Origin of the sequence: Mesorhizobium sp. B2-3-12 (assembly GCF_006442205.1) — a bacterium.
GTDB lineage: Bacteria > Pseudomonadota > Alphaproteobacteria > Rhizobiales > Rhizobiaceae > Mesorhizobium.
Genome location: NZ_VFVR01000006.1, coordinates 111,214 through 336,163 on the forward strand (window position 1 = coordinate 111,214; position 224,950 = coordinate 336,163).

At 63.3% G+C, this 224,950-nt stretch carries 219 protein-coding genes, 2 tRNA genes, 1 pseudogene and 1 riboswitch (2 of these 223 running past the window's edge); of the genes and pseudogenes, 88 read left to right on the forward strand and 134 right to left on the reverse strand.

Features of this window, described 5'->3' with window-relative positions:
* Both FJ948_RS18375 and FJ948_RS18380 read left to right on the forward strand, forming a co-directional pair.
* Window positions 1-212, forward strand: the end of a protein-coding gene (locus FJ948_RS18375; protein WP_140706807.1) for a carbohydrate ABC transporter permease. The gene continues 706 nt to the left of window position 1, outside the view; only the last 212 of its 918 coding nucleotides appear in the window; the start codon falls outside the window, past its left edge; the stop codon is at window positions 210-212.
* Between the two features lie 440 nt (window positions 213-652).
* Window positions 653-1,243, forward strand: coding sequence for a flavodoxin family protein (locus FJ948_RS18380; protein ID WP_140706809.1), 591 nt, complete (start codon window positions 653-655; stop codon window positions 1,241-1,243).
* Window positions 1,244-1,342: 99 nt separating this feature from the next.
* Here FJ948_RS18380 and FJ948_RS18385 read toward each other — a convergent pair whose 3' ends face one another.
* Entirely contained in the window at window positions 1,343-2,098 is a 756-nt protein-coding gene (locus tag FJ948_RS18385; protein WP_140707300.1) for a creatininase family protein, read from the reverse strand.
* A gap of 3 nt (window positions 2,099-2,101) precedes the next feature.
* Complete coding sequence (locus FJ948_RS18390) at window positions 2,102-2,668, reverse strand: SIS domain-containing protein (protein ID WP_140706811.1); 567 nt, start codon at window positions 2,666-2,668, stop codon at window positions 2,102-2,104.
* A 190-nt stretch (window positions 2,669-2,858) separates the two neighbouring features.
* Between FJ948_RS18390 and FJ948_RS18395 the strand changes: the two genes are divergently transcribed.
* Entirely contained in the window at window positions 2,859-3,881 is a 1,023-nt protein-coding gene (locus tag FJ948_RS18395) for an aldo/keto reductase (protein WP_140706813.1), read from the forward strand.
* Window positions 3,882-3,963: 82 nt separating this feature from the next.
* Here the strand turns inward: FJ948_RS18395 and FJ948_RS18400 are convergent, their stop codons facing one another.
* The 4 genes from FJ948_RS18400 to FJ948_RS18415 all read right to left on the reverse strand — a co-directional run bounded on the left by FJ948_RS18400 (window position 3,964) and on the right by FJ948_RS18415 (window position 9,316).
* Entirely contained in the window at window positions 3,964-4,236 is a 273-nt protein-coding gene (locus FJ948_RS18400) for an HU family DNA-binding protein (RefSeq protein ID WP_015318196.1), read from the reverse strand.
* Window positions 4,237-4,432: 196 nt separating this feature from the next.
* Window positions 4,433-6,844, reverse strand: coding sequence for an endopeptidase La (gene lon / locus FJ948_RS18405; RefSeq protein WP_140706815.1), 2,412 nt, complete (start codon window positions 6,842-6,844; stop codon window positions 4,433-4,435).
* Window positions 6,845-7,116: 272 nt separating this feature from the next.
* Window positions 7,117-8,391 carry an ATP-dependent Clp protease ATP-binding subunit ClpX gene (clpX, locus tag FJ948_RS18410; protein ID WP_023759839.1) on the reverse strand — a complete coding sequence of 425 codons (1,275 nt, stop codon included), beginning with the start codon at window positions 8,389-8,391 and terminating at the stop codon, window positions 7,117-7,119.
* Between the two features lie 295 nt (window positions 8,392-8,686).
* The gene (locus FJ948_RS18415; protein ID WP_140706817.1) at window positions 8,687-9,316 is read right to left on the reverse strand and encodes an ATP-dependent Clp protease proteolytic subunit; all 630 of its coding nucleotides are present in this window, start codon (window positions 9,314-9,316) and stop codon (window positions 8,687-8,689) included.
* Between the two features lie 339 nt (window positions 9,317-9,655).
* Here FJ948_RS18415 and FJ948_RS18420 point away from each other — a divergent pair, with 339 nt between their 5' ends.
* Complete coding sequence (locus tag FJ948_RS18420; RefSeq protein WP_140706819.1) at window positions 9,656-10,249, forward strand: hypothetical protein; 594 nt, start codon at window positions 9,656-9,658, stop codon at window positions 10,247-10,249.
* Between the two features lie 2 nt (window positions 10,250-10,251).
* Here the strand turns inward: FJ948_RS18420 and FJ948_RS18425 are convergent, their stop codons facing one another.
* Complete coding sequence (locus FJ948_RS18425) at window positions 10,252-11,355, reverse strand: FAD-dependent oxidoreductase (protein WP_140706821.1); 1,104 nt, start codon at window positions 11,353-11,355, stop codon at window positions 10,252-10,254.
* Between the two features lie 105 nt (window positions 11,356-11,460).
* Between FJ948_RS18425 and FJ948_RS18430 the strand changes: the two genes are divergently transcribed.
* Window positions 11,461-12,711 carry a cytochrome P450 gene (locus tag FJ948_RS18430; RefSeq protein ID WP_140706823.1) on the forward strand — a complete coding sequence of 417 codons (1,251 nt, stop codon included), beginning with the start codon at window positions 11,461-11,463 and terminating at the stop codon, window positions 12,709-12,711.
* A 33-nt stretch (window positions 12,712-12,744) separates the two neighbouring features.
* Here FJ948_RS18430 and FJ948_RS18435 read toward each other — a convergent pair whose 3' ends face one another.
* The 6 genes from FJ948_RS18435 to FJ948_RS18460 all read right to left on the reverse strand — a co-directional run bounded on the left by FJ948_RS18435 (window position 12,745) and on the right by FJ948_RS18460 (window position 17,104).
* On the reverse strand, window positions 12,745-13,095 hold the full coding sequence (locus FJ948_RS18435; protein ID WP_140706825.1) for a cupin domain-containing protein: 351 nt from the start codon (window positions 13,093-13,095) through the stop codon (window positions 12,745-12,747).
* 5 nt (window positions 13,096-13,100) lie between these two features.
* A complete protein-coding gene (locus FJ948_RS18440) occupies window positions 13,101-14,381 on the reverse strand; it encodes an O-acetylhomoserine aminocarboxypropyltransferase (protein WP_140706827.1) in 1,281 nt (426 codons plus the stop codon).
* A 157-nt stretch (window positions 14,382-14,538) separates the two neighbouring features.
* Complete coding sequence (locus FJ948_RS18445; RefSeq protein ID WP_140706829.1) at window positions 14,539-15,060, reverse strand: CoA-binding protein; 522 nt, start codon at window positions 15,058-15,060, stop codon at window positions 14,539-14,541.
* Window positions 15,057-15,833 carry an AAA family ATPase gene (locus FJ948_RS18450; protein ID WP_140706831.1) on the reverse strand — a complete coding sequence of 259 codons (777 nt, stop codon included), beginning with the start codon at window positions 15,831-15,833 and terminating at the stop codon, window positions 15,057-15,059. The genes FJ948_RS18445 and FJ948_RS18450 overlap by 4 nt, the downstream gene beginning before the upstream one ends.
* A 10-nt stretch (window positions 15,834-15,843) precedes the next feature.
* A complete protein-coding gene (locus FJ948_RS18455; RefSeq protein WP_140706833.1) occupies window positions 15,844-16,269 on the reverse strand; it encodes a VOC family protein in 426 nt (141 codons plus the stop codon).
* A gap of 10 nt (window positions 16,270-16,279) precedes the next feature.
* Entirely contained in the window at window positions 16,280-17,104 is an 825-nt protein-coding gene (locus FJ948_RS18460; RefSeq protein WP_140706835.1) for an enoyl-CoA hydratase, read from the reverse strand.
* A 154-nt stretch (window positions 17,105-17,258) separates the two neighbouring features.
* Here FJ948_RS18460 and FJ948_RS18465 point away from each other — a divergent pair, with 154 nt between their 5' ends.
* The 5 genes and pseudogenes from FJ948_RS18465 (at window position 17,259) to rpsI (ending at window position 19,590) form a co-directional block, all read left to right on the forward strand.
* A complete protein-coding gene (locus FJ948_RS18465; protein WP_140706837.1) occupies window positions 17,259-17,708 on the forward strand; it encodes a PaaI family thioesterase in 450 nt (149 codons plus the stop codon).
* Window positions 17,709-17,756: 48 nt separating this feature from the next.
* Window positions 17,757-17,944 (forward strand): annotated as a pseudogene (locus FJ948_RS18470) (type II toxin-antitoxin system HicA family toxin).
* A gap of 24 nt (window positions 17,945-17,968) precedes the next feature.
* On the forward strand, window positions 17,969-18,367 hold the full coding sequence (locus FJ948_RS18475; RefSeq protein WP_140706839.1) for a type II toxin-antitoxin system HicB family antitoxin: 399 nt from the start codon (window positions 17,969-17,971) through the stop codon (window positions 18,365-18,367).
* 274 nt (window positions 18,368-18,641) lie between these two features.
* On the forward strand, window positions 18,642-19,106 hold the full coding sequence (gene rplM / locus FJ948_RS18480; RefSeq protein WP_140706841.1) for a 50S ribosomal protein L13: 465 nt from the start codon (window positions 18,642-18,644) through the stop codon (window positions 19,104-19,106).
* A gap of 1 nt (window position 19,107) precedes the next feature.
* Window positions 19,108-19,590: a 30S ribosomal protein S9 gene (gene rpsI / locus FJ948_RS18485; protein ID WP_010915637.1), complete on the forward strand. Its 483-nt coding sequence runs from the start codon at window positions 19,108-19,110 to the stop codon at window positions 19,588-19,590.
* A 169-nt stretch (window positions 19,591-19,759) separates the two neighbouring features.
* Here rpsI and FJ948_RS18490 read toward each other — a convergent pair whose 3' ends face one another.
* Together FJ948_RS18490 and FJ948_RS18495 are read right to left on the reverse strand one after the other, a co-directional pair.
* A complete protein-coding gene (locus FJ948_RS18490; protein WP_140706843.1) occupies window positions 19,760-20,818 on the reverse strand; it encodes a glycerophosphodiester phosphodiesterase family protein in 1,059 nt (352 codons plus the stop codon).
* Window positions 20,819-20,913: 95 nt separating this feature from the next.
* Window positions 20,914-22,122, reverse strand: a complete 1,209-nt coding sequence (locus FJ948_RS18495; RefSeq protein ID WP_140706845.1) for an acyltransferase — start codon at window positions 22,120-22,122, stop codon at window positions 20,914-20,916.
* 124 nt (window positions 22,123-22,246) lie between these two features.
* Between FJ948_RS18495 and speB the strand changes: the two genes are divergently transcribed.
* The 4 genes from speB to FJ948_RS18515 all read left to right on the forward strand — a co-directional run bounded on the left by speB (window position 22,247) and on the right by FJ948_RS18515 (window position 25,476).
* On the forward strand, window positions 22,247-23,254 hold the full coding sequence (gene speB, locus FJ948_RS18500; protein WP_140706847.1) for an agmatinase: 1,008 nt from the start codon (window positions 22,247-22,249) through the stop codon (window positions 23,252-23,254).
* 30 nt (window positions 23,255-23,284) lie between these two features.
* A complete protein-coding gene (gene argC, locus FJ948_RS18505; RefSeq protein WP_140706849.1) occupies window positions 23,285-24,211 on the forward strand; it encodes an N-acetyl-gamma-glutamyl-phosphate reductase in 927 nt (308 codons plus the stop codon).
* The gene (locus FJ948_RS18510; RefSeq protein ID WP_140706851.1) at window positions 24,211-25,050 is read left to right on the forward strand and encodes an aminoglycoside phosphotransferase family protein; all 840 of its coding nucleotides are present in this window, start codon (window positions 24,211-24,213) and stop codon (window positions 25,048-25,050) included. Before argC ends, FJ948_RS18510 begins: the two co-directional genes overlap by 1 nt.
* 81 nt (window positions 25,051-25,131) lie before the next feature.
* A complete protein-coding gene (locus FJ948_RS18515) occupies window positions 25,132-25,476 on the forward strand; it encodes a hypothetical protein (protein WP_140706853.1) in 345 nt (114 codons plus the stop codon).
* 9 nt (window positions 25,477-25,485) lie between these two features.
* Here the strand turns inward: FJ948_RS18515 and FJ948_RS18520 are convergent, their stop codons facing one another.
* Window positions 25,486-26,577 carry a COX15/CtaA family protein gene (locus FJ948_RS18520; protein WP_140706855.1) on the reverse strand — a complete coding sequence of 364 codons (1,092 nt, stop codon included), beginning with the start codon at window positions 26,575-26,577 and terminating at the stop codon, window positions 25,486-25,488.
* Between the two features lie 246 nt (window positions 26,578-26,823).
* Here FJ948_RS18520 and FJ948_RS18525 point away from each other — a divergent pair, with 246 nt between their 5' ends.
* Complete coding sequence (locus FJ948_RS18525; RefSeq protein ID WP_013895959.1) at window positions 26,824-27,039, forward strand: DUF2842 domain-containing protein; 216 nt, start codon at window positions 26,824-26,826, stop codon at window positions 27,037-27,039.
* 24 nt (window positions 27,040-27,063) lie between these two features.
* Here FJ948_RS18525 and FJ948_RS18530 read toward each other — a convergent pair whose 3' ends face one another.
* Window positions 27,064-28,122 carry a polysaccharide deacetylase family protein gene (locus FJ948_RS18530; protein WP_140706857.1) on the reverse strand — a complete coding sequence of 353 codons (1,059 nt, stop codon included), beginning with the start codon at window positions 28,120-28,122 and terminating at the stop codon, window positions 27,064-27,066.
* Between the two features lie 89 nt (window positions 28,123-28,211).
* Between FJ948_RS18530 and FJ948_RS18535 the strand changes: the two genes are divergently transcribed.
* Together FJ948_RS18535 and FJ948_RS30635 are read left to right on the forward strand one after the other, a co-directional pair.
* Window positions 28,212-29,441, forward strand: a complete 1,230-nt coding sequence (locus FJ948_RS18535) for a GNAT family N-acetyltransferase (RefSeq protein WP_140706859.1) — start codon at window positions 28,212-28,214, stop codon at window positions 29,439-29,441.
* 186 nt (window positions 29,442-29,627) lie between these two features.
* Window positions 29,628-29,744 carry a hypothetical protein gene (locus FJ948_RS30635; protein WP_246677554.1) on the forward strand — a complete coding sequence of 39 codons (117 nt, stop codon included), beginning with the start codon at window positions 29,628-29,630 and terminating at the stop codon, window positions 29,742-29,744.
* 26 nt (window positions 29,745-29,770) lie between these two features.
* On the opposite strand, the gene FJ948_RS18545 is transcribed toward FJ948_RS30635, so the two are convergent.
* Entirely contained in the window at window positions 29,771-32,110 is a 2,340-nt protein-coding gene (locus FJ948_RS18545) for a Wzz/FepE/Etk N-terminal domain-containing protein (protein ID WP_140706861.1), read from the reverse strand.
* A gap of 256 nt (window positions 32,111-32,366) precedes the next feature.
* Between FJ948_RS18545 and FJ948_RS18550 the strand changes: the two genes are divergently transcribed.
* From FJ948_RS18550 to FJ948_RS18570, 5 genes are all read left to right on the forward strand, one after another.
* A complete protein-coding gene (locus FJ948_RS18550) occupies window positions 32,367-32,930 on the forward strand; it encodes a polysaccharide biosynthesis/export family protein (protein ID WP_140706863.1) in 564 nt (187 codons plus the stop codon).
* Window positions 32,931-32,940: 10 nt separating this feature from the next.
* Complete coding sequence (locus tag FJ948_RS18555; RefSeq protein WP_140706865.1) at window positions 32,941-34,071, forward strand: glycosyltransferase family 4 protein; 1,131 nt, start codon at window positions 32,941-32,943, stop codon at window positions 34,069-34,071.
* An 87-nt stretch (window positions 34,072-34,158) separates the two neighbouring features.
* Window positions 34,159-35,694, forward strand: a complete 1,536-nt coding sequence (locus FJ948_RS18560; protein WP_140706867.1) for an undecaprenyl-phosphate glucose phosphotransferase — start codon at window positions 34,159-34,161, stop codon at window positions 35,692-35,694.
* Window positions 35,691-36,959: an O-antigen ligase family protein gene (locus FJ948_RS18565; protein WP_140706869.1), complete on the forward strand. Its 1,269-nt coding sequence runs from the start codon at window positions 35,691-35,693 to the stop codon at window positions 36,957-36,959. The genes FJ948_RS18560 and FJ948_RS18565 overlap by 4 nt, the downstream gene beginning before the upstream one ends.
* Window positions 36,960-37,015: 56 nt before the next feature.
* Window positions 37,016-37,092: transfer RNA gene (locus FJ948_RS18570), tRNA-Pro, on the forward strand.
* A gap of 278 nt (window positions 37,093-37,370) precedes the next feature.
* On the opposite strand, the gene FJ948_RS18575 is transcribed toward FJ948_RS18570, so the two are convergent.
* The 3 genes from FJ948_RS18575 to FJ948_RS18585 all read right to left on the reverse strand — a co-directional run bounded on the left by FJ948_RS18575 (window position 37,371) and on the right by FJ948_RS18585 (window position 39,906).
* Window positions 37,371-38,258, reverse strand: coding sequence for a DUF4062 domain-containing protein (locus FJ948_RS18575; protein ID WP_140706871.1), 888 nt, complete (start codon window positions 38,256-38,258; stop codon window positions 37,371-37,373).
* Window positions 38,259-38,973: 715 nt separating this feature from the next.
* Complete coding sequence (locus FJ948_RS18580) at window positions 38,974-39,435, reverse strand: YbaK/EbsC family protein (RefSeq protein WP_140706873.1); 462 nt, start codon at window positions 39,433-39,435, stop codon at window positions 38,974-38,976.
* Between the two features lie 183 nt (window positions 39,436-39,618).
* The gene (locus tag FJ948_RS18585) at window positions 39,619-39,906 is read right to left on the reverse strand and encodes a helix-turn-helix transcriptional regulator (RefSeq protein WP_140706875.1); all 288 of its coding nucleotides are present in this window, start codon (window positions 39,904-39,906) and stop codon (window positions 39,619-39,621) included.
* A 277-nt stretch (window positions 39,907-40,183) separates the two neighbouring features.
* Between FJ948_RS18585 and FJ948_RS18590 the strand changes: the two genes are divergently transcribed.
* The 3 genes from FJ948_RS18590 to FJ948_RS18600 all read left to right on the forward strand — a co-directional run bounded on the left by FJ948_RS18590 (window position 40,184) and on the right by FJ948_RS18600 (window position 42,424).
* Window positions 40,184-40,798 carry a hypothetical protein gene (locus FJ948_RS18590; protein WP_140706877.1) on the forward strand — a complete coding sequence of 205 codons (615 nt, stop codon included), beginning with the start codon at window positions 40,184-40,186 and terminating at the stop codon, window positions 40,796-40,798.
* 199 nt (window positions 40,799-40,997) lie between these two features.
* A complete protein-coding gene (locus FJ948_RS18595; protein ID WP_140706880.1) occupies window positions 40,998-41,201 on the forward strand; it encodes a hypothetical protein in 204 nt (67 codons plus the stop codon).
* Between the two features lie 245 nt (window positions 41,202-41,446).
* Window positions 41,447-42,424, forward strand: a complete 978-nt coding sequence (locus FJ948_RS18600) for an ATP-grasp fold amidoligase family protein (RefSeq protein WP_140706882.1) — start codon at window positions 41,447-41,449, stop codon at window positions 42,422-42,424.
* 65 nt (window positions 42,425-42,489) lie between these two features.
* Here FJ948_RS18600 and FJ948_RS18605 read toward each other — a convergent pair whose 3' ends face one another.
* The 7 genes from FJ948_RS18605 to FJ948_RS18635 form a co-directional block, all read right to left on the reverse strand.
* Window positions 42,490-42,792: a hypothetical protein gene (locus FJ948_RS18605; RefSeq protein ID WP_140707302.1), complete on the reverse strand. Its 303-nt coding sequence runs from the start codon at window positions 42,790-42,792 to the stop codon at window positions 42,490-42,492.
* Between the two features lie 85 nt (window positions 42,793-42,877).
* Window positions 42,878-43,417 (reverse strand): MerR family transcriptional regulator, encoded by a 540-nt coding sequence (locus FJ948_RS18610; protein ID WP_127280880.1) that lies wholly within the window; start codon window positions 43,415-43,417, stop codon window positions 42,878-42,880.
* A 215-nt stretch (window positions 43,418-43,632) separates the two neighbouring features.
* Window positions 43,633-43,956: an integration host factor subunit alpha gene (locus FJ948_RS18615; protein WP_010915609.1), complete on the reverse strand. Its 324-nt coding sequence runs from the start codon at window positions 43,954-43,956 to the stop codon at window positions 43,633-43,635.
* Between the two features lie 101 nt (window positions 43,957-44,057).
* Window positions 44,058-45,029, reverse strand: coding sequence for a beta-ketoacyl-ACP synthase III (locus tag FJ948_RS18620; protein ID WP_140706884.1), 972 nt, complete (start codon window positions 45,027-45,029; stop codon window positions 44,058-44,060).
* A gap of 9 nt (window positions 45,030-45,038) precedes the next feature.
* Window positions 45,039-46,109, reverse strand: a complete 1,071-nt coding sequence (plsX, locus tag FJ948_RS18625; RefSeq protein WP_140706886.1) for a phosphate acyltransferase PlsX — start codon at window positions 46,107-46,109, stop codon at window positions 45,039-45,041.
* A 113-nt stretch (window positions 46,110-46,222) separates the two neighbouring features.
* Window positions 46,223-46,771: a DUF177 domain-containing protein gene (locus tag FJ948_RS18630; RefSeq protein WP_140706888.1), complete on the reverse strand. Its 549-nt coding sequence runs from the start codon at window positions 46,769-46,771 to the stop codon at window positions 46,223-46,225.
* A 3-nt stretch (window positions 46,772-46,774) separates the two neighbouring features.
* Entirely contained in the window at window positions 46,775-47,317 is a 543-nt protein-coding gene (locus tag FJ948_RS18635) for a ubiquinol-cytochrome C chaperone family protein (RefSeq protein ID WP_140706890.1), read from the reverse strand.
* A 114-nt stretch (window positions 47,318-47,431) separates the two neighbouring features.
* On the opposite strand from FJ948_RS18635, the gene FJ948_RS18640 reads away from it, so the two are divergent.
* Window positions 47,432-47,947 carry an outer membrane protein assembly factor BamE gene (locus FJ948_RS18640; protein WP_140706892.1) on the forward strand — a complete coding sequence of 172 codons (516 nt, stop codon included), beginning with the start codon at window positions 47,432-47,434 and terminating at the stop codon, window positions 47,945-47,947.
* 461 nt (window positions 47,948-48,408) lie between these two features.
* Here the strand turns inward: FJ948_RS18640 and FJ948_RS18645 are convergent, their stop codons facing one another.
* From FJ948_RS18645 to FJ948_RS18665, 5 genes are all read right to left on the reverse strand, one after another.
* A complete protein-coding gene (locus tag FJ948_RS18645) occupies window positions 48,409-50,550 on the reverse strand; it encodes a sodium-translocating pyrophosphatase (RefSeq protein WP_140706894.1) in 2,142 nt (713 codons plus the stop codon).
* A gap of 241 nt (window positions 50,551-50,791) precedes the next feature.
* Window positions 50,792-51,541 carry an ABC transporter permease gene (locus FJ948_RS18650; protein ID WP_140706896.1) on the reverse strand — a complete coding sequence of 250 codons (750 nt, stop codon included), beginning with the start codon at window positions 51,539-51,541 and terminating at the stop codon, window positions 50,792-50,794.
* The gene (locus FJ948_RS18655; RefSeq protein WP_140706898.1) at window positions 51,538-52,476 is read right to left on the reverse strand and encodes an ABC transporter ATP-binding protein; all 939 of its coding nucleotides are present in this window, start codon (window positions 52,474-52,476) and stop codon (window positions 51,538-51,540) included. The genes FJ948_RS18650 and FJ948_RS18655 overlap by 4 nt, the downstream gene beginning before the upstream one ends.
* Window positions 52,473-53,636, reverse strand: a complete 1,164-nt coding sequence (locus tag FJ948_RS18660) for an ABC transporter permease (protein WP_140706899.1) — start codon at window positions 53,634-53,636, stop codon at window positions 52,473-52,475. Before FJ948_RS18660 ends, FJ948_RS18655 begins: the two co-directional genes overlap by 4 nt.
* Before the next feature lie 208 nt (window positions 53,637-53,844).
* The gene (locus tag FJ948_RS18665; protein ID WP_246677555.1) at window positions 53,845-54,723 is read right to left on the reverse strand and encodes an ABC transporter substrate-binding protein; all 879 of its coding nucleotides are present in this window, start codon (window positions 54,721-54,723) and stop codon (window positions 53,845-53,847) included.
* 253 nt (window positions 54,724-54,976) lie between these two features.
* Between FJ948_RS18665 and FJ948_RS18670 the strand changes: the two genes are divergently transcribed.
* Window positions 54,977-55,549: an NADPH-dependent FMN reductase gene (locus tag FJ948_RS18670; protein ID WP_140706903.1), complete on the forward strand. Its 573-nt coding sequence runs from the start codon at window positions 54,977-54,979 to the stop codon at window positions 55,547-55,549.
* A 14-nt stretch (window positions 55,550-55,563) separates the two neighbouring features.
* Here the strand turns inward: FJ948_RS18670 and FJ948_RS18675 are convergent, their stop codons facing one another.
* The 15 genes from FJ948_RS18675 to FJ948_RS18750 form a co-directional block, all read right to left on the reverse strand.
* Window positions 55,564-56,775, reverse strand: a complete 1,212-nt coding sequence (locus tag FJ948_RS18675) for an MFS transporter (protein WP_140706905.1) — start codon at window positions 56,773-56,775, stop codon at window positions 55,564-55,566.
* Window positions 56,772-57,272, reverse strand: a complete 501-nt coding sequence (gene nusB, locus FJ948_RS18680) for a transcription antitermination factor NusB (RefSeq protein WP_140706907.1) — start codon at window positions 57,270-57,272, stop codon at window positions 56,772-56,774. Before nusB ends, FJ948_RS18675 begins: the two co-directional genes overlap by 4 nt.
* Window positions 57,269-57,763, reverse strand: coding sequence for a 6,7-dimethyl-8-ribityllumazine synthase (ribH, locus tag FJ948_RS18685; RefSeq protein WP_140706909.1), 495 nt, complete (start codon window positions 57,761-57,763; stop codon window positions 57,269-57,271). Before ribH ends, nusB begins: the two co-directional genes overlap by 4 nt.
* Window positions 57,764-58,015: 252 nt before the next feature.
* Window positions 58,016-58,528 (reverse strand): GNAT family N-acetyltransferase, encoded by a 513-nt coding sequence (locus tag FJ948_RS18695; protein ID WP_140706911.1) that lies wholly within the window; start codon window positions 58,526-58,528, stop codon window positions 58,016-58,018.
* A 2-nt stretch (window positions 58,529-58,530) separates the two neighbouring features.
* On the reverse strand, window positions 58,531-58,830 hold the full coding sequence (locus FJ948_RS18700) for a DUF1778 domain-containing protein (RefSeq protein WP_140706913.1): 300 nt from the start codon (window positions 58,828-58,830) through the stop codon (window positions 58,531-58,533).
* Window positions 58,831-58,882: 52 nt separating this feature from the next.
* Window positions 58,883-59,500, reverse strand: coding sequence for a riboflavin synthase (locus FJ948_RS18705; protein ID WP_140706915.1), 618 nt, complete (start codon window positions 59,498-59,500; stop codon window positions 58,883-58,885).
* Between the two features lie 6 nt (window positions 59,501-59,506).
* Window positions 59,507-60,643, reverse strand: a complete 1,137-nt coding sequence (ribD, locus tag FJ948_RS18710) for a bifunctional diaminohydroxyphosphoribosylaminopyrimidine deaminase/5-amino-6-(5-phosphoribosylamino)uracil reductase RibD (protein WP_140706917.1) — start codon at window positions 60,641-60,643, stop codon at window positions 59,507-59,509.
* A 2-nt stretch (window positions 60,644-60,645) separates the two neighbouring features.
* Window positions 60,646-61,125 (reverse strand): transcriptional regulator NrdR, encoded by a 480-nt coding sequence (nrdR, locus tag FJ948_RS18715; RefSeq protein WP_127281280.1) that lies wholly within the window; start codon window positions 61,123-61,125, stop codon window positions 60,646-60,648.
* A 160-nt stretch (window positions 61,126-61,285) separates the two neighbouring features.
* Entirely contained in the window at window positions 61,286-61,864 is a 579-nt protein-coding gene (locus FJ948_RS18720; RefSeq protein ID WP_140707304.1) for a hypothetical protein, read from the reverse strand.
* A gap of 98 nt (window positions 61,865-61,962) precedes the next feature.
* Window positions 61,963-63,276, reverse strand: coding sequence for a serine hydroxymethyltransferase (gene glyA, locus FJ948_RS18725; RefSeq protein WP_140706919.1), 1,314 nt, complete (start codon window positions 63,274-63,276; stop codon window positions 61,963-61,965).
* A 176-nt stretch (window positions 63,277-63,452) separates the two neighbouring features.
* The gene (locus FJ948_RS18730; RefSeq protein WP_140706921.1) at window positions 63,453-65,093 is read right to left on the reverse strand and encodes a Na+/H+ antiporter; all 1,641 of its coding nucleotides are present in this window, start codon (window positions 65,091-65,093) and stop codon (window positions 63,453-63,455) included.
* Window positions 65,094-65,228: 135 nt separating this feature from the next.
* Window positions 65,229-66,482 (reverse strand): L,D-transpeptidase family protein, encoded by a 1,254-nt coding sequence (locus FJ948_RS18735; protein ID WP_140706923.1) that lies wholly within the window; start codon window positions 66,480-66,482, stop codon window positions 65,229-65,231.
* Between the two features lie 350 nt (window positions 66,483-66,832).
* The gene (locus FJ948_RS18740; protein ID WP_013896002.1) at window positions 66,833-67,348 is read right to left on the reverse strand and encodes a winged helix DNA-binding protein; all 516 of its coding nucleotides are present in this window, start codon (window positions 67,346-67,348) and stop codon (window positions 66,833-66,835) included.
* Window positions 67,349-67,585: 237 nt separating this feature from the next.
* On the reverse strand, window positions 67,586-68,008 hold the full coding sequence (locus tag FJ948_RS18745) for a DUF6163 family protein (RefSeq protein WP_140706925.1): 423 nt from the start codon (window positions 68,006-68,008) through the stop codon (window positions 67,586-67,588).
* A complete protein-coding gene (locus tag FJ948_RS18750) occupies window positions 68,005-69,048 on the reverse strand; it encodes an enoyl-CoA hydratase/isomerase family protein (protein ID WP_140706927.1) in 1,044 nt (347 codons plus the stop codon). Before FJ948_RS18750 ends, FJ948_RS18745 begins: the two co-directional genes overlap by 4 nt.
* A 160-nt stretch (window positions 69,049-69,208) precedes the next feature.
* On the opposite strand from FJ948_RS18750, the gene FJ948_RS18755 reads away from it, so the two are divergent.
* The 3 genes from FJ948_RS18755 (at window position 69,209) to FJ948_RS18765 (ending at window position 72,195) form a co-directional block, all read left to right on the forward strand.
* Window positions 69,209-70,030: a DUF2066 domain-containing protein gene (locus FJ948_RS18755; protein WP_140706929.1), complete on the forward strand. Its 822-nt coding sequence runs from the start codon at window positions 69,209-69,211 to the stop codon at window positions 70,028-70,030.
* Between the two features lie 108 nt (window positions 70,031-70,138).
* The gene (gene hemB / locus FJ948_RS18760; RefSeq protein WP_140706931.1) at window positions 70,139-71,170 is read left to right on the forward strand and encodes a porphobilinogen synthase; all 1,032 of its coding nucleotides are present in this window, start codon (window positions 70,139-70,141) and stop codon (window positions 71,168-71,170) included.
* Window positions 71,171-71,550: 380 nt separating this feature from the next.
* Window positions 71,551-72,195, forward strand: coding sequence for a dihydrofolate reductase family protein (locus FJ948_RS18765; protein WP_140706933.1), 645 nt, complete (start codon window positions 71,551-71,553; stop codon window positions 72,193-72,195).
* Window positions 72,196-72,420: 225 nt separating this feature from the next.
* On the opposite strand, the gene ppk2 is transcribed toward FJ948_RS18765, so the two are convergent.
* A complete protein-coding gene (ppk2, locus tag FJ948_RS18770) occupies window positions 72,421-73,341 on the reverse strand; it encodes a polyphosphate kinase 2 (protein ID WP_140706935.1) in 921 nt (306 codons plus the stop codon).
* Window positions 73,342-73,620: 279 nt separating this feature from the next.
* Between ppk2 and FJ948_RS18775 the strand changes: the two genes are divergently transcribed.
* On the forward strand, window positions 73,621-74,664 hold the full coding sequence (locus FJ948_RS18775) for an aldo/keto reductase (protein ID WP_140706937.1): 1,044 nt from the start codon (window positions 73,621-73,623) through the stop codon (window positions 74,662-74,664).
* A gap of 24 nt (window positions 74,665-74,688) precedes the next feature.
* Here the strand turns inward: FJ948_RS18775 and FJ948_RS18780 are convergent, their stop codons facing one another.
* On the reverse strand, window positions 74,689-75,660 hold the full coding sequence (locus tag FJ948_RS18780; protein WP_140706939.1) for a glycosyl transferase family 90: 972 nt from the start codon (window positions 75,658-75,660) through the stop codon (window positions 74,689-74,691).
* 117 nt (window positions 75,661-75,777) lie between these two features.
* Window positions 75,778-76,749, reverse strand: coding sequence for a glycosyl transferase family 90 (locus FJ948_RS18785; protein WP_140706941.1), 972 nt, complete (start codon window positions 76,747-76,749; stop codon window positions 75,778-75,780).
* Window positions 76,750-76,949: 200 nt separating this feature from the next.
* Between FJ948_RS18785 and FJ948_RS18790 the strand changes: the two genes are divergently transcribed.
* On the forward strand, window positions 76,950-77,096 hold the full coding sequence (locus FJ948_RS18790) for a hypothetical protein (RefSeq protein ID WP_140706943.1): 147 nt from the start codon (window positions 76,950-76,952) through the stop codon (window positions 77,094-77,096).
* Between the two features lie 71 nt (window positions 77,097-77,167).
* Here the strand turns inward: FJ948_RS18790 and FJ948_RS18795 are convergent, their stop codons facing one another.
* Together FJ948_RS18795 and FJ948_RS18800 are read right to left on the reverse strand one after the other, a co-directional pair.
* Window positions 77,168-77,428, reverse strand: a complete 261-nt coding sequence (locus FJ948_RS18795) for a DUF982 domain-containing protein (protein ID WP_140706945.1) — start codon at window positions 77,426-77,428, stop codon at window positions 77,168-77,170.
* A gap of 93 nt (window positions 77,429-77,521) precedes the next feature.
* A complete protein-coding gene (locus tag FJ948_RS18800; RefSeq protein ID WP_140706947.1) occupies window positions 77,522-78,187 on the reverse strand; it encodes a GntR family transcriptional regulator in 666 nt (221 codons plus the stop codon).
* 115 nt (window positions 78,188-78,302) lie between these two features.
* On the opposite strand from FJ948_RS18800, the gene FJ948_RS18805 reads away from it, so the two are divergent.
* Together FJ948_RS18805 and FJ948_RS18810 are read left to right on the forward strand one after the other, a co-directional pair.
* Window positions 78,303-79,556: a multidrug efflux MFS transporter gene (locus tag FJ948_RS18805; RefSeq protein ID WP_140706949.1), complete on the forward strand. Its 1,254-nt coding sequence runs from the start codon at window positions 78,303-78,305 to the stop codon at window positions 79,554-79,556.
* Between the two features lie 37 nt (window positions 79,557-79,593).
* Window positions 79,594-79,959 carry a DUF423 domain-containing protein gene (locus tag FJ948_RS18810; RefSeq protein WP_181173727.1) on the forward strand — a complete coding sequence of 122 codons (366 nt, stop codon included), beginning with the start codon at window positions 79,594-79,596 and terminating at the stop codon, window positions 79,957-79,959.
* A 13-nt stretch (window positions 79,960-79,972) separates the two neighbouring features.
* Here the strand turns inward: FJ948_RS18810 and FJ948_RS30295 are convergent, their stop codons facing one another.
* Both FJ948_RS30295 and FJ948_RS30300 read right to left on the reverse strand, forming a co-directional pair.
* Window positions 79,973-80,122, reverse strand: a complete 150-nt coding sequence (locus FJ948_RS30295) for a hypothetical protein (protein ID WP_181173712.1) — start codon at window positions 80,120-80,122, stop codon at window positions 79,973-79,975.
* Window positions 80,123-80,179: 57 nt separating this feature from the next.
* Window positions 80,180-80,323 carry a hypothetical protein gene (locus FJ948_RS30300; protein WP_181173713.1) on the reverse strand — a complete coding sequence of 48 codons (144 nt, stop codon included), beginning with the start codon at window positions 80,321-80,323 and terminating at the stop codon, window positions 80,180-80,182.
* A 162-nt stretch (window positions 80,324-80,485) separates the two neighbouring features.
* Here FJ948_RS30300 and FJ948_RS18815 point away from each other — a divergent pair, with 162 nt between their 5' ends.
* A complete protein-coding gene (locus FJ948_RS18815) occupies window positions 80,486-81,562 on the forward strand; it encodes a substrate-binding domain-containing protein (protein WP_140706952.1) in 1,077 nt (358 codons plus the stop codon).
* A gap of 19 nt (window positions 81,563-81,581) precedes the next feature.
* Here the strand turns inward: FJ948_RS18815 and FJ948_RS18820 are convergent, their stop codons facing one another.
* Window positions 81,582-82,802, reverse strand: a complete 1,221-nt coding sequence (locus FJ948_RS18820) for an OpgC family protein (RefSeq protein ID WP_140706954.1) — start codon at window positions 82,800-82,802, stop codon at window positions 81,582-81,584.
* Between the two features lie 201 nt (window positions 82,803-83,003).
* Between FJ948_RS18820 and FJ948_RS18825 the strand changes: the two genes are divergently transcribed.
* From FJ948_RS18825 to FJ948_RS18845, 5 genes are all read left to right on the forward strand, one after another.
* Window positions 83,004-83,684 carry an alpha/beta hydrolase gene (locus FJ948_RS18825; protein WP_140706956.1) on the forward strand — a complete coding sequence of 227 codons (681 nt, stop codon included), beginning with the start codon at window positions 83,004-83,006 and terminating at the stop codon, window positions 83,682-83,684.
* 112 nt (window positions 83,685-83,796) lie between these two features.
* Window positions 83,797-84,876: a toxic anion resistance protein gene (locus tag FJ948_RS18830; RefSeq protein WP_140706958.1), complete on the forward strand. Its 1,080-nt coding sequence runs from the start codon at window positions 83,797-83,799 to the stop codon at window positions 84,874-84,876.
* Between the two features lie 11 nt (window positions 84,877-84,887).
* Window positions 84,888-86,459, forward strand: coding sequence for a substrate-binding domain-containing protein (locus FJ948_RS18835; RefSeq protein ID WP_140706960.1), 1,572 nt, complete (start codon window positions 84,888-84,890; stop codon window positions 86,457-86,459).
* An 11-nt stretch (window positions 86,460-86,470) separates the two neighbouring features.
* Window positions 86,471-87,085, forward strand: coding sequence for a 5-bromo-4-chloroindolyl phosphate hydrolysis family protein (locus tag FJ948_RS18840; protein ID WP_140706962.1), 615 nt, complete (start codon window positions 86,471-86,473; stop codon window positions 87,083-87,085).
* A complete protein-coding gene (locus tag FJ948_RS18845) occupies window positions 87,085-88,191 on the forward strand; it encodes a substrate-binding domain-containing protein (protein ID WP_140706964.1) in 1,107 nt (368 codons plus the stop codon). The genes FJ948_RS18840 and FJ948_RS18845 overlap by 1 nt, the downstream gene beginning before the upstream one ends.
* 2 nt (window positions 88,192-88,193) lie before the next feature.
* On the opposite strand, the gene sthA is transcribed toward FJ948_RS18845, so the two are convergent.
* Window positions 88,194-89,582 (reverse strand): Si-specific NAD(P)(+) transhydrogenase, encoded by a 1,389-nt coding sequence (gene sthA, locus FJ948_RS18850; protein WP_140706966.1) that lies wholly within the window; start codon window positions 89,580-89,582, stop codon window positions 88,194-88,196.
* Window positions 89,583-89,793: 211 nt separating this feature from the next.
* On the opposite strand from sthA, the gene FJ948_RS18855 reads away from it, so the two are divergent.
* The 3 genes from FJ948_RS18855 to FJ948_RS18865 all read left to right on the forward strand — a co-directional run bounded on the left by FJ948_RS18855 (window position 89,794) and on the right by FJ948_RS18865 (window position 92,193).
* Entirely contained in the window at window positions 89,794-90,264 is a 471-nt protein-coding gene (locus FJ948_RS18855) for an RDD family protein (protein WP_140706968.1), read from the forward strand.
* A gap of 139 nt (window positions 90,265-90,403) precedes the next feature.
* Complete coding sequence (locus tag FJ948_RS18860) at window positions 90,404-91,162, forward strand: arginyltransferase (RefSeq protein ID WP_140706970.1); 759 nt, start codon at window positions 90,404-90,406, stop codon at window positions 91,160-91,162.
* 134 nt (window positions 91,163-91,296) lie between these two features.
* Complete coding sequence (locus tag FJ948_RS18865; RefSeq protein WP_140706972.1) at window positions 91,297-92,193, forward strand: DMT family transporter; 897 nt, start codon at window positions 91,297-91,299, stop codon at window positions 92,191-92,193.
* A gap of 9 nt (window positions 92,194-92,202) precedes the next feature.
* On the opposite strand, the gene FJ948_RS18870 is transcribed toward FJ948_RS18865, so the two are convergent.
* Together FJ948_RS18870 and parC are read right to left on the reverse strand one after the other, a co-directional pair.
* Window positions 92,203-93,417 carry an AI-2E family transporter gene (locus FJ948_RS18870; protein WP_140706974.1) on the reverse strand — a complete coding sequence of 405 codons (1,215 nt, stop codon included), beginning with the start codon at window positions 93,415-93,417 and terminating at the stop codon, window positions 92,203-92,205.
* A gap of 287 nt (window positions 93,418-93,704) precedes the next feature.
* The gene (gene parC, locus FJ948_RS18875; protein ID WP_140706976.1) at window positions 93,705-95,957 is read right to left on the reverse strand and encodes a DNA topoisomerase IV subunit A; all 2,253 of its coding nucleotides are present in this window, start codon (window positions 95,955-95,957) and stop codon (window positions 93,705-93,707) included.
* A 340-nt stretch (window positions 95,958-96,297) separates the two neighbouring features.
* Here parC and FJ948_RS18880 point away from each other — a divergent pair, with 340 nt between their 5' ends.
* On the forward strand, window positions 96,298-97,488 hold the full coding sequence (locus FJ948_RS18880; protein ID WP_140706978.1) for a hypothetical protein: 1,191 nt from the start codon (window positions 96,298-96,300) through the stop codon (window positions 97,486-97,488).
* Between the two features lie 116 nt (window positions 97,489-97,604).
* Here FJ948_RS18880 and aspS read toward each other — a convergent pair whose 3' ends face one another.
* Window positions 97,605-99,395 (reverse strand): aspartate--tRNA ligase, encoded by a 1,791-nt coding sequence (gene aspS / locus FJ948_RS18885; RefSeq protein ID WP_181173728.1) that lies wholly within the window; start codon window positions 99,393-99,395, stop codon window positions 97,605-97,607.
* 199 nt (window positions 99,396-99,594) lie between these two features.
* Between aspS and FJ948_RS18890 the strand changes: the two genes are divergently transcribed.
* Together FJ948_RS18890 and rnd are read left to right on the forward strand one after the other, a co-directional pair.
* Window positions 99,595-100,839, forward strand: a complete 1,245-nt coding sequence (locus tag FJ948_RS18890; RefSeq protein WP_140706982.1) for an MFS transporter — start codon at window positions 99,595-99,597, stop codon at window positions 100,837-100,839.
* Between the two features lie 75 nt (window positions 100,840-100,914).
* Window positions 100,915-102,066: a ribonuclease D gene (gene rnd / locus FJ948_RS18895; protein ID WP_140706984.1), complete on the forward strand. Its 1,152-nt coding sequence runs from the start codon at window positions 100,915-100,917 to the stop codon at window positions 102,064-102,066.
* Between the two features lie 48 nt (window positions 102,067-102,114).
* Here the strand turns inward: rnd and FJ948_RS18900 are convergent, their stop codons facing one another.
* The 5 genes from FJ948_RS18900 to FJ948_RS18920 all read right to left on the reverse strand — a co-directional run bounded on the left by FJ948_RS18900 (window position 102,115) and on the right by FJ948_RS18920 (window position 105,461).
* Complete coding sequence (locus FJ948_RS18900; protein WP_140706986.1) at window positions 102,115-102,534, reverse strand: MAPEG family protein; 420 nt, start codon at window positions 102,532-102,534, stop codon at window positions 102,115-102,117.
* 25 nt (window positions 102,535-102,559) lie between these two features.
* Entirely contained in the window at window positions 102,560-103,102 is a 543-nt protein-coding gene (locus tag FJ948_RS18905; protein WP_181173729.1) for a hypothetical protein, read from the reverse strand.
* 31 nt (window positions 103,103-103,133) lie between these two features.
* Entirely contained in the window at window positions 103,134-104,636 is a 1,503-nt protein-coding gene (guaB, locus tag FJ948_RS18910; protein WP_140706990.1) for an IMP dehydrogenase, read from the reverse strand.
* Between the two features lie 127 nt (window positions 104,637-104,763).
* Window positions 104,764-105,219, reverse strand: a complete 456-nt coding sequence (locus tag FJ948_RS18915; protein WP_140706992.1) for a PIN domain-containing protein — start codon at window positions 105,217-105,219, stop codon at window positions 104,764-104,766.
* Window positions 105,216-105,461 (reverse strand): type II toxin-antitoxin system prevent-host-death family antitoxin, encoded by a 246-nt coding sequence (locus FJ948_RS18920; RefSeq protein ID WP_140707306.1) that lies wholly within the window; start codon window positions 105,459-105,461, stop codon window positions 105,216-105,218. Before FJ948_RS18920 ends, FJ948_RS18915 begins: the two co-directional genes overlap by 4 nt.
* A gap of 247 nt (window positions 105,462-105,708) precedes the next feature.
* Here FJ948_RS18920 and FJ948_RS18925 point away from each other — a divergent pair, with 247 nt between their 5' ends.
* On the forward strand, window positions 105,709-107,130 hold the full coding sequence (locus FJ948_RS18925) for an MFS transporter (protein ID WP_140706993.1): 1,422 nt from the start codon (window positions 105,709-105,711) through the stop codon (window positions 107,128-107,130).
* Between the two features lie 123 nt (window positions 107,131-107,253).
* On the opposite strand, the gene FJ948_RS18935 is transcribed toward FJ948_RS18925, so the two are convergent.
* Both FJ948_RS18935 and FJ948_RS18945 read right to left on the reverse strand, forming a co-directional pair.
* The gene (locus tag FJ948_RS18935) at window positions 107,254-108,051 is read right to left on the reverse strand and encodes an RlmE family RNA methyltransferase (protein ID WP_140706995.1); all 798 of its coding nucleotides are present in this window, start codon (window positions 108,049-108,051) and stop codon (window positions 107,254-107,256) included.
* A 238-nt stretch (window positions 108,052-108,289) separates the two neighbouring features.
* Window positions 108,290-109,648 carry a Ppx/GppA phosphatase family protein gene (locus FJ948_RS18945; RefSeq protein ID WP_140707308.1) on the reverse strand — a complete coding sequence of 453 codons (1,359 nt, stop codon included), beginning with the start codon at window positions 109,646-109,648 and terminating at the stop codon, window positions 108,290-108,292.
* Between the two features lie 355 nt (window positions 109,649-110,003).
* Here FJ948_RS18945 and FJ948_RS18950 point away from each other — a divergent pair, with 355 nt between their 5' ends.
* From FJ948_RS18950 to FJ948_RS18965, 4 genes are all read left to right on the forward strand, one after another.
* The gene (locus tag FJ948_RS18950; protein ID WP_140706997.1) at window positions 110,004-110,936 is read left to right on the forward strand and encodes a lysylphosphatidylglycerol synthase domain-containing protein; all 933 of its coding nucleotides are present in this window, start codon (window positions 110,004-110,006) and stop codon (window positions 110,934-110,936) included.
* A 174-nt stretch (window positions 110,937-111,110) separates the two neighbouring features.
* A tRNA-Gln gene (locus FJ948_RS18955) sits at window positions 111,111-111,184 on the forward strand.
* 99 nt (window positions 111,185-111,283) lie between these two features.
* Complete coding sequence (locus FJ948_RS18960) at window positions 111,284-111,916, forward strand: hypothetical protein (protein WP_140706999.1); 633 nt, start codon at window positions 111,284-111,286, stop codon at window positions 111,914-111,916.
* Window positions 111,917-111,979: 63 nt separating this feature from the next.
* Window positions 111,980-113,665 (forward strand): hypothetical protein, encoded by a 1,686-nt coding sequence (locus tag FJ948_RS18965; protein WP_140707001.1) that lies wholly within the window; start codon window positions 111,980-111,982, stop codon window positions 113,663-113,665.
* A 14-nt stretch (window positions 113,666-113,679) separates the two neighbouring features.
* Here FJ948_RS18965 and FJ948_RS18970 read toward each other — a convergent pair whose 3' ends face one another.
* Window positions 113,680-114,366: a D-lyxose/D-mannose family sugar isomerase gene (locus FJ948_RS18970; protein ID WP_140707003.1), complete on the reverse strand. Its 687-nt coding sequence runs from the start codon at window positions 114,364-114,366 to the stop codon at window positions 113,680-113,682.
* Window positions 114,367-114,550: 184 nt separating this feature from the next.
* Between FJ948_RS18970 and FJ948_RS18975 the strand changes: the two genes are divergently transcribed.
* Entirely contained in the window at window positions 114,551-115,609 is a 1,059-nt protein-coding gene (locus FJ948_RS18975) for a D-TA family PLP-dependent enzyme (RefSeq protein WP_140707005.1), read from the forward strand.
* A gap of 297 nt (window positions 115,610-115,906) precedes the next feature.
* On the opposite strand, the gene FJ948_RS18980 is transcribed toward FJ948_RS18975, so the two are convergent.
* From FJ948_RS18980 to hutI, 8 genes are all read right to left on the reverse strand, one after another.
* Window positions 115,907-116,665 (reverse strand): heme ABC transporter permease, encoded by a 759-nt coding sequence (locus FJ948_RS18980; RefSeq protein ID WP_140707007.1) that lies wholly within the window; start codon window positions 116,663-116,665, stop codon window positions 115,907-115,909.
* 103 nt (window positions 116,666-116,768) lie between these two features.
* Window positions 116,769-118,538, reverse strand: a complete 1,770-nt coding sequence (locus FJ948_RS18985) for a glucan ABC transporter ATP-binding protein/ permease (RefSeq protein ID WP_140707009.1) — start codon at window positions 118,536-118,538, stop codon at window positions 116,769-116,771.
* Between the two features lie 370 nt (window positions 118,539-118,908).
* Window positions 118,909-127,494 carry a glucoamylase family protein gene (locus FJ948_RS18990; protein ID WP_140707010.1) on the reverse strand — a complete coding sequence of 2,862 codons (8,586 nt, stop codon included), beginning with the start codon at window positions 127,492-127,494 and terminating at the stop codon, window positions 118,909-118,911.
* A 288-nt stretch (window positions 127,495-127,782) separates the two neighbouring features.
* Window positions 127,783-128,361, reverse strand: a complete 579-nt coding sequence (locus FJ948_RS18995; protein WP_140707012.1) for a HutD family protein — start codon at window positions 128,359-128,361, stop codon at window positions 127,783-127,785.
* Window positions 128,362-128,372: 11 nt separating this feature from the next.
* Window positions 128,373-130,046, reverse strand: coding sequence for a urocanate hydratase (hutU, locus tag FJ948_RS19000; RefSeq protein WP_181173714.1), 1,674 nt, complete (start codon window positions 130,044-130,046; stop codon window positions 128,373-128,375).
* A gap of 25 nt (window positions 130,047-130,071) precedes the next feature.
* Complete coding sequence (gene hutG, locus FJ948_RS19005) at window positions 130,072-130,887, reverse strand: N-formylglutamate deformylase (protein WP_181173715.1); 816 nt, start codon at window positions 130,885-130,887, stop codon at window positions 130,072-130,074.
* The gene (gene hutH / locus FJ948_RS19010) at window positions 130,887-132,419 is read right to left on the reverse strand and encodes a histidine ammonia-lyase (protein WP_140707016.1); all 1,533 of its coding nucleotides are present in this window, start codon (window positions 132,417-132,419) and stop codon (window positions 130,887-130,889) included. Before hutH ends, hutG begins: the two co-directional genes overlap by 1 nt.
* Window positions 132,416-133,648, reverse strand: coding sequence for an imidazolonepropionase (gene hutI, locus FJ948_RS19015; protein WP_140707018.1), 1,233 nt, complete (start codon window positions 133,646-133,648; stop codon window positions 132,416-132,418). The genes hutH and hutI overlap by 4 nt, the downstream gene beginning before the upstream one ends.
* A gap of 97 nt (window positions 133,649-133,745) precedes the next feature.
* Between hutI and FJ948_RS19020 the strand changes: the two genes are divergently transcribed.
* Complete coding sequence (locus FJ948_RS19020) at window positions 133,746-135,101, forward strand: formimidoylglutamate deiminase (RefSeq protein WP_140707020.1); 1,356 nt, start codon at window positions 133,746-133,748, stop codon at window positions 135,099-135,101.
* A gap of 6 nt (window positions 135,102-135,107) precedes the next feature.
* Window positions 135,108-135,854 (forward strand): histidine utilization repressor, encoded by a 747-nt coding sequence (hutC, locus tag FJ948_RS19025; RefSeq protein WP_181173716.1) that lies wholly within the window; start codon window positions 135,108-135,110, stop codon window positions 135,852-135,854.
* 74 nt (window positions 135,855-135,928) lie between these two features.
* Here hutC and FJ948_RS19030 read toward each other — a convergent pair whose 3' ends face one another.
* Window positions 135,929-136,273: a RidA family protein gene (locus FJ948_RS19030; RefSeq protein WP_140707022.1), complete on the reverse strand. Its 345-nt coding sequence runs from the start codon at window positions 136,271-136,273 to the stop codon at window positions 135,929-135,931.
* A gap of 225 nt (window positions 136,274-136,498) precedes the next feature.
* Here FJ948_RS19030 and aztA point away from each other — a divergent pair, with 225 nt between their 5' ends.
* The 4 genes from aztA to FJ948_RS19050 all read left to right on the forward strand — a co-directional run bounded on the left by aztA (window position 136,499) and on the right by FJ948_RS19050 (window position 139,644).
* A complete protein-coding gene (gene aztA / locus FJ948_RS19035; RefSeq protein WP_140707024.1) occupies window positions 136,499-137,311 on the forward strand; it encodes a zinc ABC transporter ATP-binding protein AztA in 813 nt (270 codons plus the stop codon).
* The gene (gene aztB / locus FJ948_RS19040; RefSeq protein WP_140707026.1) at window positions 137,311-138,186 is read left to right on the forward strand and encodes a zinc ABC transporter permease AztB; all 876 of its coding nucleotides are present in this window, start codon (window positions 137,311-137,313) and stop codon (window positions 138,184-138,186) included. Before aztA ends, aztB begins: the two co-directional genes overlap by 1 nt.
* 29 nt (window positions 138,187-138,215) lie before the next feature.
* Window positions 138,216-139,157, forward strand: coding sequence for a zinc ABC transporter substrate-binding protein AztC (gene aztC, locus FJ948_RS19045; RefSeq protein WP_140707028.1), 942 nt, complete (start codon window positions 138,216-138,218; stop codon window positions 139,155-139,157).
* A 148-nt stretch (window positions 139,158-139,305) separates the two neighbouring features.
* Window positions 139,306-139,644: a TIGR01244 family sulfur transferase gene (locus FJ948_RS19050; protein ID WP_140707030.1), complete on the forward strand. Its 339-nt coding sequence runs from the start codon at window positions 139,306-139,308 to the stop codon at window positions 139,642-139,644.
* On the opposite strand, the gene FJ948_RS19055 is transcribed toward FJ948_RS19050, so the two are convergent.
* Window positions 139,641-140,108 (reverse strand): Lrp/AsnC family transcriptional regulator, encoded by a 468-nt coding sequence (locus FJ948_RS19055; protein WP_140707314.1) that lies wholly within the window; start codon window positions 140,106-140,108, stop codon window positions 139,641-139,643. The two genes, FJ948_RS19050 and FJ948_RS19055, sit on opposite strands and share 4 nt — an antisense overlap.
* Before the next feature lie 137 nt (window positions 140,109-140,245).
* Between FJ948_RS19055 and hppD the strand changes: the two genes are divergently transcribed.
* Together hppD and FJ948_RS19065 are read left to right on the forward strand one after the other, a co-directional pair.
* A complete protein-coding gene (gene hppD, locus FJ948_RS19060) occupies window positions 140,246-141,361 on the forward strand; it encodes a 4-hydroxyphenylpyruvate dioxygenase (RefSeq protein WP_140707032.1) in 1,116 nt (371 codons plus the stop codon).
* A gap of 54 nt (window positions 141,362-141,415) precedes the next feature.
* Window positions 141,416-141,652, forward strand: coding sequence for a type II toxin-antitoxin system prevent-host-death family antitoxin (locus FJ948_RS19065; RefSeq protein ID WP_140707034.1), 237 nt, complete (start codon window positions 141,416-141,418; stop codon window positions 141,650-141,652).
* Here the strand turns inward: FJ948_RS19065 and FJ948_RS19070 are convergent.
* From FJ948_RS19070 to hmgA, 4 genes are read right to left on the reverse strand one after another with little or no spacing between them, the layout of a single operon-like run.
* Window positions 141,631-142,191, reverse strand: coding sequence for a DinB family protein (locus tag FJ948_RS19070; RefSeq protein ID WP_140707036.1), 561 nt, complete (start codon window positions 142,189-142,191; stop codon window positions 141,631-141,633). The two genes, FJ948_RS19065 and FJ948_RS19070, sit on opposite strands and share 22 nt — an antisense overlap.
* 20 nt (window positions 142,192-142,211) lie before the next feature.
* The gene (locus tag FJ948_RS19075; protein ID WP_140707038.1) at window positions 142,212-143,225 is read right to left on the reverse strand and encodes a fumarylacetoacetate hydrolase family protein; all 1,014 of its coding nucleotides are present in this window, start codon (window positions 143,223-143,225) and stop codon (window positions 142,212-142,214) included.
* Window positions 143,222-144,109: an MBL fold metallo-hydrolase gene (locus tag FJ948_RS19080; RefSeq protein WP_181173730.1), complete on the reverse strand. Its 888-nt coding sequence runs from the start codon at window positions 144,107-144,109 to the stop codon at window positions 143,222-143,224. The genes FJ948_RS19075 and FJ948_RS19080 overlap by 4 nt, the downstream gene beginning before the upstream one ends.
* A gap of 11 nt (window positions 144,110-144,120) precedes the next feature.
* Window positions 144,121-145,434, reverse strand: a complete 1,314-nt coding sequence (gene hmgA, locus FJ948_RS19085; RefSeq protein WP_140707042.1) for a homogentisate 1,2-dioxygenase — start codon at window positions 145,432-145,434, stop codon at window positions 144,121-144,123.
* A gap of 87 nt (window positions 145,435-145,521) precedes the next feature.
* On the opposite strand from hmgA, the gene FJ948_RS19090 reads away from it, so the two are divergent.
* Window positions 145,522-145,962: a MarR family transcriptional regulator gene (locus tag FJ948_RS19090; protein ID WP_181173717.1), complete on the forward strand. Its 441-nt coding sequence runs from the start codon at window positions 145,522-145,524 to the stop codon at window positions 145,960-145,962.
* Between the two features lie 51 nt (window positions 145,963-146,013).
* Here the strand turns inward: FJ948_RS19090 and tdh are convergent, their stop codons facing one another.
* On the reverse strand, window positions 146,014-147,048 hold the full coding sequence (gene tdh / locus FJ948_RS19095) for an L-threonine 3-dehydrogenase (RefSeq protein WP_140707045.1): 1,035 nt from the start codon (window positions 147,046-147,048) through the stop codon (window positions 146,014-146,016).
* A 45-nt stretch (window positions 147,049-147,093) separates the two neighbouring features.
* Window positions 147,094-148,281, reverse strand: coding sequence for a glycine C-acetyltransferase (locus FJ948_RS19100; RefSeq protein WP_140707047.1), 1,188 nt, complete (start codon window positions 148,279-148,281; stop codon window positions 147,094-147,096).
* A gap of 307 nt (window positions 148,282-148,588) precedes the next feature.
* Between FJ948_RS19100 and FJ948_RS19105 the strand changes: the two genes are divergently transcribed.
* Window positions 148,589-150,661 (forward strand): EAL domain-containing protein, encoded by a 2,073-nt coding sequence (locus FJ948_RS19105; RefSeq protein ID WP_140707049.1) that lies wholly within the window; start codon window positions 148,589-148,591, stop codon window positions 150,659-150,661.
* A 102-nt stretch (window positions 150,662-150,763) separates the two neighbouring features.
* The gene (locus FJ948_RS19110) at window positions 150,764-151,468 is read left to right on the forward strand and encodes a polysaccharide deacetylase family protein (protein WP_246677547.1); all 705 of its coding nucleotides are present in this window, start codon (window positions 150,764-150,766) and stop codon (window positions 151,466-151,468) included.
* A gap of 18 nt (window positions 151,469-151,486) precedes the next feature.
* On the opposite strand, the gene FJ948_RS19115 is transcribed toward FJ948_RS19110, so the two are convergent.
* The gene (locus tag FJ948_RS19115; protein ID WP_140707053.1) at window positions 151,487-151,915 is read right to left on the reverse strand and encodes a MarR family winged helix-turn-helix transcriptional regulator; all 429 of its coding nucleotides are present in this window, start codon (window positions 151,913-151,915) and stop codon (window positions 151,487-151,489) included.
* Between the two features lie 115 nt (window positions 151,916-152,030).
* On the opposite strand from FJ948_RS19115, the gene FJ948_RS19120 reads away from it, so the two are divergent.
* Window positions 152,031-152,438, forward strand: coding sequence for a hypothetical protein (locus FJ948_RS19120; protein WP_140707055.1), 408 nt, complete (start codon window positions 152,031-152,033; stop codon window positions 152,436-152,438).
* A 123-nt stretch (window positions 152,439-152,561) separates the two neighbouring features.
* Here FJ948_RS19120 and FJ948_RS19125 read toward each other — a convergent pair whose 3' ends face one another.
* A complete protein-coding gene (locus FJ948_RS19125; RefSeq protein WP_140707057.1) occupies window positions 152,562-154,607 on the reverse strand; it encodes an NADH:flavin oxidoreductase in 2,046 nt (681 codons plus the stop codon).
* A gap of 56 nt (window positions 154,608-154,663) precedes the next feature.
* On the opposite strand from FJ948_RS19125, the gene queF reads away from it, so the two are divergent.
* A complete protein-coding gene (gene queF / locus FJ948_RS19130; protein ID WP_140707058.1) occupies window positions 154,664-155,125 on the forward strand; it encodes a preQ(1) synthase in 462 nt (153 codons plus the stop codon).
* A gap of 8 nt (window positions 155,126-155,133) precedes the next feature.
* Here the strand turns inward: queF and FJ948_RS19135 are convergent, their stop codons facing one another.
* From FJ948_RS19135 to FJ948_RS19155, 5 genes are all read right to left on the reverse strand, one after another.
* Entirely contained in the window at window positions 155,134-155,742 is a 609-nt protein-coding gene (locus FJ948_RS19135) for a hypothetical protein (protein ID WP_140707060.1), read from the reverse strand.
* 4 nt (window positions 155,743-155,746) lie between these two features.
* Window positions 155,747-156,226 (reverse strand): DUF3828 domain-containing protein, encoded by a 480-nt coding sequence (locus FJ948_RS19140; RefSeq protein WP_140707062.1) that lies wholly within the window; start codon window positions 156,224-156,226, stop codon window positions 155,747-155,749.
* Between the two features lie 143 nt (window positions 156,227-156,369).
* A complete protein-coding gene (locus FJ948_RS19145) occupies window positions 156,370-158,352 on the reverse strand; it encodes an FAD-dependent oxidoreductase (RefSeq protein WP_140707064.1) in 1,983 nt (660 codons plus the stop codon).
* Window positions 158,353-158,425: 73 nt separating this feature from the next.
* Entirely contained in the window at window positions 158,426-160,075 is a 1,650-nt protein-coding gene (locus tag FJ948_RS19150; protein ID WP_140707066.1) for an ABC transporter substrate-binding protein, read from the reverse strand.
* A 46-nt stretch (window positions 160,076-160,121) separates the two neighbouring features.
* Window positions 160,122-161,672, reverse strand: a complete 1,551-nt coding sequence (locus FJ948_RS19155) for a trimethylamine methyltransferase family protein (RefSeq protein ID WP_140707068.1) — start codon at window positions 161,670-161,672, stop codon at window positions 160,122-160,124.
* A gap of 91 nt (window positions 161,673-161,763) precedes the next feature.
* Between FJ948_RS19155 and FJ948_RS19160 the strand changes: the two genes are divergently transcribed.
* Together FJ948_RS19160 and mutL are read left to right on the forward strand one after the other, a co-directional pair.
* Entirely contained in the window at window positions 161,764-162,666 is a 903-nt protein-coding gene (locus FJ948_RS19160) for a LysR substrate-binding domain-containing protein (RefSeq protein WP_140707070.1), read from the forward strand.
* Window positions 162,667-162,734: 68 nt separating this feature from the next.
* Window positions 162,735-164,624: a DNA mismatch repair endonuclease MutL gene (mutL, locus tag FJ948_RS19165; protein ID WP_140707072.1), complete on the forward strand. Its 1,890-nt coding sequence runs from the start codon at window positions 162,735-162,737 to the stop codon at window positions 164,622-164,624.
* Between the two features lie 26 nt (window positions 164,625-164,650).
* Here the strand turns inward: mutL and FJ948_RS19170 are convergent, their stop codons facing one another.
* Together FJ948_RS19170 and FJ948_RS19175 are read right to left on the reverse strand one after the other, a co-directional pair.
* Window positions 164,651-165,382, reverse strand: coding sequence for a hypothetical protein (locus FJ948_RS19170; RefSeq protein WP_140707074.1), 732 nt, complete (start codon window positions 165,380-165,382; stop codon window positions 164,651-164,653).
* Window positions 165,383-165,523: 141 nt separating this feature from the next.
* The gene (locus FJ948_RS19175; RefSeq protein ID WP_140707076.1) at window positions 165,524-166,417 is read right to left on the reverse strand and encodes an EamA family transporter; all 894 of its coding nucleotides are present in this window, start codon (window positions 166,415-166,417) and stop codon (window positions 165,524-165,526) included.
* A 91-nt stretch (window positions 166,418-166,508) separates the two neighbouring features.
* Between FJ948_RS19175 and FJ948_RS19180 the strand changes: the two genes are divergently transcribed.
* Complete coding sequence (locus tag FJ948_RS19180; RefSeq protein WP_140707078.1) at window positions 166,509-167,435, forward strand: LysR substrate-binding domain-containing protein; 927 nt, start codon at window positions 166,509-166,511, stop codon at window positions 167,433-167,435.
* 111 nt (window positions 167,436-167,546) lie between these two features.
* Here the strand turns inward: FJ948_RS19180 and FJ948_RS19185 are convergent, their stop codons facing one another.
* Window positions 167,547-168,149, reverse strand: a complete 603-nt coding sequence (locus FJ948_RS19185; RefSeq protein ID WP_140707080.1) for a hypothetical protein — start codon at window positions 168,147-168,149, stop codon at window positions 167,547-167,549.
* A gap of 114 nt (window positions 168,150-168,263) precedes the next feature.
* On the opposite strand from FJ948_RS19185, the gene FJ948_RS19190 reads away from it, so the two are divergent.
* Entirely contained in the window at window positions 168,264-168,497 is a 234-nt protein-coding gene (locus FJ948_RS19190) for a DUF2093 domain-containing protein (protein WP_140707082.1), read from the forward strand.
* Here FJ948_RS19190 and lpxK read toward each other — a convergent pair.
* The 6 genes from lpxK to FJ948_RS19220 all read right to left on the reverse strand — a co-directional run bounded on the left by lpxK (window position 168,494) and on the right by FJ948_RS19220 (window position 174,086).
* Window positions 168,494-169,519: a tetraacyldisaccharide 4'-kinase gene (lpxK, locus tag FJ948_RS19195; protein WP_140707084.1), complete on the reverse strand. Its 1,026-nt coding sequence runs from the start codon at window positions 169,517-169,519 to the stop codon at window positions 168,494-168,496. The genes FJ948_RS19190 and lpxK overlap by 4 nt on opposite strands.
* Before the next feature lies 1 nt (window position 169,520).
* A complete protein-coding gene (gene waaA / locus FJ948_RS19200; protein WP_140707086.1) occupies window positions 169,521-170,837 on the reverse strand; it encodes a lipid IV(A) 3-deoxy-D-manno-octulosonic acid transferase in 1,317 nt (438 codons plus the stop codon).
* The gene (locus FJ948_RS19205; protein ID WP_140707088.1) at window positions 170,834-171,625 is read right to left on the reverse strand and encodes a lysophospholipid acyltransferase family protein; all 792 of its coding nucleotides are present in this window, start codon (window positions 171,623-171,625) and stop codon (window positions 170,834-170,836) included. Before FJ948_RS19205 ends, waaA begins: the two co-directional genes overlap by 4 nt.
* Window positions 171,626-171,630: 5 nt before the next feature.
* Window positions 171,631-171,876 (reverse strand): DUF4170 domain-containing protein, encoded by a 246-nt coding sequence (locus FJ948_RS19210; protein WP_140707090.1) that lies wholly within the window; start codon window positions 171,874-171,876, stop codon window positions 171,631-171,633.
* Between the two features lie 76 nt (window positions 171,877-171,952).
* The gene (locus FJ948_RS19215) at window positions 171,953-172,756 is read right to left on the reverse strand and encodes a 3'(2'),5'-bisphosphate nucleotidase CysQ (RefSeq protein WP_140707092.1); all 804 of its coding nucleotides are present in this window, start codon (window positions 172,754-172,756) and stop codon (window positions 171,953-171,955) included.
* Window positions 172,743-174,086: a TldD/PmbA family protein gene (locus FJ948_RS19220; protein ID WP_140707094.1), complete on the reverse strand. Its 1,344-nt coding sequence runs from the start codon at window positions 174,084-174,086 to the stop codon at window positions 172,743-172,745. The genes FJ948_RS19215 and FJ948_RS19220 overlap by 14 nt, the downstream gene beginning before the upstream one ends.
* Before the next feature lie 174 nt (window positions 174,087-174,260).
* Here FJ948_RS19220 and FJ948_RS19225 point away from each other — a divergent pair, with 174 nt between their 5' ends.
* Window positions 174,261-174,677, forward strand: a complete 417-nt coding sequence (locus FJ948_RS19225) for a VOC family protein (protein ID WP_140707096.1) — start codon at window positions 174,261-174,263, stop codon at window positions 174,675-174,677.
* Between the two features lie 27 nt (window positions 174,678-174,704).
* Here the strand turns inward: FJ948_RS19225 and epmA are convergent, their stop codons facing one another.
* On the reverse strand, window positions 174,705-175,751 hold the full coding sequence (gene epmA, locus FJ948_RS19230) for an EF-P lysine aminoacylase EpmA (RefSeq protein ID WP_140707098.1): 1,047 nt from the start codon (window positions 175,749-175,751) through the stop codon (window positions 174,705-174,707).
* 114 nt (window positions 175,752-175,865) lie between these two features.
* Here epmA and efp point away from each other — a divergent pair, with 114 nt between their 5' ends.
* Both efp and FJ948_RS19240 read left to right on the forward strand, forming a co-directional pair.
* On the forward strand, window positions 175,866-176,435 hold the full coding sequence (gene efp / locus FJ948_RS19235) for an elongation factor P (RefSeq protein ID WP_140707100.1): 570 nt from the start codon (window positions 175,866-175,868) through the stop codon (window positions 176,433-176,435).
* 346 nt (window positions 176,436-176,781) lie between these two features.
* Entirely contained in the window at window positions 176,782-177,324 is a 543-nt protein-coding gene (locus FJ948_RS19240) for a dihydrofolate reductase family protein (RefSeq protein ID WP_140707102.1), read from the forward strand.
* Between the two features lie 17 nt (window positions 177,325-177,341).
* On the opposite strand, the gene FJ948_RS19245 is transcribed toward FJ948_RS19240, so the two are convergent.
* From FJ948_RS19245 to FJ948_RS19265, 5 genes are all read right to left on the reverse strand, one after another.
* Window positions 177,342-178,211, reverse strand: coding sequence for a patatin-like phospholipase family protein (locus FJ948_RS19245; protein ID WP_140707104.1), 870 nt, complete (start codon window positions 178,209-178,211; stop codon window positions 177,342-177,344).
* On the reverse strand, window positions 178,208-179,590 hold the full coding sequence (locus FJ948_RS19250; protein WP_246677556.1) for a pitrilysin family protein: 1,383 nt from the start codon (window positions 179,588-179,590) through the stop codon (window positions 178,208-178,210). Before FJ948_RS19250 ends, FJ948_RS19245 begins: the two co-directional genes overlap by 4 nt.
* 17 nt (window positions 179,591-179,607) lie before the next feature.
* The gene (locus FJ948_RS19255) at window positions 179,608-180,993 is read right to left on the reverse strand and encodes a pitrilysin family protein (RefSeq protein WP_140707108.1); all 1,386 of its coding nucleotides are present in this window, start codon (window positions 180,991-180,993) and stop codon (window positions 179,608-179,610) included.
* A gap of 120 nt (window positions 180,994-181,113) precedes the next feature.
* Window positions 181,114-181,668, reverse strand: coding sequence for a 16S rRNA (guanine(966)-N(2))-methyltransferase RsmD (gene rsmD, locus FJ948_RS19260; protein WP_140707110.1), 555 nt, complete (start codon window positions 181,666-181,668; stop codon window positions 181,114-181,116).
* On the reverse strand, window positions 181,665-183,728 hold the full coding sequence (locus FJ948_RS19265) for a pseudouridine synthase (RefSeq protein ID WP_140707112.1): 2,064 nt from the start codon (window positions 183,726-183,728) through the stop codon (window positions 181,665-181,667). The genes rsmD and FJ948_RS19265 overlap by 4 nt, the downstream gene beginning before the upstream one ends.
* A gap of 180 nt (window positions 183,729-183,908) precedes the next feature.
* Here FJ948_RS19265 and FJ948_RS19270 point away from each other — a divergent pair, with 180 nt between their 5' ends.
* Window positions 183,909-184,358, forward strand: a complete 450-nt coding sequence (locus tag FJ948_RS19270) for a nucleoside deaminase (RefSeq protein WP_140707114.1) — start codon at window positions 183,909-183,911, stop codon at window positions 184,356-184,358.
* 37 nt (window positions 184,359-184,395) lie between these two features.
* Here the strand turns inward: FJ948_RS19270 and FJ948_RS19275 are convergent, their stop codons facing one another.
* The 3 genes from FJ948_RS19275 to FJ948_RS19285 all read right to left on the reverse strand — a co-directional run bounded on the left by FJ948_RS19275 (window position 184,396) and on the right by FJ948_RS19285 (window position 189,407).
* Window positions 184,396-185,067 carry a hypothetical protein gene (locus FJ948_RS19275; RefSeq protein WP_140707115.1) on the reverse strand — a complete coding sequence of 224 codons (672 nt, stop codon included), beginning with the start codon at window positions 185,065-185,067 and terminating at the stop codon, window positions 184,396-184,398.
* Window positions 185,068-185,310: 243 nt separating this feature from the next.
* Entirely contained in the window at window positions 185,311-188,295 is a 2,985-nt protein-coding gene (gene ileS / locus FJ948_RS19280) for an isoleucine--tRNA ligase (protein WP_140707117.1), read from the reverse strand.
* A 299-nt stretch (window positions 188,296-188,594) separates the two neighbouring features.
* A complete protein-coding gene (locus tag FJ948_RS19285) occupies window positions 188,595-189,407 on the reverse strand; it encodes a MipA/OmpV family protein (RefSeq protein WP_140707119.1) in 813 nt (270 codons plus the stop codon).
* Between the two features lie 200 nt (window positions 189,408-189,607).
* Here FJ948_RS19285 and FJ948_RS19290 point away from each other — a divergent pair, with 200 nt between their 5' ends.
* Window positions 189,608-190,162 (forward strand): HdeD family acid-resistance protein, encoded by a 555-nt coding sequence (locus tag FJ948_RS19290; RefSeq protein ID WP_140707121.1) that lies wholly within the window; start codon window positions 189,608-189,610, stop codon window positions 190,160-190,162.
* 1 nt (window position 190,163) lies between these two features.
* Here the strand turns inward: FJ948_RS19290 and FJ948_RS19295 are convergent, their stop codons facing one another.
* Together FJ948_RS19295 and FJ948_RS19300 are read right to left on the reverse strand one after the other, a co-directional pair.
* The gene (locus tag FJ948_RS19295; RefSeq protein ID WP_140707316.1) at window positions 190,164-191,144 is read right to left on the reverse strand and encodes a bifunctional riboflavin kinase/FAD synthetase; all 981 of its coding nucleotides are present in this window, start codon (window positions 191,142-191,144) and stop codon (window positions 190,164-190,166) included.
* A 6-nt stretch (window positions 191,145-191,150) separates the two neighbouring features.
* Entirely contained in the window at window positions 191,151-192,011 is an 861-nt protein-coding gene (locus tag FJ948_RS19300) for a TIGR01459 family HAD-type hydrolase (RefSeq protein WP_140707123.1), read from the reverse strand.
* Window positions 192,012-192,271: 260 nt separating this feature from the next.
* Between FJ948_RS19300 and FJ948_RS19305 the strand changes: the two genes are divergently transcribed.
* Together FJ948_RS19305 and FJ948_RS19310 are read left to right on the forward strand one after the other, a co-directional pair.
* Window positions 192,272-194,257 carry a TadE/TadG family type IV pilus assembly protein gene (locus FJ948_RS19305; protein WP_181173718.1) on the forward strand — a complete coding sequence of 662 codons (1,986 nt, stop codon included), beginning with the start codon at window positions 192,272-192,274 and terminating at the stop codon, window positions 194,255-194,257.
* A gap of 125 nt (window positions 194,258-194,382) precedes the next feature.
* Window positions 194,383-195,015 carry a LysE family translocator gene (locus FJ948_RS19310; protein ID WP_140707125.1) on the forward strand — a complete coding sequence of 211 codons (633 nt, stop codon included), beginning with the start codon at window positions 194,383-194,385 and terminating at the stop codon, window positions 195,013-195,015.
* 4 nt (window positions 195,016-195,019) lie between these two features.
* Here FJ948_RS19310 and FJ948_RS19315 read toward each other — a convergent pair whose 3' ends face one another.
* The gene (locus tag FJ948_RS19315) at window positions 195,020-195,844 is read right to left on the reverse strand and encodes a DUF2189 domain-containing protein (protein ID WP_140707127.1); all 825 of its coding nucleotides are present in this window, start codon (window positions 195,842-195,844) and stop codon (window positions 195,020-195,022) included.
* Window positions 195,845-196,117: 273 nt separating this feature from the next.
* Between FJ948_RS19315 and FJ948_RS19320 the strand changes: the two genes are divergently transcribed.
* Entirely contained in the window at window positions 196,118-197,341 is a 1,224-nt protein-coding gene (locus FJ948_RS19320) for a TadE/TadG family type IV pilus assembly protein (protein WP_140707320.1), read from the forward strand.
* A 79-nt stretch (window positions 197,342-197,420) separates the two neighbouring features.
* Window positions 197,421-197,936 carry a CAP domain-containing protein gene (locus tag FJ948_RS19325; RefSeq protein WP_140707129.1) on the forward strand — a complete coding sequence of 172 codons (516 nt, stop codon included), beginning with the start codon at window positions 197,421-197,423 and terminating at the stop codon, window positions 197,934-197,936.
* Between the two features lie 19 nt (window positions 197,937-197,955).
* Here the strand turns inward: FJ948_RS19325 and FJ948_RS19330 are convergent, their stop codons facing one another.
* From FJ948_RS19330 to FJ948_RS19365, 8 genes are all read right to left on the reverse strand, one after another.
* A complete protein-coding gene (locus tag FJ948_RS19330; RefSeq protein ID WP_140707131.1) occupies window positions 197,956-198,933 on the reverse strand; it encodes a 2OG-Fe(II) oxygenase family protein in 978 nt (325 codons plus the stop codon).
* 117 nt (window positions 198,934-199,050) lie between these two features.
* Window positions 199,051-200,583 carry a DHA2 family efflux MFS transporter permease subunit gene (locus FJ948_RS19335; RefSeq protein ID WP_140707133.1) on the reverse strand — a complete coding sequence of 511 codons (1,533 nt, stop codon included), beginning with the start codon at window positions 200,581-200,583 and terminating at the stop codon, window positions 199,051-199,053.
* A gap of 308 nt (window positions 200,584-200,891) precedes the next feature.
* Complete coding sequence (locus tag FJ948_RS19340; protein WP_140707135.1) at window positions 200,892-202,070, reverse strand: HlyD family secretion protein; 1,179 nt, start codon at window positions 202,068-202,070, stop codon at window positions 200,892-200,894.
* The gene (locus FJ948_RS19345) at window positions 202,067-202,546 is read right to left on the reverse strand and encodes a MarR family transcriptional regulator (protein WP_140707137.1); all 480 of its coding nucleotides are present in this window, start codon (window positions 202,544-202,546) and stop codon (window positions 202,067-202,069) included. The genes FJ948_RS19340 and FJ948_RS19345 overlap by 4 nt, the downstream gene beginning before the upstream one ends.
* A 159-nt stretch (window positions 202,547-202,705) precedes the next feature.
* The gene (locus FJ948_RS19350; protein ID WP_181173719.1) at window positions 202,706-203,755 is read right to left on the reverse strand and encodes an iron ABC transporter permease; all 1,050 of its coding nucleotides are present in this window, start codon (window positions 203,753-203,755) and stop codon (window positions 202,706-202,708) included.
* Window positions 203,755-204,702 carry an ABC transporter substrate-binding protein gene (locus tag FJ948_RS19355; protein WP_140707139.1) on the reverse strand — a complete coding sequence of 316 codons (948 nt, stop codon included), beginning with the start codon at window positions 204,700-204,702 and terminating at the stop codon, window positions 203,755-203,757. The genes FJ948_RS19350 and FJ948_RS19355 overlap by 1 nt, the downstream gene beginning before the upstream one ends.
* Before the next feature lie 44 nt (window positions 204,703-204,746).
* A complete protein-coding gene (locus tag FJ948_RS19360; protein ID WP_140707141.1) occupies window positions 204,747-205,535 on the reverse strand; it encodes an ABC transporter ATP-binding protein in 789 nt (262 codons plus the stop codon).
* Window positions 205,532-206,071 (reverse strand): DUF1636 family protein, encoded by a 540-nt coding sequence (locus FJ948_RS19365; protein WP_246677548.1) that lies wholly within the window; start codon window positions 206,069-206,071, stop codon window positions 205,532-205,534. The genes FJ948_RS19360 and FJ948_RS19365 overlap by 4 nt, the downstream gene beginning before the upstream one ends.
* Window positions 206,035-206,243, reverse strand: a riboswitch (cobalamin riboswitch). (Overlaps the previous gene by 37 nt.)
* A 252-nt stretch (window positions 206,244-206,495) precedes the next feature.
* On the opposite strand from FJ948_RS19365, the gene FJ948_RS19370 reads away from it, so the two are divergent.
* Window positions 206,496-207,329: an AraC family transcriptional regulator gene (locus FJ948_RS19370; protein ID WP_140707145.1), complete on the forward strand. Its 834-nt coding sequence runs from the start codon at window positions 206,496-206,498 to the stop codon at window positions 207,327-207,329.
* Between the two features lie 60 nt (window positions 207,330-207,389).
* Here the strand turns inward: FJ948_RS19370 and FJ948_RS19375 are convergent, their stop codons facing one another.
* From FJ948_RS19375 to FJ948_RS19395, 5 genes are all read right to left on the reverse strand, one after another.
* A complete protein-coding gene (locus tag FJ948_RS19375) occupies window positions 207,390-207,704 on the reverse strand; it encodes an antibiotic biosynthesis monooxygenase family protein (RefSeq protein ID WP_140707147.1) in 315 nt (104 codons plus the stop codon).
* A gap of 241 nt (window positions 207,705-207,945) precedes the next feature.
* The gene (locus tag FJ948_RS19380) at window positions 207,946-208,896 is read right to left on the reverse strand and encodes a helix-turn-helix domain-containing GNAT family N-acetyltransferase (protein ID WP_140707149.1); all 951 of its coding nucleotides are present in this window, start codon (window positions 208,894-208,896) and stop codon (window positions 207,946-207,948) included.
* A 70-nt stretch (window positions 208,897-208,966) separates the two neighbouring features.
* Entirely contained in the window at window positions 208,967-210,112 is a 1,146-nt protein-coding gene (locus tag FJ948_RS19385; RefSeq protein ID WP_140707151.1) for a DSD1 family PLP-dependent enzyme, read from the reverse strand.
* Entirely contained in the window at window positions 210,109-211,389 is a 1,281-nt protein-coding gene (locus FJ948_RS19390; protein WP_140707152.1) for a D-arabinono-1,4-lactone oxidase, read from the reverse strand. The genes FJ948_RS19385 and FJ948_RS19390 overlap by 4 nt, the downstream gene beginning before the upstream one ends.
* A 12-nt stretch (window positions 211,390-211,401) precedes the next feature.
* Complete coding sequence (locus FJ948_RS19395) at window positions 211,402-212,589, reverse strand: MFS transporter (protein ID WP_140707154.1); 1,188 nt, start codon at window positions 212,587-212,589, stop codon at window positions 211,402-211,404.
* A 124-nt stretch (window positions 212,590-212,713) separates the two neighbouring features.
* Between FJ948_RS19395 and FJ948_RS19400 the strand changes: the two genes are divergently transcribed.
* Window positions 212,714-213,340, forward strand: coding sequence for a TetR/AcrR family transcriptional regulator (locus FJ948_RS19400; protein ID WP_140707156.1), 627 nt, complete (start codon window positions 212,714-212,716; stop codon window positions 213,338-213,340).
* Here the strand turns inward: FJ948_RS19400 and FJ948_RS19405 are convergent.
* Complete coding sequence (locus tag FJ948_RS19405; protein ID WP_246677549.1) at window positions 213,337-214,242, reverse strand: hypothetical protein; 906 nt, start codon at window positions 214,240-214,242, stop codon at window positions 213,337-213,339. The two genes, FJ948_RS19400 and FJ948_RS19405, sit on opposite strands and share 4 nt — an antisense overlap.
* A 65-nt stretch (window positions 214,243-214,307) precedes the next feature.
* Between FJ948_RS19405 and FJ948_RS19410 the strand changes: the two genes are divergently transcribed.
* The 6 genes from FJ948_RS19410 to FJ948_RS19435 all read left to right on the forward strand — a co-directional run bounded on the left by FJ948_RS19410 (window position 214,308) and on the right by FJ948_RS19435 (window position 219,421).
* Entirely contained in the window at window positions 214,308-215,105 is a 798-nt protein-coding gene (locus tag FJ948_RS19410; protein ID WP_140707158.1) for a class I SAM-dependent methyltransferase, read from the forward strand.
* A gap of 212 nt (window positions 215,106-215,317) precedes the next feature.
* Window positions 215,318-216,391, forward strand: a complete 1,074-nt coding sequence (locus FJ948_RS19415) for a hypothetical protein (protein ID WP_140707160.1) — start codon at window positions 215,318-215,320, stop codon at window positions 216,389-216,391.
* 262 nt (window positions 216,392-216,653) lie between these two features.
* Window positions 216,654-216,950: a co-chaperone GroES gene (gene groES / locus FJ948_RS19420; RefSeq protein ID WP_006203049.1), complete on the forward strand. Its 297-nt coding sequence runs from the start codon at window positions 216,654-216,656 to the stop codon at window positions 216,948-216,950.
* A gap of 62 nt (window positions 216,951-217,012) precedes the next feature.
* Entirely contained in the window at window positions 217,013-218,668 is a 1,656-nt protein-coding gene (gene groL / locus FJ948_RS19425) for a chaperonin GroEL (RefSeq protein ID WP_140707162.1), read from the forward strand.
* Window positions 218,669-218,795: 127 nt separating this feature from the next.
* On the forward strand, window positions 218,796-219,014 hold the full coding sequence (locus tag FJ948_RS19430; RefSeq protein WP_210242275.1) for a type II toxin-antitoxin system HicA family toxin: 219 nt from the start codon (window positions 218,796-218,798) through the stop codon (window positions 219,012-219,014).
* A 5-nt stretch (window positions 219,015-219,019) separates the two neighbouring features.
* Complete coding sequence (locus FJ948_RS19435; protein WP_181173720.1) at window positions 219,020-219,421, forward strand: type II toxin-antitoxin system HicB family antitoxin; 402 nt, start codon at window positions 219,020-219,022, stop codon at window positions 219,419-219,421.
* A 1-nt stretch (window position 219,422) separates the two neighbouring features.
* On the opposite strand, the gene FJ948_RS19440 is transcribed toward FJ948_RS19435, so the two are convergent.
* Entirely contained in the window at window positions 219,423-220,031 is a 609-nt protein-coding gene (locus tag FJ948_RS19440) for a TetR/AcrR family transcriptional regulator (RefSeq protein ID WP_140707166.1), read from the reverse strand.
* 173 nt (window positions 220,032-220,204) lie between these two features.
* On the opposite strand from FJ948_RS19440, the gene FJ948_RS19445 reads away from it, so the two are divergent.
* Together FJ948_RS19445 and FJ948_RS19450 are read left to right on the forward strand one after the other, a co-directional pair.
* Window positions 220,205-220,615, forward strand: coding sequence for an OsmC family peroxiredoxin (locus FJ948_RS19445; RefSeq protein ID WP_246677550.1), 411 nt, complete (start codon window positions 220,205-220,207; stop codon window positions 220,613-220,615).
* A 42-nt stretch (window positions 220,616-220,657) separates the two neighbouring features.
* A complete protein-coding gene (locus FJ948_RS19450; protein ID WP_140707168.1) occupies window positions 220,658-221,044 on the forward strand; it encodes a nuclear transport factor 2 family protein in 387 nt (128 codons plus the stop codon).
* Window positions 221,045-221,054: 10 nt separating this feature from the next.
* Here the strand turns inward: FJ948_RS19450 and FJ948_RS19455 are convergent, their stop codons facing one another.
* The 7 genes from FJ948_RS19455 to FJ948_RS30915 all read right to left on the reverse strand — a co-directional run.
* A complete protein-coding gene (locus tag FJ948_RS19455; protein ID WP_023766446.1) occupies window positions 221,055-221,666 on the reverse strand; it encodes a LysE family translocator in 612 nt (203 codons plus the stop codon).
* Window positions 221,667-221,749: 83 nt separating this feature from the next.
* Window positions 221,750-222,109 carry a YkgJ family cysteine cluster protein gene (locus FJ948_RS19460; RefSeq protein WP_140707169.1) on the reverse strand — a complete coding sequence of 120 codons (360 nt, stop codon included), beginning with the start codon at window positions 222,107-222,109 and terminating at the stop codon, window positions 221,750-221,752.
* Window positions 222,110-222,113: 4 nt separating this feature from the next.
* The gene (locus tag FJ948_RS19465; protein WP_140707171.1) at window positions 222,114-222,266 is read right to left on the reverse strand and encodes a hypothetical protein; all 153 of its coding nucleotides are present in this window, start codon (window positions 222,264-222,266) and stop codon (window positions 222,114-222,116) included.
* A 1-nt stretch (window position 222,267) separates the two neighbouring features.
* On the reverse strand, window positions 222,268-222,672 hold the full coding sequence (locus FJ948_RS19470; RefSeq protein ID WP_140707173.1) for a hypothetical protein: 405 nt from the start codon (window positions 222,670-222,672) through the stop codon (window positions 222,268-222,270).
* A complete protein-coding gene (locus FJ948_RS19475) occupies window positions 222,672-222,899 on the reverse strand; it encodes a hypothetical protein (RefSeq protein WP_140707175.1) in 228 nt (75 codons plus the stop codon). Before FJ948_RS19475 ends, FJ948_RS19470 begins: the two co-directional genes overlap by 1 nt.
* Window positions 222,900-223,218: 319 nt before the next feature.
* On the reverse strand, window positions 223,219-223,428 hold the full coding sequence (locus tag FJ948_RS19480; protein ID WP_010915421.1) for a cold-shock protein: 210 nt from the start codon (window positions 223,426-223,428) through the stop codon (window positions 223,219-223,221).
* A gap of 239 nt (window positions 223,429-223,667) precedes the next feature.
* Window positions 223,668-224,950, reverse strand: the final stretch of a protein-coding gene (locus FJ948_RS30915; RefSeq protein WP_281405366.1) for an autotransporter domain-containing protein. 2,785 nt of this gene lie beyond the right edge of the window; 1,283 of the gene's 4,068 nt are visible here — the last part of the coding sequence; the start codon falls outside the window, past its right edge — the gene reads right to left on this strand; its stop codon occupies window positions 223,668-223,670.

A 224,950-nucleotide genomic window follows, 5' to 3' on the forward strand; every position in this document is an offset into this window, starting at 1 on the left:
TGTGCTGGAACGAGTATTTCTTCGCCGCCCTTTTGACCTCGACCGACGCCAAGACAATTCCCGTCATGGTGGCCAGCCAGACCGGCTCGCAAGGCATCAACTGGTGGTCGATGGCAGCGCTTGCCACGGCCGCGATTGCGCCGCTGGCCGTCATCGGGATTGCACTGGAGCGCTATCTCATCATGGGCATGACTGCGGGTGCGGTGAAGTAGCCATGGCGGGCTCAGATTGGTTCGCACGCGACATCCGTGTCGGTTGTGTCGGCCGCGACCGCTACGGCAAGGGCGCCATGCAGATAGCGTAGCACGGGACGCGCCGTCATTGCCGGCTTTGTGCTGGCAATGCTTTGCGGCGGCCTGCTCATGGCCCTGGTGGGTTTTCCGCCAACCACCTTGCACTCGGAATAGCCCTCTAGGTCATCTGGGAATAACCGGCGCCGTTACCTTCATCTGGGCCGTGGCCATCCGCAAAGCCAGTTCGACGACATGCTGCCCTGCGTCTATTCGGAGGTGGCTTTGGTGTCACGCATCGGAGTGATCCGGGAATCCAAAGGTAAAGAGCGAGTATCGTCGACTTTGAAGCCATGATTGGGGATACTCAAACCCGTGCCATTCAGTATCGAGCTGTCACGCCTTACTTAGGGATCCTCCACATGGACAAAGCGACAACCATCATTGGAATAGATTGCAGCCCACGCGCGTCCAGTAATTCAGGGCGCATGCTCGGCGAGGTTCTTCGCTCACTCGAGAGAGATTGGCGGGTGAAGGTCGTGGAACAGGTGCGTCTGGCCGATGAGCGTATCGACTGCCTCGGGTGCGAGCAGTGTTATCGAACGCTCGGATACCACGGCGACGGGATCGATCGTGTTCTGTCACTCATGAAAGAGTCGGACGTGATCCTGATGGCCACTCCCACCTGCTTCGGAATGCCGCCGGCCCTGGGCGTCGTCTTGCTCGACAGATTGGATCCCCTGTGGCGCGACGGACAACAGCTCAAAGGAAAACTCGGAGCGGTCATCGTCAACGGCGCCACCGATCCCGCGGACGATCCGAGTGTGCACCAATGCGCGGACAACATGATCAAGTTTTTCGAACAGCACGAGATGCCCTGCGTCCAGCCGGTCCATCTGGGGGGAACGCTCGCGTATCCCGAGCAACGGTTTCCAGACCCGCTCCCTGCCGAGACGACAGGCGTTCTCGAGCAATTGGCTGACGAGATCCGGCAGTGGGTCGGGAGCAGGTGATCCCGGGCACATCTCTTCCCACTTAAGGCCGTGGCTGAGAACAGCGGTTACCCAAAAGCGATCCTGACAAATCCATCGCCGACTACCGGGCGGAGCGGCTTAAAAGCCGGGGTTAGACCTTAGGATTTCCCGCAGGTGATCCATGATCATGGCGACACCCTTATTGCCCAAACTCGCCGATGCATCCTTGGCACCGGCCGTATACCAGCCAGTGTTGTCAGCGAAATGCGTTGGATCGACTGCTTCCGGGCATAGCGCCAGCATCAGCGATGTCTCGCCAATGCCGGCGTGGTCGAACGGGTACCTGCCGTTCATCGTCGCCGGCATCAGCGGATGCACCTGCACCCAGTTGAAGAAATTTTCGCCTGCCGCATGTCCGGCATAGTAGTCGGCCATGGTCTGGGAACCCCACCAGCCCTCGCCGCGCTGCTCCTCGAGGAAACGGAAGATCGCCTGACGGCCGGCGGTCTTGAAGGCGAGATCGGTCGGCATGCCGGCGGCGAAATTCTCGGTCTGGTGATGGATGATGGCGTGGATGTTGCGAAAGCCGATGCGCAGCAGGCCGTAGAACAGCGCCTCGCCGAACGGCGCCAGCTGATTGCCGCCGACCTGAACGGAGCCGCTGCCTTCGGGTGGCGCCACCGCATAGCTCGCCGCGCCATAGTAGAAGGGCGGCAGGATGACGATGTCGCTCTCCTTCTCGAACAGTTCCAGCGTCTTGATGACGGCCAGCGTGTCCATGCCGACGGCCATGTGCTCGCCATGGTATTCCAGCACGCCGAGCGGCAGGACGACCGGCCAATGCTCGGCGATCGCCTTGCGGATCTGGTGCGGCAGCATCAGTTCATAGCGCATCATCTATTCCATGTTGGTGTGGCGGGCGCGCATGGCTTCCGGCGACGCCGCGGTTATGTCCCTGAGTTTCAGCACCATGATCTCGAACAGCAGGAACAACGCTCCCTCGAACACCGAGCCCATCGGCAGCACCGACGTTTTTCGCGGCCCCTGGTCGTCGGCCATGGTCTGCGCCGGGACCAGCAACGTCAGATCAGCCAGGCTTGCGGCGCTGCCGCCTGGCTGGGCGGTCAGGAGCAGGACGGTTGCGCCCGCCTCACGCGCGATGCGCATCAAGGTGAGCACGGTCGAGGTTTCGCCGGGTCCGGAGCTGACAAGGAAGACATCGCCCTGCCCCACGGGCGGGGTGGTCATGTCGCCGACGACCGAAACCGGCAGGCCCAGATGATAGAGCCGCATGGCGAAGCCCTTCACCTGCAAGGCCTCGCGGCCGCAGCCATAGGCGACGATCTGCCTGGCTCCCACCAGCATCCCGCAGGCGGCGTCGATCCGGTCGCCGTCGACACGCGCCAACACCGCGCCAAGCTCGTCGAGAGCGGTCGTGAACATCCGTGAACTGGAGTCGCTCACCGCAGCCTCGCCCGCGAGCCGGCAATCGAAGATGATTGGCAATTCCCGATCACGCTTTCCCCCGGAACAGCTTGATTTCGTTCATGCTAGCAACCGCGAAAAAGCGTGTCCAACGCTCGGCGGTGCTTTTGCCAAGCCACGGGCATGATAGTGTCATGTCAGACAAATCAGCAAGGCAGACGGGCACGACATGAAGACACGGCACTTCGACCGCATCGGCAATGGCGGCATCACTTTCACGGAGCTGGGTTTCGGCACGGCGCCGCTCGGCAATCTTTACCGCGCCGTCTCCGACGAGGACGCCAATGCGACGCTGGAGACCGCCTGGGCGACCGGCTGCCGCTACTACGACACGGCACCACTCTATGGGCTCGGCCTGTCGGAAACGCGCCTCAACCCGTTCCTGCGCGGCAAGAAGCGCGACGATTACGTGCTGTCGAGCAAGGTCGGCCGCATCATGCGCGCCTGCCCCCCGGAAGAGCGCACCGGCATCGGCAAGTTCTTCGACACGCCGTCGCGCAAGGAAGTCTACGACTACAGCTATGACGGCGTCATGCGCTCATTCGAGGCCTCGCTCGAGCGGCTCGGCGTCGATCGCATCGACATCCTGTTCGTGCACGATGTCGACATCTTCACCCATGGCAGCAAGGAGGCGTCCGACCAGCGCATCGAGGAGTTCATGCGCTCGGGCTATTATGGCCTGCTCGCCTTGCGCGACCAGGGCGTCATCAAGGCGTTCGGCGGCGGCATCAATGAATGGCAGGTCGCCCAGACGCTGGCCGAGCGAGGCGATTTCGACCTGTTCCTGCTTGCGGGGCGCTACACGCTGCTGGAACAGGAGGCGCTGACATCCTTCCTGCCGCTCTGCCAGAGGCGCGGCATCGGCATCGTTCTGGGCGGGCCCTACAATTCCGGCATCCTGGCGACGGGACCGAAGCCTGGCGCCTACTACAATTATTCCGAAGCGCCCAAGGATATTCTCGACCGGGTCGCAGGCATCGAGAGCGTCTGCAACCGCCATGGGGTCAGGCTGATCGAGGCGGCGTTGCAATTCCCGCTGCTGCATCCCTCGGTTGTTTCAGTGATCCCCGGCGGCCAGCGGCCTGAAGAAGTCGAAAGCAACCGGTCGCTGCTCGACGCGAAACTGCCGGCGGCACTTTGGGCCGATCTCAAAAAGGAAGGCCTAATGCGCGCCGAGGCGCCGACGGCATGACCGGCGACCGGGGGATCGTCTGGACAAAAGAAAAGCCGGGCGTGCCCGGCTTTCCTGGTCTTTTGAAAATGAAAAAACGCGCTTAGTTGACGGCGTCCTTGAGGCCCTTGCCGGCCGAGAATTTCGGCACGGTGCGTGCCGGGATCTTCACTTCAGCGCCGGTCTGGGGGTTGCGGCCGGTCGAGGCCGCACGCTTTGACACGGTGAAATTGCCAAAGCCGACAAGCCGGACATCGCCGCCCTTCTTCAGTTCGCCGGAGATGACAGAAAACACTGCATCGACCGCCGACTGCGCGTCACCCTTCGAAATGCTCGCGGCGTCGGCGACAGCGGACACCAGTTCGTTCTTGTTCATAAAAATTCCCTTCCATGAGAACACCGGAACTCACGACTCATCCGGCAGGAAACGGACTTTAGAAAGAAGCGTTCCCGCAACCAAGTCGAAAAGGCAGGAAAAAAGCGGAAAAAGCCCGGAATTCCGGGGTTTTTCACATGAAAAAGCCGGGCGCGAGGCCCGGCTTTCTGTTTGTGCGCTGCAACTTTAGTAAAAACTAATGTGCAAGCGACTTTCCGGCGTCATCCGAGCTGTCGGTCGCGGCCGGCGGATTGACCGGTTCGACCCATTCGATCGGCTCCGGCATCCGCACCAGCGCGTGGCGCAACACCTCACCGACCCGCGAGACCGGAATGATCTCCATGCCGTTCTTCACATTGTCCGGAATCTCCGCCAGGTCCTTGGCGTTGTCTTCCGGGATCAGCACTTTCTTGATGCCGCCGCGCAGTGCGGCGAGCAGCTTCTCCTTGAGGCCGCCGATCGGCAAGATGCGGCCGCGAAGCGTTATCTCGCCAGTCATCGCCACATCGGCCCGGACCGGAATGCCCGTCAGCACCGACACGATGGCCGTGGCCATGGCCGCACCAGCGGACGGACCGTCCTTCGGCGTGGCGCCTTCCGGCAAGTGGACGTGGATGTCGCGCTTGTCGAAGAGCGGTGGCTCGATGCCGAAATCGATGGCACGCGAGCGGACATAGGAGGCCGCCGCCGAGATCGATTCCTTCATGACGTCGCGCAGATTGCCGGTCACCGTCATGCGGCCCTTGCCGGGCATCATGACGCCTTCGACCGTCAGCAGCTCGCCGCCGACTTCCGTCCAGGCAAGACCGGTAACGACACCGACCTGATCGTCAGCCTCGACCTGGCCGAAGCGGTAGCGCTGGACACCAAGGTAATCGGCGAGGTTCGCCGCCGTGATGCTCACCGTCTTCTTCTTCGTCTTCAGGATCTCGGTCACCGCCTTGCGGCCGAGCTTCATCAGCTCGCGCTCCAGACTCCGGACGCCCGCTTCACGGGTGTAGGTCTGGATGATGGCGCGGATCGCATCCTCGCCGACGGAAAACTCCTTCGGCTGCAGCGCGTGATCGCGGATCACCTTCGGCATCAGGTGCCGCTTGGCGATTTCGATCTTCTCGTCCTCGGTGTAGCCGGCGATACGGATGATCTCCATGCGGTCCATCAGGGGCGCAGGGATGTTCAGCGTGTTCGCCGTCGTCACGAACATCACGCTCGACAGGTCGTATTCGACCTCGAGGTAATGGTCCATGAACGTCGAGTTCTGTTCGGGGTCGAGCACCTCGAGCAGCGCCGACGACGGATCGCCACGGAAGTCCTGGCCCATCTTGTCGATCTCGTCGAGCAGGAAGAGCGGGTTGGACTTCTTGGCCTTCTTCATCGACTGGATGACCTTGCCGGGCATCGAGCCGATATAGGTGCGCCGGTGACCACGGATCTCGGCCTCGTCACGCACGCCGCCAAGCGCCATGCGGATGAATTCGCGGCCGGTTGCCTTGGCGATCGACTTGCCGAGCGAGGTCTTGCCGACGCCGGGAGGGCCGACGAGGCACAGGATCGGCCCCTTCAGCTTCTTCTGGCGGCTTTGCACGGCAAGGTACTCGACGATGCGGTCCTTGACCTTGTCGAGGCCGAAATGATCGGTGTCGAGGACGTTCTGCGCGTAGGCGAGATCCTGCTTGACCTTGGAGTTCCTGCCCCACGGGATCGACAGCAGCCAATCGAGATAATTGCGCACGACGGTCGATTCCGCCGACATGGGCGACATCGTCCGGAGCTTCTTCAACTCGGCTTCCGCCTTTTCGCGGGCTTCCTTGGAGAGCTTTGTCTTCTTGATGCGCGCCTCGATCTCGGCGGCCTCGTCGCGGCCGTCCTCGCCCTCGCCGAGTTCCTTCTGGATCGCCTTCATCTGCTCGTTGAGGTAGTATTCGCGCTGCGTCTTCTCCATCTGGCGCTTGACGCGCGAGCGGATGCGCTTCTCCACCTGCAGGACGGAGATTTCGGCCTCCATGAAGCCCATCGCCTTTTCCAGCCGCTCCTTGACGGAAAGCGTGGCCAGCATCTCCTGCTTCTCGGGGATTTTGATGGCAAGGTGCGAGGCGACCGTGTCGGCGAGCTTGGAATAGTCGTCGATCTGGCTGGCGGCACCCACCACTTCGGGCGAGATCTTCTTGTTCAGCTTGACGTAGTTCTCGAAGTCGGTGACGACCGAGCGGGCCAGAGCCTCGACCTCGACCTCTTCCTCTTCCGGCTCGACCAGCGCCGTGGCCTTGGCCTCGTGGAAGTCGGGACGGTCGGTGAAGGAGACGATTTTCGCACGCGAGGCGCCCTCGACCAGAACCTTGACGGTGCCGTCGGGCAGCTTCAGCAATTGCAGCACATTGGCGAGCGTGCCGATGTCGAAGATCGCATCGGGCTCGGGATCGTCATCGGCGGCATTCATCTGAGTGGCAAGCAGGATCTGCTTTTCCTGACCCATCACCTCTTCCAGCGCCTTGATCGACTTTTCACGCCCGACGAAGAGCGGAACGATCATATGCGGGAACACCACGATGTCGCGCAGTGGGAGGACCGCGAAGACGCCGTCGCTGGGAGCCTTGGATATTTTGGCCATTGTCCAACCTTTCATGTCGCGGCCACCATCAGGCCAACCGCGATTCTCATATTAACGACCGGGGATCGTTCCGCCTACCACCGTTTGTGACGGGAGTTTTACAGCACGAAATCGGGCACCTCGGCCTTCTCGTGTTAGGTGGATGCAGGCGGGCCAAAGATCAAGAGTTAACATGGTCCGCAATCCACTCCATCACGAGCTATGCCGGTTCCTCACAGCAAAACGGCGCCGCGAGGGCGCCGTTCCACAAAAATATAGGGCCAAGTGTCATCTCAGGCGCTGACATTGCCCTTCTTTTCCTTCTGTTCGGAATAGATGTAGAGCGGCCGGGCGCTGCCGGTCACTACTTCTTCCGAAATCACCACCTCGCGCACGCCTTCAAGCGCGGGCAGTTCGAACATCGTGTCGAGCAGGATCGCTTCCATGATCGAACGCAGGCCGCGCGCGCCAGTCTTGCGCTCGATGGCGCGCTTGGCGATCGCCGACAGCGCGTTCTCGTGGAAGGTCAGGTCGACATTCTCCATCTCGAACAGGCGCTGATATTGCTTGACCAGCGCGTTCTTCGGCTCGGTCAGGATCTGGATCAGTGCCGGCTCGTCGAGATCCTCGAGCGTCGCCAGGACCGGCAGACGACCGACGAACTCGGGAATCAGGCCGAATTTCAACAGATCCTCGGGCTCGACCAGGCGGAAAACGTCACCCGTGCGGCGATCCTCCGGCGACGCGACGATGGCGCCAAAACCGATCGAGGTCTTCCTGCCGCGATCCGAGATGATCTTGTCCAGTCCGGCGAAAGCGCCGCCGCAGATGAACAGGATGTTGGCGGTATCGACCTGCAGGAACTCCTGCTGCGGGTGCTTGCGGCCGCCCTGCGGCGGCACGGAGGCAACGGTGCCTTCCATGATCTTCAACAGCGCCTGCTGCACGCCCTCGCCCGACACGTCGCGGGTGATGGACGGATTGTCGGACTTGCGCGAAATCTTGTCGATCTCGTCGATGTAGACGATGCCGCGCTGGGCGCGCTCGACATTGTAGTCGGCCGACTGCAGGAGCTTCAGGATAATGTTCTCGACGTCCTCGCCGACATAACCGGCTTCGGTCAGGGTCGTGGCATCGGCCATGGTGAAGGGCACGTCGATGATGCGGGCCAGAGTCTGCGCCAGCAGCGTCTTGCCGCAGCCGGTCGGGCCGATCAGCAGGATGTTGGACTTGGCCAACTCGACATCGTTGTTCTTGCCGGCATGCGCCAGGCGCTTGTAGTGGTTGTGGACGGCCACCGACAGCACGCGCTTGGCGTAGGGCTGGCCTATGACATAGTCGTCGAGAACCTTGAGGATCTCCTGCGGTGTCGGCACGCCCTCGCGCGACTTCACCATCGAGGTCTTGTTCTCCTCGCGGATGATGTCCATGCAGAGTTCGACGCACTCGTCGCAGATGAAGACCGTCGGACCGGCGATCAGCTTGCGCACCTCGTGCTGGCTCTTGCCGCAAAACGAGCAATAAAGCGTGTTCTTGGAGTCACCGCTGTTGTTGCCGACCTTGCTCATTTTCATGTCCTTTCATGGCCGCCCGCCGATGGTCTGGCTGAAAGGGCGCATACTCTATTTATCGCGGGAATCCGCCGCCGCCAGTATCCCGGCTCCCGCAACGTATTCCGTACGAAACACAAATCAGAAAACGTGGCAATGATTCGCAGCTTCCCCACGCAAAGCTAAGCCGTCGAAAATCAACATAGCCTTAACGTAGGCAATCCTGACCCCCGAGGGAACAGCCAATTGTGGCCGAAATGCCGCAAGAGGCGCCAAAAGCGTGTGATGGTGCCATCCAACTGCCAACAAGCCCTTATGCCACGGCCCCTTCGACCGGCTCGCGCGACGAAATGACCTTGTCGATCAGGCCGAAATCCTTGGCCTCGTCGGCGGTCATGAAATGGTCGCGGTCGAGCGTCTTCTCAATCTCCTCGTAGGTCTTGCCCGTGTGCTTGACGTAGACCTCGTTGAGACGGCGCTTCAGCTTGACGATATCCATGGCGTGGCGCTCGATGTCGGACGCCTGGCCCTGGAAGCCGCCGGACGGCTGGTGAACCATGATGCGGGCGTTCGGCGTGGCGAAGCGCATATCCTTGTGGCCGGCGGTCAGAAGCAGCGAGCCCATCGAGGCCGCCTGACCGATGCACAGCGTCGACACGGCCGGCTTGATGAACTGCATGGTGTCGTAGATGGCCATGCCCGAGGTGACGACGCCACCCGGCGAATTGATGTAGAGGTTGATTTCCTTCTTCGGATTCTCGGCTTCGAGGAACAGAAGCTGCGCGCAGACCAGCGTCGCCATGCCGTCCTCGACCGGACCGGTGATGAAAATGATGCGCTCCTTGAGGAGGCGCGAGAAAATGTCGTAGGCCCGCTCGCCGCGATTGGTCTGTTCGACCACCATCGGAACGAGGTTCATGTAGGTTTCGACGGGGTTCTTCATCAGATATCTCTTGTCTCGCGGTGGGAGTCCGGCGCCGGACAGGCTGGCAGCTCGGGCAGAATCGGTTCTGGATCGTCAAGATGTAAATAGGATGCCGGCTCATCCTTGTGCAAGGCCGACCCGTCCTAGCCATCTGGGTAAGTCGAATCAAGCTTTACGGCCAGGGATTCGCGTCGGCCGATGCCTTCGCCTCCCGAAGCGGCATGTCCGGGGACCATTGCGTAGCAATTTCTTAACCGCGTCACTTAACGAAATACGCGGAAACCGCTTTCCCCCGGGGCAGCTTCTCCTACAATCCAACGTTGAACCGTCATCGCACCGTTCAACACGGGGAGTGCCATGTCAGGGAAAACCGCACGCTTCACCATTGCCGGGCTGGCCGTGCTCGGCTCGATTTCGCAGACGGCGGCCGGTGGCCGCGCCGTCGAATGCTACGAGCCCGTCCGCACACCCGATGTCTACGACACGGTCTACGAGGACGTCATGGTCAGCCCACCCGGCCAGCAGGTCGTCGACTATGACCCGCCGATCTACGGTACGCGCGAGCGCGTGGTGATGACCGTGCCGGCACAGGTTCGATATGAAGTGGTGCCGGCAATCACGCGAACCGTCTATCACACCGTCAGGGTCGACGGCGGCGGCTATTCCTGGGAATGGCGCGTCATCCATGGCCGCCGGGTTCTGTGCAAGGTCTGGCACAAGGCACGCTACGAACGCGTCGCCGAGACGGTGGTGATCCAACCGGAACGCACGCGGCGCGTCGTCATTCCGGCGCAATATGACAGCATCGCCGAGGAGGTGCTGGTGCGGCCCGAGCAAAGGCGGATCATCGATGTTCCCGCCTCCTACCAGACCGTCCAACGGCGCGTGCTGGTGCGCGAAGGCTCATCCAGCTGGCGGCGCGTGCATATTCCAAGGCACTGCCTGGATTAGGCTTACGCCATTTCGGCCCGCAGCCAGGCTTTGAGGCCGGTCACGTCGCCGTCACCGACAGTTTTCGCAACGCGACGCCCGACCGCCGCGCCGAACTTGTAGCCATGGCCAGAACAGGCCGAGACGACCAGGCACTTGCCAGTCTCATGCGCCAGGAATTTCTCGTCATCGGTAAAAGTGTAGGCGCAGGTGACCACTTCGGTGACCTTGTACTCCTCGATGCGGGCGATCGGAGGCGAAAACAGGTTGCGGATCGCCTCGCCCTCGCCGGGCACCGGCTCGCGGTTCCAGTCGGCATCGCTGGTCGGCACCTTGTGGAGGCCCGAGCCGAACTTCATGCCGGCGCCACGGCTGATCGGGATCATGTAGCCGTCGGTCTTGCCGCCGACATCCAGAATGATGGGCGCGGCCTCCCAGGCCGCCTTGAGGTCGGCCGGCGGTTCGACATAAGCGAGTGCCGTACGGTAGGTCTTCAGGTCGCCGCCCAATTCCGGAAAAAGCTTCAGCACCCAGGCGCCGGCGGCGACGACGATGCGGTCGGCCTGCATCGTCTCCCCACTTTCCAGCACGATATGGCCGGCCTCGGCGTCGATTTCCGTCACCTTGCTGTGCTCGTAGACATTGGCGCCGTTGGCGCGCAGCCAGTTGGCCAGGCCCGCCGCTATTCTGCGGCAATGCAGTGCGCCACCTTCCGGCGAAAAATAGGCGTAGCGGAACGAGACGGGCTCAAGGAACGGCCAGCGTTCGACGGCCGCGTCCGGTTCCAGCAATTCGAAAGGGAAATTTCCCTCTTCCAGACCCTCGCGGTATTCCTCGGCTTCGTCGCCGGGTTCGCGCGAAACGCAGACGAATCCCCTGGGATCGAGATGGTTCTCACCGAGATCGGCCCACATCTCATCCCAGGCCTGATAGGCTTCGGTGATCAGCCGCCCATAGCCGGTTCCCGCACGGTAGGCGCGGCGGATGATGCGGTGATGGTCGCCCGAGGCCGCCAGCGGATTGGGGATCGGCCCCTGCTCGACGATCGACACGGCGTGGCCTGCCTTGACCAGCGACCACGCCGTGGAGAGACCGGCGATCCCCGCGCCAACAACGATCACATTCATCCGTTCAGACCTTTTGCAGCCGCATCGGCTGGCTCAACCAATCAGGCAGCCGGGCGCCAACATACGGTCTGGAATGAGGCTGGCAAGCCGCGCTATGGGTCTGGCATGACCAAATCGGCGCTCTCCTACCTGGCCTTTGATCCAGCCACTCTCCGCCTCAAGCTCGATCCGCGTGAACCGGCTTTCTTCCTGAACCCTTACGAGGCCTACGGCGCCCTGCATGAGGCGTCGAATGCGTTTTTCTGGGAAGAGTTCGGCTTCTGGTGCTTTGGCGGCTTCGACGATGTCAACCGGCTGCTGCGCGACCGCCGCTTCGGCCGCCAGAACCCGGCCGGTGTTCCCGACAGCCGCGGCGTCGGGCAGGACCGAAGCCATCTCAAGGCATTCGACGGCATCGAGGCCAATTCGATGCTGGAACTGGAGCCGCCTGTGCACACGCGCCTGAGAACGCTGGTCAACCGCGCCTTCGTGTCGCGTCAGGTTGAACGGTTGCGGCCGCGCGTCGAAGCGCTCGCCAACGAACTGATCGACCGTTTCGAACCAGGCAAGGCCGTTGACCTGCTGCCGGCCTTCGCCTCCCCCTTGCCGATCACCATCATCGCCGAAATGCTCGGCGTGCCGGTGGAAATGGGGCCGCAACTGCTCGACTGGTCGCATCGCATGGTTGCCATGTACGTCCATGGCCGTACACGCGAAACCGAGGAGAGGGCCAACCGCGCGGCGGGGGAATTTTCCGACTTTCTGCGCGGCTACGTCGGGGAGCGCCGCAAGAACCCGGGCGACGACCTGCTGTCGCTGCTGATCTCGGCCCAGGAAAACGGCCAGAAACTGTCCGAGGACGAACTGGTCTCCTCGGCCATCCTGCTGCTCAATGCCGGCCATGAAGCGACCGTGCACCAGACCGGCAATGCGGTGCGCTCGATCCTGACGCAAGGCGGCGACCCGCGCCGCTTCTTCACCTCGGCGGAGGCGACAGCGGCGACGGTCGAGGAATGCCTGCGCTTCGACGCGCCGCTGCACATGTTCATGCGCTACGCCTATCAGGAGACCGAAATCGCGCCCGGCATCGTCGTCCAGCCCGGCCAGACGATCGGACTTCTGCTTGGCATGGCCAATCATGACCCGCGCGTCTTTGCCGAGCCGCAGGCCTTCAGGCCGGAGCGGGCCGACCAGAAGAATTTGTCGTTCGGCGCCGGCATCCATTTCTGCATTGGCGCGCCGCTCGCGCGGCTTGAACTGCAGGTTTCGCTGAAGACCTTGTTCGAGCGGCACCCGAAGCTGCATCTTGCCGAACAGCCGCGCTTCCGCGACACTTACCACTTCCATGGGCTGGAAACGCTCGCCGTCGATTTCTGAACGATAGCGGGCCTGGGCAGCGTGGCGAAATGATCAGAGCTTGATCACATACTCCTTGCGAGTCGTTTCAAGCACTTCCCAGATTCCCTTGAAGCCCGGCCTCAGCACGAAACTGTCGCCGGCCCGCACGGTGCGGGCTTCGCCGCCATCTTCGGCAATCACCGAGACGCCCGAGAGAATGTGGCAGAACTCCCATTCGTCATAGACGATGCGCCATTTGCCGGGGGTCGCTTCCCAGATGCCGGCATAAAGGCCGCCGTCGCGCTCCTCGACGTTCCAGCTGCGGAATTTCGGATCGCCCGAGATCAGGCGATCCGGCGCGGGCGCGCCATGTTCGGCGTCGACACTATCGACGCCGACGGCAAGGAATTTGGGCTCAGCCATGGCAATCAGACCTTGGCGAGTGCCTGTTCGAGATCGGCGACGATGTCGGTGACATCCTCGATGCCAATGGACAGCCGAACCGTGTCCGGGCCGGCGCCGGCCTTGACCTTCTGCTCGTCGGACAACTGCCGGTGCGTGGTCGAGGCCGGATGGATGACCAGCGACTTGGTGTCGCCGACATTGGCCAGATGCGAGAAGAGTTCGAGCGCCTCGACGAATTTGACACCGGCCTCGTAGCCGCCCTTGAGGCCGAAGGTGAACACGGCGCCGGCGCCCAGCGGCGAGTATTTCTTCTGCAAGGCATTGTTCTTGTCGCCGGGCAGACCGGGATAATTCACCCAGGCGACCTTGGGGTGATTGGACAGCCAGCCGGCGACCGTGATCGCATTGTCGCAATGGCGCTGCATGCGCAACGGCAAAGTCTCGACGCCGGTCAGGATGAGGAAGGCGTTGAACGGCGAGATCGCCGGGCCGAGATCGCGCAGGCCGAGCACGCGCGCGGCAATGGCGAAGGCGAAATTGCCGAAGGTTTCGTGCAGGACAAGGCCGCCATATTCGGGGCGCGGTTCCGACAGCATCGGGTATTTGCCCGACTTCGACCAGTCGAAGGTGCCGCCGTCGACAATGACGCCGCCGATCGAATTGCCGTGGCCGCCGATGAACTTGGTCAGCGAATGGACGACGATGTCGGCGCCATGCTCGATCGGCCGGATCAAGTAAGGCGAGGCCAGGGTATTGTCGACGATCAGCGGCAGGCCGTGCGTGCGCGCGATGTCGCCGATCTTCTCGATATCGACGAAGGTGCCGCCCGGATTGGCCAGGCTCTCGATGAAGATCGCCTTGGTCCTGTCGTCGATCTGGCTCTCGAAGGTCGAGATGTCATTGGTGTCGGCCCAGCGCACCTCCCACCCATAATTCTTGAAGGCATGGCCGAACTGGTTGATCGACCCGCCATAGAGCCTGGTGGCGGCAACGAAATTGTCGCCGGGCTGCATCAGATTGTGGAAGACGATGACCTGCGCGGCATGGCCGGAGGCAACCGCCAACGCAGCCGTGCCGCCCTCGAGTGCGGCGACGCGCTCTTCGAGCACGGCCTGGGTCGGGTTCATGATGCGGGTGTAGATGTTGCCGAACGCCTTCAGCCCGAACAGCGAGGCGGCATGATCTGCGTCATCGAAGACGAAGGAGGTCGTCTGGTAGATCGGCGTGGCGCGCGCGCCGGTGGCCGGATCGGGCTTGGCGCCGGCATGGACGGCGAGTGTGTTGAAACCGGGCGTATGGGTCACTGAAACCTCCCTCGATAACCTTCAAAATTCGCTGGGCATTCTTGGCGAAGCGCGGCCTCGAATGCAAAGAAGAAAATACCTTTCGGCGCCGATCCTTCGATCGCACCGCAGGATAATGCGGCATTGTGCGGAATAATTTTGCGCCTCTGCGTGATGCCTATTTCTGACGCACGCCAAAACTCTGAAAACCCTGGCGCATCAGCGGCTTCTTCGACGACAGCACGCCGGAGTTGACGCCGGTCCAGCCGATCTCGCCGGAGAGCTTGCCATATTCGATCTTGGGGCAGCGATTCATCACCACCTTGATGCCGGCCGCCTCGGCGCGCGCGGCCGCCTCGTCATGACGCACGCCAAGCTGCATCCAGATGACTTTCGGCAAGGGATCGAGTTGCAAGACCTCGTCGACAATGCCGGGAACCGCCGCGGCATTGCGGAAAATGTCGACCATGTCGATGGGTTCGGGAATGTCTGCCAGACGAGCATAGGTCATCCGGCCGAGTATTTCCTTGCCGGCCTGGCCGGGATTGATCGGGAACACCGAAAACCCCTTGGCCAGCAGGTATTTCAGCACGAAATAGCTCGGCCTGACATCATTGGCCGACGCCCCGACCATGGCGATGGTCTTCACCGAATTGAGGATGCCGCCGATATAGGCATTGTCGTAGCTATCGTGATTCATGGCTCGTCCTCATACAACGCCTCAGCGAGAAAACCATCCGGGTCATTGCTGAAATCACGCAGCATGCGGAAGTGGTCCGTGTCACGAAAGTCGGAGGGCTCGAGCCCGAAGCGGCTGATGCGGAACAGCCGCGCGCCCGGACAGGCCATCAGTAACGGCGAATGGGTGGCCATGATCACTTGCGCCGTGCCCGACTGGTTCATGCGCCGCAGCATCTTGAGCAGTTCGATCTGACGCGAAGGCGACAGCGCGCTCTCTGGCTCATCGAGAATATAGATGCCTTGCCGGCGGCAGCGCTCCTCGAAAAAGCGGATGAAGCCTTCACCATGCGACCAGGACAGGAAATCCGGCGGCGCACCGCCAGAATCCAGCGCGGCCTGGTCGAGATAGCGGGCCACCGAGTAGAAGGATTCGGCGCGGAAGAACCAGCCCGCGGTGACTTTTGGCAGCCAGTGGGCTCGGAATGTATCGGCCAGGGCCGCACCACTCTTGTCGATGGCGCCGGAATGGTCGACCGGGCGATAGCCTTTGCCGCCACCGGCCTCATCGTAGCCGGCAAGTGCGCCGATCGCCTCGAGCAGCGTGGATTTGCCGGTGCCGTTTTCGCCCACGATGATGGTGATCGGCGCCGTGAATTCTAGCTCGAATGCGTGGCCGCGGAACAGCGGCAGGTTCCAGGGATATTTTTCCCAGTCCGCCACGCGCCCGGGGTCGAGCAGGATGCGCTTGAGATACGGTGCCTTGAGCCGTGTCAGTTGCTTGCGATAGGCCATCACGCGATCTTTATGCTTCGGGCAGCGAAATCGTGCCGTCCTCGGCGATCGGAAAGGCCGGATTGTGCGCCACTTCCCAGATATGTCCGTCGGTATCGGCGAAATAGCCGTACCAGCCGCCCCAGAAAGCGCGGCCCGCCGGCTTGACGATCCTGCCGCCGGCCTTTGCGGCCATGGCAAGCACCTCGTCGACCTCGGCGTCGGAACGGGTGTTGTAGGCGAGATAGACGGCGGAAGGCGCCTTGGCGAAAGCGAGCCCCGCATCCTCCTCGGCGCTTTCGCGCGGAAACAGACCGAGGATAGCGCCGCCCATCTGGAAGAAGGCGACACCGTCGGTGATGCCGGCATGGCGGGTAAGGCCCATCGCCTCGTAGAAACCTACGGCGCGATCCAGATCGTCAGTGGCGATGGTGATGATGGAAATGCGCGGTTCCACGCTCGCTGTCCTATTCGTCGGTCCATTCCGGCTTGCGCTTGCCGATGAAGGCACCGATGCCTTCTTCCGCGTCCCGCGCCAGCATGTTCTCGACCATGACGCGGCCGGTATAGGCATAGGCGTCCGCCAGGCCCATCTCGGCCTGAGCATAGAAGGCTTCCTTACCGGTCTTGACCACCAAGGACGATTTGGAAGCAATGGTTTGCGCGTATTTGGTGACGATCTGATTCAGGTATTCGCGTGGCACGACGCGGTTGATCAGGCCGAACTCCTTGGCGGTGGCGGCATCGATCGTCTCGCCGGTCAGAAGCATCTCCATCGCCTGTTTGCGCGAGACGTTGCGCGACAGCGCCACCATCGGTGTCGAGCAGAACAGGCCGATGTTGACGCCCGGCGTGCAGAAGGTCGCTTCATGCGAGGCGATGGCCAGGTCGCAGCTGGCTACCAGTTGCAGGCCGGCGGCTGTCGCCAGGCCATCGACCTCGGCGATGACAGGCAACGGATGGCGCACGATCGCCTGCATCAGCGCGGCGCAGGCGGCAAACGTCTCTTCGAAGAAGGCCTTGCCGCGATCGGCATCGGCGCGGCGTGCCGTCATTTCCTTCAAATCATGGCCGGCGCAGAACACCTTGCCGGCCGCCGACAGCACGATGACGCGGACGGCCCTGTCGGCCTTGGCGCGGTCGAGTTCCGCCGTCAGCGCCACCATCACGGCGAGCGACAGCGCGTTGGCGGGGGGATTGGTAAGCGTCAGGCGCAGCACGCCCTTGTCCAGCCTTGTCGTGACCGGGCCCTCGTCGGCGGCGGCAGGCTTAATGGCAAGGATTTCGGCCATGGCTAAAGGTCTCCGCGATTCCGGTCGGGCTGGCACAGTATCTAATGACGGATCGGGTTTCGTCCAACACCATCGCTTGCGCCAGGACGATGTACATGTTGCCAGAAACGCCCGGCCGCGCCCATACAGGCATGACACAGAACGAGAGACCGACATGCCCGCCCAGACCAACCTCGAGCCGGTGCTGACCGCAGCGCAGATCAACGTGTTGATGGAAAGCGTCTTTCCTCAACTCAATGAGAATTCCGCCGCCTACGAAGCGATCGAGGTCTTTCCCGGTGGCTGCATTGTCCGGCTCAACGCCGGGGAACGACATCTGCGCCCCGGCGGCACGGTGTCCGGCCCTGCCTTGTTCACGCTGGCCGATATTGGCGGTTTTGTCTGCGCGCTCAGCCATGCCGGGCCGGATGCGCTCTCGGTCACCACCAATCTCAACATCAACTTCGTGCGCAAGGCCGAGGCCGGGCCGATCGACGGCCACTGCCGCATCCTGAAGCTCGGAAAGAGCCTGATGGTATTCGATATCGACATCGTCGCCGGCCCGGATGGACACACGATTGCGCATGCCACGGGCACCTATTCGATCCCGCCGAAGCGGTCGTAATGGTTAAATCTGCTACATGATGTGTATATATATGCGCATAGGTGAGTTTTGCTTGAGCGTGACAGCCGTAAGATATTGAAGCGCCTCAAGGAGGATGGGTTTGAGGTGATTTCGATACGGGCTCACACCACAAACTCCGGAAGGGCGAGATCGTGCTGATTGTCCCACATCCCGAAAAGGACCTGCCAACCGGCACTGCCCGTGCAATTGCCAAGCAGGCTGGCTGGATCAGATAACCCGACTTGCACTGGAAACCCACGATGAAAAGCTATTTCGCTTTGGTCGAAAAGGAATGCGACAGCGCCTTCGGCATTCGCTTTCCGGACATTCCCGGCTGTTTTTCAGCCGCGGACGCTGCCGAAGATATCGTGCCCAAAGCGGTTGAGGCTTTGCAATTGTGGGCCGAGGATATGCCAGTCCCGGAACCATCACACCACGAAGAGATTGTCGCCCTCCCCGATATACGTGATGCTCTAGCCGAGGGCGGCTACCTGATTTCCGTTCCCCTTATCGACAATGACAGTGCGGTCGTTAGAGCCAACGTGACGTTCGAGCGCGGCGTTTTACGGGCCATTGACGCCGCCGCGCGCCAACGCGGGGTCACCCGATCGGCATTCCTTTCCAGTGCGGCTCGCAAGGAGATCGAGGCAAAACACTGAATTTGCCCGCGACGCGGCAACTAGGCACGTGTGGTAAAATAATACCTTTTACCTAGTCCGTTGTTTTTGCTATTATTTCTTCGCCGTAGAGCTTTTTTGATCTGCTTGACGTGCAGTTCCCCCTCGCCTATAAGCCCTCACGAAGCAGCGGCGCGCAAAGGCCGCCGTTTTGTTATTGGCGGCGGGGCACGTGCCTTGTCACCAATCCAAGCAACAAGAAACGCCTTCCTTACCATTTGTGGATTGGGGAAGGTCCAAACCGAGAGCAGAAAACATGACAACCTTTTCGCAGAAGCCTGCGGATGTGGTGAAGAAGTGGATCCTGATCGACGCCGAAGGTCTCGTCGTCGGTCGTCTGGCCACTGTCATCGCCAACCATCTTCGCGGCAAGCACAAGCCGACCTTCACCCCGCATGTCGACGACGGCGACAACGTCATCGTCATCAATGCCGACAAGGTGGTGTTCACCGGCAAGAAGTTCACCGACAAGGTCTATTACTGGCACACCGGCCACCCCGGCGGCATCAAGGAGCGCACCGCGCGCCAGCTGCTCGAGGGCCGTTTCCCCGAGCGTGTCGTCGAAAAGGCCGTTGAGCGCATGGTCCCGCGTGGCCCGCTTGGCCGTCGCCAGATGAAGAACCTGCGCGTCTATGCAGGCGCAGAGCATCCGCATGTCGCCCAGCAGCCCGAGACTCTCGACGTGGCCAAGCTGAATTCCAAGAACAAGAAGGTCGCATAAGATGGCTGAGCTTTCCTCGCTCGCAGAACTGGGCGCCGCTACCGGCAACACCAACACGCAGGCCGCGGCCCCCGTCCACGTCCAGAAGCTCGACAAGTCGGGCCGCGCCTATGCCACCGGCAAGCGCAAGAACGCCATTGCGCGCGTCTGGGTGAAGCCGGGTTCCGGCAAGATCGTCGTCAACGACAAGGAATTCGCGACCTATTTCGCGCGTCCGGTCCTGCAGATGATCCTCAACCAGCCGATCATCGCCTCCAACCGTTCGGGCCAGTACGACATCGTCGCCACCGTCGTCGGCGGCGGCCTCTCCGGCCAGGCCGGCGCGGTGCGTCACGGCATCTCCAAGGCGCTGACCTACTACGAGCCGGCGCTGCGCGCCGTGCTCAAGAAGGGTGGCTTCCTGACGCGCGACAGCCGCGTCGTCGAGCGCAAGAAGTACGGCAAGGCCAAGGCCCGTCGCTCCTTCCAGTTCTCGAAGCGCTAAGCGTTTCGATCTGTCCATATCGGAAAGGCCGCCTCCGGGCGGCCTTTTTTGCTTTACAGCCTGTCGCGGCGAACCGGATGCGCCCGACCTACCGCAAGCTTCTGACAATATGCATGTCGTTGTCCCGGAACCGAGGTCACTTCCGGGTGACAGCATCAGATGCAGGAGATCAATTGATGCTGGCGGTGTTCGCGGGTTCGATACGCTCACCCGATCCCGCGTAAGGCACGCGATAGCCATTCGCGGCCAGCCAGTCGATGGCCGCCTTCGGCTCGTCGGTCTGGATGATGGTGGCGCCGCGATCGGCCCAAAAGCCCCAGGCTTCGCGCGGCAGGCTTGCCTGGACCGCCAGTTCGTCGCCACGGCCGCCGGCAAGGAAGCCGCCCGGCTTGTTGACGATGGCATAGGTGTCGGCCCAGATATGCCAGTCGCCCCTCACCGCCTCGGCGCGCATGCGGGTGCTGAACAGCGGCCCGCCGGTCTGGGTCAGCGTCTCGGCGCCAGCCCGCCAGTTGATCAGTTCGATGGCGCGCGGCGCGAAAGCATGGTCGACCCTCTCGGCGAAACCGGCATCATGCACCGCGTCATCGGCGAGGATGGGCATGAACTGAACACCGCCGCCGATGGCAGCCATGGCGGCCTTCACCGTGGTGATCCTGTTCTGGTTCCACAGGTTTTCCTTGACGATGACCTGATCGGCCATGCCGAGATCCCGTGCCACCGCGATCATGCCCGGGAGATCGCCCACTTCGAGCTTGTTGTCGAGATTGATGAGAATCCTGTCCCTGGTCGCCATCAGCATTTCGCGCAACGTCGAGACGGTCTCGTTGGTGACGGCATGGGTGCCCTCGATCACCAGCCGGCATCTCTTCAATTCGGCGAGAGTGTAGTTGATGACTTCGCCCTTGCAGGTCGTCGTCCGATCAAGCCAGCTGTCATGCATGACGATCAGCTCGCCGTCCTTCGAGCGCCTGATGTCGACCTCGACGATTTCAGCGCCGATCGCGATCGAACCTTCGACGGCGGCAAGTGAATTTTCCGCATAGAGCGTCTTGCCGGCCTGCATGCTGCCGGCCCTATGCGCGGCGACCATGACATGGTCGCGCCACTGGTTGGCATGTTCGAAGCGGTCGAGTATCTGCCTGGCGCGGGTTTCGGCAGCCAGGGCCTGGCCGGAGGCGGCCGCCAGCGTGGTGGAAAGCAGAAAGCTCAGCCAGATCGTCCGCATCGAGAATCGCTCCTTGCCGGATCGAGCCGGGGATAGGCGACCTCAGTGACATCCAGGTGAACGAAGCCGGCTATTGGTTGGCCGGCCCTGCCGAGTCAGATGCGCTTCGACAGCCGGCGGAACCAGGCCATTGCGGGCATTTCGACCAGGCGCCAGGTGACCCACGACACGGCGATGGTGGCGGCGAGCATGACGACGATCGCCACAGTTCCCGTCCAGCCGGCACCAAAGCCTGTCGCGGGCTCGCCACGCAGCACGATGTCGCCAATCAAGCCGGGGCCGAGCTTGCGCTCGACGAGCCCGGCGACATTGATCAGGCGCGCCTGGACAAAGATGTGGACCATGTAGATCGAATAGGACAGCGCGCCGAGGGTCAGCATGAAGGGCGTCCTGAGCAACGCGCTGATCCAGCCGCCTTCATGGGCGAAGAGAAACAGCGCCAGCGCGAACACCAGGGGCGCGGCAATGCCGGCGTTGTTGTCGCCCGCCAGCGAGACGAAGAGAACGATGACGGCCACCATGACGATTTCGGCAAGCGTCCAGTTCATCCGTGGGCCGCTTCTGGTCAGGATCTGTCGCGCCCCTGCAATGGAATCATGCTGAAACCAGGCGAGCAGGGCGCCGAGCGAGAAGCCGTAGAGGCAGCGGATGAAGCCGAAATCGTAGGATACGTCCATATGATGCGTGGAGAAGGCGAGCAGGAACAGCGGAGCCGTGACGGCGGCGGCGACGAACCATATCCAGGCGCGCGCGCCGGCGACGAGGACCACGCCGGCAAACAGGAGATAGGCAAAGAACTCGGCCGAGATGCTCCAGCTTGGCGCGTTCCACGTCAAACGATCCTCGAAGCCGATGCCTTGCAGCAAGAAGAGATTCGCAGCCAGGCTCTTGATGTCGAAGCCGCCGGTGAAGGGGGCAGCCCCCGTTCCATGCAGTTGCGGCAGCACCAGCCGCAACACTTCGAAGCCGGCAAAGGCGGCAAGCATGACCAGATGCAGCGGATAGATGCGGCCGAAACGGACCAGCGCGAAGCGGGCGACCTCTCCCGGCCGGCTCAGCCGATTGGCATAGCTGGAGGCGATGACGAAGCCGGAAAGGACGAAGAAGAAGTCGACGAAAAGATAGGACGAACCGATAAAGCTGCTCTGCGAGATCGCCGAGGCGGTCGGGAAATGAAACAGCGCCACCAGCAGCGCGCAGATGCCGCGCCACGAATCGAGCACCTGGAAGCGATCGCCGGCGATCGTGCCGGTGTGGGTCGACACCACGGCGTCCGACGGATTAAGAAACGCGGTCTGCGTCATGATGATACAAATCCTGTCTTGCCGTGGCACCCGGGCGGCGCGGTTTCGTCTCGCCAAGCTGTGACTGGCATCTTCCATGCCGGTTCTGTAGTTGTTGCACCCCGATGAAAACCGAGGACCAGTAATGGCGACCAAGAACATCGACCACGCCTTCACCGCCCGTTCCAAAACGGGCGCCGCGTACGAGCCGACCTATTCCGGCGCGCTGTCTTTCATGCGGCGCAAATACACCAAGGACGTGAAGGGCGCGGATGCGGTGGTGTGGGGCATTCCCTTCGACGCCGCCGTCACCAACCGGCCAGGCGCCCGCTTCGGGCCGCAGGCGATCCGCCGCGCCTCGGCGATCCTCGACAACGACCCGCAGTACCCGTTTTCGCGCGACCTGTTCGAGCACCTCGCCGTGGTCGACTACGGCGATTGCCTGCTCGATTCGGGCAATCATCAGAAGACGCCAGGCACGATCGAACGCGAGGCGGCCAAGATCCTGAAATCGGGCGCCTTCCTGCTGACGCTCGGCGGCGACCATTTCGTCACCTGGCCGCTGCTCAAGGCGCACGCCGCCATCCACGGGCCGCTCGCCCTGGTGCAGTTCGACGCCCACCAGGATACATGGCCCGATGACGGCAAGCGCATCGACCATGGGTCCTTCGTCGGCCGCGCGGTCGCTGAAGGCATCATCGATCCCGACCGTTCGATCCAGATCGGCATCCGCACCCATGCCCCCGACACGTTCGGCATCAAGATCTTGCACGGCCATGAAATCGAGGAGATGCGGGCTTCCGACATCGCCTACGCCATCGTCGACCGCACCGGCGGCAAGAAGACCTATCTGACCTTCGACATCGACTGCCTAGATCCGGCCTATGCGCCGGGAACCGGCACGCCGGTTGCCGGCGGGCCGTCCTCGGCGAAGATCCTGTCGACGCTGCGTCAGCTCAACCAGGTCGATATTGTCGGCGCCGACGTCGTGGAGGTTGCGCCGGCCTATGATCACGCCGATATAACGGCGATCGCCGGCTCGATGGTCGCCATGCAGTATCTCGGCCTCCTGGCGGAGCGCAAGGCGCGACAGGAAGAGTTGAACAACGGCAATCACAATGGTGCCGCGGTCAATCACGGCAACGGCATATAATTCTGAGATATCAGGGAATTTGATCAGGCAATGAAACCGAAAATCTTCATCGACGGCGAGCATGGCACCACCGGCCTCCAGATCCGGGCGCTGCTTGCCGAGCGCGGCGATCTGGAGATCATTTCCATTCCGGTCGAGCGCCGCAAGGAAACGGCCGCGCGCGCCGAATTCCTCAACGCCGCCGATATCGCGATCCTGTGCCTGCCCGACGACGCCGCCAAGGAAAGCGTCTCGCTGATCGCCAACGACACCACCAAGGTGATCGATGCGTCGACCGCGCATCGCGTCGCCGAAGGTTGGGAATATGGCTTCGCCGAGCTGGACAAGGAGCAGGCGAGGAAGATCGCCACGGCCAAGCGCGTCGCCAATCCCGGCTGCTGGCCGCAGGGGCCGATCGCGACGCTCAGGCCCCTGGTCACCGCGGGCCTCCTGCCGGCCAATTTTCCGATCGCGGTCAATGGCATTACGGGTTATTCGGGCGGCGGACGCCCGATGATCGAGGACTATGTCGCCAAGGGCGAGGACGCGTCGGAATTCCTGCCCTATGGCCTGACCCTGCAGCACAAGCACGTGCCGGAATTGAAGGCCTATGCGAAGCTTTCGCATGATCCGATCATGCAGCCGGCGGTGGGCAATTTCGCGCAAGGCATGATCACGGTGGTGCCATTGCAGCTCGGCGGCCTCGACCGCGTACCGACAGGCGCCGAACTTCACGCCGCCATTTCGGACCACTTCGCCGCGATCAAGGGCGGTGTGGTCGAGGTGGCGCCCTATGCGCATCTGGAGCGCGTGCCGGACATCGATCCAGAAGTTTACAACGGCACAAACCGCATGAAGGTCTATGTCTTTGCCAACGACAGCAGAGCCCAGGCCTTGCTGCTGGCGGTCTACGACAATCTCGGCAAGGGCGCCTCGGGCGCGGCCGTCCAGAACATGGACCTGATGCTCGGCCTGTGATGGACGCGCCGGCCCTTCCAGCGCGCTGGCGGGTCAGCGAACCCGAACTCATTGCCGAGACCTTTTCGAGCCGCATCTGGAAGGTGCGGCGCGAGGACGGCTCGCCGGCTATCGTCAAGGCGCTGAAGCCGTTCGACGACGTTGCCGACGAGTTGCGCGGCGAGCATTATCTCGCCTGGCGGCGCGGCGAAGGCGCGGTGCGCCTGCTTGGCCGCGACGGCCACAGCATGCTGCTCGAATATGCCGGCGAAACGCTGCTTACGCGGGTTCTCGATGAACAGGGCGACAATGCAGCGACCGCGATCGCGGCCGAGGTTATGGAGAAACTGCTTTCGCCATCTGATCACCCCTTCCCGCCCGAGCTTCAGCCGCTCAGGGAGCGGTACGCCAGCCTGTTCAAGAAAGCCGCGACCGATCGCGCTACCGTTGATGAAAGCCTCTATGTCGAGGCCGCGACGATCGCCGAGCGGCTGCTGTCAAACCCGCACGATATCAGGCCACTGCATGGCGACCTCCACCACGACAACATTCTGCATGGCCCGCGCGGCTGGCTGGTGATCGATCCCAAGGGCGTGCTTGGTGATCCCGGCTTCGATGCCGCTAACATGTTCTACAACCCGCTCGACCGGGATGCCCTTTGCCTCGATCCCCCACGGATCGCGGATATGGCCGAGATCTTTGCCCGGACGCTGGGGCAATCACCGGCGGTGATACTCGACCATGCCATCGCCTATGGCTGCCTGTCCGCGGCCTGGCACCATGAGGACGACAATGCGGTCGAGGAGAACCGCGAACTGTCGATCGCCAAGGCGATCCGGACGGTGCGGGCGCGCTTCTGACCGGGCGGAGAGCTGAAGTAACCGCTTGTTCACCATGATCGGCTACAGACCTTAGTCCTGGCTCCTACCCAAGGATTTGTCATGGTCAGCGCGATCTCGGGTTCCTCCTCCGCAACCCAGTATTCCTCGTCCAGCTCCTCGAGCAATGCAGCCGAGGAGGCCGCGCTCGAAAAGCAAATTCAGGATCTGGAAGACCAGGCCAAGGCAATCAAGGATCAGGTTCAGGCAGCCCAGGTGCAGCAGGATATCGCTACGGCCCAGGCAAGGCTCGATGCGCTCAAGGCTGCCGACAAGGTCGCCAAGGCAAATCAGGATCAAGCGGCCAAGGCGGATCAGACTCAGTCCGCATCTTCGGCGGCAGCGTTACGTCAGGCTGAATTCGACGGCGACAGGACGACGACGCAAGCGAACGAATTCTGGATGTGAACGGCGGACTCAGCGTCCGACGGTAACCTCGTTGGGCAAGGGATAGGCGCCCTTGGTGCCGCGCCAGTGCGCCGCTGCAAAGCCCAGCACGATCAACGCAAAACCCTGATGGGTCAGCGCCATATGCAGGGGCACCTGCATCAGCAGCGTACCGATGCCGATCGAGGCCTGCACCAGCACCAGAACGAACAATAGTGTGGCGCGGCGCGCATGCGTCGAGCCGGGCAACCGCCTGCGCGTCGCGATCATATGCCAGAGCGCGACGGCGAAGACCGTATACGCACCAAGCCGGTGGATGAACTGCACCGTCTTCGGGCTCTCGAAGAAATTGCGCCACGCCGGCTCGAGGATCAGCAGATCGCCGGGGATAATCTTGCCGTCCATCAGCGGCCAGGTGTTGTAGCTCATGCCGGCGTCGAGACCGGCGACCAGACCGCCAAGATAGATCTGGATCAGCGCCAGAAGCACGATGAAACCGGCGAGGCGTTGCGTCGAGCGATCGGCGGCGGGTTCGGAGTGAGGAGCGAGACCTCGCGCGACCACCATGGTCGCGGTGAAGATCAGCGCCGCCAGCGTCAGATGCGTCGCCAGCCTGTACTGGCTCACCGACACGCGATCGACCAGGCCGGAGGCCACCATCCACCAGCCGATGGCCCCCTGCAGCCCGCCGAGAAGCAGAATGCCGACCAGTTTCGGCCCCAGCCCGCGCTCGATGCGGCGCGTGGCCCAGAAGACCAGCAGCGGCAAGGCAAAGACCAGGCCGACGCTGCGTGCCAGCAGACGATGCGCCCATTCCCACCAGAAGATCGACTTGAACGCCTCGACGCTCATGCCCTTGTTGAGTTCGGTGTATTGCGGGATCTGCTGGTAGCGCTGGAATTCTTCCTGCCACTCGGCGTCGTTGAGCGGCGGGATGACACCATGGATCGGCTGCCATTCGGTGATCGACAGGCCGGACTCGGTCAAACGCGTGGCGCCGCCGACCAGCACCAGCGCGAACAGCACCAGGATCACGGCGTAGAGCCAGCCACGCACCAGTGCCCGGTTATGCAGGTCGCGGTCGCGGGCCTGGTAAGGCGCAGCAGCGGATATGGCGGACATGGGTTTATTTCCGGCGGTTTGAATGTCGCGGATTGGTGAACCATAGCACCCCTGCTGGCAAGACCGGGCAGCGCGGCACGCCGTCGCGCCCGATGTCGTGGGTTGCACGCGTCCGGCGTTCGGCCTAGAGCGGATGCGGCGGATCGCAATTCCGCTCTATCTCTTTGTTTCACGCATGATGTGGATCAGAAAAGTCCGCAACTTTTCGGCATCATGCTCCAAGGTAGCCATCAACGAGACGGTGCCATGCCCATTCGCCTGAAAAAGCTGATCGGAATGTTCCTGCTGGTGGCGCTGGTCATCATCTACGCGCTGGTCGCCTCGATCTTCGCGGTCGCCCGGCTTTCGGAATCGGGCGCGCTGGTGCAATTCCTGTTCTTCCTGCTTAGCGGTCTGCTCTGGGTGCTGCCGGCGATGGGCATCATCAAGTGGCTGATGCTGGAGCCACGGGCCAAGCGCTGAGCCCTGATCGAACCGGGCAATCCGTCAGATCGTGACAACCATCTTGCCGGCGTTGGCGAGCGGCGTCGTCACGCCCGACAGCATGGTGCGGATATGGTGCAGGCTCTGGTAGCGGCCATTGACCGAAATGCGCGGCAAGGCATGCAAGAAACCGGCATGTTCGGCGCGTAGGACGCCGTGGCGGGTGGTTACCGCGGAGGCATAGCCGGCGTCGCGCGCAAAGCCCACTTCACGGCAGCCGACGGCGCTGGCGTAACCGTAGGGATAGGCGAAATGGCGTGGCTCCGCGCCAAGCTCGGTCAGCAGCTTGTCCTTCACGGCGCCGATCTCGCGCCGCGCATCGGCCTCGGAAAGTCGCTTCAGATTGCTGTGGTTGATCGTATGGGCGCCTATCGTCACCAGCGGATGCGCGGCGACGGTGCCGATCTCATCCCAGTTCATCAGCGTGCGCAGGCGCGGGGCGTCCGCGTCGACGCCATTCGAAGCGGCCAGATCATGCAGCACGGTCCGCAGGTCCTCCTCGCGGATCTCGGTGGTGAAATAGGCATGCAGGCGGGCTATGGCCTGATGTTTCCTGGCGGGGGTCGCGCAATCGATCACCAGCGGGCCATTCGATGTCGCCAGGGTCAGGCGGTCGCGGGCACTGACGATGTCCTCCACCACATCCCACCAAAGGTGGGCGGAGCCATCGATCAGCCCGGGCGCGACATAGATGGTGAGCGGCGCGCGATGCTTTTCCAGCACCGGCAGGGCCTCGGTCATGTTGTCGCGATAGGCATCGTCGGCGGTAATGGTGGCGAACCGGCCGCCCTTGCCGCCCGCCTTGATGCGCTCGACGGCTTCGTCCATCGAAACGAAGGCATAGCCGTCCGCTTTCATGTCGGCGATCACGGCGTCGAGGAAACTGGGCGCGATGTTGAGGTGCCGGTTGACGCTGTCGGGCTTTTCGGGTGTCGCCGTCACGCGGTGCAGCATCAGGATGGCGCCGATGCCGCCGACGAATGGCCTGGCCAGCGGTGCGAGGCCGGTATAGCGGGCGACGTTGAGCGCCAGTTTCCGGATTGCCTCCCCACCGTCGATCATTCATTCACCTTTTGCGCCTAGGCTATCCAAGCACGGAATACGCCCGAGCGCCCCCCAAATCGGGATCAATACGCCTTAAGGATTGAGGTATGGTTGACGCAACCGCGTCATTTGATGGCAAGCGGCTCGCGGCGATCCAGGCCTCGTCACGCGCACTGCGCGGGGATGCCGCGGGGCTGTCGGTTTCCGTTACCGCCGCCGAAGGGCTGGCCGCGTATGCTGCGTTCTGTCGTTCGGCGCTCTGTGCGCCGGCGCAAAGTGCGGCATGGGTCTTGAATTGGGCCGCCGAGGTCAAGCCCGATCTGCTCATCGCCACGCTCGAGCTGGAGGGCAAGCCGGCCTTCGCACTGGCGCTGGAAGTGGTCAGGCGAGGCCCGCTACGGGTCGCCCAGTTCATGGGCGGCCGCCACGCCAATGGCAATTTCTGCGCCTCCGAACCGCAATGGCTGATCAACCCCGACATCACGGCCGTCCGCTCGATGCTAGCGGCGATCGCCAGGTCCCGGCCCGATATCGACCTCATCGCCCTGGAAAGATTGCTACCCGATCTCGACGGCATCGCCAATCCGCTGGCATCGCTCGATCATTTCGCCAGCCCGAACCTGTCACTGGCCGTCGACCTCAGCGGTGGGTTCGATGCGCTGCTGCTGCGTGCCAGCGGCAAGCGCAAACGCAAGAAGCATCGTTCGCAGACGCGCAAGTTCGAGGCCGTCGGCAGCCACCGGCGCATCGAGGCGAGCAGCGCCGACGAGGTGGAGAGGCTGCTCGATGCGTTTTTCGAGATGAAGGAACAGCGCTTCCGCAAGATGGGCATTGCCAACGTCTTCGGTGACGACCGGACACGCGCCTTCTTCCGGGGGCTGTTCACGCAAGCGCTTGACGAGGACAAACCTTGCTTCGTGCTGCATGGGCTGGAGGTCGCCGGCAAGCTGCGCGCCGTCACCGGGTCGAGCCGCTCAGGCAGGCGTTTGATCTGCGAGTTCGGCGCGATCGCCGAGGACGACCTTGCCAACACCAGCCCGGGCGATTTCCTGTTCTTCGACAACATCCAGGATGCGTGCCGGAGCGGTTTCGCGGTTTATGATTTCTCCGTCGGAGACGAGCCCTACAAGCGGCTATGGTGCGATATCGAAACCCGGCATTTCGAGGTTCTGGTGCCGCTGACGCTCAAGGGCCGGGCGCTGGGACTGGCGCTTCGCCAGGGCGCGCGGCTGAAGGCTTTCGTCAAGAACAGCCCGATGATCTGGAGGCTGACCAAGATGCTGCGCCGCAAGGCGGCCGGACAGGCACAGCCGACGGCCGGCGAAGACGACGCTTAGCTAAAATGCGTCAACGCGGCCTCGAAATAGCCGCTTCAGCGCAAGCCACTGGTCAGGATCTCTCATCCCTGCTGAAATCCCCGTCGACCAACACCGCCGCGACGTGATCACCATGAAGCTTATTATTCGTACGCCTGCGAAGGAGGCGACCTGAATATCGACGTTCCGGCCACCAAGGCCGAGTTCATCGCAGCGCTCGAAGCGGCAGGCTTCTCAGCGACCTTCACCACCACGCGCATGTACAAGGGCCCGCCGCCGCGACGCCGACAGGATATTCGGTGTGACGACCCTGGAACTGGATAGCCAGGCACTTCTTCGCAAGTGCTCTTTCAAGCCGCGGAGCGACGACCCGGCACCGGGTTGCCCGGCGGCTCGTGGCCGAGCGGGGTTACCAGCGTCAAATCGGGGTAGCCGCTCTCGATGAGCTTGACCGCGGCCTGCGTCACCTCGTCGTCGGCCTCCAGCATGGACAGGAACACCTCGGTGGCCTCATCGCCCAGACGACTGATGCCTTGGGCATCGGCCGGTCCGCATTCGACCACCACCAGGTCATAGGCTGTTGTCAGCGACTGCATGATGATCGGCAGCCGATCGGCGGCGCGCATGGCACGAACCGGATCGGCGGTGCCGACCGGGATGACATGGCAGTCGGAATAGAGGTCGGCATGGATCACGTCGCTGAACTGCGCCTGCGACGCCAAGAGATTGGTGATGCCGGGGAAAAGTCCGCTGTCCAGCATCGGCCGCGAGGCGGCCCCCGAGGCGGTGAGGTCGAGCAGCAGGACGCGCAGACCGGCGTCGGAAACCTCGCGCGCCACCAGGATCGCCGATGCCGCCGCCTCGTCGCCCTCGGGGGAAACGAATATGGCGCGCGCGGCGCCGCTGGCGATCAGCTTCTCGGCGGCCTTGTCGACGTCGATCTCGCCCAGCACGGAGGGCCGCCGAACCTCCAAGACGGGTTCGGGCTCAGCCATGGGTTCAGGCACTATTCGTTCAGGCTCGGCCACGGGTTCAGCCTTGACCTCGGGATCAGGCTTGGCCAGGGGTTCAGACTTGGCCAAGGGTTCGGGTTCGGCGACAGGTTCGACATCGGCCTCGGGCCACTTCCTCGGCCGTGTTTCCGTATCCGCGACCGTTTCGGGCCACGATGTCCCGGCGCTACGATTGGCGAACTCGTTGGCGACCGCCGGTTCCAGGCGGTTGGACGGCTCCTGATAAGCGGCCGGCGGCATCGCCACCTCGTCGATCGGTTCGAACCGTGCTCCCCTGGCCGGGCGCATGGCGCGGCCCGAGAAGAGTTCACGCAGCAGCGTGAACACCGCCGCCAGCAGCAGGGAAGCCGCGGCGGCGGCGCCGACGATCGGCCCGATCTTGGGGAAGTATGGCTCGGAAGGGACCGAAGCCGGCGAGGCGATGCGCGCGTCGACCGGAACATAGTTGCGATCCTGACGCGACGCCGCCTCGCGATAGTTGGTCAGGTAGAGTTCGAGCTGCTGGCGCTTGGCGGCGGCATCGCGCTGCAGCGCGTCGAGACCGACCTGCTGCTCGCCGGCCTGCGCCGAGGCGGCCTTGAGCGTGTTGACGTCGGCGACGAGCTGGCTTTCGCGCGCCTTGGCGGCATCGGCCTGCATCGCCAGGCCCTTCATGATCTTCTGAGCTTCGCTGCGGATCTGCGCGTCGAGGTCAGCCAGCTGCGATTTGGCGGCACGAATACGCGGATGATTGTCAAGCAGCGTCGTCGACAGGTCGGCGATGTTGGCGCGCAGTTCGACCTGCCGCTCGCGCAAACGCTGGATCAGATCGGAAGACAGCACTTCCGGTAGCGAATCCAGCGACCCGCCATTCTGCAGCGCCTTGCGCACGCTTTCGGCCGTGCCTTCGGCCGCGGCGCGGTTGGCGCGCACCCGCGACAACTCGGTCGACAGCTCGGCCAATTGCTGGGTGGCCAGGGTGGAATTGTTACCGCCCATCAGGAGGTCCGACTGGGCACGGTAAGCCGCGACCTTGGCCTCGGCGTCCCTGACCTGCTTGGACAGGTCGGCGATCTCGGGTGCCAGGAAGTCCGCGGCGGCGGTGTTCGATTCGCTCTTGGCCGCGCCTTGGCCTGCAATATAAGCGGCGGCAATGGCATCGGGGATGGCGGCGGCGAGCTTGGGATCCTCTGAAGAGAACTCAATGGCAATGATGCGGGTCTTTTCAACGCCGAAGACGTTGAGCTTCTCGCGCATCTTCTTAAGCACGCGTTCCTCGACCGGAACGTCCATCGGATCATTCTTCAACCCGACCAGCACCAACAGCCGGTTCAGTGCCGACATGTCGACCGTCTCGTCGAATTCGTGCAACCGCGACAGGTCGAGCTTCTGCGCCACCTGCTTGAGGATCTCGTTGGACGAAATTATCTGGACCTGGGTGGCTACGCCCTGCTCGTCGAGGATCGGCTTGTCGCTGTCCGGGTTGGTGCTGGCAGGCCGCGTGTAGACCGATTCCCGCGGGGCGATCTCCACCTGCGTCTCGGCCTTGTAGTGGCGGGCCGCGAACGACGCCGCAGCGAAGGCAAGCCCCGTCACCACGAGAACGAAGACCAGAATTCGCAGCCAGTTCCGGCCAAGGCTGGCGAAGAGCTGCCTGAGATCAACGTCGACGTCTGCGGCCGCGGATTGAACGGACATGCATCCCTACTCCGGAACTGGGTCAAGATGCACCGTAAACAACTATGGTAACTCAGCCGTTAAGATCACGGTAAGCTTTCATTAGGGTTTACTGGCGGGCAGCAGCAAAAAATCGATAAAATCGTAAAACTTTGCCTGCGCGAGCGCTATTGCCGGGCTCCTTTACCGGCCATTAACCCTAACAGGATGATAACGGATCCGATCCCAGATGCCTGCTGCGACGCCGCGGCGGCCAGTCGAAGGTACGTATCCGGTCATGAAAAGCACTGGTTCCCTGTTTCGCGCACTGCTTGCCGTTTCGATGCTCGCCGGCTGCTCCAGCTACCGGCCGACGCCGGCCGCCTTCCACGAGGTGCTCGACCAGCCCTATCGCCTCGGCGCCGGTGACCGTGTCCGCGTCACCGTGTTCGAGCAGGACGGCCTGACCAATACCTACAGCGTCGACCAGTCCGGCTATATCTCCTTCCCGCTCGTCGGCGCCCTACCGGCACGGGGCCACACCGCGCAGCAGATGGAAAAGGAGATCGCCGACAAATTGCGGCAGGGCTATCTGCGCGACCCCGACGTCTCGGTCGAGATCGATCGTTACCGGCCGATCTTCGTCATGGGCGAAGTGGGCGCCGCCGGCCAGTATTCCTATGTCCCCGGCCTAACCGTGCAGAAAGCCATCGCCATCGCCGGCGGCTTCTCGCCGCGCGCCAACCAGGAAAGCGTCGACATCACCCGCGACATCAACGGCAAGGTGATGACCGGCCGTGTGGTCACCTCGGACCCGCTGCTGCCCGGAGATACCGTCTACGTCCGCGAACGCCTGTTCTGACAGACACCTCGTGGCGGACAAGCTCAGGATCGTCCACTGCTTTCGCTCACCCGTGGGAGGAATTTTTCGGCACGTGCGCGACCTGACGGAAGCGCAGGTCGCCGCCGGCCACATGGTCGGGATCGTCTGCGACTCGACCACCGGCGGCGAATTCGAGGAGCGTCTGTTCGAGCAGATGAAGGGCATGCTGGCGCTTGGCATCCATCGCACGCCAATGCAGCGCCATGTCGGCCCGGGCGACCTCACCTCGACCCGGCGCACCTATGGAATCATCAAGGAATTGCGGCCGGACGTGCTGCACGGGCACGGCGCCAAGGGTGGCGCCTATGCCCGTCTGTTCGGCTCATTGTTGCGGGTATCAAGGTCTCGCGTAGCCCGCCTCTATTCGCCGCATGGTGGCTCTCTCCACTATGACGAGAGCACCGCCACCGGAAAGCTGTTCTTCGCGCTCGAGCACCTCATGGCGCGCTTCACCGACTACCTGCTGTTCGTCTCCGACTACGAGCGGCGGACTTATCGCAGGAAGGTGGGCGAGCCGCCGATCCCGAACACGCTGGCCTATAATGGACTTCGCGCCGCCGAATTCGAGCCGGTAACGGCCAGGGCCGACGCGGCCGATGTGCTCTATATCGGCATGATGCGGGACCTCAAGGGACCCGACATCTTCATCGATGCCCTGGCCGCCGCGGCGCCCCGGCTTGGCCGCGCGCCGAATGCGGTGATGGTCGGCGACGGCGACGACCTGCCACGCTACCACGCGCAGGTGAAGCGCCTCGGGCTTGAAGGCAATGTCCGCTTCCTGCCGCCGATGCCGGCCCGGGAGGCCTTCCTGCTGGCGGCGCTCGTCGTCGTTCCCTCGCGCGCCGAAGCCATGCCCTATATCGTGCTGGAGGCACTTGCCGCGGCAAGACCTGTCATCGCGACCTCCGTCGGCGGCATACCGGAGATTTTCGGGCCGGACTCCCCTGCCCTGATCCGGCCAGATCCGACCGAACTCGCCGAGAAAGTGAGCCGCGCGCTGGGCGACCTTGCCGCCTATCGCGAATTGATGCCCGAAGAATCCACTCTCAGGGCGCGCTTCGGCGCCGACGTCATGGCCGCTGAAATCGAGAAGGCCTACTTCGCCGCGCTCGAAAGGTAGGCCCAAGCCCGTCCAAAGCCGCACGTTGTTTCAAGGGTTTCTTAGCTCTCTTTTGCTAATCACCCAGGGGAAGCTGCGGACGGTTGCATGAACGAGATCGACCCCGCGCATCGCTTTTCATCAGAAGCGGTGCGTAAATTCGACAGCGCTGCCGATGGCGACAAGCCCGGCGGCATGAATGACGTTGCCCGACAGGTCGCATCGCAATACCGGCGCGATACGATGTCGCCGATCATGGTCAGCGGCGTACTGCGCATGGTCGAATTCGCGGTGCTGCTGGTCTCGGGACTCTGCGTCTATTTCTATTATGTCGGATTCTTCAATTACCTCGCCTGGCAATATCCGCTGACGATCGCCGCCGCGTCGTTCCTCGCCGTGGTGCTGCTCGACGTCACGGATTGCTACCAGGTTGTGTCCCTGATGCGGCCGATCGCCAATTTCGGGCGCATCCTGCTTGTCTGGGCCGGGACCTTCGCGCTGATGGCGTTGACCGCGTTCGCCATGAAGATGTCGCAAGACTATTCGCGCCTGCTGTTCGGCACCTGGTTCGTCGTTGCTTTCGTCTGTCTCTTCGGTCTCAGGCTGGTGATGTCGAAGCTGATCCGGCGCTGGGCACGCGATGGCAGCATGGAACGGCGCGCCGTCATCGTCGGCGGCGGCAAGGCGGCGGAAGTGCTCATCCGCTCGGTGGAAAAGCAGCCTTACAACGACATCCGTATCTGCGGCATCTTCGATGATCGCAACGACAAGCGTTCGCCAGCCCTTGTCGCCGGCTATCCCAAGCTCGGCACCATTTCGGAACTGATCGAATTCGCCCGCATCGCCCGCATCGACATGCTGATCGTGTCGTTGCCGCTGACCGCGGAATCGCGCGTGCTGCAATTGCTGAAGAAACTGTGGGTGCTGCCGGTCGACATCCGGCTGTCGGCGCATTCCAATGCACTGCAGTTCCGCCCGCGCGCCTATTCCTACATCGGCTCGGTGCCGATGCTCGATATCTTCGACAAGCCGATCAACGACTGGGATTCGGTCGCCAAACGCGCTTTCGACATCATCTTCAGCCTGTTCGGCATCGTCGTGTTCTCGCCGGTGATGCTGGCCACCGCCATCGCCATCAAGCTCGACAGCAAGGGCCCGGTGCTGTTCAAGCAGAAGCGGCACGGCTTCAACAACGAGATCATCGAAGTCTACAAATTCCGCTCCATGTACACCGACAGGTCGGATCCGACCGCCAAGCAAACCGTGACCAAGAACGATCCGCGCGTCACGCGTGTCGGCCGCATCATCCGCAAGACCTCCATCGACGAACTGCCGCAGTTCTTCAACTCGCTGCTCGGCTCGCTGTCGCTGATCGGGCCGCGTCCGCACGCCATAGCCGCGCAATCGCACAATCTGCTCTACAACGAAGTGGTCGATGGCTATTTCGCGCGCCACAAGGTCAAGCCCGGCGTCACCGGCTGGGCGCAGATCAATGGCTGGCGCGGCGAGATGGACACCAATGAAAAGATCCGCATGCGGACCGAGTACGATCTCTATTACATCGAGAACTGGTCGCTGCTGTTCGACCTGCGGATCCTGTTCCTGACACCGATCCGGCTGCTCAACACGGAAAATGCCTATTGAGCGCGATCAGCCATGATCTGCCACGCGCGACGGTCAACGCCAAGCTGATCACGCTGATCTCCTCGGGCGCGGCCGTGCTCGGCATTCTATTGTCGGGCTTCGTCATCAGCGAGCCGGCGCCTTATGAAATCTACATGGCCGGGCTGATCGCCATCTGGGCTCTCTTCGGCCTGAGGATATCGCGCCCGGCCATACCGCTCCTAGTGCTTCTGGTGACGATGAACATCGGCGGCATGATTTCCATGACGCAGATGGCGGATCTCGCCAACACGCCGCTCTATCTTGCCGTGTCGCTGTTTCTCGCCTTCAGCGCGGTGTTCTTCGCATCGGTCACCGCCACGCGGCCGAACCTCTACCGGCTGATCTTCAATGCCTATGTCGTCTCGGCGGTGGCGACGTCGCTGCTTGGCATAGCGGGCTATTTCCATGCCTTCCCCGGCGCCGAAATTTTCACCAAATACGACCGCGCCGCCGGCGCCTTCCAGGATCCGAACGTGTTCGGTCCGTTCCTGGTGCTGCCCGGCATCTATCTGCTCTATCTCATGCTGACCGGTTCGGTCGCGCGCATGCCGCTGCTGGCTGTGCCGCTGCTGATCATCAGCGCCGGCATCTTCTTCTCGTTCTCGCGCGGCGCCTGGGGCATGTTCGCGGTCTCGGCCGTCCTGCTTACTGGATTGCTGTTCCTGCAGAGCGCCAGCGGCATGTTCCGGCTGCGCGTGGTGATCATGACGATTGCCGCCCTGTCGCTGCTGGCCATAACCGTCATCGTCATACTGCAGTTGCCGGGCGTGGCGGAGATGTTCTCCAGCCGCGCCCATCTCGAACAGAGCTACGACACCGCCCGCCTTGGCCGCTTCGCGCGTTATGCGATCGGCTTCCAGATGGCCATGGAGCATCCGTTCGGCATCGGGCCGCTGGTCTTCGGCACGATCTACGGCGAGGACACCCACGACATCTGGCTGAAGATGCTGATGGATTATGGCTGGCTCGGCTTCGTCTCGTTCCTGACGCTGGTGGTGTGGACGATTTCAGCCGGGTTCCGTATCCTTCTGCGCGACCGGCCGTGGCAGCCCTACCTGTTGTGCGCCTACGTCGCCTTCATCGGCAATATCGGGCTCGGCACCTTCATCGACATCGACCACTGGCGCCACATGTATCTGCTGCTCGGCCTGATCTGGGGCGCCATCGCCCTGGAATACCGCCACCAGCGGCGGCTGCGTCCGGCATTGCCGGCCTCATTCAGACCCGCGATCGCGGCAAGATAATTATCGCGGAAATCGGTTGACCCGAGCGGGGTTATCACGATACATCGCGACCGGTCCGGAGTGTAGCGCAGCCCGGTAGCGCACTTGACTGGGGGTCAAGGGGTCGTCGGTTCGAATCCGGCCACTCCGACCATTTTAGCCTGAGACTTGGCCCCAAAGTCCATCTATCCGAATTATAGCGTCATCTGGTGTAGGGGTAACGCGGGCGACAACCGCCCTCCCATTGTGCCACCGTTCCTGCAAGTATGAGGTCAGCCGCAGTTGGGCCGAATCGCGTGTGCACGCATTGAGGATCAGCAAGGCCCTCGGTAGCCGGCATCGATCACTGTTGCGCCAACCGAGGTTACCAGTCTCAAATTTCTGCTTGTGCAGACATGTAGGATGCAGCTACGCCCCTCTAGGGTCAGGTTTCTAAGCCGGACCGGCAAAGTCGTCTGGGAGTTCATCAGCGACCTGATAACCTTGGTGTGTCACTTGGAAAAGTTGTCCTTTCCCATTTCTATCTTCAATAAGCCCATGGTCGGCTAATTCGCGGACGGCTGCGGTCATCTGCGCAACAGTCCTGCTGTCTGAGTCGTCCTTAGTGAAATCCTGACGACCGGCGCTGATCAAGGTGCCGCCTAGATATCTGCGCACCATAACGCTGCCGTTACCAACGGCTGCCGCTTTCAGAAGCCGCTGCCCATCGGCGCCTACAAAGCTAGTTGTTCGTGCGCTTTGGCTGAGAGGCCATGCATTATGCTGTGTTTCAGCAGGTGCTGTCCCCTTGGAATTTAACATGCCCGACACGTAGTTGTTTTCCCGCATCGCCGTGGGGAGATGGTCCCGAAGCTTCGAGCGAAGCTCTTCAGGTGCTTCATACGTCTGGTAGAGCCCTTTGTCCTGAGCCCACTTCCTGAACTCGTTCAGCTTTTTCCGCTGCTCGTCGTCGATCATATCTTGCGGGATTGGGGCATTGGAAAAGTAAAGCATCACCGGCTTTCCGACCTCCATATGCCGCTCAATCTCTTCGATGGTACCGCTGACCGCCTCACCCGTCGGCGTTCCAACCCGGCTCCAGAAAATGCCGACGAGGATATCAGCATGCGACAATAGGCGATCATTCACCATCTGCTGTGGACGCCCAGAGAGTTCAGGAGAACTATGCGTCTCCCATCCTACAGGCATCAGCACCACGCCTTCAGATCGGGAATAGACCGCGTTCCAACCGGCTATCGCCTCACGAACCGCCGCTCGCTCGGACAGCACGTCGCTAGGCGAAGCGATGAAAATTTCCAAAGCTATTGCATCGTATGGCATTCGCTCCCGTCCCCTTTAACGTCGAAGAAAGCATGCAATTGAGGCCCTCGCAATGAAAAGACCCGCCATGTTTTAGGGAGTGCTGGCCTGAGTAAATATGACTGGGGGTCAAGGGGTCGTCGGTTCGAATCCGACCACCCCTTCTGGCGCCCTTCCCCGAACCGACCGACACCGCTTGGCAAAGCCAGATAATGTCCAATGGACAATGGGCCTCGTTAGCTGATGTGACCACTCGTCATTAACCGCCGCAGCTATGCAGTATCGCGAGTGCGACGGAAACGACAATGGGTAAAAGCTTAAACACCTCTTCACGAGAGAGGTACCACCATGGCCGGTTCGGCTTTTTGGAAGGACGCACATAGATCTCCATTGAAAAATTCAAGAAGATCATTTCGGTGCGATTTCTTATGTGTTGCGATTCTTGGACTCCGTTGCAAGAGCACGTCTAACGGATTTTTAAAAAATCTGATTCGTGCGATTTAGAATCTTCGGTAATTTGTTGATTTTCTTGACGAACAACTGATTTTCGTCTGCTGCTATCCACAGTGTAACACAGATTGAATTTAGACCGCACCTGAGACTCAGCGAGCACCTAGTGTAAATCGTGGAAAACACTACGCAAAAAATTGCTTGAAGTTTCGTGACGGCATCAAAATGTGGCACAGGCCGGATACCGCACACGTACGACACCGACTGTTCCAATTGAATTCGGCACCTATCCTTGGCACACATCAACCCACACGGCGCCGGTAAGCTCAACCATCCTCTGCGGCGTAATCCGCACGGCCGCGTTGGTGGCGCCGGCAGCCGGCACCACCTCGTCGAATGCGCGCAGCGAGACGTCGCAGTAGACCGGTAGCGGTGCCGGCAGGCCGAAGGGGCAGACGCCGCCGACCGGGTGGCTCGTGGCGGAGACAACTTCTTGGGCGTCCAGCATGCGCGGCTTGCCACCGAACTGGTCCTTGAACTTGCGGTTGTCCAACCTGGCGATGCCGCTGGTCACGACCAGCATGGTGCGCTCGCCGACGCGCAGGCAGATCGTCTTGGCGATCTGCGCCGGCAACACCCCATGTGCCTCGGCCGCCAGCGCTACCGTCGCCGAACTCGCATCCGTGACGATGACGTCGATATCAGGCGCGTGAGCCGCGAAGAAGGCGCGAACGGAGTCCAGACTCATGTTGAAAAAACCACGGTTCGACCTCGATGTGGCAGGCGCGACCGATTTGGCCCTGGCTGCCGCACGTATAAACACGCGCGATCCGCGGATCGGCAAGCCCGGCCTGCCAGAGAACGCCATGGCATCAACAAGAAACCCGCCAACGGGCCTTGGCGGGTTTCCTGGGCGTGCCTGTCGCCGATTCTATGCCTGGGGTCGGCCGCCATGCGCGGCCAGGGTCGGCGCGGCGGAAGCGATGGGAGCGTCCTGGGGCAGACGAAGCGCGGACGCAATACGACGCAGCTTCGCCGGGTCGGCCGCCCGGCCGTTCTCGATGTCCTCGATCTCGTCGACCGAGAGGCCGCAGGTCAGGGAAAGCGCTTCGAGGCTGTATCCCCGCGTTTCCCGCATTGCCCTTAGCGTGCTGTAATCTGGCCCGATCTCATTGGCTAATGGTTCGGAGAGGGCGTGGCTTTTTGCATTGTTGGGCATTGGCAACTCCGTTGGCTGAAAGCGTTTGATCAAAAATGGGGTGTTGCCTGAGACGAGCAGGAAGATGCCCTCTCGCCGGCGATTTGCCAAGCGCCAAACTGGCCGTCACGGCATCGTGAACCCCCTGCCGATGCGGCCGCCCCGCCCTTTGCCGATCAAGTTGTTTTGAACGCCCCGGCACGTTTTGCCCGGCAGTTTCGCCCTGCCCGTTCGTTATCTCGACGTCGCTGGCGTGAAACCATCCCGTTCCAGCCAGCCTTTCCCAAAGGATACCCCAATGAACCTCAAGACATCCCTCCTCGTGCTCGGCACGATTTCCCTGCTTTCCGGCGTCGGCATGGCCGGCGCGCAGGCGGCCGACACATTGCGCGTACGCGGCACGGTGGTCAGTTTCGAGCCATCGCTGCTGACCGTGAAAACCCGTCAGGGCGATACTTCCACGGTCAGACTGAAAGACGGCTGGAAGGTTTCAGGCGTCGCGAACGCATCGGTGAAAGATATCAGGCAGGGCGATTTCCTCGGCATCGCTTCCGTCTCCAAGGCGGACGGCGGCAGCGGCGCGCTGGAAGTGGTGATCTTTCCGGCGGCCTTGAAAGGCGCTGGCGAGGGGGACCGTCCCTGGGACCTGGAGCCGAACAGCCGCATGACCAACGGCACCGTCGCCGACGTTACCGACATAAGCGGGCGAGCCGTGACGCTGACCTATGACAATGGGCAGACCAAGAAGATCTCGATACCCGACGGCACGCCTGTCGTGACCTTCGCGCCGGCCACGCCGGCCGATCTCAAGCCAAGCGCGACGGTGTTCGTGACCGCTCAGCGCGAGGCTGACGGCACGCTGAGCTCCAGCCGCGTCGTGGTGGGTAACAATGGTGTGATCCCGCCGATGTAGGCCAAACAGGCGGCAGGCGATACGGCTTCGGCCTGCGCCCTGGCAAAGGCGCAGGCCCCAGGTTCGCCGGAAACAGTTCAGAAACAAAATTCTACAATCGGGAAATACTGACGAAAAAATTCAGGAGCGTAATTCCATTCGCGGCGGTCGGGATATCGGCCCGATTTAGATCTGCCTGCGAAAAAAAGGAAACGATCCCATGAAGAAGTCACTCCTCTCGGCACTCGGGCTTGCAGCTGCAATCGCCTTCACGGTGCCGGTGGTCGGCGCGACGAGCGCGGACGCGGCCCCGATGGCAAAGCATCATCACCATCGTCACCACCATCATCATCGCCACCATCACTGGCACAAGCACCACCATCATCATCATCACCACATGAAGAAGATGGGCAACAAGGCCTGAGCATTTCAGACTGCCAACGAGAAGACCGGCCTGGGCTTCTTGTCCCGGCTGGTCTTCTCCGGCGGTGCGATGCCGGGCCCGGGTGACCCCAGGCTGATCGACTGCCGCCGGATAGCAGCGCTATCCAGCCATGACGATATCAAGCGAAAGCTTTAACGCGAGGCCAAATCGCGATACGGCAAGGGATATTTCCGACCGGCACGGCTGGCCGGATCAGGCTTCGATGACAAGGCCAGGTATCCCCGATGACGGCCAAGGCCGATCTTTCCTGGACGGACCGCATCGTCCTGTCGGTCGCGCGGATGTGGCTGACGCTGCGCCACCCGGTCCTTGTCATGCGCTTCGTCAAGAAACTGGGCTATCTGCCCAATCCGGCCGCGCCCGCGCGTTACAATGAGCTTTTGCTCTGGCGAAAAATCCTCGATCGCAATCCGCTGTTCGTGGTGCTGACCGACAAGCTCGCGGCCAAGGCCTATATAAGGAGTGCCTGCCCCGAGATCGCCATGCCGGAAACGCTGTGGTCCGGGCGCGACCCTGCCGATATTCCACCCGGCCTGCTGACCGGCAACGTCGTGGTCAAGACAAACCATGGCTGCGCGATGAACATCTTCGTTTCCAACGGTGAGCCGGATCGCGCCGCCATCGTACGCACGGCCAGCCGCTGGCTCGGGAAACGCTACGGCCGGCGCCATGGCGAGTGGGCCTATTGGCATGTCGTGCCGACCGTTTTCGTGGAGGAGCGGCTGGCGCTCAGCGGCGGGACGATCGCGACCGACATCAAGGTCCATGTCTGCGGCGGCGTGGTGTCCCATGTCTGGGCCGAGGATAAGCACGCCAGGCGTTCACTGCTCTTCGACCGCAATGCCACTCCGCTGCCCGGACGCGACCCCGATTATCCCGGTGAGGACCAGGCCTTGCCGGCCACCGCGGAGCTCATCGCCCATGTCCGCAAGGCGATCTCGATGGCGCCAGGCATAGCCGGCGACCTCGATTATATCCGCATCGATTTTCTGGTCAAAGACGACCGTCTCCATGCCGGCGAGATCACCGTCTATTCGGCCGCCGGTTATGGCACATGGACGAACCCGGCGATCGCAATGGAAATCGAACGGCTGTGGCGGCTCGATCAGTCGGCATTCTTGCGTCGGAAGCACAAAGGGGCCGTACGCCTCTATGCCGACGCGCTTCGTGCCAGGTGCCGGAGCGGCACGACAAATCGCTGATATGAATGAAAATGGCGGCAGGCCTGGAAAGGCGAGCCGCCATTTCTCTGCGTTTCTTGGGGCAGTCAGCGCCGGCTGAACAGCAGGCTGGCGACCAGGCCGAGCACCACAAGGCCGACCGCGGCGGCGGCCGTCGGATGGTCTCGTGCCGATTTCTCAATCACCCTGCCCTGCTTGCGGATCGCCGGCATCGCATCACGCAGACGCCCGGCAAGATCCGAATATGTATCGAGCGCGGCATCACGGCCGTCTTCATAATAAGCGCCACCCCGCTTTGACACTGCCTTGCGCAACGCCGCGAGTTCCCTCGAGAGAACCGCGACCTGCTTTTCGAGGTCGATGTCCGAAAGGGTCGAAAATGATGCCATCATGCGTTTCCTTGTCTTGCAGAAGGAAACGTAACGCCTCACCCGACCGCCGGTTCCGGTTTAGGGGCGAAGTTACCCCGGAGGTTTAGCGCACCTGGTCAAGCAGGCGCTTGCATTCCAGCAGGTCGAACAGCGCCTCCTGCAGCAGCGCGCGATTGTCACGGGAGAGTTTCGACGCGTCCGGCGCGACCGGGCCTTCCTCGTCGCTCTTGCCAAGGCCGAAAAAGCGGCGGCTGGGCTTGACCCTCGGCTGGCCAACCAGTTCGTCATCGCCGCCGCGCGGCTGCGCGGCCGGCGTCAGCGGCACCTGGTCGGCCTGTTTGCGTTGCGAAATCGCCTCGACGGCGGCCATGTCGCCATTGCCTATGGCGACCAGGAAATGATTGCCGTTTTCGCGCAGCAGCTTTTGTACGCCCTTGATGGTGTAGCCCTGGTCATAGAGCATGTGTCGAATGCCCTTGATCAGTTCGACATCCTGCGGCCGGTAGTAGCGGCGGCCGCCGCCACGTTTCATCGGCTTGATCTGGTTGAAGCGCGTTTCCCAGAAACGCAGCACGTGTTGTGGCAGGTCGAGATCTTCGGCGACCTCGCTGATGGTGCGGAAGGCGTCAGGGCTCTTGTCCATGGGCGAAATCCTCACGCTGGAGCGCGGCCCGGAACGGTCCTCGGACGAGATCACGCTCAACCAGGAGAAGAGCTTGTTCCGCTAGCGCGGAATGGATCATACGCCAGAACACCAATCCGGCCATGCTGCCGAATCGGACCTTATTTCAGCGGTTTGTGAAGCAATATTCAAGCCCGGCGTCATCGCGGGGCCGGTTTTCAACCGTACAATGGAGGCTATTTACCGCCCTTGGCCTTGCTGTTCTGGTGAGAACGCAGGATGCGGTTCTTCAACACGTTGGATGATTTGAAGGTCATCACCCGGCGCGGCAGGATCGGCACTTCCTCCCCGGTCTTGGGATTGCGCCCGATACGCTCGTTCTTGGAGCGGACATGAAATGTCGCGAAGGACGACAGCTTCACCGTTTCGCCACGCACGATGGCTTCACAGATTTCGTCCAGCACGGCCTCGACGAGTTCGGCGGATTCAGTGCGCGACAGACCGACCTTTCGGTAGACGGCCTCGGCAAGGTCGGCGCGCGTAAGTGTCTTTCCCCCCATGCGACCGTCCCATCAGCTCAAACATAAAATCGGCACAACAACGGCAGAGCCTAAGTAATTGATCCGGCAAGGTCAAGGACCGAAACCGGACCGTTCTGCACTTACCAACGAACCAGGACCGCGCCCCAGGTGAAGCCGCCGCCCATCGCCTCCAGGAGCACCAGGTCACCCTTCTTGATGCGGCGGTCGGCAACGGCCACCGACAGCGCCAGCGGCACGGAAGCAGCCGAGGTGTTACCGTGCAAATCGACGGTCACCACCACCTTTTGCTCCGCTATCCCGAGCTTTTTGGCCGAAGCGTCAATAATGCGTTTATTGGCCTGGTGCGGCACGAACCAGTCGAGGTCGTCGGCGGTGATGCCAGCGGCCGAGAAGGTTGCCTCGATAACGTCGGTGATCATGCCGACCGCGTGCTTGAAGACCTCGCGGCCCTCCATGCGAAGATGGCCGACCGTTCCCGTCGTTGAAGGCCCGCCGTCGACGAAAAGCTTCTCCTTGTGCGTGCCGTCGGATCGCAGGCTGGCCGCCAGGACACCCCGGTCGGCGATCGTGCCGTCCCCCTCGCCTGCTTCCAGAACGATTGCGCCGGCGCCGTCGCCAAACAGCACGCAGGTCGAGCGATCGCTCCAGTCGAGGATGCGTGAGAAGGTTTCCGAGCCGATCACCAGCACGCGCTTTGCCAGACCGCCGCGGATATAGAGATCGGCTGTCGTCACCGCATAGACGAAGCCCGAGCACACCGCCTGCATGTCGAAGGCAAAGCCGTGCTGCATGCCGAGCCGGTTCTGGATCTCGACCGCGGTCGCCGGGAATGTGTTGTTGGGCGTCGAGGTCGCCAGCACGATCAGATCGATATCGTCCGGGGTCAGTCCGGCATTGGCAAGGGCCGCGCGCGCCGCTGCCTCGCCGAGCGAGGCCGTCGTCTCGTCATCAGCCGCGATATGGCGCTGGCGGATGCCGGTGCGCTGGGCGATCCATTCATCCGACGTCTCGACCATGCCTTCAAAATCGGCATTCTTCATGATGCGGCGGGGCAGCGCGGCGCCCGTGCCGCGCACAACTGATCTGATCAAAATTCTTTCCTATTCCTTTGCGTCGGCAGCGACGTCGGATTTCCGGGATGTCAGGGCATGCGGGTTGCGCGCATGAAACAGATCGAGGTCGGCCTCGATGCGGTCAAGCAGATTGTTGCGCACCATGTCGTAGCCGAGTTCGATCGCGGCGGCGAAACCGTCCGAATCGGCGCCGCCATGGCTTTTGACGACAATGCCGTTCAGTCCCAGGAACACACCGCCATTGGAGCGGCCGACATCCATCTTCTCGCGCAGGCGATCGAAGGCGCCCTTGGCGAAGACATAGCCGATCTTGGCCATCAGCGTGCGACTCATGGCGGCGCGCAGATAACCACCTATCTGGCGCGCGGTGCCTTCCGCTGTCTTCAGCGCGATGTTGCCGGCGAAGCCTTCCGTCACCACGACGTCGACGGTCCCCTTGCCGATATCGTCGCCTTCGACAAAGCCATGGTAGTTCATCGATGCCATGTTGGCCTCGCGCAACATGCGTCCGGCTTCCTTGACCTCTTCCTGGCCCTTGATCTCTTCGACGCCGACATTGAGCAGACCGACCGTGGGCCGGGCGATGCCGAATACCGAACGCGCCATGCCGGTGCCGAGGATGGCAAAATCAATGAGCTGGTGCGCGTCGGCGCCGATGGTGGCGCCAACGTCCAGAACCACGCTTTCGCCGCGCAATGTCGGCCACAAGGCCGCGATCGCCGGGCGGTCGATGGTGGCCATGGTGCGCAGGCAGAATTTCGACATCGCCATCAGCGCGCCGGTGTTGCCGGCGGAGATGCATGCGTCCGCGGCGCCCGACTTGACCGCCTCGACCGCCTTCCACATGGACGACTTCCAGCGACCATGGCGCAACGCCTGGCTCGGCTTGTCGTCCATCCTGACCGCGATCTCGCAGTGAAAGAACTCGCTGACCTCGGCCAATTTGGGAAACTTGGCGAGTTCCGGGCGCACCAGTTCCTCACGCCCGTAGATGACGAAGCGGATGTCGGGACGGCGGGTCGCGACCGTCATGAGCGCCGGAATGACCACGGCTGGTCCGTGATCGCCGCCCATGGCATCGATGGAAATCCTGATCACGCGGTATTCATCTCACGGTTAGGCGGCAAGTCGCTTTGGTGATCGCGAAGGTTCGGCGAAAATAGCGGTTTTGGGCTGTCGCACAACCGACTTTTCCGTCGCGGGCGAGGTTTTCAGGATTTTCCCAGCAAGGATCGCAGTTTTTCCTGAAATTCATTCCCGGCCGATCCGGGGTCGTCACCGGTACCGAGCGACGCGCCGGCCTTGCGCGGATAGGGATCGATCGCCAATCCGAAGAATTGTTCGGCAAGCGCCCCGACATCGATGGTGTCGCCGGAAAATGTCTCGGGGCTATCTGGCCCATCCGCGTCGAGCAGGATCTCGCCGCCGCCGTCGAATCCCTGCCGTCCGAGCTTGGAGTCCTCCGGCAAGAGCAGCGCCTCGACCGGCTCGTCGATATGTGCCTGGACGGGGTCAAGCGTGACGATGCAGGCCTGGGTGATGTCGGCTTCGACACGGCCGGTAACCTTCACGCCGTTGCGCTTCCACGACGCGACCAGCAGTTCGGCGCGATAGGCCTCTACCGAGAGCAGCCCGTGCGCCTCGGCGATTGCCGCGCGCTGTGCGGCGTCGGCCTCGATCACGACCGGCAGCCCCTTATGCGGCAGACGCGCCACGTTGGCGAAAAAGGACACCGGGCCTTGCATATCCGCGTGTTTCATCGATCAGCCTCCGTTGGCCACTGGAAACGCCACAGTGCCGGCGACAATCGATTCGATCGGCTGGGCACTCAATTGCCGGCAAACATCGGCGACATAGAAGGCCAAGCGCGACGCTTCCGGCCAGGCGCCGGCGTCGGGTCGCACATTGCGGGCAAGAGCCGCGGTCAGACCGTCATGATCGCTTCTTTCCAGCGCATCATCATAGGCGGCGGTGCGGCCATAAAACATCTTCGCCAGTTTCTTCATGCGTTTTGGCACGCCGACGTCGCCAATACCCAGTTCCCGCAGCGAATGATCGACATCGAGGAAGAACTCGTCGATCAGCACCTGCGCAACTTCCTGCGCCGCGCCTTCCTCACCGCGCAGGCGGTGCTGGACCAGGAACATGTGCAGCGAAAGCATCTCGAAACGGCCGAGCGGCGTGTCCGGCACATTCCACTGGGAATAAAAAACAGTCTGCCGCGCCGCCGCCACGATTTGTGCGTAAAGCGCCTCGGTGATGGCGCGGTTGGCGTGGCGTTCGCGGCCAAAAAGGCGCTGGAACATGGGGATGGTCTCCGGGGACCGTTTGTTGAATTGGCCTTGTTGCATCGGCAAGCAAGCTGGTTTACCGGTTTTGCGGCCCAGCGCAAGTTGCGGCGATCGAATGGAGAATTGTTGTTGCGCGCGCTGAATTTCAAGTCGAGTTTCACTTCCAGACCTGCCGGCGCGATCTCGTTGCTGGCTGTCATAGCCGCGCTGTCGGGATGCCACACCAATAAGATGATCGGCGACCTCAGCCCGAGCGAGACCTTCACGCAAGGTTATGTCCTCGACCAGCAGGCGATCGATTCGGTGCCGGTTGGCTCCAGCCGCGAACAGGTGCTCCTGGCGCTCGGCACACCGTCGACCACCGCGACTTTCGACAATGAGGCGTTTTACTACATCTCACAGACGCGCAAGCGCTACGTCGCCTTCGACAAGCCGAGGCTGATCGACCAGAAGGTGCTGGCGGTCTATTTTGGCCCGGACAGCCGTGTCACCCAGATCGCCAATTACGGCTTGAAGGACGGCAAGATCTTCGACTTCATTTCGCGCACCACGCCGACGGGCGGCAAGGACCAGAACTTCCTCAGCCAGATCATCAACGGCGCCAGCAAGCTGGCGCCCGGCATCCCCGGCGGCGGCACCCCCTGATCTCTGGATACCTGCTTACCTAGAATCCTGCTTCCCCGACCTGGGGAACAGAAATGTCTCAGGCGACCGAAAACCCGTGGGAGCGATCTCACGGGTTTTTGTTTGATCAATGAGGAGCCGGCTTGTCAGCGAATAGGGCAAATCCATATCAACCGGCCAAGCTTGGGGCCTGGACGTGAGCCGTCACGACCGTGTGGTAGCGGACGGCTGGATGACCACGGGGATACCGACCAGTAGCCCGTGACATCAGACTGGCTTGCCATCAATCCCCCGTCGATCGACGGCGTCAGACTCAAGCGCGAGCCGGGGGTGCACGAAATGTTGGCCCGTTACCGCAAGCATGCGCAGAGCGATGGAGCCAAGCCGGACGGCGGCTGAAGCACGGGGCCTGATCCGAGCCAACAAGAACCCGCGAGGATCGCTCCTCGCGGGTTCTTGATTTTCAGGCCTTGGGTCTTGCCTCAGCCGTGCGCGAGCACGGCCAGCAGCAGCAACGCGACGATGTTGGTGATCTTGATCGCCGGGTTGACGGCCGGGCCGGCGGTGTCCTTGTAGGGATCGCCGACCGTATCGCCGGTCACCGATGCCTTGTGCGCCTCGGAGCCCTTCAGATGCTTGACACCGTCCTTGTCGACGAAACCGTCCTCGAACGATTTCTTGGCATTGTCCCAGGCGCCACCGCCCGAGGTCATCGAGATGGCGACGAACAGGCCATTGACGATGACGCCGAGCAGTGAGGCGCCAAGGGCCGCGAAGGCGGACGCCTTGGAGCCAGAGATCAGCAGCACGCCAAAATAGACGACCAGCGGCGCCAGCACCGGCAGCAGCGACGGGATGATCATCTCGCGGATCGCCGCCTTGGTCAGAAGATCGACGGCGCGCGCATAGTTCGGCTTCGAGGTGCCGGCCATGATGCCCGGATCCTCGCGGAACTGCTTGCGCACTTCCTCGACGATGGCGCCCGCCGCGCGGCCGACGGCCGTCATGGCGATGCCGCCGAACAGGTAGGGGATCAGGCCGCCGAAGATCAGGCCGGCGACGACGTAAGGGTTGGAGAGATCGAAGGAGATTTCGCCCATGCCCTGGAAGTAAGGGTATTTGTCGCCATTGGCGGCAAAGAACTTCAAGTCGTTGGAATAGGCCGCGAACAGCACCAGCGCGCCGAGGCCGGCCGAACCGATGGCATAGCCCTTGGTCACCGCCTTGGTGGTGTTGCCCACAGCGTCGAGCGCGTCGGTGGAGTGGCGCACTTCCTTGGGCAGGCCGGCCATTTCGGCAATGCCGCCGGCATTGTCGGTGACCGGACCGAAGGCATCGAGCGCCACGATCATGCCGGCGAGGCCGAGCATGGTGGTGACGGCGATCGCCGTGCCGTAGAGGCCGCCGAGCTGGTAGGTGGCGATGATGCCGCCGACGATGACGATGGCCGGCAGCGCCGTCGATTCCAACGAAACCGCGAGGCCCTGGATGACGTTCGTACCATGGCCGGTCACCGATGCCTGGGCGATCGAGTTGACCGGACGTTTGTTGGTGCCGGTGTAGTATTCGGTGATCACCACGATGAGGCCGGTCACCACCAGGCCGATCAGGCCGCAGATGAACAGGTTCTTGCCGGTGATGGTCATGCCGGCGACTGTGCCGACCTCGCCCCAGCCGAGCGTGGCGGAGGTGGCGACGCCGAGGCCTACGATGGACAGCAGGCCGGTCACGATCAGGCCCTTGTAGAGCGCGCCCATGATCGAGCCGTTGGAGCCGAGCTTGACGAAGAAGGTGCCGACGATCGAGGTCAGGATGCAGGCGCCGCAAATGGCAAGCGGATAGAGCATCGCGGCACCAAGGATAGCGGTGCCGCCGAAGAAGATGGCGCCCAGCACCATGGTGGCGACCACGGTCACGGCATAGGTTTCGAACAGGTCGGCGGCCATGCCGGCGCAATCGCCGACATTGTCGCCGACATTGTCGGCGATGGTGGCCGGGTTGCGCGGATCATCCTCGGGAATACCGGCTTCGACCTTGCCCACCAGATCGCCGCCGACATCGGCGCCCTTGGTGAAGATGCCGCCGCCGAGACGGGCGAAGATCGAGATCAGCGAGGCGCCGAAGCCAAGCGAGACCAGCGAGTCGATGACGATGCGGTCGTTGGGCTGCAGGCCGAGGAAATGGGTCAGGATAAGGTAGTAGATGGAAACGCCAAGCAAGGCCAGGCCAGCCACCAGCATGCCGGTGATGGCGCCCGACTTGAAGGCTATGTCGAGGCCGGCGGCAAGGCTGTTGGAGGCCGCTTGCGCGGTGCGCACATTGGCCCGCACCGAAACATGCATGCCGATGAAACCGGCAGCGCCCGACAGAACGGCGCCGATCAGGAAGCCGATGGCGGCGGTGATCGACAGCAGCCACCAGGCGAGCAGGAGCACGACCACGCCGACGATGGCGATGGTGGTGTACTGGCGCGCCAGATAGGCCTGCGCGCCTTCGCGAATGGCGGCGGAAATTTCCTGCATGCGTGCGTTGCCCTGATCGGCCGCAAGGACCGAACGTGTCGCCCATATGGCGTAAAGGACAGAAAGCAAGCCGCAGGCGATGACAGCGGAAATAATGGTCATTGCCGGATTTTCCTCGATTGTTGGCCCAAAAGAACCCCTCCCTGGGCCGTTGAGACAAAGACGGAATCCCGCGCATGGAATCCCCCTCTTCGCATCGGTGTATGCGAAACAGGGCTGCGAACGTCAAGATATTGTTCGGTTTTTGCCCGCCTTTCAGCCAAAAGGTCCGAACTGGTGAGTGTGCGCCGCGATCACCGGCGGTTTAGATCGATTGAAATCGATCCGAACCGTTGGGCACGGGTCAGTTCGCCTCTCTCCCCATCCGGCGCGCCGCGTAGCGCTCGATTGCCGAGAGGCCGTCATAGATCAGCACGGCAAGCGCCGCGACGATCAGGCCGCCCTGCAGGATGAAGGCCAGATTGTTTGACAGCAGCCCGGCGATGATCACCTCGCCCAGCGTCCTGGCGGCCACGGTCGAACCGATGGTGGCGGTGGCCAGACTGATCACCACCGACAGTCTGATGCCGCCAAGGATGATCGGCGCGCTGAGCGGCAGTTCGACCTTGGTGAGCCTTTGCCAGCCGGTCATGCCGGCGCCGCGCGCCGCCTCGACGACATTGGCCGGCAGCGTCGTCAGCCCCGTGAGCGCGTTCTCGAAGATCGGCAGCAGGCCATAGAGAAACAGTGCGATCAGCGTCGGCTTCTCGCCGAAGCCAACCGCCGGCACGGCGAGCGCCAGCACCGCCACCGGCGGAAAGGTCTGGCCGATATTGACCAGGCTGCGCGACAGCGGCAGGAATTCGGCGCCTGCAGGCCGGGTGACGAGGATGGCGAGCGCCACCGCGACGATGGTGGCGGCGACAGTCGCGATCAGCACGGTGCGCAGATGCAGCAGCGTCAGTGTCAGCAGGCTGCCCTGGTTGTAGATCGCGGGCGCGTTGTTTTCGGTCAGCGGCTTCAGCAATGGCTCGAACAAACCCGGACTGGTGATGAAGGCAACGAGCAACACCACCAGCGCAAGCCTGAGCAGCAAAGGCAGCCAGGCCTTCATGCCGGCCTCGCCGCCCGCTTGACCAGGCCATCCACGGTGACGCGGCCAATCGGCTTGCCGTCGGCGCCCTTCACCGGCAGCGCCGGCCTGCTGGACCAGAGAAGCTCCGCGAGCGCGTCACGCTGGCTGGCGTCGCCTGATATCGCCTCGCCCTCGGCCCCGCCCTGCTCCACCGCATCGCGCACCTGCCCCAGCGACAGCAGCCTGAATGGCCTTTCGCTGGCGCCGACCAACGTCTCGACGAAGGCGTTGGCCGGCTTCGCCAGGATCTCGGCGGGCCTTGCATATTGCACGAGCTTGCCGGCATCCATGACGGCGATCTTGTCGCCCATATGCACGGCCTCCTCCATGTCATGGGTGACGAGGATGATGGTGGTGCCGAAGCGCTTCTGGATCGCCAGCAGGTCTTCCTGCGCCTTGGTGCGGATGATCGGGTCGAGCGCGCCGAACGGCTCGTCCATCAAAAGCACGTTGGGCTCGGCGGCGAGCGCGCGGGCAACGCCGACGCGCTGCTGCTGGCCGCCGGACAGTTCGTGCGGATAGCGCGGCCCGAATTCCCGGGGGTCTAGCTGGTAGAGCGTCATCAGTTCATCGACGCGGGCGTTGATGCGCGCCTTGTCCCAGCCAAGCAGGACCGGCACGGTGGCGATGTTCTGCGCCACGGTGCGATGTGGAAACAGGCCGTGGCCCTGGATGGCATAGCCGATGCTGCGGCGCAGTTCGTAACCGGGCACCGACCTGTTGTCGGCGCCGTCGAGCTTGATAATGCCTGACGTCGGCTCGACCAGCCGGTTGATCATGCGCAACAGCGTCGTCTTGCCGGAACCCGAAGTGCCGACAATGACGGCGATGGTGCGCGGCTCGATGAGCATCGAGACGTTGTCGACGACCGTCGTCGCGTCATAGCGCTTGGTGATGCCTTCGATCTCGATCATGCCGTTTCTACCCTGCGCTTGGTGGCGGTCATTTCGATCACCGCGTCGAGGATGATGGCAGCGGCGAAGGCCAGCGCCACGGTTGGCACCGCGCCAAGCAGCACCAGGTCCATCGCCGTCTGGCCGACGCCCTGGAACACGAACACGCCAAAACCGCCGCCGCCGATCAGCGCGGCGATGGTGGCAAGGCCGATGTTCTGCACCAGGACGATGCGGATGCCGGTCAGGATCACCGGAAAAGCCAGCGGAAACTCGACACCGATCAGGCGCTGGCGGTCGGTCATGCCCATGCCGCGCGCCGCGTCATTGGCGGCACGCGGCACGCCGGCAAGGCCGACCACGGTGTTGGCCACCACCGGCAGCAGCGAATAGAGAAACAGCGCGACGAAGGCGGGTGCCGTGCCGATGCCCCTGATACCGAGCGCGGCGGCCCCAGGCACATGGATGGCGACCCAGCCAAGCGGCGCGATCAGCAGGCCGAACAGCGCGATCGAAGGGATGGTCTGGATGATGTTCAAGACGTTGAGGACGCCGGCCCGCAGGCTTTCGACGCGGTGGCACAGGATGCCGAGCGGCAGGCCGACGATCACCGCGGCAAGCAGCGAGCCGAGCGCCAGGGTCACATGCTTGGAGCCTTCGGTCCAGAAGCTGTCGGCACGGTTGGAATATTCCTTGAGAATGGAGAGGCTGTCCCAGCGCCCTGAAACCAGCAGCAAGCCGATGGCCAGCGCCGCGACGACAAGCACGCCGACGCGCGCCGAGGGCGACAGGTTGAGCCGGGTCAGCACGTCGGCGAGCAAAAGCGTGAAAGCGAAGATGAGAATCCAGAAGCCGGAGGCCGGCGAGACCCTGGCAAAGGTGTTGCCGGCCGGAGTGAGGAATGTGCCGGCGACGCCGATGAGCAGCGCCAGCGCGACAAGCGCCACGACGCTGGCTGCAAGGCGCAAAATCAGCGGCGTCCTGAACAGGGCGACAAGGGCGGCCAGAACGAGGATCGCCAAAAGCAGCGGACCAGTCGTCGCCGGCAGAGCTTCAAGAATCGAGCGCGCCTGGCCGGGAACGATGCGGTTGGCGCGGAAAGTGGCGAAGGGGGCCGCGAAAGCCGCATAGGCAGCAATCACGGCGATGACCACGCCGAGCTTGTCGAATCGAGGGCTCATAAGGCGCGTTTGCGCGAGGCGCCCCCCTCTGTCCTGCCGGACATCTCCCCCTCATGGGGAGAGATCGGATGTCGTGACGGCCTTCGCCAATCTTCGGCGCTGTAAAAAGAAACGAGGCGCACAAACTGCCAATCTCCCCCCTCGAGGGGGAGATGTCCGGCAGGACAGAGGGGGGCGCCTCGCACCGACGTCACTTATCGACGCGCAGCTACTTCAAAAACCCGTTCTTCTTCAAAAAGTCTTCGGCGACGCCCTTGACCGGCTCGCCGCCGACCTGGACGCGGCCGTTGAGCTCCTGCAGCGTGACGAGGTCGAGCTTGGCGAAGACCGGCTTCAGCAGCGTCTCGATCTCCGGGTGCTCCTTCAGCACGGATTCGCGGATGATCGGCGCCGGCTGATAGACCGGCTGCACGCCCTTGTCGTCGGTCAGCACGACGAGGCCTGACGAGGCGATGCCGCCATCGGTGCCGTAGACCATGGCGGCATTGGCGCCGCTGGTCTGGTTGGCGGCGGCCGCGATGGTCGCGGCGGTGTCGCCACCCGAGAGCGTGATCAGCTGGTCGGGCTTCAATGTGAAGCCATAGGTGGTCTGGAAGGCCGGCAGAGCCGCCGCCGAATTGACGAACTCGGCGGAAGCCGCGAGCACCACCTTGCCGCCGCCGGCGACATATTTGCCGAAGTCCGACAGCGTGACCAGCTTGTTCTCGTCCGTCACTTCCTTGCGCAGGGCGATCGCCCAGGTGTTGTTGGCCGGCGCAGGCGACAGCCAGACGATCTTGTTGGCGTCGTAGTCGAGCTTCTTGGCCGTCTCATAGGCCTTGGCCGCATCCTTCCATGCCGGATCGTCGGCCTTCTCGAAGAAGAAGGCGGCATTGCCGGTATATTCGGGATAGATGTCGATCTCGCCGGCGGTGATCGCCTTGCGCACCACCGGCGTGCCGCCGAGTTGGATGCGATCCGTGGTCTTGATGTTGTTGGCGTTGAGAACGAGCTGGATAATGTTGCCGAGCACACCACCCTCGGTGTCGATCTTCGAGGAGACGACCACCTGAGCGCTCGCGGACGCCGCCGTGATGGCGAGCGCCATTGCCGCGCTGGCCAGAACCTTGACTGAAAACATTGTGAAAACCCCTTGCTGTGAACCGGAATGCGGTGGCCGCATATGAGCATGGCTTCAACGGCCAGTCGGGGCACACGGTTTCATAAGAAGGGGGATCAGCGCAATATTTTTGTTCCGGACGCGCGGATTTCGGCCCGACAGCGACAGCAGGCTGGCGATCTGCCGACATTCGGCGGATAGTGCAGCCGGGGATGCGGGCGGCAAACACGGAGAGCGTGTCATGGCCATACACAAAGTCGGTTATCTCATCGGCAGCCTTGCCCGGGAATCCATCAACCGCAAGCTGGCGAAGGCGCTGGTTCAACTTGCCCCGCCGGAACTCGAAATGACGGAAATCCCGTTCAAGGATCTGCCGCTCTACAGTTACGACTATGATGCCAATTTCCCACCGGCCGCCCAGGCTTTCAAAAAGGCGATCGCCTCCGTCCAGGCCGTGCTGTTCGTCACCCCGGAGTATAACCGCTCGATCCCTGGCGGACTGAAGAATGCAATCGACTGGGCCAGTCGGCCCTATGGCAAGAATTCATTCGCGCGCAAACCGTCGGCCGTCATCGGAACATCGCCGGGCGCCATTGCCACCGCTGTCGCCCAGCAAAGCCTGCGCAGCGTTCTGAGTTTCTGCAACTCACCCCAGATGAATGCGCCCGAAGCCTATATCCAGTTCACGCCGGGGCTGATCACTGACAATGGCGAGGTGACGGTTGAGTCCACCGAGGATTTCCTGCGCAACTACATGGCTGAGTTCCACATGTTCATAGCGCGGGTGCTTCAGGTTCTGCCGCCGGACGCATAACTTTCGAACTGGCGTCAGGCCGGCCGCAAGCTCGTCATCTTCAGCGCGCCGAGTGCCACGAAGCAAAGCGCGGCGACCGGAAAGATCATCCAGTTGAGCATCGTCCAGCCCCAGGCGTTGTAGACCATCCCCGACAGCAGTGATGCGCAGGCGACGGAGCCGAACAGCACGAAGTCGTGGAAGCCCTGGACCTTGCCCTTTTCGGAAGGGTGGTAGCTGGCGGCCACCATGGCGGTGGCGCCGATGAAGGCGAAATTCCATCCAAGGCCGAGCAGGATCAGCGCCGTCCAGAATTGCCACAGCGCCAAGCCCGACAAGGCAACGATGGCACAGCCGATCAGCAGCAGGAGACCGATGGCGACAATGCGCTCAGCGCCGAAGCGATGGATCAGCGAGCCGGTGAAGAAGCTTGGCCCGAACATGGCCATGACGTGCCAGGAGATGCCCAGCGTTGCATCGTCCTCGGACAGGCCGCAGCCGACCATGGCAAGCGGCGCGCCGGTCATGACGAAACTCATCAGGGCATAGCTGCCGACGGCGCAGAACAGTGCGGCCACGAAGCGCGGCCTGGTGACGATTTCGGCCAAGGGCCTGGTATCGCCGCCGACACTGTCGACCTTGCCAATGGCCTTGGCCGGCAAACGCAGGAACGACAGGATGATGGCGCCCGCCGCGGCCAACACCAGGATCGACGCGAACGACCCGGCAAACATCACCGGAGCGAACAGCTCGCGGGTGAAAATGACGATCTGCGGCCCCAAGATGGCGGTGATGATGCCTCCGGCCAGCACGAAGGATATGGCGCGCGCCTTGAATTCAGGCGGTGCGTTGTCGGCGGCGGCAAAACGGAACTGCTGCACGAATGCGCCACCGACACCAAGCACGAGCAGTGCGAACGCGAACAGCCAGAAACTTGCATGGAAAAGCGCAAGGGTGGCGACCAAACCGCCGATCGCGGTGACCACGGTGCCGGTCATGAAGCCGCCGCGCTGACCCAGCTTGCGGATGATGGCCGCCGCCGGCAGGGCGCCCAGCGCCACGCCAAGGTTGTAGCCGGTGACCGGCGCGGTTGCCAACGACTTGTCCGCGGCCAGCAGATATTGCCCGGCCAGCGCGCCCATGGAGATGGCGATGGGCGCCGCCGAGCCGATAATCGCCTGCGAGGCGGCGAGGATCAGCGCGGTGCGCCGCGCCTCCCTGCCCGCCTCGACGGCGATGGCCGTCACGAAGCGTCCTTGCCCCGGCCCTCGCCACGCACCCGGCGTGACACACGGTCGAGCACGGCGTTGACCAGCTTCGGCTCGTCTTCCCCGTAGAAGGCCTTGGCGATATCGACATATTCGGTGACGATGACCGCGACGGGCACATCCTCGCGCTTCATCAACTCATAGACGCCGGCGCGCAGAATGGCACGCAGCGTGGAATCGAGGCGCGACAGCGGCCAGTCGTCGGTCAGCGCCTGTCGGATGATCGGATCAATGGTCTTCTGGTTCTCGACGACGCCCGCCAGGATGGCGCGAAACCACTGCGCGTCCGCCTCGCGATAGAGCGCACCGTCGACTTCCTTGCCGAGACGGAACGCCTCGTATTCGGCGGTGATCTCGAACACGCCGCTGCCGGCGACATCCATCTGGTAGAGCGCCTGCACGGCGGCCAGACGGGCGGCGCCGCGCTTGTTGGCGTGGCGTACCGCGGGCTGCCCTGGCGAAGCGGGTTCGCTCACGATTGCGCTCCCAGTTTCTCCTTCAGCGCGATCATGGTCAGCGCCGCACGCGCGGCAAAGCCGCCCTTGTCGCCTTCCGAGCGCTTGGCCCGCGTCCATGCCTGCGCGTCGTTCTCGGTGGTCAGGATGCCGTTGCCGATGCAGAGCGAGTCCTGCACGGAGAGGTCCATGAGCGCGCGGCTGGATTCATTGGCGACGATGTCGAAATGATAGGTGTCGCCGCGAACGACGGTGCCGAGCGCGACGAAACCGTCATACTCCGTCCCGCCTTCGGCCATGCCGTCGAGCGCGAAGGTGATCACCGCGGGAATTTCGAGCGACCCGGGAACGGTGACGACGTCGTAAGTCGCGCCCGCTTCCTCGAGCGCATTCGTCGCGCCGTCGAGCAGCGCGTCGGCAAGGTCGTCGTGAAAGCGTGCCTCGATGATAAGCAAATGCGCTTTCGCCTTCGGGCGAATGAAGGCTTTGCCGTGTTGGGATGTGCCAGCCATAGAAGTCTCCGGGGGTTGCCGGTGACTTAGGCCGAAGCCGGATTGATCGCAAGCGGAAGATTGCCGGAGGCGAGTCGGGCCTATTCCCTCTTTGGGCAAGGCGCCGAGACCGGGCAGTCCTTACCAAGGCTTTCAGCCCAGGCAAGAACGGCTTCGTGATCCACCACATGGCCGGCATCTACATCGGCCAATGCATCCCGCGTGAGCCGCTCTTCCTCGTCGGAATTCCTGCTTTCCATCACGGTCGCTTCCTCATTTGAACAGCTCAGCGATATCGGTCATCGGCCTGAAGAGCTTCATCGGCTGGTCCGGGAACGGCAGAAAGCTCTCGCGTTGATAGAAGCCCTGCGCATCTTCATCCTTGGCATCAACCAGAACGGCGAACGAAGCAATCTCGCTCCTGACGCAACGGGACAGAGCATCAGCCAGTAGGTAACGGCCGTAGCCCTGCCCCCGATACCGTCGATCAACGGCGAGACGCCCCAGCAACGTGGCCGGAATGAGTGGGTAGCGGGGAAGCTTGCGAACGGTTTGGGCCGGCCAATCGCCGATAGCCACGGCGGTTGCGGACAGCGTGTAATATCCGGCCACAGTTCCGTCCGGCAAAACAAGAACAAATGGTGCCGCGACGTTCTTGCGCGCATCTTGTCCGGCCTGCATTCTGAAATATCGATCAAGCGCCTCCGCGCCGCTCTCGAAAGACGCCCTGTCGTGCCGCGGACCAAGCACCTCGACCCGAAGAGCACCCTCGACCGAACCGATCACCTTCAGGTACCGGTGGCTTGACGATAGCGGCGTACTGTCTCTCGCAGACGATCATTCACGGGTTGAGGATTGATCAAAGCATCCACGAAGGCGCGACTATCGCGGACGGAAAGATCGAGGCGCTGATGCTCCTCGATGGCTCGGCGGGCTGCTTCCTGGACGCTGGTCAGCACAAAATCGGTCACCGTCCGGCCCTGCAGGGCAGCGGCATGTTCAATAAGGCTCTTCTGATCGGCGGTGATGCGTGCCTCCAGACGTTCGCCACGGATACGGCTGCGACTAGGGCGAGCATGTGCTGTCATTGTCTTTACTCCTGAAGACAATGTACGGCCATTAGCCGGCAACTTCAAGGGCTCACAGCCCCTCTTTCGCCGCCTCAGCCAACCGCGCCGCGTACCGCGCCATGGTGTCGATCTCCAGATTGACGCGGTCGCCGGCCTTGCGTTCGCCCCAGGTGGTTACGGTCAGCGAATGATGGATCAACAGCACGTCGAAGCGGGCACCCTCGACCCTGTTGACGGTGAGCGAGGTGCCGTCGAGCGCGACGGAGCCTTTCGGCGCGATAAATTTCGCCAGATCGCGCGGCGCTTCCAGCGTGAAGCGCACCGCGTCGCCTTCATCCCTGCGCTCGACGATCTCGGCGGTTCCGTCGACATGGCCCGAAACGATGTGGCCGCCGAGTTCGTCGCCGATCTTCAACGCCCGCTCCAGATTGATCCTGGTGCCCGATTTCCAGCCCGCCGCCGTCGTCAGCCTGAGCGCCTCCTCCCAAGCCTCGACCTCGAACCAGCGCGCGTTCGACCCGCTGTCAGGCAAGGCAGTGACCGTCAGGCAGACGCCACCGCAGGAGATCGAGGCGCCGATGGCGATGCTCTCGGGGTCATAAGCGGTGTCGATGCGCAGTCCCACCCCTTCCCGCAGTGGCTTGAGGGCGGCCACGGTGCCGATATCGGTGACAATCCCGGTAAACATCGATCGCTATCCCTGAAAATCCCTGATCCATTCGGCGTAGCCGTCTTCGCCGAACCGCATCTCGCGCAGCTTGCGAAACCCTGCCGGGATATGGTCGGCGTCGACGGGCGATGCAATGCCGTCGCCGCCGATCGCTTCCGGTCCCTGGAACAGCACGATGCGGTCGACCAGGCCGTCGGCCAGGAAGGCGCTCGCCACCTTGGCGCCGCCCTCGACCAGCACGCTTGCCATGCCGAGCGCCGCCAGATCCTCGAGCAGTTCCGGCAATGCCACGCCGCCCTCGTGCGTCTCCGTGCCGATGAAGCGCACGCCGGCGCGTTCAAGTGCCGCCCGGCGCTGCGGATCGGCCTCCAGGCAAGCCGCGACATAAAGCGGCACGCGATCGACGCCCGACACAAGCTTCGAACCCTCCGGCAGCCTGATCTGGCGGTCGAGCACGATGCGGGCGGGCGAACGGTTCTCCAGCCCGGGCAAACGCACCGTCAGCGCCGGATCATCTTCAAGAGCCGTGCCGATACCGACCAGAATGGCGTCGGCCTCGGCCCGCATCAGGTAGACTTCGCGGCGCGCCATGTCGCCTGTTATCGCGACCTGGCCGGCGCCTTCCCGGCCGATCTTGCCGTCGCTGGAAAGCGCAAGCTTCAGAATCACTTCCGGGCGTTTTTTCAGGGAGCGAATCAAATAGCCCGCCATCTGCTCGGCGGCTTCGGCGGCCATGACTTTTTCAACCACCTCGACACCGGCGTCGCGCAGGATGGCATAGCCCTGGCCGGAGACCCGCGGATCGGGATCGCTGGCCGCACCCACGACACGGGCGATGCCGGCATTGACCAGCGCATTGGCGCAAGGCGGCGTGCGGCCGTGATGCGCGCAGGGTTCCAGCGTGACGTAAGCGGTGGCGCCGCGCGCGCGTTGCCCGGCCTCGGCAAGCGCCTCGGTCTCGGCATGCGGACGGCCACCAATCGCGGTCACGCCTGTACCGACAATCATCGGTCCCGAGCCGTCGTCACGCACGATGACGGTGCCGACGGAAGGGTTGGTCGAGGTTCGGCCGGCATTCCTGCGCGAAAGCCTCAGGGCCGCAGCCATGAAACGGCGATCAAGGGCCGCTTGTTCGGCCTCGCTGCGTTGCGGTGCTGCCATGCTTAGCCGGCGTCCTCTTCACTCTTGTCTTCGTCGCCCTTCAACTCGCCGAGCAGCTCGTGGAAATCCTTGGCCTCACGGAAATTGCGATAGACCGAGGCGAACCGCACATAGGCGACATCGTCGAGCGATTTCAACGCATCCATGACCAGCCGGCCGACCTCCCCCGAGGCCACTTCCGTTTCGCCGGAGCTTTCCAGCTGACGCACGATGCCGGTCACGGCGCGGTCGATGCGCTCGGGATCGACATTGCGCTTGCGCACGGCGATCTCGACCGAGCGCAACAGCTTGTCGCGGTCGAACGGCACTTTTCGTCCCGATTTCTTGACCACGACGAGGTCGCGCAACTGCACCCGCTCGAAGGTGGTGAAACGGCCACCGCAATCGGGGCAGACACGCCGCCGGCGGATGGCCGCACCGTCCTCGGCGGGGCGCGAATCCTTCACCTGCGTATCTTCGGACTGGCAATAGGGACAGCGCATGGAAAGCCTTGGGTTCGCGAATCTGGTGAGGCGAAAAGGCTTAGTGCCTTTCCGGTGCGGTTTGAAGCAGTTCCGTATTGTCCGGGGCCTGCCGCGCCTCAGAGATAGCGAGGCGCGAGCAAGATTGCCAGCGCGGCAAGCAGTTGCTCCGGCCAGGCCGTTAAGGCGCAACGTCCTTGGTCGGGAAGCCGCAAGATGCGCCGAGGTTGCGATAGGCCTTCGTGAAACCGTCCATCGGTATGCTGGCGACGGCCTGCTTGCCGAAAGCCACATCGAGCGAGGTAACCTGGCGCATGGCGCGCAGCAGCGCGAGACTTGTCTTGGCCTGGTTGTCGATCGTCCAGCTCGGACGGCCGTTGACGGCGTCGTTGGAATAGACCGTCGTCGAAACCTTGACGCCGGGATCACCAAAGGTCGCGGCGATCTTTTTGCCGGTTACCAGGCTCTTGTTGTCGATGGTGATCAGGATCGCCGGATAAGCATCGGGCGGCAGCGCATCGCCGGTCGAAATCGACAATGTCAGCGTGCCCGAATTGCCGCCCGCATCGAAGAACGCCGTGGAAGCCGCGCAGGTCTTGTGCGCGTCCTGGCCGGTGTCGAGCGTATCGACCATGGTTGTCCATCGGCCGAAAGTGCTGGTGGCAGGCATGTCCGGAGCGGGCTCGGTCTGCGCCAAGGCGCACCCGCAAACGGCAAGCCAACCGATAGCGCCAAGTGAAGCAAGACAAAAACCGCGCATCATCAAGTCTCCAGTTCCATGCGTCGCCCGATCATGGGTGACGCACTGCCGTGGATAAAAGATGACGCTTCGCGCCTGGTCAACCGAGATGAGGATGGTCAACCGAGATAGGGATAGAGCGGGAAGCGGTCGGTCAATGCAACGACCTTGGCCTTGACCGCGGCCTCGACAGCAGCATTGCCTTCGTCGGAATTGGCGACCTTGAGACCATCCAGCACTTCGGCGATCAGCTTGCCGATCTCACGGAATTCGGCCTGGCCGAAGCCGCGCGTGGTGCCAGCGGGCGTGCCCAGCCGTACGCCCGACGTGACGAAGGGCTTTTCCGGGTCGAAGGGGATGCCGTTCTTGTTGCAGGTGATGTTGGCGCGGCCAAGGGCCGCTTCAGCGCGCTTGCCGGTGGCGTTCTTGGGTCTGAGGTCGACCAGCATCAGATGGTTGTCGGTGCCGCCCGAGACGATGTCGAGGCCCGTCTCCTTGAGGCTGGAGGCAAGCGCCTTGGCATTGGCGGCGACGCTTTCGGCATAGACCTTGAAGCTCGGCTTCAACGCTTCGCCGAAGGCCACTGCCTTGGCCGCGATGACATGCATCAGCGGGCCGCCCTGCAGACCGGGGAACACCGCCGAGTTCATCTTCTTGGCGATGTCCTCGTCATTGCACAGGATCATGCCGCCGCGCGGGCCGCGCAGCGACTTGTGCGTGGTGGTCGTCACCACATGGGCGTGCGGCAGCGGCGAGGGATGCACGCCGCCGGCGACGAGGCCGGCAATGTGGGCCATGTCGACCATCAGGTAAGCGCCGACCGCGTCGGCGATCTCGCGAAAACGCTTCCAGTCCCAGATGCGCGAATAGGCGGTGCCGCCGGCCAGGATCAGCTTCGGCTTGGTCTCGTGCGCGGCCTTTTCGATGGCGTCCATGTCGAGCAGGTGGTCTTCCTTGCGCACGCCGTAGGAGACGACCTTGAACCACTTGCCGCTCATGTTGACGGGCGAGCCGTGAGTGAGATGGCCGCCGGAATTAAGGTCGAGGCCCATGAAGGTGTCGCCGGGCTGCAGCAGCGCCAGGAACACCGCCTGGTTCATCTGGCTGCCCGAATTCGGCTGGACGTTGGCGAAATTGCAGCCGAACAACTTCTTGGCGCGCTCGATGGCCAGTTCCTCGGCCACGTCGACGAACTGGCAGCCGCCATAATAGCGCTTGCCCGGATAGCCCTCGGCATATTTGTTGGTCATGATCGAGCCCTGTGCCTCGAGCACGGCGCGCGAGACGATGTTTTCCGAGGCGATCAGTTCGATCTCGTGCCGCTGGCGACCGAGCTCGTTGCGGATGGCACCGAAAATCTCCGGATCGGCATCTTCCAGCGTTGTTTCGAAGAAGGATTCGAATTTGTTCGACGCCGCCGCTGCAGTTGCCATGGCCTGAAAATCCTCCGGTTTGGGATCACTATCCACACATATCGCTGTCCCAAAAAGCGCTGCTCACTTTTGGGGCGACATCCACTGGCGCGCCATTAACACAGTTGTTTTGGCCTCGCCACGTTTACGGCGCGAAATTTGCTGGCCGGTTTGCGCCAACGGATCGCGGCGGATCGCTATTTCCTGTCCCGGCGCTGCTTCAGCAAGGCCTCGGTCAAGGTGATTTCGGAAAACAGCGCACGCATCGTGTGATCGTTGATCTCCTGGCTGCGGAACATCGCGCGCAACGCGGAGCGCTCGGCTTCGATGCCCGCCGCCCTGAGTTCCAGCTCCAGCCTGCCGGCTTCGCGGGCCTCGGCGCGGGCCTCGTCGGCTTCGTCGGAGGCCGCGATGCGCCGCCGGTAGCCGGCGACGATGCTGTCGGCGACGGCCAGCCGGGCCTCGACCGCCTCGCCCTCGCCTGCCTCGTTGGCGATGCTTTCGATCCTGGCAATCGCCGCATTGGCGGCGCCGACGCGCGCCCGGCGCTCCTCCGCGGCGGCCGGATCCTCGCCCGGCTGAACGAGGCCTCGCGCTATCCTGGGCAAGGCAAAGCTGGCGATGACGAGCGAGCAGATGATGACGCCGGCGGCCAGGAAGATCACCACGTCGCGTGCCGGAAAGGGTGAGCCGTCCTGCAAAGCCAGCGGCAATGACAGGATGCCCGCCAATGTGATGGCGCCGCGCACGCCGGCCACGGAGCCGGCGAGCCGTACGCGAAATCCGAAAGGCTCGACCTCGCGCTTGCCCAGGCGCGCCGCGATCGCCTGGGCGATGTCGCCGATCCAGATCCAGAGGAAGCGCAGCCCGATCAGGCAGAGCGTCAGGATCAGCACCGTCGCCACCGGCTCGATCAGCCAATGCCGGCTGGACAGTTCCGGCGGGACCTTGCGGATGATGTCGGGGAGCTGGAGGCCGAGCAGAATGAACAGGGCGCCGTTGAAGACGAAAGTGAGTGTCGCCCACAATGACAGGGTCTGCATGCGCGCCGACACGCCGAGGTAGCGGTACATGCCGGAAGCCCCGGTCAGCAGGCCGGCGGTGACCGCCGCCAGGATGCCGGAGGCACCGACATGCTCGGCGCCGAGATAGGCAACGAAAGGCAGCAGGATCATGACCAGGACCTGCGCCTCGGCCGGCACGCCGCCGATGCGGTTGAGCAGCTGCAACGCCTTGGCGGCAATGAACAAGGCCACGACACCGGCCAGGATACCGGCGGCGACGGCGTAGAGGAAACCGAGCGAGGCTCCGGCGAGCGAGAAGCTGCCGGTCAACGCCGCCGCCACCGCGAAGCGGAACATGACCAGGCCCGACGCGTCGTTGAGCAGCGACTCGCCCTCCAAGATGTGCATCAGCCGGGACGGAACCACATTCCTGTCGACGATCGAGGACACCGCCACGGCGTCGGTCGGCGACAGCACGGCGGCCAGCGCGAAAGCGACGACCAGCGGAATGCTCGGCACCAGCCAGTGCAAGGCATAGCCGAAGCCGACAATGGTGAAGAAGACGAGCCCGATGGCGAGATCGAGGATCGGCCCCCGCAAACCGATGAGCTCACGTTTGGGCGCCGCGAAGGCGTCACCGAACAGAAGCGGCGGGATGAACACCAGCAGGAAAAGTTCCGGATCGATCTCGACATGCAGGCCCTTAGCGGGCCAGGCGAGGGCCGCGCCAATGGCGATCTGCAGCACCGGCAGCGGCACCCGAACCAGCCGGACGAGCGCGCCCGACAACGCCACGAAGACAAGCACGACGAGAATGAAGAGGGCGACGTCCATGGCGCGATTCCGGCTGTTTGACCGACCATGCGCAATCGCCGGAGCTACCAGCCGGGTCGGACGGCTGGAAATGGCGGCAGGCCCGCAACAAAAAAGCCGCCCTGAGAGCGGCTTTTTTTCAAAAATATCAGAACGTTAGAGCGAAGACGTGATCTGCAGCTCGCTGGCGCCGTCGAGCGCGTAGACGTCGTCGCGGAACTGGACCACGCCCGGTCCGGTCGACCAGGCCGACAGATAGAGGAAATGCACTGGCACCGGGTTGGTGACCTGGATCGGCGTGTTCTGGCCGGTCTTGATGGCGGCCTCGAAATGCTGGCGATCCCAGCCGGGCGTGTCGCGCAGGATCCAGGTGACGAGATCGCGCACGTTCTGGACGCGCACGCAGCCCGAGGAATCGAAGCGCATCATCTTGCCGAACAGGCTCTGCTGCGGCGTGTCGTGCATGTAGACGCCGTCCGGGCTCGGGAAATTGATCTTGACCGATGCCATGGCGTTTTCCGAACCGGGATCCTGACGGAAACGGTACTTGGCGGCATCGTCGGTCGACCAGTCGACGTTCATCGGATCGACTTCGCTGCCATCGGGCGCGAACAGGCGGATATGGCTGTTCTTCAGATAATCGGGATCCTTCCGCATCAGCGGAATGATGTCCTTGCGCACGATCGAGACCGGTGCGTTCCAGTACGGGTTGACGATGATCTCGTTGATCTTGGAATTGACGATCGGCGTCTGGCGGTCGATCTTGCCGACGATCGCGGTGTGGCGAAGCACGACACGGTCGTTCTCGACCGCTTCGACCTGCGCTGCCGGAATGTCGACCAGCACATAGCGGCTGCCCAGCGTGCCGGCCTTCTCCTTCAGCCGCTGCAGATTGGTCTGCAACTGGCCAAGCCTGATCTGCGCCGACACGTTCATCGCGGCGTAGGTGTATTTGCCCATCGAGCCGTCGGCCGGCAGGCCATGGCGCAACTGGAAACGCTTGACCGCCGAGTCGACATAGGAATCGAAGGCCGTCGAAATGCCGGCGCTCTGCGACAGGTCGCCCGCAACCATCAGGCGCTTGCGCAACGGCACCACGTCCGGGTCGTCGACGCCGAGCTGAAGCTTCTTGGTCGCGGGAACATCCGTCCAGCCGCCCTGCGAGACAATGTTCTGATACTGCGCTACTGCCTGTTCGGTGAAGGCAACCGTCTGCGGGCTGAAGATCGGCAGCGTCGAGGCCACTTTGCCGCCTTCGCTGGCACGGGCGTCGAACTGATCGTCCCAATTGCCGCGTGCGGAGGATTTCAGGATATCTCCGATCACATCCTGCGCATTCGCGCGTCCGGCCACCACGGCGGCGGCGAGCGCGGAAGCTCCGGAAAGGAAAAAGCGGCGGCTGGTTCTCATGGACGTTCCAGACATTCTTGTAGCGGTTCGATCACTTGCTGCGTCGATCATCGGGCGATCTCGCCCGCACTCTAAAATTGGCAATCTTAACAATTAGCCAACCATGGTCCGTGTCACATTGGCGAAAGAACGCACGAAAGCGAGACGGATTGCGGGCGGACGCATGGTCTTCACCACAGCATCACTACCACTCTCGGTTCCATTGGAATATGGCGGCAACGTGGCCTTGGCCCGTAATTTGCTTTGCCCGGAGACACGAAAAGAAAAGACCGATGCTTTTCGGCACCGGCCCTGACTGGAGGTCGTGTTTGGCCACGCTTCTGCGGCGCGGCTCTGATTTCGGCCGTGACTTACATCCGGTAGGCGATGGTATCGTTCCAGAAGCGGTCAAGGCGCTGCAAAGCGCGGTTCATCTGCTTGAACTCGTCGGTGTTGATGCCACCGACCTGTTCGATCGAGCCGACATGGCGCTCATAGAGACCGGCGACAACATCAGCCACCTCGTTGCCCTTCGGCGTCAGCGAGACGCGCACCGAACGGCGGTCGATGCGCGAGCGCTGGTGGTTGATGAAGCCGAGATCGACCAGCTTTTTCAGATTGTAGGAGACATTCGAGCCGAGATAGTAGCCACGCGAGCGCAACTCGCCGGCGGTCAGCTCGGAATTGCCGATGTTGAAGAGCAGCAGCGCCTGAATGGCGTTGATGTCGGAACGGCCGTTGCGGTCGAATTCGTCCTTGATGACGTCAAGCAGACGGCGGTGCAGGCGCTCGACCAGCTGCAGCGATTCCATGTACAGGGAACGGATAGCCTCGCGGCGATCGTCGGAAACGTTGGCGGTCTTTGCCGCCGGACGCGAATTGATCATTGTCTTTGCCTCTCGTTTGTCGCCCTGGTGATTTTTTGTTTTTCACCTTGATCGCGACACTATCGAATACTCATAAAATTCGACTTAAACGCTAGGGCTAACAAGAGCTTACCGGTAAGAGGTTTCGCAAGACGCTTAACGAACGGTCACCCGAGCAAGGATGATTAACCTAAAGATTTAGGCAATGATCGCGGGACCGGACAGCGGCGATCGCCGAGGGTCAACGTCCGCAAGGGCTTAGTGCCGTACCGGTCGTTTCTGCAGGTAGATGACGACGCGAAAGACGATGTAAAGCAGCGCCACGCAGGCATGCGAGACGATGATCAGCAGACGATGGCCGAAAAGCTCGGGAAAACCCGCATACATGACCGTCTCGGTGACCGCGCAGATGAACCAGATCACCGGTCCCCAGGATGCCAGCATCCACAACCCGGCCGCGGCGAAGGGAAAGAACACGGCGAGCATCACCGCCGCCACCTGCCAATGCACCGGCATGAGGTCGAAGCGCCACAGCGAGCCCGGATAGAAGCCGATCAGCTTGATCCAGTACAGGATGCCGAACAGCAGGCAGTAGCCCGCGATGACGCGCTGGAACCAGGCGAAGATCACCTCGACCGTCGAGGGTTGCAGAACGACACGTCTCGACGTCACCTCGCTCACAGCCCAAGCTCCCGATCGCCGAGCGGGGCGAAATAAGAATCAATATCCGCCTCGCTGATGGCATCGAGACTTGCCGGCCGCCATTGCGGCTTCGAGCCCTTGTCGATGATGGCGGCGCGGATGCCTTCGTAGAAATCGTGGCCGGCCAGCATGCGGTTGAGGATGCGGAACTCCATCCTCATGCAGTCGTCCATCGACAAGGTCAGCCCGGCGCCGATCTCGCGCCAGGCAACGTGAAGGCTGGTCGGCGAGCGGCTTCTCATCATGGCCAGCGTCTTCTCGGCAAAGGCGTCGCCGCCGGCGGCGCCTTCAAGACTGGCAATGACGGCGGCAAGCGTGCCTTGCGAAAAATGGCGGGCGATCGAATCGACGTCCTGCCGTTCCGTCTCGCGTTTGGCCGGGACGAAGAAATCGCGCAACTCGGCGTTCGGGTCATTGCTGCTTGCCAATTCGTCGAGCAGTCCTGCCTGGTCGGCGGCCTTGATCGTGTGCGTGGCAAGGCCGGACCACAGCGCATCGCCATAACGGATACGCGCTCCCGTCAGCCCGAGATACATGCCGAAGCTGCCGCCGAGATCCGGAAGCAGGTGGCTGGCGCCGACATCGGGAAAGAAGCCGATGCCGACTTCCGGCATAGCGAACTGCGCATTTTCGGTCATTATGCGGTGCGAGCCATGGAAGGAGATGCCGACGCCGCCGCCCATGACGATGCCGTCGATGAGCGCGACATAGGGTTTCCTGAAGCGGGCGATGCGGGCGTTGAGCCTGTATTCATCGGCGAAGAAATCGACCGGCGGCTTGCCGGCACGGCCGGCCTCGTAGACCTGCAGGATATCGCCGCCAGCGGAAAACGCCCTGCCCTCGGCCTTGACGACGACGACGTTGATGCTCGCATCCTGCTCCCAGGCATCGAGCGCCTTGCCGAGCGCCTTGACCATGTTGTGCGTGATGGCATTGAGCGCCTTCGGCCGCGTCAGCGTGACGACGCCGGCCCGGCCCAGCCGCTCGAAGCGGATCTCATCGCCGCCGCCAAAATCCATCGCCAGAGAATCCCTCCCCCGCGCCTGCGGGACTGAAGTGCTAAAGGCGGCGCAAGGGTGCGTCAATGGCAGCAGCCTGTCGGCCGCGGTCTTGGCGGCAAGCGGCAGCCGATGCTACGTTGGCGGCCATTACGACAGGCAAGAGCCGGATAGTGAGCCCATGCCGCAGTTTTTGCGCCTTGTCCTTGTTCTGTGTTGCCTGTCTGCGTTGTGGGCAACCAGTGTCCCCGCAGGGGCGACCGACCTTGGCGACCTTTACCAGTCGCAGACCATCGTCACCGGCCAGGGTGAAGAAAACCGCCAGCTCGGCTTCAGGATTTGCCTCGACAAGGTTCTCGTTCGTGTTTCGGGCGATCAGCGGCTGCTTGCCAGACGCGATATGGACGCGCTTCGCGACAAGGCCGGCAGCTTCGTCGACTCGTTCCGCTATCATGATCGGCTGGAGGGCATTCCGATCCATGACGAGCAAGGCACGCATGACCGGCCGCATGATCTCACCTGTTTCTACAAGCCTGATGTGATCGACAAGGTGCTGGCGTCGCTCGGCAGCAAGCCGTGGCTTGGCGAGCGGCCGACGCTCACCGTCTTTCTCACCGCCGAACAAGGAACCCGGCATTTCGTATTGAGCGCCGAGGAGAACCGTGGCGAAACGATGCGCGAATCCTTCGACAATGCCGCCGGTCCAACGCTGATGCGCCTCGTGTTTCCCGGGATCGCGCAGCTTGCCGGCTTGAACGAAGAAGCGCTGCGCGCCGCCGACATGGCAAAACTCGATCAGCTGGCCAGCCAGGCTGGCGGAGACCGAGCGATTGCCGGCAGCATCATATGGAGCGACAAAGAGCTTGGCTGGATCGCCGATTGGCGTTTGGCCGACCGTGGAACCACCTATCGCTGGCAGGTCCGCGGTGTCAGCTTCGACGAGGCATTCCGTGTGGCCATCGCAGGCGCGGCACGGATTCTTTCGGGTAATGGCCAACCCTGACCGAGATTTTGCGGTTGGGATCGGGCAGCTTCGAACGCTGGCACAATCGTGTCGCATTGGTCCGCGACGCGTCCGCGTGGTAAAAGCCACCGATCCGGAGTTTTGGCCATGAACAAATTCACCCCGACAAAGCCAGCCGGCGCGCGCAGCGTCGACGACGTTACCGGCAGCCGGCGGCTCAGGCGCATGCGCAAGGCCGACTGGTCGCGCCGGCTGGTGCAGGAGAACAGGCTTTCGGTCGACGACCTGATCTGGCCGATCTTCGTCGTCGAGGGCAAGGATGTGCGCGAGCCGATCGCCGCAATGCCCGGCGTCTTTCGCCTGTCGGTCGACCTGGCCGTCAAGGAGGCCGAACGCGCGGCCAAGCTCGGCATTCCGGCCCTTGCCACCTTTCCCAATGTGGAACTCGGCTTGCGCGACCAGACCGGCTCGCACATCCTCGACCCGCAAAACATCATCAACCGCGCCACCCGCGCCATCAAGGACGCGGTGCCCGAGATCGGCATCATCACCGATGCCGCGCTCGATCCGTTCACCAGCCATGGCCATGACGGCATCCTGCGTGACGGCATCATCGTCAATGACGAAACCGTGGAGCAGGTGGCGGCGGCGGCCGTCATCCAGGCCGCGGCCGGCGCCGACATCATCGCGCCGTCGGACATGATGGACGGCCGCATCGGCGCCATTCGCGACGCGCTCGACGCCAACGGTTTTCAGGACGTGGCGATCATGTCCTACGCGACGAAGTTCGCTTCGGCCTTCTACGGCCCCTACCGCGAGGCGGTCGGCACGGCCGGTCTGCTCAAGGGCGACAAGAAAACCTATTATATCGACCACGCCAATTCGGACGAGGCGGTGCGCGAGGCCGAGCAGGACATTGCCGAGGGCGCCGACATGCTGATGGTCAAGCCCGGCCTGCCCTATCTCGACATCATCCGCCGGCTTAAGGACGAATTCCAGATGCCGACCTTCGCCTACCAGGTGTCGGGCGAATATTCGATGATCAAGGCGGCCGGCGCCAATGGCTGGATCGATGGCGAGAAGGCGATGCTGGAATCGTTGCTCGCCTTCAAGCGCGCCGGCTGCGACGGCATCCTGACCTATTTCGCGCCCGAAGTGGCTGTGATGCTGAAAGGCTAGCCCCGACTTCCCGGGCACTGCCTTTCAGGAGATGTCACCACTCTTTCGAGCGGCCGCCGGCTCCTTCGAATTCCCGCTGACAAAAACCGGCTGTTGCGGCAGGATTGAAGCGCAGTCAAAGGCGGCCAGCAGCCAACGCCCGCCCAAAAGGGTTGGCCAATGCCTCCAGTGGGATAATTACCCGATCCGTTTCACCGTCGGGCGAAGCCTCCGCTGATGCAGGACGCGGACTTCGCCGTGACCTGAGGAACGGACATGCGATGCCCTGACCGGACGGCGAGGTTCGGACACCCTTTCGGCAAAAAACCGCTTGCAATTCAAAATCAGTTTACCTAGAAGAAACCACTTGCAAAATACAACTGGTTCTAGGAGGAGGTCTCATGTCCAAACTTCGCGTCAACGCTTTCAGCCTGTCTCTCGACGGCTATGGCGCCGGTCCCGATCAGGACCTGGAGAATCCGCTCGGCGTCGGTGGAAAAGCCCTGCACAAATGGGCTTTCGGCACCCGCACCTTCCGCAAGATGTTCGGCGAGGATGGCGGTGGCACAGGCGTCGACGAAGACTTCGCGGCGCGCAGCTTCGAGAATGTCGGCGCCTGGATACTGGGCCGCAACATGTTCGGGCCGATCCGGGGCGAATGGCCTGACGACAAGTGGAAGGGCTGGTGGGGCGACAACCCGCCCTACCATGTGCCGGTTTTCGTGCTGACGCACTACAAGCGGGAGCCGATCACCATGGAAGGCGGCACCACCTTTCATTTCGTCACCGACGGCATCCATTCGGCGCTCGAGCAGGCAAAGTCGGCGGCCGGCGACAAGGACGTGCGGGTGGGTGGCGGTGTCGACACCATCCGGCAATATCTTCAGGAGAGATTGATCGACGAGATGCACCTGGCGATTTCGCCGGTGCTGCTGGGCAAAGGTGAGAACCTTTTTGCCGGGCTCGACATGTTGAAGCTTGGCTACGCGTGCACCGAGCAAGTGGCGACGGCGCTGGCCACGCACGTGGTTATCAAGCGGGCTTAATTACAGCTCTTTCTCCCCGTCACTATACGGGGAGAAATGTCCGGCAGGACAATGAGGGGCGGCGCTACCGGTCGAAGATTGCCTTTCCCGACCACCCCACCGATAACAAAAATGGCCCAGAATACGTTTTCACGCAGGCCGAGTTCAAATGTAGAAGGTCAGCGCTGCCCCTCATCCGCCTGCCGGCACCTTCTCTCCGTATAGTGACGGGGAGAAGGGAACCTCTCAATATTTCTCCGGCACGTAGAGTTCGCGGGGCAGGACCTGGCGCTCATATTCCGGGTTGAAGACGCGCTCGGGCAGCGTGATCTCCTCATGCGGCACCTCTTCATACGGCATCTGCTTGAGCAGATGATCGATGCAGTTCAGCCGCGCCCGTTTCTTGTCGTTGCCTTCGACGATGTACCAGGGCGCCTCCGGGATGTTGGTGCGGGCGAAGGTCTCTTCCTTGGCCTTGGTGTACTGTTCCCAACGCACGCGCGACTGCAGGTCCATGGGCGACAGTTTCCATTGCTTCATCGGGTCGTGGATGCGCATCAGGAAGCGCATCTGCTGTTCCTCGTCGGTGATCGAGAACCAGTATTTGACCACGGTGACGCCGGAGCGCACCAGCATGCGCTCGAACTCCGGCACGTCGTGGAAGAACTCCTCGACCTGATCGGGGCTGGCAAAGCCCATCACCCGCTCGACGCCGGAGCGGTTATACCAGGAGCGATCGAACAGCACGATCTCGCCGCCCGCCGGCAGATGCGGAACGTAGCGCTGGAAATACCATTGCGACTTCTCACGTTCGGTCGGTGCCGGCAACGCGACGACGCGGCAGATACGCGGATTGAGCCGCTGGGTGATGCGCTTGATGACACCGCCCTTGCCGGCGGAATCGCGGCCCTCGAAAATCACCACCAGTTTCTTCTTGTGATAGGCGACCCAGGATTGCAGCTTGATCAATTCGGACTGCAAGGAGATCAGATCACGAAAATATTGCATGCGATCGATCGAAGGCGGATGCGAGTTCTTGTAGATCTTGGCGATCTCCAGCGACAGCGCCGGTTCCGACATTTCGAGTTCATAATCTTCGTCGAGCGTGTCGGCGAGTTCGGCTTCAAGCCAGTCCTTGGCAGGGGAATTCTGTCTTAGCTCGGTCATATCAACTGCTCCGCTTGCAAGCCTGTCGTTTCCCTGTGGCGTCCCCAAATTGCCCGCCGGCGGCTGGAATGGAACACCTGAGCCGACTTCAATATAGACCGGCGGTGACGGTTTTATTGCAGCCCACGCGCGATTGCCGCCGTTGCTGATTCCGCGATGTATGATCGATCCACCGTCGATGCCTGGCGACAAGCCGACTGAATTGTCCTACAAATGCACGGTCACATTGCGGGCCGCCCTTTCGCGGCGCCCCAACTCAACACAATCGCGAGGACTGACATGGAATACCGCACCCTTGGCCGTTCCGGCCTGAAGGTTTCGACACTAACGCTTGGTACCATGACCTTCGGCGGCACCGGGCCCTTCGCGGCGGTCGGCAACAGCGATCTGGCCGAAGCGAAGCGGATGATCGACATGTGCATCGACGCCGGCATCAACCTCATCGACACCGCGAATGTCTATTCGAACGGCCTGTCCGAGGAGATCATCGGCGAGGCGCTCGGCGGCAAGCGCAAGAACGATGTGCTGATCGCGTCCAAGGCGCGGATGCGCATCGGCAAGGGTCCGAACGACGAGGGCCTGTCGCGTTACCATATCATCCGTGAGTGCGAGAGAAGCCTCAAGCGGCTGAAGACCGATGTCATCGACATCTATTTCGTCCACCAGTGGGACGGCCTCACCCCACTCGAGGAAACCGTTGCCGCGCTCGACACTTTGGTCGGTCAGGGCAAGGTGCGCTACATCGGCTGCTCCAACTATTCCGGCTGGCAGGTGATGAAGGCGCTTTCGGTCAGCGACAGCCGCCACCAGCAACGCTTCGTCACCCAGCAGATCCACTATACGCTGGAAGCGCGCGAGGCCGAGTACGAACTGCTGCCGATCTCGGTTGACCAGGGGCTGGGCGTGCTGGTCTGGAGTCCACTCGCCGGCGGCCTGCTGTCCGGCAAATACCGCAGCGACAGTCCAACCGCCCGCCAGCTTGCCGGCTGGTCCGAGCCGCCGATCCGCGACGAGGACCGGCTGTGGCGAATCGTCGATGTGCTGGTCGAGATCGGCAAGGATCGTGGCGTATCGGCGGCGCAAGTGGCGCTTGCCTGGCTGCTCGGCCGGCCCGCCGTCTCCTCGCTGGTGATCGGCGCCCGCAACGACGTCCAGCTCAAGGACAATCTCGCGGCGGCCGCCCTGGAGCTCGGAACCGAGGAACGCCAGCGTCTCGACGCCGTCAGCCGGCCACCCCTGCTCTACCCCTACTGGCACCAGCAACTGACGGCAAAGGACCGCTTCGGCCTCGCCGACCTTGTTCTCGACCGCAGCGATATCTGACCAGCGTCAGGCCGAAAGCGAGAGCTAGTTCTCGATGAACCGCCAGACCTCGGGATCGGGTTCGATCTGGCCGCCGAGCACGAAATATTTGTAGAGGACGAGCAGGGAGATCGCCTGCTCGTCCCGTTCGTTGAAGAATTTGCGGCAATAAGCATTGGCCGTTGCGATGATGCGCTCGGCCGCCGCCGGGTGCGCTTCGAAATATCGCACTTTTTCGCCGAGATCGGCAAAGCCGGGGTCGAGCGCCACATAGTGGACACCAGCCTCGAGCTGGCTCTCGCCAAACCATGTCTCGTAGGTCGGCGGCGGCATCAGACAGAGCGAGTTGGAATTCATGATCCATTTGAGGTTGGTCGCCACGTCATTGCCCTCCAACGAGACGATGTAGCGATAGCGCAGGTGCTGGCTGATGCTGAGGAAGGGCTTGCTGTACTTGGCCGGCGCACTGCGCTTGTGCGAGCCGACGTCGCAGAACGGCAAGTCACGCGTGGCATCCAGGAACCGTGTCCTGATGGGATTGTTGAGGTCGCCGCGCCAGACCACCGCCGGGCGTTTGTCGGCGAAGGCGACAGCGTCGACCGGCATGTGGTAGTGGCGGAACTTGTTGAACTTCATGATGACGGCGTTGCGGTTGTCAGCGTGGATCGGCCGATCCTTGACGAGCGTCGGCAGCTTGGGCACGCCTTTGACGTCGCCGAACTTCAGGTCGACGAGCAATGACGGATCGAAGTAGCGGGCAAATTCCCTCAGGTCGTAATAGTACATGGTCGGTTCAAACGGTATCTTGTCGATGCGCACCGCATCCGGGCCCGGTGTAAAAGCGTCCCGCAGCTTGTTGTAGTCATTCAGGCGACGGCGCACGGCCTCATCCGAGAGCCTGGCCTGTTCGAGGCGACCCGCCAACCGCCGTCGGAAGATCGCCTGGGGTGCCATGTCGCGCACGACGTTGCGCGCATAGTAGAAAACCCTTGCCGTCGTTCGTTGTATGGTGGCCATCGTTCCCCTGCCCAAAACAAGCGCCGCTGAACGGACAACAGCGGGATGGTTCCCGCGGCATGGTTGCGCGCCATTGGGCCACGCATTCCGGCAGTGTCCGAACGGCGCGCCCCGCACCTAGCCCGTTATATAGCGCCACACCTCGGGATCAGGTTTGATCTGGCCCGAGAGCACGAAGTATTTATACAGCACCAGCAGGGAGATCGCCTGTTCGGTCCGCTCGTCGTCGAACGTCCGACAATAGGCGTTCGCGGCCGCGATGATGCGCTCCGCACTCCCTGGATTCCGCTCGAAATAGGCCACATGGTCCGCGATGTCCGAGAAATTCGCTTCGAGCGGCACATAGTGGACATTGGCTTCGAGCTGCCGTTCCGCGAACCAGGTCTCGTAAGTTGGGGGCGGCATCATGCAAAGCGACTTCGAATTCATGATCCATTTGAGATTGGTCGCCACGTCATTGCCCTCGAGCGAGACGATGTAACGGTAGCGCTGGTGCTGGCGGATGCTGAGAAAAGGCTTGGCGTATTCCGCCGGGGCGTTCGGCTTGTGCGAGCCTGCGTCACAGAACGGCAGGTCGCGCACGGCCTCGATGAATCTTGTCCTGATCGGATTGTTGAGATCGCCGCGCCAGACCACGGTCGGCAGCTTGTCGGCGAACGAGAGGGCATCAGCCGGCATCTGGAAGTGACGAAACTTGTCGAGCTTCATGATGACCGCGTTCTGGTCGCCCTCGCGGATTGGCCGGTCCTTGACGATCGTGGGCACCTTCGGCACGTTCGCGACGTCGCCGAACTCCAGGTCGATGATCAATCCGGGATCGAAGTAGCGGGCGAATTCCTTCAGGTCGTAATAGTACATGGTCGGCGTGAAAGGCAGCTTGCTGATGCGCTTGGCATTGGCGCTAGGCGCGAAGCCGTCTTGCAGCTTGTTGTAGTAATTCAGCCTGCGGCGCGCCGCCTCGCCGGAAAGCCTGGCGCTTTCGAGACGGCCAGCCAGCTTGGCGCGAAACAGAACTTGCGGGGCGATATCGCGCGCGACGTTTCTCGCATAGTAGAAAACTCTTGCTGCGGTCCGCGAAATGGTGGCCATCGGTCACTTGATCAAAAACAGAAAGCAGATCTCAATTCATTGCCGCCCCGCCTGTCCTACATCATTGTGGCGCCCATCTGGCAAGCCCCGCATCTCTTCGACGGCCGGCATTCACGCATTGTCGCTTCGGCTGTTGTGTTTGACGGCTAATGCTCCTAGGCAGGTCTCAGGGCCGCAAGGCAATGACAAAAGGAGCCGATATGGCGCGAGCACCAAACTACGATCAGGAACGCAAGGAGCGCGACCGCCAGAAAGCGGCCAAGAAGGCTGAAAAGCTGGCCGCCAAGGTTGCCGCGCGCGAACGTACGAAGCCCGAGGCTGAAACCGAGACCGAAACCGAGGAGTAACGGCATGCGGCCCGCGAATGCGGGCCGTACCGCGAATCCAAATTGGCCAGCCCCAAATTGCCCGGCTTATGTCAGGCTGGCGCCTTGTCGCTGATGAAAACATCCACCTCCCTCGCCGCGGCGATGAAAGCGCGTCGGGCATTCATCGCCGGCTTGTCGCCGGCAAGCGCGTCGTGGCAAGCCTGCAGCGCCGCGCGATGCTTGGCGCTGCGCTTGCCGGGCCAGTTGTTGAGGAGGTAGTCGGAAGCCTCCCTTGCCGTACGCAAGAGCTGAGTGCTTCCCGCCGTGACGGATTTGACGGTCACGGGTGTTTCAAACCGGTTGTTTTCCATCGCCGCTCTTACGCCATCGGCTTGCTTGAAGCGAGGCCCAAAGTGCGCCTCGCCTCAGACGCCGCCTGTTTTTCCAACCAGCGCCCCGCCACGCTAGGCGGCGACGACGGCAAATCCCCTGGCGCGAAGGCCACGTCGGTCGTTGGCGAGCGACGTCACCAATCGGTCGCGGCTGCCGACGATATGGGCCGACAGCAGCCGCGCGGCTTCATCACCCTCACCAAGGCGCGTGGCGGCAAGGATGGCGCGATGTTCCAGCCAGGCACGGCCAAGGGCCGTTTCGTCACGCACCTCCAGCCAGCGCGCGCGCGACAGGCGCGTCATGGCATCACGAACCGCCCGGAACAGGAATTCATTGCCGGAGAGGCGCGCCAACTCGATGTGGAAATCCATGCCGACACGATGCCATTCCTCCCGCGCGGTGTTTTCGTCGCAGGAATCGAGCATCGCCTCGATGACATCGATGGCACCCTTCTCGGCTTGCTTGCATGTCAGCCGCAGCGCCGCGACCTCGACCGCTTCGCGATAGACGGCGATCTGCTCGAGTTCGGCGAGGTTGATGGGCGACACCGTCCAGCCGCGCCCGTCCCTGCCGACTAGCCCCTCGGTCTCCAGCCGCAGCAGTGCCGCCCTGACCGGCGTGCGTGAGGCGCCGAACTGGCCTTCGATCCAGCGTTCGGTCAGTTTTTCGCCGGGACCGATCTCGAGGCCCAGGATCATCTCGCGAAGCTGCCGTTCGACATTCTGCATCTGCGACATCACGCATCCTTTTCGAAGCCGCATTGACAGCGGCCGGCTTGAAGTTCATGACGGATACCAGTTTGGTATCCCAAAATGGTATCGGCGACAAGCACCGATACCGGGCAGGCAGGACATGGCACAGGAAGACACAGGGCAAGGCGGCTACAACATCCATTGGCGTCGCAATCTCGCCGTCTGTTTCGCGGGTTCGTTCAGCACGCTCATCGCCATGACACTGCTCCTGCCCTTCCTGCCGCTCTATGTCGAACAGCTCGGCGCACAGGGCCATGCGGCCATCGTACAGTGGTCGGGTATCGCCTATGGCGCCACCTTCTTCGCCGCCGCGATGGTCGCGCCGCTGTGGGGACGCCTGGGCGACCGCTACGGACGCAAGGTGATGCTGGTGCGCGCCTCCTTCGGCATGGCGATCTGCATGTCGCTGACGGGCATGGTCGAGACCGTCTGGCAGTTGGTGCTGCTGCGGCTGCTGATCGGCTTTGCCGGCGGCTATTCCTCCGGCTCGACCATACTGGTGGCCATGCAGACGCCGAAGGAGCGCTCCGGCTGGGCGCTCGGGGTCCTGTCGGCGGGCATTACGGCGGGCTCGCTGGTCGGCCCCCTGCTCGGCGGCGCGCTGCCGCCGGTGATCGGCATTCGCGCCACCTTTCTGTTGTCTGGCGGGGTGATCTTCCTCGCCTTCCTGGCGACGACCTTCCTCATCAAGGAGAACCCGCGCCCGCAAGCAGCCAGGACGGCCTCAACGGCGAAGCCGAAGAGCGGCTGGTCGCAGATTCCCGACAAGCGCCCTGTCGTGGCCATGCTGGTGACGGGGATGCTCCTCGCCTTCGCCACAATGTCGATCGAGCCGATCATCACCGTCTATGTGCAGCAGCTGATCGAGGACCAGAGCCGGGTGACGCTCGTCGCCGGCGTGGTGATGTCGGCGGCCGCGCTGGGCACCATCCTGTCGGCGTCCTGGCTCGGCAAGCTCGCGGACCGGGTCGGGCACTGGAATGTTGTCGTGGGAGCCTTGGCCGCCTCGGCACTGCTGCTCATCCCCCAGGCTTTTGTGACCGATAGCTGGCAGCTTATCGGCCTGCGTTTCCTGATGGGCCTGGCCTTGGGCGGCCTGCTGCCTTGCATCACCAGCGTCATCAGGCACAACATCCCCGACGGCGTCGGCGGCAACGTGCTTGGCCTGGCGATCTCGGCGCAATATGTCGGGCAGGTCGCGGGGCCGTTGTCCGGCGGTTTTGTCGGCGGCCATTTCGGCATGCCGGCGGTGTTTCTCGGCACGTCGGTGCTGATGGCGGGCGGCGCGGTCTACAACTGGATTGTCCAGTCGCGGCGGACACGGCATATGGCGCTGGAAGCGGGCAAGCCTTGAGGCTTGACTGACCTACCAAGGAAGGAACATGCCTATCATGAACCTCGCTGATACAAACGGCAGCCGCCTCCTCGTGCTAGCCGGCGGTCTCGTCGGCGCGGCGGGCGTGGCGCTTTCTGCGGCGGCCGCGCATCGCGGCGGCGCTTTCACCGGCACGGCCGCGTCGTTCCTCCTGATGCATGCACCGGTGTTTCTCGCCATTGGCCTTGCCGGTGCAAACCGCTGGCTGCGCATCGCAAGCCTGATTCTGCTCGCCGGGCTGCTGCTCTTCGCGGGCGATCTCCTCGCCCGCGATTTCTGGGGATCACGACTGTTTCCGATGTCGGCGCCAATCGGCGGCACCCTGCTCATCGCAGGCTGGCTGGCGATAGCAATCTCCGCTATTGCGCATCCACGCGCCTAAACGCCCGGAAGGCTCAATCCTGGCGGCGTTCCGAACGGACCCAAAGGACGCGGCTGCGTGCGGCGGGTTTTGTCCGGCGCCGCGCCTCCGGCCGCTCGGTGGCCGGCGCGATGCCCCAATAGTTGCGATAGATGTCCTCGAACAGATGGTTGATGGGATGCATGACTCATGCTCCTTCTCTTGAATCGATTCAATAAAACGCGCGAAAAGAGCCGACTGATCAGCTCCGCTTGCGCTCCACCAGAAAGCGGAGGTCGCGAATCCATGGACCCGCCTCACCACGCCCTCTCGCTTTGTTGGCGAACGGCCCGATGTTCCAGACGTTGCGATAGATGTCATCGAACAGATAGTTGACGGGATGCATGGCGGCTCCTCCTTTTGATCAATCAGCAGCACAAATACGAATTGGATCGATTCAAATATAAAGCTAGTACCATCGCCGGTCAAGCAAAATTTGAATCGATCCAACGAAAGTGCTAGATGCGGCCCGGGAACGTGCTACATGCATGTCAGGAGGCACGCGCAAATGGCGTCACTCACCGCAGGCAATCGACGACCTGTCCGGCTGGCCGACATCGCCAAGGCCGCCGGTGTTTCGCACGGCACGGCCTCCAATGTCTTCAGCCGCCCCGAGATCGTGCGCGAGGAAGTCCGCGAACGGGTTCGCGCGGCCGCCGAGGCCATGGGTTATGGCGGGCCCGATCCAAAGGGCCGGCTGCTGCGGGCCGGCAAGGTCAACGCCATCGGCGTTGCCACCGCCGAGCCCCTCTCCTATTTCTTCGAGGATCCGTTCGCGCGCGTCATGATGGCGGGCATCTCGCGGGCCTGCGATGCGACGGGAGCCGGGATCTCCCTGGTCTCGGCCGCCAACAACGAGCAGCTTGCCTGGAACATCCAAAGCGCGCTGGTCGACGGCTTCATCGTCTTCTGCATCGAAGGCGGCTCGCGCCTGGTGGAGTTGGCACGGGAGCGCAGACTGCCCTTTGTCGCGCTCGACCTCGACTCCGAGGACGGCTCGGTCGCGGCGATCGGCGTCGACAACATCGCCGGCGCCGGCAGGGCGGCGCGCCATCTCACCGATCTCGGACATCGTCGATTCGCTGTTCTGGCCCTGCCTTTCGCAGACGGCAGAACAGGTCTCGTGTCAGCCGAGCAGATTCGGGTCGCGGCCTATGCGGGAACCCGCGACCGCCTCACCGGCTATCTCCAGGAGCTTTCCAGGGTGGGCGTGGAGGCATCCAAAGTGCCCGTCTATGAAACCGCCAACGACGTCGCCAGCACGAAGGCTGGGCTCGAAACCATCTTTGCCGCCGACGCGCCGCCGACCGCCATCCTGGCCATGTCGGACAGGATGGCCCTGGTGGCGCTCGAATGGCTGAACGCACGCGGGCTCAACGTGCCCAACGATGTTTCGGTGGTCGGGTTCGACGGTGTTCCCGAAGCAGCGGTGTCCGAGCCGCCTTTGACCACGATCGCCCAGCCGATCGCCGAGATGGGCCGCCTCGCAGTCAAGGCGATTCTGGAGAGCGACGGGCCGGTCAGCCGGCACCAACTGGCGGTCGAACTGATCGTGCGGGCCTCGTCGGCCCCTCCCCGCGGCTGAACCGCGCGGCCCCGAACCGCTATCGATTGGCTCTTGCCACCGCGGAGAGGCCGAAAGGCGCACGAACGGGTGCGGGATCCTTTTGCGTCGTGCGGGCCTTGCCCGAGCCGCCGATGGTCGACAGCCATTCGAGATAGAAGGCGAGCGCGAACTGCATGGCGATGCCGGCCGCTATCAGCAGGCTGTCATAGACGAACCCGCCCGGATTGATCAGCCTCATCACCTGCGCGACCATGGCGATCACCGTGCCGGCGATGAACACCGGCAGCGATCGTTTGCCCAGTATCGCCAGCGGATGGTCGGGGCTGGTGCGGAACAGGCCGGAGAGCGCCGGCAGGGCGACGACGAGATAGCTGACCGCCAGGATGTGCAACAGCCGCGGCAGCGACAGGAAAGTCTTGTCGAAGCCGCCGATCACCACCGGCAGGTTGAACCAGGTTATCTGGCCCCAGAGCGGGCTATGCACCCATACCAGCGCCGCCAGCACATAGGCCGCGGCCGCGCCGACCAGCCAGCGGTTGACCGGAATGACACCGCCGCGCCTGACATGCAGCATGGCGGCAAGACCGATGTTGAACAGGAACTGCCAGGACAGCGGGTTGAGGAACCAGAAGCCGGGCTCGGGATAATTGGGCGGCGCGATCTGCCAGATGCCGGCGACGAGCCACAACGCACCGGACGCGACAAGCGCCGCGACAGGCCTGTAGCTGACGAACAGGACGAAGGCCGGCGCCATCAAAAGCAGTGCCGCATAGATCGGCAGGATGTTGTTGTAGCCGAGCTGGTGGCCGAGCGTGACGATGCCGACCAGCACCTGCGGCGTGTTCTTCATCAGCGGTTCGATGTTGATGAGCGTCAGCAGTTCCGGCCGCCTGGCAAACACCGCCACGGCGCAGAACAGCGCCATCACCACCATCGTCGTGACGATATGGGCAACGTAGAGCACACCGGCCCGCCGCCACATCTTCAGGGTCGCCAGAAGCCGGCCACCCGGTCTGAACTTGGCGCCGTAGGCGAGCGCGACCGAGATGCCGGATATCAGCACGAAGGCCTCGGCCGCGTCCGAGAAGCCGAAATTCTTGTAGGTCAGCGTCTCGAAAGCCGTGCCCGGCACATGGTCGATGAAGATGGTGAGCAGCGCCAAGGCGCGCAGTACATCGATACGCGTGTCGCGTTCGGGGATACGCAAATTGCGATCCGGGATACGCAAATTGCGATCCGGCAAAACAGGGGTGGTCATCGACAAAAGGCCTCAAAGCTGGTTGTTCATGTCCAGCAATGCGACCCCCGACGCACCGCTTCGATTCCTCCCACGGGGAGTATATCGGCGCAGAAACGGGCTGGAATGCGCCTGGTTCAATCAACTTTCGCGGAGCAAGAAAATATTGCGTTTTGAAGCCGGCAAATTCAGCGAAACCTCATGTAATCAAAGGGATCCGAGATGATTGGCGACAATGCCGAAAACGGCGCGCTGACGCTGGATCTGGCCTTTCCCCATCGTGTCCTCGGCACCGGCGAAAAAAGCCGGGATTGCCTGTTCGTGCTGCATGGATCGGGCGTCGACGAGACAAGCATGATGGAGCTGGCAAGGCGCATGGCACGCGATGCATTGCTGGTCGCGGTGCGTGGTCGTGTACCCCAGGAGGAGGGTTTTCGCTGGTTCGAGCGAATCACGCCGACGCGTTTCGATCAAGACAGCATCCGTGCCGAAACCGCCGCCTTCGCGGCATTCGCAAGGGATGCCGCCGCGCGCCATGGGCTTGATCTCGATCGCGCGACATTCCTTGGCTATTCGAACGGCGCCAATCTGGTTTCGAGCCTGATGCTGCTCCATCCCGGCATTGTCCGCGGGGCGGTGCTGCTGAGGCCCATGCCGGTGCTCGACCAAGTGCCTTCGACGGACCTTGCGGGAACACGGACGCTCATCATTGCTGGAGCCGCCGACGAGACCTATGGGCCTTTCGCGCCGGCGCTGGTGACGCTGCTCAGCCGGCACGGAAGCGAGATCGACGCCCGCATCGTTCCATCGGGCCATGAAATCGGAGACCCGGACGCGGCGATCGTCGGGCAATGGCTGGGCGGATCCGGGGCCGGGAAAGGGCCCGTGGAACCCACGGCCTGAAAAATAGCGTTTATTTACCGCCTTGGCGGCCCCATCTTCCATTGTCCACAGCGGCGACATACCTCTGTTACATACTGGCTATCGAGATACTGTTCACTGAGGGGAGGTCCGCATGACCGACAAGAACAGCGTCACTCTGCTCGACGATACGTCGCAATTGCCTGCAATCGTGGCCAGTCCCGCCGAAATCGCCCGAATTGAAGACACGATCGACGTGCGCGACCGCGCCGCCATCTCGGTCTTCGGCGACCGGGCCCAGCAGGCGGTCAGCGACTATGCCGACAAGATATTGTCCCAGTTGCGCAACCGCGATCTCGGCGACACCGGCGATCTCCTGACCGACATCATCATGAAGGCCAAGAATCTCGATCCGGCCTCGCTGAAAGACCAGGGTTTTCTCAGCGGCCTGTTTTCCTCGTTCAAGGCACGGCTCGAGCGCTTCAAGGAGAAGTACGAGGACGTGGCGGGACAGATCGACCGCATCGGCCTCGAACTCGACCGTCACAAGGACACGCTGCGGCGCGACATAGCCGTGCTCGACGACCTGCATGAGCAGACCAAGGGTTCCATCCTCAAGCTCGACGCCTATGTGCAGGCCGGCAAGAAATTCGTCGACGACTACCGCGCCAACGAGTTGCCGAAGCTGAAGGCCGCGGCGGATTCGGCGAGCGGCGACACCGGAGGCACGCTGGAGGCACAAACCTATCAGGACGCCGTGCAGGCGCTGGACCGGCTGGAAAAACGCATCTTCTACCTGGTGCAGGCGCGTCAGCTCGGTATCCAGCAATTGCCGCAGATCCGCATCGTGCAGTCCGGCGACGAGACGCTGATCGAGAACCTGCAGGCGACCTCGGCACTGACCGTGCCGGCCTGGAAGCAGAAGATGGTCATCCTGCTTGGCCTGACCAACCAGAAGTCGGCGCTCGAACTGCAAAAGACGGTGACCGACGCCACCAACGAGATGATCCGCCAGACGTCGAAAATGATGAAGGATCAGGCCATCTCGGTCGAGGAACAGGCGCAGCGCGGCATCGTCGATGTCGAAACGCTGGCGCAGGCCAATCGCGACCTCATCGACACGGTGCAAGGCGTGCTCAAGGTCCAGCAGGAGGGCCGCCAGAAGCGGGCCAACGCCGAAAAGCAGATGGACCAGATGACGATCGACTTGAAGAAAGCGCTGACCAAGGCCTGATCGGAACCGCCATGCCGAAGACGCTGACGTCCGTTCTCCTGCTCGCCTTCGCGGTGCTGCTGGCGGCCTGCAATTCGAGCCATGTCAAATTCTCGATCGTCTCCGGTTCGGAAAACACGGTGCTGGAGCCGATCGTGCAGGAATTCTGCGCCAAGCAAGGGGCGACCTGCACCATTTCATATCAAGGCTCGCTCGATATCGGGCTTGGCCTGCAGAAACCTGGCGGCCTCGACCAGGACGCGGTTTGGCCGGCCTCCAGTGTCTGGGTCGATCTGTTCGATAGCGGCCGCAAGGTGCGCAACCTGACCTCGATCGCGCAGATGCCGGTTATTCTCGGCGTGCGCAAATCCAAGGCCGCCGAACTCGGCTGGGTCGGCAAGCCGGTGTTCATGAAGGACATCCTGGCCGCGGTGAAGGACGGCAAGCTCAAATTCCTGATGACATCGGCGACGCAGTCCAATTCCGGCGCAAGCGCCTACCTCGCCATGCTGTCGAGCGCGCTTGGCGGCAAGGAGGTGATCGAGCCGGGCGATCTCGACAATCCCGCCGTGCACGATACCGTCAGTGCCCTGCTGCAAGGTGTCGAACGCTCGTCCGGTTCGTCGGGCTGGCTCGCCGACCTCTATGTCGACAGCGCCGGCAAGGGCACCGTCTACGATGCGATGTGGAACTACGAGGCGACGCTGAAGGAGACCAACGACAAACTGAAGCAGATGGGCAAGGAGCCGCTCTATGCCATCTATCCGGCCGACGGCGTCGCTGTCGGCGACTCGCCGCTCGGTTTCATCGACCACGGGCGCGGCGCCGATGTCGAGAAATTCTTCACCGACCTGCTCGCCTACCTTCAGTCGGACGCGGTGCGCAAACGGATCGCCGACACCGGCCGGCGGCTGCCGCTCGGCGGCGCGGCCATCCAGGCCCCCGCCGAGCCGGATTGGAATTTCGATCCCGGCAAGCTGGTGACGTCGATCCGCATGCCGGAGCCGGCCGTGATCCGCAAGGCGCTCGACCTTTACCAGGAGGCCTTGCGCAAGCCTTCGCTGACGGCGCTGTGCTTCGACTTCTCGGGCTCGATGGAAGACCAGGGCGAGAAACAGTTGCAGGCGGCCGCGCAATTCCTGTTCACGCCGGAGAAGGCGAGCGAGGTTCTGGTGCAGTGGACGCCGTCCGACCGCATCTTCGTGTTGCCTTTCGACGCCGTGGTGCGCGACACGTTCGAGGCGAGCGGCGACGCGGCGGGCCAGAGCGAACTGCTGGCGGACGTTGCCCAGCAGCGCGCCGGCGGCGGCACCGACATGTACGCCTGCGCCGACCAGGCGCTGCGGAAGATCGTGGCCACCGCGGATCTTTCGAAATACCTGCCGGCCATTGTCATCATGACCGATGGCCGCACGGACGGAGGTGCGGACCTGTTTCTCACTCACTGGCGCAGCGCCCCTGTGCGCGTGCCGGTCTTCGGAGTCACCTTCGGCGACGCCGACAAGAGCCAGCTCGACAGCCTCGCCAAGGCAACGTCGGCGCGCGTCTTCGACGGCAGCGGCGATCTGGCCGGCGCCTTCCGCGCCGCGCGCGGCTACAATTAGAGCCTGCCGGGATGCGCGGCTTCGGCAATGACTGGAACTGGATCGTGGCAGGCGCCGTCTCGGCCGCACTTCTCCTGGGGCTGAGCTTCTACACCCATTTCCCGTTTCTGGTGTCGGCCGTCGTCGCAGCGCTCGTCTTTGCCGGGCTGGTGTTCGTGCTGGCGCCGCGCCAGCTTTTCGAGGGGCTCGACCTCACCACGCTCAGCGGCAGCAAGGTGGCCTTCGCCCGCGAACTGCTGGCGCAGGCGCAGCCAGCCGCGGACCGGCTGTCGGCAGCGGCCGGGTCGATCGGCGACAAGGACATGAAGGCCAAGGTGAAGAACCTGTCCGACATCGCCGCCGATGTGATTGCCAAGGTCGAGACGAAGCCGGAAACCGCGCCCTCGGTGCGGCGTTTCCTCACCTACTACGTGCCCCAGGCGGCGGAAGTGGCGGAAGGATACGCGACGCTGGCCAACCGGCGCGCACCGAGCCAGGCCAGGCTTGCCAATGTCGGCGCGGTGATCACCAAACTGCAGGATGCTTTCGTGCATTACGCCGACAGCCTGGCCGATAGCGAACTCGGTACGCTCGACGTCGACCTGCGACTCATTCAGGAGTCGCTGAAAGAGGATATCGGACGCTGATGGCCATTTCGCGCCGCGCTTTCGGACTGGGTCTGCTGGGTGCCGCCGCTGCCGGCACCGGCGGCTATCTGGCGCTGAAGGATCGTCCCGAGTTCCGCGGCTATCTCGGCAACAAGGCGCATCTGTTCGGTTTCATCGGTGGCGAGAAGCAGGCATTTCTGGCCGATCCCGATGTCGTTCATGCGCTTGGAGGCTACGGGCTGGAGCTTGACGCGCGTGTCGCCGGTTCGGTGGAGATGGTGCGCGAGCCGGCCCTGCTTGGTCAAAAGCCGCAATTCCTGTGGCCCTCCTCATCGATCATGGTCGACCTTGCACGCAAGAACGGCGTCTCGATCCGCAACGACCAGGTGGTGCTCAACTCGCCGATCGTCGTCTACACCTGGGGGCCGGTGGTCGAAGGGTTGAAGAAGAGCGGCCTGGTCACGGTCGCCGCCAAGGGCGGCTACAACCAGCTCGATCTCAAGGCTCTGCTCGACGCCATCCTGGCCGGCAAGAACTGGTCCGATCTCGGCATCGACGAGCTTTATGGCCGTGCCCGCATCGTCTCGACCGATCCCAATCGCTCCAACTCCGGCTTCATGTTCGCGGGGCTGGTGCTCAGCCTGATGAGCGGCGACGTGGCGACCCAGGAACTGCTTGCCCAGCATGGCGACCAGGCCAAGGCGATCTTCCGCGGCATGGGCCTGAAGTCGTCATCCTCGGGAAAGCTGTTCGACCAGTATATCGCCGGCGGTCTTGGCGCCGAGCCGATGGTGGTGGGCTACGAAAACCAGCTGGTCGAGTGGGCGCTCGCCGATCCCGCACGCTGGCAAAGGGTGCAGGCCGGCGCCGGCGCCAAGCCCGAAATCCTCTACCCCAGGCCGACTGTCTACTCCGCCCATCCGCTGATCGTCATCGATCCGGCGGTCGACAGGTTGCTGGAGGCGCTGACAAGCCCGAAGCTGCAGGAACTGGCCTGGTCGAAACACGGGTTCCGCGGGCCGCTCGGCACCGTGGCAGGTGATGCCGACGCCATCGCCGGCGTGCGGCCGGCGGAAATCGAGGCGGTGCTGCCGATGCCGTCGGCCGATGTCATGCTGGCGTTGCTCGCCCAGATGGAGGGGTAACCTTACCCCCGCCCCATCCGGTTCCAGGCATCCAGCCCGGCGATCTTGTAGGCTTCCGCCAGGGTCGGATAGTTGAAGGTGTTGTTGACGAAGAAGTCGACAGTGCCGCCGAGATTGATGACCGCCTGGCCGATGTGAATGAGTTCGGTGGCGCCCTCGCCGACGATGTGCGCGCCGAGTAGGCGCCGCGTCTCGATCGAGAACAACAGCTTCAGGAAACCGGTGTCGACGCCCATGATGTGGCCGCGCGATGTTTCGCGGAAACGCGCCACGCCGACCTCGTAGGCGCCGCCGCTTTGGCGCACCTGCTCCTCGGACTGGCCGACCGTCGAGATCTCCGGCACGGCATAGATGCCATAGGGGAATGTTTCCGGCGGCGGTGGCAAGGTCACGCCAAAGGCATGGCAGGCGGCCACCCTGCCCTGCTCCATCGAGGTGGAGGCGAGGCTCGGAAAGCCGATGACGTCGCCGGCGGCATAAATGTTGGGCACGCTGGTCTGAAAGGTCTGCGGATCTACCTTGATGCGGCCCCTGGAGTCGGCCTCGATGCCGACCACGTCTAAGCCGAGGCTGCCGACATTGCCGGTGCGGCCGGCGGCGTAGAGCACGACTTCGGAGCGGATGGTGCGGCCATCGGCCAGTTCCACCTCGGCGGCCTCCGGCTTGGAGCGGATTTCCTTGACCGCGCTGCCCAGCCTGATCGTCATGCCGCGATCCCGCATCTGGTGGATGAAATCGTCGACGATCTCGCGGTCGACGAAATCGAGGATCGAGTTGCGCGGCTCGACCAGCGTCACCGGTACGTCGAGCGCGGAAAAGATCGTGGCGTATTCGACGCCGATGACGCCGGCGCCGATCACCGTCAGCGTGCGCGGCAGGCGGTCGAGTTCAAGCATCTCGTCGCTGTCGAAGACACGGGTCTTGTCGAAGGGCACGTCGCGCGGCCGATGCGGCCGGGTGCCGACGGCGATCAGCGCATTGGCGAAGCCGACTTCGCTGTAGTCGCCATTGTCCGATGTCAGGCTGACCTTGTTGGGGCCGAGAAACTTCACCGCCGCGCGTGCACTCTTGACCGTGTTGCGCATGAACTGGTGCTGCAGCACCTCGACCTCGTGATCGAGCGTCTTGTGCAGGCGCTCGATCAGGTCGCCGACGGAAATGTCCTGCTTGACCCGGTAGCCGCGTCCATAGAAGCCGCGCTCGCGCCAGCCCGAAAGGTTGAGCACCGTTTCGCGCAGCGTTTTCGAGGGAATGGTGCCGGTGTGCACCGAGACGCCGCCAAGACGCCGGCCCCGGTCGACCACCAGCACCGATTTGCCGAGTTTGGCCGATTGCACCGCCGCGCGGCGGCCCGAAGGGCCGCTGCCTATGACCAGCATGTCGTAATCCATATGTCCCCGTCCCTGCCCCTCGGCGCCCATTTTGTTGCGCCGCAACAAGCTAACGCCATCCGCGCCGCGAATTCAACAGGCTCGGGCTGTCGGCCGTCTGGCCCCGCCGTGCGAGCCGGCGAAGGCCCGATCTTGATTCCGCCGCGAGCCTTCACCATTTCATCATCGAGCGGTCCGCACCCTATGTCGGACCCTGTTACGAGGAAATGACATGAACGCTCGCGTTCTCGACGGCGGAATCATCAACACCCGGCTCGACGATGTCAGGGCTTTCGAAGGCGTGCGCACGAGGCGCATCCTGGCCTTCCTGCTGGACTACCTCATCGTAGGCCTGTTGAGCATTCCGGTTGCCATCCTGGTGTTCTTCCTCGGGCTTTTGACGCTCGGCCTCGGCTGGATGCTGTTCGGCGTCCTGGTGCCGGCAGTCGCCATCCTCTACATCTGGAACACGCTGGGCAGCACCGACCAGGCCACTACTGGCATGAAGATGATGGGCATCCGCCTCGACCGTCTCGACGGCCGACCGATCGACGGCCTCACCGCTGTGGTCCATTCCGTGCTGTTCTGGGCGGGCAACGTCATCTTGTCGCCGCTGGTCCTGCTGGTCACCCTGTTTTCCGACCGCAAGCGCACACTGCACGATCTTTTGCTTGGCACGGTCGTCAGCCGTACTGACCGCTAAAACCGGCCCTCAAGAGAAGTCGCAGCCCCTTGAGCGCAAATGTGAAGGTGTTGAGTCGACCTCACCCTCACAATCCTGTTGAATTTTTCGCCGCCCGAGCCAAAGGTAGAGCGATTCGAAGGAGTGTTTCCAAGGCTCGATGACGCAGCATCCGACCCAGTCGCCGCAGTTCTTCCTGACCGCGCCGTCGCCGTGCCCCTACCTCGACGGCCAGTTCGAGCGCAAGGTGTTCACGCATCTGGTCGGCGAAAAGGCCTCGGAGATGAACGACCTGCTCACGCAAGGCGGCTTCCGGCGCTCGCAGAACATCGCCTACAGGCCCGCCTGCGAGACCTGCCGCGCCTGTGTATCGGTGCGCATCCTGGCCCAGGAGTTCACCGCCAGCCGCAACATGAAGCGCGTGCTGCAGCACAATTCCGACCTGGTCGGCGCCATGCACAATGCCGAGCCGTCGACCGAGCAATATTCGCTGTTTCGCGGCTATCTCGACGCCCGCCACCGCCGTGGCGGCATGTCCGACATGACGGTGCTCGACTACGCCATGATGGTCGAGGATACCCATGTCGACACCAAGGTGATCGAATACCGGCGGCGGGGGCCCGACACCTTCATCACCGGCAAGGGCCAGGGTGAACTTATCGCGGTGGCGCTCACCGACAAGATGGCCGACGGCCTGTCGATGGTCTATTCCTATTTCAATCCCGATTTCGAAAGCCGCTCGCTCGGCACGTTCATGATTCTCGACCATATCGCGCGCGCCAGGGCGATGGGGCTGCCCCATGTCTACCTCGGCTACTGGGTCAATGGTTCGCGCAAGATGAATTATAAGATGCGCTTCATGCCGCAGGAGCATCTCGGCCCAAAAGGCTGGGAGCGCTACACGAACGAAGCGGTCTGACGCCGAGTTTTCCCTCGATCCACGCTTAAACTGTTTCAAGACAGGGGATGCTGGTCTTTCAGCCGCTCGGCTGGAGAGAGTGCGCGCTTGCGCCGATCGGCCGCCGCCTGCAATTCAATTGCGAAAGTTCCTGCATGTCCTCTCACCACGATCACCAAAAGGGCCTTTTGATAACCGCCCTCGGCGGACTGATACTGACTGTCGACATACCGTTGATCCGCCTTGCGGATGGCGGCGCGTGGACGATCCTTTTGCTGCGCACCGGAACCACTTTCATCGCCGCGATGATCATCTGGTCGGTCTGGCGCACGCTGAGCCGCAATGCCCCGCCGCTCATCCCCGGCTGGGACGGGCTGATCGTGGCGATATGCTATGGGCTGACCTCGATCACCTTCGTCACCGCGGTCTTCCACACCTCGACCGCCGACCTGGTGTTCATCCTGGCCTTCAACACCGTGTTCGCGGCGCTGCTGTCGTGGATATTCCTGAAGGAGAGGCCGCAGTTGGTGACCATGGTGGCGATGCTGGTGATGATCCTCGGCGTGCTGGTCATCGTCGGCGGCTCGTTCGGCACGGGCAAGCTGTTCGGCGACTTCATGGCGCTGTGCTCGGCTTTCTTCATCGCGGTCGCCATCACCCTTTCGCGCGCCAGCGGCAAGGATATGGGCTTCACCTCGCTCATTGGCGTCCTTCTGCCGCTTGGGCTGGCCGCCTTCATGGTGACCGGCGAAGGCTTTCACGTGAACGCGCCATGGTGGATCGTTTTCAACGGCGCCGTCATCATGCCGATCTCGTTCTTCTGCCTCGCCGCCGGGCCGAAATACATTTCAGGACCGGAGGTGGCGATGTTCTACCTGCTCGAAACGGTGCTGGCGCCGATCTGGGTGTGGATGATCTTCGCCGAGACGCCGACCCGCAACAGCCTGGTCGGCGGCGGCATCCTGATCGTCACGCTGGTCGGCCATTCGCTCTGGCAGCTGCATGATGGACGCAAGCGCCGCAGCGACCTCGCGGTACACCATCCGGCGTAGAGGTCGGTATCAGGCGCTGGCCTTCTTCGCGGCACCAGGTTCCGGCAAGACATCGATCTGCGGACCTGCCTCGATTTCGGTCGCCGACGTGGCGGCCGTCTCGTCGGCCAGTTCCACCTCGCGCAGCCACTCGCGCCAGATCGCGACCAGCAGCGCCATCAGCACCGGGCCGATGAACAGGCCGAGAAAACCCATCGTCTTGACGCCGCCGATCAAGCCGAAAAAGGTCGGCAGGAAGGGCAGTTTTATCGGCCCGCCGACAAGCTTCGGCCGCAAGGTCTTGTCGACGATGAACAGCTCGACCGTGCCCCATATGAACAGCGCCAGCCCCGGTATTGGCGAGCCGCTGGCGGCGAGGTAGATCGAGACCAGCGTGAAGGACAATGGCGCGCCGCCGGGGATGAGCGCCATCACGCCGGTGAGCGCGCCCAGCGTTACCGGTGATGGCACCCCGGCCAGCCAGTAGGCGATGCCCAGCACCAGCCCCTCGCCGATGGCGATCACGGTCATGCCGGTCACCGTCGAGGAAATGGTCGCCGGCACGACGCGCGAGATCCGCTCCCAGCGGGTGGGCAGGATGCGTTCGCCGAGACGGTCGATCTGGCCGGCGAAATTCTCGCCGTCGCGATAGGCGAAAAACAGGGCGATCATCATGAACAGCAGGGTCAGAAAAAGGCTGAAGGCACTGCCGCCGGCGGCAAGCGCGCCGCGATAGATGCTGCCGATATTGGCGCCGCTGATCAGCTGGATCAGCTCGCCGATGCCGCCGGGATGACCGAGATTGGTCGTCCACTGCTCGTTCAGCCAATCGCCCACGACGGGCAGGGTCGCGATCCAGTGCGGTGTCGTGGCGCCGTGCCGGTTGGTCTCAATCGCCCAGCCGACCCATTCGCGCACCTCGTTGATGGCATAGGTGCCCGCAAGCGCGATCGGAATCACCAGGAAGGCGAGGATGAACAGGATGGCCAACGTGGCGGCGATGGTGCGGTTGCCGCCAACGCCTGCAAGCATCCTCTGGTAGAGCGGCCAGCTGGCGAAGGCAATGACGAGGGCGGCCAGCACCGGGAACAGGAAACCGTGGAAGAAATAGACGCCGGCGGCAACGATCAGCACCAGCAGCCAGCGCGCCGCAGACAGCGGCGGAATGACGGCCGACCGAAGCGGCGTCGACAGCCCGAACAGGCGCTGCTGCCGTTCCGGTTTCTTGATTCGTGATTCCTTCAAACGCCCTGTTCTCCCCGGCCCATCCGGTCAGTTATGCACTGATATAGTGCAGCAATCGTGACGATAGTCCAAATGGTGATGGCAACGCCTCTTCCTTCTTCCCTTGTGGGGCCCGAAGGGCGGGCGAGGCCCGTGGCTCGCCCAGGGCGGTGGATCGGCGCGCAGCGCCGAGACGGTTGAGGGGTGTTCCAGCGGAGTGAGACGTTGGCGTTCCCTGGAACACCCCTCATCCGACCTCGCTTCGCGAGGCCACCTTCTCCCACAAGGGGAGAAGGAAGAGGGCCAAGTTACCCAAACTTCCCAGTTCTCGGGAACCCTTTCGGCACCATGCGTCCCGCCGAGGCCCGCGCGCCGATCCATTCGGCCAATTCCTCGCGCGACCTCGTGAAGGTGCGGTCGGCCGAATCCTGCCAGGACAGGCCGGTCTCCAATGTGAACGGCTTGAGATCGAGCAGTCCGCCATCCTTGTATTTCTGCAGCCGCACGCCCTTGCCGCGACCCATCTCCGGAATCTCGGAGAGCGCGAACACCAGCATCTTGCGATTCTCGCCGACGATGGCCAGGTGATCCCCGATGAGCGGCACGCAGCGCTTGGCTTCGTCGGGTGCCTTGACGTTCATCACCTGCTTGCCCTTGCGGGTGTTGGCGACCACCTCTTCCTCCGGAACGATGAAGCCATTGGCGTCGAACGAGGCGAGCAGCAGCTTGCGTTTGGGATCGTGGACGAAGGCGGTGACGATGTCCTGGTCATTGTCCATGTCGACGATGATGCGGATCGGCTCGCCATGGCCGCGTCCGCCCGGCAGCCGGTCGGCGCCGATCGTGTAGAACTTGCCGCCGGTGGTGAAGACCAGCACCTTGTCGGTGGTCTGGGCATGGAAGGCGAGCTTGAGGCTGTCGCCCTCCTTGAAGGTCAGTGTCGAAAGATCGGCCAGATGCCCCTTCATTGCCCTGAGCCAGCCCTTTTCCGAAACAACGACGGTCACCGGCTCGCGCTCGATCATGGCGTGCGCGATATCGGTCAGGTCGTGCTCGGGCGCATCGGCAAACTGGGTGCGGCGCTTGCCGAGTTCGGTCTCAGGGCCGAACTTGTCGCGAACCTGGGTAACTTCCCACTTGATCGTCGCCCACTGCTTGGCATCGGACGCCAGCAGCGCCTCGATCTGCTTCTTCTCGGCGGTCAAGCCGTCGAATTCCTTGCGGATCTCGAACTCCTCCAGCTTGCGCAAAGCGCGCAGGCGCATGTTGAGGATGGCTTCGGCCTGGGTGTCGGTGAGCGACCAGCGGGCCATCATGACCTGCTTGGGCTCATCCTCCTCGCGGATGATCTTGATCACCTCGTCGATGTTGAGATAGGCGATCAGGTAGCCGGCGAGGATTTCCAGCCGCCTCTCGATCTCGCCGAGGCGATGTTTCGAGCGGCGGATGAGGACGTCGCGGCGGTGATCCAGCCATTCCTGCAGCACGCCTTTCAGCGAGAGCACGTTGGGCACCTTGCCGCGCGAGAGCACGTTCATGTTGAGCGGGAAACGACTTTCGAGTTCGGTGAGCTTGAACAGCGATTCCATCAGGATGCCCGGGTCGACGGAACGGCTCTTGGGCACCAGCACGACGCGAATGTCCTCGGCGCTTTCGTCCCTGATATCCTCGAGCAGCGGCAGCTTGCGGGCCATCAACAGCTCGGCGATCTTCTCGATCAGCCGCGCCTTCTGCACCCCATAGGGGATCTCGGTGACGACGATGCTCCAGGTGCCCCTGCCCTGGTCTTCCTGGCTCCATTTCGAGCGCACGCGAAAGCCGCCGCGACCGGTCTCGTAGGCTTCCAAGATGGAGGCGCGGCTGTCGACGATGATGCCGCCGGTCGGAAAATCCGGGCCTTGGACGAAATCCATCAGCTTGGCCACCGGCGCGTCGCGATGCTCGATCAGGTGAAGCGCGGCGTCGCAGAGTTCGGCCGCGTTGTGCGGCGGAATGGATGTCGCCATGCCGACCGCAATGCCGGACGAGCCGTTGGCCAGCAGATTGGGGAAGGCACCGGGGAGCACCACCGGCTCCTCGTCCTCTTCATTGTAGGTCGGCCGATAGTCGACGGCGTCCTCGGTGATGCCGGCAAGCAAGTCGGTCGCCACGTCGGTCATGCGCGCTTCGGTGTAGCGCATGGCGGCGGCGTTATCGCCGTCGATGTTGCCGAAATTGCCTTGGCCGTCGACCAGGGGATAGCGCATCGAAAAATCCTGCGCCAGCCGCACCAGCGCATCATAGATCGACTGGTCGCCATGCGGGTGGAACTTGCCCATCACCTCGCCGACGATACGGGCGCATTTGGCGAAACCCTGGTCGGGATTGAGGCGCAGCAGGCGCATGGCGTGCATGATGCGGCGATGGACCGGCTTCAGCCCGTCACGCACGTCCGGCAGCGCCCGGTGCATGATGGTCGACAGCGCATAGGCGAGATAGCGCTCTTCCAGCGCCTTCTTCAGATCGACCGGTTCGATATGATCGCCGCCGCCATCGTCAGGCGGCAAAAGCCTTTTTCCCATGGGCTGGACCTAGCCGAGCGGGTGATTCGCGGCAAGAGGCGCGTGCCTGGCGATCGTTTCGATCCCATGGTTCTGCAACATCCAAGCGGAAGAGGAAGCTTGCCGGCCAACATCAATCTGTTACATGCCGTCTCTATTGCCAAGCGCGACAGTGCGGGACGGGCCCGATCTTCATGGCGAATTTACCGGTATGGACAATGACATCGGTTCGGGTTTGCCTTTCGCCTGGATTTTTGACCAATGTGGCGGGATGCGCCTTCTTCCCGTCCAGTTCGTCACGGAATGGTGACAGCGCAAAGAATTGAAAAACAATTTTCAGGACACACTCAGGGACCTCGCGATGACAATCAAACGCTCCACTCTCCAGAAACTGGCTTTTTCGACTTTCTTGCTCACGCTGCCGCTGAACGCGGCCCTTGCCCAGGATGCAGCGGTCGCCGACCGGCTCAAGGCGGCGCTCTCCGCACAGGGCGTCGACATCTCCTGGACCGGCGTGACAGGCGACAACACCAGCATGGTGCTGCAGGGCGTGTCGGTGAAACCGGCCGCGGAAAAGGAAGCGCTAGCGATCGGCGACGTCAAGCTCGAGAACATCACCGAAGCCAATGGCGGCTATGATATCGGCACAGTGTCGACCTCGGCCTTCGAACACAGCAAGGACGGCGTCACCCTCGATCTCAGCCCCTTCGTCATCCATGACATGACGGTGCCGGCCGAGGGCTCCACCAGCCCGCTTGGCTCGCTGATGATGTACAAATCCGCCGAACTGTCGAACATGACGGTCAAGGTCGCCGACAAGACCGCCTTCTCCATGGACGGCCTTGCCATCCAGATCACGCCGCCGGCCGACGGCAAGGCGATGGACTTTACCGCCAATACGGAGAAGTTCACGGCCGATCTCTCGCTGGTCGACGATCCCAAGTCCAAGGAAGTCATCAACGCGCTCGGCTACCAGAACATCTCCGGCAATCTCGAAATGGCGGGCACCTGGCAGCCATCGGACGGTAAGATGGAACTGTCGAAATACGACATCTCCGTTGAGAATGCCGGCACGCTCGGCATGACCTTCGACCTCGGCGGCTACACGATCGACTTCATCAAGTCGCTGCAGGAAATGCAGAAGAAGATGGCCGCGCAGCCGGAAGGCGCCGACAATTCGGCGCAAGGCATGGCCATGCTCGGCCTGCTGCAGCAGCTGTCGTTCAACAGCGCGTCGATCCGCTTCGACGACGATTCGCTGACCGGCAAGGTGCTGGACTATGTCGGCAAGCAGCAGGGCATGTCGGCCAAGGACATCGCCAACCAGGCCAAGGCGATCGTGCCGTTCGGCATGGCGCAGCTCAACAATCCGGAACTGACGGCCCAGGTGACCGCGGCGGTCAGCAAGTATCTCGACGATCCGAAGAGCCTCGAAATCTCGGCCGAGCCGCCGGCATCGGTGCCCTTCGCGCTGATCATGGCCGGCGCCATGTCCAACCCGCTCGACCTGCCGAAGACGCTCGGCGTGACCGTCAAGGCGAACGAGGACTGATCGAAACGATCTCAGGACACGAAAAAAGCCCGGCAGCGATGCCGGGCTTTTTGATGGATCGCCGAATCGAAAGAACCGGTTCGAGCAAGTTCCTGAAGTGAAGCCCGAAGCTCCGCTCAGGCGTCCTTCTTGGTCGGCGCGACGCGCAGCGCCAGTTCGCGAAGCTGCTGCGGCGAGGCTTCCGACGGGGCGTTCATCAACAGATCGTAGGCCTGCTGGTTCATCGGGAACATGGTGATCTCACGCAGGTTCTTGGCGCCGACCAGCAGCATGACGACGCGGTCGACGCCGGCGGCCATGCCGCCATGCGGCGGCGCGCCATACTGGAAGGCGCGGTAGAGGCCGCCGAAGCGCTCCTCGACCGTGGCGCGGTCGAGCCCGACCGTCTCGAACGCCTTGACCATGGTTTCGGGCAAGTGGTTGCGGATACCGCCCGAGGCGATCTCGAAACCGTTGCAGACCATGTCGTACTGGAACGCCTTGATGCCGAGCAGATCCTCGCCGTTCAGCGCATCGATGCCACCTTGCGGCATCGAGAACGGGTTGTGGGCGAAGTCGATCTTCTTCTCCTCCTCGTTCCATTCGAAGAACGGGAAGTCGACGATCCAGCACAGTTCGAAGCGTTCGCGGTCGACAAGGTTCAGTTCCTCGCCGGCGCGCGTGCGCGCGGCGCCCGCGAAAGAAACGAATTTCTTCGGGTCACCGGCGACGAAGAAGGCAGCGTCACCGTCGGCAAGGCCGAGCTGCTGGCGGATCGCCTCGGTGCGCTCCTCGCCGATGTTCTTGGCGAGCGGGCCAGCGCCTTCGAGCTTGTCGCCTTCCTTGCGCCAGAAGATGTAGCCCAGCCCCGGCTGGCCCTCGCCCTGCGCCCACGAGTTCATGCGGTCGCAGAAAGCGCGGCTGCCGCCGGTCTTGGCGGGAATGCCCCACACCTCGGCCTTCGGGTCGTTGGCCAGGATGTTGGCAAACACCTTGAAGCCGGAGTCGCGAAAATGGTCGGAGACGGCCTGCATTTCGATCGGGTTGCGCAGGTCCGGCTTGTCGGAACCGTATTTGCGCATGGCGACATCATAAGGGATGCGCTGGAATGTCTGTGTCACCGGCTTGCCGTTGGCGAAGGTCTCGAAGACGCCGCGCATCACCGGTTCCATGGTCGACAGCACGTCGTCCTGCTCGACGAAGCTCATTTCGAGGTCGAGCTGGTAGAATTCGCCGGGCAGACGGTCGGCGCGCGGATCCTCGTCGCGGAAACAGGGCGCGATCTGGAAATAGCGGTCGAAGCCCGACACCATGATCAGCTGCTTGTATTGCTGCGGCGCCTGCGGCAGCGCGTAGAAAGTGCCGGGGTGGATGCGCGACGGCACCAGGAAGTCGCGCGCGCCTTCCGGCGACGAGGCGGTCAGGATCGGCGTCGAGAATTCGGTGAAGCCGACCTCGCCCATGCGCTTGCGCATCTCCGCGATGATTTTCGTACGCGCCACGATGTTCTTGTGCAGCGTCTCGCGGCGCAGGTCGAGGAAGCGGTACTTCAGCCTGATGTCCTCGGGATAGTCCGGCTCGCCGAACACCGGCAGCGGCAGTTCCTTGGCCGCCGACAGCACCTCGATCTCGCGGGCGAAAATCTCGATCTCGCCGGTCGGCAAATTGGCGTTGGTGGTCTCGGGCAAGCGCGCCTTGACCTCGCCGTCGACGCGGATCACCCATTCGCCGCGCACGGTCTCGGCGACCTTGAACGCGGGCGAATCCGGATCGGCGACGATCTGGGTCAGGCCATAGTGATCGCGCAAGTCTATGAACAGCAGGCCGCCATGGTCGCGCACGCGATGCACCCAGCCCGACAGGCGGACGGAGTTGCCGACGTCGCTCTTTCTCAACTGGGCACAGGTATGGCTGCGGTAACGATGCATTGTCATGGTCAAAAGTCCGGGGTGCTAGGTGGCAGGCCGAAGCATTAAGGCCCAGCCTGAAAATTTGCGCGAAAAGCGCATGGGAGGCCGGGTTTGTCAAGGCAAGGAGGCTGGCGGCAAGGTCGTGCCAAGGATTTGCCGCTGGCATTGACCAGAGCAATGGTTCAAAAAGGCATCACCGATACGTGATCGCCTCTTCATGTCCTCAATCCGCCCGCTGATCCCGCTCCTTCTCGCCGCAGGCATCCTGCTCGGCGGCAATGGGCTGCAGAGCACGCTGATCGCGCTACGCGGCGCGCAGGAAGGGTTTTCGGCATCGGATATCGGATTGATGGGCACTTTCTATTTCGCCGGCTTCCTGCTTGGCTGCCTGGCCATCACCCGCGTCATGAAGGCGGTCGGCCATATCAGGGCGTTTTCGGCACTGGCCGCGATCGCCTCGGTCGGCACCTTGCTGCTCGTGCTGGTGCTCGATCCAGTGATGTGGTGCGCGGTGCGCTTTGCCGGCGGCTTCTGTTTCGCCGGGCTGTTCACCATCGTCGAGAGTTGGCTGAATTCCGGCGTCAGCAACCATGACCGCGCCCGCGTGCTGGCGATCTACCGGATGGTCGATACGGGTTCCGTGACCGGCGCTCAGTTCCTGATTCCCGTTTTCGGCGCCGGCGGCTTCACCATCTTCGCCATCATGTCGATCATGATCACGCTGTCGCTGGTGCCGGTCTCGCTTGGCGACCGCTCCAATCCGACGCCGCCGGAGGAGGTCAAGCTCGACCTGGCGCGCGTCTGGCGGATTTCGCCGCTTGGCTGCTTCGGCTGCATCGCGGTCGGCGTCACCAACAGCGCCTTTCGCACCTTGTCGCCGGTCTATGCCGAGCAGATCGGCATGTCGGTCGCCGATGTCGTTACCTTCGTCAGCGTCGGCATATTCGGCGGCGCCATCATCCAATATCCGCTCGGCTACCTCTCCGACCGCTGGGACCGGCGCCGGGTGCTGTTGCTGACGACCTGCTGCGCAATGCTTTCGGCCCTGGCGCTGGTGTTCGTGGCCGGCAGCAATCCGCTGCTCAACTTCATCATCATCTTCCTCTTCGGCTGTTTCGCCATGCCGCTCTATTCGCTGTCGGCCGCGCATTCCAACGACCGCGCGGATGCCGGCGAGTTCGTGCTGATCAACGCCGCCCTGATGCTGTTCTATTCCTTCGGCGCCATTGGCGGTCCTTTCGCGGCCTCGACGGCGATGCAGTATTTCGGGCCGAGCGCGCTGTTTGTCTTCAGCGCCGTGGTCTACACGGTGTTCATCGCCGTGATCCTCTACCGCATGCAGGCCCGATCCGGCGTGCCGGCCGGCAGACGCAGCCGCTTCACCGCCCTGTTGCGCACTTCGACCGTTTTCGCGCGGCTGGCCAGGAGAAATAGTGATCCAGACAGTCCGGAAGGGCCATGACGCTGGCACCACAGCTTGACGAAAGCCTTTCCGGCTGAAATCTAGGAAGACCCTACTCCTGCCAAAAGCGATTTGATGCACGTCATCACCACCCAGAAAGAACTCGAGACCGTTCTCGCCGCTTTCGAAAAGTCGGAATTCGTCACCGTCGACACCGAATTCATCCGCGAGACGACCTTCTGGCCAATCCTGTGCCTGATCCAGATGGCGGCGCCCGGCGTGACGGCGCTGATCGATCCTTTGTCACCCGACATCGACCTCGCTCCCTTCTTCAGGCTGATGGCCAACGAGGCGGTGGTCAAAGTCTTCCATGCCGCCAGGCAGGACATCGAAATCATCGTCCATCTCGGCGATCTCGTTCCGCATCCGGTATTCGACACCCAGGTTGCGGCGATGGTCTGCGGCTTCGGCGACAGTGTTTCCTACGACCAGCTCGTGCAGCGCATCACCGGCGCGCGGCTCGACAAGTCGTCGCGCTTCACCGATTGGCGCCATCGGCCGCTATCCGACAAGCAGCTCGACTACGCGCTGGCCGACGTCACCCATCTGATCGAGGTCTATCAGCACCTCAACGCCGAGCTGGCGCGGGAAAACCGCGCCCACTGGCTGAATGAGGAGATGGATGTCCTGACCTCGCGCGAGACCTACGATCCGCACCCCGAGGACGCCTGGAAGCGGCTCAAGATGCGGCTTCGCAAACCGCAGGAGCTGGCGATCGTGCAGGCCGTGGCCGCATGGCGCGAACGTGAGGCGCGCGAGCGCGACGTGCCGCGCGGCCGCGTGCTCAAGGACGACGCGATCTACGAGATCGCGCAGCAAGGGCCGCGCGATGCGGCAGGCCTTGCCAAGCTGCGCACGACGCCCAAGGGCTGGGAACGCTCCTCGACGGCGACGGCGCTGCTCGGCGCGGTCAACACCGCGCTTGCCCTGCCAAAGGAGCAGATGCCGAAACTGCCGAAGAACTTCCAGCCCCCCGAGGGCTCGAGTGCCGCTTCGGAACTCTTGAAAGTGCTGCTCAGGATTGTCGCCGAAAGACAGGGCGTGGCCTCGAAGGTGCTCGCCTCCAGCGACGACATCGACCGTATCGCGGCCGAAGGCGAGGATGCCGATGTGCCGGCGCTGCAAGGCTGGCGCCGGGCCGTGTTCGGCGAACAGGCGCTGAAGCTTGTTCGCGGCGAGATCGGCATCAAGTTCGACAAGCGCAAGATCGCGGTGTTCGATCTGTAAGCGCCGGGCCTTTTCCCCCTTCCCTTTGGAGAAGGGATTTGGCGCAGTTCATACGATTGCGAGCAAGTGCAGGGCCAACCAGATCCAGCCCAGCGCCAGCACCACCGCGCCCAGCACGAAGGAGCGGTTGCGCAGCAGCAAGTTGTTGCTGGTCAGGTGAAACCAGGCGTGAAAATAGCGTGACGCGACAAAAATCCACATCAGGGCGAGGGTGATGTAGTTGACGCCGTTGGTCATGTGCAGTGTCAGGCACAGCACGTAGAAGAGCACCGGCAGTTCGAACTGGTTGATCAAATTGTTCGCGACGGTGACAGTAGAGGCCGGCTCGGTCGAACGAACCTTGTACTGGCCGACCTTGGCTTCACCCGACTTGACAGCGATGTAGCGGCGCCGGCCAATGACGACATAGACGATGTAGATCAGCAGCACGTGAGCCAGCACCGGCCAGAAGATCGTCGTCTGGTTCATTGAATGGCTCCTGCCCTTTACGGCATCAATCCTGACGTCTTTGGCCCGCCAGCCAGAAAGCGGCAATGACGATGAGCGGGACGGCAAGAAGCGCGAATTTGGTGACGATCAGCGCCGAGGCAAAAGACAGCGAGTCCGGGTTGGCATAGAGGAAATCGGACAGAAGGCGCGCCACGGCGATATTCTGGGCATAGTCGGCGAGTGTATACGGCAGCACCAGGACCAGCGCGAAGATCGACTGCACCTGCCCCGGCAGCACGCGGAAATTCTTCAGGCGTCGGGCTGTCGCCAGGATCAGGCTGACCAGCGTCAGCGACAACAGCGCCGGAAACAAAAGATCGAAGGTCAGGTAGTGCCAGACCAAGATGATCTCGCTGCCGCGTCGGCCAAGCGCCGTCAGCCAGGCCATGCCCTCATCGGGTGTGAATCCGAAATAACGCATGTCGAGCGAGGACAGGCCCCCGCTCAATTGACGGAAATAGAAGAACTCCATCCCCGTCATGGCGATGAAAACCGCCGCCGAGAGAAAGCAGAGCGCGCCGACATGGCGCGACAGGCGCAGCACCATGGCGGTCAAGTTGCGCCAAAGCCCGGAAGAATCAGGCTCCGCCGGGATAGTTGGGGCTTTCGCGGGTAATCGTGACGTCATGGGCGTGGCTTTCACGAAGTCCGGCGTTGGATATGCGCACAAAGGTGGCGCGTTCGCGGAAATCGGCAAGGTCGCGGCCACCGACATAACCCATAGCGGCTTTCAGCCCGCCTGCAAGCTGATGCAGCACACCAGACACAGGTCCTTTGTAGGGAACCTGTCCTTCAATGCCTTCCGGCACCAGTTTCAGCGTGTCGCGCACCTCGGCCTGGAAGTAGCGATCGGCGGAGCCCCGCGCCATGGCGCCGACCGAGCCCATGCCGCGATAGGCCTTGAAGGAGCGGCCCTGGTGCAGATAGACCTCGCCCGGACTCTCGTCGGTCCCGGCAAGCAACGAGCCGATCATGGCGGCACTGGCGCCGGCGGCGAGTGCCTTGGCCAGATCGCCGGAATATTTGATGCCGCCATCGGCGATCACCGAGGCGCCGGATTTGTGCGCCGTCTCGACCGCCGACATGATGGCCGAAAGCTGGGGAACGCCGACCCCGGCCACGATGCGGGTGGTGCAGATGGAGCCCGGACCGATGCCGACCTTGACTGCGTCGGCGCCGGCATCGATCAGCGCCCGCGTGCCTTCCGCGGTGGCGACATTGCCGGCCAGGATGCGCACGGAGTTGGAAAGCTTCTTCGCCCGCGTCACCGCGTCCAGCACGCGCTGCGAGTGGCCATGCGCGGTGTCGATCACCAAAAGGTCGACGCCGGCCTCGATGAGACGCTCGGCGCGTTCGAAGCCGTCATCGCCGACGCTGGTGGCGGCCGCGGCGCGCAGGCGTCCCTGCGCGTCCTTGGTGGCGTGCGGGTTGAGCTGCGACTTCTCGATGTCCTTGACGGTGATCAGCCCGACGCAATTGCCCTTTTTGTCGACGACGACCAGCTTCTCGATGCGGTGCTGGTGCAGCAGCCGCTTGGCCTCGTCTTGGTCGACATTCTCCTTGACCGTGATCAGGTTCTCACGGGTCATCAATTCATAGACCTTCTGCGCCGGATCGGAAGCGAAGCGCACGTCGCGATTGGTCAGGATGCCGACCAGCCGGCCGGTCTTGTGGCCGCCGGCGCCGCCATTCTCGACCACCGGAATGCCCGAGATCGAATAGGTGCGCATCAGCGACAGCGCGTCGGCGAGCGTGGCGTCGGGTCCGATGGTGACCGGATTGACCACCATGCCGGATTCGAATTTCTTCACCTGCCGTACCTGCTCGGCCTGTTCGGCCGGCGAGAAATTGCGATGGATGACGCCGATGCCGCCTGCCTGCGCCATGGCGATGGCAAGCCTTGCCTCGGTGACCGTATCCATCGCCGCCGACAGGATAGGCACGTTGAGGTCGATGTCGCCGGCGATGCAGGTGCGGATATCGGTCTGGCCGGGCATGACTTCGGAATGACGTGGCTGCAAAAGCACGTCGTCAAAAGTCAGCGCCAGTGCGCCGGTGGACGTTTCGATGATTTTTGCCATGGCCAGCCCTTTGAATGCGAAAAAGCGCTGGACCGGAATGGACAGCGCCGACTCGTTATTCCCTTTCAGGATTGGCGCTGGCTGGTAACACGTCGCGATGACGTTGGAAAGACGATGATTGCGCCTTCTATTCGGATGGCTTGCCGAGGAAAGCATCCAGCAAGGCATGGCGCGGCGAGGCGAAAGGACTGACGACGGTGACCCCACCCCATGTGAAGCCATCTTGCATGTCTTCCGACAGCAGCAGCCTGCAGCCGGCCTGCGAGGCAACGGAGAGAATGACCGCATCCCAAATACCCAGACGATGATCATTGGCCAGATCAGCGGCCATCATCATTATGTCTTGAGTGGTCGCGGCAACTGGAAACGCGTCACGCCAGCTCAGAAGGGCGTCACGGGCAGCCTTGGGCATTCGTCCAGCCTTGCGGACCAGAACATTGTACAATTCACCAAGGACCTGAGCGGGAACAACTGCAGACTCCTGCGGGAGGTTGCGCAGCAGATCGAGAGCGATATCGCGCTTCTCGGCACCGTTGATCCCTTCCGCGTAGGCAAGGATGTTGGTGTCAAGCGCAAACTTCACCGCTCGTCCTCATAGAGTTCGTCACGGGTCCACCGTTCGGTATTCACGACAGGTTGGCGTTCGAGTCGGGACAACAGCGCCGTGCGTGAGCGGGAAGCGACACCCTGCTGCTGATCCGCGGGCACGATCCGCGCGACGGGGCGGCCGTGACTGGTCACGACATAGCTCTGGCCCTCGCGCACGCCCCGCAGGATAAGAGAAAACCTGCGGTTGGCATCGGCTGCCGAGACGGCTTCTTCCATGATAAAGCCTCCGTGGTAGTTATATTCACTACAATAATGAGAGCCGTCACCTTTCGCAAGCCGTTCCGTAGCTGGCCCTTGCCTTGCGGCATCCGAGATAAGGTCGTCCAAGAGACTGCCAACCTCCTTGCGGTCGCACAAACGTGACAGCAAATTAAGCGACATCAGGCCAAAGGCGTGATAACCGCCCTTTCGTATCGGCTTGCCCCAGTCGGCAACGCAGTTTTGGCCAATTCGGACGCGTTCCTTGACCCGCACAATCCCGCTCATCCTGGCGGTCGCTCTTTTCATGGAGAACATGGATTCGACCGTCATCGCGACATCGCTGCCGGCGATCGCCATCGACATCCATACCAGCCCGATCGCGCTCAAGCTTGCGCTGACGGCCTATCTTGTGTCCCTGGCGATCTTCATTCCAATCAGCGGCTGGATGGCCGACCGCTTCGGCGCCAAGAACATCTTTCGTGCCGCGATCGCCGTGTTCATTGCCGGTTCGGTCGCCTGCGCGCTGTCGGGTTCGCTGCCGGCCTTCGTTGTTGCGCGTTTCCTGCAAGGCATTGGCGGCGCCATGATGACGCCGGTCGGGCGCCTGGTTCTGGTGCGCGCCACGCCCAAGAGCGATTTGGTCGCCGCCATGTCCTGGCTCACCATTCCAGCACTCGTCGGCCCGCTGGTCGGCCCGCCGATCGGCGGCTTCATCACCACCTATTTTACCTGGCACTGGATTTTCCTGATCAATGTTCCGATCGGCCTGATCGGCATCTGGCTGGCGACACGCTTCCTGCCGGAAACCGAAGCCACCGAGACGCCGCCGCTCGATTTCATCGGTTTCGTGCTGAGCGGGCTGGCGGCATCCGGTGTCGTGTTCGGCCTGTCGGTGGTCAGCCTGCCCTATCTGCCGCCGGCGACCGGCCTCATCACCGTGGCCGTCGGACTGGTGTCGGGCGCGCTCTACCTGATGCATGCGCGCCGCGCCAAAAATCCGCTGCTGGCGCTCGAGCTGTTCCGCAACCAGGTGTTCCGCTCCTCGGTGCTCGGCGGCAGCCTGTTCCGGATCGGCATCGGTGCCGTGCCATTTCTGTTGCCGCTGATGTTCCAGATCGGTTTCGGGCTGACACCGTTCCAGTCCGGCATGATCACCTTCGTCTCGGCGATCGGCGCCATAGGCATGAAATTCGTCACCGCGCTGATCTTCCGCGTTGCCGGCTTCCGGCGCGTGCTGATCGTCGGCTCGCTGGTCGCCGCCGCATCGATCGCCATGTACGGCCTCTTCACCCCCGAAACGCCTTACGCGCTGATGCTGGCCATATTGCTGGTCGGCGGCTTCATCCGCTCGATGTTCTTCACCGGCGTCAACGCGCTCTCCTATGCCGAGGTGTCGGCCGAGGACACCAGCAAGGCAACGCCGATCACGGCGGTGTTCCAACAGCTCTCGATCGCGCTCGGCGTGGCCCTTGCCGGCGGTGTTCTGGAAGTCTCGACCTCGATCCATGGCGGCCCGCTGACGCTGGGCGATTTCCACATCGCCTTCTTCATCGTGGCGGCGGTATCGGCGGCGGCATCGCTGTCGTTCATGCGGCTGGCGCCCGACGCCGGCAACGCCGTGTCGGGACATGGCCGGCTGACGACGCCGAAGACGCTGGAACCGGTGAGATCGCCGGGAGAGTGAGGCGGCCAATTCAGCCTTCGATGTCCCCCGGCCCTTCGCTATGGCTGCGGGCGCTCGAGTCCTTCGGAACGTCCACTGGACGTTCCGATCCGCCTGACGGCGGAGCGGTAGTTGGTGGGCCAGTCAGGCCTCAGCGTCCCCCGGCCCTTCGCTATGGCTGCGGGCGCTCGAGCCCTTCGGAACGTCCACTGGACGTTCCGATCCGCCTGACGGCGGAGCGGTCTCTCGCCCTTTGAAGTCTTTCGCCAAGAGATAAAGCTCGACCGATTCGTCGCGCGATGCCGGCGGCTTGACGTGGTGGACGGAGCGGAAATTCTTCTTGAGCATAGAGAGAAGTTCGTTCTCGGCGCCGCCCTGGAAGGTCTTGGCCAGGAAATGGCCGCCGGGCTTCAGGACCGACAGCGCGAAATCGGCCGCCACCTCGCACAGATGCATGGTGCGGATATGGTCGGTCCGCTTGTGGCCGGTGGTCGGTGCCGCCATGTCGGACAGGACGACGTCCGGGTCTCCGCCCAGCGCTTCGGCCAGCTTCTGTGGAGCCTGCGGATCGAGAAAATCCATCAGCAGCACCGGCGCACCGGGCACGGCGTCCATTTCCAGATAATCGATGCCGATGACATGCGGGTTCTCGGCCGTCGATTTCGTGCGCGCGGCCGCGACCTGACACCAGCCGCCGGGGGCGGCACCCAGATCGATGACCTTCATGCCGGGTTTCAAGAGATGGTGCTTGTCGTCGATCTCGATCAGCTTGTAGGCCGCACGCGAGCGATAACCATCGGCCTTGGAGCGCTGGACATAGGGATCGTTGATGTGGCGCTGCAGCCAGCGGCGCGACGATTCCTTCAGGCCGCTCTTCTTCTTGATCCGCGTCTTCAGCACGCGGATGCTGGCCGAACCTGGTTTTTCCGGTTTCTTGGTCATCGGCCAGTTTCCTGTTCGAGCATGATCTTTCGGCGGCTGCGCATTTGAGGACCGCCTTCCCCCACTCCGTCGCTGCTTCGCAGCGCCACCTCTCCCCCCTCCGGAGGGAGAGGAAGGGAGCCAGCCTGGCCAAGCTCGCGCCCTTCCTCTCCCCCGTCGATCGGGGGAGAGGTGGCGAGCGAAGCTCGACGGAGTGGGGGTCGACTGTTCACCAAAGCACCGCGGCGGCCTCTCGGGATCATGCCCTCCCACGCCCATCATTGCGCCAGACGCCGTCATCGGCCATCAGCTCGCTCAATATGCCTTCGCGCAGGCCCCGATCGGCGACGCGCAGCCGTTCCGACGGCCAGACGGCGCGGATCGCTTCGAGGATAGCACAGCCGGCGAGCACCAGATCGGCGCGGTCGGCGCCGATGCAAGGGTTGGCGCAACGTTGCTGGAAATCCCAGCCAACCAGCCTTTCGACCATGCGGTCGACGCTGTCGCGATCCATCCACAGGCCGTCGACCCGGCGGCGGTCGTAGCGTTCGAGATCGAGATGGACGCCGGCCAGTGTCGTCACCGTGCCAGAAGTGCCGAGCAGGTGGAAATTCGGGCTGGCCTTGAGGTGGCTCAGCCGGTCGCGGCCGTCGAAGGCGGCAAGCCTGCCTGCGACGTCGTCGACCATGGCGGTGAAGATCTCACGCGTCACGGTGCGGCCGCCAAAGCGTTCGGCCAAGGAGACGACGCCGACCGGCAGCGATGTCCACGACACGATGTGGTTGGCCAGCCGCGGCGAACGGCGACCGGTGAGATCGATCAGCGCGATCTCGGAAGAGCCGCCGCCGATGTCGAACAGCACGACGCCCTGCGTGTCGCGCTCGACCAGCGAGCCGCAGCCGGAAACCGCAAGACGGGCTTCGGTCTGGCGGTCGATGATCTCAAGCTTCAGGCCGGCCTCGCGTTCGACGCGTTCGAGAAACTCGACGCCATTCTCGGCCGAGCGGCAGGCTTCCGTGGCGATCAGCCTTGCCTTCCTGATCTTGCGGCCGCGCAATTTGTCGCCGCAGACCTTGAGCGCCTCGACGGCGCGGTCCATCGCCGGCTGGCCGAGCCGGCCGTTGGCGGTGAGCCCCTCGCCCAGCCTGACGATGCGCGAAAAGGCATCGATGACGCGGAACTGGCCATGGCGGGTGGGAACGGCGACCAGGAGCCGGCAATTGTTGGTACCGAGGTCGAGTGCCGCGAAAACGGGAAGCTCGTGCAGCGGCGGCCGGCGGTTGCCTTGCTCGGGGCGTGGCAACGGAACGGCGGGCGCGATCGTCTGAACCGCCACCGGTTTCAAGTCCAATGCGGCGACGGCGACCTTGCCTTGCACCGGCAACCGATTCTCGTCGGGGCGTGCCTCGTCGCGCGCGAAAACCTTGCGCCCACGCCTTCGCTTGCGCCGCTTCTTGGGCTTGCCTTTCTGGGTCGCGTCGCCCACCTGCCCATTCACGGAGCGAGGCTCCGTCGGGCGGCGTTGCTGCCAACCGGCTGTCCCCGGGCCTGATGACCCCGGGGAAGCGCTGGACGCGCCCACCTCCGGCGCGCCTGCGCCGGTGTCGCGGTCTTCCACTGTCGTTCCTTCCGGCGCCGCGCGAACCGGTGACGGACGCAGCAGGCGCTTTGGCATGTTTCAAGTTGCCGTCAGACTAACAGTGCCGCGCCCGATCACCAAGACCCGCATGCCGAATTTTGCCGGCTGGCGGCGCGGGCCTGCTTTTGCACTGGCGTAATGTACCGGCAAGGCCTGGCTGGTAGCGCAACATCGTCGCGGGACGCGGCAAATCGGGACAGCATCCGCCGCGACAAGTGTTCGCGGTTGAATAGCCGGCTTCAATGAGGCATTTCTGAAATTAATGAGGAATTCGGGGCGCGGTTGGCCTCTCGACAGAAAAGGACGCGGACAGGCAACGCATGGCAGTCGGGCAATGAACTGGAAACGCTTTTTCTGGCCGGTCGTCGGCATCGGCGCGGTGATCTTCTCGCTGCTGCTGCTCTGGCACGAATTGCGCGGCGTCTCGCTCGACGACGTCTGGGACGGGCTGGCGGCCATTCCGGCTCGCGACTGGATGCTGGCTGGCTTGAGTTCGGTCGTCGCCTACGCCGCGCTCGCCGGCTACGATCACATTGCGCTTCTTCATATCGGCAGACGAGTGTCGTGGCTGTTCGTGACGCTCTGCTCCTTCACCACCTATGCGCTGTCGCACAATATAGGCGGCTCGGTGTTTTCCGGCGCCGTCATCCGCTACCGCGCCTACGGCACCAGGGGCTTGACGGGCCAGGAAGTCGGCGTGCTGGTGGCGATCTGCTGGATAACCTTCGTGTTGTCGACGATTCTCGCCGCCGGCCTCGTGCTGGTGTTCGAGCCGCAGATTATCGACCGTTTTTCCGGCATCGCCCATCACGGACTGTCGAAGGCGGCGGGCATCGCCATGCTGATCCTCATCGCCGCCTATATATTCGGCAGCTGGCTGCATCTGCGCCCGCTGAAGATCGCCAGCTTCCAGCTTCACTATCCGGCGCTGCCGATTGTCGTCAGGCAGTTGCTGATCGGCCCGATCGAACTCCTGGCGGCAGCCGCGATCATCTTCTTCGCCCTGCCGGAGGTGCACAATCCCGGCTATTTCATCGTGCTCGGCGTCTTCCTCGTCTCCTTCTCGGTCGCCCAGATCTCGCACGCGCCGGGCGGCCTCGGTGTGTTCGAGGTGGTGTTTCTCGCCGGGCTTTCCGACATGGACCCTGTCGGCGTGCTGGCCGCGCTGCTGGTGTTCCGGCTGTTTTATCTCATCATCCCGCTGATTCTGGGCCTGGGCATCGTGCTGTTCTTCGAACGCTCGCAATTCAGCCGCAAGGAGAGCTGAGACGCGGATCGCACGCAGTGGAAAACGCCGGCTTTCGGAGCCAGCGACAAAAGCTGGCAATTGAAGCGCAGAGCAGGCTTGACTATTTTCCGCTGGCGGCTACAAGGCAGCGCTCACAGCGGCTAGCCCGCTCGGCCCGCGCGGTTTCACGTTTATCGTGAAAATCACGCCTGCTGGGGAATAGGTTAACGGTAGACCCACGGACTCTGACTCCGTTAGTCCTGGTTCGAATCCAGGTTCCCCAGCCAAAATTCGATAGCACTCATCACTCCGATCCTCGGTATATGTGATGGCGGCTCGCGCGTTCACGGCTAAGCTTCTTGAAGATTCCCGCACGAGCCCGCCCGATGGTCACTGACACCGAGTTCATCCGCGAAAGCATCAGCCAGGGCTGCGTGATGCTTGCCGATGACGAGTTCTCCATCGACAGGCTGGTGAAATATGTCGGCAACGGGAGGGTGCGGTGGCACGTCGAGTTTCGTGGGCATCGCATTGAGTTCACGACCGGCCAGCTCAAGAAGCAACCTACCTTCCGAAGGAAGGTGCTCGAACAGGCCGGTGTCCTGCCGCCGCAGCGTGCCGGGGCCAGCTACAGGCGATGGGCTATCGACCTGCGAAAGAATGCCGTCGAACTTCCCTGGCGGGATAGGCCGGTCGATGCCGGTTTCGCCGTAGACGGGCTTGTCAGCCATGGCGGCGACCGCTGGACTGTTGACTACCAAGGCAAGGCAATCAAGTTCACGACGACCAAACTCCGCCGGCAAACCAGTTTCCGCAAGAGGATGCTGCTCAAGGCCAAGGTGCTGCCGCCGCGGTTGGACGCGGCTGCCTATCGGAAGTGGATGGACTGGCTGATTCAAAACGCGGCGGAGGCTGCTCCGCAGCCCGGCGATGAAGTGATGACCGAGAAAAGCTGGCTTGACGACCTGCCGGACCTGGCTGGCTGGCGAAACGAACCGGCGCCCGGAGGGACAAAATAAGGGCGGCGGGCCAGAAAGGAATCTGGTCTGGATTGCAATCGACAACAGTTGGAACGAGAATTCATGGACCGCTTTGACCTTGGCACCTACCGACGCTCGATCTCCACCCGCTCCGCCGAGACCCAGCGCTGGTTCGATATCGGGCTCAACTGGTGCTACGGCTTCAACCACGAGGAAGGCATCAAGTGCTTTGAGAAGGCGCTGGAGACCGATCCGGATTGCCCGATGGTCCACTGGGGCATCTCCTACGCGGCCGGGCCTTTCTACAATCTCACCTGGAAGGAGCATGGCGAAGCCGAGGCCGAGAGTGCGACCAGGCGCTGCTTCGAGCACGTCCAGTTGGCGCGTGCCAGCGTGGCCGCCGCTGGCGACGTCGAAAGGCAACTGATCGAAGCGCTGGCTTGCCGCTTCCAGAAGCCGCACCGGGTGAGCCCGCAGGAATTCGAGCAATGGGATGATGCCTATGCCGCCGCGATGCGGCGGGTCTATCAGAACTTTCCCGACGATCATGACGTGATGGCGCTGTTCGTCGAGGCGATGATGATGCGGACCGTGCGGCGCCTGTGGGACCTCAAGACCGGTGAACCGGCGCCTAATTCCGATGTCGTCGAGGCGCTGGACGTCTGCGAGCGCTCGATCCGGCTCGCCGACGAGGCCGGCATCGCCCAGCATCCCGCGATCGTCCATTTGCACATCCATCTCCTGGAAATGTCCACCATGCCCGAACGCGGCATCCGCTCGGCCGACCTGCTCGGCGAGATGTGCCCCGATGCCGGGCACATGAACCACATGCCGGGGCATATCTATGTGCTGTGCGGAGATTATGAGAAGGCCAGGCTTGCCAGCGAGAAGGCGGTGCGCGCCAACGACCTTTATCTCGCCTATGCGGACGAGCCGACCTACTACCTGCTCGGCTGCTGCCACGATCTGCACCTGATGATGTTCACCTGCATGTTGTCAGGCCAATACCGCCCGGCACGGTGGGCCGCGAACGAGGTGCGCCGCCTGGTGACGCGCGATGTGGTCAGCATGCCCGACCGGCCAAAGCTCACCCAGACGGTCGAAGGCTATCACGCAATGAAATCGCATGTTGAGGTGCGCTTCGGCCGCTGGCGGGAGATCATCGACGAGCCGATGGCAGCGGGGCCGGATCTCTATGTGCTGACCGCTGCCATGCAGCACTACGCCAAGGGCGTCGCGCATGCGACGCTGAGACAGTTCGCCGAAGCCGAGCGGGAGCGAGAACGGTTCCACCTGCATCTCGAAGGCATCCCAGCCGAGCGCCGTTTTCTCAGCAACCCGGCCCGCGCCTCGCTTGCCGTCGGTGCGGCCTTGCTCGACGGTGAGCTTGCCTATCATCAGGGCCGGCACGAGGAGGCCTATGGTCATCTCAAGCGCGCGGTCGAGATGGACGACAATCTGTCCTACACCGAGCCGTGGGCCTGGATGCACCCGCCGCGCCATGCGCTGGCGGCGCTGCTTCTCGACCAGGGCCATGCGGCGGAAGCCGAGCAGGTCTATCGCGACGATCTGGGGCTGAGCGGCAGGGTGCAGCGCTGCGCCCAGCACCCGGACAATGTCTGGGCGCTGCACGGGCTGGTGGAATGTTTGAGCCGGCGCGGCGAGGCTGAGGAATTGCCGGCGATGCAGTCAAGGCTTGCCGCGGCGCTGGCCAGGGCCGATGTGCCGATCACTTCGTCCTGCCTGTGCCGGACGAGCGTGCAATCAGGGGCAAGCTGCTGTCATTGAGCGTGGCGCCTGAACTAGGCCAGCCACTTCTCGTAATCCGCCACCAGAAGGTGGAGGGGAGCGACGTCCTCTTCGATGTTGGAGAAACGGCCGATGGGCTCGCGGAAGACATTGTCGGTGAGGTCGTCGTTGACGGTCGAGACCTCGCCGATCAGCACGTCCTTGCCCTCGGCCCAGAAGGCATGCCAGACGCCAGGCATCAGCGTGACGCTCTGGCCCGGATCGAGCTTCAGGAGCCCGCCGGCCGGCAGCCTGTGGATGGTGCCGTCGACAGGCACCGAAACCTCGGCCCTGGGGTCGATGCCGCCATCACGATCATGCATGAACAGTTCCAGCACCAGCTTGCCGCCACCCCGGTTGATGATATCCTCGGCCTTGACGTTGTGGCGGTGCATCGGCGACAGCTGGTCCTTGCGCGAGATCATGATCTTCTCGGCGTAGAGCATGCCCATGCCCTTCTTCATGTCCTCGTACCGGCCATTGCGGGTGGTGAACAGGAACAGGCCAAGTTCGTGGAACTTCTCCTGGCCGTAATCGGTGATATCCCAGCCCATCCGCGAGGTGTGGATGGCCGAGGAGTCGACCTGGCGCGCCTTCATTTCTTCCGGCGACCAGTAGGCGAAGGGCGGCATGACGTAGCCGAACGAGCGGATGAAAGCGTCGGCTTCGCGGATGATTTCGTTGATGGCGGAGCGTTTCATGATCGTGACCCTTCGTGTAGATTTTTCCGACAATCGCATAGCCGAACGCCGCTGCGGTGTCGATCCATCTTGCCCGTTCGAGCCTTGCGCGTCCCGCGCATGGCCCACCGATCCAGCCTGCTGGCCGCATGACATCGCCGGCTTTCAGGCTCATAACGCCTGCGGACTCCACGGGATATAGCCGATGCCGACCATCCATGATCTCGATACGCCGTCGATCCTCATCGACGTCGCGCGCGCCGAAGCCAACATTGCGCGCGCGCAGGCCCATGCCGACAAGAACGGACTGAAGCTCAGGCCGCACATCAAGACGCACAAGCTGCCTTATTGGGCAAAGAAGCAAGTGGCGGCGGGTGCCGTCGGCATCACTTGCCAGAAGATCGGCGAGGCCGAGGTGATGGCCGATGCCGGGCTGACGGATATCTTTCTCCCCTACAACATCCTTGGGCGCGCCAAGCTCGAACGGCTGCAGGCGCTGCACGGCCGCGTCACGCTGTCGGTCACGGCCGACAGCGTGCAGACGCTGGAGGGGCTCGCCGCCACCTTCACCGATACCCGGCATCCGCTATCGGTCCTGGTCGAATGCGACACCGGCATGGGGCGCTGCGGCGTGCAGACGGCCGATGAGGCGGTTGCGCTGGCGAGAGTGATCGACCAGGCTGGCGGTCTCGCCTTTGGCGGGCTGATGACCTATCCGGCCGCCGGCCGCGCGGCTGAAGCCGAAGCCTGGCTTGCCGAAGCCAAACAGGCGCTGGCCACTTCAGGGCTCGCGTGTGAGCGCATCTCCAGCGGCGGCACGCCGGATATGTGGCGTTGCGCCGATGCCTCAGTCGTCACCGAATACCGGCCCGGCACCTATATCTATCTCGACCGCTACCAGGTCGCCAAAGGCGTCGGCACGACAGACGATTGCGCGCTGACGGTGCTCGCGACCGTGGTCAGCCATCCGACAGCAACGCGCGCCATTCTCGATAGCGGCAGCAAGGCCCTTTCCAGCGATACGCTGGGGCTAAAGGACTTTGGAGAGTTGATGGGCGTGCCGGGGGCGCTGGTGACGGGCCTGAGCGAGGAGCACGGCACGGTCACGCTTTCGGGCGACGGCAAGCTGCGCATCGGCGAGCGCGTTCGCGTGGTGCCCGACCATTGCTGCGTCGTCACCAATCTGTTCAACGACGTCAACCTGATCGACGGTGAAAAGGTGCTGGAAACACTGCCGGTGGCAGCGCGCGGACTGATGGGGTGAGCGGCCTTCCTTTTCCACCTTGCCACGTGGTTCCCCCAATCCGTCGCTGCTTCGCAGCGCCACCTTTCCCCCTCCGGAGGGAAAGGAAGGGAGCTTTCTTTTCTGGACGAGCGTTGACGGCAAAAAGCCTGGTGCCTTTCCTCTATCCCGTCGATCGGGAGAGAGGTGTCGAGCGAAGCTCGACGGAGTGGGGGTCGACCTGCGCGGCATAAGACAATGAATTCGCCAAGCTGCCATGCACGCCATGGCCGAAGACCAGCTGCTTGGAAATTCCGTAGCTTCCCTTGTGAGAGAAGCTTAAGTCCGCTCCGCCTGCCGTGCCGCCACACGCCGCATGGCGATGACGCGGCGGCGTCGGATCTCCGTGCGCATGGCCATCAGGTGCAGCGTGAAGAACAGCACCGTGAAGCCGACGGCCATCACCAGCAGCGGCCAGAGCAGGCTGGGATCGATGGTCGGGCCGCCGAGCCGGAACACCGAGGCCGGCTGGTGCAGCGTGTTCCACCAGTCGACCGAGAATTTGATGATCGGGATGTTGATGAAGCCGACCAGCGTTATGATGGCGGCGGCCCAGGCGGCGCGGCTGGCGTCATCCAGCGCGCGGGTCAGCGCGATGATGCCGAGATACATCAGGAACAGCACGAAGACCGAGGTCAGGCGGGCGTCCCAGACCCACCAGGTGCCCCACATCGGCTTGCCCCAGATCGAACCGGTGATCAGCGCCAGCGCGGTGAAGACCGCACCGATGGGGGCCGCCGATTTAAGCGCGACGTCGGCCAGCGGATGGCGCCAGACCAGCGTGCCAAGCGCGGAGACCGCCATCAGCGTGTAGCACATCATGGCGAGCCAGGCGAAAGGCACGTGGATGTACATGATGCGCACGGTGATGCCTTGCTGGAAATCCTCGGGCGCGGTGAAGCTCATATAGAAGCCAGCAGCGAGAACGAGCGTGGCGAGCGCCGCCAGCCACGGCACAAGCCTGTCCGCCAGCCCAACGAACCGGGTCGGATTGGCAAGATCGGTCCAGCCGCTCAGGCGTGAAGTCGTGTCACTCATGCGACTTTACATAGACCGCCGATGCGATTGGAGCAATCGAGCGGTGGTGTCGCGGCAGCTCTTACCTTCTCCCACAAAGGGGAGAAGGGAGAACTGTCATCGCTCAGGCCGCCTCGTGTACGGAGCGGCTGAGGCGGCGGACTTCCTCGTCGTTGAGCAGGCCGCCGGCGCGCAGCAGGCTGGCGAAACGGCCGTTGCGCAGCGACAGTTCGGCGAAGCCACCCATCTCGATCACCCTGCCCTTGTCCATGAACACGACCAGATCGGCGTCGCGGACGGTGGTCAGGCGGTGGGCGATGATGAAGGTGGTGCGGTCGCGGCGCAATTCGTCGATGGCTTCCTTGACGCGATCCTCGGTCTCGACGTCGAGCGCGCTGGTCGCCTCGTCGAGCACCAGGATCGGAGCATCCTTCAGCACGGCACGGGCAATGGCGATGCGCTGGCGCTCGCCGCCGGACAGCTGGCCGCCACGTTCGCCGACCACCGTGTCATAGCCATTGCTCTTGGACAGGATGAAATCCTGCGCCGCGGCCGCGGTGGCTGCGGCATGGATCTCGTCATTGGTCGCATCGGCGCGGCCGACACGGATATTGTCCTCGATCGAGCGGTTCAGCAATCCGGCATCCTGGAACACGGTGGCGATCGAATGGCGCAGCGACTTGCGGGTCACGATGCGGGTATCGATGCCGTCGATCAGGATGCGACCGCTGGACGGCGAGAAGACGCGCTGCAGCAAGTTGATGAGCGTGGTCTTGCCCGCACCCGTCGGTCCGACGATGGCGACGGTCTGGCCAGCCTGGACCTCGAAGGAGACATCGCTGACGCCCTGCCCCGAATTGGCGAACTCGAAGCTGACATCCTCGAAACGGACATGGCCGGTGACATTGGCAAGATCGCGCAATCCATCCGGCTCGGCGGTGTCGGCGGCCGAGTCCTCAAGCTTGTAGAAATCCTCGAGCTTTGCGCGAGCTTCCGAAATCTGGTTCGCGAAAGCCGACATCTGGTCGAGCCGCGAGATCAGGAGCGTGGCGAAGCCGGTGAAGGCGATGACGTCGCCGATGCGCAGCTGGCCGTGGGTGACCAGATAGGCGCCGATCAGAAGCACCACCATCATCGAGATCGTCGACGACAGGCGATTGAGCGCATTGGCGATAGCCCACCAGTCCAGCACCGGGTTCTGCGCGTCGAGCAGGTTCTTGACGTAGCCGCGCAGCGTCTCCGCCTCATGACCGAGACGGTTGTAGCTCTGCAGCACGGCGACGTTGCTCACCGAGTCCGTCACATGCGCGAACACCTTGTGATAGTGGCGCTCGACGGCGGCTTGGCCTTCCTTGGTGCGCTTCATCACCAGGCGGCCGATGCCGACATAGAGAACGCCGAGGACGAGCAGGACCATTGACATGCGCACATCCATGCTGAGCGCGGTCGGAACCAGCAGGACGAGTGCAACAGCCGTGGACAAATGCTGGCGCATGAATTCGAGCCAAAGGCTGAACAGCGTCTCGACGGCGCGCAACAGCGTATGGAGGGCGTTGGAGGTGCCGCGCTGGTGATGCCAGGCGAGCGGCATGGTGATGACGCGCTCGAAGGACTGGCACAGCACTTCGCTGCGCCGAGCGTGCGCGAACCGGTCGGCACCGCGCGCCACCAGCACGAAAGCGAGAACATTGAAGGCGCCGATGCCGGCCCAGACCGCAAGCGTGGAGAAGACCGAACCCTTGTTGGCAATCGCGTCGATGACCCGGCCAAACATGATCGGCTCGAGGATCGCGATGGCTGCGAGAGCGACGTTGGCCGCACAGATCAGCGCGACGCGCTTCTTGTCGGCAGCCAGATACCCCAGCGCTCTCCAATAGATCTGCAGAAGTGACACTTCAGCTACTCCGCCAACATTCTATTGTGCCCAATACCAATATTGTGCACTGCACCATTCCTGACACGTAACGGTTGATGCGTCGCAAAACAATGCCCGTCTATCGCTTCCGTTCCCATTTAGCGAACAAAACATGACGACGATACGAAATCTGGCGTGATCACCTAACGGATTGAGATAAAAGGTGAAATGCCAGCGTTGCGGCAAAATCATGGCAGCGGCCTAGCGTTGCCACATTTTTAATCACCGTAAGCCGGAGAGGTCGGTTCCAAGGCGCGCGGCCGACGCCGCCCCGGATCCCGCGCAAGTAACGGGACGCAGCTTCGCGCGTCCCGAAGGACGCACGAGCCGGTGACCCAACCTGTTGATTTTACGCCGGTATCTTGACCACGACCTCGGTCTGGCCACCGGCCTTTGGCTCGAAGGACGCCGATTTTGTCTTCGAACCATCGACTTCGAGCGAGATCGTCTTGGTCTTTTTGTCGCGAATGACCTGCACCTTGATCTCGGCGCCCAGCATCTTGAGCGACGCCCGATAGCCGTCCCAATGACTGGGCAGCTTCGGCCGGAACGTGATCTGCTTGCCGCGCCGTTCGATACCCAGGATGCCTTCGACCGCGGCCCGGTATAGCCAGCCCGCGGAGCCGGTGTACCAGGTCCAGCCGCCGCGTCCGCCCTTGTCGTCCCCGGCATAGATATCGGCCGCCACCACATAGGGCTCGACGCGGTAGTGCTCGGTCGAGGCCTCGTCGAACGCGTGATTGACCGGGTTCAGCATCGAGAAGCAGCGGTAGGCCTCGTCGGTCTGCCCCATCTCCGCCAGCGCGATGACGAACCACGTCGCCGCATGGGTGTACTGGCCGCCATTCTCGCGCACGCCAGGCGGATAGCTCTTGATGTAGCCGGGATCCTTGTCCGTCTTCGAGAAGGGCGGCGTGAAAAGCTTTACGATCTTGAGGTGATCGTCGACGAGCAACTTCGTCGCCTGCTGCATCGCCGTCGTCGACCGCGCCGGGTCGCCCTCGCCCGAAAGCACGCTCCAGGACTGGGCGATGGAGTCGATCTTGCACTCCTGCGATGAACGCGACCCCAAAGGCGTGCCGTCATCGAAACTGCCGCGCCGGTACCATTCTCCGTCCCACGCCGTGCTTTCGAGCGCCCGCTTCAGCGCTTCGGCATGCTTTGCCCAGGCTTGTGCGCGCTTGGTGTCGCCCTCGCTCCTGGCGACCGCGGCGAAGTCGCCAAGCGTCTTCAAGAGGAACCAGCCCAGCCACACGCTCTCGCCCTTGCCGTGCTCGCCGACACGGTTCATGCCGTCGTTCCAGTCGCCGCCGAGGATCAGCGGCAGTCCGGCTGGACTGCTGCGCTTGATGGCAAGGTCCAGCGCACGCGCGCAGTGATCGTAGAGCGACACTGTCTTCTTCGAGATTTCCGGGGTGAAGAAGGCGTCATGCTCGCCTTCGCCCAGTGCCTGGCCGTCGAGGAACGGCAGTTGCTCCTTCAGGATGGTGGCGTCGCCGGTGACCGTGAGATAGCGCGCCGTGGCGTGAGCGAGCCACACCACGTCGTCGGAGATCAGAGTGCGCACGCCGGCGCCGGTACGCGGCAGCCACCAATGCTGCACGTCGCCCTCCGGGAACTGCCGTCGCGCGGCGTTGAGGATCTGGTCGCGCGCCAGCGTCGGATCATGCGCCAGCAAGGCGAGTGTGTCCTGCAACTGGTCGCGGAACCCGAAGGCGCCGCTTGCCTGATAGAAAGCCGAGCGGGCGCGGATGCGACAGGCAAGGCTCTGATAGGGCAGCCAGTGATTGACCATGGCATCGAGGCCCTTGTCCGGCGTCTCGACCTGGATGGTGTCGAGGAAGGCACGCCATTCGCGCTCGTTGTCGGCCAGGCGCTGGTCGAAGTCCCCGCCCCGGTGCTTCTGCACCAGCGCGCTCGCCTGCGCCGAGGACTCGGCATCGCCGAGCAGCCAGATCAGCGTGACGTCGCCGCCAGCCGGAATCTCGATGTCACGAGCGATCGCCGCGCACGGATCGTCTCCGGCCTCGACGCGGCCAGACAGGGCCGAACCGCTCAGCACCGCCTGCGGCAACTCGCTGGACCCGTGCCGGCCGAGGAACTCGGCCCGGTCCGTCGTCACCGAGTGGATGCCGGTGTCGGCGGCGAGGAAGGCCACGCGCTCGCTGAAATCCAGCCCATAGGGGTTTTGCGCCATCAACGCGCCGGTGGCGCCATCACGGGACGGCACTATGGTTGCCGCCGTGCGCGACCTGTGCCCGCCAAGCACCCACTCGGCGTAGGCATAGACGCGCAACCGCGCCGGCACCGAGCCGGAATTCTGGATGCGCAGCCGCGTAATCTTCACCGGATCGACGGGATCGACGACATGAGTCAGGTCCATCGACAAAGGCCCCCGCTTCGAGCGGAAGGTCGAGAAGCCCTGGCCATGCCAGGCCTCGTAGGTCATCGAGGGATCGCGCACCACCGCGGCGATCGGGGAGAACGCCCTGCCGCTGGCCTGGTCGTAAATATAGATGCCCTCGCCCGGCCGGTTCGAAACCGGATCGTTCGACCACGGCGTTATCTGATAGTCACGGCTGTTGCGGCTCCAGGTGAAGGCAGCCCCCTCGGCCGAGGTGTGGAAGCCGAACGAGGCGTTGGAGACGACATTGATCCAGGGCTGCGGCGTGGTGCGCCGGCCAGTCAGGCGCACCACATAGTGCCGCCCGTCGCCGTCGAAGCCGCCGAAACCGTTCCACTGGCTGAGGCCGGAGCCGTCGGCGCTGACATCGGCCACCGCCGAGGCAAATGCATGCATCTGCGGTGCGGGCGCCGGAATTTCGCGCGGAGCCGGCAATCCAGCCGGCTGCAGGCCATCGCGCGCCTGCAGGGCAGCCGCCTCGGCCCGTTCGATCTGGTCGAAGATGGTGCCGTTGCGCGTATGCAGCACGACCCGGGCGACGGCGAGCAGCGTCTTGTAGGTCGTCTCCTCCATCAGGTCGCGGCGCACCGCGAAAATGTGCTGGCGGGGTCCGAGTTCCTTGCCGCGCAAGCGGCTGTTTTCGCACAACGTCTCGACCGCGCGCTGCAGATCCTGGACATAGGAGGAGGCCTGCTCATTGACGACGACGAAGTCGATCATCATGCCGCGGGTGCGCATATATTCCTGGAAGCGCAACGCCTGGGCAACGATTTCCAGATCGGCGACATCGCCGATCCTGACCAGGAAGATCGGGTAATCGCCCGAAATGCTGGTCGGCCACAGGCTCGATTGCTTGCCCAGGCCGGAAGCGATGGACTCGGCGGGCAGCCGCAGGAACGGGTCGGGATAGATCAGATAGCGCGCCAGTTTCTGCACATTGGCGGCATCGGTCAGGCTGAGGCCCAAATGACGGGTCTGCACCTGGCTGCGCGTCCAGGCGAGCATGGCCTGGCGGGCAAAGCTCTCCTGATGGTCGAGCCGGTTGATGGCCTCTTCCAACTCGGCGCGGTTGGCCCCGACGACGGTCCAGAAGGTCAGCGATATCTTCTTGTTGGCCGGCACCCGCACCTGACGGCGCAGCGAGGCGATGGGATCGAGGGTGAAGCCGGAATGGCCACGAAGCCGGGCGCCTGGATCGAAGGCCGCGGCATCGACGATGGTGCGGCCACGCCCAATGAAGGCGCGCCGGTCGGTCTCGGCCTCGGCATCGCGAGAGGGTCCCGACGGATCGGTGACGAAATGCACCAGCGTGACATCGGGTTCGCTGGTTTCGCGCTTGCGGCGCGTGGCGAAGATCGCACCGTTGTTGGGAGCGATCTCGGTTTCCACGAACATCTTCGAGAAAGCCGGATGCGCGTTGTCGGAAGCCTCCGAACCCAGCACCAGTTCGGCAAAGGACGTCACCTCGATGTGACGGTCGGATGTGCTTTCATTGTAGAGCGTGATCCGGCGGCCTTCGCCATTGCCTTCGGAAATGACGATGCATTCGACCTCGGAGCGCAGCGTGCCGACCGATTTCACGAAGCTCGCCTTGTCATCGGAAAACAGGGTTTGCGTCTTTTCCTCGGCCGCGTGCTTGGGCTCCGAAGTCGCCGACCACCAGTCGCCAGTGGCCGCATCGCGCAGGAAGATATAGGAGCCAAGCCGATCCTCGACCGGATCAGGCTGCCAGCGGGTGACGGAAAGATCGCCCCAGCGGCTGTAACCGGAACCGGTCGCGGTCACCATCACCGAATAGCGGCCGTTCGACATCACATTGGTCGAACGCAGCGCCCGCAAGGGATCGAGCACGATGCGGGTATCGGGGCTCTCGGTTTCGGTTTCGTCCTTGGAGCGCTCGTCAGCCTCGGTGCGGACGGTGGCGGTCGGAATGTCGCGCGGCGCCCTCTCCTGCAGCAGCAGTTCGGCCGATTCGATCACCGGATCGCTGTGGAAGCGATCACGCAGGCGACCTTCGAAGATGGCGTCGGCGACAGCGGCGATCGACATGCCCGAATGGTGGGCATAGTAATTCAGCACGACCGCATGGTTGGTGCCTTCCGGCACGCGCTGCGGCGTGAAGTCGACCGCATCATAATAGCCATGAGGGCCAAGTGCGCCGATCTCGCGCAGCCGGGCCAGGTTCTGCACCGCTTCGCGCGGGTTGAACTGGGCCGCCAGGATAGTCGCGTAAGGCGCGATCACCGTGTTCTGGCCGAGGCCACGCTTCAGCCCAAGCCCCGGCACGCCGAAATTAGTATACTGATAGGTCAGTTCCCGATCGCGAGCGTTGTAGGCCGCTTCCGAGATACCCCACGGCACGTTCTTCTGGCGGCCGTATTGGATCTGGCGCTTGATGATCAGCTTGCTGGTCTGGTTGAGGATGGAGCCTTGCGGCTCCTTCATCACCAGTGGCGGCATCAGATACTCGAACATCGAGCCGGACCAGGACATCAGCGCGCCCTGGAAACCGATCTCGACGATCGGGCGGCCAAGCCTGAACCAGTGTTCGGTCGGCAGGTCGCCCTTGGCGATGGCGAACAGGCTGGTCAGCCGCGCCTCGGAGGCCATAAGGTCGTAGCAGCTTTCGTCGAGCTGATGTTCCTCGACCCGGTAGCCGATCGACAAGAGCTTGCGCTCCGGGCGCATCAGGAAGGCGAATTCCATCTCGAAGGCGAAACGGCGGGTGCGCTCGCGCAAGGTGAGCAGCTTGGCACGCAGGGCCTCGACAGCGTTTTCGTCGCTGTGGGCGTCGTGGACGTGCGCCTCGCAGGTGGCCTCGAGCCTTGCCGCCCAGTCGACGATGACGTCGCTCTGCGGCGATGCGGCCTCGGTGTGAATGGCGGTGGCGAGCTTGCGGATTTCGCCAGCCAGGACCGCAAGGTTGATGGTGCGGATCGAGGCCATTTCCGGCTGCGCCTTGATCGTCTCGACGGCACGCCGCATGCCGTCGAGGCGATCGACGAGGCGTTGGCGCAGCGGCCGCAACTGACGGCGGTCGTCAGGCAGTTCATCGAGGCTTTCGCTCAGAATGGTGACGGTATCGAGAATACCCTCGAAATCGCCCTGCAGGTGGACGGAAGGCGCTTCCGCCCATTCCGCGCAGGCCGCCGCCACCGCCACCAGGTGACCGGCGAGATTGCCGCTGTCCACCGCCGAGATATAGAGCGGGTAGAGCGGCTTCAGCGTCGTGGTGTCGTACCAGTTGAAGAGATGGCCACGATGACGCGGCATGCTCTCGATGGTGGTCATGGTGGCGTCGATGCGCGTGATGGCATCGGACAGGCTGATCCAGCCGAAATCGCGCGCCGAGACGACCGAGAGCAGATAGACGCCGATATTGGTCGGCGAGGTACGCGGCGCCACCACGGGCGCCGGGCTTTCCTGGAAATTGTCCGGCGGCAGATTGTGATGCTCCGCCGTCACGAAGCTTTCGAAATAGTGCCAGGTGCGGCGCGCCACGGTGCGCAGCGTGTGGATGTCGGCCTGCGATATGCGCAGCCGGTCCTCGGTTTCGGCGGAGCGGCTGATCCAGCTCGCGATCGCCGGCGAGCCGATCCAGAACACGGCAAAGAAGAAGGCGACGAAGGCACCGGTGGAATCGGCCAGCACCGGAATGGCTAGGCCGACAAAGCCGATGATCACGGCGCCATACATCATGCCGTAATAGGAGCCGACATCATTGTCGCCGGCCTTGTGCGCCTGCGAGGCGGTGCGCCATTCCAGAAGGTTCTGCCGGCTGACGAACAGCCGGTAGAGCGTGCGCACGATGGCGTCGCCCATCATCCAGGCATTGTGCGCCATCAGCACGATCTTCAGCGCCACCATGGCGGTGCCGAAGGCGACGTCGCGCGCCAGCGCCGAGAAATGGCCGCGCGGTGTCTGGTCGCCGCTCTTGGGCAGGATGGCGTTGACGACGTCGAAGGTCGGCGCCATGAACAGGCTGAGGATCAGCAAGGCCTGCCACTGCGCGGCCTGCGTGAAGGGCAGCAGGGTCCAGCCGGCGATGGCCGCCAAGACCCAGAAGATCGGCGTCAGCGAGCGGCGCAGATTGTCGACCATCTTCCAGCGCGACAGGGCCGGGACGCCGGAGCGCGGGTTGAAGATGTAGCCCAAGAGCTGCCAGTCGCCGCGCGCCCAGCGATGGTGGCGCGAGGCATCGACCGAGTAGCGGGTCGGGTAATCCTCGACCAGTTCGACGTCGGTGACCAGCGCGGCGCGCGCCAGCGCGCCTTCGAGCAGATCGTGGCTGAGAATGGTGTTTTCCTCGATGCGGCCCTGCAAGGCGGCCTCGAAGGCATCGACGTGATAGAGGCCCTTGCCGGTGAAGGAGCCGTCGCTGAAGACGTCCTGATAGAGGTCCGAAACAGCGAAGACATAAGGATCAAGGCCGCGATTGGCCGAGAAGACGCGCTGGAAGAACGAGGCTTCGTCGCCGCTGGTGAGCGAAGCGGTGATGCGCGGCTGCAGAATGGTGTAACCGGCGGTGACGACGCGCCTGGTGGCGTCGAAATGCGGGCGGTTGAGCGGATGGCAAAGCTTGCCGACAAGGCTCGATACCGCATCGCGGGTGGTGCGGGTATCGGCATCGAGCGTCATCACATGGACGACCTTTTCCGGCAGCGGCACCTCGAGCGGCAGGAAGGTGGTATCGCTGTCGCCGCGCAGCAAGAGATCGAGCTCGTGCAGCTTGCCGCGCTTGCGCTCCCAGCCCATCCAGCACCCCTGCGCGGCATTGTACAGCCGGCGGCGGTGCAGGATGTAGAAGCGCGGTGCGCCTTCGGAGGGATAGCGCGCGTTGAGACGGGCGATTTCGGCACGGGCGAAATCCAGGATCTCGGTGTCCGCCGCATCGACCTCGATCTTGCTGTCGGGCCAATCCGACAGCAGGGCGAAATGGATCTCGTCCGCCAGATTGGCGAGGTAGTGCACTTCGATGTTGCGGATGTTCTCCTCCACATCGTCGCGCGAGCCGATCAGCGACGGCACGACCACCAGGGTGCGCGCCTCGGGCGGCACCCCATGCCTGTAGTCGTAGCCAATCAGGCGCGTTGGCTTGAGGAACAGCGAAACCACGGTGTTGAAGAAGGCGAGCGCGCCTTCGCTGGCCGGCACGGCAAACAGCGCCAGCATCAGCACGATCGACGGCACCGACAGGCCAAGATTGCCCAACGCATTGCCTGTCAGGACAAGCAGCAACACCGTCAGCGCGAAAACGGGGAGCACGATGCCGAGCCAGCCGGTCTTGGCGAAGGTCCGCTTCACCATCTGGCTGATCGTGGGCCGGTAACCGATCGCCTTTTCCAGCTCCAGCCGGCGCGGGCCGACGAGATAGAAACCGACATCGGTATGGTCGGATCCAGCCTGGGTATCAGCCTCTTCAGCTCCCTGCGGGACCGTTCCGCCGGCGGCGTGGCCGGCCAGCTCAATGGCTTTTTCGGCGACACGGTACTCCGACAGGTTCGAGCGGCGTGCCAGTTCCTCGATCGCGGTGCGATATTGATCGCGCGAGAAGAAGTCGAGCGCGGCGAAATCGGTGCGCTCGCGCAACACGGTATCGATACGGCTGACGCCTTCGAACCACACCGTCCAGTCGACGTCGTTGATGAGGCGCAGACCACGCACGATGTTGCCGGTGGTGACATTGCCGCTGGACAGCGTCTGGTGCTCGGAAATGATGATTTCCTCGGCGTCCGAGCCGGTCTTTTCGAGCTCGCCTTCCAGCCACTCCAGCGCCTTGCCGGCGTTCTGCGAGCCGTCGCGCAGGCGATAGAGAAGCTGAGTCGCGAAGGTGGTGTCCTGCGCGTGCGCGCTGAAATTGGCGAGGATCGCCTGCCGGTCCGGATTGTCGTCGGTCGCCAGCACCTTGTCGGCCACGTCGTTGGCGATCTGGCGCATCTGGCGGGTGCGGTTGACCCTGACCGCCAGGCGGCGGAGGTTCTCGATCAGCACGAAGCGCAGAAGGGATGGCAGCGCCCAGAGTTCGCCGATCTTCAGCGGTTCGACCGACTGAAAGCCCTGGACGATGGACTTGAACATGGTCGCCGAGACGGAACTGTCGGAATGGGCGACATAGGTCCAGGCCAGCGCCAATGCGCGCGGCACGGTGCCGCCATCGGGCAGTTTCAGCGTCGGCAATTGCCGGTAGAAGCGGCGCGGCAGGTCGCGTTTGACCTGGAAAATGGTTTCCTCGATCAGATAGTTGTTGTCGAGCAGCCATTGCGCGGCGGGCGTGATGGTTTCGCCCCTCGCCTGCGCGGCATTGGTCGACCGGTAGACTTCGAGGATCTTCTTGGCGCTGTCGCGGATCCGAGCCTGGAAGTCGAACGGGATCAGGCCGAACAGATCCGCCAGATCGCCCTTGGCCAGACTTTCGCCGAGCAGCCGGAGCCGTTCTTCCGGCAGGAATGTCGATCTTATCGGCTCTTCCGTGATGGCAGGAAAGCTCGCGCTTGTCTTCTCGATCTGGGCTGGATTTGTCTGAATATTCATTGAAAATTCCGTAAGCGGGCACTCAGCGGCGTCACCGCTACGGCAATGGCCCTAAAACCGGTTCAAATGCAATTGGTTGCATCAACCCCTATGCCGAAAGTTTGTTTCCGCACCACGACAGGGCGTCATCTTTCGACCAACCCAAAGACGAGCGCCCCTCGCTCCCGTCAAGACCGATCGACGGAGAGGATTCGGGCTTTTTCGTGATGCCGACGCCAGCTTACGCTATATTTCGCCGGCATCGCGATCATGTTTGGAAACAGGCGGTAACCGTTGGCAACAAACGCGTCAGGCGGCACCGATTATCCGGATCACGAAGAGGATCGCATCCGGCTCGGGCTGAACCCGCAAGACAGCGGCATCAGGTCCGAGCAGCAAGGTGTCGAGCGGCCCGAGACGAATGGGCGCGGTGCCGGGGAAAATGGCATGGCCTGCATGACAAAGGATGAAAGTGGAACCTGCGTCGGTCCGGATTTCCACAGGCGTTGAAATCGCCAGACGCTCGACCTGATGCAACATGCGGCCGCGACGCGTCATGACGTTGAGATCGGTGATCGGGCCGGCGATCAGCGCGGCGCTCGTCGGCTGGTCGGCCGGAAAGGAAAATGGCCGGGAGGCCGCCGTCATCCGCTCCGGTGGCCGGCCCGCGACGTCAAGCACGATCCCCTCGCCTTCCAGCACCGACAGCGTGCGGTCGATGCCGGAAAAGCTGGAGAATGGCCCGCTCGTCTCGACCCGGGCCATCGAGACGCGCCAGTCGAAATCGTCGAGCCCGGCGCCATCGGGCGAGACGGCGATCTCGGTCGTCGTGCCGCCGCCGTTCTTCCACGGCATGACGCGGTAATCGGCGGCACGAAGGATGCGCATGACGTCAGCCGTTACCCGAGAATGCCGGGCAGGTTGAGCTGGTGCTCCTTGGCGCATTCGATGGCGATGTCGTAGCCGGCGTCGGCGTGGCGCATCACGCCGGTCGCCGGATCGTTCCACAACACCCGTTCCAGGCGCCTTGCAGCATCCGGCGTGCCGTCGGCGACGATGACCATGCCGGCATGCTGCGAAAAACCCATGCCGACGCCACCGCCATGGTGCAGCGACACCCAGGTGGCGCCCGACGCGGTGTTGAGCAGCGCGTTTAGCAGCGGCCAGTCGGAGACCGCGTCAGTGCCGTCCCTCATCGCTTCCGTCTCGCGGTTCGGCGAAGCGACCGAGCCGGAATCGAGGTGATCGCGGCCGATGACGACCGGCGCCTTGAGCTCGCCCTTGGCCACCATCTCGTTGAAGGCGAGACCAAGCCTGTGCCGATCGCCGAGACCGACCCAGCAAATGCGCGCCGGCAGGCCCTGGAATGAGATGCGCTCGCGCGCCATGTCGAGCCAGTTGTGCAGATGGGTGTTGCCGGGGGTGAGTTCGCGCACCTTGGCGTCGGTCTTGTAGATATCCTCGGGATCGCCGGAGAGTGCGGCCCAACGGAACGGGCCGATGCCTCGGCAAAAGAGCGGACGGATATAGGCCGGCACGAAACCGGGGAAGGCAAAGGCATTTTCAAAGCCTTCGTCCTTGGCGACCTGACGGATGTTGTTGCCGTAGTCGAGGGTCGGCACGCCAGCGTTCCAGAACGCCACCATCGCCTCGACATGCTCGCGCATGGAAGCGCGCGCCGCCTTCTCCACCGCCTTGGGGTCGCTGACGCGCTTTTCGCGCCATTCGGCCATCGTCCAACCCTTCGGCAGATAGCCGTTGATAGGGTCGTGCGCAGAGGTCTGGTCGGTGACCATATCAGGGCGGATTCCGCGCCTGAACATTTCGGGCACGATCTCGGCGGCATTGCCGAGCAGGCCTACGGACTTCGCCTCGCCGGCCTTGGTCCAGCGCTCGATCATCTCCATGGCCTCGTCGAGCGTCTCGGCCTTCTCGTCGACATAGCGGGTGCGCAGGCGGAAATCGATCGAATCGGGATTGCATTCGATCGCCAGGCAGGAGGCGCCGGCCATGACGGCGGCCAGAGGCTGCGCGCCGCCCATGCCGCCGAGACCACCGGTCAGGATCCATCTTCCCTTCAGATTGCCGCCATAGTGCTGGCGGCCGGCCTCGACGAAGGTTTCGTAGGTGCCCTGCACGATGCCTTGCGTGCCGATATAGATCCAGGAGCCGGCCGTCATCTGGCCGTACATCATCAGGCCCTTCTTATCGAGCTCGTTGAATTTCTCCCAGGTCGCCCAGTGCGGTACCAGGTTGGAGTTGGCGATCAGCACGCGCGGCGCGTCCGGGTGGGTGCGGAACACACCGACCGGCTTGCCGGACTGCACTAGTAGCGTCTCGTCCTCGCCAAGCGTCTTCAGCGAGGCGACGATGCGGTCGAAATCGTTCCAGGTGCGCGCCGCCCTGCCGATGCCGCCATAGACGACCAGCTCGTTGGGGTTCTCGGCGACCTCGGGGTCGAGGTTGTTCATCAGCATGCGTAGCGGCGCTTCGGTCGTCCAATAGCGGGCGTTGAGCTTGTCGCCGCGGGGGCTGCGCACTTCGCGGATGTTGTGGCGAGGGTCGGTCATCATTGTCCCTTTCGGATGAGGCGGCGCGTCAGCGCCCGGCCCAGTCAATGGCGGTTTGGAGAATCTTTCTCAGCGTGGCGCGGATCGGCGCGGCGAACGTGGCGTCGTAGGGTACCGGCCAGTTGTCCGGCGTGCCCTTCCCTTCGGGTTCGCGCATATAGCCGCGATTGGAGAGTTCCATCTGCAGCGCATGCACGCCCTGAAGCGGCAGGCCGAAATGGCGCGTGATCCACCCGCCCTTGAAGCGTCCGTTGACGACAAAGGTTTCGCCGGTTTCAGCCATGATCAGGTTGACCGTCGCCTGCAGCGTCGGATCAGCGCTTTTGCCGTCGTTCGTGCCGAGATTGAATACCGGCAGCGTGCCTTCGAACAGGCGTGGCAGCACCGAGCGGATCGAATGGCAGTCGTAGAGGACAATCTTGCCGTGCAGGCTGCGCAGCCTGTCGATCTCGGCCTGCAAGGCAGCGTGGTAGGGTGTGAAGAACTTCTCGCGACGCTCGTCGATCTCGGACGGGCCCGGCTCTTCGCCCTGGCGGTAGATCGGATCGCCATCGAAGGTTTCGGTGGGGCACAGGCCGGTGGTCGCCTGGCCTGGATAGAGCGAGGCACCGGATGGATCGCGGTTGACGTCGATGACGGTGCGCGAGATCGCCGTGTGCACGACGGTCGCGCCAAGGTCAGTGGCGAAATCATAGAGATTGTCGATCCACCAGTCGCAATCGCGCCGACCCAGCCATGGCGACACCAGCCGGCTTTCGAGGCCGGCAAGGTCGATGCCGGTGTGCGGGATCGACACCAGCAGCGGTGCCGTGCCCTGAGTAATGGTGAGCCAGGATGATGTCATCAGGCAATCCCCGGCAGCGTCACCGCGCTTGCCGCCTTCACCGTTGCGCCGCTGCGCACCATGGCGATGGCCTTTTCCATGTCGGGGTGGAAATGGCGGTCATTGTCGAGATGCGGCACCTCGGCGCGGACCAGCTTGCGCACGGCTTCGAGCGCGGCGCTGGAGGCGAGCGGCTGATGGAAGTCGCAGCCTTGCGCGGCGGCCAGCAATTCGATGCCGATCACCGCCGTCGCATTCTCGACCATGCCGATCAGGCGGCGTGCGCCATGCGCAGCCATCGAGACGTGGTCTTCCTGGTTGGCCGAGGTCGGGATGGAATCGACCGATGCCGGATAGGCCTTCTGCTTGTTTTCCGAAACGAGGGCCGCCGCCGTTACCTGCGGGATCATGAAGCCGGAGTTGAGGCCGGGCTTGGGCGTCAGGAAGGCGGGCATGCCCGACAGCGCGGGGTCGACCAGCATGGCGATGCGGCGTTCCGACAGCGAACCGATCTCGCAGACGGCCAGCGCGATCATGTCGGCGGCGAAAGCCACCGGCTCGGCGTGGAAATTGCCCCCGGAGAGCGCGGTGTCGTCCTCGGCGAAGATCAGCGGGTTGTCGGTGACGCCATTGGCCTCGGTGCCGAGCGTATCGGCCGCCTTGCGCAACACATCGAGGGCCGCGCCCATGACTTGCGGCTGGCAACGCAGGCAATAGGGATCCTGCACACGCTCGTCGCCGACACGATGCGATTCACGAATAGCGCTGCCGGCCATCAGATTGCGCAGCGCGTCCGCCGTCTCGATCTGGCCACGGTGTTTTCTCAGCAGATGGATGCGCGGATCGAAAGGGGCGTCGGAGCCTTTCGCCGCATCGGTTGACAGCGCGCCGGCGACCAGCGCCGACTGGTAGAGCACTTCTGCCTCGAACAGCGCGGCCAGCGCATAGGCCGTCGAAAACTGCGTGCCGTTGAGCAGCGCCAGACCTTCCTTGGCGCCCAATGTCACCGGCTCCAGCCCGTGCGAGACGAACGCGACCTTGGCTGGAAAGCGGCCATGCGGGGTAAAGCATTCGCCGACGCCGATCATCACCGCCGTCATATGCGACAGCGGGGCAAGGTCTCCGGAGGCGCCGACCGAACCTTGCGCCGGCACCACCGGGATGACGTCGTTGGCGAGCATCGCTTCCAGCAATTCGATGGTTTGCGAGCGCACACCAGAGGCGCCCTGCGCCAGGCTCGCAAGCTTCAGCGCCATCATCAGCCGGGTAATGGCGACGGGCATCGGCTCGCCAACGCCGGCGGCATGCGACAGAACGATGTTGCGCTGCAGGGTCTCCAGATCTTCGGCCGGGATGCGCACGCTGGCCAGCTTGCCGAAGCCGGTGTTGATGCCATAGACCGGCTCGCCCTTGGCAACGATGCGCGCGACAGCCTCGGCGCTTGCCTTGATTTTTCGGCGGCAGCCATCATCCAGTTTCGGCACGGCGCCCCGATAAATGGCGCGCCAGTCGGCCAGCGTGGCGTTGCCAGGCTTCAGGGTCAGTTCGGTCATTGTCCTCTCCAGATGCGGGCATGCAGCGGGTTGAAGCCCATGCGGTAGACGAGTTCGGCGGGACGCTCGATCTCCCAGATCGCCAGGTCGGCGGATTTGCCTGATACCAGCGTCCCGATCTCGCCGTGCAGGCCCAGCGCACGCGCGGCCTCGCGGGTGACGCCGGCAAGACACTCGTCGACCGTCATGCCGAACAGCGTCGCCGCCATGTTCATGGTCAGAAGCAGCGAGGTCAGTGGCGATGTGCCGGGATTGTTGTCGGTGGCGACAGCCATTTTCACGCCATGCTGGCGAAACAGGCCGATCGGCGGCTTCTTGGTCTCGCGGATGAAGTAGTAGGCGCCAGGCAGAATCGTCGCGACGGTCCCCGCCCTGGCCATCGCCACGGCGCCTGCTTCATCGGTGTATTCGAGATGATCCGCCGACAACGCGCCATAGCGGGCGGCAAGTTCGGCGCCGTGCAGGTTGGATAGCTGGTCGGCGTGGAGTTTTACGGGCAAGCCGAGCGCCCTGGCCTTGTCGAACACGCGCGCCATCTGCTCGGGCGAAAATGCGATGCCTTCACAGAACCCGTCGACGGCATCGGCCAAGCCTTCGGCGGCGACGCCGGGAAGGATTGTGTTGGCGACGAGATCGACGAAGGCGTCCTTGTCGCCCTTGGCTTCGGGCGGCGGCGCATGGGCTGCCAGGCATGTGGTGCGGACCGTTACCGGGCGTTCATTTCCCAGCCGTCGCGCGGCGCGCAGCGACTTCTTTTCATTGTCGAGATCGAGGCCATAACCGGACTTGATCTCGACCGTGGTGACGCCTTCCGCCATCAGCGCGTCAAGGCGCGGCAACGTCTGGGCGACCAATTCGTCCTCGCTGGCGACGCGCAGCGCCTTGACCGAAGAGACAATGCCGCCGCCGGCCCTGGCGACCTCTTCATAGGTGGCGCCGGCCAACCGCATCTCGAACTCGTTGGCGCGGTTGCCTGCGTGGATCAGGTGGGTGTGGCAGTCGATCAGGCCGGGCGTGATCCAGCGGCCTTCGCAATCGACGGTCTCGCCCTGGGCAAACGCCGAGGGCATCTCGGATTCGGAACCGGCATAGACAATGCGGCCGTCGCGCACCGCGACCGCGCCGTGTTCGACGATGCCAAGTCCGGCGGAATTTTCGGCCATGGTCGCCAGATGCGCATTGCGCCAAAGGCGAAGCCCTCCCGCTTGGCTCTTGCTCTCTCCAGCCATCATCTTTTCCAATTGAAAGGATGACGATTATGTATATACATATTGAAACGCACTGCAAGTGCTATTGTTATCCCCAGGGCAGGATTCGGAGACGGACGTGACGGCGATCTTTGCGGAACAGGCGCTCCTGCCGGATGGTTGGCAAGGCAATGTGCGGATCGCCATCGACCAGGGGCGAATCTCGGCGATCGAGGCCGGGACCTCCCCGCGACCAGGCGACGAACGCCATGCCATCCTGCTGCCCGGCATGCCCAATCTGCACAGCCACGCTTTCCAGCGCGGCATGGCCGGGCTTGCCGAGTTGCGCGGCCCCTCCGCCGACAGTTTCTGGAGCTGGCGCGAAGTGATGTACCGTTTCGCGCTGTCGATGACGCCAGACCAGGTCGAGGCGGTGGCGGCGCAGCTCTATGTCGAAATGCTGGAGGCCGGCTTTTCGCGCGTCGGCGAATTTCACTATCTCCATCATGACCGCGACGGAAACCCTTACGCCAACCCTGCCGAAATGGCCGAGCGCATCGCCGCGGCGGCCGGCGAAACCGGTATCGGCCTGACGCTGCTGCCGGTGTTTTACGCCCACTCCTCCTTCGGTGGTGCCGCGCCAAACGACGGCCAGAGGCGATTCATCAACGATGTTGGCGGGTTCGCCCGGCTTGTTGAGAAGTCCCGCGAATCTGTTCGCTCTTTGAATCAAGCAATTGTCGGCGTCGCCCCGCACAGTTTACGGGCCGCGACGCCGGAGGAACTCAGGGCGGTTGCGGCGATCGCGCCGGACGGGCCGATCCATATCCACGTCGCCGAGCAGGTGAAGGAGGTCGAGGACTGCCTTGCCTGGTCCGGCGCGCGTCCGGTCGAGTTTCTGCTTGGCCATGCCGCTGTCGACCAGCGCTGGTGCCTGATCCATGCCACCCACATGACGGAAACCGAGACCATCGACATGGCCAAGAGCGGCGCCATCGCCGGCCTTTGCCCGATCACCGAGGCCAATCTCGGCGACGGCACCTTTGCCGCGCCGCTGTACAAGGAGCATGGCGGCCGCTTCGGTGTCGGCTCCGATTCCAACGTGCTGATCGGCCTCCCCGACGAATTGCGCCAGCTCGAATATTCGCAGCGCCTCGCCCACCGCGCCCGCAATGTGCTTGCGGTGGCCGGCGGCTCGACCGGCCGCGCGCTGTTCGACGCCGCACTTGACGGTGGCGGCGCCGCGCTCGGCGCCGGCGCCGCGCGGATAGCCGTCGGCGCTGCCGCTGATCTCGTCTCGCTCGACGCCGGCAATCCCTCGCTGGCGGGCAAGATGGGCGATGCGATCCTTGATGCCTGGATCTTCGCCAATGGCAGCAAGGTCGATTGTGTCTGGGTGCACGGGCAAAAGCAGGTCAGCGGCGGCAGGCATGCGAGACGCGAGGAGATTGCCGAGCGGTTTCGCGAGGTAATGACCGCGCTCTCCGAAAGCTGATCCTGGATGAGCATGGTCGAACCGACTGACATGGAGGACAGCGAGACCGTTTCGCTGCATCAGCGCATCCTTTCCGATATCCGCGAAAAGATCCTGTCCGGCACTTGGGCGCCTGGCCACCGTATTCCGTTCGAACATGAGCTGACGGCGGAATACAAATGCTCGCGCATGACCGTGAACAAGGCGCTGTCGCAGCTCGCCAAGGCCGGCTTGATCGAACGGCGGCGGCGTTCGGGCAGCTTTGTCCGCCGGCCGCAATCGCAAGCGGCGGTACTTGAACTTCACGACATCAGGATCGAGGTCGAGGCGCTCGGCCTGCCCTATCGCTATGAGCGGCTGGAACGCCTGCAACGGCGCAGCAATGCCGGCGACCGGGCGCTGCTCGGACTCTCCACGGCGGGCTCGGTCCTGCGGCTTGAAGGCTTGCATTTTGCCGGCGAACGGCCGTTCGCCTTCGAGCAGAGACTGATCAATCTGTCGGCCGTGGCCGAGGCTGGAGACGAGGCGTTCCTCGAAATCGCGGCAGGCCCGTGGCTAATAGGCCGTGTGCCCTGGAGCGAAGCCGAGCACCGCATCCGCGCCATGGCCGCCGACGAGACTATCGCCGATGCGCTCGACATCGATCCCGGCGCGCCCTGCCTAGTGGTCGAACGCCGCACCTGGAGCGCCGAGCACCCGGTCACCCATGTACGCTTCATCTATCCGGCGGAAAGCCACACGCTGGTGGCAAGGTTCACGCCGTCGCAGGGGTAGCTGATCTCCCCCGCTCTGCCCTGCCGGGGCATCTCCCCCACGAGGGGGGAGATCGACAGCCTCCACGTCGCGCTTTACAGCGCGGCCGTCACGATAATCTCGACCAGATATTCCGGGCCGGCGAGCTTGGCTTCGCCGGTGGCGCGGGCGGGCGTGTGGCCCTGCGGCACCCACTTGTCCCACTCGGAATTCATTTCGGCGAAGGTGCTCATGTCGGCCAGCCAGATGATCGCCTGGACGATCTTGGTCTTGTCGGTGCCGGCCTTGGCCAGCAATTCGTCGATGGCCGCCAGAACATCGCGGGTCTGCGAGGCGACGTTGCCGCCGGGTTCGCCGACCTGGCCGGCCAGATAGACGGTGTTGCCGTGGATGACGATCTGGCTCATACGCGGGCCGACATCGATGCGACGAATGCTCATTCGAGAGGTTCCTTCCGTTGTGATCGGGCCTCTTTAGAGTCGCCGTCCGCTTCGGGCAAGGCCGCCTGACCGAAACCGTTTGAGCCAATTGCGCCATTCAAGGCAGGCGCGCACACGGGGATTTGACCATGGCGTCGCAATTCCGCCGGATGGGCTTGTTGACTAATGTAATAACATCACATATCCAACACCCCTGCCTGCGGCCGCGTTTGGCGACGGAGCGATATGACCCAGACCTGCCTGACATTCCGTGACCTGACGCTTGGCTATAACAGCCACCCGGCGATCCATCATCTCGATGGCGCGATCCGCAAGGGTTCGTTGACGGCCGTGGTCGGTGCCAACGGCTCCGGCAAGTCGACGCTGATGAAGGGTATCGTCGGGGTGCTGAAGCCAATGGCCGGCGAAGTTGTCCGCGCGCCCGGTGTGCGGGCGGCCTATCTGCCGCAGCAATCGGAACTCGATCGCTCTTTTCCCGCCCGTGTCGTCGATCTGGTTTCACTGGGCCTGTGGCCGAAGCGCGGCATGCTTGGCCGCTACACCAAGGAAGATCGCGAATCCGTCAGCAAGGCTTTGATGGCCGTCGGCCTCGGCGGCTTCGAGAAGCGGCCGATCGACACGCTGTCGGGTGGTCAATTGCAGCGGACGCTGTTTGCCCGGGTGCTGTTGCAGGATGCCGATCTGATCCTGCTCGACGAGCCCTTCAATGCGGTCGACGCCAAGACAGTCGGTGACCTAATTGCCCTGATCAAGCGCTGGCACGGCGAGAAACGCACGATCATGGTGGTGGTGCATGATCTCGATCTGGTGCGCCAGAATTTTCCCGAAACACTGCTGCTTGCCCGCCAGCCGGTTGCCTGGGGCGAAACCCGGGAAACGCTGAAGCCGGAGAACCTGTTGCGGGCGCGCCGCTTTCACGAAGCCTGGGAAGAGAACGCGCCCTGGTGCGAGCCTGACGAGCACGCTCACGGCCATGATCACGATCATCATGGCCACGATCACGACCATCACCATGGCGCCGGACCGAGGGCTGCCTGATGGACGCGCTCTACGGTCTTTTCATCGCGCCCTTCGCCGATTTCGGCTTCATGCAGCGGGCGCTGATCGGCTCGCTGATGCTGTCGCTCGGCGCCTGCCCGATCGGCGTCTTCCTGATGCTGCGGCGCATGAGCCTGTCGGGTGACGCGATGGCGCATGCCATCCTGCCGGGGGCGGCCGCCGGCTTCCTGTTCTATGGCCTTGAAATCCTGCCGATGACCATTGGCGGCCTGATCGCCGGCGTCATCGTGGCGCTCGGCGCCGGCGCCGTTTCGCGCTTCACCATCCAGCGTGAGGACGCCTCGATGGCAGCTTTCTACCTGATTTCGCTCGCCATCGGCGTGCTGATGGTGTCGATCCGCGGCTCCAGCGTCGATCTCATGCATGTGCTGTTCGGCACGGTTCTGGCGCTCAACAACGAGGCCTTGACGCTGATCGGCGGCATCGTCGCGGTGACGCTGGTCTGTCTCGCCATCTTCTGGCGGGCGCTGGTCGCCGAATGCCTCGACCCGCTGTTCCTGCGTTCGGTCAGCCGCATGGGCAGCCCGGTGCATTTCATCTTCCTCGGCCTCGTCGTGCTTAACCTCGTCGGCGGCTTCCAGGCGCTCGGTACCTTGCTGTCCGTTGGATTGATGATGCTGCCGGCGGCTGCCGCTCGCTTCTGGACGGCGCGCGTCGAGCCTATGTGCGTGCTGGCCGTGCTGATCGGCTTTGCCTCCTGCATTGCCGGACTGCTCCTCTCCTATCATGCCTCGCTGCCGTCCGGCCCGGCCATCATCCTGTCGGCCGGCGTCGTCTATTTCGCCTCTATCCTGTTTGGCACGCGCGGCATTCTGCGCGCGCGCATCATCCATCACCGTCACAGAACGGCCTGATCCCCCGCCCCTAAAAGGAGACCCCGCTTATGCTGAAATCGATCCGTGCCGCTCTGGCGATGAGCGTTATAACATTAACCGCCTTTGGAGCATCGTCGGCATTCGCCGCGCCGCTGAAAGTGGTCGCCAGCTTCACCGTCATCGCGGACTTCGCCAAAAACGTCGGCGGCGACCGGGTCGCGATCACCACCATTGTCGGGCCGGACGGCGATGCCCATGTCTATGAGCCGAGCCCCGCCGACGCGGTGGCCATGGCCAAGGCCGATATCATGCTGGTCAACGGCCTGCATTTCGAAGGTTTCCTGCAGCGGCTGGTCGATGCCAGCGCCACCAAGGCCTCGATCATCACCTTGACCAAGGGCGTGACGCCGATCGACTTCAAACCTGAATTCGCCGACGCCGACGCAGCGGAGGGTGCCGGCACTGCCGGCGGCAAGACGGTGACCGATCCGCACGCCTTCCAGTCGATCGCCAATGCCAGGATTTATGTGAAGAACATCGCCGAAGCGTTCTGCGCGGCCGATAGCGAAGGCTGCGTCTCCTACCAAACCAATGCCGCCGCTTACACCAAGAAGCTCGATGCGCTGGAAGGCGAAGTGAAGGCAGCGATCCAGTCGATCCCCGAGGCAAAGCGCGTCGTCATCACCTCGCATGACGCCTTCGGCTATTTCGAGCACGAATACGGCCTGACTTTCCTCGCCCCGCAAGGCATCTCGACCGATTCCGAACCGTCGGCCGCCGATGTCGCCAAGCTGGTCGAGCAGGTCAAGCAGGACAAGGCCGCGGCTATCTTCGTCGAGAACATCACCAACCCGCGCCTGATCGAGCAGATCGCCAGCGAGACCGGCATCAAGGTCGGCGGCACGCTCTACTCGGATGCGCTGTCGCAGCCCGATGGCCCGGGCTCGACCTATATCGACATGATGCACAACAACATCCGTCAGATCAAAGGCGCCATTCTCGGCAGCTGAAATTGATCCGCACCCAGCCGGGTCGTATCGGCCCGGTTGGATTTTCTGGCCTGCGATGTCTATTTGGCAGAGAATTCCTTCGATGCGGATTGCCGCCCCCCTCCGGGAGTGGCAAGACTGCCATCAACGAGATCGCAAGGACGACACAATGGAATACCGCCAGATCAGCGAAGACTATTCGGTTTCAGGCCAGATCCAGCCCGAAGACGTCGCCGCCATCAAAGAAGCCGGCTTCAAGAGCGTGATCTGCAACCGGCCGGACGACGAACAGCCCGGCCAGCCTTCGGCGGAAACGCTCAAGACAGCAGTCGAAGCCGCCGGTCTCGCCTTCCGCTATATCCCGGTCATCAGCGGCCAGATCACGCAGGATAATGTCGACGACCAGGCCGAAGCACTCGACGAGCTCGAAGGGCCGGTGTTCGCCTATTGCCGCTCCGGCGCCCGCTGCACCAATCTGTATGGGCTGATCCAGCAGTCGAAGGCTTAAATCGGCAGCGCGCCGGTCTCTTTCAGTGTCTCCAGCACGATCGCCGTCTTCACATGCTGCACCGATTCGTGCGGCAGGAGCACGCCGTTGACGAACTCCGACAGTGATTTGAGATCGGGCGTCACGACTTTCAGGATATAATCCATCTCGCCGGTCAGCGCGTGGGCTTCCTGCACCTCGGGCAGCCGCGCCACTAATTCGCCGAAGCGCCGGGCATTGTCACGGTTGTGGGTGGCCAAGGTTACCGAGATGACGTTGACCAGCGAGAAGCCGAGACGATCACGGTCGAGCACCGCCCGGTAGCCTTTGATAAAACCATCCTCCTCCAGACGCTGGCGGCGGCGCGAGCATTGCGATGCCGACAGGTTCACCCGCTCTGACAGATCGTTGTTGGTGAGCCGCGCGTCACCTTGCAGGAGCGCCATTATCTTGCGGTCAAATTGATCAATGCGCGCCTCATCCACGGATTTTTCTCTCTTCATGCATGTTTCACGCATGACATCATCATTTCAAGCGCTTGAATGCAAGCACTATGCGCCGGCTCCGCGTTATCATGCGTCGAATGGTCATTTTCGGCCAAACGACATTTCGGAGGAATACCATGGGTCCCTTCCCGCACGACGCCCCGCCCGCCACGATCAGCAAGGACAACCCCGCCGGCACCGATGGTTTCGAGTTCGTCGAATTCGCGCATCCCGAACCGACGAAGCTGGCCGAGCTATTCACCCGCATGGGCTATGTGGCCGTGGCCAGGCATCGCAGCAAGAACATCACCGTCTGGCGCCAGGGCGACATCAACTATGTTGTCAACGCCGAGCCCGGTTCGCACGCGATGAAGTTCGCCGACAAGCACGGCCCTTGCGCCGCTTCGATGGCCTGGCGCGTGGTCGATGCCAAGCACGCTTTCGACCACGCCGTCTCGAAGGGAGCCATCCCCTATGAAGGCGACGACAAGGCGCTCAATGTGCCAGCGATTGTCGGTATCGGCGGCTCGCTGCTTTATTTCATCGACAGCTACGGCAAGAAGGGCTCGGCCTATGACGCAGAATTCGAGTGGCTTGGCGCGCGCGACCCCAGGCCGCAAGGCGTCGGCTTCTATTTCCTCGACCACCTGACTCACAATGTCTATCGCGGCCAGATGGACAAATGGTGGGATTTTTATCGCAATCTGTTCGGCTTCAAGCAGATCCATTTCTTCGACATCGACGGCAAGATCACCGGTCTGGTCAGCCGCGCCATCACCTCGCCCTGCGGCAAGATCCGCATTCCGCTCAACGAATCCAAGGACGAGACCAGCCAGATCGCCGAATACCTGAAGAAGTACAATGGCGAAGGCATCCAGCACATCGCGGTCGGTACCGATGAGATCTACGCGGCCACCGACAAGCTCGCCGACAACGGGCTGAAGTTCATGCCCGGCCCGCCGGAGACCTATTACGACATGTCGTATGACCGCGTGAACGGCCATGACGAGCCGATCGAGCGGATGAAGAAGCATGGTATCCTGATCGACGGCGAAGGCGTGGTCGATGGCGGCATGACCAAGATCCTGCTGCAGATCTTTTCGAAGACCGTGATCGGGCCGATCTTCTTCGAGTTCATCCAGCGCAAGGGCGACGAAGGCTTTGGCGAGGGCAATTTCCGCGCTCTGTTCGAATCGATCGAGCAGGACCAGATCAAGCGTGGCGTGATCAAGGTGGACGGCAAGGCGGCTTAGCTTACTTGCAGGACAACTTCTTATGACCTAAATTCTGGTCACAGGAGGTCGTCCATGAACATTCCAATGGCTAAGGCGAAGGCTCAGCTGTCGGAGTTGGTAAAGCGTGCCCAAGCTGGCGAAGAAATCAATCTGACGCGTCACGGCGAGGTTGTTGCAACCTTGAACGCTCCCGCTCGGCCAGGCGGAAGCAAAGGCCTGCTCGGAGCCTTAAAGGGCCAGATCCGGATAGCGGACGATTTTGACGAACTCGGTCCCGAATTTTCGACTTACGACGTGGCGCTGGTCTGACGACCCAACCCCAGCCGCTCGACCTCTTCCTTCCTCAGCTTCAAATCATAGTCGAGCAAAAACTCATCCAGTTGCGGCGGCGCGACTGACGTGCCCGACAGCATGGCGTGGACCTGGCCGCGATGGTGGATGTCGTGCAGGAAGACGTGCGCCAGGATATCGCCGATCTTTTCCGGGATCATGCCGTCCTCGCGCCGGTCGGTGATGACGCGGCGATCGAGATCGACCTCCGACAGGCCATCGCAGAAGGCGATCAGCCGTCGGTCGGCCACTAGCTGTGCGGCAAAGAGCGGCTCACTTTCCTCGAAAGGCACGAAATCATCATGGGCGGCGGCGCCGACACCGCCTTCTTCGAGAAAATCGAGATAGAGATAATCGACGGCAAGGACGTGGTTGAGCGTTGCCTTGATCGATGGGAAAAAGCTGGTGCGCTCGGCTTCGAACTCGCCGGGCTTGAGCGCAAGCACGGCACGGTAGAGCCGGTCGTTCGACCAGAGATTATTCCCAGCCATGCGGCGCAAATGATCCAGAAGATTCATCGCTGAAAATCTGTCCTAGCCTATCCCTCGTATTTCTCAACCGTCTGCTCGATGGCACCGAAGATCGAATGACCTGCCTTGTCCTTCATCTCGACGCGCACCGTGTCGCCGAAGCGCAGGAACGGCGTCTTTGGTTCACCTGACTCGATCGTCTCGATCATGCGCAGTTCGGCGATGCAGGAATAGCCGGCGCCGCCCGCCGCGACCGGCTTGCCCGGGCCGCCGTCGAGCTTGTTGGAGACCGTCCCCGAGCCGATGATGGTGCCTGAGACCAGCGGCCTTGTCCGGGCGGCGTGAGCGATCAGGGCCGGGAAATCGAAGGTCATGTCGACGCCGGCATTGGCGCGGCCGAACGGCTTGCCGTTGATGTCGGCGAGCAGCGGCAGGCTGACCTTGCCGCCGTCCCAGGCATCGCCCAGTTCGTCCGGCGTCACCGCCACGGGCGAAAAGGCCGAGGACGGTTTCGACTGAAAGAAGCCGAACCCCTTGGCCAGTTCCGGCCCGGTGAGTGCGCGCAACGTGACATCGTTGACCAGCATGACCAGCCGGATGGCGGCGCGCGCCTCATCGAGGCTGGCGCCCATCGGCACATCGTCAACGATGACCGCGACCTCGGCTTCCATATCGATGCCGAAGGCCTCGTCGACTGTCTGGATCGGATCGCGTGGTGCCACGAAGGAGTCCGAGCCGCCCTGGTAGATCAGCGGGTCGGTCCAGAAGCTTGCCGGCATCTCGACGCCGCGCGCTTTGCGCACCAGTTCGACATGGTTCACATAGGCGGATCCGTCAGCCCATTGATAGGCGCGCGGCAGCGGCGAATGCGCGTCGTGCTCGTGGAAGCGAGCTGCCGGCATCGCATTGTTCTCCAGCGATTCGGCGATTGTCGCCAGATGCGGCGAGATCCTGCGCCAGTCGTCGAGTGCCGCCTGCAGCGTGCGCGCCAGGAACGAGGCGTCGGTGTACTGGGTTAGGTCGCGCGAAACGACGACGAGTTTTCCGTCGCGCGTCCCGTCCTTCAGTGTGGCAAGCTTCATGCTGTTCCCTCTCCTTTTGCAGCTTTCCCGCTGCTTAACTCCACAACAAGGCCGTCGCGCGCGATCGTCAAGTCGCCGGCCCATGTTTTCCTGACGGCGGCAGTCCACTCTGTCTCGCCAATCTGGGAGTCGTCGGCCGGAATGAGGTGATTGAGCACCAGCCGCTTCACGCCGGCTGTGTTGGCGATGCGCCCAGCCTCCTCGGCAAAGCTGTGGCTTGCAAGCAGATGCTCCTTGAGCCGCGCGCCATTGCCGGTCCTGGCAACCAGCCGCTCGATGCCTTCTTCCAGCATGGCTTCATGGACGAGGACATCAGCGCCTTCGGCGAAATCGGCCAGCGGCGGAAAGAAGGCTGTATCGGCCGAGAACACCACGCTTTTTGCGCCATGCTCGAAGCGCAGGGCAAAGCAATCGGTGACCGGCGGATGGTCGACGCGCAGCGCCGCCACCTTCAGGCCGCGCTGCCCGACCACACGGCCTTCGCCGAATTCTTCGACAGAAACCAGATCGCGAATATCGGGCCGGCCCTCATCGATGATGCGGATCTCGATGTCGAATTCCATCGCCTGGCAAAAGCGCCGCCAGTAATGGCCGGTGCCGGGCGGACCGAACACGCTGACTGGCGTCGCCAGACCCGCAGTCCAGGCGGTGTGGATCAGCGGTCCGAGTTCCAGCACATGGTCGGAATGCAGGTGGGTGATGAAGATCAGATCGAGCGCCTTCAGGTTGACACCGGCATCGACCAGACCGCGCGTTACGCCAAGCCCGCAATCGACGACGATGGTTCGTCCGCCGATCTCGAGCAGCGACGAACTCGGCCACGGCCCGCCCGGCCGCAGCGCGGGGCCGCCTTTCGAGCCCAGCAGCACCAGCCGATCCGGCATTGGCTTGCCACTCAAGACCAGTCGCCCTCCGGCGTGCCGTTGAAGCGCTTCTTCAGGTCGGCCCAGCAGTCGATGTAATTGTCCTGCCGGGTTTCCAGTTCCGCGCCGTAGCGGGTCAGCATCTGCGGATAGCGGGTCTCGAACATGAAGGCCATGGTATTGTCGAGCTTGACCGGTTTCAGCTCCGCGCGCGAGGCTTTTTCGAAGCCAGGCGCATCCGGGCCGTGCGCCAGCATCAGATTGTGCAGGCTGATGCCACCGGGAACGAAACCTTCCTCCTTGGCATCGTACTGGCCGTGGATCAGTCCCATGAATTCGCTCATGATGTTGCGGTGGTACCAGGGCGGCCGGAACGTATCCTCGGCCACCAGCCAGCGCGGCGGGAAGATGACGAAGTCGATGTTGGCGGTGCCTTCCTCGCCGCTCGGCGCGGTGAGAACCGTGAAGATCGATGGATCGGGGTGGTCGAACAGCAGTGCGCCGACCGGAGAAAACGTCGCCAGATCATATTTGTAAGGGGCGTAGTTGCCGTGCCAGGCGACGACGTCGAGTGGCGAATGGCCGATCTCGGTGACGTGGAAATTGCCGCACCATTTGACGATCAGCCGGCACGGCGTTTCCTTCTCCTCGAACCAGGCGCAGGGCGTCTTGAAGTCGCGCGGATTGGCCAGGCAATTGGCACCGATGGGGCCGCGATCAGGCAAGGTCAGCTTGGCGCCGTAGTTCTCGCAGACATAGCCGCGCACTTCGGTGTCGACCAGTTCGACCTTGAAGACGAGGCCGCGCGGCAGCACGGCGATCTCGCCGGGACGAAGCTCGATGACCCCCATCTCGGTGACAAGGCGCAAGCTGCCCACCTGCGGCACAACAAGCAGTTCACCGTCGGCATTGAAAAAATGGTCGTCGACCATGGAGCGGTTGGCGACATAGACATGGGCAGCCATGCCGCTCTGCCCGAGCACGTCGCCGGCCGTGGTGATCGTGCGCATGCCGGCGATAAAATCGGTCGGCTCTTTCGGCATCGGCACCGGGTTCCAGCGGTATTGGCCCAGCGCCAGTTCGTGGTCGCCGACATTCGGCGCGGTTTTCCACAAGGGATAGTTCGCGGCCTTGAAGCGGCCAGTGTGTTTTACGCTCGGCCGGATGCGGTAGAGCCAGGATCGCTCGTTGGTGCCACGCGGCGCGGTGAAGGGCGAACCGGAAAGCTGCTCGGCATAGAGGCCGTAGGCCGGCCGCTGCGGCGAGTTGCGCCCCTGCGGCAAGGAACCCGGCAATGTCTCGGTCTCAAAATCATTGCCGAAGCCCGGCATATAGGAAAAGGCCATCGCGTCCTCCCGGATTGACCAGATTGGTTTCATTTGTAACCATCGAGAATGTAACTATCAATCTTCCGTTTTTCCCGGATGCGGACAATGGACATCCTCGAACTTGAAAGCTTCCTGCCCTACCGGCTCTACCGGCTGGCCGACGCGGTCAGCCGCGAATTCTCGAAAGTCTACAAGGACCATTACGGCCTGACACGGCCGGAATGGCGCACGCTTTCCGGGCTTGGACAGCGCGGCACGATGACCGCGACGGCGCTCGGCGAGCAATCGGCCATGCACAAGACCAAGGTGTCCCGGGCCGTGTCCGAGTTGGAACGGCGGCGCTGGCTGCTGCGGACGCCTGACGAGAACGACCGCCGCGTCGAGCATTTGACGCTGACCAAAGCGGGGCTTGCCGCCTATCGCGAGATGGTGCCGCTGGCAAAGGCGTTTGAGAGAGAGTTGCTGGCGAGGCTGGGCGCGGAAGAGCGGGTTGCGATTGTCAGCGGGGTGGCGGCTCTGGAGAGGGCATTGGAAGAAAAGAGCTGAAGGCCGGCGGGACAGCGTACAGACGTTTTAGCGGACGGCGCTATGCCGCCCTCACCAATCCATCACTACCTTGCCCGAACTGCCGCTGCGCATCGCGTCGAACCCGGCCTGATAATCGTCGATGCCAATCCGATGCGTGATCAGCCCGCTCACATCCAGCGGCCCCTGCACCAGGGCGATCATCTTGTACCAGGTCTCGAACATTTCGCGGCCATAGATGCCCTTCAGATGCAGCATCTTGAAGATGACCTTGTTCCAGTCGATCTCGAAGCCGGTCGGGGCTATGCCCAAAATGGCGATCTTGCCGCCATTGTTCATGGTGTCGATCATGTCGCGGAAGGCAGGCGCGGCGCCCGACATTTCGAGGCCGACGTCGAACCCCTCGGTCATGCCAAGCGCCGGCATGACATCGCTCAGCTTTTCCTGCGAGGCATCGACGACGTGCTGGACGCCGAGCTTTTTGGCCAGCGCCAGCCGCACCGGGTTGATGTCGGTGATGACCACCTTTCGCGCACCGACGCATTGCGCCACCAGGGCCCCCATGATGCCGATCGGCCCGGCGCCGGTGACCAGCACATCCTCGCCGACCAGATCGAACGACAATGCGGTGTGGACGGCATTGCCAAGGGGATCGAAGATCGCCGCGATCTCGTCCGGCACGTCGTCGGGGATCGGCACGACATTGTGCTGGGGAATGGCCAGGTATTCGCCGAAGGCACCGGGACGGTTGACGCCGACGCCGAGCGTGTTGCGGCACAGATGCCCTCGCCCGGCACGGCAGTTGCGGCAATGGCCGCAGACGATGTGGCCTTCGCCAGAGACGCGCTGGCCGACCTTGTATTCGGTGACCGCGGCGCCGAAATCGGCGACGGTGCCGACGAATTCATGGCCGGTCACCATCGGTACCGGCACCGTCTTCTGCGCCCACTGGTCCCAATTGTAGATATGCACGTCTGTGCCGCAGATCGCGGTCTTTTTGACCTTGATCAGCACATCGTTGGGGCCGATCTCCGGCACCGGCACCTCTTCCATCCAGATGCCTGGCTCGGCCTTGGCCTTCACCAGCGCCTTCATCATGTTCGACATTCTTTTGTCCCTTGAATCTCTTGATCCGGAGCAGCTTTTCGACGCTCAGGAAATCACGCCCAATTCCCTGCCGACCGCGCCGAAGGCCTCCACCGCGCGGTCAATGTCGACAGTGGAATGCGCCGCCGACATCTGCGTGCGGATGCGCGCCTGGCCCTTCGGCACCACCGGGAACGAGAATCCGATGACATAGATGCCGCGCTTCAGCATGCGCGCCGCCATCTCCTGCGCCAGCGTCGCATCGCCCAGCATCACCGGGATGATCGGATGATCCGCGCCTGCCAGCGTGAAGCCGAGCTTGCCCATCTCGGACCTGAACCGTGCCGCATTGGCATATAGGCGCTCGCGCAAGGCATCGCCATTGCGGATCAGGTCGAAGACCTTGATCGAGGCGCCGGCGATCGCCGGCATCAGCGTGTTGGAAAAGAGATAGGGCCGCGAGCGCTGGCGCAGCCAGTCGACCACCTGTTTCTTGCCGGACGTATAGCCTCCAGAGGCGCCGCCGAGCGCCTTGCCGAGCGTGCCGGTGATGATGTCCACCCTGCCCTCGACGCCGCAATGTTCCGCCGAGCCCCGGCCATTCTTGCCGACGAAGCCGACCGCATGGCTGTCATCGACCATGACCATGGCATCGTACTTTTCGGCGAGATCGCAGACGCCCTTCAAATTGGCGATGATGCCGTCCATGGAAAACACGCCGTCGGTGGCGATCAGCCGGAAGCGGCAATCCCTGGCTTCCTTCAACCGCGCTTCCAGATCGGCCATGTCGTTGTTGGCGTAGCGGAAGCGTTTGGCCTTCGACAGCCGGACACCATCGATGATCGAGGCGTGGTTGAGCGCGTCGGAAATGATCGCGTCCTCCTCGCCCAGCAGCGTTTCGAACAGGCCGCCATTGGCGTCGAAGCAGGAGCCGTAAAGGATGGTGTCGTCCATGCCGAGGAAGGATGAAATCGTCGCCTCGAGCTGCTTGTGCTCCTCCTGCGTGCCGCAGATGAAGCGCACCGAGGCCATGCCGTAGCCGTAGCGGTCGAGCGCCTGCGTGGCCGCCGCGCGTAGGTCCGCGCTGTCGGCGAGGCCGAGATAGTTGTTGGCGCAGAAATTCAGCACCTTCTCGCCGCCGACCTCGATTTCGGCCGACTGCGTCGAGGAAATCACCCGCTCGGACTTGTAAAGGCCGGCGGATTTCAGCCCTGCAAGCTCGCTGTCGATGTGGGAGAGAAATGCTGCGGTCATGATCAGGCCTCGTTTGACGTGGGCAGACTGTCGTCCCGCCCGCGCAAAAAATCCATCGCAAAAGCGACCGCAAGGGGTGGCCGGGCAGCATCAGCTGGGCGCAATGGACATTGCCCAAGTGATCGCCCGGCACGCATGGATTGACGAATGCTCAAATGCGGGCCGGCCACGAAAGAACCCGATAACCATTTCGCGATCTTTCCGCTCCTCCCCCTTGCCGGCCAGCCGTCGACTTCCGGTCCTGTTAACGTTTGCAGTTCAATGGTGCTCATACAGAAATCCGTTGGCTAGAGGGCCGCCCCCGAACATGTCTCAGCAGCCGGTGCAAACCGTTTCAGGCAAGCTCATACTGCTGATCAAGGCTGGCTACTGGCTGGCGCTGCTGATCATTGCCGCCATGGTGGCGGCCTCCTTCGTCCTGCTGCAGCAGACGATGGCCACGCAGCAGCACAACCACACCTTGCTCGACATCGTCGGCACGCAAAAGACGTTGTCGCAGCGCATCGTCTTCCTTGCCAGCGCGACGGGCGTCGCCTCGCGCGACAAGCAGCCGGCGCTGGTCAGCGCGCTGAAGCAGGCTACGGCGGAGTTCGAGACGAACTACGATCTGCTGCTCAAGCAGACAGGCGCGGATCCGGAATCGCCAGCCAAGCGCGATGCGAAGTCGATCGAGAGCGTGCTTTTCGCCAAACCCTTCCATCTCGACTATTTCTCGGTCGGCCTGATCGCCAATGGCGACCGTCTGATCTCGGCGCTGGAATCGCAGCTCAACCTTGGCGACAATGGCGGCTACAAGGGCGGCGCCGAACGCGTCAACCTCGATGCCTCGGTCGCCAATGCCACACTGTCCGGCTATGCCGCGCTCGGCCAGCGCATCAGCGCCGATGCCGACGAGCGCTCCGAAAAGCTGCTTACCCTCCACCGCACGCTGTTCTACGCCACCCTCGGCGTGATCCTGCTGGTGGCGCTGTTCATCTTCAGGCCGATGTCCAACGCGATCCTGCGCAAGACCCGTGAACTGGTCGAGGCGCGCAATTCGATGGCCTTCATCGCAGTTCATGACGGGCTGACCGGCCTGCACAACCGCACCTTCCTGACCGACCATTTCGAGACGCTGATCAAGGGCGCGCACCGGCGACGCGAGCGGCTGGCCGTCGTGCAGCTCGACCTCGACCGGTTCAAGCAGATCAACGATACGCTCGGCCACGCCGCCGGTGACTATGTGCTGGTGGTGACGGCGCAGCGCATGCGCGATTCCTGCCGGGCGTCGGATCTCTGCGCGCGGCTCGGTGGCGACGAATTCGTGATGATCCTCAACGGAGCCGGCAGCACCGAGGACATCAACATGCTGGCCCGGCGTATCCTGGCGCATATCAACGAGCCGATCGTGTTTCAGGGCACCACCATTCTTCCGGGCGCCAGCGGCGGTATCGCGGTCTATCCGATCGACGCCGACAATGCCCAGGACCTGCTGGTTCATGCCGATCTGGCGCTTTACTCGGCCAAGAAGATGGGCGGCGGCAACTTCTCGTTCTTCTCGGAGGAATTGCGCAGGGAACTCGACTACCGCAAGCAGCTCGAACACGACATCAAGGTCGCCATTTCCGAAAAGGCGTTCCAGGTCTATTTCCAGCCGCAGGTTTCGCTGACCAACGGCACCATCAGCGGCATCGAGGCGCTGGTGCGCTGGAACCATCCCGAACGCGGCATGATCTCGCCGGGTGAATTCATCCCGGTTGCCGAGAAATGCGGGTTCATGCCTGAGATCGGCCGCATCGTGATCAGCAAGGCGATCAACGAGGCCGCCGAATGGAACCGTGCCGGGATTGCTTTCGGACGGCTTGCCGTCAATGTCTCGGGCACCGAGTTGCGCGAGCACGATTTCGATGTGTTTCTGTTCGGGACGCTGGAGAAAGCGGGGCTGCCGCCGCAGAAACTGTCGCTCGAAATCGTCGAATCCGTCATTCTCGACGACGAGAAGACAGGGATCGCGGCGAAGCTGCGTCAGATCAGGGCCGCCGGCGTCCATCTGGAGCTTGACGACTTCGGCACCGGCTATGCTTCGCTGAGCCACGTCAACCCGAACGAGATCGACCGGCTCAAGATCGACCGCCGCTTCGTCCAGAACATCCATGAGAATGGCGACAACTCCAAGATCGTGCGCGCCATCACGGAGCTTGCCCGGGGGCTGGGCATTTCCATCGTCGCCGAGGGCGCCGAAACCGAGGCGGAGCTCGACTCGCTGATGGCGATCGGCTGCGACCAGGTGCAAGGCTATTCCATCGCCTTCCCGATGCCGCATGACAAGGCGCTCGAATGGCTGACGGCCCGTATGCCGAAGAAGGCCAGGCTGACAGTCCTGCAGGGCAGCCTCGCGTAAACCGGACCATCCTTGACAAGCAGCCGGGGAAATGGCGGCCTGTGCCGATCGCAGGGGGTGCGGCCCATGACATTCTTTTGGTTTGCCCTGGCGGCCATTTTGATGTCCGCGCTGCCAGCCTACGGGGCGGATCGCACCATCTATCTCACCTTCGACGACGGACCGCTGAACGGCACAAGCAATATCCTCGACGTGCTGGAGGCGGAGCAGGTACCCGCAACGCTGTTCATGGTCGGCATGCATGCGCAGGCCAGTGCTTCCAACGGAAACCTGGTGCGGCGCGCCAAGGCGATGCCGTTGGTGACGATCGGCAACCACAGCTACAGTCACGCCTACAATCACTACCGGCATTTCTATGGCGATACCGAAGGCGTGGTGGCCGACATGCTCAGGGCCAACACCGTACTGGGCCTGAAGCCGGAAGTGCATGCGCGCCTGCCGGGGCGCGATGTGTTCCGGCTGCCGTCGATGTCAAAGAACGACAATTCGCTTGGGCAGGCGCAGGCAGGGCGTGAGGATCCCGACTATGAGTTCGTCGCGGCTTCCGGCTTCTATCTCTACGGCTGGGATCACGAATGGGTGCACAAGGACAGCGGCGAGCCGGTGCAGAGCGTCGACCATCTGGTCAGCGAGATCGATCATCTGTTCGGCTATGGCCATTTCGCCAAACCCGGCAAGCTGATCCTTTTGATGCATGACGAGATGTTCCAGGACGGCTTCGACGGCAAGACGCAACTGACCAACCTGATCACCGCGCTGAAGCTGCGCCATTACGCCTTTGGAAAAATCCCAAGCTATGACGACTGAGCCATCAGGCCGGCACTCCTAGCTCTCCACATTCTCCCGCAATACGGCCAGCACCTGCGCAAACTCCGCCAGACGCTCGTCAGGCAGTCCTGTGCGCAGCCGCTTGTCGAAGACAAGTGCCGCTTGCCGCAATCTCTCGAACAGCGCTTCTCCAGCCTCCGTCAACTCGACCAGATGAACCCGGCGGTTGACGGGATCGCGCCGCCGCGTCAGCAGGCCCTGCGCCTCCATCGCATTGAGATGATGGGTCAGCGTCGCACCCTGGATGCCGATCATGCCGGCAAGTTCGCGTTGATTGGCAAGCTCGCTCGACTTAACCGAAAGCAGCGTGAGCCAGACCGGCAATGTGCCGCCTGCCTCGACCAAGGCGGCGTCGAAAGCCTGAGCGACAAGCTTTGCGGTGCGGCCGAGATTCATGCCGACCGGCGGGCGTTCAAAAGGCGTCATCGCCGGACACTAGACGGTGTTTTCGCAGGATGGAACAAGCTTCGCTTTGTACATTGACATCTAATGATTAGATATCTAACTATTGCATATGACGAGCGAGAGAAGGATAGCCGGCATGCAGTATGTCTACATCGTCGTGATCGGCCTTCACGTCGTGGCCGGAGTGTTCTGGGCCGGCACCACCGTCACGCTTGCCCGCGATCCCGAGATCAAGGCGGAACGCTTCATCCGGCCGCAATTGGGCGCGGCCGGCATGGTTTTCCTGACCGGAGCGCTGCTGTGGTATTTATTTCACGGCGCCTATTTCGGCTCGATGGAAATGGTGCTGGCGCTCGGCATCCTGACCGCATCCGCCGCCGCCGGCGTGCTCGGCGCCATGGTCAGGGCGCCCAGCCGGCGGCTTGCCGGCGCCAGTGCGGATATCGAAACCCAACTGCGCGCCAGAATGGCCATGGGCGAACGCATTGCCGCAAGGCTGCTGGCGATCACCGTGCTGTGCATGGCGGTCGCCAGGATGGTTTGAGCACCAACCCACAAGATCGCACGTTGTCAGGCGACAAGCCAAACGTGCGGGCGCGCGGCCAGGCCGGCATACAAGGGCTCTCGTAGGCAGGTCCGACCGCGCGCCACCATTTTCTTGATGGGTTCAGATTCGCAGGCCGAACCTTATCCCGTCATAGATGGCGGCATGAATGTTGCGCGAGGCGACAGCATCGCCGATCCGCAACAGCACAAAAGATCCTTGGGGATTGCGCGCCGGGAAAATGTCGCCCCCTTTGACCAGACGTTCGTAGTCGACCGCGCCACCGTTCTTCGACAAGGGTTTCAGCGAGAGATAAAGATCGTCGAGCGGCGCCGTGCCGTGCTCGACCACCACCTGGTCGACACGTCGTTCGCCGCGCCAGCCATCGGCAAAATCCGAAGCGAGTTCAGCGACCAGTTGATTGCCCTCGCGTCGCACCGAGCGCAGGCGCGTGTTGATGGTGACGGTCACGCCCTTCTCATGGAAGGCCCTGACATAGGGCACGTGGTTCATGCCGCCCATTTCGGGAGCGAAGAACCGCTCTGGCGAAACCAGTTCCAGTCTCGAGCCGCTGTTGGCGATCAACTCGGCCGCCCCCATGCCCTGATGGCCGCCATTGTCGTCATAGAGCAGGACATTCTCGGCCGGCTTGACGCTGCCGGCCATGATGTCCCAGCTCGACGTGACGAGGTTGTCGCCGGACACCAGCGGCGGGTTCCGCGGCAGGCCGCCGGTTGCGACGACCACCACGTCGGGCACCAGGGCCAGAACATCCTCCTGCTCCGCCCAGGTGTCGTATCGTATCTCGACACCGAGCCGATCGAGTTCGGCCAGGCGCCAGTCGATGATGCCGATCAATTCCTTGCGGCGCGGGTTCTGGGTCGCCAGACGGACCTGGCCACCGGCCTGGCTAGACGCCTCCAGCACCGTCACCTGATGGCCGCGCTCGGCCGCGACCCGCGCAGCCTCCAGTCCGCCGGCCCCGGCGCCAACGATGACGACCTTCCGCTTGGGCCCTTCGGCCTTGACGATGATATGCGGAATATCGGCCTCGCGGCCGGTCGCCGCGTTGTGGACGCACAGCGCCTCGCCGCCTTCATAGATGCGGTCGAGACAATAGGTGGCGCCGACGCAGGGGCGGATCTCGTGCTCGCGGCCCTCCATCACCTTCTTGATGATGTGCGGATCGGCGATGTGGGCACGCGTCATGCCGACCATGTCGAGCTTGCCGGTGGCGATCGCATGGCGCGCGGTGGCGACGTCGGAAATGCGCGCCGCGTGGAAGGTCGGGAATTTTGTTGCCGCCCTCACCTCGCCGGCGAAATCGAGATGCGGCGAAGAGCGCATCCCGGCCACCGGGATGACCTTGGTCAGTGCCGCGTCGCTTTCGATGGAACCACGGATGATGTTGAGGAAATCGACCTTGCCGGACGACGCGAGCCGCCTGGCGATCTCGACGCCTTCCTCCTTCGACAGGCCTTTGTCGAAATCCTCGTCGGCGACCATGCGGATGCCGACGACGAATTTCTCGCCAACCGCCGACCGCACCGCATCGAGCACCATGTTGGTGAAACGCAGCCGGTTGTCGAGCGAACCGCCATACTCGTCGTCGCGATGATTGGTGGCGGGCGACCAGAAGCCGTCCATCAGATGGCCGTAGGATTCGAACTCGATGCCATCCAGCCCGGCCGCCTGGCAGCGCTGCGCGGCCGAAGCATAGTCGGCGACGATGCGTTCGATGTCCCACTCCTCGATGGTCTTGGGGAAGGCACGGTGCGCCGGCTCGCGCACCGGCGAGGCTGAAAGCACCGGCAGCCAGTCAGCCTTGTTCCAGCCGGTGCGGCGGCCGAGATGGGTGATCTGGATCATCACCTTGCAGTCGTGTTCGTGGCAGGAATCCGCCAGTTCAGCCAGCCACGGCACGATGCGGTCGTCATAGACATGGAGATTGCCGAAAGCGGCCGGGCTGTCGCGCGATACGATGGCCGAGCCGGCGGTCATGGTCAGCGCCATACCGCCCCTGGCCTTTTCTGCATGGTAGAGCCGATAGCGTTCCTTCGGCATGCCGTCCTCCGAATAGGCCGGCTCGTGGCTGGTCGACATGACCCGGTTCTTCAGCGTCAGATGCTTGAGCTGGTAGGGTTGGAGAAGCGGGTCGTTGCTGGTCATCGTCTTCCTGCCGTTTTAATTTGTGCTAATGAGCGGCAAATCCAAGGAAACCGCTCATGATCGATACCAAAAACCTTACCCAGCTCGGCACACACGTCGAGACGCCACAGAGCCCCGAAGTCGCGATCCTGGAAACCGTGCCGTTTCAGCGCGGTGACGGACCGCCGGCGATCGTGCGTTTCACCGTCCCGGAATTCACCTCGCTCTGTCCGGTGACCGGACAGCCGGATTTCGCCCATATCGTCATCGACTACGCACCCGATGCGGCCTTGGTGGAATCGAAGTCGCTCAAACTGTTCATGACCTCGTTTCGCAACCATGGCGCTTTCCATGAAGACTGCACGGTGATGATCGGCCGTCGCATTGTCGCCGCGACCAAGCCGCTCTGGTTGCGTATCGGCGGCTATTGGTATCCGCGCGGCGGCATTCCGATCGATGTCTTCTGGCAGACCGGCGCGCCGCCCGAAGGCGCCTGGCTGCCGGACACCGGCGTGGCTCCCTATCGCGGGCGGGGATAACTCGACGATCATTCGCACTGGTACTGGCTGAGCGCCCATTCGCCGGTCACCGACAACAGGTCCGATATCTTCCACTCGCCGCCAACCTTCTTGAACTTCCATTCGAGGCGATGCGGGTTGCCGGCGACGACGAAGGCGACGATGACCTTGGCCTGGTCGCCATTGATCGCCTCAAGCGTCTTCAGGCTCTTGTCGATCTCGGCCTTGTCGTAGTCCGCATTGTCGAGCGCCATGTTGGGGTCCAGGCATTCGCCTTGCCCGGACTTGCGCAAGGCATCGCTCTTGTCGAGCACGGTTTTTGCCGGATCGACAAAATGGCTGCGTTGCGACGGATCGATCTCCAGGTTGACCTGATCGTAAAACGGCCGCACGACCGCCGTCGGCGATCCCGGCTGAATGGGGGCGGCTGGTTCGCTCGGCGGCCATGCGACAGGTGGCGTTGCCGGTTCGGCGGCGCCGCCGGGTGCCGTTGCCGGCGGCGGCCCGCTCTCGGCAGGTGCTGCCTCGGCCGGAGCATTCGCCGGCGGTGGACCCAACAGCCCCTGGGCGGCCGCGCCGTTCAAGCCCGCGGCCAGCAGGCAGATGGCCGACAAGAGCAGGAACGCGCGACCGGCCATCGCCTTACTCCGGATCCTGGCCGGCCACGCATTCGAGCTTGCTCAGTGTCCAGTCGCTGGTCTTCGAGGCGATGTCCGATATCTTCCACTTGCCCTCGACCTTCTTCAGCGACCAGTGCATTTCGCGCTGCGCATCGTCGCCTTCCGGAAACAGACTGAAATTCGCCACCACCTGCGCCGTGTCGCCATCCACCGTCTCGGACAGTTTCAAGGTCTTGGAAATGGTCTTCTGGTCGAAATCCTGCGCGTCGAGGCCAGGATCGAAGTCGATACAGGCGACCTGGTCCGGGTTCTTCTTGGTTGCCTGGTCGTTGAGGTCGAACAGTTTCGTCACCGGCTCGGTGAAGCGATCGCGGTATTGCGCGTCGGCCTCGAACTTGACCTGCGGAACGTAGAAAAACTTCACGGCATCGGACGCCGGGCCGGCCCAGGCCGCCGCGGGCAAAGCTATCGAAAGGGCGGCAAGGAGCACTGTCAGTCGCATGCAGAATCTCCGGCTTTTTCATGGCTTGAGGCAACCAGTACCACGCATCCTGCATATCGGCTTTTTTGCGGTTCATGAAGCCCGCGAGCGCGTCACGGCTAATGCGTGACGTCTCGACGGGACGCCCGGGAAAGGCCTCGCAATCAAAGACCAAGGGCTGCCTTGCGTCCGTCGTGGATGGCGAAAGCCGCCTGTCTGGAAGCGGTGCAATCACCGATCGAAGTGTGTGCGATGCCGCGCCTTTCGAGTTCGACGGACAGCATGTCGGCCGCCATATTCGTCGTGGCGAAGACCAGCGCATCGGCTTCGATCACCTGCTCGGTTCCGTCGAGCAGGGAAGCGACCCGGGCCGCCTTGCCATCCCATTCAACAACGGCGCTCTCGGTGACGAACCGCACGTTGAGCTTGGCAAGCGCCCGACGCAGCGGCGCGTCGACGGCCATTCGCTGCAACTCTTTGCCAACCAGGGCGTCCGGGGTCACAAGCGTCACATTGTGCCCGTCCTCGGCGAGTTTCCAGGCGGTGCCGCAGCCTTTCCAATTGCCGCCGTCGTCCAGCACAAGCACACGTTTGCCCGGCCGCGCTTCCCTTGCCATCACCGCTTCGGCGGAGAAAACCGGGCCGCCGCCTGGAATCGTTTCCCACTGCGGCAAGGCCCGTTGGAAAGCGCCGTCTGGCGGCATCGAGCCGGTCGCGACGATGACGTGATCGACGCCCTCGCGCTCGACATCGTCGGCTTCGACATACTGCCCGTAGCGGATGTCGACCTGAAGCTGGCCGAGCTGACGCTGGTACCAGTCGATCAGATCCAGGATCTGGGCGCGGCGCGGCTGCAAGCCGGCGAGACGGAACTGCCCGCCGAGCCGGTCGGAAGCCTCGGCCAGCGTGACGCGGTGTCCATGCTCGGCCGCGGCGCGCGCCGCTTCGAGGCCGGCTGGGCCGCCGCCGACGACCAGCACGCGTTTCGGCTGGGCGGCCGGAGCAAAGCGATCGCCGCCCCACTCCCATTCCCGCCCCGCGGAGGGATTGATGACGCAGCTGATCCAGTAGTCGCGGCTGCGCCGGCCCCAGCACATCTGGTTGCAGGACAGACAGCCGCGAATGTCCTGCGGCCGCCCGTCGGCAGCCTTTGCCGCCAAATGCGGATCGGCGATCTGGCCGCGCACGATGGAAACGAGATCGGCGCGGCCTTCGCTCAGCACGCTCTCGGCGTTCTCGGGGGTGCGGATATGGCTTTCGGCAGTGATCAACGCGTGACGCACGGTGGATTTGAGGACGGCCGCCAGGTCGGCACCGAGCTTCTCGGGATAAACAAAGGTCGGGATGATCTTGTAGAAATCGAAGTAGGAACCCGTTCCGCAGGTGACATAGTCCATCAAGGCATCGCGGTCGTGGAGGTCGACTATCTCGGCCAGTGCTTCGCGCTTGAGCGCCACTTCGACTTCCGGCTCGTCGTTGATCGCAAGACCGACGATGAAATCGTCGCCGCATTCCCGGCGAATCCGGGTCATCACCTCGCGGCTCATCCGGGTGCGGTTTTCAAGGCTGCCGCCCCATCGGTCGTCCCGGCGGTTCGACCAGGGCGTCCAGAACTGGTCCAGCATCGAATGGTAGGCCGCCCAGACCTCGACGCCGTCGAAGCCTGCCTCACGGCAGCGGCGCGCCGCCTGGACAAAGCCCTCGATCGTTTCTTCGATCTGGCGCTCGGACATCCGATGCGAACCGTCGGAGTCGTGGTAGCTCGGCAGGCCGGAAGGTGACCAACCGGCATGGAACGAATTGTCGGCGTCGGCGTGCTGGCCGACATGGTAGAGCTGCTGGATGGCGACGGCGCCGTTGCCGCGGATGGCCTCGGTCACCTTGCGAAAATGCGGGATGACGCTGTCGTCGGAAGGCCGAAAGTTGCCGCGCGTCAGTACCGCGGCCTGATGCACCGGCATCGGCTCGACCACGACCATGGCCGCGCCGCCTATCGCGCGTTCGGCGTAGTAGCCGACATGGCGTTCGGTCGGCAGGCCGTCCTCGGCCATATTGGCGGTATGGGCTCCAAACACGATCCTGTTGCGCAATGTTTTGCCGCGCAAGGTGGCCGGTTCGAACAGACGCTTGAAGACCCGGCCGGACATGCGAATTCTCTCCCTCATCGGCGGCATTGCGCCGGCGCACGGGCGCCGGCGCTGTGTGGCTGGACTTCGGGTGTCAGGCGTCCAGCCAGACGTTCTGGAGATCCATTTCGAAGGTCTGGTGAACGCCGTAGTTCTTCACCTTCTTGTTGGTGTGGCTGTAGAGCTTTTGCCAGAACGGCTGGATGATGACGCCGGAGTCCTGCAGGATCTGCTCGACATCCTTCATCACCTCCTTGCGCTTGGCGACGTCGATCAGCGACAGCGCCTGCTTGAGCTTGGCGTCGAAATCGGGATTGGAATAGGCCGATTCATTCCAGGCCTCGCCGGTGCGGTAGCCCAGCGCCAGCACCTGGACGCCGAGGGGGCGCATGTACCAGATGGTCATCGAATAGGGATATTTCGTCCAGTCGTTCCAGAAGGTCGAGCCCGGCAGCACCGTGCGCTTGACCTTGATGCCGGCGTCACGCAACTGGCCGGCGATCGCGTCGCCAGTGTTCTTCTGCCAGTCATCCTCGATGGTGATCAGCTCGTGCTCGAAGTCGGCCTGGCCGGCGTCCGCCATCAGCTTCTTGGCGCCGGCGGCATCGCGCTCCTTCTTGGGCAACGGATAATATTCAGGATGGATCGGGCTGACATGGTGGTTCTCACCGACGGTGCCGCGCCCATTGTAACCGAGCTGCAAGACGGCATTGTTGTCGACGGCCATTTGCAAGGCATTGCGAACGCGCTGGTCGTCATAAGGCTTGTGGGTGATGTTGGTGCGGGCAACCAGCGTGGTCGCGGTCGCGACCTCCGATTTCTGCAGCCCCATCTTGTCGAGAATGTCGATGAAGTCGGCGGGGCTCTCAAAGTTGAGGTCGATCTCACCGGAATCGAACGCGTTGACCGTGGCGTTGAAGTCGGTGCCGTAGTCGATGAATTCGACGCCGTCGAGCGGCGCTTCGCCACCCCACCATTTGCCGTTCTCGCGGCGCTTGACCACAGCCTTCTGGCCGACGTCATACGACACCAGCTCAAACGGTCCCGTGCCGATCGGCTTCTTGATCGGATCGGCGCCATCGGCGTCGAAATTGCGGTGCACGACGAGTGCCGGATAATCGGTGAAGTTTGGAATGAGCGAAATGTCTGGCTCCGAGAGCTTCAGCTTGACCGTGTTGTCGTCGACCTTGGTGATGGCGCCGTCCCTGGCCTTGCCGGTTTTGGCATCGATCAGCGCACCGACGCGCGCCGCCATGGAGTTGCCGGCGACGCCCTTCTCGCACCAGCGCGTCACATTGTGCACCACGTCATCTGCATTGAAAGCGTCGCCATTGTTCCAGGTGACGCCCTTGCGCACATGCAGCGTGTATTCGGTGGCGTCGTCGTTGATGTCCCAGCTTTCGAGCAGCACCGGCTCGAAGGTGAACTGCTTGGTGTAGCGCACCAGCGGCTCCAGCCAGCTGCGCGATATGTTGGCCAGCTCCACCCAGTCGTACGTGCGTGGATCCTTCTGCGCCTTGACCGCCATCGAGACGTGCAGCGTTCCACCTTTCTTCGGCTCCTCGGCAAGGGCCTGTCGTGGCGCGGCGAGACCGATCATGGCGTAGGCCAAAGCCGTCGATGCGCCAAAGGCGCTGGCCAGCGCCAGGAATTCGCGCCGGTCGATGCGGCCCGCACGCGCCTCCGTCGCCATCGCTTCGATAGCGGGCGGCACACGATCGCCGTTGCTTCTGAAAACCGTCATGTCATTCTCCCCTTGTTGTTCCCGTGAGGTCTTTGTCTGTTGTTTTTCAACTAACGCTGTCGGGCAATTTCTCCTCGCGGCGCGCGATCAAATCCTTGAGACCGTCGGCGATGCCCTCGTCGAGCTTCGGCTCCTCATAGTCGGCGAGCATGTTGCGCGCCTTCTCGCGGCCGCGCGTGTCATGGTCCTTCGCCCCTTCGGCGTTCCACTGTTCGTAGGAGTTGAAGTCCATGATGCTCGGCATGAAGAAAGCCTTCTCGAAATGCTCGAGCGTGTGCTGCGTGCCGAGGAAATGGCCCTGCGGCCCGACCTCGCGGATCGCCGCCATCGCTTCCTTGAAATCGTCGAAAGGCAGGCCCCCGGCATATTTGTACCAGCCGACAAGCTGTTCGCAGTCGGTGGCGAATTTCGAGTAACCGCAGGTGAGACCCGCCTCCAGCCATCCGGCTGAGTGCCAGATATAATTGGCGCCGGAGAGAATGGCGGCATGCATCAGCATGTTCGCCTCATAGCCGGCCTGGGCATCGTTGAGCTTCGAGCCGACATGGAAGCCGGAGGTACGCCACGGCAGTTTGTATTTCCGCGCCAGCGCGCCCATCAGATACATCATCTGCGCGGCCTCCGGCGTACCGCCCATCGGCGCGCCGGTCTTCATGTCGACCGTGACCATGAACTGGCCGTAGATTTGCGGGGAGCCCGGGCGGATGAGCTGGGTCAGGGCCACGCCCGCGAGCGCCTCGGCATTGACCTGCGCCACCGCGCCGACGGCGGAGGCCGAGGTCGATGCGCCGCAGAGCGCGAACGGCGCCAGGATCAGCGGCTGGTTGTGGCTCGCATAGACCCGCATCGCATCGATCATGGTGGCGTCCCAGACCAGCGGCGAATTGCAGTTTGTGATCGCCACCAGCACCGGGTTCTCTCTCACGAATTCCTCGCCGAAGACGATCGCAGCCATCGCCATCGTATCCTCGGCGCGCTCCTTCGACGTCACGATGCCCATGAACGGCTTGTCGGAATGTTTCAGCGCCGAATGGATGATGTGCAGATGCCGCTTCGGCACGGCGATTTCCATCGGCTCGCAGATGACCGAGCTCGAGGAATGCAGCGCCGGCGCCATGTAGGCGAGCTTGTGGAAATTGTTGAGGTCGGCAAGCGTGCCGTAGCGCCTGTTGTTATCGAGGTCACGGATATAGGGCGCGCCGTACATCGGCACGAAGATCGAGTTCTTGCCGCCGACGCGGACCGTGCGTTCGGGATTGCGCGCGTTGAGCGTGAATTCCGATGGAACTTTCGAGACGAGCTCCATCAGCAGTGCGCGGTCGATACGCACGCGCGTTTCCCTCACATCGGCGCCAGCCGCCTTCCAAAGCTCGATGGCGCCGTCGTCGCGGAATTCGCAGCCCACTTCTTCGAGGATCTTGACCGACTCCTCGTGGATCAGTTCCACCGCCTCATCGGGAACGATCTCATAGACCGGAATCTGGCGAACCAGCGTGGGAAACGAAGCGATCGGAGCGCCACGAAGCGCCTTGCGCCCGAGGCGGCCGCCACCCCGGCGATGGGTCGGTTCGGTCAGTTCGGCGGCGGGTGCGTTCATGAGACCTCCAAGCGTCCGTTCCAGCCAAGTTAGCGAGGCGAAATATGGCTGTGACGCTGGAAAATCCTGATCTCTTGTATAAGCTCTGCTTATGCGAAGCCTGCGCCACCTCCTGCCCTCCGCCGGCAGCCTGATCGTCTTCGAGGCGGCCGGCCGGCTGTCGAGTTTCACAGCGGCCGGGCGCGAGCTCGGGATGACGCAGGCGGCCGTCTCCTACGCGGTGCGCGGGCTTGAAGAACAGCTCGGCGCCAAGCTGTTTCAGCGCCGCCACCGGCAGGTCAGCCTGACGGAAGCCGGCGAGCGGTTCCACGCGGATGTCTCGCTCGGCCTGTCGCATATTCGCAAATCCGCCGAGGATTTGCGCCTGCAGGCGACCGGCGGCCATGTGACGCTTGCCGCCTCGACCGCTTTCGGCTCGTTCTGGATGATGCCGCGCCTGCAGCAGTTCCGCGACGAATTGCCGGGCATCGACCTGCGCATCCAGACCGCCGACCGTGATCTCGACATCATCGCCGAGGGCATCCCGCTTGCCGTGCGCGGCGGTGAGCCGCGGGAATGGCCGGATTATTTTTCGCTGCCCTTGGCCGACGAGGAGATCTTTCCGGTCGCCAGCGCCAGCTATCTCGCAAAAGTTGGCACGCCGGGCAGCGTCGAGGAACTGGCAAGGCACCGTCTCATTCACCTCGAGGAACCCTATCGCGAAGCCGCCAGCTGGGACGAATGGTTCCGATCGGCCGGAGGTCGGCTCGACGATACGGCGCGCGGCCTGCGCATCAATGACTATGGCCTGGTGATCCAGGGCGTCATGGAAGGACAAGGCATTGCGCTCGGCTGGCGCCATCTCGCGGAACGGCTGCTGGCGACGGGCCTGCTGGTGCCGGTGACCAGTCACGTGCTCAAAACCGGCAAGGCCTTCTATGTCGTGTGGCCGAAGAACCGGGAATTGAGCGAGAATGCCCGCAAGGTCAGGGATTGGCTGGTGGCGCAGGCGTAGAGTCGTTTCATTGTTTCGGCCGCAGTTCGCCCTCGCCCGCACGATACGAATCCGCCTATACTGTCGTCATGCCCATCCGCCAGCTTTCCGAAACGATGATCAACCAGATCGCCGCCGGCGAAGTCATCGAGCGTCCGGCGAGCGTGGTCAAGGAACTGGTCGAGAACGCGCTCGATGCCGGCGCAAGCAAGGTGGAGGTCGTCACATCGGGCGGCGGGCTGAACCTGATCCGCGTCACCGATGACGGTTCCGGCATTCCAGAACGGGAATTGGCGCTGGCCATCGCGCGCCATTGCACCTCCAAGCTCACCGAGGACATCAACGACATCCGCTCGCTCGGTTTTCGTGGCGAGGCACTGCCGTCGATCGGCTCGGTGTCGCGGCTGTCGATCCGCTCGCGCACGGCTTCCGGCGACAGCGCCGCCGAGATCGGCATCGAGGGCGGTCGCGTCCTGCCCGTCAAGCCGGCGGCCGCCAATCGCGGCACCACGGTGGAGGTGCGCGACCTGTTCTTCGCCACGCCGGCACGGCTGAAATTCATGAAGGGCGAACGCGCCGAAAGCTCGGCCATCAGCGACGTGGTCAAGCGCATCGCCATCGCCTTCCCCACGGTGCGTTTCACGCTGGCCGGATCCGACCGCACGACGCTGGAACTGCCGGCGACCGAGGGCAGCGCGGAGGGCAGCCTGCGCCGCGTCGCGCAGGTGATGGGCGCCGACTTTCCCGACAATTCCATTGCCATCGATGCCATGCGCGAAGGCGTGCATCTGACCGGCCATGTGTCGATCCCGTCCTTCACCCGCGCCAACGCACTGCAGCAATATGCCTATGTCAACGGCCGCCCGGTGCGCGACAAGCTGATCGCCGGGGCTATTCGCGGCGCCTTTGCCGATGTCCTGCCGCGCGACCGCCACGCGGTGACGGTGCTGTTCCTGATGCTCGACCCGGCGATCGTCGACGTCAACGTCCATCCGGCCAAGGCCGATGTCCGCTTCCGCGATCCGGGCCTCGTGCGCGGGCTGATCGTCGGCGCGATCCGGCAGGCATTGGCAGAGGCCGGCATCCGCTCCGCCACCACGGGAGCGGCCGGCATGATGGCTGCGTTCCGCCCAGGCGCGGCCTCCTATGGTCATGGCGGCCCGACAAATGGCCATCGCAGCTACGACGCGGCTTTCCGTGCGTCCGGCCCGACGGGCTTCGACCCTTCGCGCTCGTCGCAGCGGCCGCTCGACATGCAATTCGACGGTGCCGGCTTTGAACGCGGCAACGCAGGAACCGGCGGCTTCGGCGAAAGCGACCAGGCGGCGTTCGATGCCGGCCCGCTTGCCAGCGCCGATGCGCGTGCGGGGCAGAATGAGGCAACCGAGACGCTGCTTGGCGCGGTGCTGGGGGCCGCGCGCGCGCAGGTGCACGAGAACTACATCGTCGCCCAGACCCGGGATTCGCTCGTCATCGTCGACCAGCACGCGGCGCATGAGCGGCTGGTCTATGAAGCGCTGAAGAACGCCCTGCATTCGCGGCCGGTGCCCTCGCAAATGCTGCTTCTGCCCGAGATCATCGACCTGCCGGAAGAGGACGCCGAACGGCTCGCCATGCATTCCGAAACGCTCGCACGCTTCGGCCTCGGCATCGAGCGTTTCGGCCCGGGCGCGGTTGCCGTGCGCGAGACGCCGTCGATGCTGGGCGAGACCAATGTCGGTCAACTTGTGCGCGACCTCGCCGACGAGATCGCCGACAACGACACGGTCGAAACGCTGAAGGAGCGGCTGGACAAGATCGCGGGGACCATGGCCTGCCATGGTTCGGTCCGGTCAGGCCGGCTGCTCAAGGCCGAGGAGATGAACGCGCTGCTGCGCCAGATGGAAGCGACGCCGGGCTCCGGCACCTGCAACCACGGCCGCCCAACCTATATCGAGCTCAAGCTGGCGGACATCGAGCGGCTGTTCGGGCGGCGGTGAATACAAAGTCCAGTCACGCAATAAGCTCAATTAACCAACAGGCGATAGTCCTTGAACCTGTGAGAGAAAACGTAATCTCTGGAATAGCCAGCGCCACCGCCTCGAAAATTCACCGAGACAACGTCCTTGCCCCCCTCGACCCATTTCTGGACGTTCATGTAGATGGGCGTCATCAGCATGCCGGCACTGCATGCGTCGTCATCCTTGAAGGCGATTTCCTGAACGACCTTCCCGCCGCGCTTTTTGATGACCTGCAGCTTCGCCATGCAAAGGCCGAGGCTGGTGTTGGTGTAAACGCCGGCGAATCTCTCACGCGCGGTCTGAGCCCAGAACGGAATTTCGACGATTCCTTCGATCTTGCCCTCGCCCGTATCGTCGAGGCTCGCGACTTTTCGAAGGTTGACGGGATAGGTGTCCGCCTCCTTGCTCCAGCTTCCGGTCGCGCCGTCTTTGCCGACATCTAGGGAGAACGGGCACCCGGTGGTGTCGACCGGTGTCTTCGACCCCATCACCAGCACGCGTTCAAACTCCTTGTCGTCCGCGATCTCACAAAGCGTCACTCTGGCACCGTCGGCCTTGCCGTAGATCGCGATGGGGCTTTGCTTGGCATCGTAGAAGTAGCTTCCCTCGACGGTAATGCCACTGCCGAAGCTGTCGTACCTCTGCAGGGAGAGATGGACCGGATTTTTTCCGATGGAGCCTTCGTAGTTCTCCACCTGATACCAGCCCGCGACTGCTTTCCCGCTCAGCATCAGCAAGCAGAAAACCACGGCTACAAAGCCTCTTCCCATCGCGTTCCCCCATCAAGGCCGGCAAGATAGCCTGGCTGATGCCTGCATCACAGGCCCAAGGAACGCCACTTATCATTCTGAGTCGACAAACGACCCCAACTCTATGATTTATCGCTTCAAATTCACCACGATGACGCCGCCCAGCGCCAGCGCGCCGCCGAGGATTCCGAGCAGAGTCGGCACTTCGCCCAGCCAGAAGAAGCCGATCAGCGCCGACATCGGCGAGACCAGGTACAAGAAGTTCGATGCACGCGCCGCCGGGAGGCGCGACAGGGCAGTCGCCCATGCCGCATAAGCGATCAGGCTCGGCACGATGCCGAGATAGATGACGGCGCCGAGGCCGGCGGTGTCGGCGACAGCCGCTTGCTGCAGAGCGGCGGGCAGGAAAGGCGCCAGGCAGAGCGCGCCGAGCACCATGTTGGACGCCGCGATGGTCAGCGGATGGTGGCGGGCAAACAGCGGCTTCTGGACGATGGTGTTGACGGCGGAGCACAGCGCCGACCCCAGCACCAGCAGCGCGCCAGCGTTGAAATGCAGGCCATTGCCGTCGGCGACCGCAATGATGCCGATACCGGCGAAGGAAATGGCGGTGCCGATCCAGGCCAGACCGGAGAACCGCTCGCCAAGCACCGCCATCGCCATGATGGCGGTGAAGATCGGGCTGACATTGATGATGAAGCCGGCGGCTCCGGCCGAAACCGTCAGCTCACCGAAATTGAGCATGGCCGTGTAGAGCGCCACGAAGATGGCGCCGCCGAAGGCGAGGCGCCACAAATCGCCGATCCTGGGCAGCGCCGGGCGCTTGACGGCAAGGTAGATCGCCGCGGGCACGGCGGCGATGGCAAAGCGCAGGGCGCCAAGTTCCAGCGGCTGGAAGGCGGCGAGCCCGGCCCGGATCGCCGGGAAGGCCGAGGCCCAGCCGATCACCGTCAGCGCCACCGCGATGGCGGCCGTGGTATCCATCCGCTGTGTCGGATTCGACGTGGTGGTCATCGCGCTCATCTCGCTGCCCTCGGATTCTTCAGGTTCGAGAAGCAGAAAACGCCTTTCCCGATCAATTGACAAACGACCAAATCGAGGGTCACCTGTGAGTATGGATCACAGCTTAAACAGTCTGCTGCCGCTGGAAACGTTGCGCGCCTTCGACGCTGCGGCGCGCACGGGAAGCTTTTCGGCCGCCGCGGAAAAACTCAACCTCACCCATGGCGCCGTCAGCCGGCAGATCGCCAAGCTCGAGGACTGGCTTGGCCTGAAGGTTTTCGAGCGCGGCGCGCGCGGCGTGACGCTGACCAACGAAGGCAATCGCCTGCATCTCAGGACCACCGAAGCCTTCGCCCTGATCTCGGTCAATTCGGACCGGTGGGTGGAACCGCGCGGCACCGCCGTGGTGCGCCTGGCCTCAATTCCATCGGTGAGCGGCCTGTGGCTGATGCCACGCATGGCAGCGCTGGAGAATGATCCTACCCGCCTGCGCATCGTGCTCGACGTCGACAATCGCCAGGCCGATCTCGCCGACGAAGGCATCGATCTGTCCGTCCGCTGCGGCCGCGGCCGCATCCCGGGCCGCGTCTCGGTGCAGCTGTTCGAGGAACATCTCTTCCCCATCGCCTCGCCGGGCCTGGCACGAGAGATCGGCGGTGGCGACCCGGCAAGGCTGCTCAAATTCCCGCTGATCAACGATTCCGACGCTTCGGGGTGGCGCGCCTGGTTCGCCGCGCAGGACATGGACTACCGGCCGCGTCCGCAAGATCGCCGCTTCGAGGACTATAATCTGGTGCTCGATGCCGCCGCGCACGGCCTCGGCATCGCGCTGGCGCGACCGCCGCTCACCGAACACCAGATACAGTCGGGGCGCCTCGTCGCCGTCGACGCTCGCACGGCGCTCAATCCGGTTTCCTATTGGCTGGATCGTCCGGTCGGCCGGCCGCGCGCGGCCGCCGCCGATCTCGCCAGGCGCATTGCCGAACAGGCCGGGCTTGCGTCGGCCAGGCTGGACGCTTTCCTGCAGGATGATGATTAGTTTTGAAGGGGTCGGCAATCGCCGGCCCGCTTTCAGGACATATGCACTCCAGTGCGATTCCCCGAGGGAAATGCGTGGCGGTTCCCTGTCGGGAATTGCGTGAAACCCTGCTTAACGGAACAGCAAAAGCACGATCGTGGTGGTCACGGCCGAGACGATGGCGGTCACGATCGATATCGTCCACAGCGACGGCGGAGCTGGCTCGGATCGTGGGGCATGGCCCGCCGGGCGGCTGGAGGCGCCGCGCGGTCGCGGCGCGTTGGCATTGGCCGCGACCAGCACCGCCGCGGAAGCGACGGCCGGCGAGAATGTGGACAGGGCCGGCCCCGCTCCCAGCTTGGGCGTGCTGTCGGTGGCCGTCGTCGGCGGCGGGACGAAGCCGCGCGAAGCCTGATCCGCGTCCGTCCCTGCCCCACCCCTCGACGCTCGTCCCGGTGCATTGTGGGTGGCGGCGTCAGGTTCCATGACGGCCCGGTAAGCGTCCTCGATCTCCGAGGACGACAGGCGTTGCGCGGTTTGAGCGGCCGGGCGCGGCAGCGAGCCTTGCAGCGCCTGGGTGGCGAACTGCGCCGATTGCACCATCGCCGGCGCTGGCGGCTGGACGAGCGCCTTGACCAGTGCGGTGGTCGCCGGATCGGCCTTGGGCGAAGGCACCGGCTGGGGCGTGAGCGCTTCTCTCAGCAAAGGCGGCATGCTTGCATTGGCGATGTCCATGGCGCTTCCTGACAACCATTGTGCCATAGGGCAATATTACATGAGCATTGCGCCAAGCTTGACCTTGCCCACGATTTATGGCGATTGAATCCCGATGAACTCAAGTGCCATTGCATGATGAACCGTTTCGAAGGCCCCGGCGGCAAGGAAGCCCGCATCCGCTATCTCGATGGCGATTTCCAGGTCACCAGCCCCGGCGCGTTCGTACGCTGCGCCGTGACCGGCGAGAGCATTCCACTGGATGAGCTGAAATACTGGAGCGTCGCCAGGCAGGAGCCCTACGTGAGCGCCACGGCTTCGCTGCGCCGTGAAATCGAGGTGCATCCGGAGTTGCGCAAGCGGGGTTAGCCTCTCAACTTGCGCTGCCGCCAGGCGTCGAGCGTCTCCTCGATGATGCGTTCGGGCACGTGGTCGAGTTCGAACACAGTGTCGATTTCCAGCACGTCGAGACCGTCGAGGAAGTCTTTTGAGGCACCGTGACGTAGCCGGGCGGCGTCCTTGGCGGTGGTGATCAGCCCGAGCCCTTCGTCGCTCGCCGTCGCGGCCAGTTCGGCAAGCTCGTCCTCGGCGTAGAAGTGATGGTCCGGAAAGGGCTTGGATAGGACCACCTCGCCGCCGGCGCCACGCAGGGTGTCGAAGAATTTTTCGGGATGACCGATACCGGCAAAGGCCAGAAACCGCTTTCCGGCAAGCCCGGCCTTGCCGCTCGGTTCCGTGTGGGCCTCGAAGATCGGCCGGCCGGCACGCGCCGCCTGGCGGACCACGGCGTCGGCGGCCGTGCCCTCGCCCATCTTCAGCAGCCCGCTGGTGAAGACCAGCTGGTCGACGATTTTGGCCCTGAGCGGACCGCCCGGGATGACGCGGCCATTGCCGATGCCGTAGCGGGCATCGACCACGACCAGCGCGTAATCGATGTGGATGCGCGCGCTCTGGAAGCCGTCGTCCATGATCAGGAAATCGCAACCGTGTTTTTCCAGCAAGAGCCGGGCGCCGGCGGCACGATTGGGCGTCACCGCCACCGGAGCATGTTCGGCCAGCAGCAGCGGTTCGTCGCCGACATGCCTGGCGCTGTCGTGGTCGATGTCGACGACATGCGGCTCGGCGAAGGAACCGCCATGGCCGCGCGACAGGAAACCGGGCTTCAGCCGCATGCGCTTGGCCTGCTGGGCGAGTGCGATCGCAACCGGCGTCTTGCCGGTGCCGCCAACGGTGAAATTGCCGACGCACAGAACCGGCGCTTCGATCTTCTCGCGCCTGGCCCGGCGCATGCTGCGGCCGGCGGCAAGCGCATAGATAGCCGACAGCGGCGACAGCGCCAGGACCTTCCAGTCCGGCTCTTCCCACCAGAATGGCGGTGCTTCGGAGGCCATTTTAGCGCCCGTTGGCGCCCTTCAGGCGCGCCTTGACCACCAGCGGCTGGATATAGGGTTCGAGCGATTTGAGCGTGCGTGCGAGCGCGCCGCGCATCTCATCGACGGTGGCGATTCCCGCCGCCATCATCTCGTGGCGCGCCACTTCGTTGGTCAGGAGGAAATTGACGGCGCCAGCCAGCATGTCGCGGTCGCGCACCAGCTTGGCCCCGCCGCTGTCGAGCAGGCGCTGATAGGCCTCGCGAAAATTCTGCACGTTGCGCCCGGCAAGAACCGCGGTGTCGAGCATGGCCGGCTCGAGCGGGTTCTGCCCGCCCTCGGAGGTCAGCGAGCGGCCGACGAAAGCGATTTCGGTCAACCTGAGGTATAAGCCCATCTCGCCGATCGTGTCGCCGAGCAGGATATCGGTGTCAGGCCCGATGCGGTCGCCCTTGCTGCGCCGCGCGACCTTCAGGCCCATGCCGGAAATCTGCGCGGCAAGGGCTTCGGCCCGATCGGGATGGCGCGGAACGACGATCGTCAGCAGGCCGTGGTGGCGCTTGTGCAGCGTCGCGTGGACTTCCGCGGCGACCACTTCCTCGCCGTCATGGGTCGAGATCGCCGCCCAGGTCGGGCGATCTCCGATCTGCCGCTGCAAAGTGCCGAGAGCGCGGTCGTCGACCGGCGGCGGGTTGGTGTCGACCTTGAGATTGCCCGACACCGTGACCGGCCGGGCGCCGAGCGCGCGAAAACGCTCGCCGTCGACATCGGACTGGGCAACGACATGAGCAAGGTTTTCGAACAGCGCCTCGGCGATGTTGGCCCGCTTCTTCCACGATGTGAAGGAGCGGTCGGACAGCCTGCCATTGACCAGCACCTGCGGCACGTGGCGGGCACCGAGTTCGAGGATGGTCATCGGCCAGATCTCGGATTCGGCGATGATCGCCAGATCGGGTTTCCAGTGATCGAGGAAGCGGCTGACCGCGGGCTTCAGATCGAGCGGCACATATTGGTGGATGATGCGGTCGCCGAGCCGCTCGTCGACGACCTGGGCCGAGGTCACCGTTCCTGTCGTCAGCACGATGTTGACGCCGTAGTCGAGGATGCTTTCGACCAGCGGCACGACGGCCAAGGTCTCGCCGACGCTCGCGGCATGGATCCAGATGACCGGCCCCTCGGGGCGCGGCCGGCCAGCGACGCCGTAGCGCTCGCGCCGGCGATTGCGGTCTTCCTTGCCGCGCGAGGTGCGCCAGGCAACATAGGGGCCGACCAGCGGATAGGCGGCCGCGCCGGCAAAACGATATGCCGACAGCATGGTGCGGGCCCAGCGACCGCTCATTGCGGACCATCCACGAGACGATAGGCCTCGGCGGTCGCGGCGTTGAGGGCGGCCGTCACTTCCTGGCGCTTGCGCTCCATTTCGGCATCGTCGGCGTCCGCCGCCACGAAGATCGGCGCGCCGATGGTCACCGCGGAGCGGCCGAAGGGCAGGTTGATCGTGGTCTTGTCCCAGCTCTTCTCCAGCACCTTGCGGCGGCTGGTGGCAATGGCGACAGGCAGCAGCGGCCGGCCGGAGAGGCGCGCCAGGAGAACGATGCCAAGCCCTGCATCGCGCGGCGTACCGTGGGGGATGTCTGCGATCATGGCGACGTTCTTGCCTGCGGTGAGCGACTTTTTGAGGGCGATGAGCGCCTTGGCGCCGCCCTTATCGAGATGCCTGGCATTGTCGCGCCCACCCGAACCGCGCACCGCCTCGATGCCAAATTTCTCCAGCATCAGCGCGTTGAGCTCGGCATCGGCGCTGCGCGACACCATGGCGACCAGCGGCTTGCGCTTGGGATAATAGGCTGGCGTCAAAAGGTGCTGGCCATGCCACAGGGCGATGATGCCGGGCTCGAACTCGGCGTAGCTGCCTCCCGAGAAGCGCGCCGATCCGGCGACCAGGGGGCTGGTCAGGCGCACCAGCCGCACGAACTGCGCGAGCAGGCTGGCAATGGCGTTCTTGACGAATCGGGACTGCGCGAGCGGTTCGCGAACCCTGCGCCAGAATGCCTTGGTCTTGCGGCTGCCGCCCCTGCTCGTCGGCACGGCGTCGCTGGCTGGCTCTTTCGCCAGGTCATTCTCCATCGAAGTCAACCGGCGACCTTGCTATCGGGGTCCAGCAGACGGTGCAGATGAACGACGAAATAGCGCATATGGGCATTGTCCACGCTGGCTTGCGCCTTGGCTTTCCACGCCGTGTGCGCGGATTGATAGTCGGGATAGACGCCGACGATGTCGAGCGCGTCGAGATCGCGGAACTCCGTGCCGCCAAGCTTCTTCAGTTCGCCGCCGAACACCAGATGCAAAAGCTGTTTCTTTCCGTCTTCCGCGGCCATGTCCATCCTTCACATATTGTGAGTTTGTGACAGGTCTAGACCAAAGCCGCCGACTTTGGAACCTTTGAAAATGCTTTCAGGCATCCAGCCCGGCGATGACATCGACAAGCACCGCCAGCAGTTCTCCGCTGCCGGCTGCGAGCGCGCCATGGCGGGTCACCTCGCCGGCATAGAGCGGCGCATGGCCTTGCGGGTCGAGCAATTGGCCGCCGGCCTCACGCAGGATGAGATCGACGGCGGCAATGTCCCAGTCATGCGCGTTCGGCTTGACGAAGGTGCCGTCGAGCGTGCCGTTGGCGATCATCGCCAGACGATAGGCGAGCGAAGGGCTGTACGGCGCTCGCACCAGCCGCTGCTGCCAGCCGGCCGGCATCAGGTCGATCAACTGCTTCAGGCCGGAAATCTCAGGCCTGTCCCCGAGCTTGCGCACCGCGATGCGTTTGCCGTTGCGGAATGCGCCCTGGCCGGGCAACGCGGAATAGGTCTCGTCCATCGCCGGGCATTCGAGCACGCCGGCGAGCGTGCGGCCGTTCTCGACAACGGCCACACTGACGCACCAGGCGCGCTGGCCTTCGAGGAAGCCGCGCGTGCCGTCGATCGGATCGACGACAAAGGTACGGCGCGCCGAAAGCCGTGCCGGATCGTCGGCGGTCTCTTCCGACAGCCAGCCATAATCCGGCCGTGCCGCAAGCAGCGTCTGGCGCAGATACGCGTCGGCGGCATGATCGGCTTCGCTGACCGGCGAGGTGCCGCCCTTCATCCAGACCTGCGGATTGTTGCCGAAGTAGCGCATGGCGATAAGACCCGCCTCGCGGGCGGCGTCGCGCAGCAGCGGCAGGTCCAGAGCCGCGCCCGCGTTGGTCAGGTCATGCTCCGGCAAGGGTCATGCCTTCGATCAGGAGCGTCGGGGCGGCGGTGCCGAAATTGCGGTCGAGGTCATTGCCCGGCACCATGTTGAGGAACATCGTCTTTAGGTTCGAGGCGATGGTGACTTCGGCGACCGAATAGGCAAGCGCGCCATTTTCGATCCAGAAACCGGAGGCGCCGCGGCTGTACTCGCCGGTGACCATGTCGACGCCCTGGCCAAACACCTCGGTGACATAGAAGCCGGTCTTGAGCGAGCCGATCAGATCCTGCGGCGAGCGTTCGCCCGCCTCGATGGCAAGGTTTGTCGACGACGGCGAGACGGAGGAGCCGCCGCGCGCGCCGCGGCCGTTGGTGACGAGCCCGAGTTCCCGGGCCGCCGATGTCGACAGGAACCAGTGGTTGAGTACACCCTTTTCGACCATCAACAGCTTCTCGCCCTCGACGCCCTCGCCATCGAATGGGCGCGAGGCCTGGCCACGGCGCCGCAGCGGCTCGTCGGTGACGGTGATTGCGGCAGCTGCCACCTGCTTGCCCATCATGTCGCGCAGGAACGAGGTTTTTCGCGCGACCGACGCGCCGTTGATGGCCCCGGCGAGATGGCCGGCAATGCCGCGCGCCACGCGCGGATCGAACACAACGTCGACCGGTCCGGTCGCCGCCTTGCGCGCGCCAAGGCGGCGCACGGCCCGTTCGCCGGCCATGCGGCCGATATCCTGCGGCGCGTCGAGATCGGCGAAATGCTGGCGCGAGGAGAATTCATAGTCGCGCTCCATGCCGGTACCCTCGCCGGCGATCACGCTGGCCGAGCGCGAAAAGCGCGAGGCGACATAGTGGCCGAGAAAACCGTGCGAAGTGGCCAGGACCAGCCCACCCAGCCCGGCACTGGCACTGCTGCCGGCCGAATTGGTCACGCCCTTGACGGCGAGAGCCGCCGCTTCGGCCGCAAGGGCTGCTTCCTTCAACGCGTCGGCCGAAACCTCGGTCGCATCGAACAGGTCCAGATCGCGCGTCTGCCTGACGAGCAGCGCGGGATCTGCAAGACCCTGATAGGGATCCTCGGGAGACACCTTGGCCATGGCGACGGCGCGCTCGGCAAGCGCCTTCGGATCGGACGCGGCGGTGGCCGACACGCTGGCCACGCGCTGGCCGACGAAGACCCGCAGCGAAACGTCATCACCCTCCGAGGCTTCGGTATTTTCGACCTTGCCAAGCCGCACCGAAACGCCGGTCGAGCGGCCGCGCACCGCGACGGCGTCCGCGGCATCGGCGCCGGCACGTTTGGCGGCCTCGACGAGGGCCGCGACGCGGTCCGTCAATTTCGCGGCATCGAGCTTGTCGGTCATGCACTTGATCCTGTTTCTTCAGCCTGTTCGCAAGGCGGATGCTGTCGCACCATCTATTGTTCCAGTGCCGCTTGTGCAATGGCAGAAGGGCAATCAGGATGCCGCGACCCAATCGCCATCGAAGCGGCCGCGAAGAGCGGACGTCGCAGCTGTTGCCTATCTGGAGCCTTCGCCATGACGCCTTTCCATCTTGCCTTTCCGGTCCGTGATCTCGATGAAACCCGAACTTTCTATGGCGAGGTGCTGGGCTGCGCGATTGGCCGCTCCTCGGCGACCTGGGTGGATTTCGACCTTTATGGCCACCAGATGTCGGCGCATCTGCGGCCGCGGGCCGCGCAAGCCGCCAGCGACGGCAAGGTCGACGGCATTTTGGTGCCGATCCCGCATTTCGGCGCCGTGCTGTTGATGGACGACTGGCAGCGCCTGGCGGCGCGGCTGGAAGCGCGCGACGACATCGACTGGCTGGAGCGGCCGATGGTCCGTTTCAAGGGCGAGCCCGGCGAACAGGCCACGCTCTTCATTCGCGACCCCTCGGGCAACGCCCTGGAATTCAAGGGTTTTCGTTCACTGGAGCAGGTTTTCGCGCATTGAGGCGATAGAGGCCGCAGCGACCTGTCCTCATGATGTCGCGACCGGCGTCCAGATCACATCCTCGATCTTGTGTGCTCCGGTCGCCAGCATCGCCAGCCGGTCGAACCCAAGCGCGATGCCGCTGGCTTGCGGCATGACGGCAAGGGCGGCCAGAAAATCCTCGTCGAGCGGATAGCGCTCGCCATAGATCCGCTCCTTCTCGTCCATCTCGATGATGAAGCGCCGGCGCTGCTCGGCCGCGTCGGTCAGTTCGCCAAAGCCGTTGGCGAGCTCGACACCGCAGCAATAAAGTTCGAAACGTTCGGCGACGCGCGGATCCCTGGGACTCGGCCGGGCGAGCGCCGCCTCGGCGACCGGATATTCGCACAGGATGGTCGCCCGCCGCTGCCCGAGGAACGGCTCGATCTTTTCCACCAGCACTCGGCTGAACAAATCCGCCCAGCTGTCGTCAGACGCCGTGCGCAGGCCGGCCTGGATCAAGGCAGCATGAAGCGCGTCCCGGTCGGTGCCGCCATCGGCGGCGACCGTGGCCAGCAGATCGATGCCGGCATGGCGCGTGAAGGCGTCCGCCACGGTCAACCGCTCCGGTTCGGCGAACGGATCGCAGACGCGGCCCCGGAAAGAGAAGCGCGTGGCCCCTGCCCTCGTCGCGGCCAGCGCCAGCAGATCGGTGCAATCGCGCATCAGGCTCTCATAGGTCTCGCCCACCCGGTACCATTCGAGCATGGTGAATTCGGGATGATGCAAGGGACCGCGCTCACGGTTGCGGTAGACGGCGCCCAGGCTGAAAATGCGCCGTTCGCCGGCCGCAAGCAGTTTCTTGCAGGCGAATTCCGGCGAGGTGTGGAGATAGAGCGGCGAATGGGCGCCATCGGGCCCGATCACTTCGGTGGCGAAAGCCGCCAGATGCGCCTCGTTGCCGGGCGAAACCTGCAGCGCCGCCGCTTCCACCTCGATGAAGTCGTGGCGGGCGAACCAGTCGCGCAAGGCGGCCGTCAGCTTGTTGCGCAGCATCAGGCGCGGGCGGCGGTCGGCGTGGACATGCGGCGTCCACCAGGGCGAAGCAGCGGTCATCAGCGCGCTTCGGTTCGCCGAGGGGGCTGGCGGTTCGCGCCAAGATGCGCTAGGCCCCCATCCAGCGCCGCGCAAGCCGGCAAACGCCCGTCAACTCTCGCAGGATTTAAAACCGTGGTGAAAGTCATCGCCAGTTCGCTCCGCAAAGGCAATGTCGTCGACAAGGACGGCAAGCTTTATGTGATCCTCTTTGCCGAAAACATCCACCCAGGCAAGGGCACGCCCGTGACGCAGCTCGACATGCGCCGCATCGGCGACGGGGTGAAGGTGTCGGAACGCTACCGCACCACCGAGCAGGTGGAGCGCGCCTATGTCGAGGAGCGCGAGCACACCTTCCTCTACGCCGACGGCGAAGGCTATCACTTCATGAACCCGGAAACCTACGACCAGGTGGCGGTGTCGGAAGCCGTGGTCGGCGACGCCGCTCCCTATCTGAAGGAAGGCATGCCGGTACAGGTGTCGCAGTTCAACGGCATCGCGATCGCCCTGGTGCTGCCGCAGCGCGCCACCTTCGAAGTGGTCGAGACCGAGCCGACGACCAAGGGCCAGACGGCGTCGTCCTCCTACAAGCCGGCCGTCCTTTCCAACGGCGTGCGCACCAACGTGCCACCCCACATCGCGCCCGGCACCCGCGTGGTGGTGATGACGGCCGACGGGTCGTATGTGGAGCGGGCGAAGGACTGAGGCGGCTCCTGAGGCGTGATCGAGGATCGAACAACGCTCCGAACCTCACCGGGAACGCATTTTAGCCCGATGCTTCGGCACGGCCCCATAGGCAACCGCACTGGGGCATGCCGCGCCAAAGTCAGTCTTGGGAGCCTACTGCAGCATGTCGCGGCGAATAGGATCGCTCGACCCGCTGTGAGCTTCCGATTTATGCATGTCGTTGTCCCTGAACCGAGGACACTTCCGGGCGGCATGCGGTAGGCCGGAGAAATTCCTCCTCTGGCAAGATTGTCCTCGATAATTTCTTAAGCAGCGTAGCAAAAGGCGCGCACGGTTCGTCCTTTGAGCGAAGAGGGAGAACGCAATGAGAAAACTTATCGTCACCGAATTCATCAGCGTCGACGGCGTTGCCGAGGTCGAGAGGCTTCCGGCCGTTGTCTGGAACGATGAAATGAACAGGTTCAAGGAGGATGAGCTTGCCGACAGCGGCGCCATGCTTTTGGGACGCACGACCTATGAGATTTTTGCCGGCTCGTGGCCGAGCGAAACCGGAGATTTCGCCGACCGGTTCAACGCGCTGCCGAAATATGTCGCCTCGACCAGTCTGAAGGCGCTCGATTGGAAACCGGCGGAGTTGCTCAAAGGTCCCTTGCCGGAAGCCGTGAGGGCGCTGAAGCACGGCAGCGGTGGCAACATCTATGTGCATGGCAGCCTCAGCGTCGCGCGGGAATTGCTGCGCCACGGTCTGGTCGACCGCATCAGGCTGCTCAGCTACCCCGGCACCGTCGGCCAGGGCAAGCAGCTTTTCCCGCTGGGCGAACAAGTGCCGCTCAAGCTGATTTCAGCCGCCCCCTTCACGAACGGCGTGGTGGCGATCGAATATGCGCCTCTGGCTGCGAAGCCGTAAGCTGGTCAGCGCCAGCGTTACCCGGCCTTCTTCCGCCGCTTTCCCTTGACGGCGACGCCTTCTCGCGCCTCCACCGCCCTCTCCACCTGCCGCTTCAGCTCATCCTTGATCTCGGCCGTCTCACTCATCAGGGCGTCGATCTTCATAAAATCGAGCACGCGGTATTTCGACACCGCCGGGCGGACCAGTATGTCAGGCTGGCACTGTTTCAACTTGTTGGCGATGATCGACTGCATCATCAATTGCGTGGCGCCGAACATCAGGTCGACGGAGGTCGGCTGCTTGCGGTCGGCCTCTTCCGGCGCGCCGACGACGTCGACGCCGATGATGATGTCGGCATCGTTCTCGATGAGGTCGAAGGGCACGGGGTTGTAGATGCCGCCGTCGATCAGCAGCCTGCCGTCGCGCGTCACCGGGCGGAACACGGCGGGAATGGCGGCCGAAGCGGCAAGGGCCGAGTGCAGGTCGCCATCGTCGAACACGGCGAGCTTGTGGCCGAAATAGTCGGTCGCCGTCACCTTCAGCGGGATTTTCAGTTCGGCGAAGGTCTCGGGAATGGCCTCGGGCAGAAACGCCTTGAGGATGCGCTCGACGTTGAACTGGCTGACGCGGATGCCGTTTTGCATGGCTTCGGCGATCGTGCCCGGCCGCGCCCGCCACATGCGGCTCGCCACCTCGGCGCGGCGGCCGAGGATCGATCGGGCATAGTCGTGGATGTCCTTGCCGCTCATGCCGGCGGCCATGCCGGCGCCCATGATGGCGCCGATCGACGAGCCGGCTATCGCCACCGGCTTGATGCCGAGCTCGTCCAGCGCCTCGATGACATGGATGTGCGCCAGACCACGCGCGCCGCCGCCGCCGAACGCTATGCCGAAGGTCGGGCTCATCCCTTGCCGGCTCCCGCCAGTGGGGGGCCGACCACCATGATGGTCGGTTCGGTCGTCAGCAGCTTCTTCGCCGCCGCCTTGACCTCATCGATCGTCACCGCGTTGATATAGCCGGCCCGGCGCTGCATGTAGTCGATGCCAAGGTCGTCGAGCTGCAGTTCGACCAGCGTCGCGGCGATCGAACTCGACGAATCCAGATTGCTGATGGCATAGGCGCCGATCAGATATTTCTTGGTCGCCGCCAGTTCGGCCTCGGTCGGCCCGTCCTCGGCCAGCTGCCTGACGACGTCGCGCACGATGCCGAGCGTCTCGGCCGCGCGATCCGAGCGCGTCCCGGTGGTGACGATCAGGGCGTTGGCATGGTCCTGGTTGACCAGCGAGGAATTGACGCTGTAGGCGAGACCGCGCTTTTCACGCACCTCCTCGAACAGGCGCGAGGTGAACGTTCCGCCGCCGAGGATCTCGTTCATCAGCACGGCCGGGAAGAAATCCGCCGCCTTGCGCTTCACGCCTGGCCAGGCGAGTTGCAGCGAGGTTTGCGGCAGGTCGTAATTGACCTCGATGTGCTGCGCCAGCTTGGGCTCGATATCGGCAACGGGGCTGAGCGCCTGGTTTTGCGGCAGGTCGCCGAACACCATGTCGAGCTTCTTGCCAAGCGTCTCGGGGTCGATGGCGCCGACCACCGCGATATGCAGGCCACCGCGCGCGAAGACAGCCTTGTGCAGGGCCTTGAGATCGGCCTGCGAGATGGCGGCGATGCTTTGCCTGGTGCCCTGGTCCGAACGCGAATAAGGGTGGTCGCCATAGACGGCGCGCGCCCACCGGTTCTGCGCCACCGTGTCGGGGTCGTTCTCGTTGGCGATGATGCCCGACAGGACCTGGGCACGGATGCGGTCGATAGGCTCCTGGTCGAAGCGCGGCTCGTTGACCGCCAGACGCAACAGGTCGAACGCCTCGTCGCGCTGTTCGGCCAGCATGCGCATGGAACCGTAGATGCCATCGCGGGTCTCATCGAAGCTCATCTCGGCGCCGGCATCGTCGAGCCTGATCTGGAAGGCTTCCGAATCGAGAGGACCGGCACCCTCGTCGAAGAGACCGGTCATCAGATTGGCGAGACCTTCCTTGCCGGGAGGGTCCTGCGTCGAACCGCCGCCGAAGACGAAACGGACGGCGACGATCGGCACGGAATAGTCCTCCACCAACCAGGCCGTGACGCCCTTCGGCGAGGTAACGGACTGGATCTCCATGGCGCGGGCGGCAAGCGCCGGCAGAACCAGGAATAGGATGGAGAGGAAGAGGGTTGCGACTGTGGTGGCCACGCGCGGTCTGCCCTTCTCCCCTTGTGGAAGAAGGGAAGACGCCGTCACCGCCTCGCGCATATGTATCGCGTGCATCATCAATTCCCCGCCTGTTGCTGCGGCAAGAGATAGCCTGATGTCGAGCGGGCCAGCACGAGATAGCGCGCGGCAACGGCCTTGACCTCATCGGCAGTCACCTTGCGGATGCGATCCGGCCATTGCTCGACGTCCTGCACATTGCCGCCGGTGGCGAGCGTCGAGCCATAGATGTTGGCCATTGAGTCCTGCTTGTCACGGGCAAAGATCATCGACCGGACATAGCGGTCCTTGGCCTTTTCGAGTTCATCCGGGGTGACGCCGTCGCTGGCGATGCGTGCCACCTCCGCGTCGACCGCGGCCTCGACGTCGGCCAATTTGGCGTCGCCGCGCGGCGCGCCATAGACGGTGAAATTGGTGTCGTCGAGCATGGTGCCCTGGAAGTACGCGCCGGCGCTGGAAGCAATGCCTTGCTTGACGACCAGCGCCTGATAGAGCCGGCTGCGGTTGCCGCCACCGAGGATTTCGGCCAGCAGGTCGAGTGCCTCGGCCTCGCCCGGCTTGGCCGTATGGTAGGACGGCACGACCCATTGTGTCGAGAAACTCGGCACGCTGACGCGGGCGTCGGTGAGCGTGACCGTGCGCCTGGTGTTCTGCTCGGGTTCGACCGGGCGGACGCGCGGCGGCAGGTCAGGCCCGCGCGCCACCTTGCCATAGGTCTTCTCGGCCAGCGTCTTCACCGTGTCCGGCTCGACGTCGCCGGCCACGATCAGCACGACATTGTTGGGCCGGTAGTATTTATTGTAGAAGGCGGTGGCATCGACGCGGTTCAACTGCTCCATCTCCTGCATCCAGCCGATGACCGGAATGCGATAGGGCTGGTTCTGCCACAGCGTGGCATCGACCTCTTCGTCGAGCACGGCCTGCGGATTGTTGTCGATGCGCGAGCGGCGCTCCTCGAGGATGACGTCGCGCTCGGTCTTGATGACGTCATCGGTGAGGATGAGGTTGCGCATGCGATCGGCCTCGAAGCTCATCATCAGCTCGAGCGCGGACGGCGCCACAGTCTCGTGGAAGGCGGTGTAGTCGTAGGACGTGAAGGCGTTGTTGGAGCCACCAATGTCGGAGACGGCGCGGTCGAACTCGCCGGCCGCGTGATGGGCCGTCGCCTTGAACATCAGATGCTCGAAGAAATGGGCGATGCCGGATTTGCCCGGCGGCTCGTCGGCGCTGCCGATCTTGTACCACACCATATGGGTGACGATCGGCGCGCGGTGATCGGGAATGACGACCACTTCCATGCCGTTGTCGAGCAGGAAATCCGTGACCTTGAACTCGGCGGCCTTGCCATTCGTCGGGGCGCTGTCGGCCAATACCGGACCGGTCGCTACAAAAGCCAGGGAGGTCGCGAGCAGCGTTCCACGCAGCCATTCAGTCCTGGATGTCATCGATGGCTCCGGTTTCATGCAGCGAACGATAGGCAAGGTGCCGGCGACAAGCAAAGTGAATTGTTGGTCATGTTGCCGGCAAAGGCGGCGGCAAAGAGGCCACGGCGGAAAGCAGGCGTATCAGGCAGCCTCGATGAAACGGATGATAGTCTCGCCGTAGTTGCGCTCATCGAGCACGGAAAAGCCAGGGCCTGGCTCGAAGGGCGCCACTGCCGCCTCCTCGACCACGCACAGCGCGCCCGGGCGCAGCCAGCCGCCGGTCCTGGCGGATTGCAAGGCAAGCTCGCCAAGGCCCTTGCCATAGGGCGGGTCGGCGAAGACGAGGCCGAATGGCGCCAGCGTGCCGGCCTCGCCAAGGGCGGTCGCGTCACGGCGGAAGATCTTGGTGCGTCCGGTCAGGCCGAAGGCCTCGACATTGTCGCGGATCAGGCCACGGCCTTCGGCCGATTCCTCGATGAACACGCCATAGGATGCGCCGCGCGACAGGGCTTCCAGGCCAAGCGCGCCGGTACCGGCGAACAGATCGAGCACGCGGGCTCCGTCCGATTGTCCGGCGAAGCGATGCGCCAGAACGTTGAAGACGGCCTCGCGGGTGCGGTCGGTCGTCGGACGGATGGCGCTGCCGCGGGGCGTCGCCAACGGACGCCCGCGAAACTCGCCGCCAACGATTCTCATCTTGTCCGGGGGCCCTTGGGGCCGCCGCGTGGCCGCTCGCCGCCACCGGCGGGACGCTCGCCACGCGGCTTGCCGAACGGCTTGTCGCCGCCCGGTTTGCCGCCGGGCTTGCCATAGGACGGTTTGAACGAGGCCTTGCGCGCCTTTGCTTCCGCCGCCTTGGCGGCATCCGCTTCCGCCCTGCCCTTGCCGATCGGCCGGGCTCCCGGCGCCATCCAGACATTGGCCTTGCGCTGGCCCGGCGGCTCGATCGGCCGCTGCTCGCGTTCGGACTTCTTGCCGCCGCCCCGAGGCTTGTCGCCGAAGCCGCCGCGCGGCTTGTCGCCAAAACTTCCACGCGGCTTATCGCCAAAGCCGCCACGTTCCGGTCGCGGACCGCGATCGCCGAAGCTCTTTTCCGATCTCTCGCCTCTGTCGGGGCTGGTCGACAGTTTGCCCAGCGCCTCGTCGCGGCTGCCTTCCCGACGCTTGCGGTTCTTGATCAGGCCGCCCTCGCCGATCGGCCGCCGCTCGCCGTCGCGCGTGAACTTCGGCCGTTCGGGTTCGGCCTCACGGACTTCGGTGCGCCGCACGGGTTGGTTGGAAAACGGTTTTGTTATCTCGGCGTCGAAATTGGCGCCGGATTCCTCGACCAGGCGCTCGCCGAGCTGGTCGCGCAGCACCCGTCCCTTGATCTCCAGCACATGACCCTCCGCCAGATCATCGAGCTGGAACGGGCCGTAGGAGATGCGGATCAGCCGCGTGACGTCGAGGCCGAGCGCGCCGAGGATGTTCCTGACCTCACGGTTCTTGCCCTCGCGCAAACCGATCGTCAGCCAGGCGTTGGAGCCCTGCTCGCGATCGAGGCTGGCTTCGATGGCGCCGTAGAAGACGCCGTCGACGGCAATGCCTTCGCGCAGTCCGGCTAGCGCGCTTTCCTCGACCTTGCCGTGGACGCGCACGCGGTAGCGGCGCAGCCAGCCGGTGGCCGGCAGTTCGAGCACGCGCGACAAGCCGCCGTCGTTGGTCAGCAGCAGCAAGCCCTCGGTGTTGATGTCGAGCCGGCCGATGGTCATCAGCCGCGGCAATTCGGCCGGCAGCACGTCGAAGACGGTCTTGCGGCCCTCGGGGTCGCGGTTGGTGGTGACGACGCCGGCCGGCTTATGGAACAGGAACAGGCGCGTGCGCTCGATCGGCGGGATTTCCATGCCGTCGAGATGGATGATGTCACCCGGCATGACGTTGAAGGCCGGTGAAGACAACGCCCGGCCATTGACCTTGACGCGGCCGGCGGCGATCAGTTCCTCGGCGTCGCGGCGCGAGGCGAGGCCGGCGCGCGCCAGCCGCTTGGCGATGCGCTCGCCGGCTTCCTCCGGGGCATCGGCAGGCCGCGGACGCGGCTTGAAACCGCCGCCCGATGCGCCTTGCGGCCGATCACCGAAATCGCGCTTGGGTCTGTCGCCGCCAAAATCCCGCTTCGGACGATCGCCGAAATCACGCTTGGGACGGTCGAAGCGCTTTTCGCCGCCCGCCGCCGAAGCGGAAGCCGGGCGATCGCCACGCGGCGCATAGGGTTTGCGGGGTCCTTCGCGCTTCTCATAAGGCTTGCGCTCGCCCTCGGCCGCCATTGGACGGTCGCCACGCGGGGCGTAGGGCTTGCGCGGCCCTTCGCGCTTCTCATAAGGCTTGCGTTCACCCTCGGCCGCCATTGGACGGTCGCCGCGCGGGGCGTAGGGCTTGCGCGGCCCTTCGCGCTTCTCATAGGGCTTGCGCTCGCCTTCAGCCGCCATCGGACGGTCGCCGCGTGGTGCATAAGGCTTGCGCGGGCCCTCGCGCTTTTCGTAAGGCTTGCCTTCGGGGCGCGGCCCCTTGCTGAACGGCCTGTCGCCGCCCTTGAAGTCTCGCTTCGGCCGGTCGCCATCGGCGGCCATCGGCCGATCGCCACGCGGGGCATACGGCTTTTTCGCACCAAAAGACGGCTTGCCGCCCTTGCTGGCATCGCGGCCACGTGCACCTGCCGATTTCGGGCCACTCCTGCCCGGGCCGCCTTTGCGCGGAGATTTCTTGTCGTTGTCGTCCATGTGGCCTTTGTCCGTTTGCGCTGCTACAGCGTGGCGCATCCGTTCGGCGCGCAACGAACGCTGTAGCATTTTTGATTTGGCGCATGATCATTCCCGAAAATCGAGTCCGATTTTCAGGTTGATGCGCTCCATAACAGGATCACCGCCGGGTGGCGAGGATATAATGGGAAGACAGATCGCTTGAAGAAGCCGGATTTCATGGCCCTGGCTCTGCAGGAGGCCGAAGCAGCGGCCTCGCGCGGCGAAGTGCCGGTCGGCGCTGTCATCGTCAATGGCGGCACGGTCGTTGCCAGCGCCGGGAACCGCACGCGCGAGCTTGCCGACCCGACGGCGCACGCCGAAATGCTGGTGATCCGCGAAGCCTGCGGCAAACTCTCGAGCGAGCGGCTCATCGGCCACGATCTCTATGTGACATTGGAACCTTGCGCCATGTGCGCCGGGGCGATCTCCTTCGCCAGGCTGCGCCGTCTCTATTTCGGTGCTGGCGACGAAAAGGGCGGCGCCGTGGTCAACGGCGTGCGCTTCTTCGCTTCCTCGACCTGCCACCACACGCCCGATGTCTATCCGGGCATGGCCGAGACCGAGGCGGGCCTGCTGCTGAAGGATTTTTTCAGAGGACGTCGAGACTGAGCCAAGCCCGCCGCAAGACCAAGCGGCGCGACCGTTTTTACCGCAACCAGTCGAACCAGCCGCCCTTCTTGCCCTCGGCCTTTGCCTTGAGGGCGCGTTCTTTCTTGTATTCGTCCTCGCCAAGTTCGTTCTGCGGTGCGGCATCGGAGGCGACACGGTAGGCCAATGGCGGCTCGCTGAGGTATTTGCGCGTGTTCGGATCGCCCTGCTTGCTGTCGGCAAGGCGGCGCTGGATCTCGGCGGCGCGGCCCTTGTCGGAATCGGCGGGTTTCCACGCCGGCGGGTGGCTGGATCCTGATTCCTCCATCGCCCTTTTCACAGAAGCCGGATCCGTCTGCACGTCGTCGACGATCTCCGACTGGTAGGCCGGGTCATTCTGGTGGGCAGTGGCGTCGGCGCGCAGGCGCGCGCGGCGCTGCTCGGGCGATTCGGGCCAGCCGGCGTTTGCCGTCTGAATGCTTTCCTGCGGGGCAGGCAGCGCTTCCTTCTGGCCAGGTGCAGGCTTCACCAAGGTAGGACGCGGCTTGTAGTCGATCGGGTCCCTGCGCTTCGGCGCGAAGGAGACAGCGCCTGTCAGATCGCCGGCCAGTTGTTCGGCGGCGGTCTTGTCGGTGCCATAGGTCGGAGAGCCCATGCAGCCCGATAGAGCGAGGCCCGATGCGACAAGCGGCGCCAGCAGCGCAAGGCGCGCGTTATATCTTTCGGTCATGCCAAAAAGTCCCACTCTAGACAGCCTCTCGATCGCACCGGCTTTGTGTCCGGTCCCCATCGTGCAAGCACTTGCGACGGAAATCCGGCGACAATTTGTCTTCCGGAGTTTCGCGTGTTTACCTCAACCACTCGTTAAGGGCAACGCGCGGGCGGATTTGCACCGCCCGGCGTGGCATTCGTGCACTATTGATTGGTGCATGCCATTGTCCCAAAACCGCTATGCACTTTTGGGCGACATGCATCAGACCCTTCCCAGCGCCTTCAACTCGTGCAGCACCGCGGCATCACGGGCCGAGACATCCGGGAACTCCGGATCCTGCCCGACATCGGCCGTATAGCGCCAGGAACGCGCGCATTTGACCAGACCGCGATCCTCTGCTTTCTCCACCACCACGGCGACGCCCTTGACGTCGTCGAGGGCAAAGGCGGTTTGCGGCGCCTGGCCATGGGCAATGACGAGATCGCTGGTGATCGCCATCTCGGCCATGTCGACGTCCGATATCGCCGCTTCGAGCGCCGCATCGTTGATCGTCACCACCGGTACGGCCTCCAGTGAGGAGCCGATGACCTTCCGGGCACGCGCGATCTCGAGCGCGCCGGTGACGACGCGACGCACCTGCCTGACCTTGCGCCATTTCTCCGCCAGCGCCTCGTTCTTCCAATCCGCCGGGATGAGCGGGAACTGGTCGAGATGCACCGAGACGGCATCGGGGTGACGGTCGAGCCATGCCTCTTCCATGGTGAAGGGCAGCATCGGCGCCAGCCATTTCACCAGGCAGTCGAAGAGGTGGCGCACCACCTGGACCGACGCCTTGCGCTTCACGCTCGACGGGCCGTCGCAGTAGAGCGCGTCCTTGCGGATGTCGAAATAGAAGGCCGACAGCTCGACCACCATGAAGTCCAGCAACGCGCGCGTGATGCGCTTGAACTCGAAGGCGTCGTAGCCCTGGCGGACCACCTCGTCCAGCTCCGCCAACCGGTGCAGCATCAGCCGCTCCAGCTCCGGCATCGCCTCCAACGGCACATCCTCGCCATCGTCGTGAGCGAGCGTGCCCAGCATCCAGCGGATGGTGTTGCGCAGCTTGCGATAGGCGTCGATGTTGGTCTGCAGCACGTTCTTGCCGAGCCGCTGGTCTTCCCAATAGTCGGTCGTCACCACCCAGAGCCGCAGGATATCGGCGCCGGATTGCTTGATGACGTCCTGTGGCACGACCGTATTGCCGAGCGATTTCGACATCTTGCGGCCATCCTCGTCCATGGTGAAGCCATGGGTGACGACAGTGTCGTAAGGTGCCCTGCCCCTGGTGCCGCAGCTTTCGAGCAGCGAGGAATGGAACCAGCCGCGATGCTGGTCGGAACCTTCGAGATAGACGTCGGCCGGCCACTTCAGGTCGGGCCGGTCCTCCAGCGTGAAGACATGGGTCGAGCCCGAATCGAACCAGACGTCCAGAATATCCATCACCTGCCGCCATTTGGAGGCGTCGTGGTTGCCGAGGAAGCGTTCCTTGGCACCAGGCGCGAACCAGGCGTCGGCGCCTTCCGTCTCGAAGGCGTCCATGATGCGCTGGTTGACCGCCTCGTCCTTCAGCACATTGCCGTCCTCGTCGGCGAAGACGGCGATCGGCACGCCCCAGGCGCGTTGGCGCGACAGCACCCAGTCGGGGCGCTCCTCGATCATGGCGCGGATGCGGTTCTGGCCGGCCGCCGGCACGAAACGCGTGTCGTCGATCGCCTTCAGCGCGCGGCTGCGCAGCGTGGTGCCGTCGCCGAGGTCCTTGTCCATGTAGACGAACCATTGCGGCGTGTTGCGGAAGATGACCGGCTTCTTCGAACGCCATGAATGGGGATAGCTGTGCTTCAGCCGGCCGCGCGCGAACAGCGCGTTGCGCTTGATCAGTTCGTCGATGACCGCCTGGTTGGCGTTGCCCTTCTTGCCATTGTCGTCGATGACGCGCGCAGCCCCACCCTCGCGGTCCGGACCGAAGCCCGGCGCGTCCTTGGTGAAGAAGCCGGCATCGTCGACGGTGAACGGGATTTCGGTGTCGATACCGCGTTGGCGCAGCGCGGGCGCGGCGTCCATCCACGCATCAAAGTCCTCGCGGCCATGGCCGGGGGCGGTGTGCACGAAGCCGGTGCCGGCATCGTCGGTGACATGGTCGCCCGCGATCATCGGCACCGGGAATTCATAGCCGCCACCGAGCCCCTTGAAGGGATGCGAAAGCACAAGATTTCCAAGCTGTTCGGCGCTGATGCCGTGAAGGCGGTTCAAGGTGACCTTGGCCTTGGCCTGGCTTTCCTCGGCCAGCGCATCGGCAAAGATCAGCTTCTCGCCTGGCTGCGGGCCAAACGCATTCTCGGCCGCCGTCACCTCGTAGAGGCCATAGGCGACGCGCGGCGAATAGCTGACGGCGCGGTTGCCCGGGATGGTCCATGGCGTCGTCGTCCAGATGACGACATGGGCATCGAGCAGGTCAAGCGAGCGTCCGCTCAAGTCCGGATCGAGTTCCGCCGGCTGGCCGTCCACGACGCTGGCGACAGCGAGATTGGCCACCGGAAACTTCGCCCAGATCGTGTCGGACTCGTAATCCTGGTACTCGATCTCGGCCTCGGCGAGCGCCGTGCGCTCGACGACGCTCCACATCACCGGCTTCGAACCGCGGTAGAGCTGGCCGGACATGGCGAATTTCAGCAATTCGCCGGCGATGCGCGACTCGGCGTGGAAGGCCATGGTCGTGTAAGGGTTCTTGAAGTCGCCGATGACGCCGAGCCGCTGGAACTCGCCACCCTGTACCGAGATCCAGTGCGCGGCGAACTCCCGGCATTCCTTGCGGAATTCGTTGACCGGCACCTCGTCCTTGTTCTTGCCCTTGGCACGGTACTGCTCCTCGATCTTCCATTCGATCGGCAGGCCGTGACAGTCCCAGCCAGGCACATAGTTCGAGTCATAGCCGCGCATCTGGAACGAGCGGGTGATGACGTCCTTGAGGATCTTGTTCAGCGCGTGGCCGATATGGATGTTGCCGTTGGCGTAGGGCGGGCCGTCATGCAGCACGTATTTCGTGCGCCCCGCCGCGCTCTCGCGCAGCTTGCGGTAGAGGTCCATGTCCTGCCAGCGCTTGACCAGCACCGGCTCCTTCTCGGGCAGGCCGGCGCGCATCGGAAACTCCGTCCGCGGCAGGTAAAGGGTCTTGGAATAGTCGATCGTTGATTGGTTCTGGTCGGTCATTGATCTGCCATGTGCATGCCGGGCCACGTGGCTTGCGGCTTGGAATTCTACTTTACACGCATGCCGTTCCCCAAAAACGGGCCCACTCCTGGGCGGCACGCCTTGATGATCTGGCCTTGATGATCTGGAAAAGCGCGAGAGGCCGCGCGCAACAGTCCCGGCTGCTCCAACAGCCTTCAGGCTGCCGGGAACACCGGGCTGGTAATTCGTATCGTCGGCGCGTGGAGGCGCGAAAAGCTCGTCATTGCTGGGCTTTTAGCGGAGAAGAGCGCAGGAATAAAGCGTCTCGTTCGATTCACTTACATCTTGAAGTCGAAGCGATAGGTGGTCGACACGCCGACCATGAACTGGTTGCGGTCGCCGCGCTCCTTGACCAGGCTGGAATCGGCGGCCGGACCCTCGAGGCGGGAATATTCGCCAAACAGGCTGGCGGTCATCGGGTCGGTCACCTTCCAGGTCACGGCGCCGCCGAGGCCGACGGATTTGAGGCCGCCGCCGGGATTGTACTGGCTCAGGCCGGAGGCCACGGCTTCCTGCGCGTCGACGCCATAATAGGCATCGAAATAGTTCGCCGAGGCAAAAGACACGCGCGGGCCACCCGAAATCCTGACAGTTGGCGTCACGTCGTAGAAGGCATCGGCGGCGATGTCGGCGACAAAGCCATTATGGGCACGGATGCCATGCCGCAATTCGGCCCGCGCGCGCATCCAGTCCGTCGGATAGAATTCGAAGAAGCCGCCGACCTCGCCGCCCCAGCGCACCGGGTCGAGCCCCTTGAGTTCGTCGGCATCGCCGTCGTCGCGCGAGAACAGGAACTTGCCGGTCAGGCCGGCGCGGACGCCGCCGTCGTCGATGAGCGCCAGCGAAATATTGTCGTTGCGCGACGTGAAACGCGCTTGGGGACCGGCCTTGCCGAGCGAAATGATGGGCTGGGCGCTCAGCATGTACTTCTTGCCGCCCTCGAAATTGGGCGCCACGAGGCCGGTCGCGCCGACCGTCAGATACCAGTCGCCGGATAGCCAGCCGAAAGCGCCGTCGCCGGCCTCGGCCGCGCCCGACGTCGCCAGCACGACAGTGGCCACGGCTAAAGAAATCTTTCCGACCTGACTCATGGTCACTCCACTAACACGATACAACCGTCCTGCGATGACAGCTTTGACGAGGCTTTGGTAAAATTTGATTTAAGGGCGAGACATCCGGCTCGAATTGCTGCCAACGGGACTTGCGCCATCGCCCCAGCGGCCGGCTGGACGCGGGTCGGCACCAAGCGTAACCTCGCGGCATCGCGGCGGTCTTCAACGGAGGTGGCGACATGACCTTGCACGGCGATGCACTGGAGAACGCGATCGGCAAGACGCGGGACAAATGGGGATGGTTCGTCGGCCTCGGCGTGTTGCTGCTGATCCTCGGCGGCATCGCCTTCGGCAATCTGTTCATCGCCACGGTGGCTTCCGTCTATGTCGTGGGGTGGCTGATGCTGGTGGCCGGCATCATCGAGATCATGCATGCTTTCGGGGTCAAGACCTGGGGACGCTTCTTCTACTGGCTGCTCAGCGGACTGCTTTATGCGGCCGCCGGTTTTTTCGCGTTCGACAATCCGCTGCTGGCCTCGGCGGTGCTGACCTTCCTGCTGGCCGTCGCGCTCGTCGCTTCCGGCGCGCTGCGGGCCTGGGTCGGCTACAGCCATCGTCCCGAGCGCGGCTGGGGCTGGATCGTCGCGGCGGGCGTCATCAGCGTGCTTGCGGGCCTGATCATTGCCATGGGCTGGCCGGTCAACAGCCTTTGGGTGCTCGGACTGTTCCTCGCGATCGACCTGATCTTCCAGGGCTGGACCTTTATCGCCGTCGGTTTGGCCCTGAAGAAGTAGCTCAGAACGCCACGGATGCGTCGAGGCCGGACAGCGGCTTGACGCCGCCCAGCAGGGCGCGGGCCTCGACTTCATCGCGCTTCATCTGCACGACCAGTGCGTCGAGCCCGTCGAACTTGATCTCGCTGCGCAGGAAGCCGAAGAACGAGACCTCGCAAGTCTCGCCATAGAGATCACCGGAAAAATCGAAGACGAAGGTTTCCAGGAGCGGCGCGCCATGGTCGTCGACGGTCGGCCGCCGGCCAAAGCTGGCGACGCCGTCGTGCAGCGTACCGTCGGCGCGCCGGAAGCGTACCGCGTAAATACCTTCCTTGAGCGTGGCTGCCGCCGGAAGCCTCATGTTGGCGGTGGGAAAGCCGAGCGTTCGCCCGAGCTGCTGGCCGCCGACAACCTCGCTTTCCACCGTGAAGCGATAGCCGAGCAGACCGGCGGCCTCGGCCACCTCGCCCTCGCAAAGCAGGGCACGGATGCGGCTCGACGAAACCACTTCGGCGCCTTCGTCGCGAAAGGCGTCGACGAGGGTGACACCGAAGCCATGGCGCTCGCCCGCGGCCATCAGATAGGCCGGCCCGCCCTGGCGGTCCTTGCCGAAATGGAAATCGAAACCGGTCACGGCGTGGGTGATGCCAAGCGTCCTTTCCAGCACGTCGGTGACGAAGGCTTCCGCCGACAGCGAGGCGAAGTCGCGCGTGAAAGGTTGCTCGACCAGCGCGGCAAAACCCAGCAGCGACAGGAGCCGCGCCTTCATCTGCGGCGGCGTCAGCACGAAAAGTGGCAGGTCGGGCTTGAAAACCGTTCGCGGGTGCGGTTCGAAGGTCAGCACCAGCGCCGGCACGCCACGCCGCTCGGCCTCGGCCAAGGCGCGTTCGAGCACGGCCTGATGGCCACGGTGGACGCCATCGAAATTACCGATCGCCACGACGCCGCCTCGCAGATCGGCGGGCAGCGGCGCGGTTGTCGTAAGATGCTGGAACGCGACCATCGCCACCTACCGCAGCCTTGCGATGACGGCCACCGGACGATAGCCGTGCCGCTCCAGGAAGAGCCCGAGCCTTGCCGGATCCGGCCGGGACGGGTCGCCATAGTCGCGGGCATGGATGCCGCCGGAGACATAGAGGACGTCGAAACCATTGTCGGCCGCGCCCTTCACGTCGGTCATCATGCCATCGCCGATCGCCAGTATTCGCGAACGCTCGACCGGCCGGCCGAGGATCTCGGCCACCTCCTTCATCGCGACCTCGTAGATCGGCGCATAGGGTTTTCCGGCGATCAGCGTGCGACCGCCGAACTGCGCGTAGTCGCGCGCGAGCGCGCCGGCGCACCAGATGATCCGCTCGCCGCGTTCCACCATGATATCGGGATTGGCGCAGATGAACGGCAGGTTCCTGGCGCGCAAGCGGCGCAGCAGGTCGGCATAGTCCTCGGGTTTTTCGACCTCGTCGTCGAACAGCCCGGTGCACACGACGCCGGCGGCCTCGAACTCCTCGACAAGTTCGACATCGAGGCCATCATAAAGGGTCAAATCGCGGTCGGCGCCGATGTGGAAGATTTTGCGTGGACCCTCCGCGATCAGGTCACGGGTCACGTCGCCGGAGGTCACCACACGGTCATAGGCCGACGGCGGAACGCCGATCACGCTCATCTGCGCCACGACATCGGCGCTGCGGCGCGGCGAATTGGTGATCAGAACGACAGGAATGCCGGCCGCCCTCGCCGCCGCCAGCGCGGCCGCGGCCGCCGGAAAATGCCATTCGCCATTGTGCACCACGCCCCAGACATCGCAAAGAATTGCCGAATAAGCTTTCGACACGTCTTCGAGCGAGCCGACGATTTCAGGCGAATCCGCCATGCCGTTTCCTTCAGTTTGATCGTTGCGGGTGCGGCGGCCGACGGTTCGCCGCAGCCGGTTCGAATTATCCGAACCGGCCCATGCTGTCACCAGCTTTCGCCGCATCGGCACGAATTGCGGCGCAAGCCGCGGCCTTTGATTGGTTAGCGGTTGGTGAAGCGCCAACCAGGCAATCGAGCGGTTTCCCCAACTCGTCCTTCAGCGTTTTGTGGAAAGCTGGCGTAGACCGGAGAATCCGCCGGCGGGGGCCGCTGCAAGACATGTTTGAAATCTGCCGTCAGTTCGGCCGCGACAGGCGCGGCAACTATGCTCTCATGACGGTGGTGGCGATGGTGCCACTGATGGGCGGCCTGGCGATCGCTGTCGACTACACGGAAATGAACCGTGAGAAGCAGATGGTGATGAACGCGCTCGACGCGGCCAACTTCGCCACGGCCCGCCGACTGACGGAAGGTGCGACCGACGACCAGTTGAGGGCGTATGCGCTCGACTTCTTCAATGCCAATCTGAACGATATCGACCCCGCCAGCACGACACTCAACGTCACCTTGCCCAGCAACACCACCGGCGGTGGCCTGCTCACCATGACCGCCCAGCTCAACTACAAACCCTATTTTTATCCTGCCTTCGCCCAGCTCACCGGCAAGTCGGCGACCGATGCGAACCAGAGGCTCAGCTTCGACGTCATCTCGCAGGTGCGGCTGAAGAACACGCTGGAAGTTGCCCTGGTGCTCGACAATTCCGGATCGATGACCACACTCGGCACGGGCTCGGGACAAAAGCGCATCGATCTTCTCAAGACGGCTTCAAAGCAGCTCGTCGACACGCTGGCCCAGCAGGCGATCATGATCAAGCAGGTCGACAAGCCGGTGCAATTCGGCCTCGTGCCTTTTGGCGCCTCGGTCAATGTCGGCCCCGCGAACAGCAACGCGTCATGGATGGACACCGAAGGGCTTTCGCCGATCTCGAACGAGAATTTCGACTGGTCGACGCTGAACGCCGCCGACAAATACGCCCAGCAGGCTAACGGTATCTGGTACAAGCGTGGCACTGGTTGGGGAACCGCGGAAGGCCAGATGCTGACCCGGTTTTCGCTCTACCATGACATGCAGGTCGTGACGAACCACGAACGGGTCGTCAACAGCAAGCGCGTCGTTTGTGTCGAATACTATTCGAACAATACCTGCAAGCGCAGCTATGACGCGTATGATTATGTGGACACCTATGGCCCGTTCGCCAGTTGGCAGGGCTGCGTCGAGGCACGGCCCTATCCTTACAACGTCAACGACACCGCGCCATCGGGCGGTTCGGCAAACACCGGCATCGGCGTCGGCGATCCGGCGACGATGTTCGTGCCGATGTTCGCGCCGGACGAACCCGGCAACCACTGGAAGGTAACGCAAGACCCCAAGGAGGCGACACCCACGACCTATGGCGCCGTCAACAGCTGGTGGAACGACGATCCATCGAGCAGCAGCGGCCAATCCCAGCTGCGCAACATGGCCAAGTATTTCCAGCCGCGGCCGATCGATGCGCCGGCACTGCCCGCCGGGAACGGGCCAAATTACAGCTGTACCACCAACCCGATCACGCCGCTGACCGATGTCAGCACCGCCGACGGGCTCACCTCGATCAAGGCGGCGATCGACCTGATGCAGCCCAGTGGCGGCACCAACGTTCCCGAGGGCATGGCCTGGGGCTGGCGGGTGGTCTCGAGCGGAGAGCCGTTCACCCAGGGGCGCCCGGAAACGGAAAGGGGCAACGACAAGGTGGTGATCGTGCTGACCGACGGTGCCAACACCTATTATACACCATCCTCGCTGGGCTATTCCGACCCCGCCAATTCGAAATCGACCTATGCGTCCTTCGGCTACCTCAACCCCGGCTACAACGGCACCTCGGTCGGGCGCCTGTTCATGGGCACATCGAGCGCCATCGGTCAGTTCGACTACTCGAACGGCACCTATACGAGCGCGCTTAACGAACAGATGGCCACGCTCTGCAACAACGCCAAGGCGGCCAACATCATGGTGATGACGGTGGCACTCGACCTGTCGACGACCAAGGCCAGCGACCAGCTGGCGATCGATGCGCTGAAATCCTGCTCGTCGAATTCGCGCTTCCGCAAGGACGCGACGGATCCGAGCAAACCGGCAAAGCTGTTCTGGAACGCGACCGGCGCCAGCCTGGCAAACGATTTCAAGGAAATCGGCAACGAATTGTCGAACCTGCGGGTGGTCGGCTAACCCGAGATCGTTCCTCTGGCGCAACGCCTGGCGCCGTCAAGCCCTTGCAGACGCTCGTCGTGACAGGCACAGATTGGCCGCTCGCATGATCTCTCATCCATCGCGGCGCGCTGGGGATCCAACCAATGCCCGACACCGCCAACCATCTCGCCTTCGCGCTGGTCTGCCTCGGCATGGTGCTGACGCCAGGCCCCAACATGATCTACCTGATCTCGCGCTCGCTGTCGCAAGGGCCGAAGGCCGGACTGATCTCGCTTGGCGGCGTCGCGGTCGGCTTCCTGTTCTACGTACTGTCGGCCGCCTTCGGCATCACCGCGCTGCTGATCGCGGTCCCCTACGCCTACGACGTGTTGCGCTTTGCCGGCGTGCTCTATCTCCTGTGGCTGGCCTGGCAGGCCGTGAAACCGGGCGGGCGCTCGCCCTTCCAGGTGCGCGACCTGCCGAAGGACCGACCGCGCAAGCTGTTCGCCATGGGTTTGATGACCAATCTGCTCAACCCCAAGGTGGCCGTCCTCTATCTGTCGCTGCTGCCGCAGTTCATCAGCATCGAGAAAGGCCATGTCCTGTCGCAACTCCTGGTGCTGGGGGCGACGCAGATATCGATCAGCCTCACCGTCAATGCCGTCATCGCGCTGACCGCCGGCTCGATCGCCACCTTCCTCGCCGGACGACCGCTATGGCTGGTGATCCAGCGCTGGATGATGGGAAGCGTGCTGACGGCGCTGGCGCTGAAGATGGCGACCGACGCCCAGCGCTGAGTCGTCACATCGGCCGGCGCGGAGGCCTGATCTGGGCCGGCTCGACCACCTTGCGGTAGAGATGCCAGGTGGCGTGGCCAAGGATCGGCATGACGACGGCCAGTCCGGCAAACAGCGGGATCGAGCCGACCACCAGAAGGGCCGCGACGATGAGGCCCCAGAGCGCCATCTGCAGCGGATTTGCCATGACCGCGCGCGCCGAGGTCTCTATGGCCGAAACGGCCCCGACATCGCGATCGAGCAAAAGCGGGAAGGCAACGACCGTGGTCGCCAGCACCACCACGGCGAAGACCAGGCCGGCGGCGTTGCCGAGAAGGATCAGGGTCCAGCCCTTGCCGGTCGTCAGCACGTCGCGCAGGAAGGCCCCGACCGAAGCCGGCGGCTCGCCGCCGAAAAGGCTGGTGTAGATCGACTGCGCCGTGAACAGCCACAACAGGAACAGCGCGAACAGCATGATGCCGATGACCGCTATCGAAGGCAGCGCCGATGAATGGCGAACGTCGAGCGCATGGCGCCAGTTGGTGTTCATGCCGAGCTCGCGCCGGCGGCTGATCTCATAGAGCCCGATCGCGGCGAACGGGCCGACCAGGGCAAAGCCCGACATCAGCGGATAGACGAGCTGGATGGCGTTGGAACCCGACGTCCACTGCGTCAGGATCAGCCCGACGATCGGATAGATCAGGCACAAGAACACGTAATGCGAGGGCCTGGCCCAAAAATCCTCGGCGCCAAGCCTGAGCGCGTCCCAGAGGTCCGATGTGGAAATACGGCGAACCGCGGGTTGCACATGCATCCCGTACGCGTCCGCCATGACATGAAAACCGGCCATAACCTTCCTCCCGTGTGTCGGGGCGGTCACCGCCTGGATGGCCGCCTTTAGCTGCCACTGAAAGAGCAAGCGTGACGATAGCAGATCTGGCGGCAATTGTCGCTACGTCAATGGCGGTAATCAGTCCGACTATCGCCTCCGGCCGGCGGTAGCAGAGCGTTCGTTTGGCGAACCATGATCTTCATTTTAGAAGTTGTGCATTTTAGCGATTGCTTAAATTACTCGGAGAGACCCCGTGTCGTATTGGTTGAGCCTACAACATGGCGAGGGGCAATGTTCACGTTGAAGGACTTCTGGCCTTCGGAGCGCGGCAATTTTGCCGTGGCGACCGCCATAGCGATGCTGCCGATCATGGTTGTCGTGGCCGGCACCATGGACGTGACGGGCACGAGCGACGACGCGGCGCAATTGCAGAACTCGCTGGACGCGGCTGGGCTTGCCGTCGGCACACAGTACCTCCCCAGCATGACCGCGGGTGATGTCCAGGCGCTTGGGCTGACATTCTTCGCGGCCAATCTGAGCGTCGCCGACCAGCAGGAATATTCAGACAGCGTCGCCGCGTTTTCGGCAAGCGCCAGCGGCGACCCGAGCGCCTATTACATCTCGCTTGCGTCCAGCATCAACCGTCCGAGCTTCATCAACGGCGCGGCCCCTTGGCCGGCCCACCGCTCGGCCACGGTCAAGATGAACCCCGGTGCGCAGGCCTGCGTGCTGGCGCTCGATCCGCATGCGTCGGCCGCCATAAGTCTGCAGGGCTCGACCAGTGTCTCCATGAGCAACTGCGTGATCGCGGCGAACTCGGACGATTCCAGTGCCGTCAGCAGAGGCGGTTCCGCGCAGGTCTCGGCCGGCTGCGTCTCGACCGTCGGCGGCACTTCCGGGATTTCGCCGCCCAGCGCCAATCTCGCCTGCGGAACTCCGCTCGAACACCAATATGCGTCTTTCGACCCCCTGGCGGACGTTGTCCCTCCCGCCTACTCGTTGTGCCTGCCGGTCCCGAACGGCAAAACCTACACGCTGTCGCCCGGAACCTATTGCGACAAGACGTTGTCGGGAAACATCACGCTCAATCCGGGCGTCTATATCATGCGCGGCGTGAGCATAAAACCGGGCGGCAACGGCAGCCTGACCGGTCAAGGCGTGACCATATTCCTGATGGAGGGGGCGCAGATCATCATAAATGCCAATGAAAAGGTGAACCTTTCCCCGCCCACAAGTGGCCCCTATGCGGGCATCACCATTTTCGAGAACCATGGCAACACATCAGCCTTGACGCTGAACGGCGGCGCGAATTCCGTGATAAGCGGGTTCGTCTATGCGCCTGACGCTGCCGTCACCTTTGCAGGCAACTCGGATATGAGCGGTCAGGGCGACTGTTTGAGGCTTGTTGGCCTGACGGTGCAAATGACAGGAAACTCGTCCATCAAAACCGACTGCTCGGCCGTGTTTGGAGATCGCGAGATGTATGCCGGCCGCTATATCACGCTTGTGAAATAAGCGGCTAACCGCCATTTCGATCTCGGATTTTCATCGCCCTGCCCGGCAAAAGCCATGATCGCGGCTATCTCAGGCAGGCATGACCACTTCAAGACTCGAAAACGACCAGATCGCGAAGCTGAACAGGCGCACCTGGCTGAAGGCAGCCGGCCTCGCGGTTCTCGCCACACTCGCCGCATGCGGCACCGTTTCGCTGCCGACCGGGCAAGGTGCTGGTGTCTCGTCCTCCGCCACGGCCACTTTGGCCGGCTTGCGTGCCACGGCCGGGCGCGGCCCGCTGACACCCGACGCGCAACTCGAGCAGGCCGCTTTGCAACAGGCCGGCTACATGGCCTCGCGCGAGCGCATGAGCCACACCACCGGCTGGGGCAAGGATTTCGCCTCGCGCATGAAGGACAATGGCGTACGAGGTGCGGCGGCCGAGAACATCGCCGAAGGCCGTTTCGATCAGCAGAAGCTGTTCGACATCTGGATGCATTCGCAGGGCCACCGGCGCAACATACTCGACCCGGACTTCAGCCGCTTCGGCCTCGCTTATGTGCGCGACGGCCGCGACCCGAACCTGCGCTATTGGGCCCTGGTGCTCGGGAAATAGGATCCCCACCTATTTCGGCCTATTTCGTCGTCGCCTTGAATTTCGCCATCAGGTAGGGACCGGAGCGCACGGGGCCATATTTCGGCGCTTCGCCATCGGCAAGGCATGCATCCAAAACCTTGATCTCGGCATCCCAGTTCGGCTGGTGGAAGAAAGCCATGGACTGGCGCCGATCCCGCCCGCCCGCTTCTGGATTGACGACACGGTGCACGGTGGACACCCAGCGGTCATTGGTCCAGCGCGCCATCAGGTCGCCGATATTGATGACAAAGGCGCCTGGGATCGGCGGCACCTCGGTCCATTCTCCGTCCGGGGTGATGATTTGCAGTCCCCGCGACCCGGCCTGCGGCAGCAGGATGGTCAGGCTGCCATAGTCGGTGTGAGCGCCGGCGCGGATTTGGCCGGGCTTTGGCGCGGCATGCTGCTCGGGATAGTTCAGTGCCCTCAACGCACTGATCGGCGCATCGAGATAGCTGTCGAAATAGGTCTCGGGCAGGCCAAGCGCGGTGGCGAAGACGCGCATGATGCGCAGCGCCAGATCCTCCAGGGCGGCATAATAGGCTTTCCAGGCGTCGACGAACCCGTCCGGCGCTTCAGGCCAGATCGTCTCGGCATAGCAGAAGGCGAGCGCCTCGGGATCGGACATGCCCGGTGGTACGCCGAGCGGGCCGCCATTGAAGCTTTCCTTGAGGTCCGGCGGCGTGTCGACATTGCGGGATTTGGCCAGCGCTTCGAGTTCTGGGCCGAGATAGCCGTAAGGATAGCCCTTGTAGGGCGCCTTGGACCGCTGCTTCTGTTCCGGCGGCAGGTCGAAGAAGGCGCGTGCCTTGGTCCAGGCGGCATCGATCACCGCTTGCGAAATGCCATGGTTCTTGATCGCCAGGAAGCCGGTGCCGCGGCAGATGCGGTCGACCTCGGTGCCCAGCGCCGCCTTCTCCGTGGCGCTCGCTTTCTCGAATTGGCCGAGATCGAAGACCGGAAATGTCGCGTTCTGCATCGTCCTGGCACTCGTCCGTCAACTGGCGAAACGATGCCGGCTCGCCCGACAACCGGCTAGGACCACCCGATGCGGCGGTATGGTCCATATCAGCGCAGGCGATCTGCCTGCGTCGGCCTAATCCATATGCGCTGCAGGCGCCCCGCCGGCCGGCGCCGTTTTCGGCTTGCGCAGCAGGAAGACAAACGGGATGGCGGCCAGCGTCATCATCATCAGTATTTTGAAGTCGTTGACGTAGGAGATCATCATCGCCTGGACATTGACCATGCGGTCGACCTGCGACAGTGCCGTCGGATCGCCGCCAGCTGCCGCTGGCGAGACCGCCCACAGATTGGGATTGAACGGGTTGATGAAGGTGGAAAGCTCGGCGTGGTTGATCTGCGTGTTGCGCACCAGAAGCACCGTCACGACAGATACGCCGATCGACGAGCCAAGGTTACGCACCAGGCTGAACAACGAGGTCGCATCGGTGCGGTAGCGGGCGTCGAGCGTGGCGAAGGCAACAGTCGACAGCGGCACGAACACCATGCCCATGCCCAGCCCCTGGATCACGCCGGAGCTGAGGATCAGCCAGTTGTCCATCTGCGGCGAAAAGCTGGCCATGGTGTAGAGCGACTGCGCGGTCAGGAGAAAGCCGAAGACGACGAGAATTCTGGCGTCGATCCTGCTCATGAGCCGCCCGACGACGAGCATCGAAATCATCGTGCCGACGCCGCGCGGCCCGATGACGATGCCGATGGTGACGGTGGGGTAGCCGAAGATGGTCGACAGCATCGGCGGCAGCAGCGACATGGAAGCCAGGATCAGCACGCCCATGACGAAAATGAACGCCAGCCCGGTGACGAAGTTGCGGTCGAGGAAAATCTTCGGATCGATGAAAGGATGCTCCGATGTCACCGTGTGAATGATGAACACCCAGAAGCCGGTGATCGAAAGGCCAAGTTCTATCCAGATCTCGACCGAGGAAAACCAGTCGACCTCGCCGCCGCGATCGAGCATCAGCTGCAGGGCGCCGACGCCGAGCGATATCATGGCAAAGCCGAAGAAATCGAAGCTGCGCACCCGCCGGGCAACGGCCGGCAGATAGGCGACCATGCCAAGCAAGGCGACGATGCCGACCGGCAGGTTGATGAAGAACACCCAGCGCCAGTTGAAATTCTCGGTCAGCCAGCCGCCGAGTGTGGGGCCGAGGATCGGTCCCAGCATGATGCCGGCGCCCCATATGGCCATGGCCTGGCCATGGCGTTCCTTCGGATTGATGTCGAGCAGGAAGGTCTGCGACAGCGGCACGATCGCGGCGCCGAACACGCCTTGCATCAGCCGGAAAAACACGATGCTTTCCAGGCTCCACGCCAGGCCACACAACATCGAGAAGATGGTGAAGCCGACCACCGCCATCAGGAACAGTTCCTTGCGGCCGAAACGGTCGGCGAGCCAGCCGGTGACAGGCGTCATGATGGCCGCGGCGACGATGTAGGAGGTCAGCACCCAGTTGATGTTGTCGGGCGAGGCGCCGAGATCGCCAGTCATGGTTGGCAACGCGACGTTGGCGATGGTGGTGTCGAGCGCCTGCATCACCGTCGCCAGCATGAGCGCGACCGTGATCAGGCCACGATGCGGCACTTCTTTGAAGGGTTCGGACGTGCTCATGGCGTAGAACTTCCAGAAAACAACAGAAACGTGTAGAACGGGTTTCCGGGCGGCTATGCCTTCCGTCGAGAGACCTTCGTCGCGGTGGGACGCGATTATCGATGTGGGGGTTACATCGACTGAAAGTCTCTGATGAGCGGATGCCTGCCGCCCGGAAACCTGAGGACCGACGGGTCCGTGCCGAAGATTTCAGATTTTGGACAGCTGCCACGCGGCGCGGCCCAAATGCTGATTTTCGCCACCCCTCCCATCAGACCAATCCTGCAACTCGTTTCCAACCCGCCTGGTCCCCGCGGGCTTCCCTTGACTTACCGCGCGGGCTCGCCAGCCGTGGCGTGGCCGAAGATCGACGGCCAGCCGCGGGCCACGCCCGTATCGACGGTAACCGAAGCACTCATACCGGTACGCAGCGCCATCTTGGCGTCGGGATCGGTCAGTTCCAGACGCACCGGGATGCGTTGGGTAACCTTGACCCAGTTGCCGGTGGCGTTCTGGGCGGGCAGCAGCGAGAAGTCCGCGCCGGTGCCGGCACCGATAGCCTTGACCGTCGCTTCGAATGTCCTGCCCGGATAGGTATCGACCACGATTTCCGCCTTCTGGCCCGGCTGCATGTTGGTGAGCTGGGTTTCCTTGAAATTGGCGTCGATCCAGGTGTCGCCGGTCTCGACCAGCGCGAACAACGGTGTGCCGGAGCCGACATACTGGCCGACCTTGAAGGACGCGGCCTGATAGACGACACCATCGGCGGGCGCCTTCACCGTGGTCTGTGCCAGGTCGTAGGCTGCCTTGTCGCGCGCGGCGAGCGCCGACATCACGGTCGGGTGCCTGTCGGTTTCGATATCGGGATTGCCGCCGAGTGCCGCCTTGGCGCTGATGATGCCTTGTTCCGCAACAGCCAGTTGCTGCCTGGCCTTGTCGAGATCGTTCTTGGCCTGATCCAGCGACGACTTGGCGTTGATGCCCTTCTGGGCAAGATCGGCGGCGCGATCGAATTGCGACTGGGCATAATCGACCTCGCTGGCATCGGACTTCCGCTGCGACAGCGCCTGGCTATAGGCAGCACGCAACTGCTCGACATTGAGGCGGGCGGTGGCGACCGCGGCGTCGGCCTGGGCGAGCGCGATCCGGTAGGGCTCGGGGTCGATGGCGAACAGGAGATCGCCCTGCTTGACCGTCTGGTTGTCCGATATGGCGACCTGGACAATGCGGCCGGCCGTATCGGAGGCAATCGACACCTTGGCCTGCTGCAGATTGGCGTTCTCGGTCTCCTGGTAGCGACCGCCCGTGACCCAGACATAGCCGCCGCCGATGATCAATGCCGCCGGCAAGGCAACCATCAGCAACAGGCGGCCGATGCGGCGCTTCTTCTTCGGCGCCGGGACCGGCTGCACGGGGGGAGCTACCGCGACCGGGGCGACCGCCGGCTGGGCCGGCGCTTCCATCTCGACCTTGGGAGCGTTTTCTTCCACCTTGGCTACCGCGTTCATGCTGCCGCACCTTCCGCACTCTTGATCTTTTCAAGCGACGAAGCTTCTCCGTCCGTCAGATTCCGGACGATTACATCCAGCGCCCGGATCAGGACGCGCCGGTCTTCCGGCGAAACGCCGCTGAGCGATTCCTCATAGACTTCGCCAGCAAGGCTCTTGACGTCCGCATAGGCCGCGTTCGCCTTCTCGGTCGGGAAGATCATGCGCACGCGCCGGTCGGTCGCGTCGGAACGGCGTTCGATCCAGCCGCCCTCTTCCATCCGGTCGACCAGGCGCGAGACGCTGATCGGCTCGATTTCGAGCAGTTCGGCGAGCCGCGCCTGCGCAACGCCCGCCTCCTTGGCGACGCGCACCAGAAGCCGCCATTGCGCCGAAGACAGGCCGAGCCCGCTGGCGCGCGCTTCAAAGCGCTTGCGCATCAGGCGCTGCACGTCGTGGATCAAAAATCCCAATCTGTCGATGCCATCTGAAACCATGAGCGATATATATAATAAGCGTGCTTACTATTCAAGATACCATAGCGCGATGAAAGCCGGCAAAAATCCGCAGGACAGCCGCGCAACGCGATCCTGGTTAGCGGCAGGTGAACGTCGTGCCCACCCGAAACCCCGCTTGCAGCGGTACAAGAAGCCGCTTCAAAGGCGGTTTCGAACGACCATGGTGACGACGAAGAATGCGCCGAGCGAGCTGGTGATGATGCCGATCGGCAGTTCCTGGGGCGGCAGCAGGGTCCGCGCCAGAAGATCGCTTGCCAGCAGGAGCACCGCCCCGAACAGCGCGCAGCTCGCGATCAGGCGCAGATGCAAGGGACCGGCCAGCGGCCGCGCCAGATGCGGGATCATCAGGCCGACAAAGCCGATGACGCCGGCGACCGAGACGAGGATTGCCGTCGCGAAGGCGGCGACGAGAAATGTCGTCCTGCGCATGCGCGCCACCGGCACGCCAAGACTTTCAGCCGCACTTTCACCGGCGAGGAATGCGTCCAGCCTGCGGTGGTTCCACAGCCCGTAGGCCGCGATTGTGCCCGCGCCCACCGCCCCCAGCCAGACATTGTCCCAGCGCGCCAGGCCGAGCCCGCCCATCGTCCAGAACAGCACCGAATGGGCCGCGCGCTGGTCGCCGGCAAAGACCAGATAATTGGTCAGGGCGGTGAACATGAAGGAGACGGCAAGGCCGGCGAGGATCAGCCGTTCCGGGCCCTGCCCCCTGACCCGCGCGACCAGCAAAAGCACGATGCATGCGGCCAGTATGCCCCCGGTAAAGGCGGCGACCGGCAGGGTCCAGATACCGAAACTGTCACCGAAGACGGTGATGACGGAAACCGCGCCGGCGGCGGCCCCAGAAGACAGGCCGAACAGGAAGGGATCGGCAAGATCGTTGCGGGTCACCGTCTGCAGCAAGGCGCCGACAATGCCCAGTCCGCCGCCGACACAGATCGCCAGGATCGTCCGCGGCAGCCGCAGGTCGACGACGATCTTGCCGACCGGGCCCGATATTTGCGGCTCGTCCAGCCCGATGGCACGGCCAAGCGCGGCGATGACATCGCCCAGAGGTATCAGCGTCGAGCCGTAGGCGATCGACAGCAGCGCGAGAGCGACGAGCGCCACCGTGCCCGCCGCCATGGCCAGCGTGAAGGCGCTGTGCCCTGACAGCGCGCCCGGTTTTTGCTCTCGGGCAAGATGCATCAGAACGCTTCCGGATGCATCGCCCTGGCGATCTTGCCGATGGCTTCGACGTTCGCTGGTCCCGGCGTCAGCTCGGCGTAACGAAGCGCGACGAAGCGCTCGTTCTTGACCGCGTCCGTCTCTTTCATCGCCGGGTGCGCCTTCAGGAAGTCGAGCAGTTTCCTGTAGCCGCCGCCGTCCTGATAATCGAGCAGGATGAGGAATTGCGGATTGCGCGCCGCCACCGTCTCCCAGTCCGTGTTGCCCCAACTGGTTTCCATGTCGGCCATGATGTTGTCGCCGCCGGCTGCCGATATCATGGCGCTGGGGATGGCGAATTTTCCGGCTGTGAACGGCTTGTCCTCGCCGGAATCGTAGAGGAAGACCCGCGTCCCCTTGCGATCACCGACCTTGGCGGTGATATCGGCTAGCTGCGCTTTCCAGCCGGCGACGATCTTGTCCGCTTCCGGCTCCTTGCCGAAAATCTTGCCCAGCTTTTCGACGTCGCCATAAAGCAGGTCCATGGAGGCGGCCGGGCGGCTCTTGTCGAGATGGACGCAGCTTTCGGTCAGCACCAGCGTCTTGACGCCATGCGGTGCGAGCGTGTCGGGGGTCACGTCGCCGCCGGGTTTCATACCGTAGTACCAGCCGGCGAAGAAGAAATCGGGCGCGACCGCGACGAGATTCTCCAGCGTTGGATATTTCGGCGCCAGTTCTGGGATGGAACCCTGTTCTGCCTTGAATTCGGGGCCGACCTTGTACCATCCGGTGATGCCCGTCAGGCCGACGATCGAGGGCTGCAGTTTCAGCGCGAAGGCCATCTCGGCCATGTTGAGATCATGGATGACCGCACGCTTCGGTGGAGCGTCGAAAGTCAGCGGGTTGCCGCAGCTGTCGACGGTGACGGGGAAGGCGAAGGCCGTCGAGGCGAGCAGCGAGAGGACGAGCGAGGTGGCAAGGCGTTTCACGGATTTGCTCCTTGGTTGAACCGTATCGGATGATGAGAGGGTGATCAGGATGGCGGCGCGGCGCGGTTCGGGAGCTCGAACACCGTCAGCTCGCGATCCTCTGTGGGATGGCGCAGGCGAAACACGTCGACGCCGAAAATCTCGCGGATCAGCTGCTGGGTCAGCGCCTCGTGCGGCGGCGCCAGAGCCTGCAGCCGCGCCTCATTCATCACCCCGACCTTGGTGGCGAAGGGCGCTACCAGCGTCAGATCGTGCAGCACGGCGATCACCGTCATGCCCAAGCCGGCCACCAGTTCGAGCAGTTGCGCGCGCGCGCGCGGGTCGAGGTGGTTGGTCGGTTCGTCGAGAAACAGGATCTTGGGCACCTGCGCGATGGCTCGGGCAAGCTGGGCGCGCTGGCGTTCGCCACCCGACAGCGAGCCGATGGTGCGGCCGAGCAGCGGCAACAGGCCCGTCCGGCGCAGCGCGTCCACGACAATGTCGCGCTCCTCGCCCCGGCGCCCCAGGCCGGCATGCGGGACGCGGCCGAGCTCGACATAGTCGATCACCGCCAGACGCGGATCCGGCTGGTCGGTCTGGCCGACGACGGCGATATGCAGGGCCCGCTCGGCCGGCGAAATCCTGTCCAGGCGTCGCCCGCCAAGCCTCACCTCGCCCGAACTTGGCCTAAGCATGCCGGACAACATGCGCAGCAGCGTGGTCTTGCCGGCGCCGTTGGGACCAATGATGGCGAGGCGGTCGCCTGATGTCACCGACAGGCTGACGGCATCGACCAGAGTCCGGCCATTCGCCGTCGCGCTCAGGTCGCGCGCATCGAGAAGCGGCATGGTCATCGATTGCCATCCGCCGGCTTGCCCGGTGCCGGGATGCGGGCCAGCGTCTTGCCGGCCAGGCGCGGCGGACGTTGACCGGAATTGCACCAGCCATCGGCAAGCGAAGCGTAGAGCCTGGCAAATCGCACAAGATCGCCGGCGTCGGCCTCTGCATCGATCGAGCCGAAGAGATAGGCGGCTTTGCCCGGCGCCTGGAAGGCCACCGTCAGCGGGCGCGCGGATCCCGCCATGCAAGCCACGCCCTCGACCGTGAAATCATGCACCAGATCAGGCTGGGCCGAGAGACGGGAGCGCAATTCGGCACACAGAGCTTCGCCAGACCTGACGCCGGTCGGCACGTCGCGGCAAAGGGTGCACACGATGATCTGGTGCATTTGGGTGCGGTGAATACGATCGATTGCGCCGTCCAACGTCCCGTCACTTTCAAAACTGGCGACGGAAGGATGTTGGTCGACCGGCCGACAAGACCGATGTCCACGTTTCCTCCCGGCACACCCCGTCCGGTCAACTCGGTGATGGCAGGTCTCCTGGCTCACGGGTCTCCGCGCAATCCTGCCTTCCCAGCCTTGCCGGCCAGTGGCGTTCCGGATCTTGCTCGCCGCTTACAGTTGCGGGGGCAGCCGCGGCCTCGACCCCAAATCGGATCTCACCGCGTTCCCTTTTCACCCCTCGCCTTTCGGCTCGGGGACCATCACGAGTCGCAGCCTAGGCCGCGAGCGGCGCCGAGGCAAGACGATCATTATGTTCTGTTATAACAATACATGCACTCAGTCAATCGCTGCCGACACGGCCATCACGGTTGCTGTTCGACGGTACCTTGCCGACCCGGCCATTCGAGCCGATCACAGCAGGCCCCGAATGAGAACGCGCGACCGCTTGCCCATTTGCGCCATGCGCAATTTCGATCAAACTGGGCGGGCTACGAGGCGCCAGGGTGCGGATGCCAAATGCGAGGAGCACATGAACCCGACCGAGAAAGCGCTATGGTTTGTCGAAAGCCATCTGCCTGACGTCGTTACGCTCGACGACGTCGCGCAAAGCAGCGGCGTGTCGCGCTTTCATGTGACGCGCGCCTTCGGCGCCGCCACCGGCCGCTCCGTCATGGGCTACATGCGCTCGCGCCGGCTGACCGAGGCGGCGCGCAAGCTGGCTGGCGGAGCGCCCGAGATTCTCAGCATCGCGCTCGAAGCCAGCTACAACTCGCATGAGGCTTTCACCCGTGCCTTCCGCGACCAGTTCGGCACCACGCCGGAACTGGTGCGCGCGCAAGGTTCGACCAAGTCCCTCGACCTCGTGGAGCCTATCCTGATGGACAGTTCACTTCTCACCACACTCCAGCCGCCGCGCTTCGAGACCAGCCGGCCCTTCCTCGTCGCCGGGCTCGGCGAGCGCTACAGCTGCGAATCCAGTGCCGGGATTCCGATGCAGTGGCAGCGCTTCGCTCCATACATCGGCAACATACAAGGCGAGATTTCAGGCGTTTTCTACGGCGTCTGCCTCAATGGCGACGATGCCGGCAATTTCGACTATGTCGTCGGCGTCGAGGTGCGCGACTTCGCGGATCTGCCGAAGGAATTCCAACGGGTGCGGGTGCCGGCACAGAAATACGCCGTGTTCACGCATCGCGAGCACATCTCGACCATCCGGCGTACGATCAACACGATCTGGAACAGCTGGCTGCCCGCCTCAGGCCATGAAATCGCCGACGCGCCGGAATTCGAGCGCTATGGCCCTGAATTCGATGCCCGCACCGGCAATGGTGGGCTGGAGATCTGGGTGCCGGTCAAATCATAGGGGCTGGATGCCGAATGGGCCACGCCCCGGCAGCAGCCGAGGCGCGGCCCGCCGCCTCGCCTATTCCAGGGTGAGCGCGACCTCATAGAGGCCGGGATGGGCCTGCCCCAGGGCCTGGTTGCGATCGAGGAAACCGCTCGTCCGCAGATGCTCGAAGACGCGCCGCATGGCCGCCTGATCCCGCGCCTGCGCATAGTTGACGACGCGTGTTCCGTCGAGTTCCCTGTGCAGGCTGGCCGACATCCAGCCGGGAATGCCACGACAACTCATTGCCGCCTCCCGCAAAAGGTCGATCAGCGCCTGCTGTCCGCCCTCGGGCACGGTGAAGACGTTGATCTGGGTGATGACGCCGGTGTCGGCGCGAATGATGGGCATTGTCTCTTCTCCTTCGTTGGCGCCTGGCACACGAAGGAACGCCGATCGGCGGGACCCCGAACGCCAAGCCCGGCGTCAAAGCACGCCGTGGCTTGCCGTGGGTTCCCATTCTGGATGGGAACGGAGCTTCCATCTGACGGAAGGGAGCGGGCTTACCGTTTGCCGCTCCAGGGTCCTTTTCGACCCGTATTCGATACCATTGGCGCAAACCGCCAGCAACCGGGCATTGCCGGACAGCTCGCTACAGATCGAGATCCCAATTCTGGCCAACCAGATCCTTGCCGAAGGAATGGTGGGGTTCTTCCTCGGTCAGCCTGAATCCGGCTGCCTGGTAGATGTGCCGGGCGGCGGTCAGAATGTCGTTGGTCCACAGGGTCAGCGTCTTGTAGCCCCTGGCGCGGGCAAAGCCGATGCATTCCTCGACCAGGCGCTTGCCGATGCCGAGACCCCGCGCCGAAGGTTCGACATAAAGGAGCCGCAGCTTGGCCACCTGGTCGGACTTGCGCACGACGAAGACCGAGCCGACGACCTCGCCTTCCCGTTCGGCGATCCAGCCGCGCTCCCATTTCGGATCGTAGGATTTTACGAAATTGGCCAGGATTTCGGCGACCAGCGCTTCATAGGTTTCGTCCCAGCCATAGTCCTGGGCGTAGAGCATCCCTTGCCGGCGGGTGATCCAGCCGATGTCGCCGACCTGCGGCGGCCGCAGCAGGTAAGGGATTTTCGGCTCGGCACCGTCATCCAGCAGTCGCTGTACCGTGCGCATGGAATTTACCAGCCGGTCCTGCTCCGAGGTGGGCAGCCGATCGAGCAGCGCCGCGACCTGGTCGTGCGAATCCTTGTTCAGCGGCGCGAAGGCGTTCCTGCCCGCCGGCGTCAGCGCGATCGTCGACTGCCGCGCGTCCGAAGCAAGGGTGGCCCTGGAGATGAGGTGAAGGCGCTCGAACTTCTTCAGCAAACGGCTGACATAACCGGCATCGAGGCCGAGATCGCGCCCGAGGTCGGTCGCGGTCAGTCCGTCACGATGCGCCAACTCGTACAGCACCCGCGCCTCGGTCAACGAGAAGGCGCTCTTCAGCAGCCCTTCGTCGAGCAGTCCGATCTGACGCGTGTAGAACCGGTTGAAGGCCCGAACCGCATCGATCAGGTCCTTGTTGGGCGCAGCGTTGTCGGGCTGATGGTGAATGGTCATGGACATCTCCTGTCCAAACACGATCGCCGATTTACTTGACGCAGTCAACTATTAGAGACGGTCTGCCCCATCACATCATCGGCAATACCGGCCAGCGATCCACGATCTTGCCACGGGAAAGAACCGCGATCGGCCCGAACTGCTGCAGCACGGCCTCGCTCTGCGTCGGCCGCAGGAAAGCATAGTCAGCTGGCCTTGCGGTCGAGTCGGTTGGCAGGCCCATGAATTGCTGGTTGGAGGACAGGCCGAGCAGGCCGTTCGTCTTCATGCCCTCGGGAAACACCGGCTCGGCCATCCATTTGCCGCCATAGAGGTAGCAGCCCTTGCGGGGAAACCGGCCGAGCGCCTGCAGCAAGCGGGAAACGGCCGGCGGGCCAGGCAGCATCGGCTCGACCACTTTCAGGATCGGCGTCGCGATGAAGGCGGCAGGCTGAAAGCCATCGAGGCCTGGCGTGTCGAAGTCGCCAGGCAGCACGAAGGCCGAGCCCATCGACACTTCATTGGCGGTACCGCCATGATGAAGCAGCGCGGTCTTGCTGCCGCCAATGTTGAGAATGCTTCGCTGATCGGCGCCGAGGCGCGCCACGAAAGCCGCAACTCGTTCCGAGGCTTGCGCCAACGCCTTGGCCGGCCCGCCGAACAAGCCCGGTATGTGCGGCGCATGCGCCTCATAGGCCATGACGCCTTCGCAGCGCAGCCCTTTGTGGGCCGGCAGCAATTTCAAAGCCCGCGACAAGGCCTCCGGTTCGGCGAAACCGCCGCGATGCAACCCGACATCGATTTCGAAAGCAATGCGCAGCTCGACACCGAGTTCATCGGCGAGCGCGCCATACTCCGCCAGCCTCTCCTGGGTATCGATCAGCCAGCAGACGCGCGACCAGGCCGTATCGCCCCTCGAAAGCACCGCCCTTGCCGCGCCTACCGGCATCGGCTTGCCATAAAGGAGATCGGCGTCCGGAAACGCCGTCAATACCGCCTCGCTGATCGGCGGATGGAAGGTCATGAAACGGTGGGTTCCAAGCGTCTTGCCGATATGGGCAAGCAACGGCAGGCAAGCGAGCGACTTGTCGACCAGCCGCACGGCGAGGCCGGGATCGAGCCTTTCCCTGACCAGGGCGATGTTGCTGTCCAGCCGGTCACGGTCGAGCAGCAGGCAAGGCTGGAAAATGCCCGCCTCTCTCAGCGCATCCGAAAGCGTCGCGAAGTAAACTTTCATTGATCGATGCCAAACAGATCGGCCATGTAGGGCGAGACGAAACGGTTGTGCGGATCGATGTCGCGGCGCACCGCCATGGCATCGTCCCAGCGCGGATAGAGCTTTTTCAGGTCGGCCGCCTTGAGGCTGTGCATCTTGCCCCAGTGCGGCCTGCCGCCATATCGGCGGAAGATCGGTTCGGCCGCGCGCATGAACGGCAGCGGATCGTCCGCCGCGTCGTGGTGGATGGCGATGGAACAGGTGAGCCTCTTGTGAAAGGGCGAGAGCCAGAAATCGTCCGGTGCCACCGACCGCACTTCCATCGGGAAATAGACCTCTGGAAAATGCTTCTCGGTCAGGTCGATGATCTCGGCCAGCGCCTTCGGCCCCTCCTCGAAGGGAAGGTGATATTCCATCTCGTTGAACCGGGTCTGCCGGTCGCTGGCATAGACGTTGAGCCAGTCCTGCACATAGTCCTCGGCCGGCACCTTGGCGACCGCGCCCAGGATCAGCCGGCGGCGCAGCGACGGCAGCCAGGCAAGCCCGGTGCGCAGGCGGCGCAGTGTGCGCAAGGAGCCCTCGTCATCCTCGGTCGGGCGCGGGGTGGTGGCCCCGGAGCTGAAGTCACTGGCGATGAACTGCGCGTAACCGGAAAACGGAATGTAGTAGAATTCGGCCGAGCGATGGGCGGCCATCATCGTTTCGAAATCGCGCAGCATGTCGGCGATCGGCAGCACCCACTTGCGGCGGCGCAGCCGGTAGGTCGCGATGTTGTTCAGCGTCACTTCGCTGAGCACACCGAAGGCGCCGAGCGCGACGCCGATGGCATGGATCGTCTCCTGGTCCCCGTCCCGCTTGAATTCCCGGATGTTGCCGAGCCCGTCGACGATCTGCACCGTGTCCAGCTGCGTGTGATAGGCACCGAGCGTCGGCCCAGAGCCATGGGTCGCCGTGCCCAGCGCGCCGCCTATCGCCTGACGGTCGATGTCGCCCATATTGGGCAGGCCCTGGCCGATGCCTTGCAGGATGTGCATGAGCGAACCAAGCCGCGTCCCTGCCCGCACGCGTGCCTGATTTTCTTTCGCGTCATGCGAGACGAGCCCTTCCAGTCTCTCCAGCGAGAGGATGGTGCCTTGCGACTTCACCAGCGGCGTGAAGGAGTGACCTGCGCCGACGACGCGGACCGGACCGGGCGCGGTGCGGATGAGATCGCCGAGTTCGCCGGCATCGGCGGGGCTCGCCATCAGCCGTGGCTCCGCGGTGACTAAGCCCGACCAGTTGCTCCAGCTGTTCGACATGGGACCGCTCGCTCAGGGAACCGCGCGGCGACGCCGCGCCACGAAGACAAACAGACCGAGCAGCGCCACGCTGGCGACGGCGCTCGCGGCGGCGAATTCGGGAACCGGGCGAAAATCCTTGCCGTCGATGAGCAGCGACGCCGCGACCGGCCCGATCGCCAGGCCGAAAAGCTGGGCGGCCGGCACAAGCAGCACGGCGGTGCGCGTCTCATCGGCGGTGATCGCCAGCCGGATCTGGTAGGGCACGATGAACAGCAGGATAAAACCCATGACCACGGCGACGAGCCAGAATGTCGTGAGGCCAGGTCCGCTGGCAAGCACGAGCGAGGCGGCAAGCGCGACGATGCCGATCGCCGCGATGGCAAGGCGATAGTCGATGCGCGCTTCGAACACGGTCGCCGTCATCGCGCCCAGAACCTGCACGGCGAGGCTGGCCGAGACGATCAGGCCGACGGTGCGGCCATCGATGCCGAACTGGGCGCCGAGCGGCTCCAGAAAGGCCCAGACCGCACCGAAGAACATGAAGTAGCAGAAGACGCACAACAGCGCGGTGATCGAAGGAACGGTCAGCACATTGGCGAGGTTCTCGTCCTTCGGCAGGTCGGCATAGTCGGAGGGGACAGCGAAGGCGACCACCAGCGACGCGACACAGACGGCGGCAAGAACGAGGAAGCCACCGGCCGACCCGGCGGCAGGGATGACATAAAGGGCCAGCAGCAGGGCCAGAGCGCATTGCGCCAAGGTCTGCATGGTGACGAAAAAGCCGCCGATGCGTTCGGCGCGCCGCGAGCGGGCAATCAGTTCGGTGGCGACGGCGACGAGGCCGCCTTCGGCAAGACCGGCCAAGGCGCGTGCCGCCATCAACGTGTTGGCGCCGGCGGCATAGGCCGTCCACACATTGGCCAGCGCCAGGAGCAGCAAGAGGATCGCACTCTTCCAGCGCATGTTGTGCGTCGAGAGCAGCATCGCCACGATCGCCGAACCGATCGCGATGGCGATCATCTCGGCGGTGGCGACCAGTGCCAATTCGTCACCGCTGACATGGCCCTCGGTATAGAGGGCGCCGAGCAGGACAGGCTGCAGACCGAGGATGAGCAGGCCGACCGACCCGATCCACAAGGCCGAAGCGAGTTGCGCGCCGGTCGGGTTACCGACCAGCCAATCGCCATCGCCCTGAACACCGGTGCTTGTCGAAGTCAAAGGCGCCTCCCAACGTCCTTGCCGCGCGGCGGAAAAGCTGACAATCTGTCAGCATTTCAGAAACTGATACTTGATCATATTTTTTGTCAACCGGAATTTGGGAACTCGTGCGAAAGATCGGTGCATGACGCAAGCAAATCGGACGGCCACCGAACCCAGGCGCCGACCCAAGCAGGAGCGCAGCCGCGAGCGCATCGACGCCATCCTGTCGACCACCATGCGGCTGATCGGCGAGAAGGGCATCGACGCCGTCACCATGAAGGAGGTCGGGGCGCTGGCGGGCGGGCCGATCGCCACCGTCTACCACTACTTCCCCAACAAGTCGGCGATCCTGGCGATGCTCTACGAGCGGTTTTCAGAGGTCAGCCGCGCGCGCTTCGGCGCGATCATCGCCGAAATCCAGGAGCCGGGCGACGTGACCGCTGCCGCGGACCGCCTGCTCGACGACTATTTTGGCCGTGTCTCGGCGGACCCTGCCATTCAGGATCTGCAGAACGCCATCCAGGCCGACAAGGCGCTGCAGCATCTCGACATTGCCGAGACGCGGCATCAGTCGAAGATATTCTGCGACCATGTCGGCCCGATGCTCCAGGCCGGACAGCGCGAGCCGTTCGCGCGCCTGGTCTTTCTGATATTCCAGCTTGCCGGCGGTGTCGTGCGCCTGGCGCTGACGCAGGACGAGGAAGAGGGCCGGCGCACGATCGAGGACTACCGGTCGATCATCCACACCCAATTGCGGCTGTTTCTCTAGCGGCTGGCAGGGGGTGTGGCGATGACGAATTGTCGCCCCCGACGGATCAGGCCTTCGAAACCGTCGGCCAGGTCGGAAGCCCCGGCCGCGAACATCTTGACGAGATTCTGCGGGCGGCCGGGAGTCTTGTTGGCATCGAGGAGGATGGCTCTGCCCTCATGCATGACGAAATCGAATTTCCCGTAGTCGAAGCCGAGCTCACGCCGCCGCTCGCGCATCTCGTCGGGCACCGGGACGGGCTCGCGCCGGATCGTTTTCGATGCCTTGACCAGGCTGTTTGGCGAGACGTAGCGGGTGCAGCGCTCGCGCTCCCCGCAAAATACCCAGAAACGTGCCGCGAAGCCGTCGGGTTCTCTTTCCGGGATGAATTTTTCCACCACCAGGTCATCGCGTTCGAATATGCCGTCTGGAAGCTCGCCGAGAGATTCATGGACCTCATAGGGCCGCAAGGCTGGCAGATTGGGAAAAGGCGGCGATTTCCCCGCGCGCTTCGATCGCCGATTGAGAAGCCTCTCCGGGATGCCTTGATTGTTGAGGTTGCTCTTGACGATGACCGGGCCTTGCCAGGCGTCATCCTCGCTTAGCAGCGCTCCGCTGATCCGCGTTTTCGATATGTCCGCCGCCCCGACATTGAGGCAGAAGGGGAAACCGCGCGCATAGGCGAGATAGTCCGCCGGCGTAGTCGTGGCATCGACATGCAGGACAGCAATGTCGGCGCTGTATGTTTTCGACAGGCCGTGTTGAATCCGGACCGAATGGCCGCGCCTTTTCAGGTCCTGCAGAATATCGAACAGCAAATAGGAACTGCCCCTGCGCAACATGAGGTTGCGCTTGCCCAGGAACCGGTCATGCTCGTGCGTTATGACAATGACCCGCGCCACCGCTATCCCCTTGGCTTGCATACCCGCTTCCATTAAGCGGCTCTAATCGGTCGACGCCAGACTTTCCTGGGCTCCAACGGGTTTGAATGACAAATCATTGGGATAATTATCATCGGCACTGGAAGTTGCTGGACGCACCGCTGCGGCCAACAGCGGAAACCGTCGGCATATTCGATCGCGAACTCGATCTCGGGAATGCCGACGTCCTCCTCCTCGGCGTGACTCCCGAACTGGCTGTCCTGGGCAGATCGATGTTGGCAATCGATCAGTCGGCAACCATGATTTCCGGCGTATGGGCCGGCGACAACGCCTCGCGAAGGGCGATGGCCGGCAACTGGCTCGACCTGCCCGTCGAGCGGGCGAGTTTCGACGCGGTCATCGGCGACGGATGCCTGTCGGCGGTCGATTCCAAGGCCGCACGCGGTGTGCTGTTCAGCGAAATCGCAAGGGTGCTTAAGCCTGGCAGACGCGCGGCTATCCGCGTTTTCGCACGGCCTGAGACAGCGGATCACCTTCGCGGCATCCAAGCCCTGGTTCTGGCCGGCGGGGTCGAGAATTTCCACGCGCTCAAATGGCGGATCGCGATGGCGTGCACGACCGACGACTGCGACAACAGCGTCGATGTGCAGGCAATCCGCGCAACATTCGACAGACTGTTTCCGGACCGGGAGGTTCTTGCCGCACGGACGGGATGGAGCATGGCATCCATCAACACGATCGACGTTTATGCGGGGTCCGAAACGAAGTACAGTTTCGCGACGCTGGCCATGCTGGTGGACGAGGCAAGCGCCTGGTTCGGCAAGGTGCGCGTCGTGCCGAGCGGCTCTTATCCGCTGGCGGAACGGTGCCCGCTTCTGGTGCTCGCATCGCCAAAGCCGGCTTAGACCGGATCAGACTTCGGCCCGGAACCGTACCGGTTGAGGAACACCGGGGCGCGGCGAACGCCGACGCATGCGCGGGCAATGCGCAGCGCAGCGATGTCTCGGGCGGGTTGAATACTTGACGCGCCATAACAAGCGGCTGATCGAAACCATGACTTTACAGCGACGTTCCAGAGATTAACATTCCCTGGCAAATCATTGCTTTGTGAGGGGATATGCCGAAGAACCGCTTTAGAACCTGTGCGGCCGTGACCGCTATCTCGGCATTTTCGGCCATATCGATGCCGGCCGAAGCTGGCGATGAAACACCTTTGATCCTTCCCTTGATAAAATTGGAGTATCCCGGGAAGCCAAAAAATATTCGAATGCTCTATGTGACAATTCTTTCCCTGGGGGATCGGAAAATCAATCAGCCTTTATTGCTCGATACAGGGTCGAGCGGGATGACGATCGAGTGCCAGTCGGTGCTCCCCGCAGAATTGTGTTCCGAGAACGGAATAAAGATCACGGAAAGCCGGGAGCTGGACGGAATAATTGTCACGACCCAAAAAGTCGTCATGCACTATGCAACCTACGATGAGTATGGAAATGTTGCTTCGGCACGCGTGACTTTTGGTTCGCCAGACGCCTCGGTATCCACGGACAGACGGGTCTCATTCGTCATCCGCTACAAGCAAGTCAGGCGCGGCACAGGTGAGATTGTCGGCGGCCCGCTTTGGCCAAAAGGCATTTTCGGCATCTCCCCCATCGGAGGTGAGGGGCCAAATCTAATGATCAAATCGCCGATGGACGCCGTCAAAGTAGGGGCCGGTCTACGCAAAGGCTACTACCTCTCGCCGGTCGGCAGCAAATGGAAGGTCTGCACGAACGAGGACGGCAATTGTCCAGAAGTTGAAGCACTCCATATCGGCATTCCAAACGACATGAAGAAGAACTTCAGGATGCAAAAATGGAAACAGGCCAATGTGCGATATAATTTTCCCACCCTAGACGCCTGTCTCTCGTGGGGCGCCGAACCAGTTTGTCGCCCGACGCTCTACGACACAGGCAATTCAACCATCATGGTCCCGACCGAGACGTCCAAACCGTATAGTTCGCTGGAAGCCGGCACGCAGATCGTGGTGAAAAGCGAAGGCCAGGACGATTGGAATTTCAAGACCACCTACAAGCCTGAGGTCGAGATTGTCCCCGGGCTCGAACATAACATCGTGGGCATCCGGTATTTTGAGAAAAACAGCCTGCTCGTCGATCTCGACAGCCAGGAAATCGGCTTGCGCCTGGGTCATTAGACAAGGGCGCCCATCAGTCCCCCAATCGAACAGGCAAGCCAATTTCTGCCCAGGTGGCCGCCGGGCAATGGCTAATTTTCAAAACCACATGCCGCATGGGAAAACTTTCGCGCCATTGCGCCTTGCTGCGCGCCTTGACTCTAGCAGGTCGGCGGCCTATTTCAGCGCCACGTTAGCACTCGCCTTTAGTGAGTGCTAACCACATGTCCGGCATCGCCGGACGGAGGAACTGTTCTCACCGTTCTCATTCGAGGAAGAAAAAATGGCAAAGTCGAAGTTCCGCCCGCTTCATGACCGCGTGGTCGTTCGCCGGGTCGAATCCGAATCCAAGACCGCCGGCGGGATCATCATCCCGGATACGGCGAAGGAAAAGCCGCAGGAAGGCGAGATCATCGCCGTCGGCTCCGGCGCCCGCGACGAAGCTGGCAAGCTGGTCCCGCTGGACGTCAAGGCGGGCGACCGCATCCTGTTCGGCAAGTGGTCGGGCACCGAAGTCAAGCTCAATGGCGAAGACCTTCTGATCATGAAGGAATCCGACATCATGGGCATCATCGGCTGATTATCGGCCTCATCGTCAACTGAATTCGGGCTTAACCCCAAGCCCTTGCCAGGAGCTAAAACATGGCTGCCAAAGACGTAAAATTCTCCCGCGACGCCCGTGAGCGCATGCTGCGCGGCGTCAACATCCTCGCCGACGCGGTGAAGGTCACGCTCGGCCCCAAGGGCCGCAACGTCGTCATCGACAAGTCGTTCGGCGCCCCGCGCATCACCAAGGACGGCGTTACCGTCGCCAAGGAAATCGAGCTTGAGGACAAGTTCGAGAACATGGGCGCGCAGATGGTCCGCGAAGTTGCTTCGAAGACCAACGACATCGCCGGCGACGGCACCACGACCGCGACCGTTCTGGCGCAGTCGATCGTCCAGGAAGGCCACAAGTCGGTTGCCGCCGGCATGAACCCGATGGACCTGAAGCGCGGCATCGATCTCGCCGTCACCGAAGTGGTCGCCGCTCTCGGCAAGGCCGCCAAGAAGATCAAGACCTCCGAGGAAGTCGCCCAGGTCGGCACGATCTCGGCCAATGGCGACGAGTCGGTCGGCAAGATGATCGCGGAAGCGATGCAGAAGGTCGGCAACGAAGGCGTCATCACCGTCGAGGAAGCCAAGACCGCCGAGACCGAGCTGGAAGTCGTCGAAGGCATGCAGTTCGACCGCGGCTACCTCTCGCCCTACTTCGTCACCAACGCCGACAAGATGGTTGCTGAGCTCGAGGACGTCTACATCCTCCTGCACGAGAAGAAGCTCTCCAACCTGCAGGCGATGCTGCCGGTTCTCGAAGCCGTCGTGCAGACCTCGAAGCCGCTGCTCATCATCTCGGAAGACGTCGAAGGCGAGGCTTTGGCCACGCTGGTCGTCAATAAGCTGCGTGGCGGCCTGAAGATCGCCGCCGTCAAGGCGCCGGGCTTCGGTGATCGCCGCAAGGCAATGCTGGAAGACATCGCCATCCTCACCGGTGGCCAGGTCATCTCGGAAGACCTCGGCATCAAGCTCGAGAACGTCGGCCTCAACATGCTCGGCCGCGCCAAGAAGGTGTCGATCTCCAAGGAGAACACCACCATCGTCGACGGCGCCGGCAAGAAGGCCGAGATCCAGGGCCGCGTTGCCCAGATCAAGCAGCAGATCGAGGAGACCACCTCGGACTACGACAAGGAGAAGCTGCAGGAACGTCTGGCGAAGCTCGCCGGCGGCGTTGCCGTGATCCGCGTCGGCGGTGCGACGGAAGTCGAAGTCAAGGAAAAGAAGGACCGCGTCGATGACGCCCTCAACGCGACCCGCGCGGCCGTGGAAGAAGGCATCGTTGCCGGCGGTGGCGTTGCCCTGCTGCGCGCTTCGGCCAACATCAAGTCGACCGGCGCCAACGCCGATCAGGCCGCTGGCATCAACATCGTGCGTCGCGCGCTGCAGGCTCCGGCCCGCCAGATCGCGGCCAACGCCGGTGCGGAAGCATCGATCGTTGCCGGCAAGATCCTCGAGAACAAGGGCGCGACCTTCGGTTACAACGCCCAGACCGGCGAGTATGGCGACATGATCGTCATGGGTATCGTCGATCCGGTCAAGGTCGTGCGCACGGCTCTCCAGGACGCGGCCTCGGTCGCCGGCCTGCTCGTCACCACCGAAGCCATGATCGCCGAAGCTCCGAAGAAGGACTCGGCTGGCGGCGGCATGCCTGGCGGCATGGGCGGCGGCGGCATGGGCGGCATGGGCGGCATGGATTTCTAATCCAGCCAACCTCGCTGAGCTTACGGAAGGGCGGCCCTCGGGTCGCCCTTTTTGTTTCACCAGACCCTTAGAATAGTCGGGCGACTATGGATTGACGGCATTCGCAAGCGTTGATTTCACTCAGAGTGTGTATTATCTTACACGGGGAAGTGCAGCTGATAGCCGAGCCCTGATCAAACTGCTGGAGGCTGATGGCTGGTTCAGAATTGGCGTCGCCGGTTCTCACCATCATTTCAAGCACCCAACGAAATCGGGCAAGGTTACAATTCCGCATCCGCGTAAGGACATACCGACAGGGACCGTGCGCGCTTTGTTGAAGCAGGCGGGTCTTCTGAACCAAAAGTGAGAAGCTTGCGCTACATCGCCTTCATCCACAAAGAGCCGGACAGCATCTACGGCGTGAGCTTCCCGGACATGCCCGGCTGCATCTCGGCCGGAGATACGATCGACGAAGCGGTGCGCAATGCCGTCGAGGCGTTGTCGGGCCATGTCCGCATGCTGGAGGCCGACGGCGATCCGGTTCCGCCGCCTCGCGACTTTGACGCCATCATGGACGATCCTGAACTCGCTAAGGATCGCGACGGAGCCATGACGACGGTCATTCCGCTGATCCGCGATCGCGGTTCGACAACGCGGATCAACGTGTCCTTCGACCTTGGCCTCCTCGAAGCCATCGATGCCGCTGCCCGTGAGCGCGGACAAACGCGCTCGGCCTTCCTTGCTTCAGCCGCTCGCAAAGAAATTGTAGACTGATCTACGCGGCACTCTCCGCCCGCTGTGCCACCTTGCCGGCCAGCACGGCCTGTTCGACAAGCGCCGCCACCTCGTCGGCCACCGCCTGTAGCGGGGCGCGGTCGCGGGTGGCGCGCGCGATCACCATCAGCCCTTCCAGCGACGATTCGACCAGCAGCGCCAAAGCACGCGCGCGGCGCTCGGGCACCCCTGCCCTGACGAAGGCCTCGCGGAGCAAGCCGATCCACTGCTCGAAAGCGGAGCGGCACAATTCAGCCAGCTCCGGCACATCGGTCGGCGAATCCAGGACCACGGGTGCGATCGGGCAGCCTAGCGTGAATTGGTTCTCCTCGAGCATGTGTCCGACCTCCTGATAGATATGATGGACGGCCACCGCCGGATCTCGCTCGGCGGACAATGCCTCGCCCAGTCTTTGCGTCACCTTGTCGACGCTGTCGCGCGTCACCTCGACGACCAGCTGGTCCTTGCCGCCGGGGAAATGGAAGTAGAGCGAGCCTCGCGGCGCGCCGCTGGCGCTCAATATGTCGTTGAGCGAAGTGCCGTGATAGCCGCGCCGCCGCAAAAGCAGTGCCGTCGCCTCGATCATACGGTTGCGTGTGTCTGTCGCCATGTCAGCCTCTGTCAGGAAATCGCATTATAGGGCTTGCATCGAATATGACAATCGGTCTACATAATATGTAAATCGGTCTACATATTTTGAGAAGGTCAATGCGCTGTTGGCTGGCAGCGAGAGGAAGTGGTTCCGGCGCATGAACTCGAATCATCAGCACAGGAGAAAGAGCAATGACAATTCGCGACGCATCGGCCGAATGGCACGGCACACTCAAGGAAGGATCCGGCCGGCTCAGGCTGGGCAGCGGCGCTTTCGAGGGCGCCTACTCGTTCCCGTCACGCTTCGAAAACGGCCCCGGCACCAATCCGGAAGAGCTGATCGCGGCCGCCCATGCCGGCTGCTTCTCGATGGCGCTCACCGCCATGCTCGGCGCTGAAGGTTATATCGCAACCGATATCCACACGATCGCCAAGGTGCATCTGGGCGCAACCTCGGCCGGCCCGACGATTACCCGCATCGAGTTGGAGACGCAGGCGAATGTCGCGGGGCTCGCCCCGACGACTTCGAGCGGCTGGCGCAGTCGGCCAAGGCGGGCTGCCTCGTCTCGCGGGCGCTGGCTGGCGTGGCCACGATCACGCTGAAAGCAAACCTCGTAACACCATGAAAGGAAGGAGAAAAATCCAGTGACCCAGGAATTGATCATCGACATGGCCGCGGCCAACCGTTCCGGCGCAACGGCCGAAATCATGCGGCGCTTCAACGACGTGTTCCAGCGTCATGATCCCTCGTCACTCAACGATCTGGTGGCGCAGGATTGCGTGATCGAAAACACCACACCGGCCCCGGATGGCGCGCGCCGCGAGGGCAAGGCCGCGTGCGTGGAGCTATGGTCGGCGATCGCCACCGGACCCGGCACGCGATTCGATCTCGAGGAGACTTTCGTGGCTGGCGATCGCGCCACGATCCGCTGGCGCTACTGGATGGCCGACGGCCATTCGCTGCGCGGCGTCAATTTGATGCGCGTCGCGGACGGGCGGATCGTCGAGGCTATGGGCTATGTGAAGGGCTGAACCGGGTCGATCATCTGTCGGCCAGCGCCAGCTTGGCGCCGAGCATGACGAAGGCGCCGGCAAAGGTCCGCCGCATCCAGGTCAGCACCATTGGCCGCGACACGACATGGCTGCGGATCGAAGCGGCGAAAATGCCGTAACCGACGAACACGACAAAGGTGAGCAGCATGAACACGCTGCTCAGCTCCAGCATCTTCGACAGCGCGTTGGGTTCGGTGGTGCTGACGAATTGCGGCAGGAAAGCAAAGAAGAAGATCGACAGCTTCGGGTTGAGCACGTTGACGAGGATGCCGGTGGCGATCACCTTGCCGGCCGAGCGCGGCGCGACATTGTCCTCGACGCTCAGGCCGCCCTTTTCCTTCAGCGTGTTCCAGGCCATGTAGAGCAGATAGGCGACGCCGAGATATTTCAACGTCTCGAAGGCGACGGCACTGGTGTGCAGCAGCGCCGCAAGGCCGGTGATGGCGGCCGCCATATGCGGGATGATGCCCAGCGTGCAGCCGAAGGCCGCGATGATCGACGCACGCGCACCGCGCGAAAGCCCGGCGCTCAGCGTGTAGAGAACGCCGGTGCCGGGCGAAGCCACGACGATCAGCGACGTCAACAGAAATTCGATGCTCAATCCATCCTCCACAGCCCTGCCCGCGAAGAGCAAAGTACCGGGAGGCGTGGATGTCGGCAAGCGGCGCATTGCCCCGCGAGGCACTAGCTTATAGGCAGCCCATGCGCCTTGCGCGCCATCAGGCACTCAGCATCGCCGGGCATGCAGGCACGGCAGACATCCGGCCGCAATTCATAGATGCCGCAAGCGGTCGACTTGCCGACTTCGCCGGAGAGGGCCGAACAGCGCACGCCCTCACAGCGCATGCCGGACAGGTCGGCCGCCACGTATTTTTCAGGAATACGGTCGAGCTGCGCGTCATCCTCGGTGGAGAAGCGCGGCCATTCGGCCGAATAGGAACAGCATGCCCCGCAACTCTGGCAGTCAAAGGCAGAAGGGCTGGACGTGGCCACCGGGGCCGGCAGACCCGGAGTGGCAAGGTTGCGATCGGCGTCCGGCGGCAAGGCGCTACTTCTTCTTCTTGCCCTTCGGTGCGTCGACCGGCGACTTGAACAGATCGGTCGCTGGCTCGGCGGCCTTCGGCGCGGCTGCCGGCTTGGCCGGCTTCGCGGCGGATACCGGCGCCGCGGGCTGGTCCTTGGCGGAGAATTTGATGGCCATGTCAGTCCTCGTTGTCGGAACGCGACGGCGCGCGTGGATTGCGCAAGCGGCCGATCAGGGCCGAAACCGCCGTGATGTTCATCTCCTCGGGCGACCAGTTCCTCGCTTCCGCGATGTGATGCGGCGCCAGCTCACGATGGGTGCTGCCGCTGTAGGCGGCGTCCTGATAGGTCACCCGCTCCTGGGTCTTTTTGTCCTCGCGGACATATTCGATCAGGTAGTTCGGGGCTTCGGCGCGGCCGCGCACGCCGACGCGCACCTGGGCATCGCCATGGGCGCGCTTGCAGCGCTCGAGTTTCTCCAGCACGCGCCGGACATATTCGACCGGCTTGTCCAGGGTTTCGACCATGTCGGCGATGGTCGCATCGGCCGCGATCGGCGTCGGCGGTACGCGCTTGGTGGCCATCAGCGTTTTCCGGCTCGTTTTGGCAGCGCCGCGAGCGCGGCGGCCGCGGCCATCTCGTCGGCCTCCTTCTCCAGCCGCAGTTCGCGCAGGCGCGCGGTCTTGGCTTCCCGCGCCTGGCTGACGGCGTCGCGCTCGGAGATAATACGGTTAAGCGACATCGACTGGGTCTGCGTCTTGCTGAACAGCGACACGGCCGGATCGACGGCTGTCTTCGAATGGGCGGTCAAAATCTTTCTCCTGTCAGGAGCCTGGCACCGATAGGGGGACACCGGGTCTTCGGTCAGAACCATGCACAAGGCAATGCTGCAGCGTCCCTTAGCACGTTCAGCCCGATGCGCAGCGCATTTTCGGCGGCAACAAGCGTAAAATGAAAAAGGCCAGGCACCGCCTGACCTTCCCTGGAGCGCCGCGCATCCAGATGGACGCACAAGCAGGCTCCTCATGGGCAAAGGCCTTGGAAACTCAGGTTCCCGTGGCCATGCGCCCGAATTCGCCGTTCACCGGTGCCAGTACATCCGTGGTCACCGGGACGGCTGAATTCTTTCTTCAGGCCGCCTTCAACTGGTCGGCCGACATCTTGCCCGACTTGTTGTCGCGGACCATCTCGTAGCCGAGCTTCTGGCCCTCGACGATGTCGCGCATGCCGGCGCGTTCCACGGCCGAGATGTGGACAAAAACGTCGGCGGAGCCGTCGTCAGGCTGAATAAAACCAAAACCTTTGGTGGCGTTGAACCACTTAACCGTGCCGGTGCTCATGACGAACCCTTTCCATGGCAAATATTCGTTCGCCGTCATGCGGATGCACAACGCCGTCTGTCCCGATTTTTGATGTGGGAAGTTCGTCAAAGGCGCGCTCAAAAGCGCGAATAACAAAAGTCAGTCAAACAAATATCGATGATTTGCTTGTAGAGGCATTTCGGCACGATGTCAAATTTTGCTGCAACGGGCAGCGGATCCCATTCATTCAAGCCGCCCGTTCGCCACAAGATGATCTCTCACCAGTTGTAGCGCAGCACGCCCTTGCCGGCGTAGCTGCGCGTGGTGTCGGAGAACTCGCCTTCGAAGGTCGCCGCAAGGGAAAGGCCGTTGTGCCAGCTCATCTCGGCCGACAAGCTGGTCAGCGCGGCGTCGCGCGCCTCGGCAGCGCCGCCGACCGTAAACAAGGTTCCGGGCAAAGTCTGGAAAGTGGCGGAGACGCTGCGATCCGGATCGAAATTGTGAGCCCAGGCGGCACGCCCCCGCAGCGTCAAGATGGGGCCGTCGAGCTGCCAGGATTTGTCGGCCCGCAGTCCGATTTCGCTGCGCGTCGCGGTGATCTTCTTCGCATTGTAGCCAAGCCCGAAAGTGTCGGCGCCGGCAATTGCCTGCTCGCTGTAAGCCGGCAGGTCGAAGCTGGTGAACTGACCGGCCGCATAAGGGGTCAGCCCGAACCACGGTGTCGGCATGCGATAGCCGCCCTCCAGCCGGCCTGAGAACGCGTTGGCATCGAAGCGCGCCCGCAGCCGGTCGCCCCCGATGGTACGGTCGGTGGTGATATCCTGCCAGCCATAGGCCAGCGCAGCGGTGACGTAGGCCGGCCCGGCATTGTGGCGGAAGAAGGCACCGGCCTGGAACAGATCCGAGCGGCCGGAGCCGCCATTGTCGACGCTGAAGCTGGTGCCGCCGCCGGCCAACGCAAAGCCGGCGACCGTATCCGGCGACAGCCAGTAGTCGCCTCCGAAGGCAGCTCCGTGGATATTGTCATGAGCAGCGTTGGAGCCAAGCGCCGTATCGCCGTCGCTGGCCTGCGATCCACCGAAGCCGGCCGTCCACATGCTCCGACGCGGCTCCGATGACGCCGCCGCGAAAGCCTGCGCGGGTGGCCCCGCCGCCTCGTCGGCATAAGCTAGCGCAGGCACGTCGCCGGCCTCCATGCCCGTGGCTGACAGCCCGCCACGACCAGCAATGGCGGGGTCGGTGAGCAGCGACAGGAACAGATCCATGGCGTTGAAAGTCGTCTGCTGCGTGCGGGTGGCGAGTTCGCCCGAGACTTCGGTCAACCCGGCGGGCGAGAGTGTGCCGAAAGCGGCCGGAATGCCGCCGTTGATGTTGAAATAGCCAGTCAGCGTGTCGGCGACAGCCTGCTGGTTCTGATTGAGGCCGCCTGGCGCGAAGGCCAGACTGAGGTCGAGATAGGCGTGGTTTGCGTCGTAGCCGAGCGAAGCAGAAAAGTTCCGCGGCAGGTTTGCATCGCTCAAGGTGCCGAAAATGCCGGTCACGCCGCCATCGGCCGTCAGGA

Coding starts and splice junctions, on each gene's coding strand:
- FJ948_RS18380 (WP_140706809.1), top strand. CDS start 653: ATGGACAAAGCGACAACCATCATTGGAATAGATTGCAGCCCACGCGCG.
- FJ948_RS18385 (WP_140707300.1), bottom strand. CDS start 2,098: ATGCGCTATGAACTGATGCTGCCGCACCAGATCCGCAAGGCGATCGCC.
- FJ948_RS18395 (WP_140706813.1), top strand. CDS start 2,859: ATGAAGACACGGCACTTCGACCGCATCGGCAATGGCGGCATCACTTTC.
- FJ948_RS18400 (WP_015318196.1), bottom strand. CDS start 4,236: ATGAACAAGAACGAACTGGTGTCCGCTGTCGCCGACGCCGCGAGCATT.
- lon (WP_140706815.1), bottom strand. CDS start 6,844: ATGGCCAAAATATCCAAGGCTCCCAGCGACGGCGTCTTCGCGGTCCTC.
- clpX (WP_023759839.1), bottom strand. CDS start 8,391: ATGAGCAAGGTCGGCAACAACAGCGGTGACTCCAAGAACACGCTTTAT.
- FJ948_RS18415 (WP_140706817.1), bottom strand. CDS start 9,316: ATGAAGAACCCCGTCGAAACCTACATGAACCTCGTTCCGATGGTGGTC.
- FJ948_RS18420 (WP_140706819.1), top strand. CDS start 9,656: ATGTCAGGGAAAACCGCACGCTTCACCATTGCCGGGCTGGCCGTGCTC.
- FJ948_RS18425 (WP_140706821.1), bottom strand. CDS start 11,355: ATGAATGTGATCGTTGTTGGCGCGGGGATCGCCGGTCTCTCCACGGCG.
- FJ948_RS18430 (WP_140706823.1), top strand. CDS start 11,461: ATGACCAAATCGGCGCTCTCCTACCTGGCCTTTGATCCAGCCACTCTC.
- FJ948_RS18435 (WP_140706825.1), bottom strand. CDS start 13,095: ATGGCTGAGCCCAAATTCCTTGCCGTCGGCGTCGATAGTGTCGACGCC.
- FJ948_RS18445 (WP_140706829.1), bottom strand. CDS start 15,060: ATGAATCACGATAGCTACGACAATGCCTATATCGGCGGCATCCTCAAT.
- FJ948_RS18450 (WP_140706831.1), bottom strand. CDS start 15,833: ATGGCCTATCGCAAGCAACTGACACGGCTCAAGGCACCGTATCTCAAG.
- FJ948_RS18460 (WP_140706835.1), bottom strand. CDS start 17,104: ATGGCCGAAATCCTTGCCATTAAGCCTGCCGCCGCCGACGAGGGCCCG.
- FJ948_RS18465 (WP_140706837.1), top strand. CDS start 17,259: ATGCCCGCCCAGACCAACCTCGAGCCGGTGCTGACCGCAGCGCAGATC.
- FJ948_RS18475 (WP_140706839.1), top strand. CDS start 17,969: ATGAAAAGCTATTTCGCTTTGGTCGAAAAGGAATGCGACAGCGCCTTC.
- rplM (WP_140706841.1), top strand. CDS start 18,642: ATGACAACCTTTTCGCAGAAGCCTGCGGATGTGGTGAAGAAGTGGATC.
- rpsI (WP_010915637.1), top strand. CDS start 19,108: ATGGCTGAGCTTTCCTCGCTCGCAGAACTGGGCGCCGCTACCGGCAAC.
- FJ948_RS18490 (WP_140706843.1), bottom strand. CDS start 20,818: ATGCGGACGATCTGGCTGAGCTTTCTGCTTTCCACCACGCTGGCGGCC.
- FJ948_RS18495 (WP_140706845.1), bottom strand. CDS start 22,122: ATGACGCAGACCGCGTTTCTTAATCCGTCGGACGCCGTGGTGTCGACC.
- speB (WP_140706847.1), top strand. CDS start 22,247: ATGGCGACCAAGAACATCGACCACGCCTTCACCGCCCGTTCCAAAACG.
- argC (WP_140706849.1), top strand. CDS start 23,285: ATGAAACCGAAAATCTTCATCGACGGCGAGCATGGCACCACCGGCCTC.
- FJ948_RS18510 (WP_140706851.1), top strand. CDS start 24,211: ATGGACGCGCCGGCCCTTCCAGCGCGCTGGCGGGTCAGCGAACCCGAA.
- FJ948_RS18515 (WP_140706853.1), top strand. CDS start 25,132: ATGGTCAGCGCGATCTCGGGTTCCTCCTCCGCAACCCAGTATTCCTCG.
- FJ948_RS18520 (WP_140706855.1), bottom strand. CDS start 26,577: ATGTCCGCCATATCCGCTGCTGCGCCTTACCAGGCCCGCGACCGCGAC.
- FJ948_RS18525 (WP_013895959.1), top strand. CDS start 26,824: ATGCCCATTCGCCTGAAAAAGCTGATCGGAATGTTCCTGCTGGTGGCG.
- FJ948_RS18530 (WP_140706857.1), bottom strand. CDS start 28,122: ATGATCGACGGTGGGGAGGCAATCCGGAAACTGGCGCTCAACGTCGCC.
- FJ948_RS18535 (WP_140706859.1), top strand. CDS start 28,212: ATGGTTGACGCAACCGCGTCATTTGATGGCAAGCGGCTCGCGGCGATC.
- FJ948_RS18545 (WP_140706861.1), bottom strand. CDS start 32,110: ATGTCCGTTCAATCCGCGGCCGCAGACGTCGACGTTGATCTCAGGCAG.
- FJ948_RS18550 (WP_140706863.1), top strand. CDS start 32,367: ATGAAAAGCACTGGTTCCCTGTTTCGCGCACTGCTTGCCGTTTCGATG.
- FJ948_RS18560 (WP_140706867.1), top strand. CDS start 34,159: ATGAACGAGATCGACCCCGCGCATCGCTTTTCATCAGAAGCGGTGCGT.
- FJ948_RS18575 (WP_140706871.1), bottom strand. CDS start 38,258: ATGCCATACGATGCAATAGCTTTGGAAATTTTCATCGCTTCGCCTAGC.
- FJ948_RS18580 (WP_140706873.1), bottom strand. CDS start 39,435: ATGAGTCTGGACTCCGTTCGCGCCTTCTTCGCGGCTCACGCGCCTGAT.
- FJ948_RS18585 (WP_140706875.1), bottom strand. CDS start 39,906: ATGCCCAACAATGCAAAAAGCCACGCCCTCTCCGAACCATTAGCCAAT.
- FJ948_RS18590 (WP_140706877.1), top strand. CDS start 40,184: ATGAACCTCAAGACATCCCTCCTCGTGCTCGGCACGATTTCCCTGCTT.
- FJ948_RS18595 (WP_140706880.1), top strand. CDS start 40,998: ATGAAGAAGTCACTCCTCTCGGCACTCGGGCTTGCAGCTGCAATCGCC.
- FJ948_RS18600 (WP_140706882.1), top strand. CDS start 41,447: ATGACGGCCAAGGCCGATCTTTCCTGGACGGACCGCATCGTCCTGTCG.
- FJ948_RS18605 (WP_140707302.1), bottom strand. CDS start 42,792: ATGGCATCATTTTCGACCCTTTCGGACATCGACCTCGAAAAGCAGGTC.
- FJ948_RS18610 (WP_127280880.1), bottom strand. CDS start 43,417: ATGGACAAGAGCCCTGACGCCTTCCGCACCATCAGCGAGGTCGCCGAA.
- FJ948_RS18615 (WP_010915609.1), bottom strand. CDS start 43,956: ATGGGGGGAAAGACACTTACGCGCGCCGACCTTGCCGAGGCCGTCTAC.
- FJ948_RS18630 (WP_140706888.1), bottom strand. CDS start 46,771: ATGAAACACGCGGATATGCAAGGCCCGGTGTCCTTTTTCGCCAACGTG.
- FJ948_RS18635 (WP_140706890.1), bottom strand. CDS start 47,317: ATGTTCCAGCGCCTTTTTGGCCGCGAACGCCACGCCAACCGCGCCATC.
- FJ948_RS18645 (WP_140706894.1), bottom strand. CDS start 50,550: ATGACCATTATTTCCGCTGTCATCGCCTGCGGCTTGCTTTCTGTCCTT.
- FJ948_RS18650 (WP_140706896.1), bottom strand. CDS start 51,541: ATGAAGGCCTGGCTGCCTTTGCTGCTCAGGCTTGCGCTGGTGGTGTTG.
- FJ948_RS18655 (WP_140706898.1), bottom strand. CDS start 52,476: ATGATCGAGATCGAAGGCATCACCAAGCGCTATGACGCGACGACGGTC.
- FJ948_RS18660 (WP_140706899.1), bottom strand. CDS start 53,636: ATGAGCCCTCGATTCGACAAGCTCGGCGTGGTCATCGCCGTGATTGCT.
- FJ948_RS18665 (WP_246677555.1), bottom strand. CDS start 54,723: ATGGCGCTCGCCATCACGGCGGCGTCCGCGAGCGCTCAGGTGGTCGTC.
- FJ948_RS18670 (WP_140706903.1), top strand. CDS start 54,977: ATGGCCATACACAAAGTCGGTTATCTCATCGGCAGCCTTGCCCGGGAA.
- ribH (WP_140706909.1), bottom strand. CDS start 57,763: ATGGCTGGCACATCCCAACACGGCAAAGCCTTCATTCGCCCGAAGGCG.
- FJ948_RS18700 (WP_140706913.1), bottom strand. CDS start 58,830: ATGACAGCACATGCTCGCCCTAGTCGCAGCCGTATCCGTGGCGAACGT.
- FJ948_RS18705 (WP_140706915.1), bottom strand. CDS start 59,500: ATGTTTACCGGGATTGTCACCGATATCGGCACCGTGGCCGCCCTCAAG.
- ribD (WP_140706917.1), bottom strand. CDS start 60,643: ATGGCAGCACCGCAACGCAGCGAGGCCGAACAAGCGGCCCTTGATCGC.
- nrdR (WP_127281280.1), bottom strand. CDS start 61,125: ATGCGCTGTCCCTATTGCCAGTCCGAAGATACGCAGGTGAAGGATTCG.
- FJ948_RS18720 (WP_140707304.1), bottom strand. CDS start 61,864: ATGCGCGGTTTTTGTCTTGCTTCACTTGGCGCTATCGGTTGGCTTGCC.
- glyA (WP_140706919.1), bottom strand. CDS start 63,276: ATGGCAACTGCAGCGGCGGCGTCGAACAAATTCGAATCCTTCTTCGAA.
- FJ948_RS18730 (WP_140706921.1), bottom strand. CDS start 65,093: ATGGACGTCGCCCTCTTCATTCTCGTCGTGCTTGTCTTCGTGGCGTTG.
- FJ948_RS18735 (WP_140706923.1), bottom strand. CDS start 66,482: ATGAGAACCAGCCGCCGCTTTTTCCTTTCCGGAGCTTCCGCGCTCGCC.
- FJ948_RS18740 (WP_013896002.1), bottom strand. CDS start 67,348: ATGATCAATTCGCGTCCGGCGGCAAAGACCGCCAACGTTTCCGACGAT.
- FJ948_RS18750 (WP_140706927.1), bottom strand. CDS start 69,048: ATGGATTTTGGCGGCGGCGATGAGATCCGCTTCGAGCGGCTGGGCCGG.
- FJ948_RS18755 (WP_140706929.1), top strand. CDS start 69,209: ATGCCGCAGTTTTTGCGCCTTGTCCTTGTTCTGTGTTGCCTGTCTGCG.
- hemB (WP_140706931.1), top strand. CDS start 70,139: ATGAACAAATTCACCCCGACAAAGCCAGCCGGCGCGCGCAGCGTCGAC.
- FJ948_RS18765 (WP_140706933.1), top strand. CDS start 71,551: ATGTCCAAACTTCGCGTCAACGCTTTCAGCCTGTCTCTCGACGGCTAT.
- ppk2 (WP_140706935.1), bottom strand. CDS start 73,341: ATGACCGAGCTAAGACAGAATTCCCCTGCCAAGGACTGGCTTGAAGCC.
- FJ948_RS18775 (WP_140706937.1), top strand. CDS start 73,621: ATGGAATACCGCACCCTTGGCCGTTCCGGCCTGAAGGTTTCGACACTA.
- FJ948_RS18780 (WP_140706939.1), bottom strand. CDS start 75,660: ATGGCCACCATACAACGAACGACGGCAAGGGTTTTCTACTATGCGCGC.
- FJ948_RS18785 (WP_140706941.1), bottom strand. CDS start 76,749: ATGGCCACCATTTCGCGGACCGCAGCAAGAGTTTTCTACTATGCGAGA.
- FJ948_RS18790 (WP_140706943.1), top strand. CDS start 76,950: ATGGCGCGAGCACCAAACTACGATCAGGAACGCAAGGAGCGCGACCGC.
- FJ948_RS18795 (WP_140706945.1), bottom strand. CDS start 77,428: ATGGAAAACAACCGGTTTGAAACACCCGTGACCGTCAAATCCGTCACG.
- FJ948_RS18800 (WP_140706947.1), bottom strand. CDS start 78,187: ATGTCGCAGATGCAGAATGTCGAACGGCAGCTTCGCGAGATGATCCTG.
- FJ948_RS18805 (WP_140706949.1), top strand. CDS start 78,303: ATGGCACAGGAAGACACAGGGCAAGGCGGCTACAACATCCATTGGCGT.
- FJ948_RS18810 (WP_181173727.1), top strand. CDS start 79,594: ATGAACCTCGCTGATACAAACGGCAGCCGCCTCCTCGTGCTAGCCGGC.
- FJ948_RS30295 (WP_181173712.1), bottom strand. CDS start 80,122: ATGCATCCCATCAACCATCTGTTCGAGGACATCTATCGCAACTATTGG.
- FJ948_RS30300 (WP_181173713.1), bottom strand. CDS start 80,323: ATGCATCCCGTCAACTATCTGTTCGATGACATCTATCGCAACGTCTGG.
- FJ948_RS18815 (WP_140706952.1), top strand. CDS start 80,486: ATGGCGTCACTCACCGCAGGCAATCGACGACCTGTCCGGCTGGCCGAC.
- FJ948_RS18820 (WP_140706954.1), bottom strand. CDS start 82,802: ATGACCACCCCTGTTTTGCCGGATCGCAATTTGCGTATCCCGGATCGC.
- FJ948_RS18825 (WP_140706956.1), top strand. CDS start 83,004: ATGATTGGCGACAATGCCGAAAACGGCGCGCTGACGCTGGATCTGGCC.
- FJ948_RS18830 (WP_140706958.1), top strand. CDS start 83,797: ATGACCGACAAGAACAGCGTCACTCTGCTCGACGATACGTCGCAATTG.
- FJ948_RS18835 (WP_140706960.1), top strand. CDS start 84,888: ATGCCGAAGACGCTGACGTCCGTTCTCCTGCTCGCCTTCGCGGTGCTG.
- FJ948_RS18840 (WP_140706962.1), top strand. CDS start 86,471: ATGCGCGGCTTCGGCAATGACTGGAACTGGATCGTGGCAGGCGCCGTC.
- FJ948_RS18845 (WP_140706964.1), top strand. CDS start 87,085: ATGGCCATTTCGCGCCGCGCTTTCGGACTGGGTCTGCTGGGTGCCGCC.
- sthA (WP_140706966.1), bottom strand. CDS start 89,582: ATGGATTACGACATGCTGGTCATAGGCAGCGGCCCTTCGGGCCGCCGC.
- FJ948_RS18855 (WP_140706968.1), top strand. CDS start 89,794: ATGAACGCTCGCGTTCTCGACGGCGGAATCATCAACACCCGGCTCGAC.
- FJ948_RS18860 (WP_140706970.1), top strand. CDS start 90,404: ATGACGCAGCATCCGACCCAGTCGCCGCAGTTCTTCCTGACCGCGCCG.
- FJ948_RS18865 (WP_140706972.1), top strand. CDS start 91,297: ATGTCCTCTCACCACGATCACCAAAAGGGCCTTTTGATAACCGCCCTC.
- parC (WP_140706976.1), bottom strand. CDS start 95,957: ATGGGAAAAAGGCTTTTGCCGCCTGACGATGGCGGCGGCGATCATATC.
- FJ948_RS18880 (WP_140706978.1), top strand. CDS start 96,298: ATGACAATCAAACGCTCCACTCTCCAGAAACTGGCTTTTTCGACTTTC.
- aspS (WP_181173728.1), bottom strand. CDS start 99,395: ATGCATCGTTACCGCAGCCATACCTGTGCCCAGTTGAGAAAGAGCGAC.
- FJ948_RS18890 (WP_140706982.1), top strand. CDS start 99,595: ATGTCCTCAATCCGCCCGCTGATCCCGCTCCTTCTCGCCGCAGGCATC.
- rnd (WP_140706984.1), top strand. CDS start 100,915: ATGCACGTCATCACCACCCAGAAAGAACTCGAGACCGTTCTCGCCGCT.
- FJ948_RS18900 (WP_140706986.1), bottom strand. CDS start 102,534: ATGAACCAGACGACGATCTTCTGGCCGGTGCTGGCTCACGTGCTGCTG.
- FJ948_RS18905 (WP_181173729.1), bottom strand. CDS start 103,102: ATGGTGCTGCGCCTGTCGCGCCATGTCGGCGCGCTCTGCTTTCTCTCG.
- guaB (WP_140706990.1), bottom strand. CDS start 104,636: ATGGCAAAAATCATCGAAACGTCCACCGGCGCACTGGCGCTGACTTTT.
- FJ948_RS18920 (WP_140707306.1), bottom strand. CDS start 105,461: ATGGAAGAAGCCGTCTCGGCAGCCGATGCCAACCGCAGGTTTTCTCTT.
- FJ948_RS18935 (WP_140706995.1), bottom strand. CDS start 108,051: ATGACCAAGAAACCGGAAAAACCAGGTTCGGCCAGCATCCGCGTGCTG.
- FJ948_RS18950 (WP_140706997.1), top strand. CDS start 110,004: ATGAACTGGAAACGCTTTTTCTGGCCGGTCGTCGGCATCGGCGCGGTG.
- FJ948_RS18960 (WP_140706999.1), top strand. CDS start 111,284: ATGGTCACTGACACCGAGTTCATCCGCGAAAGCATCAGCCAGGGCTGC.
- FJ948_RS18965 (WP_140707001.1), top strand. CDS start 111,980: ATGGACCGCTTTGACCTTGGCACCTACCGACGCTCGATCTCCACCCGC.
- FJ948_RS18970 (WP_140707003.1), bottom strand. CDS start 114,366: ATGAAACGCTCCGCCATCAACGAAATCATCCGCGAAGCCGACGCTTTC.
- FJ948_RS18975 (WP_140707005.1), top strand. CDS start 114,551: ATGCCGACCATCCATGATCTCGATACGCCGTCGATCCTCATCGACGTC.
- FJ948_RS18980 (WP_140707007.1), bottom strand. CDS start 116,665: ATGAGTGACACGACTTCACGCCTGAGCGGCTGGACCGATCTTGCCAAT.
- FJ948_RS18990 (WP_140707010.1), bottom strand. CDS start 127,494: ATGAATATTCAGACAAATCCAGCCCAGATCGAGAAGACAAGCGCGAGC.
- FJ948_RS18995 (WP_140707012.1), bottom strand. CDS start 128,361: ATGCGCATCCTTCGTGCCGCCGATTACCGCGTCATGCCGTGGAAGAAC.
- hutU (WP_181173714.1), bottom strand. CDS start 130,046: ATGATGACCGACCCTCGCCACAACATCCGCGAAGTGCGCAGCCCCCGC.
- hutG (WP_181173715.1), bottom strand. CDS start 130,887: ATGACATCATCCTGGCTCACCATTACTCAGGGCACGGCACCGCTGCTG.
- hutH (WP_140707016.1), bottom strand. CDS start 132,419: ATGACCGAACTGACCCTGAAGCCTGGCAACGCCACGCTGGCCGACTGG.
- hutI (WP_140707018.1), bottom strand. CDS start 133,648: ATGGCTGGAGAGAGCAAGAGCCAAGCGGGAGGGCTTCGCCTTTGGCGC.
- hutC (WP_181173716.1), top strand. CDS start 135,108: ATGAGCATGGTCGAACCGACTGACATGGAGGACAGCGAGACCGTTTCG.
- FJ948_RS19030 (WP_140707022.1), bottom strand. CDS start 136,273: ATGAGCATTCGTCGCATCGATGTCGGCCCGCGTATGAGCCAGATCGTC.
- aztA (WP_140707024.1), top strand. CDS start 136,499: ATGACCCAGACCTGCCTGACATTCCGTGACCTGACGCTTGGCTATAAC.
- aztB (WP_140707026.1), top strand. CDS start 137,311: ATGGACGCGCTCTACGGTCTTTTCATCGCGCCCTTCGCCGATTTCGGC.
- aztC (WP_140707028.1), top strand. CDS start 138,216: ATGCTGAAATCGATCCGTGCCGCTCTGGCGATGAGCGTTATAACATTA.
- FJ948_RS19050 (WP_140707030.1), top strand. CDS start 139,306: ATGGAATACCGCCAGATCAGCGAAGACTATTCGGTTTCAGGCCAGATC.
- hppD (WP_140707032.1), top strand. CDS start 140,246: ATGGGTCCCTTCCCGCACGACGCCCCGCCCGCCACGATCAGCAAGGAC.
- FJ948_RS19065 (WP_140707034.1), top strand. CDS start 141,416: ATGAACATTCCAATGGCTAAGGCGAAGGCTCAGCTGTCGGAGTTGGTA.
- FJ948_RS19070 (WP_140707036.1), bottom strand. CDS start 142,191: ATGAATCTTCTGGATCATTTGCGCCGCATGGCTGGGAATAATCTCTGG.
- FJ948_RS19075 (WP_140707038.1), bottom strand. CDS start 143,225: ATGAAGCTTGCCACACTGAAGGACGGGACGCGCGACGGAAAACTCGTC.
- FJ948_RS19080 (WP_181173730.1), bottom strand. CDS start 144,109: ATGCCGGATCGGCTGGTGCTGCTGGGCTCGAAAGGCGGCCCCGCGCTG.
- hmgA (WP_140707042.1), bottom strand. CDS start 145,434: ATGGCCTTTTCCTATATGCCGGGCTTCGGCAATGATTTTGAGACCGAG.
- FJ948_RS19090 (WP_181173717.1), top strand. CDS start 145,522: ATGGACATCCTCGAACTTGAAAGCTTCCTGCCCTACCGGCTCTACCGG.
- tdh (WP_140707045.1), bottom strand. CDS start 147,048: ATGTCGAACATGATGAAGGCGCTGGTGAAGGCCAAGGCCGAGCCAGGC.
- FJ948_RS19100 (WP_140707047.1), bottom strand. CDS start 148,281: ATGACCGCAGCATTTCTCTCCCACATCGACAGCGAGCTTGCAGGGCTG.
- FJ948_RS19105 (WP_140707049.1), top strand. CDS start 148,589: ATGTCTCAGCAGCCGGTGCAAACCGTTTCAGGCAAGCTCATACTGCTG.
- FJ948_RS19110 (WP_246677547.1), top strand. CDS start 150,764: ATGTCCGCGCTGCCAGCCTACGGGGCGGATCGCACCATCTATCTCACC.
- FJ948_RS19115 (WP_140707053.1), bottom strand. CDS start 151,915: ATGACGCCTTTTGAACGCCCGCCGGTCGGCATGAATCTCGGCCGCACC.
- FJ948_RS19120 (WP_140707055.1), top strand. CDS start 152,031: ATGCAGTATGTCTACATCGTCGTGATCGGCCTTCACGTCGTGGCCGGA.
- FJ948_RS19125 (WP_140707057.1), bottom strand. CDS start 154,607: ATGACCAGCAACGACCCGCTTCTCCAACCCTACCAGCTCAAGCATCTG.
- queF (WP_140707058.1), top strand. CDS start 154,664: ATGATCGATACCAAAAACCTTACCCAGCTCGGCACACACGTCGAGACG.
- FJ948_RS19135 (WP_140707060.1), bottom strand. CDS start 155,742: ATGGCCGGTCGCGCGTTCCTGCTCTTGTCGGCCATCTGCCTGCTGGCC.
- FJ948_RS19140 (WP_140707062.1), bottom strand. CDS start 156,226: ATGCGACTGACAGTGCTCCTTGCCGCCCTTTCGATAGCTTTGCCCGCG.
- FJ948_RS19145 (WP_140707064.1), bottom strand. CDS start 158,352: ATGTCCGGCCGGGTCTTCAAGCGTCTGTTCGAACCGGCCACCTTGCGC.
- FJ948_RS19150 (WP_140707066.1), bottom strand. CDS start 160,075: ATGACGGTTTTCAGAAGCAACGGCGATCGTGTGCCGCCCGCTATCGAA.
- FJ948_RS19155 (WP_140707068.1), bottom strand. CDS start 161,672: ATGAACGCACCCGCCGCCGAACTGACCGAACCGACCCATCGCCGGGGT.
- FJ948_RS19160 (WP_140707070.1), top strand. CDS start 161,764: ATGCGAAGCCTGCGCCACCTCCTGCCCTCCGCCGGCAGCCTGATCGTC.
- mutL (WP_140707072.1), top strand. CDS start 162,735: ATGCCCATCCGCCAGCTTTCCGAAACGATGATCAACCAGATCGCCGCC.
- FJ948_RS19175 (WP_140707076.1), bottom strand. CDS start 166,417: ATGAGCGCGATGACCACCACGTCGAATCCGACACAGCGGATGGATACC.
- FJ948_RS19180 (WP_140707078.1), top strand. CDS start 166,509: ATGGATCACAGCTTAAACAGTCTGCTGCCGCTGGAAACGTTGCGCGCC.
- FJ948_RS19185 (WP_140707080.1), bottom strand. CDS start 168,149: ATGGACATCGCCAATGCAAGCATGCCGCCTTTGCTGAGAGAAGCGCTC.
- FJ948_RS19190 (WP_140707082.1), top strand. CDS start 168,264: ATGATGAACCGTTTCGAAGGCCCCGGCGGCAAGGAAGCCCGCATCCGC.
- lpxK (WP_140707084.1), bottom strand. CDS start 169,519: ATGGCCTCCGAAGCACCGCCATTCTGGTGGGAAGAGCCGGACTGGAAG.
- waaA (WP_140707086.1), bottom strand. CDS start 170,837: ATGAGCGGTCGCTGGGCCCGCACCATGCTGTCGGCATATCGTTTTGCC.
- FJ948_RS19205 (WP_140707088.1), bottom strand. CDS start 171,625: ATGGAGAATGACCTGGCGAAAGAGCCAGCCAGCGACGCCGTGCCGACG.
- FJ948_RS19210 (WP_140707090.1), bottom strand. CDS start 171,876: ATGGCCGCGGAAGACGGAAAGAAACAGCTTTTGCATCTGGTGTTCGGC.
- FJ948_RS19220 (WP_140707094.1), bottom strand. CDS start 174,086: ATGACCGACAAGCTCGATGCCGCGAAATTGACGGACCGCGTCGCGGCC.
- FJ948_RS19225 (WP_140707096.1), top strand. CDS start 174,261: ATGACGCCTTTCCATCTTGCCTTTCCGGTCCGTGATCTCGATGAAACC.
- epmA (WP_140707098.1), bottom strand. CDS start 175,751: ATGACCGCTGCTTCGCCCTGGTGGACGCCGCATGTCCACGCCGACCGC.
- FJ948_RS19240 (WP_140707102.1), top strand. CDS start 176,782: ATGAGAAAACTTATCGTCACCGAATTCATCAGCGTCGACGGCGTTGCC.
- FJ948_RS19245 (WP_140707104.1), bottom strand. CDS start 178,211: ATGAGCCCGACCTTCGGCATAGCGTTCGGCGGCGGCGGCGCGCGTGGT.
- FJ948_RS19250 (WP_246677556.1), bottom strand. CDS start 179,590: ATGCGCGAGGCGGTGACGGCGTCTTCCCTTCTTCCACAAGGGGAGAAG.
- FJ948_RS19255 (WP_140707108.1), bottom strand. CDS start 180,993: ATGACATCCAGGACTGAATGGCTGCGTGGAACGCTGCTCGCGACCTCC.
- rsmD (WP_140707110.1), bottom strand. CDS start 181,668: ATGAGAATCGTTGGCGGCGAGTTTCGCGGGCGTCCGTTGGCGACGCCC.
- FJ948_RS19265 (WP_140707112.1), bottom strand. CDS start 183,728: ATGGACGACAACGACAAGAAATCTCCGCGCAAAGGCGGCCCGGGCAGG.
- FJ948_RS19275 (WP_140707115.1), bottom strand. CDS start 185,067: ATGACCGAAAGATATAACGCGCGCCTTGCGCTGCTGGCGCCGCTTGTC.
- ileS (WP_140707117.1), bottom strand. CDS start 188,295: ATGACCGACCAGAACCAATCAACGATCGACTATTCCAAGACCCTTTAC.
- FJ948_RS19285 (WP_140707119.1), bottom strand. CDS start 189,407: ATGAGTCAGGTCGGAAAGATTTCTTTAGCCGTGGCCACTGTCGTGCTG.
- FJ948_RS19290 (WP_140707121.1), top strand. CDS start 189,608: ATGACCTTGCACGGCGATGCACTGGAGAACGCGATCGGCAAGACGCGG.
- FJ948_RS19295 (WP_140707316.1), bottom strand. CDS start 191,144: ATGGTCGCGTTCCAGCATCTTACGACAACCGCGCCGCTGCCCGCCGAT.
- FJ948_RS19300 (WP_140707123.1), bottom strand. CDS start 192,011: ATGGCGGATTCGCCTGAAATCGTCGGCTCGCTCGAAGACGTGTCGAAA.
- FJ948_RS19305 (WP_181173718.1), top strand. CDS start 192,272: ATGTTTGAAATCTGCCGTCAGTTCGGCCGCGACAGGCGCGGCAACTAT.
- FJ948_RS19310 (WP_140707125.1), top strand. CDS start 194,383: ATGCCCGACACCGCCAACCATCTCGCCTTCGCGCTGGTCTGCCTCGGC.
- FJ948_RS19315 (WP_140707127.1), bottom strand. CDS start 195,844: ATGGCCGGTTTTCATGTCATGGCGGACGCGTACGGGATGCATGTGCAA.
- FJ948_RS19320 (WP_140707320.1), top strand. CDS start 196,118: ATGTTCACGTTGAAGGACTTCTGGCCTTCGGAGCGCGGCAATTTTGCC.
- FJ948_RS19325 (WP_140707129.1), top strand. CDS start 197,421: ATGACCACTTCAAGACTCGAAAACGACCAGATCGCGAAGCTGAACAGG.
- FJ948_RS19330 (WP_140707131.1), bottom strand. CDS start 198,933: ATGCAGAACGCGACATTTCCGGTCTTCGATCTCGGCCAATTCGAGAAA.
- FJ948_RS19335 (WP_140707133.1), bottom strand. CDS start 200,583: ATGAGCACGTCCGAACCCTTCAAAGAAGTGCCGCATCGTGGCCTGATC.
- FJ948_RS19340 (WP_140707135.1), bottom strand. CDS start 202,070: ATGAACGCGGTAGCCAAGGTGGAAGAAAACGCTCCCAAGGTCGAGATG.
- FJ948_RS19345 (WP_140707137.1), bottom strand. CDS start 202,546: ATGGTTTCAGATGGCATCGACAGATTGGGATTTTTGATCCACGACGTG.
- FJ948_RS19350 (WP_181173719.1), bottom strand. CDS start 203,755: ATGCATCTTGCCCGAGAGCAAAAACCGGGCGCGCTGTCAGGGCACAGC.
- FJ948_RS19360 (WP_140707141.1), bottom strand. CDS start 205,535: ATGACCATGCCGCTTCTCGATGCGCGCGACCTGAGCGCGACGGCGAAT.
- FJ948_RS19370 (WP_140707145.1), top strand. CDS start 206,496: ATGAACCCGACCGAGAAAGCGCTATGGTTTGTCGAAAGCCATCTGCCT.
- FJ948_RS19375 (WP_140707147.1), bottom strand. CDS start 207,704: ATGCCCATCATTCGCGCCGACACCGGCGTCATCACCCAGATCAACGTC.
- FJ948_RS19380 (WP_140707149.1), bottom strand. CDS start 208,896: ATGACCATTCACCATCAGCCCGACAACGCTGCGCCCAACAAGGACCTG.
- FJ948_RS19385 (WP_140707151.1), bottom strand. CDS start 210,112: ATGAAAGTTTACTTCGCGACGCTTTCGGATGCGCTGAGAGAGGCGGGC.
- FJ948_RS19390 (WP_140707152.1), bottom strand. CDS start 211,389: ATGTCGAACAGCTGGAGCAACTGGTCGGGCTTAGTCACCGCGGAGCCA.
- FJ948_RS19400 (WP_140707156.1), top strand. CDS start 212,714: ATGACGCAAGCAAATCGGACGGCCACCGAACCCAGGCGCCGACCCAAG.
- FJ948_RS19405 (WP_246677549.1), bottom strand. CDS start 214,242: ATGCAAGCCAAGGGGATAGCGGTGGCGCGGGTCATTGTCATAACGCAC.
- FJ948_RS19410 (WP_140707158.1), top strand. CDS start 214,308: ATGACAAATCATTGGGATAATTATCATCGGCACTGGAAGTTGCTGGAC.
- FJ948_RS19415 (WP_140707160.1), top strand. CDS start 215,318: ATGCCGAAGAACCGCTTTAGAACCTGTGCGGCCGTGACCGCTATCTCG.
- groES (WP_006203049.1), top strand. CDS start 216,654: ATGGCAAAGTCGAAGTTCCGCCCGCTTCATGACCGCGTGGTCGTTCGC.
- groL (WP_140707162.1), top strand. CDS start 217,013: ATGGCTGCCAAAGACGTAAAATTCTCCCGCGACGCCCGTGAGCGCATG.
- FJ948_RS19440 (WP_140707166.1), bottom strand. CDS start 220,031: ATGGCGACAGACACACGCAACCGTATGATCGAGGCGACGGCACTGCTT.
- FJ948_RS19445 (WP_246677550.1), top strand. CDS start 220,205: ATGACAATTCGCGACGCATCGGCCGAATGGCACGGCACACTCAAGGAA.
- FJ948_RS19465 (WP_140707171.1), bottom strand. CDS start 222,266: ATGGCCATCAAATTCTCCGCCAAGGACCAGCCCGCGGCGCCGGTATCC.
- FJ948_RS19470 (WP_140707173.1), bottom strand. CDS start 222,672: ATGGCCACCAAGCGCGTACCGCCGACGCCGATCGCGGCCGATGCGACC.
- FJ948_RS19480 (WP_010915421.1), bottom strand. CDS start 223,428: ATGAGCACCGGCACGGTTAAGTGGTTCAACGCCACCAAAGGTTTTGGT.